The following is a 230,686-nucleotide window of genomic DNA, read 5'->3' on the forward strand; positions in this document are numbered from 1 at the left end:
GCCTCGACACGGGTGTGGTGTTCGGCGGCAAGCTCACCGCTCTGCGCTGGCCGGAGCGGGAGCTCGTCGACGTACCGGCCGAGCAGGTCTGGTACGAGCCGGCCAGGCCGCTTGCCACCGAGGCGCCCGGCGGGCACGAGGGGCGGCCGCTGGACCTTGCCGATGTGCACGGCCGCCGGGTCGTGGAGACCCGGCACGCCGGCCGCGTCTCGGTGCGTGAGGAGAACGCGGCCGCGGCGCTGGAGGTCATGAGCCGGTTCGCCGTCGACCCGAGGCTGATGCCGTACCTGCCGCCGACGATGGCGCCGACCGCGACCTCGCGTATCGAGGGCTACCTGGAGCATCCTGCGGAGGCTTTCGCGCAGTACGCGGCCGACGGGGTCGCGCGGGTCGTGTGCGAGGAGAAGCACATGGGCTCGCGTGCGGTGGCGCTGGTGTGCCGGGATGCGGACGTGGCGCGCGAGCGCTTCGGTGCGACGGCCACTACGGGTGCCACCACCGGCGATGCAGTCGTGACCGGCTCCCTCTACACCCGTACCGGCCGTCCGTTCTTCGACGATGTGACCGTCACCGAGGAGGTCCTCGGACGGCTGCGCACCGCCGTGACCCAGGCCGGGCTGTGGGAGGAACTGGAGACGGACTGGCTGCTGCTCGACGCGGAGTTGATGCCCTGGTCGCTCAAGGCGTCCGGGCTGCTGCGTACGCAGTACGCGGCCGTGGGCGCCGCCTCCGGCGCCGTCTTCCCCGACGCGATCGCCGTCCTGGAGGCGGCCGCGGCGCGCGGGGCCGAGGTGGGCGATCTGCTCGCCAGGCAGCGGGAACGGGCCGCGGACGCCGCCGCGTTCACGGACGCGTACCGGCGTTACTGCTGGACGACCGACGGTCTGGACGGGGTGCGTCTGGCGCCGTTCCAAGTCCTCGCTGTCCAGGGCCGGAGCCTCGCCGCGCTGCCGCACGACGGGCAGTTGGCGCTGATCGACCGCATGGTCGAGCACGACGTCAGCGGCCTGCTCCAGACCACCCGCAGGCTGTTCGTGGACACCGGCGACCCGGCGTCCGTGCAGGCGGGCGTCGACTGGTGGCTGGAGATGACCGGCCGCGGCGGGGAGGGCATGGTCGTGAAGCCGGTCGAGGCGGTGGCTCGCGACGGGCAGGGCCGGTTGGTGCAGCCGGGCATCAAGTGCCGCGGCCGCGAGTACCTGCGGATCATCTACGGTCCCGAGTACACGCGCCCGGACAACCTGGAGCGGCTCCGCGGCCGCTTCCTCGGCCACAAGCGCTCGCTCGCGCTGCGCGAGTTCGCCCTCGGTCTCGAGGCACTGGACCGCCTCGCGGCGGGCGAGCCGCTGTGGCGGGTCCATGAGGCGGTGTTCGCGGTGCTGGCACTGGAGTCGGAGCCGGTGGACCCTCGGCTCTGAGCGGGTGGCACCTCGGCTCGGAGCCGTTGGACGCCCGGCTCTGAGCCGGTGGCCACTCGACTCTGAGCCGTCGGACGCCCGGCTTCGAGCCGGTGGATCCACGCCTGTCGTGGCCGGTCCCGCCCCTGCCGTCCCGCTTGTCGCATCAACCTCGCCTGGTTAACCGTGAGTTGGCGTGCTAACTTCGCTGGGCGGTACAGACAGGCGTACCGACTCATGGGGGACGGTCGGTGGAGGCAGGAGCGGGACGCGGTGGGCCCGGGGGCGATGCCAGGCGTGCGTCCGAGCGTGCGCTCGTGAACCTGCTGACGGACGCCCTGTGCCGGCTCGGCTGCACCGAGGACGCCCAGAGCCGCCTGGAACTGGCCCAGTCACTCGGGCAGGACCTCGGCCGCCCGATAGACCTGCAGGGCAGAAAACAGCGCCCGGACGTGGTCGCCCTGGTGCGTACGGCGCTGAGCGTCCCGGACGGTGAGCTCGTGTTGGCGGACGTCGTCCACGCCTACGAGGGTCCGGACGCCGCCGCCGAACTGCACCGGCTCATCGCCACGGCGGCCCAGCAGCCACCTGCGGTGAGCCTCCAGCAGGGGCCGCTCAGCGGGTACGACATCCGCACCGCTCAGGGCCTGCTGGAGGCCGCCGAGGACGTCCTGCCCGCCGACCGGCTGCGCAACGACCTCGCCGCCGACGTCGTGTGCGAGGTGCCTCTCCACCGCACTCCCACGCAGTTACTGCGCTACCTGGCGGAGTTCATGGTCGAACCGGACGGTCTGCCGCCGGCCGTCCTGCTCCTCGACCACGCCGCCGAGCACGCAGCCGGCACCGAGCATGCCGCGCCCCTCACCGGCTGGGCAGACTCCTGGGCACAGCACGCCGGCCTGACCCACGTCCTCGAGCAGCGGCGCCTCGGACGGGCCACCGCGGTCCTCGACCCGGAGATCCCGCGCTGCCTGATCGTCGCCGTGGACCCCGCCCGGGACACCTCCGAAGACATCGTCGTACGGTCCTGGTTCAACACGGGGCCGGGCCGCTGGGACCCGCAGCCCGCCGAGCCCGAGCACACCACCCTCGACGGACTCGCCCCCGCACTCGAACGGGCCCTGCGGCGCGCCTCGCGCCTGTGGGCGGACCAGCGCACCGACGGCGCCGCCGAACGTCCCGACCCCGAGCACCCCGCGGCGTACGTCGAGTTCATGCTCCCGTACGAACTGCTCAACCACGACATGGCCGGACTGAGGCTCCGTTTCGGGGACGGTGCGGCCATGTCGCTCGCGCTGAAATACGCAGTGCATCTACGCAGCCTGGACCGCATGCGCACGGACGACCCGGTCGTCATGGCAGCCTGGCGCGAGCGATGGCGCACACTGCGCCGGGACGGCGTGAAGGTCCACAGCTGGCTCGGGCCCGACCCCGGTGACCTGGCCAAATGGCAGACCGCACTCGCGGGCGAGCCCGGCTGCACAGCGGTCGTCCTCGATGCGCCCGGCGACGAGTCGGCCCTCACGGCGCTCAAGGCGGCGCTCGCGGAGGGCATCGGCCTCGCGGTCTGGGACCGCAGGGGGGTTTTCGCGCACGAGCGCAGGGAAGTGGTCAGTGCCGTGTTCGCCTCGGTCTCGACGTCCACCCAGATCCCCCTGGCGATCCAGCGGCTGAGGCGCCGGGCCGAGCACGACGTGGCGGGCCCGCTGCTCCTGGGCAAGCACATCGCCTTCTTCTGGGACGATCCGACGCGCCTCGTGGACGTCGACGTCCACGAGGGAGCCGGCCTGATCCGGCACGGCGCGTCCGGCACGGCCGTTGACGCGCTCGTCGGCGCGGAGGCCGACGTATACGGCGATACCGTCGACGAGACCCTCGGCGGGCCGACCGGGCAGAGCACCGGCTTCGGCGCCCGCGACAGCCGCGACCTCCACGAGACCAGCACCGCCGGCTCCGTCAACGGCTCCGGCGCTGTCCACCCCGATCGCGCGGCCGACCCCGGCGGAGAACCGCGCACCGACAGTGAGGAGGCACGGCCATGACGGCGCAGGAGGAGCGCGACCCGCACGCCTGGCGGGTGTTCCAAGCCACGGGCGTGCCCCCGAAGGGGAAGGCGCCGTCCCTGCCGAAGCCACCGGCCTGGCGCCGGTTCGCGGGCGGCCCGGCCCTGCCCGAACCGCCCGCGGACGAGCCCGCCGAGTTGCGGCGCCTCGGCCGCGTCGACATCACCCCGCACCTCGACGAGTCCGAGGTCGACACGGTCAACGCGGCCCTCCTGCTGCGCAGGCCGCTGCTCGTCACGGGCCCGCCCGGAGTCGGCAAGTCGACTCTGGCCTATCTGATCGCCCGTGAACTCGGCCTGGGCCGCGTCCTGTCGTGGAACATCGTCAGCCGCACCTCCTTGCGCGACGGCCTGTACGCATACGACGCCATCGGCCGCGCCCAGGCCATAGCCGCGTGGCGGGCCGAGTCGCGCGCCGCCGGCCCCGACGACTCCCCGCGCCCACCTGCGTCGCCCGAGTCCTCACCGGAGCACACCGGCGACCCCGCGGACGCGCAGCACCGACCGCCCACGCTGGGCGACTTCATCACGCTCGGCCCGCTCGGCACCGCTCTCCTGCCCTACGACCGCCCCCGCGTCCTTCTGGTCGACGAACTCGACAAGAGCGACATCGACCTGCCCAACGACCTCTTGCACGCGCTCGAGAACGGCAGTTACGAGATCGCGGAGCTGGCCCGCGACGCCGCCGACACGGCGAGCGTCCACACCGACGATCTCGGCGGCCGCGCGGACATCCTGCGGGGCAGGGTGGAGTGCCGCCAGTTCCCGATCGTGGTGATCACCAGCAACGGCGAGCGTGAGTTTCCGGCCGCGTTCCGCAGGCGATGCCTGCCCCTGGAGATGCGTATGCCGGGCAAGGAGCAGCTCCTGGCGATCGTGCGCAGCCACCTCGAGGCCGACGAGGAGCAGGCGGAGCCGCTGGTCGACCAATTCCTGCAGCGGGTGCAGGGCGGCGGCACGCATTCCCTCGACCAACTACTCAACGCTGTCCAGTTGACCACTATGGGTGGTTTCCAGGCGGACGGTAACGGGCGTAAGCTCGTGGAGTCGTTGCTCCGCGACCTCGCGAAGGGCCGCTGAATTGAACGGCTTTCCCAGGGAGCGTTCACCCGGTCCAGGCGAGGGCGACACCGGCCGGGCGGTTCCGTCGGCCCATCCACCCCGCACCCCCGCGGGCCACGCCACGCCCGACGTGCCGGAGTCCTCTCCGCACTGGCAGGAACTCGCCGACGCCGTCTGGCTAGCCGCGTACTGGGACAGCCGAGGCCACACCCCCGGGAGCGGTGAGGCCGAGGCGCCGCCACCCCTGCCGCCGTCGGAGCCCGGGCCGCCGCCGGGGCCGATGCCCGACATCCCGTATACGCCGCCGCTCCCCGACACGGGGACCGTGCCGTCTCCGATGCCGGACGCCGACCCCGAAGGCCCGCTGACCCTGCGCCTGGACCGGCCGCGGCTGCCCATGCCCGATTCCGACCGGCCCGCCCCCGCCCGGCGCACCGCGCTGTTAGCCCGCTCTTTGCACCGAGTCGGCCGCCGGGTGCCCTCCCGTACCGCGCTGGAACTCGACGAGGTCCTCACCGCCGAGCGGGCTCTCGCCGACGATCTGTGGCTGCCGTACTTCCGGCGCGCCGAGGACACCGCGTTCGACCTGGTCCTGCTCGTCGACGACGCGCCCACGGTGCGCATCTGGGACGAGGACCTGGCGAGGCTGACCTCCGCGGCGGAGGCCAGCGGGGCCTTCCGCGACGTCCGCCCCGTCAAGGTGGTCCTGCCCACGGAGGGCGCGCCCTCGCTGCGCTGGGACACCACATCCGGCGCCGACCCCGCCGAACTCCTCGACGGCAGCGGCACCCGGATCTTCCTCGTGGTCACCGACGGCCTCGCGCACGGCTGGGCGGGGCGGGCCGCCGACGCGCTGCTGACCCGCCTCGGCCGCGCCGGACCCACCGCGGTCGTCCATCTGCTGCCACCCCACTTACGGCACCGCTCGTCGCTCTACCCGTACCCGGCGGTCCTGGAGGCGGGCGGTTTCGGCGCACCCAACCCCGTTCTGCTGCACCGGCCGCCGACCAGCGGACCCGACCCGGTACGTCCCCTGCCGGAGGGCGGGGACGACACCGTGCCCGTGCCGGTGCTCTCGCTCAAGCCCCAGTCGCTGGCCGCCTGGGCCGACCTGGTGACCGGCGAACGGGGTTTGCGGCACGCCCTGCCCGTCGTACTGGCGGGCGCGCTCACCAAGGGCTCGCCCGCGCCCGGCCTGAACGCCCCGCGCCACGGCCTGCCCGCCGCCGCCCGCGCCATCGTGCGCCGCTTCCGTACCCTCGCCACTCCCGCGGCGCGCCGCCTCGCCGCCCATCTGGCCACCGTGCCCATCGACTTCGGTCTCATCGACCAACTCCGCCGGCGCGCCATGCCCGAGACGGGCCCAGCTCATCTCGCGGAGATCTTCATGGGCGGCCTCATCGACTGGGACGGTGCGGGCGAAGGACGCCCCGACTTCGCCGACGGAGTGCGCGAGGCCCTGCTCGCCACGACGACCCGCCCTCAACTCGCCCGCATCGTCGGCCTGCTGGGGGAACTGCCTGCGGCCGGCCGAGGCGGGGTGGCGCTGCGGGCCGCGGTGCGCGACCCCGTCGGCCGTCCGCTGCCCGACCCGTGGGACGACTGGTGGCGCCCCGAGCTCGCCATCATGCGGGCGCTCTCCGGGAACATGTACAGCGAACGGGCCAACCGCATCGAACTGCCTCAAACTTTTGAACTCCCGCAAAATGGTATGAATCGACACGATCTTGTTCCTGCCGGGCATTCTCCGGAGTCGTCACCGTCCGTCACGGACGGCGTTGACCAGGATGAGAACGCCGATAGACCCTCTGGAGAGCTCGTGCCGATTCCGGTCCTCCCCGCCACGTCCGACCCTCAAGCCCCGGAGGCTGAGCCACCCATGCACAGCAGCACCACCAGCGCAGGGAACGCCCTTCTGGTGAACGTACCCCTGCGGAACACATCGTTCGTCGGGCGTACGGCGCTGCTGGCCCTGGTGGAGGAGCAACTGGAGGCCCAGGACGCCGCGGCGGTGCTGCCGCACGCACTGCAGGGCCTGGGCGGTGTCGGCAAGTCGCAGCTCGCCCTCGAGTACGTGTACAAGCACCAGCAGCAGTACAAGGTGATCTGCTGGATCCCCGCCGAGCGCGAGAGTCTCATCCTCGGTGCGCTCTCACAGCTCGCCGCCCGTCTCGGCGTCGTCCCCGCCGACGCGGAGAACCGGGGCGCCCCGGCCGCCAACACCGCTGTGCCCGCGGTCCTGGAAGCACTGCGCACGGGCGTTCCGTACGACAACTGGCTGCTGGTGTTCGACAACGCGGAGGACATCGACACCGTCCGCGGCTACTTCCCCGCGAACGGGCCGGGCAAGATCATCGTCACCTCGCGCAACCGCGACTGGGAGCGGGTCGCCACCCCGCTGCCGGTGGACGTCTTCGAGCGCGACGAGTCGATCCAGCTGCTGCAGAAGCGCTCTCCCGATCTGTCCCGCGAGGAGGCCGGGCAACTGGCCGGGGCGCTCGGCGACCTGCCCCTCGCCGTCGAGCAGGCGGGAGCGTGGCGGGCGGTCACCGGCATGCTCGTCAGCGAGTACCTCGCGCTCCTCGATCAGCGCAGCCCGGAGATCCTTGAGCTCGACCCCAACCCGGACTATCCGGTCTCCGTCGCCGCCGCCTGGGACATCTCGCTCGGCCGCATCGCCGAGAACAACCCCGGCGCCCGCAAACTCCTCGACATCTGCGCCTGCATGGCCCCCGAGCCCGTGCCGCTCTCGCTGCTCCGAGGCAGCCGCGGCATCGACATCGCGCCCGACATCAACCCGGTGCTGCGCGAGTCGATCAAGCTCAGCCGGGCCATCCGCGACCTGAGCCAGTTCTCGCTGGTGAAACTGGACCTGCGCAACGACACACTGCAGATGCACCGGCTGCTGCAGAACGTGCTGCTGACCAAGCTCGGGGAGGAGGAGCGCCAGACGACCCGTGGCGCCGCTCACCAGCTGCTGTCCGCGGCGAAGCCCGGTCAGCCATCCTCGTCCCTGGAATGGCCGGCTTACCTGGCGCTGCTGCCGCACATCCTCACCTCCGAGGCGGTCGCCAGCGACGACACCTGGGTACGCGATCTCATCCACGACACGACGTCGTTCCTGTACTACTGGGGCGACCACGAGAACGCGGTCGTCCTCGCCAGGCAGGCGCGCGAGACGTGGACTCGGACTTCCGGTGAGGACAACGCGCAGGCCCTGCGGATCTCCAAGCTCCTCGCCTTCTGCCTGCGTGTTCTCGGCCGGGTCGCCGAGTCGATTCCGCTCAACGAAGAGGCGCTGGAGATCTCCCGCCGCGCCGGTGTCGACGAGGAGGAGCTCCTCGACTCGATGACCCAGATGTGCGACGCGCTGCGCTACCAGGGCGCGTTCACCCAGGCTCGCGACCTCGCCCAGGAGGCGTACGACCGGGCCAGGTCGCAGTTCGGGCCCGAGGACCCGACGACGCTTCAGGCGGCTCACGCCCTCGGGGTGGGGCTGCGCCTGTGCGGGCAGTACCGGGAAGCACTCGCCCTCGACCAGGAGACGCACCGTCTGCGCGACCTGCTGTTCGGCCCGAACAGCGGCCTCACCTTCAACACCCTCAACGCCGTCGCCCTCGACATGTGCGAGAGCGGCGACTACCCCGGGGCACGGGACCGCCAGGAGGAGACGTACCGCAGGCAGCGCGAGGCCGTCGGCGAGGGCAACCCCACCGCCATGGCCGCCGCTCGCAACCTCGCCGTGCTCCGGCGCCGCGACGGCGCCGTGACCGAGGCCGCGAAGCTCTCAGAGGAGACGCTGCGCCGCCTGACGGCACGCTACGGCGACGACCACTCGGCCACCCTCACGGTGGCGATCAACGTAGTCGTCGACCGGCGCCTGGTCGGAGACCTGCAAGGGTCGCGCTCCTTGGGAGAGGAGACCGTGCGCCGCAACACGCAGCGCCTCGGCCCCGACCACGCGCACACCCTCATCACCATGGCCAACCTGGCGGCCACCGGGCGTGCCCTTGGTGATGTGTACACGGCACAGGAACTCGACGACGCGGCCGCGGCGCGCCTCACGGCGACCCTCGGCAAGCGCCACGTGCTGACCCGGACCGTCGCCATCGGCCAGGCCAACAACCACTACGCCCGCCTGGACTTCGAGCACGCCCACGAGGTCGACGAGGCCAATCTGCCGCTGCTGACCGAGGCAGTCGGCCCGGACCACCCGCTGACCTTCGCCTGCACCGCCAACCTCGCCCTGGACCTGCGGGGGCTGGGCCGCGGCGAGGAGGCCGACGAACTGGGCCGGCGCGCCGTGGAGGGCTTCACCCGCGTGGTGCGCAGCGACCATCCCTGGCTGCTGGCGGCCCAGCAGCGCCGGCGCATCGAGTGCGACCTTGCGCCGATGCCGCTGTAGAGGCCGCGGTAGAAGGCCCCTGCGAAGACCGCTGCAGAGGGTCCGGTTCCCGGGGCGGTGACACCGCGTGTCATCGCCCGGGGTGCTATCCAGAACGTCCATGCCACACTGGTGATGTGACGCTGTGACAGTCATGTGACGACCGTGGCATTGCTGCCACGGTCACGGCGCCGACGGGGGGTTGCGCGTATGACGGGGACGACGGTCGTCTTCATCCACGGGACAGGGGTGCGCGAGCCGCGCTTCACCGCGCTGGCCGAGAGCGTCCGCGCCTCGCTCGACGCCGAGCGGTCCGGGCTGCGGTTCGTACCGTTCTACTGGGGCGACACCCATGGCGCGACACTCGGCGCCGGAGGTGCCAGTCTGCCGCCGTCCACCGGGCATGCCCGGACCCTGGCCGCCCAGGACGGGGACGGGGGCGACATCGCCGCCTGGGGAGTCCTCTACGACGACCCCGACGCCGAACTCGCCTTGGCCGCCGCCGCCGCGCCGCCCAAGGCCGAGCGCCCTCCCGGCGCGGCCCGCCCCGAGCAGTCCGTGCGCGTCCGCCTGGGCGAGCTGGCCGCCCAAGGGGACGCAGCCGCGGCCGAACTGGGGCCCGGGCTCGCCGAGTCCGCGACCGCGCTGGCCGCCCACCCGCTGCTCGCACCGGCTGCCGCCGCCCTGTCCCCGGAGGACCTGGCAGTCCTCCTCGCCCGCGCCCTGACAGCCCGTGTCATCGCCGCCGCGCTCGACGCCGACGCACCGCTGATCCCCGACGGCGACACCCGCGACGCCGTGGCCGCCTGCCTCGCCGAGACCCTGGGCGCGCCACCCGCCGGCAGCGGGCGCACACTCCGCGGACGCTTGCTGCGCATCGCGACGGGCGCCGCGGCACGGGCCGCCCTGCGCCGCCGCCGCGCCCTCACCGAGGCCGCCCACCCCGCCGCCGGCGACATCCTGCGCTACCTCAGCCGCGGCGAGCCTCTGCGGGCCGAACTACGCGCCCTGATAGGCGAGTTGCACGGACCCGTGGTCCTCATCGGCCACAGCCTCGGCGGCATCATCGCCCTCGACACCCTCGTCGGCGCGCCGCTGCCCCAGGTCCGCCTCCTGGTGACGGCCGGTTCCCAGGGTCCGTTCCTGTACGAGTCCGGCTCCCTGCCTTCGCTCACCCACCCGCAGCCGCTGCCGCCCCACGTTCCCGACTGGCTCAATCTGTACGACCCCCGGGACCTGCTCGCGTACCTCGGCGCGGGTCTCTTCCCCGGCCGCGTCACGGACGTGTCCGTCGACAGCCGCCAGCCCTTCCCCGCCTCGCACAGCGCCTACTGGACCAACCCCGCCGTCTACCGCCACATCGTGGGCCGCCTGCCGTGAGCCACCTCAGCCCCGACCGGGTGCACGCACTGATCGTCGGTATCGAGCGGTACGACGCGGGGCACAGCTGGGACCTTCCGGGGCCCGCCCGTGACGCCCTCGCCTTCCACTCCCTGCTGCGTTCCGCCGGTGTCCCGGACTCCCGACTCAGGCTCCATCTCGCCCCGTTGGAAGGCTTCGCGCCGGGCATTCCGTACGCGGGCGCCGACCACGCCACCCTCCGACGTACCCTCGTCCACGAACTCTCCCCGGCGCAGGGCGACGTGCTGTGGGTGTGGTGGGGCGGCCATGGCGTCCTCGACCGGTCCGGGCACACCCGCCTGCTCTGTGCCGACGCCACGACCGGCGACAAGGTGTCCATCGACCTGGAGTCGGCGCTCGACCGGTACACGAGCGACGCAGTGGCATCGCTCACCGACCAGTTGTGGATCGTCGACGCCTGCGAGACGTTCGAGGAGGACCTGGACTTCCGGGATCCGCTGCCGCCGGACGCCCTGCCCGGCGGGCACCGGACTCTGGCCCACCGTCAGATCGTGCTGCGGGCGGCGGGCCGTGGCAGGGAGGCCGCCAACGACCCTGTTCGTGCCACCGGTCTCTTCTCCGAGATCGTGCTCGGCCTGCTCGCCGAGCGGGCCGCCGACTTGCCCGCTCTGCCCGACCCGGAGGAGTTCTTCCCCGTCGTACGCGCCAAGGTGGAAGAACTGCGGGCCGCGCATCGCACCGCGCAGGACCCGGAGATCCTGCTGCGCAGCCCTGGGCGGACCGAGGTGCTGCCCCCCGCCACATCTCAAGCGCCCGCCACGTCCCAGCCCGCCACGTCTCAAGCGCCCGCGCCCCAAGCGCCCGCGCCCCAAGCGCCCGCGCCCCAAGCGCCCGCCGCGCCCCAACTGCCCGCGCGTTCCCCGCTGCCGCGCGCCGTGGATGCACTGCTCGCGTATCCGCTGATGGCCGACCCGGCCGAACGGCAGACCGTGGTCGGCCAGCTCAGCCCCGCTCTCACCGGAACGCTGCCCCGGCACACCAAGGCGCGTACGGATGTCACCGGCATCCTCACTGCGCTGCGCCGCCGGGGTCCCGCCGCGCTGCAGGAGCTGTACGACGCTGTGGTCGCGGTCGACGACGACCCGACACTTGCGGCCGAACTCGAGGCCTCCCTGCGGGAGTTGACGCCGAGAAAGGACGAACCTGGGCGGTCGGCCTGATCATGTGGCCTGATCGCACAGGTTTCCGACGAGGGCCCGCTTGGCCATGATGGAAGGAGACGGGGCATTGCGTGCCACCGTGCGTGAAGGGGGACCGATCTTGGATCAGCCAGCACCCGCCAGGCACGACGCCGACGTCGTAGCCATCCATCCGTCCCCCACGTCGGACGCCGCGGGAGCCCCCGCCTGGGAGTCGGAGCTGGCAGACCTCACGGGGATGCCCCTCACCGACGTGGAGTCACTCGCCCCCCTCTCGCCAGGGGCCCGCCTGCTCGGGGAAGTGCTCCGCGCCCGCTCCAGCATCCGTGGAGGGGGCGGCGATCCACCCGGACGCGCCGAGTAGCCGCCCTCGCCCGCCCACTCACGAAGGCCGCGCGCAATGACCCAGCACGGTACGACCACGCACGGCATGGCACCCCCGTACCGCCCAGAGCCGCACCGCCCCTCGCATCCGCCGCTCACCATGCCCGACCACCTCTTCGCGCAGCTCGCCACGGGCGGCCACTCAGCCGAGGCCCTGGCATTCCTGGAGCGCGGTGAGCGCGCGCGCCGGCTGCTCCTCCTGCGCACCCTGCTCGACCGGCTCGACGCCCTGCCCACGCCGCTGACGCCGCCCACGCGGGCCTGGGCCGTCCTCAAGGAGGCGGCCGGGGCGGCGCCCGAGGCCGTGGAGCGGCTGCTGCTCGCACCGGGGACGGGCAGCTGGCTCGGCCACGTACTGCGCCGCAGTCACGGCACGTCCTCCGGGCCGCCGATGTGGGCCGAGGCCGGGCACCTGTGCGCACTGGCCGTCGTCGCGGCCGTGCACGCCGGCACGACCGCCGACCTCCTCGTCCCCCTCATGGACGGCGCCCTGCACCTGCCCGGTCTCGGGCGCCTGCGGGTGCCGGGCGTGGCACCTCACCCCACGGTGGGGCGGGCGCGGGTCAGCGGGGGAGAGGTGACGGTGACCGTGCCGGGCGCCCCCGGCGTGCCGGCCGTGCGCTGCCGCCCCGCCACCGTCCCCGCGGGCAGCTCCGAAGCGGCGGTCGGCGCAGGACCGCACTGGCTTCCGCTGCGCACCCTCGCCCTCCCCGCCTCCGCGGGCGGCGGAACGGTACTGCTCGACGACCTCGATCCGTACCGCGACCTCGACGGGCCCGTGCCGGCGGAACGGCTCGACGACGAGGAGACCGCGGCCTGGCAGCGGCTGTTCGACGAGGCTCTGGGGCTGCTGCTCGGGGCGCGCAGCGGTGAGGGGCCGGATGACGGGCGCGGGCCGGACACCGGGTACGGGCCCGGGCGGCTCGTCCCCGCCGCGGTTCGTGTCGTCGTCCCCTGGGGACGTACCACGAGCACGCCTCCGCCCCCGCCCTTCGTCCGCACCTCCGCCACCAGCGGCGACGCTTACGGTGCCATGGTGGTCTCGCGGCCCGCGACGGCCGTCGCCCTCGCCGAGACCCTGGTCCACGAGTTCCAGCACAGCAAACTCGCCGCTCTTCTCCACCTCTTCGAGCTGATCGACGACGACCGCGCCGAGTGCCATTACGCCCCGTGGCGGCCCGACCCCCGCCACCTCACCGGCCTGCTGCACGGGGCCTACGCCTTCACGGCCGTCACCGGCTTCTGGCGCGACCGCCTCGCCGACGATCCCAGCAGCCCCACCGCCGCGTACCACTTCGCGCTGCGCCGGCTCCAGACCCGTGTCGTCGTGCGGACCCTGCTCGGCAGCGGCCGGCTCACCGCACCCGGGCGGCGCCTGGTGTCCGGGCTCGCCGCAACCCTCGACGGGTGGCTGCGCGAGCCCGTGGACGCGGCCGCGCTCGCCCGGGCGCGCACGGCCGCCGCCCTGCACCGCACCGAATGGCGGCTGCGCAACCTGGACGGCCCCGGTGCCCGGCCCTGCCTCCCCGCCGGCGCCCTTCCGTGGGCCGACACCCGTACCCACGCCTTCGCCGAGCCGCCCGCCGCGCCCCGCACAGCCGACGAGTACCTGGCCGCCGGCGACCCCGCCAGTGCCGTCGCCCGGTACGCCGACATGCTGGCGCGCACCCCGGACGATCCGGCCACCCTCGCGGGCTGGATCGTCGCCCGGGCCGCGCTGCACCCCGGCCGCGGCGACGCCCGGCGCGCGCTGGCCCGCCCCGAACTGCTGACTGCTGCAACCGAGGGGTGAAGGGGTGGCCGAGTGGTCAGGATGAGGGCATGGGATTCCATGTCGACTCCGAGGCCGGGCGGCTGCGGCGCGTCATCCTGCACCGCCCCGATCTGGAACTCAAGCGGCTCACTCCGAGCAACAAGGACGCGCTGCTCTTCGACGACGTGCTGTGGGTGCGCCGGGCGCGGCAGGAGCACGACGGGTTCGCTGATGTCCTGCGCGACCGCGGCGTGACGGTCCATCTCTTCGGTGACCTGCTCACCGAGACCCTCGCCATCCCGGCGGCCAGGAACCGCGTACTGGACCGGGTCTTCGACGAGAAGGAGTACGGTCCGTTGGCCACGGACCATCTGCGGGCGGCCTTCGAGACGATGGGCCCGGCCGAGCTCACCGAGGCGCTGGTCGGCGGGATGACCAAGCGGGAGTTCCTGGAGCGGCACCCGGAGCCCACATCGGTCCGCTTCCATGTCATGGAGCTCGACGACTTCCTGCTCCACCCCCTGCCCAACCACCTCTTCACCCGCGACACTTCGGCCTGGATCTACGACGGGGTCTCGATCAACGCGATGCGCTGGCCCGCCCGGCAGCGCGAGACGGTGCACTTCGAGGCGATCTACCGGCACCACCCGCTGTTCCACGCCGACCGGGCCGGCCCGTTCCACACGTGGTCGGAGGGGCAGCACGACTACCCGTCGACCATCGAGGGCGGCGACGTGCTGGTGATCGGCAACGGCGCCGTGCTCATCGGCATGAGCGAGCGGACGACCCCGCAGGCCGTCGAGATGCTGGCGCACAAGCTCTTCGCCGCCGGGTCGGCGCAGACCATCGTGGCACTCGACATGCCCAAGCGGCGTGCGCTCATGCATCTCGACACCGTCATGACGATGATCGACGGCGATACGTTCACGCAGTACGCCGGACTCGGCATGCTCCGCTCGTACACCATCGAGCCGGGCGTCGACGGCCGGGAGCTGAAGGTCACCGACCATCCGCCGGAGCACATGCACCGGGCGATCGCCGCGGCCCTCGGGCTGAGCGAGATCCGTGTGCTGACCGCCACACAGGACGTGCACGCGGCCGAGCGGGAGCAGTGGGACGACGGCTGCAACGTCCTCGCGGTCGAGCCGGGTGTGGTCGTCGCCTACGAGCGGAACTCGACGACGAACACCCACCTGCGGAAGCAGGGCATCGAGGTCATAGAGATCCGGGGAAGCGAGCTGGGGCGGGGGCGGGGTGGGCCGCGGTGCATGAGCTGTCCGGTGGAGCGGGAGGCTGTGGCCGCGTAGTGGTGCAACGCGTCGGCGCCTCATCGACCTCGACGATCCGCATACAAATGTTGACGATCGTATAGACTTCCATGGTTCCCGCATCCGTACACCCAGGAGAGCTCCCATGGCGACAGTCCCGACCGGTCTCACCGGCCGCCACTTCCTCAAGGAGCTGGATTTCACCGCCGAGGAGTTCCGGAGCCTGATCGACCTGGCCGCCGAGCTCAAGGCGGCCAAGAAGGCGGGGACCGAGACCAGGCGGCTGACCGGCCGGAACATCGCGCTGATCTTCGAGAAGACCTCGACCCGTACGCGCTGCGCCTTCGAGGTGGCGGCCGCGGACCAGGGCGCGTCCACCACGTATCTGGACCCGTCCGGGTCGCAGATCGGGCACAAGGAGTCGGTGAAGGACACGGCGCGTGTGCTCGGGCGGATGTTCGACGCCATCGAGTACCGCGGGGACAGCCAGGCCGCTGTCGAGGAGCTCGCCGCCCACGCGGGCGTGCCCGTCTACAACGGTCTCACCGACGACTGGCACCCCACGCAGATGCTGGCCGACGTGCTCACGATGACCGAGCACAGCAGCAAGCCGCTGGAGCGGATGGCTTTCGCCTACCTCGGCGACGCCCGCTTCAACATGGGCAACTCGTACCTGGTCACGGGCGCGCTGCTCGGCATGGACGTACGCATCGTCGCCCCGAAGTCCTACTGGCCGGCCGAGGAGATCGTGACGGAGGCCCGGCGGCTCGCCGAGAAGTCGGGTGCGCGCATCACCCTCACCGAGGACGTCGCCGAGGGCGTGCAGGGTGCGGACTTCGTCGCGACCGATGTGTGGGTGTCGATGGGGGAGCCCAAGGAGGTGTGGGACGAGCGCATCGCCGCGCTCGCGCCGTACGCCGTGACGATGGACGTGCTGCGCGCGACCGGCAATCCCGACGTGAAGTTCCTGCACTGCCTGCCGGCCTTCCATGACCTGGGCACCAAGGTCGGCCGCGAGATCCACGAGCGTCACGGCCTGGACTCCCTCGAGGTCACCGACGAGGTCTTCGAGTCCGCGCACTCGGTCGTCTTCGACGAGGCCGAGAACCGGCTGCACACCATCAAGGCGGTGCTGGTCGCGACGCTCGGCTGAGGCCCTTTAGCATTTCGGGGGCGCTCCCCGGCGCCTTTGGTCACGTCGCAAACACGAGACACCGTCTCGCAACACCGACACCGCTTCGGAACACCGACACCGCTTCGCACAACCGTAAACACCGGCAGGCCCGGACCACCCTTCCCGTGCCCGCCGCCGCGCGGCCCACCCCGCCGCGTCCAGCACCACCAGAAACGAGAACCACCCATGCCCCGCCCCCGCCCGTCCGGATCCGGACTCCGGGTCAAATCCCCCGAACTGCTCGTCGCCGAATCGGGCGCGGACCTCGAAGGCCATGGCCTGAGGCGCACCATGGGGCTGTTCCAGCTGGTGTGCTTCGGTGTCGGCGCGGTCGTCGGCACCGGTATCTTCGTCGGCCTGTCCGACACGGTCGCCGAGGCCGGTCCGGCGGTCGTCATCTCCTTCGTGCTGGCCGCGATCAGCTGCATCTTCACGGCCTTCTCGTTCGCCGAGCTGGGCGGTGCGATACCGGTCTCCGGCTCGTCCTACTCCTTCGCCTACGCCACCCTCGGCGAGCGCATGGCGTTCCTCGTGGGCTGGTGCCTGCTCCTCGAGTACGGCGTCTCGGCCTCCGCGGTCGCCGTCGGCTGGGGTCAGTACCTCAACGAACTCCTGGACAGCGTCATCGGCTGGGAGCTGCCGGCCGCCCTCGCGAACCCGCCGGGCGACGGCGGCGTCGTGAACGTCCCGGCCGTGATCGTGATGGTGCTCGCCGCGCTGCTCCTGGTTCGCGGTATGCGCGAGAGCGCGCGGGCGACCGCCGCCATGGCCGTTCTGAAGATCGCCATCCTGGTCCTCTTCTGCGGTATCGCCTTCACCGCCTACCAGCAGGGCAATCTCTCCGACTTCGCGCCCTTCGGCGTAGCGGGCATCACCTCGGGCGCCTCGCTCGCCTTCTTCTCGTACATCGGCTTCGACGCCATCACCACGGCCGGTGAAGAGGTCAAGAACCCGCGGCGCAACATCCCGCTCGCCATCCTGATCTGCCTCGGCATCGTCACCGTGCTGTACTCCCTGGTCGCGGTTGCCGCGATCGGCGCGTTCTCCGCGGACGGCGTGGCCGGGACGCCCGCGGCGCTGTCGCTGATCGTCAATGAGGTCACCGGCTCGACCGTCGGGGGCGCCGTGATCGCCTTCGGCGCGGTCGTCGCGATCGCCTCGGTCGTGCTCGCCGTGATGTACGGGCAGACCCGCATCCTGATGTCGATGTCCCGCGACGGCCTTGTCCCGCGCGTTTTCGAGCGGATCTCGCCCAAGACGTCCACGCCGGTCGCCGGCACCTGGATCGTCGCGGTCGTCTTCGCGATCCCCGCGGCCGTCGTACCGCTCGACGCGATCATGAACCTGACGACCATCGGCACGCTCGCCGTCATGGCGGTCGTCAACTTCGCCGTGATCGCGCTGCGCCGCAGCCGCCCGCAGCTGAAGCGCAGCTTCCGGGTGCCGCTCTACCCGGTCAGCCCGCTGCTGGGCATCGGCTTCTGCGTGTATCTGATGTACGGCACCGGTGTCGAGACCTGGGTGCAGTTCGCCGTGTTCCTGGCTGTGGGGGTGCTGGTGTACGCCGGGTACGGGCGCCGTCACTCGAGGCTCGGGGCGCAGGCCGCGTCGGCGTCGGCGTCGGCGTCGGCGTCGGAAGAGGCTGGGCCGGATGCGGGGCCTGGGGTCGACCCGGGTGCCGAGCCGGAGCCTACGAAGGCCGCCGCTGCTGAGGTACCGCGGGGAGCCTGAACCAGACCGCCTTGCCCGTCGTGGTGGGGCGGTGACCGCAGGAGGAGCTCAGGGCGCGGATCAGGAGAAGGCCGCGCCCGTGCTCCTGCCAGGGGTCCGGCGGCTCGACGGGGTCCGGCTGGGTGAGCTGAGCGGGCGGCGCGGGGTCGCGGTCGTGCACCTCGACCTGACAGCCGGTGGGCAGCAGTTCCACCACCAGCTCTATGGGGGTGTGTCCCTCGGTGTGCTCCACCGCGTTGGCGACCAGCTCTGCGGTGAGCAGCTCGGCGGTGTCGCTCTCGCTTGCGCAGCACTCGATCTCGGCGAAGGCCGTACGGACCAGGGCGCGGGCGACCGGCACGGCTGCGGTGCTGTGCGGCAGCGTGATGCGCCAGGCGGAGGGCGTGGGGCTCGTGGCTGGGAGGTCGTACACGATAGGTCCGTTCGGGAGCAGGTGATCCGGGGTCGTCCTGCTTTCAACCGTATGAATGGTAAGGGGTGCCGGTGCAGAGGCTCCGGTCGGGTCTGTCCGGGACGAATGTCCCTGGTGGTGCGGGGTGCGTGGGCCCGGGGGGCGCAGGCCGGGAGGCTGGGCCGTAAGGCACGACAGGGTCCCCGGAACGCTATTGCGGGATAGTGACGACGGTCAGATATCGGTGATAACTTCGGGAGAGTAGCCGCCCCGTCCGAGGAGGCCGCACGTCATGAGTCCCTTCATCGGCTCCGCATCGCGCACCCGCGACTGGCGTCACGTCCGCTGCGCCGTCTCCGACGGGGTCGCCACCGTCACCCTGGCCCGCCCCGAGAAACTCAATGCGCTCACCTTCGGTGCCTACGCCGATCTACGCGATCTGCTCGCCGAGATGTCCCGCGAGAAATCCGTACGTGCTCTGGTGCTCGCCGGGGAGGGGCGCGGCTTCTGCTCCGGTGGGGACGTCGACGAGATCATCGGCGCCACGCTTGCCATGGACACATCCCAGCTGCTCGACTTCAACCGGATGACCGGGCAGGTCGTACGGGCCCTCAGGGAATGTCCCTTCCCGGTGATCGCCGCCGTCCATGGTGTGGCGGCGGGTGCGGGCGCCGTCCTCGCACTGGCCGCAGACTTCCGGGTCGCCGACCCCTCGGCCCGTTTCGCCTTCCTCTTCACCAGGGTGGGCCTCTCCGGGGGTGACATGGGTGCCGCCTATCTGCTGCCGCGGGTCGTCGGGCTCGGCCACGCCACGAGGCTGCTGATGCTGGGCGAGCCCGTGCGGGCGCCGGAGGCCGAGCGGATCGGGCTGATCAGCGAGCTCACGGACGAGGGACAGGCGGACGAGGCCGCCCACGCACTGGCCCGCCGCCTCGCCGACGGTCCCGCCCTCGCCCTCGCCCAGACGAAGGCGCTGCTCACCGCGGAACTGGACATGCCGCTCGCCGCCTCGGTCGAACTGGACGCGTCGACGCAGGCGCTCCTCATGAACGGCGAGGACTACGCCGAGTTCCATGCGGCCTTCACCGAGAAGCGGCCACCGAAGTGGCGGGGGCGATAGCGGTGCCGGCGGCGCGGTATGCGCCGGAGCCTGCTCCGGGAGCCGAGCCCGCTCCGGACGCTGCGCCCGCTCCGGACGCTGAGCCTGCTCCGGACGCTGAGCCCGTGGTGAGCCGCCGCGGCCTCGCCCGCCGCGTCGCGGTCATCGGCGGTGGCCCCGGCGGGCTGTACGCCGCGGCCCTCCTCAAGCGCCTGGACCCGAGGCGCGAGATCACCGTCTGGGAGCGCAACGCGCCCGACGACACCTTCGGTTTCGGTGTCGTCCTGTCCGACGAGACGCTCGGCGGTATCGAGCACGCCGACCCCGTCGTGTACGCGGCGCTCGAGGCCGAGTTCGTACGCTGGGACGACATCGACATCGTGCACCGCGGCGCCCGCCACACCGCCGGTGGGCACGGCTTCGCGGCGCTCGGTCGGCGTCGGCTGCTGGGCATCCTCCACGAACGCTGCCGCTCGCTCGGCGTCGACCTCCGCTTCCGTACGGAGGCCCCGCCCGCGGCCGAGCTGGCCTCCGCGTACGACCTGGTCGTCGCCGCGGACGGCGTACACAGCATCACCCGTGAGGCACACGCGGACGTCTTCCGGCCGGCCCTCACCACCCACCGCTGCCGCTACATCTGGCTGGCCGCGGACTTCGCCTTCGACGCCTTCCGCTTCGAGATCGCCGAGACCGAACACGGCGTGATGCAGCTGCACGGCTACCCGTACGCGGCCGATTCCTCCACCGTCATCGTGGAGATGCGCGAAGAGGTCTGGCGGGCCGCCGGATTCGCGGAGGCCGACGAGTACGAGTCCGTCGAGCGGTGCGCGAAGATCTTCGCCGATGCCCTCGGCGGCCGTCCCCTGCGCGGCAACAGCTCCTCGTGGATCAACTTCCGCACGGTCGTCAACCAGCACTGGTCCGACGTGAGCTCCGACGCGGACCGCGGGAGCAGTACTGACGGAAGCTCGCGCGCGGACTCCGGCGGGAGCTCGCGTCCGCACTCCGGCGGGAGCTCGCGCGCGGACTCCGGCGGGAGCTCGCGCGGCCACATCGTCCTGCTCGGCGACGCCGCCCACACCGCGCACTTCTCCATCGGCTCGGGCACCAAGCTCGCCGTCGAGGACGCCCTCGCGCTCGCCGCCTGCCTCACGGAACAGTCGGATCTCGGCGAGGCACTGCGCGCGTACGAGGCCGAGCGCCGGCCCGTCGTCGAGTCCACGCAGCGCGCCGCCCTCGCCAGCCTGGAGTGGTTCGAGAACCTCGGCATGTATCTCCGCCAGCGGCCGCGCCAGTTCGCCTTCAATCTGCTCACCCGCAGCCGCCGCGTCACCCATGGCAATCTGCGGCTGCGCGACGCCCACTTCACCGAGGCCGTGGAGCGCGACTTCGGCTGTCCGCCCGGCACGCCCCCGATGTTCACCCCTTTCCGGCTGCGCGACCTCACCCTGCGCAACCGCGTCGTCGTCTCGCCGATGGACATGTACTCGGCCGAGAACGGCATCCCCGGCGACTTCCATCTCGTCCATCTGGGCGCCCGGGCGCTGGGCGGCGCCGGACTGGTGATGACCGAGATGGTGTGCGTCAGCGCCGAGGGCCGCATCACGCCCGGCTGCACCGGGCTCTACACCCCTCAACAGGGCGGGGCCTGGCGCCGCGTCACCGACTTCGTGCACACCCACGCCCCCGGCACCGCGATCGGCGTCCAACTCGGGCACTCAGGGCGCAAGGGCTCCACGAAGCTGATGTGGGAAGGCATCGACGAACCGCTCGACGACGGCAACTGGCCGCTCGCGGCGGCATCCCCCCTTCCGTACCGGTCCGACAGCCAAGCACCCCGGCAACTCGGCAGGGCCGGGCTCACCGACATCCGCGAGCAGTTCGTGGCCGCCGCCTGGCGCGCCGCCCGCTGCGGCTTCGACCTGCTGGAACTGCACTGCGCGCACGGCTATCTGCTGTCCGGCTTCCTCTCCCCGCTGACCAACCGACGGACCGACGGCTACGGGGGCTCCCTCGAGCGGCGGCTGCGCTTCCCGCTCGAGGTGTTCGACGCGGTACGGGCCATCTGGCCGGAGGACCGGCCGATGACGGTCCGGATCTCCGCCACGGACTGGGCGGACGGCGGTACCACGGCCGACGAGGCCGTCGAGATCGCCCGCGCGTTCGCCGCGCACGGCGCCGACGCCATCGACGTCTCCACGGGGCAGGTCGTTCCGGACGAGCGGCCCGCGTACGGACGCTCGTACCAGACGCCGTTCGCGGACCGGATCCGCAACGAGGTGGGTGTCCCGGTGATCGCGGTCGGTGCGATCTCGTCGTGGGACGACGTCAACTCGCTGATCCTGGCGGGACGTGCGGATCTGTGCGCACTGGGGCGGCCGCACCTGTACGACCCGCACTGGACGTTGCACGCCGCGGCCGAACAGGGGTACGCGGGGCCTGGGGTGAACTGGCCCCTTCCGTACCGTGCGGGAAGCAGGCGACCCCAGACGGGCCGCCTCGACGCACCTAAGCCGCGCCTGACGCTGGACGGCTGAAGCGTGGGACGCATCCCCCTGCCGGGGGACTACTTCGCTCCCGTAAGCCCCGTCCCGGAGAACCGAATCGCCGCCGGGGCGAACGCCTTCAGCGCCAGAGTGATCACACCAGCCCCCTCGCCGCCAGCATGGCGTACACCGCGTCCGCCGACTGCTCCGGCGTCTGGTGCTGCGTCTCCAGCACGAGCTCGGGGTCGACCGGCGGCTCGTACGGGTCGTCGACACCCGTCAGCCCGGTCAGCTGACCCGCCGCCTGACGCGCGTACAGGCCCTTCACGTCGCGGTCGCTGCACACCGCCACCGGCGTCGCGACATGCACCTCGAAGTACGGCGTGTCGCTCGCCTGATGCCGCTTGCGCACCGCCTCACGGCTGTCCGCGTAGGGCGCGATCACCGGGACGACCGTCAGCACGCCGTTGCGCGCCAGCACCTCCGCGACCAGTCCGATCCGCTGCACGTTCGTGTTGCGGTCCTCGCGGCTGAAGCCGAGGCCCGCGGACAGGAAGCGACGGATCTCGTCACCGTCCAGGACCTCCACGCGGTGGCCCTCCGTCCGCAGTCGGCCCGCGAGTCCGCGTGCGATCGTCGTCTTGCCCGCGCTCGGCAGGCCGGTGAGCCAGACGGTGGCTCCCTGTGCCCGTGCCGTGGTCATACGTGAAGTCCTTTCGCGGCACCGCTGCGGTGCCGGGTCTCGTGCAGTTCGGTGAAGAGCGCCTCCCACCGCGGATGGACGGAACCCGGGCCGTAGGAGGCCGAGGTCATCAGGGCGGCGACTCCCATCTCGGCCCGCAGTTCCTGGTCGGCCATGAGCCGTCCCATGGCGTCGGCCAGTGCGTCGGTGTCCTGGGCCGGCACCAGCAGGCCGTCCACGCCGTGTGTGAGAACGTCGGCCGGTCCCGTCGGGCAGTCGAAGGCCACCACGGGCAGTGCGTGGCTCATCGCCTCGATCATCACCATCGGCAGCCCTTCGAAGCGCGAACTGAGCACGTAGAAGGAGGCCTTGGCGAGCTCGTCGTCGAGGCGGTCGGTGTGCCCCATGAGGAAGACGTGGTTGTAGAGATGGTGCTCCTCGATGAGGGCCCTCAACTCCGCCTTCTTCTCGCCGCTGCCGTAGATCCTCAACTGCCAGTCCGGGTACTTCTCGACGAGCCGCGCCCATGCCGGGATCAGCAGGTCGAAGCCCTTCTGCGGGAAGAGCCGCCCGGCCGCCACCGCGATCTTCGATTCGGGGCGTGACGGAATCTGATCCAGCGTGTGAACGGCGTTCGGAATCCGGATGACGCGCGTGCCCGGCAGCAGTTGCTCGTAGTCCTGGCGGTCGCGCTCGGTCAGCACGGCCACCGCGTCGAACTCCGGATAGCACTCCACGATGCGCCGCTGGACGTCCACCCGATGCGTGCCGTGGTTCATGTGCTCCTGCGCCACCCGGATCACCCCGCCGGTCGCATGCCGCGCGGCGAGGAAGTTCAGGGCCGGCCTGGTGGTCACCAGGACGCCGTCGCGCAGGGACGCCACGTACGCGATGACCGCGTCCTCGACGTGCCGGTTGAAGTAGCGGTAGCCGAACTCCCCACGGGGGATCTCCCGCGCGGGCACCTCCAGCTGCCGGGTCCGGCGCCGGTCGCGCAGCCGCGCGACCAGGCCCCGCGCCGGCTCCAGCGCGCGCTCGCGCAGGTCGACCAGCGTGGACACGGTGACCCGGCAGTCCAGCGGGAACTGCACCTCGTCGCGGCGGCGCAGCACGCTCACCAGCTCGACGTCCCAGCCCGCGGCCACAAGGGAGTTGGCCTGGTTCATGACGGTACGGATGGTGCCGCCGCGGCCGTAGGCGTGCAGCAGCAGATAGCGGATCTTGATGCCGGGTCTCATACGCGGCACTCCAGCGACAGATTGTCCTGGACCGTGTAGTACGGCTGCACCGTGAGGGTCCCGCGGGCGGCCGGCACACGCTGAGCCGGATAGACCATGATCTTCTTCTTGTCGCGGTTGTCGTCGAGCTGCCGCCCGGCCCGCAGCTTCACCTCACCGTCCGTGAGGTGCAGATCCCACTGCTCGATGCCGTCCGTGTCGTATGCGGCGAGGTCCGCGACCGGTACCTCGCTCTCGAAGCGGTCGTCCTCGACCCGGGCCCGGTACCGCAGTTGCTGCGTGCTGCTCCGGCGCACCAGCAGCAGCCGCCAGTCCCTGCCGCTGTCCCCGCGCCTTCCGTACAGCCGGCCCACGATGCGTATACGTCCGTCCCGCGGCCACACCTGTTCTATCTCGGCGTGCGGCTTCACGAGGCGTAACCCCAGGACACGCACATCGGCTGGAGGACCTCGGGTATCTCGTCCTCCTTGGGCAGTTCACGGCCCGCCTGCACCCGGCCGGTGCGGATCTTGTCGCGCCAGTCGCCGAGCCCCTTGACGAGGTCGCCGTCCTGGCGCTCGCCGTAGGCGAGCATCGAGGCGTCGAAGTCGATGCCGAGGAAGGTGCACAGGCTCCGCAGCTGTCCCTCGGGGTCCTCGGTGAGCTGCTCGTAGCGGATGGTGTGGCCGCCGGTGAGGCCCTTGCGGGCGTTCTCGACGGCCTTCATGTAGCGCAGCGCGTCGGCCGCGGCCTCGTCGTAGGTGCGCTTCTCGGGGTCGGCCTCGTGCCAGGAGCGCGCGATGGACACGGGGTGGCGCAGCAGGAAGACGAACTTGGCGTCCGGCCAGCAGGCGGCTATGCGCTTGTACGCGAAGGCGTTGCTCGGCGTCTTCTCGACGATGAAGTCCTTGCCGGACTTGGTCAGTTCGCGGTGCAGGACCCGGTCCCACAGCAGATGCTCTAGATCACCGCGATCTAGGTCGAGGGCGCTCATGGCCTTCTGCGAGAGCTTGCTGCCGAATCCGACCTCAAGGCGGCGGATGTGCAGCTCGTGCGGGGCGTGCAGGCGCGGGTGCGCGTTGAGCAGCATGCGCAGCAGGGTGGAGCCGGACCGGACGGGCGACATGATGAAGACGGGTTGCCGCAGCAGCCGGTCGACCTCGGGGTCGTCGGGACATCGGAACGGCACGTCGGGACGCTTCTTCGGTGGCGTGCTCTTCGCCGGTGCCTTCTTGGCGGGCGTCGTGGGCGCACTTACCACCCGACGGACCTGGTAACCCGTCGCCGAAGCGAACGCCTGGTTGAGCTTGGGCAACAATCTCATGCGGCCCGATGATATGAGCGATTTCTGAGAAGAGGGGCGGGAGAAGCTGAGGGTTTACTGAGCGCGTCAAGATGTAACCGACGCCTCATCGGTCTCAGAGGTCACGCAAACTCATGCAGAGAGCACGAATTTCTTCCCGGCGTCCCGCAGTCGGGCCCCCAACTCCTGGAAGACCTGTGCCGACCGGGCGCCCGGCCATCCCTGGGGCAGAAGTTCGGCCGGAAGCCCCGGGTCCGCGTACGGCAGATGCCGCCACGAGTCCAGCGCGAGCAGATAGTCGCGGTACGCGTCCTCCGCGGGGGTGCCGGCTCGCTTGCCCCACGCCCGCAGGACCGGCTCGTGGCGGTCCAGGAACTCCTCATGCAGCTTGGCGATGGCCGCCAGGTCCCACCAGCGTCCGACGGCCTCCGCGGTCGGCGTGAAACCCAGGTGGTCGCCGCGGAACAGATCGACGTACTGGGCCAGTTGCAGGCGCTCCAGTGTGTGCCGGGTCTCCTCGTACAGCCGTGCGGGGGCGATCCAGACGCCCGGTGCCGCCGCGCCGAAGCCCAGCCCGGCGAGCCGGGAGCGCAGGACGTGCCGCTTGTGGCGCTCCGGCTCCGGGACCGAGAAGACGGCGAGGACCCAGCCCTCCTCGCCCCGGGGCGCGTCCGTGCGGTAGATGCGGCGGTCGCCGTCGTCGAGCAGCTGCCGGGCGTCGGGCGACAGCGCGTATCCGGCCGTGCCCGTCGCGGTGCGCTCGGGGACGAGCAGTCCGCGCCGCTTCAGCCGGGACACCGACGAGCGCACGGACGGGGCGTCGACGTCGACGGCGCCCAGGAGGCGGATCAGCTCCGCCACCGGTACGGGACCGGGGAAGTCCCGCCCGTACGCGCCGTAGAAGGTGACGATCAGGGATCGTGGAGTGTGCTGCTCGGACACGTGATCACTCTACGGTCCCGGCTCCCGGAGCCGGAATCTCTGCAGCTTCCCGGTCGCGGTACGGGGTAGCGCGTCGAGGAAGAGGATCTCGCGCGGGCACTTGTACGGTGCCAGCTCGGCCCTGACGAAGTCGCGCAGCGCCGCCGGGTCCTTCCCCGCACCATCGCGCAGCACCACACAGGCGACGACGATCTGCCCGCGCGCCTCGTCCGCCCGGCCCACGACCGCGGCCTCGACCACGTCCGGGTGGCGGAGCAGCGCCTCCTCGACCTCGGGGCCCGCGATGTTGTATCCCGCCGAAATGATCATGTCGTCCGCGCGGGCGACGTAGCGGAAGTAGCCGTCCGGCTCCCGGACGTACGTGTCGCCGGTGATGTTCCAGCCGCCGCGCACGTACTCCCGCTGCCGGTCGTCGCCCAGATAGCGGCAGCCCACCGGGCCCCGCACGGCGAGCAGTCCCGGCTCGCCGTCCGCCACCGGCTGCCCGTCGGCGTCCACCACGCGCGCGTGCCACCCCGGTACGGGCACGCCCGTCGTACCCGGACGGATCGCCTCGTCCGCCGCGGAGATGAAGATGTGCAGCAACTCGGTCGCGCCGATGCCGTTGATGATGCGGTGCCCGGTCCGCTCGTACCAGGCCTGCCAGGTGGCGGCGGGCAGGTTCTCACCTGCGGAGACACAGCGGCGCAGCGACGAGATGTCGTACGCGGACACCTCGTCCAGCATCGCGCGGTACGCGGTCGGCGCGGTGAACAGGACGGACACCCGGTGCTCGGCGATCGCGGGCAGGAGCTGCCCGGGGCCCGCCTGCTCGAGCAGCAGCGCGCTCGCCCCGGCCCGCATCGGGAAGATCACCAGCCCGCCGAGCCCGAAGGTGAAACCGAGCGGCGGACTGCCGGCGAAGACGTCGTCCGGCTCGGGCCTGAGCACATGACGTGCGAACGTGTCCGCGACGGCCAGCACATCGCGGTGGAAGTGGACACAGCCCTTGGGCCGCCCGGTAGTGCCGGACGTGAACGCGATCAGCGCGACATCGTCGGACGACGTGTCCACGGCAGTGCAGGCACCCGGCATCCGCGCACTGCGGTGCAGCAGATCGTCCGGCGCGTCCCCGCCGTACGTCGTGATCCGCAGCCCCGGAATCTCCGCCTTCGCCAGGTCGTCCACCGACCTGATGTCGCAGAGGGCATGGCCGACCTGCGCGATTCTGCACATGGTGGCCAGCTCGTGGCTGCGCTGCTGGGCGAGGACGGTCACCGCGATCGCGCCCGCCTTCATCACGGCGAGCCAGCAGGCCGCCAGCCACGGCGTGGTGGGCCCGCGCAGCAGCACCCGGTTTCCGGGCACGACACCCAGCTCACCGCTCAGTACCTGGGCGATCCGGTCGACGTGGCCCTGCAGCTGCCCGTACGACCACACCTCGCCGGACGCGGTACGGAACACCGGCCGCTCCGCTCCGAACCGCTCGACGGCGCGGTCCAGTAATTCCGTCCCGCAGTTGAGCCGATCGGGGTAACGCAGCTCCGGCAGATCGAAGGTGAGGTCGGGCCACTCGTGGGCGGGTGGAAGATGATCGCGCGCGAAGGTGTCGACGTGGGCCGAGGTCTTCAGCCCCAGGACGTCGCTGGGATTCATGGCGGTTCGCCCCCTTGTCATGGTGGGCTCGCTCCATGAGCGTATCGTGAAGGTGACGACAGTCAACGCTTCGCGATAATGGGAGAGGCCATCCGATGCCCGGATTCGCACTGGAGCCGCAACAACGCGAGTGGTGCGCCCAGCTGCGCACCCTGGCCGCCGAGCGGCTGCGCCCCCTCGCGGACAAGGCCGAACCGGGCCGCGTCAACCGCCCACTCCTCACCGAAATGGCCGAACACGGCCTGCTGACCAGGATGTTCACCGCCGGTGCCCTCGACCTCTGCCTGATGCGGGAATCGCTCGCCCACGCCTGCACGGAGGCCGAGACGGCGCTGGCGCTCCAGGGCCTGGGTGCGCATCCGATACGCCACTCCGGCACGCGCAGGCAGCGCGACCGCTGGCTCCCGGAGGTCATGGCGGGACGCGCCGTCGCCGCCTTCGCGCTGAGCGAGCCGGGCGCGGGCTCCGACGCGGCGGCGCTGTCCCTCGCCGCCGAGCCGACCCCGGACGGCTGGCGGCTCACCGGCGAGAAGCGCTGGATCTCCAACGCCCCCGAGGCCGACTTCTACACCGTCTTCGCCCGTACGACACCGGGCGCGGGCGCCCGCGGCGTGACCGCCTTTCTGGTCCCCGCAGACCGCCCCGGTCTGACCGGCGCCGCACTCGACATGCTCTCCCCGCATCCCATCGGCGCCCTCCGCTTCGACGGGGTGCCCGTGACCGCGGACGACATGCTCGGCGAACCCGACCGCGGCTTCCGCGTCGCGATGCGCACCCTCAACCTCTTCCGGCCGAGCGTCGGCGCCTTCGCGGTCGGTATGGCGCAGGCCGCGCTGGATGCGACGCTCGCGCACACGGCACAGCGCAGCGCGTTCGACGGCAGGCTGAAGGACCTCCAGACCGTCGCCCACCAGGTCGCCGAGATGGCCACCCGGACGGAGGCCGCGCGGCTGCTCGTGTACGCCGCCGCATCCGCGTACGACGCCGGCGCACCGGACGTACCGATGCGCGCCGCCATGGCGAAGCTGCTTGCCACCGAGACCGCGCAGTACGTGGTCGACGCAGCCGTCCAGCTGCACGGCGCCCGCGCCCTGCAGCGCGGACACCTCCTCGAACACCTCTACCGCGAGGTGAGGGCTCCGCGGATCTACGAGGGGGCCACCGAGGTACAACGCGGGATCATCGCCAAGGAGCTGTACGAGGAGCTGTACGCGGCCAGGGAGCCGGCTGCGTCAACGGAGTGGGACGAGCCCAGGGAGTCGGACGCCTCGTGAGCACGGAGCGCATCAATCCGGCCGAGCTCTCCCCGCCCACGGGCTTCTCGCACGCCGTGACGGCGACGGGCTCCCGCCTCGTCTTCCTCGCCGGGCAGACGGCGCTCGACTCCGACGGCAAGGTCGTGGGCGAGACGCTTCCGGCCCAGTTCGAGAGGGCACTGGCCAACCTCCTCGCCGCACTCGCCGCGGCGGGCGGCGGCCCCGCCGATCTCGCCCGGGTCACCGTCTACGCCACGGATGTCGCCGACTACCGGGCCCACGCCGCCGAACTCGGCCGCATCTGGCGGCGGTTGGCGGGACGGAACTATCCCGCGATGGCGGTGATCGGAACGGTTCGGCTCTGGGACACGGAGGCACTGGTGGAGCTGGACGGGGTCGCGGTGCTCCCGTGAGCGCCCGGACCTTCCGGTGCACCGGCTCCTGGCCGCCGCACAGGGCGAGCCGTTCCCCGCGGGAGGCGGGGCGGCGGTAGCGTGGTGGGGCCTCGGGGACAAGGCGCGGCATAAGACGACTTGGGGGCTGTCATGCCGAAGACCGAGCTCAGCGTGGGCACCATCGAGTACGAGGACTCAGGGGGATACGGCGTCCCCGTCGTGCTGCTGCACGGGCTCGCGCAGGACGGCACGGTCTGGCGTGGCGTCGTGGAGCAACTCGGCCCCGAGTTCCGCTGCATCGTCCCGACCCTCCCGTACGGCAGCCACCGCATCCCACTGCACCCCGGAGCGGAGCTCACCCCGCACGCGATGGCCCTGCTCATCGGAGAGTTCGCCGACACGCTGAAGCTCGGCGGCGACACGGTGTTCGTCGAGAACGACGCCGGACGGCTGCAACAGCTGGCCGCCGAGCGGCCGGACCGCGTCGGCCGGATGGTCATCGCCGGCTGCGAGGCCTTCGACAACTACCCGCCCCGCGCGGGCGGCAAGATGCTGGTGGCGGCCGCCAGAATCCCCGGCGGTATCGCGCTGATGGCGCACGCCCTGGCCATCCGTCCGCTGCGGCGGATCCCGGGCACCGGATACGCCATCATGGGGCACAAGCCCGTACCGGACGACCTGATCGACCGCTGGATCGAACCGCTGCGCAGGAATCCCGCCGCCCGCGATGTGCTGGTCCGTTATGCGCGCGGCCTGCGGAAGACGGAGATGTCCGAAGCCGCCGAGGGCCTGCGCTCCTACAACCGCCCCGCGCTGGTCGTCTGGGGCAGGCAGGACCGCATGATGCCGCCGGAACACGGCCGCCGACTGGCCGAGCTGCTGCCCCAGGGGCGCCTCGTGGAGCTCGACGAGTGCCGCACGCTGATCCCGCTGGACCGCCCCCACGGGCTCGCCGAGGCGATCCGGACCTTCGTACGCGAGACGTCGTCGCCCTGATGCATCAGCCCGGCGAAGAGACCGCGCCGGGCGGCGTGTCGGTGTCCTGTTCGCCGTGATGGCTCGGCGGTGCGGTGCGGGCGGTCGCTGGAGCCGCAGCCTGAACGCCGTGCACCTCGCGCTGCGGAGGAGTGCAGAGGGCGGCTGCCAGCGGAGCCGCACGCATGATCGCCGCCACGTCGGCGCGGGAGGGTGGCGGTTGACGAGACGTCATGGGCGGGAGGAGGTCGGGTGCCGGTGCGGGCAGTTCCGTCCGGCGGCCAGGAGATTCTGGATCCCCGCCCCGGCCTGGGCAGCGTCATGCACCGGCTGGGGAAAAAGAAGCCGGAGGTCGCAGTGGCCACGGGCGTACTCGCAGCGCAGCGTGATGGCGTAGCGGTCGAGGGCGACGGGTTGAACGCGGACGACACCCTGCAGCAGCCGCGGCCCGGCCAGCCGGGACAACTTGGCCACCATGTCCTGGTGGGCGTCGGCCAGATGCGTCAGCATCGCCGCCTCCTCGATCGCCAGGGGATCCGCTTCGGCGAGCACCAGTTCGTCGAGGCCGACAGCCACCATGTCCTCCCCCGTTTCGAGTGTGGCGCGCGCGAGGTCGAGGCGGAGGCCGGCGCTGTCGTCCGCGTCGTTCTCCGTGCCGTCGGCCAGGGCGAGCCATCCCGAGAGCGTCACCTTGGCGCGCACCCGCGCCCGGACCGGCGTGGGGGAGATGTCGGTGAACTCCAGCAGCGCGGCCAGAGCGCCGCGTGGGGCGGATACGGTCCGGGCCGCCAAAGGGCTGTCGGCCGGCAGCCGCAGTGTCACCTGGCCTTTGCTGTCGACGGTGTGCAGACCGACGAGGTCGTAGCGGTGCCCGTCCGTCGTGAGGGTCAGCGATCCGGCGCGGGCCAGTACCGAACGGATCCGTTCTGCGGCGGTCGGCGCCGTCACGGAGGCGGTGGTGGGGTTCATCGGACCTCCCAGGAGAAGCGAGCAAGGTTAGGCTAACCTAACTTATGTGAATTCGGGAACCCTCGTCCCGGGGCTCGCCCGCAGACGTAGCCGGAGACCCTGAGCCGGCAGATCTGACGAGGCACCAGTAGCCCGTTCGCTCCCCTCCGGCGCTTCCTCCGCCGTACTGGCCTCTGCGCCGGTGACCTGCGTAATCGATCAAGCGGGAGCTCCGCTGCACCTGACTGGGCGACACATCTGCCGATCCGTCATGTTGCGGGGCTGACGGACTGTCGGTTGCCTCGTGAGCGGAGCACAGCAGAGGCGCCGCGCAGACAGGCCGGACACTGCTCCGTTGGAGGATTCATATGCGTTACACACACGTTGGTGCAGGTATCGGCCTGGTTCTCGGTGCCCTCGGTCTGCAGGTCCCGGCCGCTGTCGCCGCTGATGGCTCAGATGTCCGGATCAATCCGTGGAGTGCGTCCCCGGGCTCCACGGTCACGGTCAGTACCACGGCGTGCGGCCCGGACGTGGACTACGGCAAGGGCTGGTCGGAGGTGGGAGGGCAGTTCCACCTCTTCGAGGGCGACCATGAAGGGGTACTCACCGGCCAGTTCGAGATCCCGGAAGGAACCAGGCCGGGCAATGACACGGTCACCCTGAAGTGCCCACCGCGGATCAAGATCACGGATACGTACCGGGTCACCGGCCGCCCTCCGAGCGGCTCGGTCAGCGCCGGTTTCGGACCGGGCGAAGACAGAGGCATGGAGCTCGCCCTGGGCGGTGCGCTGCTCGTCGGAGCCGCCGCCGGCGGTGTGGTCTGGATGTGCCGCCGCCCGAACGGCAACCGAACCTGACGCCTCAGCCGCGATGGAACCCGAGCACAACACCAGCGCTTCCCGAGACCCGTTCGTCCCCGCAGTGAGCTTTCTGGCGTGCGCCATGATGGTGGGTGCGGTGCTGCTGATCAGCGGGGTGCACGACGAGAAGCCACCGCAGCCATCGGCGGCCCAGGCCTTCTCCACGTCCGCAGACCCCACACCCACCGGCACTGCCACGGCCCCCGCCATTGCCTCGCCTACCAGCACTGCCTCGGCTCCCCCCACTGCTTCAGCGACCGGTACTGCGTCAGCTGCCCCTGCTGCTCCAGCTCCCCGTACGGCTGCGGCAGCCGGCCCCGCCGGTTCCGCCCTCCAGCCGCTGCCGGCGGATCCGGTCCGGCTCCGGATCGCCGCCATCGGCGTGAACGCCCCCATGGCACGACTGGGTCTCGACGCGGCAGGGGCACTACGGAGCCCACCACCCGGCAAACCGGGCCTCGCCGGCTGGTACGGCGACGGCACGGCTCCCGGCTCGCCAGGGACGGCCATCGCCACCGGACATGTGGACACACCCACCGGCGCCCCCGGTGTCTTCCACAAACTCGGTGCCCTGACCAAAGGCGCCACGATCGAGATCAGCCGGGCGGACCGGCGGACCGCGGTGTTCGCCGTCAGCGCCGTTGAGCTCTACGACAGGAAGAAATTCCCCAGCAAGAAGGTCTACGGCAGTACCGGCCGGCCCGAACTCCGGTTGATCACCTGCGGCGGCGGCTACACCAAGCGCACCGGCTACCTGAGCAACGTCGTGGTCTACGCGACGCTGACCGCGGTGAAGTAGCCGGCGGCGGGTACACCGGAAGACGTCCGCCCACCCGATCCCGCCGCGCCGAGCCCCACACCGCACACCAGCGACACGACGGCCCCGCACACACGCCGGACGTGTGCGGGGCCGTCGGGGGTCACTTGGCCGCGTACGGGGAAGCAGCCGCCCGGGTGCGGATGTCCGGTAGGCGGTCGTAAAGGACCTGGCCCGGGCACAGCGTGGCGTAGCCGTCGCGGTGGCCGGAGATGGTGTACAGGGTGGCTTTCTCGCCGGTCTTGTACACGCCGGTGTCGCCGGCCGCGGTGAGCGTCACCTGGGCCTGCGGGTCGACGCCGTCCAGGCCCAGTTTCCACGCGGCGACGTCGGCGATGGCCGACAGCGCCTCCGGTGTGGGGGTGCCGCCGTTCTCGTAGTCGCCGAGCAGGGAGATTCCGGAGGAGACGCCGTTGAAGCCGTAGGTGTGGGCGCCGCGCACCCGCTCGTCGACGCCGCCCGCACGGCCCTCGAAGACCGTGCTGCACTTGTCGACGAAGAAGTTGTAGCCGACGTCGTTCCAGCCGTTCGTCTGCACGTGGTAGACGAAGATCGCGCGGATGATGGCGGGCGAGTCGGCGCAGGTGTAGTCGTTGGTGCCCGCGGTGTGGTGGACGAAGGCGGCCTCCACCTTGGTGAGGTACTCAGCGGGTTCCTTCACCAGCGACTCGTCGGCGCCCCAGCCGGCGCGGCTGACGATCGTCGGCGAGGCGGGTCCGGCCGGGGCGGTGGACTCGGCGGGTGCGCTCGGCTCGGCGGGCGACGTGGACTGCCCCGGCGCCGCCGTGTCGGTCGGCGTGGGCGAACCGGCGGGTGTGGTGGGGTCGACGGGCGTTGGCGACTCGGCCGACGTCGTTGACTCGGCGGGTGCGCTCGGCTCGGCGGACGCGGTGTCCGTCGGCGAGGCGGCGGGCTCGGTCGTACCGGCCGTGGACTCGGCGGGTGCGCTCGGCGTCGCCGTGTCGTCGCCGTCGCTCGGGACCGTCGCCGGGGAGCTGGTGGAGGGCACCGGTGCGGGAGCCTCCTCGGACCCGGCGGGGGCCGTCGTCGCCGTGGTCTTGCCGGGCTTCAAGGCGCCGTTGTCCTTGCCCTTGGACTTGGGCGTGGTGCCGGGGTCGATCAGGTCCAGGCGCAGCCCCTCGGGTACGGCCGTCTGCTCGCCGTCGGCCAGGACGCGCGCCTCGACCGCGTCGGAGGGCCCCGCCCACAACGGCTCCGAGGCGCCGCGCGTGTCGACGGAGCTCGTCTCGTCCGTCTCCGGCGCCACCGTGTCGAAGTCCAGGTCGCGCCAGTCGGTCCACTCGCCCGTCCCGGCGCTGCGGGTGCGGATCTGGGCGGTGCCGTCGAAGCGCGTGGTGTGGTCCGCCCAGGAGATGCCGATCAGCGAGAAGGTCTTGGTCTCCGTGCGTGGCAGTGTGCGCTTGGTCCTGCCGGTCCCGCCGAACGCCATCGTCTGCGCGCTCGCCGGGCGGGCCGTGTCCTCGGTGCCCCGGCCCTCGCCGGGAACGGCGACCGCGACCGTCGCCAGCCCGGCGCCGCCGAGCACGGTGGCGCCGACGGCCAGCCAAGTGGTGCGTGAACGGCCGAGCGTGCGGCGCGCGCGGGACCTTCTGGGGCTCATGGCCCTCCTCTTCTTTCGCTGTCGCTTGCTGTGGGGCGCGAGGGGGTGCGCGGTCAGCCCGCGGCGTCGGCCGGGTTCGGGCTCGGACTGGGCAGCGTCCCGCTGCACGTGGCGCGCCCGAAACCGCCGCTCGCGGTGGCGCTCTGCATGTGCCGGCCCTGCACGGCGACGGCGCAGCGGGCCTGGCCGCCCTTCTCGCCGAGCACGATGCTCACGACGGGGCTGCGGCCGAGCGGGACGGGCACGGTCTTGCGCCAGGGCAGGGCGGCCGCCTTTTCGACGGTGGCCTTCCCGGACTCGTTGCGCGCCTGGTAGGTGATGTCGGCGGTGCCGGTGCCGGTCACCTCGTAGGTGACCGAGGCGGTGGGCACCTCGCGCTTCTTCTTCTGCTCGCCGCCCGGGGAGAGCACCCCGTACAGCACGAGCCCGCCGCACGCGGCGAGTGCCACGGCGGCCGTGATCACCCCCGCGCGGTCCGGGCGACCGGCCTTGGCGCCGGATTTCCCGCCCTGCGGCCGCTCTTCGGCCTGTGCCTGCTCTTCGGCGTCGGGTCGTGCGTCGGATTTCGCGCTGTTGTCGCCCATTGATTTCCCCCTCGACAGCTGAATTACCGATGTACTCAGCTCGCGCGGACTGAGGACAGGCGGGGTTATACCCCACGACGTCGACCCTTTTCCAGCGAGCGGAAATATCGGACATCAGCCCGCGCCCGTGTGGCCGTTTTGCAGGGACTGCCACATCAAATGGGTGGAATGTCCCGGCACTTGACTTTGCATCACTTGGATCACTAGACCTCCGGCCGCCACTGCGTATGCCCTCGGCCGGCCCCTTCGGGACAGCGCTGAAATGCGGTGGATTTCAACGACTGTCGATGGAAAGGTTTGGCGTGAGTCCAAGATTGGGCAGGGTGCTGGCGTGCCTTGTGGCAGCAGCAGTGACGAGTTCACTGATACCGCAGGCCGCTTATGCCGCGTCCGGTTCTGATGGTGATGGCGGGGGTTTCGTCGACAACATCAAGAGCTGGTTCGCGGACGACAGCAAGGAATTGGACAAACCGTCCTCGCACAACGAGGCGGGAGTGGCCGAGCGGCAGAAGCTGCCGAAGGGCAGGGCAGCGCCGAAGGCGAAGCGCGTCGCGGAACTGACCGGGAAGCGCACGGCGAACACCCGGCTCTGGAAGCTGTCGGACGGGCGGGTGCAGGCCGAGGTGTCGGCCGTGCCGACCGCCTACCGGGCGGGCAAGTCGTGGCGGGACATCGATGTCCGGGTGAAGAAGAGCGGCCGGGACGATTACCGGTACGCCAACACCGCCAACGCCCTGAGCAGTTGGTTCGGCAGTGACGCGGACCGGCTGATGCGGGTGGAGTCCGCAGACGGACACGCGGTGACGCTGGGCCTGGAGGGCGCGAAGGGCTCTCTCGACCCCCTGGCAAAGGGTGACACCGTCACCTACCGGGACGCGGTGGCCGGTGCGGACCTGTCGTACGAGGTCGGTCCGGGCCGGGTGAAGGAGAACATCACTCTGGCCGAACGCCCGGACGACCCGGTGAAGTTCACGTTCACGCTGGACACCGACGGGCTGACGCCGAAGGCCGCGAAGGACGGCTCCATCGCCTTCTACGGCGAGGGCGCCAACCCGGTCCTGGTGATCCCGGCGCCATTCATGGCCGACACGAAGAAGGACGCCGAGTCGCCGTACGGAGCCGCCTACAGCACTGCCCTGCGGCAGCAGCTGTCGCGGGACGGCAAGGGCTGGAAGCTGACCGTCGTCCCCGACGCGAAGTGGCTGGCCTCGCCGAAGCGGCAGTACCCGGTCACGATCGACCCGACCATCCAGATCGCTCCGACGCCGTCGACGGCGCAGGACGTGATGATCTCCTCGGACGGTCCTGCGTCGAACTACGACACCAACTGGCGGCTGTCGGTGGGTAACACCAGCACCGGCAGCTCCCGCGCCCTGCTGAAGTTCCCCCTCACCGGGGTCCCGGCGGGCGCGAAGCTCGACTCGGCCGATCTGAAGCTGTACTACGACCAGACGCACACCACCGGTGACACCGAGGTGCATCTGGAGGCGCACAGGGCGACCGCGGACTGGAGCGAGGACCGGGCGACCTGGAACAGCGCCGGCGGAATCACCGGCGAGCTGTCGGGCACGTCCGTCCTGGTCGACGACGGGGACGCGGGCACCACGGCCGCGAAGGGCTCCTGGCCCGCGTCCGGGAACACCACGTACACGCAGTACGCGGTGAACCAGGACTACCTGTACAACAAGGACTCGGTGGCCGGGGACACCTACACCTGGCAGCCGAACCTTCCCGAGGACGGCGACTACCAGGTCCAGGCGCACTACGTGCCGGCCTCGGACCGGGCGACGACCGCCCCGTACACCGTCACCTACAACGGCGGCAGCAAGGCCTACACCGTCAACCAACAGGCCGGTTCGGCCGGGATGTGGAAGACGCTGGGCACGCACCCGTTCAAGGCGGGCACGACGGGCAAGATCGTGCTCGGGGACGGGCCCGCCTCCACCGCCACCTCGGTCATCGCGGACGCGGTGCGGTTCACCAAGGGCGGTGTGGTCACCAAGCAGCCCTCCGAGGTGAACGTCTGGCACTCCTTCCCGGTGACGAAGACGGTGCAGTCCTGGATCGACGGCACCAACGCCAACTACGGCTTCGTCGTCAAGGCCGGGGACGAGTCTGCGAACGGCCCCAAGGGCGGCCCGCGTTACGAGGGCAGCGAGTACGCCTACGAGGGTGAGACCGCCAACTACCCCCGCCTGGTGCTGACCTACGGCCGTCCGGGCGTCGAGCTGGAAGCGCCGACGACGATCCACGACACGGGCGCGGCGCTGAAGTGGTCGGCGTACACCGACCCCTCCACCGCGACCGGCGACGACATCGTCGAGTACCAGGTGCACCGCTCGATCTACCAGACGTTCACCCCGTCGGCGACGACCCTGGTCTCGCCGGTGGCGAAGACGTCCACGTCCTACACAGACACCTCGGCGACGCCGACCGCGGCGGACAGCGCGGACCCGTTCGGGCGGGCGTACTACTACATGGTCGCGGTCAAGACGGCCGACGGCCAGGTGGTCGGTGCGCCGACGCAGCTGGTGCGTCTGCCCAAGGCCGGCCGCACCACGAAGATCGTCGAGGCGGCGCAGGACACGACCCTGTCCCAGACGGAGTCGACCACCCCGCACGACACCCTCACCGACGGCATCGCGCAGAAGTGGCTGGCCGTGGGCAACAACTCACCCACCTACGGCACGACCCGCGCGCTGCTGAAGTTCCCCGTCCTGGACATCCCCACCAGCGCCCGCGTGCTGGACGCCACCATGCGGCTGTGGGGCACGCAGACCACGACCGAGAACACGGGCGCGGTCTATGAGATGCGGCCGCTGAGCCGGGACTTCGACGAGGCGTCGGCGACCTGGGTGAAGGCCAACTCCACCACCAACTGGACCACCGCCGGCGGTGACTTCGGCGCCACGGTCGCCGACACCGTCCCCGCGCTGAGCAACGACCCCGCCCGCCACGACTGGAGCGCCGCCTCCCTGGTCCAGAGCTGGGTGAGCACCCCCGGCTCCAACCAGGGCGTGCTGCTGAAGATGGCGAACGAGTCGGTGAAGCAGGAACGCACGGTGTTCCTGTCCTCCGAGGCGCCGGAGAAGAAGCTGCGCCCGCGCATGGTCGTCACCTACATCGACTCCACCACGGAGTCGACGTACTACGCGCCGAAGACCCCGGCGCGGATGACCCCGAACTCCACCTACACGGTCGAGTTCACCCTCACCAACACCACCGACGCGACCTGGACGGCCGCCGACCAGGTGCTGTCCTACACCTGGAAGCTGCCCGACGGCACGGACAAGACCACCGGCGGCAACCAGGTGCAGACCGCGCTGCCCGAGGACGTGGCGCCCGGTGAGACCGTCACCCTCCAGGCGCAGGTCAACACGCCGATCAACAGCGACAACGGCAACAAGCGCACCGACTACGTGCTGACCTGGGACCTGTTCGACAAGACCGCGGGCACCTGGCTGTCGGCGGGCACCGGCGGCATTGCGGGCCTGCAGCAGAACGTTGCGGTGGAGGACCCCACCTCCAACAGCCTGGGTCTGGAGAAGTTCTACTCCTACACGGGCAAGAACACCGGTGCCGGTTCGACGGTGATGAACAACCTCGCCGCCGGCAACAGCGTGTGGTCCTACAACGCGTTCACCAACCCCGGACGCGGCCTGACCACCTTCGCCCGCTTCTCCTACAACTCCCTCGACACCTCCGACACCGTGCTGGGCGGCGGCTGGTCCGCGCAGCTCGCCGGGCCCATCCGGCTCGGCGCGGCGCTGGACTTCCACCCCAACCCCAACCCGACCGAGATCCGCCTGCCGGACGGTGACGGCACCACGCACGTCTTCACCAAGCAGGACGACGGCACCTGGAAGGCCCCCGCGGGCGTCCACTACAAGGTGTCGATGAAGGCGGGCCTGGACTGCACCCCGGACAAGGACCCGGTGCCGGACGCCTGGACGCTGCTGCGCCCGGACGGCACGCGGTTCTACTTCGGCTGCGACGGCTACCTGACGTCTGTCGTGGACAAGAACGGCAACACGCAGACGTACACCTACGAGGAGCGCAAGTCCAACAACAAGCCGACGAAGTTCCTCAGCTACATCACCGACCCTGCCGGCCGCCAGTCGCTGACCGTGGAGTACTACTCCAAGGCCGAGGCGACCAGCCCGAAGATCGCCGACCACGTCAAGTCGATCACGGACATCTCGACGCGCAAGCTGACCTTCGAGTACTCCGACCAGGGCCTGCTGGCCAAGCTGACCGACGGCGCGGGCTCGTCCCAGCCGAAGGTGTTCGGCTTCACCTACGACTCCACCCAGGGCAACAAGAACGTCAAGCTGGTCAAGGTCACCGACCCGCGCGGCCACGACACGGCACTGGCGTACTACGCCCCGCAGACCGGGGACGACCCGAAGTACCACTGGTGGACCAAGAAGATCACCGACCGTCTCGGCGGTGGCACGGACTTCGCGTACGCGGCGAACACCACGAACACGAAGTTCACCGACACCACCGTCACCGACGCCGAGAGCCACGCGACGAAGTACGTCGCTGACGACTTCGGCCGCCCGGTGCAGACCACCAACGCCAAGTCCCAGACCACGAAGATGAGCTGGGACGCGGACAACAACGTCACGTACCTGGAGGAGGACAACGGCGCCAAGACCGCGTTCTGCTACGACCAGAAGACGGGCTACCCGCTCTGGCAGCGCGACGCGGAGAACAACAAGAACGGGGTCCCGGCCGCCTCGGACTGCGCGCCCGGAACCTACCCGGCCAACGCGGCCACGTACGAGTACCAGACCCGCGCCGACGGCTTCGCCGCCGACCTGTTCCGCAAGACCTCCCCGGAGGGCCGCGCCTGGCAGTTCGGCTACGACACCTTCGGCAACCTCAAGACGGTCACCGACCCCAAGGGCGTGGCGACCACGACGGCGGGTGACTACACGGCGTCGTACGACTACGACGCCTATGGTCAGCTGAGCAAGGCGACGGACGCCAACGGGAACCCGACGTCGTACTCGGGCTTCGACGCGAACGGGTACCCGGAGACGATCACGGACGCCAAGTCCCACCCGACGCTCTTCGACTACGACGAGCGCGGCCAGGTCCTCCACGTGACCGACGCCGACTCCAAGGTCACCACGCAGAGCTACGACACCTTCGGGCGTCCGACGGGAAGCACCGTGCCCAAGGACCAGGCCACCGGTGACCTGATCACCACGCCCGCCCCGGAGTACGACGCCAACGACAACGTCACCAAGTCGACCTCGCCGGGCGGCGCGGTCTCCACGGCGGTGTACGACGATGCGGACCAGGTCGTCTCGGCCACCGCGCCGAAGGACAGCGCCACGTCGGACGAGCGGAAGACGACCTACACCTACGACCGGGCCGGCAACCTCAGGACGACGACGGAACCCAAGGGTTCGCTGACGACGTCGGACACGGCGGACTACGTCACCACGAACAACTACGACGCGGTCTACCAGCTCACGTCGGTGGTCAACGCCAAGCAGGAGACGGTCTCCTACGAGTACGACAACGTCGGCAACCTCGTCACGGTCATCGACCCGAAGAAGAACGCGACCGCCGTCACCACCGACTACACCACCAAGACGGCGTACGACCTGAACCACCGGGTCACCACCGTCACGGACGCGACCGGTAAGTTCACCAAGCGGACCTACGACAAGGACTCGCTGGTCCTCACCACCACGGACGCGGAGAACAACACCACGACCGTCACATACGACGAGCGGGGTATGCAGTCCGAAGTCAAGGTCCCCTACGAGGGCACCACGACCCGTTCGACGAAGTACGAGTACGACCAGGTCGGCAACGTCACCAAGGTGATCACGCCGCGCGGTGCGGCGACCGCGAACGCGGACGACTTCGCCGTGCGCACCGCCTATGACGAGCTGAACCGCCCGGTCCGCAAGTACCAGCCGTACGACCCGAACGACGGCCGCTACAACAACCCGAACGTCTACACGGAGACCACGTACGACAAGGTCGGCCGGGTGGCGAAGACCTCGCTGCCGCCGTCGGACGGCGAGACCGTCCGCAACGACACGACGTACACGTACTTCGACAACGGCTGGGTGAGGTCCTCCACCGACCCGTGGGACATCGCCGCCACCTACGAGTACAACGAGCTGGGCCTGCAGACGGCCCGCACGCTGACCTCGGCGGGCGGTTCCTCCAACCGCACGATGACGTGGAGCTACTACCCCGACGGCAAGCTGAAGTCGAAGTCGGACGACGGTGTGCCGGTCGGCAAGTCGGTGGTCCTGGTGGACAACTCCGACACCCAGAACACCTCCTCCACCGGTACCTGGACGGCCGGGAACATCACCGGCCAGCAGGGCCCCGACCACCGCACCCACGCGGCGGGCACCGGCACGGACGCGTTCACCTGGACGCTGAACATCCCCAAGGACGGCACGTACACCGCGTACGTGAAGTACCCGAAGGTCACCGGCGCCACCACCAGCGCGAAGTACACGCTCACCCGCGGCACCACCACCGAGCCGGCCGTCACCAAGGACCAGACGGCGGGCACCGACACCTGGGTCAGCCTGGGCACCTACACCCTCAAGCAGGGCGAGGACACCAAGCTGAAGCTGGACCAGAGCAGCGGCGGCATCGCCGTCGCCGACGCGGTCAAGCTGGTGCGCGACAACGCGGGTGAGACCGACAACGAGAAAAAGAGCTTCGCCTACGCCTATGACGTCAACGGCAACCTGACGTCGATCGACGACACCTCGTCGGGTGCGAAGATCGACGCCTACACGGTCGCCTACACGGGCCTCAACCAGGTCCAGAAGGTCACCGAGGCGCTGGCGGGTCAGGAGAAGAAGGCCACGTCGTACACCTACGACGCCAACGGCCTGGTCGACACGGTCACCCACCCCGACCAGTTCTCCGAGTACACCTACGACCTGCGCGACCTGGTCGCCACCGTCGAGGTCGGCAAGTCCGCCACGGACACCTCGCCGAAGAGGACGACGTACACCTACACCGACCGCGGCCTGAAGCTGAAGGAGACCAAGGCCAACGGCAACACCGTCGACTACGCCTACTACCTCAACGCGGCGCTGAAGACGTCGACGGAGAAGAAGTCCAACGGCACCCTGGTCGCCTCGCACACCTACGCCTATGACGCCAACGGCAACAAGGCGCAGGACGTTGCGAAGAAGATGAACGCCGACAACAACACGGCGTACCTCGAATCGACCACGAACTACGGCTACGACCCCGTCGACCGGCTGAAGGAGTCGGTCAAGACCGGCAACGGCGCCGGGACGGAGACGTACGTCCACGACGACAACGCCAACGTCATCCGGCAGACGGTCAAGGGCACGGAGACCGTCTACGAGTACGACCGCAACCGGCTGCTGACCGCGACCATCTCGGGCGTGGCGGCGAAGTACAACTACGACCCGTTCGGCCGCATGGAGTCCGTCGTGGCCGCTGACAAGGTCATCGAGCGGAGCACGTACGACGGCTTCGACCATGTCGTGAAGTCCGAGAAGATGGACGACACCGGCGCGCTGAAGGCGACGACGTACACGTTCGACCCGCTGGACCGCACCGCGTCGAAGACCGCGGACGCCAAGACCACCGACTTCACCTACCTGGGCCTGTCCACCGAGGTCCTGGACGAGAAGGTGGCCGGCGAGCTGACCAAGTCCTACCAGTACAGCCCCTGGGGCGAGCGTCTGTCGCAGATCAAGCACAACAGCGACGGCACGACCGAGGACGGCTACTACGGCTACAACAGCCACACCGACGTCGAGACGCTGACCGACAAGGACGGCAACGCCAAGGCGACGTACGGCTACACCGCCTACGGCAAGGACGACGAAACCGAGTTCACCGGCATCGACAAGCCCGACGCCGCGGACCCGACCAAGGAGGCGTACAACCCCTACCGCTACAACGCCAAGCGCTGGGACGCCCAGTCCGGCACCTACGACATGGGCTTCCGCGACTACAACCCGGGCCTGAACCGCTTCACCACCCGGGACATGTACAACGGCGCCCTCGCGGACATGGGTCTGGGAGTCGACCCGTACACCGGCAACCGGTACGCCTTCACCGGCGGCAATCCGACCAGCCGGGTCGAGCACGACGGCCACATGATCTGTTCCGAGCCGGGTGTCTGCGGCGGCGACGCGTTCCTGACCAACTACTACGAGGACCGGGCGGCCGAGGAGTTCGTCCAGCCTGGCGAGGGCGAGTTCTACGAGAACGACACCCCGCTCGACGCGCCGCAGCAGCAGAAGGAGGACAACCGTCCGTTCAACACGTCCAACTGGTTCATGCAGTGGCTGAACCAGGACTACGACCTCGGTCTGTGGACGTACATGAACGGCGGCGTCCAGGGGCTGCGGCACTACATGGGCTACGACGTCGCCGCCGACCTGCTGGATCACTGGCTGGGCGCCTCGGGTGACGCGTACGAGCTCGACCCCAAGCGGATGATGGACGACATGCCGTCGTTCCAGAAGCTGATCGACGACCGGGTGGCCGAGGCCGAGAAGTCGGGCGGCAACTACGACTCCGGGTGGAGTGTGGGCACCAGTGTGGCCGACTTCATGGAGGCCGGCGACAAGGGTGCCGCGGTCCAGGGCTGGTGGTACGCCCTCAACGGGTTCCAGTACCGGGTGAAGAGCGGCGGTGACAACAAGACGATCACCGTCGAGATCTTCAAGCGGTACAACTGGGGCAACCCGACAGGCGGTGCGCCGCGCGGCAACGTCGGACTCTTCGAGGAGATCAACCAGAACGATCTGGCACAGTTGCACACCGACGGCTATGCCCAGGACTTCAATGTCTGGGGCTCCTATTCGTACCAGTTGGGGGGGTGAGATGCACTTCCGTACCATTCGGCGCACGGCTGCGGGCCTGGTCCTGGTCCTGCTGCCGCTGCTGGCGGTCGCCTCGTGCGGCGAGGAACCGAAGAAGCACTTCCCGGGCGCCTTCCCGGGTACGCACACCGATGTGAGCGCGGCCCAGGCGTTCCATGACTTCGGCCTCGATGTGCCGACGTCGGCGAAGGTCGTCGGGTACTACGCGTGGTCCCAGGACGACACGTACCCGATGGCGGCCGTGCTACGGATGCCCTGTTCCGCGGTGCCCGGTTTCGTCTCGGGCAGCGGACTGCGCAAGGCCTCCTCCCGGGAGGGAGCGATCGCCGGTGTCCAGGTCTTCGCAAGGGACCATGGCTGGACCGACGACGACAAGGACGAGCGCTACCTTCGGGACCGGGACCGGCCGGTGGGTGTCGTGACCCATCGGACGGGGACGGAATGCAAGGTGTACCTGCACACGTGATGGACGTGCGGGTACTCGTGGACGTGGTGGTGGTCGCGTCGGTCGTCCCGGCCCTCGCGATCACCCCGCGTGTCCTGGTCCGCCGCCCCGACCCGGTCGGGGCGGCGGACCGCCGCGTCTTCTCGCCGGCCGCCTGGCTGGCGCTGGTGACCGGCCTGATCTACGTCAACCAGGTGCTGTTCACCGTCTATGTGCTCCGCGTGCACGACGGGGACCCGTCGTTCGTCGCGCGATATCTGCCCGCCGGATGGTTCGACCTGGCGTCGGCGCATCCCGTCCTGCGCGACCTGGCGGAGCACTTCCCGGCGCCGGGGCTTCTTGCGCCGAGCGTGCTGCGGATCCAGGCCTTCCTGGAACTCCCCTTCGTGCTGCTGTCGTTCGCGACGGTGGTGCGCTGGCTGGACGCTGATCTGTACCGCCGGATCGCGCGGTCGGCCCTGCTGCCACTGGCCTCGGTGTCGTACACGACCGTGTTCTGTCTGGTCGAATGGGATCTGCGCAATCCGTACACCGTGGACGACGTGGTGATCCGTGCCGTCTCGGCCGTCGTCACCCCGCTGCTGCTCGCCTCTATGGCAGCGCGCGACACGGGTACGACCCGGGTGCCGGCCTCGGTGCCGGGCCTGCTGGTGTTCACCGGCTCGCTGGGGGCGCTGGGCGCGCTGGTGCTGGTCGTCTACGACACCGCTCTGCTGTACAACCTGGGCCGCCTCGACGACCGCCTGCCGCTCGCCCTGGCTGCCGCGGCAGCTCTCCTCGTGCTGCGTGCGGCCGCTTCCCGGCTGCCGGCCCGGTCTGCGCCCACACTATCCTTCGTGGTGCACGCCGTGCGCCACTGGCTGCTGCTGTTCTTCATACCGGCCCTGGCGATCCGCTACGGCCTGCTGTTCGGCACGCCACGACTGGCCCTGTCGGCGGGCGCCCTGACGGCCGCGGTGGCCTGCGTGCGCGCCGCCCGTGAGATGCCGACCGGTGCCGAGCAGCGCCCCCGCGCCGCTCTCCACCTGACGGCCCGCATAGGTTGCGCGGTCCTCGCGGGAGCCGCCGGCGCTGCCCTGGCGCTCCGGGTGACCCCACCGTCGTACAAGGAGGTCGCCCTGCTGTCGGCCATGGGCGCCTTCCTGGTGACGGCTGTCGCGGTGTGCGGCCTCCTCGACCGAAGCCGGAGGGAGTGAGCCGATGACCGCCGGGTGGGCGGACCCCGTCGCACGGCGGCGTTCCCCGGACGGCGGGACAACGGCGGGGCCGTCGGAGCGCTGCTCTGCGTCGCTATGGCGGCCGTCTCGGCGCTGGTGTGGCCGTGACCTTGCTGTCGCAGCTGCCGACAGCCACTCTTTCGGCTTCATGCAGGGCATGTGGGGCAGCGACGGCCGCGGCCCAGCGAGCATCGTGCCGTGACGGCGCCGGACTACTCCTGTGCGTGCCGGATGGCGTCCAGCACGATGTGGGCGATGTGTTCGTCGGTGAGGCCGTACTGGATCTCGCGGGCCTGGCGTCTGGTCGTCACGATCCGGGAGTTGCGCAGTACCCGCAGGTGCTGCGAGACCAGCGGCTGGCTCACCCCGAGGACGGCGACCAGTTCGTGGACGTACTTTCCGCCCTCGGACAGCTCGCGCACGATGCCGAGGCGGACGGGGGAGGCCAGCGCCTTCAGCAGGTCACTGGCGGCCTCCAGGGCGCGTATCGGTTCGTCCGCCGGAGTTGTCGACGGGGGAGGTGTCGTTGTCACATGCATACATTAGCAAGTGACAATGATTTCCGGTTCGGGCTCGTGTCGCCGGATGCGGATCCGGGTCAGTGATCGTCCCAGTGGTCGTCGTGTGCGGCGTGACGGTGGCCGTCGTGCACGTAGTCCACGTGGTCCTCGTGCGGCACGGCCACGTGGCCGCAGCCCTCGCCGTGCTGGTGGTCGTGGCCCTCATGGGTGGTGTGGCCGGCGCTCGCGCACTCGTCGACGTGGCCGCCGTGGGCCTTGTGGATGTGCCCGTCGTGCGCGTAGTCGGTGTGGTCGCCGTGCGGGATGGCGACGTGGCCGCAGCCCTCGCCGTGGGTGTGCGTGTGGCCGTCGTGCGTGCGGTGCTCGGTGGCGGTGGTCATGCGGTGCTCCTCGTGGTGCTCTCCGGTTGCTTGCGGCTCGCGCTCCGCAGGCTTTGCGTGGCCACATTAACATATGGCAATTCACGCATGTGTTGCCCGAAGTCCACCCGCTTTAGGCGCAGTTGGATCCCGTGGGTCGGTCCGGTCGTCGGCTGGACGTCAGCCGGGGTCCCGCACGTCGAGCCGCAGGTGTTCGATGTGGTGGACGGCCTGGTCGAGGAGCTGTGCCACGTGGTCGTCGTAGAGGCGGTAGACGATACGGCGGCCGTCGCGCCGCCCGGTGACCAGGCCCAGGGCGCGCAGCAGTCGCAACTGGTGGGAGACCGCGGACTGCTCCATCCCCACAGTGGTGGCGAGTTCGGTGACCGAGTGCGCGGACTGGCGAAGGGCGGTGAGGATCAGCAGTCGGGAGGGTGTGGCCAGCGCCTGGAGAGTGGCGGCGACCGAGACGGCGGTTGACTCGTCGAGGTGGGCGGCCGCGATGACGTCGCGGCCGCCCACGGCGTCGCCGGGGGGCACCGGCTCACCGGCGTGCACGGAGCCGTGCCTCGCGTGGTGGGCGGATGAACTGCAGTTCCAGTGCCGTGGGGGCCTTCGCCATCCCGGGACCGCCGTCGGCGGCCCAGCGCAGGACGTCGTCCGTGCAGTCGTCGTCCATGGCGAAGCCGATCCAGGTCGCCCGTCCGCCGGCCTGGCGTCCGGCGGCGGAGGGCTGGACGACGATGACGTTGGCCTGGTCGCAGGGGCCGAGGCAGTCCGTCGTACGGACCTGGAAGCCGTGCTCGGCCGCTGCGGCGCGCAGCCGGTCCAGCTGCCAGGCGTGGTCGGTGCCGGGGTGCTTGCGCGGGTTGCCGCAGCAGCAGCCCCGGCAGACGACGAGCGTGCAGGGGCGTGCGCGCGCCGCGCCGACGGTCACCGTACGCGGGCTCACAGGGCGGTCCTGGAAGGCACCCCGTAAGCCCGGACCCGGCCGTCCCGGTAGGCGGCGATCAGCAGGTGCGGTCCGGCCCAGGCCAGCGCCGCGACTCCCGCGCCGTCCCCGGTCAACTCCCGTGCAGGGCTCAGGCGTTGCTGCGGACGTCCCGCGGTCGCGTACCACAGCGCCACCGTGCCGTCGGCGCCGCCGCTGGCCAGGTGGCCTCCGTTGCCCGGCCGCCAGGCCAGCGCGGTGACCGTCTCGTGGCAGCGCAGGGAGCGCGGTGCGGTGCCTGCCGGGCCCTTGCCGGAGAAGTCCCACACCGTCACGTCCGGTGCGCCGTCGGCGGCCAGCCAGAACCCGGTGTCGTCGAAGGCGAGGCGGGAGACCTTCTCGGGGTAGCCGGACATGGTCAGTTCGCTGCCGTCCCGGGTACGCCAGATATGGATCGAGGCGTCCTGGTTGCCGCTGCAGATCCACTTCCCGGTGGGTGCGACGGCGAGCGCGAGGTGCGAGCCGACATAGGGGTACGTCACCACCGGCTTCGGAGTGTGCCGCTCGTGCCCGTGCACGGCGCCGTAAGCGGCCACCGCGAGCCGCCGCCCCTGCCGCATCCAGGCAAGGTCGGTGACGGTGGACGCGGCGGGATCCGTACGCCACAACTCCTCACCGTCCGCGTCCAGGACGAGGGTACGGCGCCCTGAGGCCACGGCGACCCTCCCCCAGCCTCGGCTTCGCTCGGCCGGGGGGACCCCCACGGGATCCGCCCACGCCGCGGCAGCCGACCAGGCGCCGGACTCCCGTACTGTCGTACGGCCGTCCTTGCGCCGCCACAGCGCGTACCCCATCGGACCGGTGGCCGCCAAGTGTCCGGCGTCCGGGGCGAGTTCGACGCTCAGTGCCCCGCTGGGCAGTTCGAGGGCGCCCATCTCGGCCCCCATCGCCGCGTCCAGTACCCGGACCGTGCCCTCGGCACCCGCCACGGCCACCAGATCGCCGCGCGCGCTCAGGGCGACGGGCGCGTCGTCGACGGTGATGTCCCACGCGACGGTGAGGCCGGAGTCGACCGTGGTGCTCACGCCACCGCCCCCGCCGTGGCCAGGCACGCGGCGAAGTCGCGCTCCAGTGCCTGCCGGTCGAGGTTCCGGCCGATGAACACGAGCCGGTTGCGCCGCTCCTCGCCGTCCCGCCAGTCCCGCCCGAACTGCCCGTCCAGCAGCATGTGCACGCCCTGGAAGACGTACTGCTTCGGGGCCCCGGCGAGAGCGAGGATGCCCTTGGAACGGAAGATGTCGACGCCCTTGGTGCGCAGCAGGGTGCCGAGCCAGGCGTTGAGCTTGTTCTCGTCGAGCTCGCCGGGCAGGTCGATGCCGACCGAGGTGACGGTGGTGTCGTGCTGGTGCTCGGTCTCGGTGAGGAAGGACGGGTCGTCGGCGAGGACGCGCTCAAGGTCGAACGCGCCGACGTCCAGCACCTGCTGGAGGTCGATCTCGGCGTGCTGGGCGGGGATGATGCGTACGCCGGAGTTGATGGTCCGGACGCGGCGGACCACCTCCCCGAGGGTTTCCTCGTCCGCGAGGTCGGTCTTGTTGAGCACCAGGCGGTCGGCGAAGGCGATCTGCTCGACGGCCTCGTTCTCCACGCCCTCCGGCTTGACCTCGTCGAGGTGCTGGAGCACGTGGGCGGCGTCGACCAGGGTGACGATGGCGTCCAGGCGCAGCTGGGCGGCGATCTCGTCGTCCATGAAGAAGGTCTGCGCAACGGGTGCCGGGTCTGCGAGCCCGGTGGTCTCGATGAGGATGTGGTCGAACTTCTCCCGCCGGCGCATCAGCGCGCCGAGGATGCGGATGAGATCCCCGCGCACGGTGCAGCAGATGCAGCCGTTGTTCATCTCGAAGATCTCTTCCTCGGCGTCGAGGACGAGCGCGTCGTCGATGCCGACCTCACCGAACTCGTTCTCGATGACGGCGATCCTGAGGCCGTGGTTCTCAGTGAGGATGCGGTTGAGGAGGGTCGTCTTGCCCGAGCCGAGGAAACCGGTCAGGACGGTGACGGGAACTCGTTCGTCACGAGGTTCCGGTGTGGTGGTCAATTCGGGCTCCTAGTGGTCCTGATGGTTGGCCTGGTCGGGGGCGAGCAGGGCGTGCCGCAGGTCGTCCTCGGTGATCCGGTCGGCGGGCTGGTGCAGGGTCCAGCGGCGGGCCGCGCCGTCCATAGGCAGGACGGCGACGATGGTCTCCACCGGTGGGCAGCCGGGCTCGGTGCAGGCGAGTTGCCGGACCATGACGGCGGTGTCGTCGTCGAGACAGAGCAGGGTGCGCACGGTCTGCTTCAGCTCGCGCAGCTGCGGGCTCGGCCCGGGCTGTCCTGGTGTTCGGGCTCCCAACGGCACGGCGGCACTCCCTCTCGGTCTTCGGTGGTGTGGCAGTCGGTGCACAGGCCGGTGAGTTCGACGGTGTGCTCCACGGCGGCGAACCCGGTGTCGGCGGCGATCCGGTCGGCCCACTGCTCGACGACCTCGGAGTCAACCGGCCGGCTGCTGCCGCAGGCGCGGCAGATCAGGTAGTGGCGGTGGCCGTCGGCGGGCCGCCGACGGTAGAGCCGTCCGCCCGCCTCGTCGCGTACGACGTCCACACCGCCCTCCGCCTCCAGGTCACGCAGTGCGCGGTAGACGGTGGTCAGGCCGATCGATTGGGCGTCGGCGACCAGCAGGGCGTGCAACTCCTGGGCGGACACGAAGTCCTGGCAGCCCGCGAGCGCACTCAGGACCGACTTCCGCTGCCGGGTCGTCCGGCCACCCACGACAGATCACCCCTTCAGCGCTCGCTGGAACGTCACGTGCAAGGCTAAATGAAAATGAAATCCATAGCCACATGAACGATAGCTCATGTGTGTGTGGGTGTGCGAGACCGAGGTGGGGTGTGCGAGACAAGGTGGGTGGAGGCGCCGGCCGCACGGTCGGCGGCACAGAGGGGTCCGGCACGGTCGGCGGCACAGAGGGGTCCGGTGCGGGGGAGCAGGTGCCGGAGCGCGTGCAGTTCGTCCTGTGTGTCGGGGATCGCCGGGCCGGCGGCGTGGGGGGATCAGTGCACGCGCCGCTCCTCCAGTGGTGCGGCGCGCAGTCGTGCGGCGGTGTCGCTCGGCAGGTGCGGGGTGTGGCCCACGAGTCGGGCGGAGTTGGCGACCACGGCGATGCTGCTGGTGTTGTGGAGCAGGGCGGCCAGGACGGGGTTGATGGAGCCGCCGGCGCCTGCGATGAGGCCGGCGAGGTTCACGCCGATGGAGAGTGTGTAGTTCTGCCGTACGACGCGCAGGGTGTGCCGGCTGAGTTCGACGACGGCTGCGACTTGGCGCAGGTCGTTTCCGGCCAGGGCGATGTCGGCGGTCTCCAGGGCGACGTGGGAGGAGTGGGCGCCCATGACGATGCCGACGTCCGCGAGGGCCAACGCAGGTGCGTCGTTGGTGCCGTCGCCGACCATCGCCACGCTGTGGCCTTCTGCCTGGAGGTCGCGGATCAGCTGGAGTTTGGCCTCGGGCAGTGCGTGGGCGTGGACCTCGGTGATGCCGAGGGTGTCGGCCACGGCCTGGGCGGTCTCGGGTGCGTCGCCGGTCAGCAGCACGATGCGGGTCACCCCGAGGTCCGTCAACTGGCGGACGACGGTGTCGGCTCCACCGCGTACGGCGTCGGACAGGCCGAGCATGCCGATCAGCTTGTCGTCGTGGGCGAGGCAGATGACGGTCTCGCCGGCGGCGCGCAGTCGGCTCGTCCAGTCCTGGGCGACCTCGGACAGTTCCAGGCCGTGGCGGCGCAGCAGGGCGGGGCTGCCCACCAGCAGGCGGCTGCCGTCGAGTTCGGCGCGTACGCCCATGCCGAGGACGACCTCGCAGGCTTGGTGGATCGGGATGTGCAGGTGCTGTTCCTCGGTGCGCCGGACGATGGCTTCGGCGAGCGGGTGCCGGGCGTGCAACTCGCCGGAGGCCGCCAGGCTCAGCACCTCGTCGGCGGTGACCGCCTCGTCGAGCGTGACCACGCTGGTCACCAGGGGGCGGCCGAGCGTGAGGGTGCCGGTCTTGTCGAAGACCACGGCGGTGACGCGGCCGATCCCTTCCAGGTGGGTGCCACCCTTGATGAGGGTGCCCCTGCGGGCACCGTTGCCGATGGCCGCGCTGATCGCGGTCGGGGTTGCCAGGCCCGCGGCGCACGGGCAGGCGATCAACAGCATCGTCATCGCCCGCCGGGCGTCCCGGGTCAGCACGTACGTGATCCCCGCGAGGGTGAAGGAGACGGGTACGAAGCGGCGGGTGAAGGCGGCGGCGACGGTCTGGATCGGGGCCCGGTCGGCCTGCGCCTCCTCGACCCGGGTGATGATCCGCCCGACGACCGTGTCCTGCCCGACCGAGGTGGCCCGTACGGTCAGGGAGCCGGTGGAGACGAGGGTGCCCGCGTACACCTCGCTGCCGGGTTGCACGTACACCGGGAGCGCCTCGCCGGTGATGGCCGCCTGGTCGACCAGTGCCTCGCCGGACTCGGCGGTGCCGTCGACGGGGATGCGGTGGTGTTCGTATACCGCGACCAGGTCCCCGGCCCTGACCTCCGCGAGGTCGACCTCCACCTCCACGCCGTCGCGGACCAGCCAGACCCGCTCCTCGCCGATGGAGAGCAGCTCCTCGATCGCGCGCCGGGTCCGCCGCAGGGTGATGGCCTGCAGGAATTCACCGATGTTGAGCAGCCACAGCACCATCAGCGCGACCACGTTCTCGCGAAGCACGAGCGAGATCACGGTCGCCGTCGTCACCAGCAGATCGGTGCCCGCGTGGCGTCGGCCGCCGAGGGTGCGTGCGGCGCCGCGGAAGAACGGCAGTCCGGTGAAGACGGTTACCGCGCCGAGCAAGCTGGTTGAGCCCGCCGGGGCCCAAGGGGGCCGGCCGAGCAGTCGCCGCAGTCCCACCAGGGCGAGCACCGCACCGCCGATCACCAGCCGCGCGACCTCGCCGGTGGAGGAGTCGGGCACTGACCGGCTGGCCCTGGCGGGGACCTCCGGCGGCGGAGCCTCGGCGAGGGCGGCGACCAGCCGGTCCACGTCGACCAGGTCGGGCTGCATCCAGACGATCACGGTGCCGGTACGCGGGAAGATACGCAGCGCCCTGAACCCCGGCATCTCCAGGAACCGCTCATCGACGATCCCGGCGCAGCCGGGCCGCGCCCGCAACCAGGGCACCATCAGCCGTACGCGGCCTGCGGCGGCGGATCGCACCTCCACCCCGGAGCGGGAGCCGGGTGCGGGGGATACCGGGTCGGGAGCGGGAGCGGGAACGGCGGCGGAGCCGGAACCGGGCGCCGGGACGTCGCCGGATGCGGACGTGCCGGACATGGCGACCGCCTCTCAGTGCTCGTGGTCGTGGGCCTGTCCCTCGACACCGACCGCCGAGGGCGGCGGCGCCTCTTCACCCAGCTGCTCCCGGGCCTCCGCCATGAGGTCGCCTGCCTTCAGCCGGGCCTCCTCGGCGGCTTCCCCGAGCCGGCGCCCCGTCGTGATGCCGCCGGCGATGCCGTTGACCAGAAGTCGGCGGGCCACGGGTTTCGCCTTGGGTGCGGCCTTGGCGGCTCCCCGTAGAACCAGTGCTCCGGCGGTTCCGGACAGGGCGTAGTGCGTGATGCGGCCCATGACCGCACCCGCGAAAGCGGCGGGATGCATCGTGGCCTCCTTCCGCGGAGCGGATTCATCCGACTTTGGCGCGGTAAATCCATTCTCGCCCCACAGGGGATGTCGCGCACCAGTCGTAGCGCGCCGGGCCGAGACGACAGAGTCACCCACGAGTCACAGCAATCCCATTGCCTCCTCTTTTGAAAATGATTATCGTCTTATTCGTGCCGGGGGGCATGGACATGACGTAGAGGGGGGTCTCCTTTGCGTATCCGCAACCGCCTGTTGACCGTCGCCGGTGTCGCCGCCGGCGCGCCGGCCCCGGCGGGGCACAACCCCACGCAGCGTTCCGAGACCGAGACCTACACCTTCGTACCTAGGGAGATCACCTTGCGTACTCTTGCCCGCGCTCTGACCGTCTCCGGTTCCCTCGCCGCGGCAGTCGCGCTCGGCGGCCTCGCGGCCACGCCGGCGCTCGCCGCCACCACGCTGTCCAGCGGCCACGTCGACGTGCTCGACGCCGACTGGGACGGTTCCGCCCTGAGCCTGCACGTCCATGACGAGGAGACCGACACCGAGTACGACCCGGCCGACGTGACGCTGTCGGTGCCCGCGGCCGCGAAGGTGGCCAACCCGGGCTACGGCTTCCTCGGCACCGGCAGCCAGGTCTGGCTGCTGCCCGACACCGAGGCCGAGGCCGACGCGGCCGGGGTGCTCTTCCCGGGCATCTCCACAGAGCACCTCACCACGGGGGTCTTCGCCAACAACAACGTCACCTACCGGCTGCTCAGCGCGACCCGTAACGGTGCCGCCACCGAGGACTTCAGCATCTACGCGGGCAGCGGCAGCCGCTGGTTCGACAGTGACACCAGCACGACCAGCTTCAAGTCCAGAACCTTCGCCGTCGGCACGCACAACCACGCCAACTGGGCCTTCGAGGAGGCCGGCACCTACCAGCTGACCTTCCGGGTCCAGGGCACAGTCAGCGGCGTCACCCAGTCGGACACCGCGGTCTACACGGTCGTCGTTTCGTGATGCGGGCCCTGACGCGCGGCGGACGCGCCTTCACCGCCGCGGCCCTGGCCGCGGCGACCGCGGTGCTCGTGGGCGCGGCAGGGCTCGTCGCCGGCGGCAGCGGGGACGCCCGCGCCGCCGGCGGTGCCGTCGTCCTGGACGAGGGCGAGCTCGATTTCACGCCCCGACTGGCCGACGGAAAGCTGGAGTTGCAGATCGACGACCGCACTGGCGACACGACGGTCGTGCGCGAGCCGTCCCAGGTCGTGCTGCACGCCCCGGCGTCCTCCCTGCAGTACACCCCGGATCCGGTGGCCACGGCACTCGGCACGACGAACATGGACTCCTGGCAGCTCAACGGCTGGGAGGCGGAGAACATCTTCGCGCCCGAACCGGGCTGGAACGGCTCCGAGGCGGGCGGGGACATCGAGGTCTCCCTGTCCGGGTACGACGGACCCGACATCTTCGGCATGGCCGCATACACCCGCGAGACCGACAGCGTGAACGGTCCGGCGACCGCCTATCTCGGCAGCGCGGAGTCCGTCCAGCGCACCTTCACCCTGTCCGGCGACGAGGAACGGCTGCTGCCCATCTGGCAGTTCACCGCGGAGGGCGTCTACCGGCTCACCTTCACCGTGACGAGCGGCGGCTCATCGGACACCGAGACGCTGGCCGTGGTCGTCGGCGACGACGTCGACCCGGCCGGCGTCCTGCCCGGTGACGGCTCCACTCCGACGGCTTCCCCGACGGATGCGCCTACCGGCTCGGCGACCGCAAGCCCGTCGCCCACCGTCCCGGCGGCGCACGTCATCGCCGAGGGCCACGTCGACCTGGCGGCCCGTCCGACAGACGGCGACCTGGAGTTCCAGCTCAAGGAGGGCACCGAGCTCAACCACGAGTGGTACGAGCCGGGCGAGATCGTCATGCACGTACGGCCCGCCGCCAAACGGAAGATCCCGGAGGGGTACGAATTCCTCGGCACCCCGGGCGACGCGGTGTGGTGGCTGCCGCTGCAGCAGAACGCCGGCATCGTGTGGCCGGGCTGGAACACCACGGAGTACGCCAAGGCCGACCTCGACGGCCGTGTCTCCTTCCGGCTGGACTCCGTGCAGGGCCCCGGCAACTTCGCGATGTTCTACAACGACGCGATGGGCGTCCCGGTCGTCTCGCTCAACAGCGGTGACGGTCTGCCAGACACCCATACCCTCGGTGGGGGCACGCACAGTCACTTCGACTGGGTCTTCAGCGCCGAGGGCGTCTACCGCACCACCTTCACGGTCAGCGCGACTCTCGCCGACGGCACGAAGGTCAGCGACACGGAGACCATCGCCTGGGTGGTCGGGGACGACACGGACCCGTCGACCGTGACGCCGGGTGAGGGGGACGAGCCGACGGCGACGCCGACGGCCACCCCGTCGGAGTCGGCCTCGCAGACGCCTACCGTGACCCCCTCGGTGTCCGCGTCCGGCTCGGCGAGCGCCTCGGCCCCGGCAACCGACCCGGGCACTGCCTCCTCCGGATCCGGCGGAACCTCGTCGACCGGCGGCAGCGGTGGCAGCGGCACCTCGACGGCCGGCGGGCTCGCCTCCACCGGTGCGCAGGTCGCGGTGATCGCGGGCGTTGCCGTGGTCGCCCTGCTCGTGGGCGGCGGAGCGGTGTTCTTCGTGCGAAGTCGCCGTACCGCTCAGTGAAGGCTCCGCGTACGACGGACCGGCGCCTGGCAGCGACCCGGTCCGTCGTACGCGGCATCGTCGTGTTGAAGACAAGGAGGAGCCCCATGTGGGGCCACCCCAGACGCACCACCACCGCCGTCGCGCTCGTCGCGGCCAGTGCCTTGCTCTCCGGGTGCAGTGGGCTGCAAACCGGGTCATCCGACGCGGAGTTGACCGTGTCGACGACCACCGCGATCATCGCCGACCTCGTCGAGCAGGTCGGCGGCGACCGCCTCGACGTGACATCGATCGTGCCGCACCACGGCGACCCGCACTCCTACGAGCCGAGCCCCGGTGACGCGGCCAAGGTCGCCAAGGCCGATGTCGTGTTCAGTAATGGTCTGCTGCTCGAAGAGCCCGGGATCATGAAGATGGTCCACACCAACGCCCGTAAGCCCGCCCCCAAGATCGAGATCGTCGAGAAGCTGGAGCAGTACGGCGGCACGGTCATCAAGCTGGAGGAGGACCTCGGGCTGAACGTGCTGTGGCTCGGCTGGGCCGTCGAGGGCAAGGTCGAAGGAGACGGCTCCCAGGTCCGTACGACCGCCACGAAGCTGGAAGGACCCGGCGAGCTGCGCGTGTATCTCACCGACACACTCGGCAAGCCCAAGGTGTACATCGACTCAGCCGACGGCCTCGACGACGCCGACTCCTTCACCCTGCCTCCCGAGGCGCACACCCACGTCAATTGGGCGTTCAGCGAGCCAGGTACCTACCGACTGTCCGTCGAGGGAAGCGCCGAGACCCTCGACGGGAAGACAGAAGAGATCGGCAGCGGCACCTTCACCTTCACCGTCGGCGACGACGCCGAGGCGCCCGAGGGGGCGAAAGTGCTCGACGGCGGGCACGCCGACGTCGCGCTCAACGCCGAGACCGGGAAGGTGTACGTCCGCGCCGACGACGACAAGAGCGGCGAGCCTGCGCGGCTCCCGGCCGACGACGTGGTTCTGAACGTTCCCGACCGGGCCAAGGAGGCAGTACCGAAGGAGGAGCCGTACTCCTTCCTCGGCGAGGCGGGCGACGAGCTGTGGGTGCTGCCGCAGGCCGTGATCGGCAAGCACGTGCACGGCGACATGGACCCGCACGCATGGGCGGACGTCGCCAACGCGGCGGCGTACGTCCGGCGGATCGAGGCCGAGCTGATCAAGGCCGACCCGGACGGGAAGGCGACGTACGAGAAGAACGCCGCCGCGTACCTGAAGACGCTCGGCGCCCTCGACGAGGAGGTCGCCAAGAAGCTCGCCACCGTGCCGGAGGAGAACCGGAAGCTGATCACCACACACGACGCCTTCGGGTATCTCGCCAAGGCGTACGGCATGGAGGTCGCGGGCTTCGTCGTGCCCGTGCCGAATCAGGAGCCGAGCGCGGCCGAGGTGGAGGAACTCGGCGACACCATCCGGGAGAAGCAGGTCCCGTCGGTGTTTCTGGAGCCGAACCTCGCGGCGCGCGCCGACGTGCTGCGCCGGGTCGCCGAGGACCAGGGGGTCGGGATCTGCACGATCTACGGCGACTCGTTCGACGACAAGGTCCACGACTACGTATCGATGATGCGGCACAACGCGACCGAGCTCGCCAAGTGCCTGGGGAAGGAGGCCTGATGAGGGGCATGCGGAGAGTTCAGCGGGTCGCCGTGGCGGTGGTGCTCGCGGCCACCCTGGCGGGGGGCGGGGTCGCCGTCGCGGACGACGGTACGGCGCGGGCGGCAGGGCCCGGACTCGGCCGGATCGCCTACGCGGATGGGGCGCTGACCCTGGATCCGGCGGACGGCACCCATGTCATCGAGGTCGGCGACGCCGACGTGGCACACGCCTCGGCGCCCGGGTGGGACACCACCGGCGTATCCGAGGGCGCGGTGGCCGGGGACGCCGTGCGGTGGTCGCTGACCGGGCTCGACGGGCCGGGTGACCTCAAGGTGTACTCGGCCGAGGACGAGGAGGGGAGCGGCGGCGCCAAGGACGCGCTGCTGTTCGACAGCGCGGACGACCTGCCCGACGCACACGAGCTGCCGGTGGGCCACGAGGGCGAAACGCGCTGGGAGTTCAGCGAGGACGGCACGTACCAAGTCATCTTCACCGCCGAGGCCACCGCCGCAGACGGGCGGGAGCTGTCCGTCGGGACCGTGTACACGGTGGTGGTCGGGGACACGACGGCGGACGGGGAGGACACGGGAACCGAGGAGCCGGTCGCCGAGGAGCCCCCCACCGGGGAAACAGCCGAGAAGGCGCAGACCCCGACGGCGGCCGGGAAGGCCGTGACGGAGGTGGCCGAGGCCGAGCGGCGCACCGCCCTGGCCGCCACCACGGCCTCCACCGACGTCGTGTCCGAAAGGAAGGTCCTCGACGAGGGCCACGTCGACTTCGCCGCCCGCGTCGTCGACGACAAGCTGCAGATCCACATCAAGGACGGCACGGTCTCGGGGAAGACCACCTGGCGCGCACCCTCCTCCGTGGTCCTGCACGTCAAGCCCGCTGCGAAGAACACCCTCCCGGCGGGCGACGAGTTCGCGTTCCTCGGAAAGGGCGGCGACCCGGTGTGGCTGCTCGACCAGGTGCAGCAGGAGGGGCTGCTGTGGCCCGGCTGGTCGACGGACAACATCGAGGCGGGGAAGACCAAGGGGGGCGTGGAATTCTCGCTGACCGCGGTCGAGGGTCCGGGCGCCTACGCGCTCTACACGTACGACGCGATGTCGGGCGCGAACGTGCTGGTCAACAGCAAGGACGGGGTGCCGGACTCCTTCGCCGTGCCCGCAAGCACGCACGCGCACGGCGGATGGGCGTTCACCAAGCAGGGGACGTACCGGCTGACCTTCAAGATGAGCGGCACGCTGGCCAACGGCACGAAGGTCTCCGACACGGAGACGGTGACGTTCGTGGTCGGCGACACCGACCCCGGCACGGTGACGCCGGGCGACGGCTCCGGCAAGGGCACTTCCGGAACAGCCGGGTCCTCTGGGACGTCCGGGTCTTCGGAAACGTCAGGCTCCGGATCCGGCTCCACGGACGGCTCTTCGACGGGCGGCTCCGGCGACGGCTCCATGGCCTCCACGGGCGCAGGTCAGGCGGTACTCCTGGGCTCGGCGGCGGCCGCGCTCACCGCCGTGGGCGCTGTGGCCTTCCTGGCCGCCCGGCGCAGGAGGACCGCGCATGGCTGACAGAGCGGAGCCGCTGCTGCGGGTCACCGGCGCGACCGTCGTACTCGGCGGACGTACCGCCCTGGAGAAGGCCGATCTCTCCGTCGGCGCGGGCGAACTGGTCGGCCTCATCGGCCCGAACGGCGCCGGGAAGACCACCCTTTTGCGCGCCGTCCTCGGCCTCGTGCCCCTGGCCGCGGGGGCGGTGACCGTGGAGGGACGGACCGGGCGCCGGGCCGGGCGGCTCATCGGGTACGTGCCACAACGGCATGAGTTCGCCTGGGACTTCCCCATCGACATCGCGGGTGCGGTCCTCACCGGCCGCACCCGGCAGATGGGCTGGCTGCGCCGCCCGGGCGCGGCGGACCGGGCTGCTGTGGAGCAGGCGCTGGAGCTGACCGGACTCACCGATCTACGCCGGCGCCCGATCGGGGAGCTGTCCGGCGGCCAGCGGCAGCGGGTCCTGGTGGCCCGCGCCCTGGCCGCCGGCCCGCGCATCCTGCTCCTCGACGAGCCGTTCACCGGCGTCGACGTACCCACGCAGGAGCTGTTGAACGAGCTGTTCGGCCGGCTGGCCGCGGAAGGTATGGCGCTGCTGATGACCACCCACGACCTGGCGGCCGCCGCCCGCACCTGCCACCGGGTGGCGCTGATCAACCGCACGGTCGTCGCCGAGGGCGGCCCCGAACTCCTGGCCGACCCCGACCAGATGCTGCGGGCGTTCGGCCTCGACCGTGCGATCGGCACGGTGACCGTGTCATGAGTGACCTGATCGCCTTCTTCACCGATCCCTGGCAACTGCCCTTCATGCAAAGGGCCTTCGCCGTCGCCGCGGTCGTCGGCCTGGTCTGTGGCGTCGTCGGCGTGTACGTCGTGCTGCGCGGCATGGCGTTCATCGGCGACGCGGTTGCCCACTCGGCGTTCCCGGGCGTCGCGCTCGCCTACGCCTTCGAGGGCAACCTCCTCCTCGGCGGCGCCGCGGCCGGCATCACCACGGCGGTGCTGATCGCCTTCGTCTCCCAGAACCGGCGGCTGAAGGAGGACACCGTCATCGGCGTCTTCTTCGCCTTCGCCTTCGGACTGGGCATCGTCCTGGTCTCCACCAGGGACAGCTGGACGACAGACCTGTCATCCTTCCTGTTCGGCCAGGTGCTCGCGGTCAGCGCCTCGGACGTGTGGACCGTGGCCGCCATCGGTGCCGTACTCGTGCTCGTGGTCCTGGCGATCGGTAAGGAACTGGTCGCCGTGAGCCTGGACCGCGAGACGGCACGCGCCGCGGGGCTGCCGGTCTTCCGCCTCGACCTGGCGCTCTACGTCGTCGTCACCACGACGATCGTGATGTCCCTGGAAGCGGTCGGCAACATCCTCGTCCTCGCCCTGCTCATCACCCCCGCCGCCACCGCCCGCATGCTCACCGAACGGCTGTGGGCGATGACCCTGCTGGCCTCACTCATCGGCTGCGCGGGAAGCGTCGCAGGCCTGTACGTCTCGTACGCCTACGACCTCGCCGCGGGCGGCTCCGTGGTCGTGGTCCTCACGAGCCTGTTCGCCCTCACCTGGTGCCTGGCACCCCGGCACGGGCTCCTGGCGAAGCTTGTCCGGCGCCCGGACGGCGCCGCCCCCCTGCCCGCCGGACGGTGACACTCCGACGGTCGGCCCCACCGCACCACGGGGCCGGCCGTCGCGTTCACCGGACGCGAGTGCCGTGGACGGTGCTTCGCCCAACGGGTGGCCACCACGACGTAACTGTTGCCGTACTGCCAGACCGGACCGGCATGCGTGAACCCGGCCTGCCGCAGCAGCCGTACGTGCGCGGACAGGGGCAGGCCCGCGCCGGTTCCCGTATTCGTGCCGTTCCGTGGCTGTGGCGGCGGCGCTCGGCGAGGAGGTCGGCCAGCTCCGGCTCGTGGGCCACAGCTGTCCACCAGGAGTGCCAGTCATCATGGGCGAATGCCTGCTGCCGCTCGGCCCAGCGCTGTCCGATGTGGTCGGCGACCACGGTCGACCGTCGGCGTCGTCCCCACACCGGGCGCGGACGCCATGACGGCTTGGCTGTGGGCATGGACCGGTTCGGGGCCACGCGAGCAGCTGGGATACGGGATGAGTCGACCACTGAGCCTGCGTCGTGGTGATTGTGGCGGGGAGGCGCCTGCGAGGACGGCGGCTCAGCGGGGTCATGCCGGGCGAAGTTCGTGGAGGCGGCCCTTGGGCGGGACGGCGTGCCCGCTGCCGTTACGACTCCGAGGCACGCAACGGACGTACGGCCAGCAGGCGAGGCGGAGGGCGGCGGCCTTGGTGCAGGCCCTCCGCCAGCCAGACGGCCAGGGGCTTCGGCCTGCGTGGGATCCATGAAGCGGCCCGAAGGCCGGCGCGGGTCCGAGCGGCGTACGGTCCCGGGCGCACGGCTGGACGACCACGCGGTGGCCCGCGCGCGGCACCTGGTTGCCGTCGTGGTGCGGACGATGCAGGTGCCGGCCCAGGCAGCCGGTGGCGACCAGCAGCCCGCACGGCGCCTACCGAGTCGCGCCGCGCAGCGCTTTGAGGACGCTGCCATCCGCCGCGCCGCAGCCGCCCTCGGCCCGGCAGACCGCGGCCGTGAAGCCCTCGGCGGCCTCCAGGGCGGCGGTGTGATGCGGCCCCCGGGTCATGTCACGGCCGTCCCGGTGAGGATCCGTACGTCCAGGTCCGTCACCGCGTCCGCCTCCAACGCGGCGGTGAAGTGGGCGCGGACGCGTTCCACCGCGTCGGGCGCGAGCCCGTTCAGCAGGGCGCGGGTGCCGCTGCCCACGGCCAGGTCCCAGGCGGTTGCGGGGGTCAGCGGCACGGCGAGATCCCGGCGGACGACCCGGGGATCGCTCAGCCCGAGGCTCTCCAGCCAGGCGGCGAGCGCGTCGGCGGTGTCGATCCGGGCCAGTTGGTCCGACTGCGACGACCCCGGCCATTCCCGCTCGGTCTCGACCGCGCCCTTGAACGCCTGCCCCCAACCGCCGAGCGCCCCCTACTTCCACCGCGTCGACCAGTCCGCCAGGGCCGACCGCGCGGGCCGCGGGGAGCGCCGACGCTCCGGCCCCGCAGCAGGCGTCGAACGCCCGCTCGCCGACGGCAGGAGCCGACACATCCACCGTGGCCTGCCCGACACGGTCCCACAGCAGCGGCGACCAACTGTGGAACTCCTCGGCACCCGCGCTGAACACCTCTCCGACCGTGCCCTGTTGTGCGGACATCGAAACTCCCCACACATCTGAAACGGTCTTCGTTGTCGTCAACGTACTTGCGGGGCGCTCCCTTTGACCACCCATGGGCGGTGGTGCGAAGAGGCCGACGTTCTCAGCCAGTCGACGCGGCGCGGCGCCGTAGGGGCGGCCGGAGCAGGCCGTTGTGTGGGGACAGGGCCAGGGAGACGAGGAAGACGGCGGCGACGACGAGGGTGATGGTGCCGCCGGGGGCGAGGTTCCAGTGCGTGGAGAGAGTGAGGCCGAGGGCGCAGGAGCCGGTGCCGATGGCCATGGACAGCGGCAGGGTGATGCCGATGCGGTCGGTCCAGAGGCGGGCGGTGGCGGCGGGGCCGACGATGAGGGCCATGGCGAGCATGACTCCGATGGCGGGGGCGGTGATGACGATGACGGCCTCGATGAGGACCAGCAGGAGGAGGTCGAGGGCGGCCACGGGGTACCCGGCGGCGCGCTGCCCTTCGGGGTCGAAGGCCCCGTGGACGAGTTCTTTGTGGAGGGCGGCGAGGACCAGCAGGACCAGCGCGCCCACGCCGGCCGTCACGGCGAGGTCGTGCTCGGTGACGGTGACGATGGAGCCGGTCATGAAGGCTTCGAGGTCGCGGCTGAAGCCGTCGGAGGCGGACAGCAGGGCGACGCCGAGGGCGAAGCCGGCGGCCAGCACGATGCCGGTCGCGGTGGTGGCGCCCTGGTCGCGGCGGCGGGAGACGGCCAGGACGCACAGACAGATCAGCACGCCCATGGCGGCGCCACCGAGGTAGATGTCGATGCCGACTACGGCGGCGAGGACGACGCCGGGAAAGGTGGCGTGGGTCATGGCCATCGTGAAGAAGCCCATGCGGCGCAGTACGACATGCACGCCCATCGCGCCGCACACGGCGCCGACGAGTGCGGCCTCCAGCAGTGCGCGGTGGGTGTAGGAGTCGAGCCAGCTCATGCCCGTACCGCCTTCCGTGCGGCAAGCAGCAGGGTGTACGCGGCCGTCATCAGCAGGACGACCGCGGGCCCGGCGGCCAGCTGTACGCCGTGCAGGACCGACGCCTGGTAACTGGCCGCCAGTCCGAGCCAACCGCACAACGCACCGAAGCCGGCGCCGATGGCGGCGATGACCGGGATGCGGTGCGAGAGCAGCCGGCCGAAGGCAGCGGGCACGATCATCAGCGCGATCACCAGGACCGTGCCCACCGCGCGGACCGCCGCCACCACGACCAAGGCGATCAGGACGTTCAGCGCGAGGTCGAGCAGCCAGGTCCGGTGTCCCATGGCGCGGGCGCCGTCCGGGTCGAAGGCCCGCAGCGTGAAGTGCCGCCCGAGGAAGGCCAGTGCGACAAGGCAGCCTGCGGCGAGCACTGCGCTCTGCACGATGTCGGCGCGTGTGACGGTGAGCACCTGTCCGAAGAGAAAGGCGTTGAGGTCGTGCCGGTAGTCGTGCTGCCGGGAGACCAGGACGACGCCGAGCCCGAAGAACGCGGTGAGGATGACGGTCAGCGCCGAGTCCTCGCTGATGCGCGGCGCGCGGGTGAGCAGCGTCAGCAGGACGGCGGTGAGCAGCCCGGCGACCAGCGCACCCCAGAAGACCCCGTCCGCGGCCCCGGCGGCGAACCCCACCACGACACCGGGGAAGACGGTGTGCGTGAGCGCGTCGGCCACGTACGCGAGACGGCGTACGAGGACGAAGACACCGACCGCGCCGCCCAGTACGCCCAGGATCAGCAACTCCACGAGGGCACGGGCCATGTACGGCACCTGGAAGGGGTCGGTGAGCGGAGAGCCCATCACATCCCCGCCACGATCGTGCTGCCGTCGACTTCGAGCACGTGTGCGCCGTAGCAGCAGCGGAGATTGTCGGCGGTCAGCGTCCGCTCCGGCGGACCGAACCCGTACTGCCGCCCGTTGAGGAGACAGACCTGCCGGCACAGGATGTGCGCGACCGACAGGTCATGGGTGGAAACGAGGACCGCGGCGCCGCCCGCCAGCAGTTCGCGCAGCGCGCCGAGCAGCGCGTCGCGGCTGACCGCGTCCACGCCGTTGAACGGCTCGTCGAGGAGGAGTACGTCGGCCTGCTGGGCGATGGCGCGGGCCAGCAGGACGCGCTGGCGCTGGCCGCCGGAGAGGGTGCCGAAGCGGTCCCGGGCCCGGTCGGCGAGTCCCACCAGGTCCAGGGCGTCGGCGGCGATCGCCCGGTCGCGTTTCCCGGGGCGGCGCAGCCAGCCCGCCGCCCGGTAGCGGCCCATGAGCACCACCTGGCCGACGGTGACGGGGAATTCGGGATCGAGGGCGTCTGCCTGGGGGACATAGGCGGTACGGGATCGGGCGGCGGCCGGGCGCTGCCCGCGCACGGTGACAGAGCCGGAGGCGACCGTGACCAGGCCGAGCGCGGCCTTGATGAGGGTGGACTTGCCCGCGCCGTTGGGCCCGACGAGGGCGGTGGCCTGCCCCGCGGGCACCGTGCCGTGCACATCGTGCAGTACGGTCGCGGAGCCGTAGGCCAGGGTGGCGTGGTCGAAGACGATCGCCGGAGGCGGACCGTCCTCGGTGCGCGGCTGGGGCACGACGGCGGTGGCGGTCACTTCAGGGCGTCCACGATCGTCTTGGTGTTGAACTCCATGCTCTTGAGGTAGGTGTCGCCCGCCGAACCCTTCGGGCCGAGCGAATCGCCGTACAGCGAGCCGTCGCCCGCGACCACCTTCACCCCGGACTGGCGGGCGATGGCCTGGGCGGTCTTGGGAGGCAGCGAGGTCTCGCCGAAGACGGCCTTCACCTTCTGCTTCTTGATCTTCTTCACCAGGCTGTCCAACTGGTTGCCCGACAGCTCGGCCTGGTCGCTGAAGTCGGGGATGACCGAACCGACATAGGTCAGCTGGTAGCGGTCGATGTAGTAGCCGAAGGCATCGTGGTTGGTGACGAGCTTGCGGTCGTCGGCGGGCAGGGAGTTGATCTGCTCGGCGATGTCCTTGTCGAGGGCGTCGAGTTTGGCCGCGTACGCCGTGAAGTTGTCCTGGTAGTCCGCCTTGTGTTGCGGGTCGGCCTTGATCAGGGCCTTCTCGATGGTCTCGCTCATGATCTTGGCGTTGAGCGGGTTGTGCCAGATGTGCGGGTCGTCGGCGGCCTTGCCGGTTTCGTGGTCCTCGCCCTGGCGCAGGGTGATGCCCGTGCTGGTGTCGACGGTCTCGCCGTCGAAGCCGGACGCCTGGGCGGTCTTGGGCAGCCACTCGTCCTCCAGGCCCACGCCGTTCTTCACCAGCAGCGCGGCCTCGCCTATCGCCTGGAGCGCGGCCGGGGTCGGCTCGTACTCGTGGGGCGAGGCATTGGGCTTGACCAGCTGGGTGACGGTGACCCGGTCTCCGCCGATGTTGCGGACGAAGTCGGCGACTTGGGTGGTGGTGGCCACGACCTTGACCGTGCCGCCGCCCTGGGCGTCGCCGCTGTTGGCGCCGGCGGTGGTGCCGCAGGCGGTGAGTGAGGTGGCGGCGACCGCCGCGAGGGCGGCTGCCGCGGTGAGGCGCTGGGGGTGGTGCACGGTACTCCTCCGACCGGTTGCCTTAACAGTCATGGAAATCATTTTCATTTAGCATCCGACATCGATGGGGTGCCGGTCAACTTCCCCGCGGCTACGACTCGGTAGTCGTGAGGGCGGGTGCCTGTCGGCCGGTGAGGTGCAGCGGGTCTTCCTCACTCGCGCGCTGCCGGTCGATGCGCCGGTCCTGATCCGAACATCATCCAAGGTGTTCTGAATTCAGGATTCCTTGTACTGTTGAGGAGTGCTGACTCTGGCTGCCGACATAGAAGTACTCGCCCGGTTCGGACGCGCTTTGGCCGATCCGATCCGCTGCCGCATCCTGCTCGCCCTTCGCGAGGCCCCGTCCTACCCCGCCGACCTCGCCGACGCGCTGGGCATCTCCCGCACCCGGCTGTCCAACCACCTCGCCTGCCTGCGCGACTGCGGCCTCGTGGTCACCGTCCCCCACGGACGACGTACCCGCTACGAGCTCGCCGACGAGCGTCTCGGGCACGCCCTGGACGACCTGCGCACGGCGGTCGTCGCGGTCGAGGCGGACCGCACCTGCCCGGACGCCGGCGACAAGGAGTGCTGCTGAGTGACCGCGCTACCCCTCGCCCCCAGCCCGGCGCGCCGGGATACGCTGGCTCGCCGGATACGCTTGCTGGTCGCTGCGACGATCACCTACAACGTCATGGAGGCGATCGTCGCGATCACGGCGGGAACCCTTGCCTCCTCCACCGCGCTGATCGGCTTCGGCCTCGACTCCGTGATCGAGGTCTCCTCCGCCGCAGCGGTGGCCTGGCAGTTCTCCGCGGCCGACCACGCCGTCCGGGAAGCCCGCGAGCAGCGCACACTGCGGATCATCGCCGTCTCCTTCTTCGCCCTCGCCATCTACGTCGCCGTCGAGTCCGTCCGGACGCTCGCCGACACCGGTCAGGCCGACAGCTCGATGCCCGGCATCGCACTGGCCGCTCTCTCCCTGCTGGTCATGCCGTTCCTGTCCGCCGCCCAGCGCCGCGCCGGGCGTGAGATGGGCTCGGCCTCGGCCGTCGCCGACTCCAAGCAGACCCTGCTGTGCACCTACCTGTCCGCGGTGCTGCTGATCGGGCTGGTCCTCAACGCCACCCTGGGCTGGTCGTGGGCCGATCCGGCTGCCGCCCTGGTGATTGCCGCCATCGCGGTCAAGGAGGGCCGCGACGCCTGGCAGGGCAAGGGGTGCTGTACCACCCCCGCCCACGTGGCGGCGCCTGCCAGCGCCGACGAGGGCGCCTGCGGCTGCCGCCCCGGAGGCGACTGCTGTAGCTGACCGACGCGGCCGACACCCGCACCGCGTGATGCTGGAACTGCGGGTCGACCCGACTGTCCGAACGCCCAGCCTGCCGCTGACCGGCTCCGCCAGGTACTCGACGAGGCAGGTTCTCCCGCCACTGGGGCGAGGCCCTCCCCGAGGGCTGGACCACCGGCCCGAGGCTGCCGAGCGTCGTGAACGCCACGCTCGGCGACCGCACCAGCCGCTACGTCCACCTGATCCCACAGCCCGACGGGCATCGCGCCGAAGCCGTACGCGACGGCCTCATCGACCTGCCGCACCGACTCCCGGAAACAGCCCGGCTCACCCTGACATGGGACCAGGGAGCAGAGATGGCATGCCACCACCAGATCGCGCCTACCTGCGCGAGGGCGTCTGAAATCGCCGCCCGGCCCGGAGTTCTCAGGCCCCCGGGACGAGTTCGGGGTGTTCGTGCTCGCAGGCGTCGTCGATGCCGTAGGTCTCCCAGGCGGGGAAGGGGTCGCCGGGCGGGACGGTCTCGCCAGCCGTCATCAGGCATGCGGACAAGGCGGTCCGCAGGGCCTCGGCGCGCAACTCCGTGCCGATGAAGACCAGCTCCTGGGCGTACGGTGCCTCGCCGTCCCGTGCGGCGGACGGTTCGAAGCGGGCGACCGAGCCGGCCTGGGACCACAGGCCCGTCACATGGGGGCGGCTGGCCAGGGTGAAGAAGCCCTTGGACCGCAGGACCTGCCCGAAGGCACCGCTGTCGAGCCGTTCGCTCACGAAGGTCCACAACCGGCCGGGGTGGAAGGGAAGTTCAGAGCGGAAGACGGTGGAGGAGATGCCGTATTCCTCCGTCTCCGGGACGTGGTCGCCGTTGAGCTCGCGCACCCACCCCGGGGCCTGCTGGGCGCGGTCCAGGTCGAACAGCCCGGTGCCCAGCACCTCCCGGACATCCACCTGCCCGTGGAGGGAAGGGACGATCCGGGCGACGGGATTGAGGCGGGCGAGCGTCGCCCGCAGCCGGTCGGCGGACTCCGCGTCGACGAGGTCGAGCTTGTTGAGCACGATGACGTCGGCGAACTCGATCTGGTCCATCAGCAGGTCGCTGACGGTGCGTTCGTCGTCCTCGTACTGGTCGAGCCCCCGCTCGATGAGCTCGTCCCCGCCCGCCAGTTCGGGCAGGAAGTTCGCGGCGTCGACGACCGTGACCATGGTGTCCAGGCGGGCGATGTCCCCCAGGGTGGCGCCGTCGTCGCGGGCGAAGGCGAAGGTGGCGGCCACGGGCATCGGCTCGGAGATGCCGGACGATTCGATGAGGAGGTGGTCGAAGCGGCCCTCGCGGGCCAGCCGGTCGACCTCTTCCAGCAGGTCGTCGCGCAGGGTGCAGCAGATGCAGCCGTTGGTCATCTCGACCAGGCGTTCCTCGGTCCGCGATAGGGCGGCCTCGCCGCCGCGCACGAGTGCGGCATCGATGTTGATCTCGCTCATGTCGTTGACGATGACCGCGACGCGCAGGTCTTCGCGGTTGCCGAGAACGTGGTTGAGGAGGGTCGTCTTGCCCGCCCCGAGGAAGCCGGACAGGACGGTGACGGGCAGTCGGTCGCTCGGGTCGTACGGCATCCGCGGTCAGCCCTCGGGGCGCAGCAGGCCGCGCTCGTACGCCTTGGCCAGCCGCTGTGGCACCAGGTACGGGACGCCGTCCACGGTGACCGGCACGAGCTGCGGCGTCGTGGCCTTCCATTGAGCGCGGCGGTGGCGGGTGTTGCTACGGGACATCTTCCGCTTGGGGACAGCCATGTGAGTTCTCCTAGATGGATGAGCGAGACGACGCTACATGAAAATGGATCCCATTACTAACTTCCTGCGGGCTCCTCGCCTGTGTGGCATGAGTGCGATGCGGCTCGGGGAGGAGCAGCTTTGAGTCAGTGGCGCAAATGCGTCGAGCGTGGCCGGCCTTGAAGGGCTACCGGAGGGACCCATGGCCACCACGCACCCCCCATCCCCGACCACACGCACCAGCACGGCGAGGGCTGCGGTCATGTCGCGGTGCCTCATGGTGACCACGTCGACCACGTACGCGACGGCCACCGGCATGCCGGTCACGACGGGGATGCCCGGCCCTGGATCGTCCGGGTGTCCAGATGTCTGACGCCGAAGCCGGTCCCTGAGTCGGGTGAGGTGACGCGGTTGCCGGGTTCAGCGCGCCTCGGCCACGCCCGCCGTGGCCGGGGCGGCGTCGCGTAGGCCGAGGCGCAGGTGCTCGACGTGGTAGAGGGCCTGCTCCAGGAGTTCGGCGACGTGGTTGTCGTAGAGCGCGTAGATGATCGAGCGGCCTCGGCGTTCGCCGGTGACCAGGCCGAGGTTGCGCAGCAGGCGCAGCTGGTGGGAGCAGGCGGACTGTTCCATGCCGACGGCGTCGGCGAGTTCGGTCGCCGCGCAGGGGCCTTCCTGGAGGCGGGCCAGGATCCGCAGCCGGGAGGGTGTGGCCAGGGCTTGGAGCGTGGCGGCCACTTCGGCCGCGCCCACGGTTTCAAGGCGCTCGCGCGCGGTGGCGGTGGTCTTGGCGTCAGCTCCGTGGCCCATGGCCTCATCCTAGGGGGGTGCATCCATGAATGCATGAATGCATCTTCATGTGGTCCTGTACGGTGGTGTGAGCGGCACCGGGTGTCCCGGCTGCCGTCACCTCGTCATGCCGTCGTGAAGGACTTCCGCTCCGATGACCTCCACCCTCACCTCACCCACGGTCGACCGGGCCGCGCCCCCGCACGGAAGCGACGTCCCCCGGCGCCGTACCCGGGTCCTCGCCCTGCCCGAGGCGCGCTGGGCGGCAGCCGCCACCGTCTTCTTCCTGCTCGCGCTGCCGCTCCAGCTCACCGGCGCCCCGGCGTGGACATGGGGCCCGCTGTACGCGCTGTCGTACGCGACCGGCGGCTGGGAGCCGGGCTGGGCCGGCCTGCAGGCGCTGAAGGAGAAGACGCTCGACGTCGACCTCCTGATGATCGTCGCCGCGCTCGGAGCGGCCGCGATCGGGCAGATCATGGACGGCGCCCTGCTGATCGTGATCTTCGCGACCTCGGGCGCCCTGGAGGCGTTGGCCACCGCCCGGACCGCCGACTCGGTGCGCGGTCTGCTCAACCTGGCACCGGCGACCGCCACCCGCGTGGCGGACGACGGCAGCGAGGCGACCGTCGCCGTCGAGGACCTGTCCGTCGGCGACACCATCCTCGTCCGCCCCGGTGAACGCATCGGCGCCGACGGCCGCGTGCTCGACGGGGCGAGCGATGTCGACCAGGCCACCATCACCGGTGAACCCCTTCCGGTGGCCAAGGAGAAGGACGACGAGGTCTTCGCCGGCACCCTCAACGGCACCGGCGCCCTGCGGGTCCGGGTCGAGCGGGACACCTCCGACACGGTGATCGCCCGGATCGTGCGGATGGTTCAGGAGGCGTCCGAGACCAAGGCGCCGACCCAGCTGTTCATCGAGAAGGTCGAACAGCGCTACTCGCTGGGCATGGTGGCGGCGACCCTCGCCGTGTTTCTCGTACCGCTCGCCTTCGGCGCGAGCCTCACGGACTCCCTGCTGCGGGCGATGACCTTCATGATCGTGGCGTCACCGTGCGCGGTGGTGCTGGCCACCATGCCGCCGTTGCTCTCGGCCATCGCCAATGCCGGCCGGCACGGTGTGCTGGTCAAGTCCGCCGTGGTGATGGAGCGGCTCGGGCAGGTCGACGCGGTGGCGCTGGACAAGACGGGCACGCTCACCGAAGGCACCCCGCGGGTCACCGACATCCGGCCCTTCCCGGAATCCGGACTGACCGAGGACGAGCTGCTGGCGCTCGCCGCGGCGGCGGAGAACCCCAGCGAGCACCCTCTGGCCCGGGCCGTCGTCGCCGCGGCGCGCGAACGAGGACTCGCGCCGGCACCGGCGGACGGCTTCGACTCGACGCCCGGTGTCGGAGTGACCGCCACCGTCAACGGGCGCGCCGTCTCGGTCGGCGCTCCCGCGCGGCTGCTGCGTGAGGCCACCGACGCCGCCTCCGCCCGCGCGGCGGTGCTCGCCGGCGAGCTGGAGGACGGCGGCCGGACCGCCGTGCTCGTCACACTGGACGGTGCTCCGGCCGGCGTGCTCGGCATCGCCGATCGGCTCCGCCCGGACGCGCGGGAGACCGTGGCCTCGCTCGCGTCCCTGACCGGGACCGCGCCCCTGCTGCTGACCGGCGACAACCCCCGTGCCGCCGCCCGCCTCGCCGCCGAGGTCGGCATCGAGGACGTACGGGCCGGACTGCTGCCCGAGCACAAGGTGAAAGCGGTCCGGGAGCTGGAGGACGGGGGGCGCAGGGTGATGGTCGTCGGCGACGGCGTCAACGACGCCCCGGCGCTGGCCGCCGCGCACACCGGTGTCGCCATGGGCCGGGCGGGTTCCGACCTGGCCCTGGAGACCGCCGACGCGGTGATCGTCCGTGACGAACTCGCCACCGTACCCGCCGTGATCTCGCTGTCCCGTCGGGCACGGAAGCTCGTCGTGCAGAACCTCGTCATCGCCGGAGTCTTCATCGCCGCCCTGGTCGTCTGGGACCTGGCCGGCAACCTGCCGCTGCCGCTCGGCGTCGCCGGCCACGAGGGCTCCACCGTCATCGTCGGCCTCAACGGGCTGCGGCTGCTGCGCGAGTCGGCCTGGCGGCGGGCCGCCGAGTGAGCCGCCGCAGGACTCCCGTCCAGGCGGCTCCCCGGTGCACGGTCACCGTGTGCCGGGGCTGCTGCTGCGGCACGGCCAAGGTCCCCGGCGTCGACCACGCCGCACAACTCGCCTACTTGAAAGCAGAGTTGGGATCTGTCGTCCAGGTCCGGGCGGTGAACTGCCTGGACGCGTGCGAGCAGGCCAACGTCATCGTCGTCCAGCCCTCGCCGGAGGGACGGGCCGCAGGGGGCCGACCGGTCTGGCTGGGGCTGGTCAACGACCCCGACGTGACGGCGGACATCGCCGAGTGGGTACGCTCCGGCGGCCCTGGCCTCGCCGATCCCCCCGAGATCCTGGACCTCTACACGTTCGGGCCGTCGCGGCGGGTGCGGCGGGTTCTGGAGTGCTGAGCGCGGTCGCCGGCCGCTGGTCACGGTGAGCGTGCAAGCCGTCGACAAGCTCGCTGTGGCTGTGCCGCCAGCCGCCCCGCACGCGCTCGGCGTCCGCGAGGTGCGGGTGGTTGTCGTGGAGGCCGGTGTGCTCGTGCTCGACGAGCGCCGTTCCCGCTCCGGCCGCAGCCGCACCGCCAGCAGCCCCTCGCCCAGGGCGATCGCGCCCAGCACGACCACCGCCGATCCCAGCCCGCCGTCGCGCCGAGCCAGCCGGCCGGGGGTACGTCGGCAGCCAGCAGCTGTGGGAGAGAGAAGTGGCAGGCGAAGGCGGACGTGTGTTCCTCGGGCGGGCCGAGCGGCGGATCAAGAGGCCGGTCGGCGTGAGCAGCCGCTGTTCTCCCAGCACCTGAGAGCTTCAAGTGGGCTGCTTCGCAGGCCGTTCGGGCGTCGGAGACGTGAACCTCGCCGTGGCTGCCACGGGTGACGGCGACCCAGTCGGTGCCGGGTGAGGCGGCCACCGCACGGCGTTGGACGCCCTCCCAGGGGGGCCTTCGCGGCGGGAGGCGCCGTCCATGGCGGGGAGGAGGCGCGGCGCACGGTCTCGTCGGCGTCCAGCGAGCCTCCAGGAAAGAGGGTGTCAGATGAAAACGATTATCATGTATGGTCGATGCGTTCCGGAACCATGAGAAGAAGCGAGGGCATCGATGCTGCGCTCACCGTCGAGATCCGTCCGCAGCTGGATCACCGCGGCCGTAGTGGGGTCCGTACTGGTCGGATGCGGCGCGTCCACCGAACCCGCGAGCGACGAGGCCGCCGCGGCCGGTCCGAAGACCGACGTGGCCGTGGAGCCCATCAAGTCGACACGGGAGTTGACCGACGCGAACGGCGTCAAGGTCTCCCTGAAGAAGGAACCCCAGCGCATCGTCTGCCTGTTCGCGCTCTGCGACGACATCCTGACCGAGCTGGGCATCGTCCCCACGGCCACGAACAGCGCACTCCTCGCCCATCCCGACTTCCTGGGGGAGGAGAAGGCGAAGAATGTCGACATCATCCCCGGCGGGTTCATCGCTCCCGAGGTGGAGGCGATCCTCTCCCACAAGCCCGATCTCGTGATCGGTCTGGAGGACACGCACGGCAAGCTCGCCCCCGCCCTGAAGGACGCCACCACGTTCTGGCCCATGCAGCCCGAGAGGTGGCAGGACAGCGTGGGGTACCTGCGCGATGTCGCCGCGCTCACCGGCCGCACCGCCGAGGGCGAGAAGGCCGAGAAGACCTTCCGCACCAAGCTCGCCGAGGCCGAGAAGAACAAGAGTGACAAGACCGCGCTCATCATCTACGGCAGCGACGAGAACTTCGGTGTCGCCACCCCGGGGACGGACGTGGCCGCTGGGCTGTTCCCGAAGCTCGCCGACTACCCCTGGAAGTCCCGTGGCGTCGAGGGGAGTTACAGCCTCGAGGAAATCCTCGCCCGCGACGTCGACGTGCTGTTCGTCGAGACGATCGCCTTCGGCGAGGCGGACGGCAAGCTTTCGGAGAGGCTGGCGAAGAACCCGCTGTGGGAGAAGATCCCGGCCGTGAAGAACGGGGACGTCCACGAGGTGAACTCCGAGGTGTGGGCCAAGGGACGCGGCACCCGCTCGCTGGGCATCATTCTCGACGAGGCCACGGCCGCCCTGCGGTGAGCGCACGCACCGCGACGGAAAGCGCGGTAGGTGCGGCGGCCTGGGGCGGGCGATTCCCGCGATCCGGCGGGACGTGCCAACTCGTCGTGCTCATTGGGCTGTTGGTCGCGGCGTCCGCCTGCGCACTGAGCCTGGGAACGCCGTACGTCCCGCTGTACCGGCTGCCCGGTGCGCTGCTGGACGCGGACACCACGCTCGCCGGGGTCGTCGTCACCGAACTCCGCGTGCCCCGGCTGGTGCTGGCGCTGGTCGCCGGTGCCTGCCTGGGTGCGGCAGGGCTCGTACTGCAGGAGGCTCTGCGCAATCCCCTGGCGGTCCCCGAGATGCTGGGCGTGTCGTCCGGGGCCGCGCTCGGGGTGGCCGCGCCGCTGGTACTGGCCGTGTCCATCCCCGCCGCCGTCCAGCCCCTGCTGGCCATCGGCGGGGCAGCGCTCGGCGGCGCGCTCACGCTGCTCGCCGCCGGGCTGGGGCGCAGCCCGTCCGCCGTGCTGCTCACCGGGGCCGCGGTCGCCGCCGCGTTGCAGGCCGCGCTGCTCGTGCTGATGGTGATGGCCGACCAGCTCGACCTCCAGCTGATCTACCGGTACCTTCTCGGCTCGCTCTCTGCCCGTACCTGGGACGACGTCACCGGGCTGTGGCCCTGGCTGCTGGTCGCCGTGCCCGCGCTCGTGCTGTGCGCGCCGGTGCTGTCGGTGCTGCGGCTGGGGGACGAGGACGCCGAGGCGCTGGGGGTGCGCGCACAGCGGGCCCGGTTCGCCGCACTGGCCATCGCCATCGTGCTGATCGCGCCCGTGACGGCCGTGTGCGGGCCCGTGGCGTGGGTCGGCTTCCTCGCGCCGCACCTGGCGCGACGGCTCAATCCCGGTGGCGACGCGGTGGGTTGGCTGCCCTGGTCGGCGGCGTGGGGCTCCGTCGTGGTGGCCGTCGCCGACCTGCCGGCCCGGCTTGCGCTGGCGCCCGTGGAAACTCCGGCCGGCGCCTGGACGGCCCTCCTCGGGGTGCCCGCCGGCGTCGCGCTGCTCCGGTCGGGCAACCGGAGGCCGACGGCGCGGCGGCGATCGGCGGGTTCCGAGGCACGTACGTCCGCGGGCGCGGAGTCGCGGGGGAGCGGTCCCGACGTCGTACCGACCGAAGTGGGGGAGACCCGGTGAGCCGGCGTTTCTCGGTGTTCGCCGTGCTCGTCGTCGTGTGCGCGTGCGCCGAGTTGGCCGCTGGACGGGGCATGTCCCCGGCCATGGTCTGGGACGTCCTCGGCGGCGGCGGCGACGCGACAGAACGGCACATCCTGTTCCAACTCCGTCTGCCACGGCTGCTGGTGGCTCTCGGCGCGGGGGCGTGCCTGGGCGTGGCGGGTCTGGTCCTCCAGTCCGCCCTGCGCAACCCCCTCGCCGGGCCCGAGGTCACCGGCGTGACTCCGGGAGCCGTCCTCGGGGCCGTCACCGCGACCGGTCTCGGACTCGCGGGGTGGGAATCACCCTTCGCCGTCGTCGTCGCCGCGTGCGTGGGCGGGTTCACCGGAGCCGGGCTGCTGTGGCTGCTCGCCGGGCGTGGCCCGGGCGACCCCGCGCAGACGGCCGTGCACGGGGTGCTCGTCTCGGCGGTGCTCGGCGGGCTCACGGCGATGGTCCTGCTCGTCGCGCCGGGTGAGCTCGGCAGCGTCGTCCAGTGGCTCGTCGGCACGACCGAGGGCCGCGTGTGGCAGCACTGGCACCTGCTGTGGCCGTGGGCGCTCGCCTGGGGTGCCGCGGCGTGGCTGATGGCCGGGCCGCTGGCCTTGCTGCGCTGCGGCGATGACATCGCCAGTGCCGCCGGGCTGTCCGCCGCGCGGGCGCGGACCCTGGCCCTCGTGTGCGCCGTGGCGCTGACGGCGGGTGCGGTGGCCGCCGTGGGGGCGCTGGGTTTCGTGGGGCTGCTCGTGCCGCACCTGGCCCTGGCCGTGTTCGGTGCGGATCTGCGGGTGACGCTGCCCGGTGCCGCCCTCGTGGGTGCGGCCGTGGTGTGCGGGGCGGACGCGGCGGCGCAGCTGGTGTCGCAGCTGCTGGCGGTCGCGCTGGACTCCGGGCGGCTCACGCTCCCGGTCGGGGCGCTCACCGCGTGCGTGGGTGCCGGGTTGCTGCTGGTCGTCGTACGCCGTACGCCGAGCCGAACGTTCTGATGTCGACGAAGGACAGAGCATGACCGAACCCGTGGGGATCCATGTCGAGGGAGTGCGCTTCGGCTACCCCGGCCGCCCCGTGCTGCGCGGTGTCGACGTGACCGTCGAACCGGGCGAGCTGACCGCCCTCATCGGCCTCAACGGCTGCGGCAAGTCGACCCTGTTGCGGCTGGCCGCCGGGCTGCTGCGGCCGGACGAGGGGCGCGTCCTGCTCGGCGGTGACGACCTGGCCCGGCTCTCCCGGCGCGCCACCGCCCGGCGTGTCGCGCTGCTGCACCAGTCGGCCCCCGCTGTTCCTGGCATGACCGTCCGTCATCTCGTGCGGCAGGGGCGGTACGCGGCGCGCGGCCCCCTCGGCATGCTGCGCGAGGGCGACGACCCCGTCGTACGGCGTGCGTTGCGCGACGTCGGTGTGGAGCAGTGGGCAGAGCGTGACGTCGACGCTCTGTCCGGGGGCGAGCGGCAGCGGGTCCGGCTCGCCATGGCGCTCGCCCAGGACACCCGCGTCCTGCTGCTCGACGAGCCGACCACCTACCTGGACCTGCACCACCAGCTCGACGTGCTGCAGACCGTGGTGCGGCTGCGCGAGGAGCGCGGCCTCACCGTCGTGATGGTGCTGCACGACCTGGCCCACGCCGCCCGGTTCGCCGAGCGGATCGTCGCCCTGCGGGACGGCCGCGTGGTGGCCGACGGGACACCGAAGGAGGTCGTCACGCCCGGCCTGCTCGCGGACGTCCTCAAGGTGGCGGGCCGGGTCGGCCGGGACCCCGAGGGCGGCTGGCCGGTGTGTTACCCGGATCACCCTCTTCCATGGACAAAATATGAAAACCATATTTATTAGACCCTGCTCGGCTACGGCTGTCCGGCGGACGCCGATGCCCCGCTGATCCGCCGGACACACCTGCGCGCGGGCTTCGCCGTCCACCTGGCCCACGTGGCCGCAGCCCGACACGGCCTGTCCGGCCGCCCCGTCGGCTCCTGGCAGCAGGCCGACCTCGGCGCCGCCCTCGGCGCCCCACCGGGCGGCGACTGGATCATCCACGGCCTTGCCCTCGGCACCACCCACTCCGAAGAGGGGTCCTTGTGATCATTCACCCCGAGCTGCGCCGCGCCGCACACCACGCACGGCGCCCCCTGCTCGCGGCCACCCTCCTGCAGGGGGCCGTCACCGTCACCCACCTCGGCCAGGCCGTGCTGCTGGCAGTCGCCCTCGCCGACGTGGCCCAGGGCGACACGGACCGGCTCCCGCTGCTCCTCGGCGCGGTGCTCGGCGTCGTCGCCGCCCGTGCAGGGCTCGGCTACCACCAGCGGCGTACCGCCACCCGCGCCGGGGCACAAGTCAGGGTGCACCTGCGGGACGAACTCCTCGCCCACCTCGGACTGCTCGGACCCGCGCACCTGACCACAGCGCGCGCCGGAGCAGTCCGCACCACCCTCGTCGACGGGGTCGAGGGCGTGGACGCCTACGTCTCCCGCTACCTGCCCCAGCTGCTCATCACCCTCACCGTGCCGCCCCTGCTGCTCGCCGCCCTGACCGCAGTCGAACCGGTCGCTCTCCTCGGTCTCGTACCCGCCCTCCTGCTCGCCCTGTTCGGGCCGCGCGCCTGGGACCGGCTCCTCGCCAAGCGCGGCAAGGAACACTGGGACACCTACGAGGGACTCGGCGCCGACTACCTCGAAGCACTGCAGGGCATGCCCGCGCTGCGGGCCGCGGGTGCCGTCGGGCGCACCCGGGAGCGGCTCGAGGCACGGTCGGCGTCGCTGCACCGGGCCACCGTCGCCAAGCTCCGCGTGTCGCTCGTCGACACCGGCCTCACCGACCTGGCCATCCAGGGCGGCACCGTGGCCGCCGCCCTGCTGGCCTGCTGGTCGGCCGCCACCGGATCCGCCACCGCGACCGGCACGTATCTGGTGCTGCTCCTGGCCTCCGAGTGTTTCCGGCCCGTCCGTGACCTGTCCCGCGAGTGGCACGCCGGGTACTTGGGCGTGTCAGCCGCGGACGGGCTCGCGGCGCTACGCACCGCCGAACCTGCGGTCCCCGACACGGGAACGGCACAAGCGCACTGGCCGGGCCCGCCCCAAGTGCGCTTCGAAAACGTGGAGTTCAGCTACGACGGCGCCGAGGCTCCCGCGCTCCAGGGCGTCACCTTCACCGCCGAGGCAGGGCGCACCACCGCGATCGTCGGCCCCTCGGGTGCCGGCAAGTCCACGCTGCTCGCCCTGCTCCTGCGCCACCGCGACCCGCAGCACGGCCGGATCACCCTCGATGGCCGCGATGTGACCGGGTACGCGCTCGACTCGCTGCGTCAGGGCATCGCCGTCGTCTCCCAGGAGACCTACCTCTTCCACGCCACCATCGCCGACAACCTGCGCCTGGCCCGCCCCGATGCCACCGACGACGAGCTGGAACGCGCCGCACGCACCGCCGGCATCCACGACGAGATCGCCGCCCTCCCCGACGGCTACGCCACCGTCCTCGGCGAACGGGGCGCCACCCTGTCCGGCGGGCAGCGCCAGCGCCTCGCCCTCGCCAGGGCCCTGCTGGCCGGCGCCCCGGTGCTCGTCCTCGACGAGGCCACGAGCGCGGTCGACGAACGCCGCGAGGCGGACATCGCCCGCGAACTGCTGGACGCCGCGAGCGGCCGGACCGTCCTGGTGGTCGCCCACCGGCTCGCCGCCGTCCGGCACGCCGACCGCATCGTGGTTCTTGACGACGGACGCGTGGACGCCGTCGGCGAGCACGCCGCCCTCGTCGAGGCCGGGGGCGTCTACGCCGAGCTCGTCAAGGCGGGCCACACCTACGAAGGAGGGCTCGCCGCATGAGCACCACCACCGACGCGGGCACCGATGTCACCCCCGGAAGCACCGACGACGCGCCCGAGCCCGCGCGGGGCTCGCTGCGCGCCCTGCTGCCGGCCCTCGCCGGGCACCGCGTCATGATGACCCGCACCTGCGCCGCCGCGCTCGCCGAACAGGGCTCGCTGGTCGCGCTGTTGACGCTGGCCGCGCACACCGTCGGAACCGCCGTCATCGAGGACCGCGCCCCCTCGGCCGGCACGGTCACCGCTCTGGTCGTCCTCGTCCTCGTACGCGCCCTGATGACCTGGCGCGAGATGGACCTCTCCCACGACCTGGCCTACCGGGTGCTGGCCGAACTGCGCGTACGGGTCTTCGACGGGCTCGCCCGCAGCGCTCCCGCCCGCGTGGCCGGCCGCCGCAGCGGGGACCTGGCCGCCACCGCGATGGCCGACGTGGAGGCGTTGGAGTTCTTCTACGCCCACACCACGGCCCAACTCCTCGCATCCGGTGTGGTGTTCACCGGCGGAGCCGCTGCACTGGCCACGGTGGAGCCGTGGTTGCTGGTCGCGGTGGCGCCGGTCGCCGCGCTGCTGGCCGTCGCGCCCTTTGCCGACGCGCGCGGGCGCGCCGCGCGCGGGGCCCGCACCCGGGCGGCCTCCGCGAAGCTCTCGGCCGACACCGTGGAGGCCGTCGACGGGCTGCGCGAACTGCTCGCCTTCGGCGGGCTGACCGAGCGGCGCGGCCGTCTCGCCGCACAGGGCCGAAGGGTGGGTGACGCTCAGCGGGCCGAGGCCACCTGGGAGGCCATGGCCGCCGCCGTCCGCGACGCCCTCATCGTGCTCGCGGTCCTCGGCGTGGTGGCCGCCGCCGCGCAGTCCGTGACCTCCGGGCGGCTGCACGGTGCATGGGCGCCGGCCGCGATGGCGCTCGCTCTGTCGGTGCTGGGCCCGGTTGCCGAGTCGGCCAGGGCACTGAGCCAGGCCGTGGGTCTGCGCGCCGCGGCCGCCCGCGTCGACGCGGCCCTGAAAGCCCCTGCGCTCGCCCCGCCTCCCGCCTCACCCCGCCCGCTCCCTCTGGGCCCGTTGGGCATCCGGCTGCATCGGGTGACCTTCGACTACGGGGGTCGACGCGTGCTGGACGGGGTCGAGCTGACGGTTCCCGCAGGGCAGACGCTCGCCCTGGTCGGTGTCTCGGGCGCCGGCAAGTCGACCTGCGCCCACCTGCTGGCCCGTTTCTGGGACCCGTCCGAGGGTGCGGTCCACCTGGTGCCCGGCGACGGCCATCCCGTGGACCTCCGCGACCTGGCCGACGCCGATCTGCGCCGTGCCGTCGCCGTCGTGGGCCAGGACGCCCCCCTCTTCCACGGCACCCTCGCCGAGAACCTGCGCCTCGCCGCACCGGGCGCCGACGACGATCTCCTCGCGGAGACGGCCCGGCTCTGCGGCGTCGACCGGATCGCTCCGATGGACTCCCTGGTCGGGGAGCGCGGGTCCACCCTCTCCGGTGGCCAGCGCGCCCGGATCGCCCTCGCCCGCGCCCTGCTTGCTCAGCCTCGGATCCTCGTGCTGGACGAGACCACCGCACATCTGGACAACGCTGGTGACGCCCAACTCGCCGCCGCGCTAGCCCAGGGCAACCGCACCACCATCGTCATCGCCCACCGCCCCGCCACCATCCGCCGCGCCGACCGCATCGCCGTCCTCGAGTCCGGCCGTATCGCGGAGGAGGGCACCTGGGACGACCTCACCGCCCCCACCGGCGGCGCACTCAACCGTGTGTTGGCCGTCACCCCGTCCTGAACCCGGCAGCAGCGCGGCAGCCAAGGTGACGTATCAGAGCCGGTGAGCCGGGAGCGGGCCGGCACCACTCCTTGCCCGGCTCTGGTGACATTGGCAAGACCTCCCTGGCCCGGTGGCTCGGCCACTCGGACCCAGGGTTCACGCTCCGGAAGTACGCGCACCTCCTGGCCCACCAGGGCGCACGCGGCAGCGCCGCCATCGACGCGGTCTTCGCGTAGCCGTAGCCTCGGGCGGCCGGGCACAGCCCGATCCTCGCCCAAAGTCCCAGAGAAGTCCCAGAAGTGCCGCCGCACCCCCTCCAGACCCGCATCGGTGCAGGTCAGACACGGGGCGGCGGCATCCGCCAGTCAGATGTCCCGGAAGATCTCGATCTGCGCCCCCACCGAGTTGAGCCGCTCCGCCAGGTCCTCGTAACCGCGGTTGATGACGTACACGTTCCGCAGTACCGAAGTGCCCTCGGCGGCCATCATCGCGAGCAGGACGACGACGGCCGGTCGCAGGGCCGGCGGACACATCATCTCCGCGGCCCGCCAGCGGGTCGGCCCCTCGACCAGCACCCGGTGCGGGTCGAGCAGCTGCAGTCGTCCGCCGAGGCGGTTCAGATCGGTGAGATAGATCGCGCGGTTGTCGTACACCCAGTCGTGGATCAGGGTCTTGCCCTGGGCGACGGCGGCGATGGCCGCGAAGAACGGGACGTTGTCGATGTTCAGGCCGGGGAACGGCATCGGGTGGACCTTGTCGATCGGCGCCTCGAGTTTGGAGGGCCGGACGGTCAGGTCGACGAGCCGGGTGCGGCCGTTGTCGGCGACGTACTCCGGGGTGCGGTCGTGGTCGAGGCCCATCTCCTCCAGCACCGCGAGCTCGATCTCGAGGAACTCGATCGGGACGCGGCACACGGTGAGCTCGGACTCGGTGACCACGGCCGCGGCGAGCAGGCTCATGGCCTCGACCGGGTCCTCGGAGGGCGAGTAGTCGACGTCCACGTCGATGTTCGGTACGCCGTGCACGGTCAGGGTCGTCGTGCCGATGCCGTCGACCTTGACCCCGAGCGCCTCGAGGAAGAAGCAGAGGTCCTGGACCATGTAGTTGGACGAGGCGTTGCGGATGACAGTCGTGCCGTTGTGGCGGGCGGCCGCGAGCAGCGCGTTCTCGGTCACGGTGTCGCCGCGCTCGGTCAGCACGATCGGGCGCTCCGGCGCCACCGCGCGGTCAACCTGCGCGTGGTAGAGGCCCTCGGTCGCGGTGATGTCGAGGCCGAACCGGCGCAGCGCGATCATGTGCGGTTCGACGGTGCGCGTGCCGAGGTCGCAGCCGCCCGCGTACGGCAGCTTGAAATGGTCCATACGGTGCAGAAGCGGGCCGAGGAACATGATGATCGAGCGGGTGCGGCGGGCCGCCTCCGCGTCGATGGCACCCATGTCGAACTCGGCCGGCGGCACGATCTCCAGGTCGACTCGGTCGTTGATCCAACGGGTGCGGACACCGATCGAGTTGAGCACCTCGAGGAGCCGGTACACCTCTTCGATACGGGCGACGCGGCGCAGCACCGTGCGCCCCTTGTTGAGCAGCGATGCGCAAAGCAGCGCCACGCAGGCGTTCTTGCTCGTCTTGACGTCGATGGATCCGGACAGGCGGCGGCCGCCCACCACGCGAAGGTGCATCGGCCCCGCGTACCCCAGTGAGACAATCTCACTGTCCAGCGCTTCCCCGATACGGGCAATCATCTCAAGGCTGATGTTCTGGTTGCCGCGTTCGACTCGGTTGACCGCACTCTGGCTGGTGCCCAGGGCCTCCGCGAGCTGCGCCTGCGACCAGCCGCGATGCTGACGCGCGTCACGGATGAGCTTGCCGATGCGTACGAGGTAATCGTCTGCCATGTGGCGCAGGTTATCTCAGATATGAGATGGACTTCGCGCCGGTGTGGCATTCGGGTGAGGCTGGTGTGCGCGCAAGGGCACCTTTTGACGGTCAGTCGGGCATCCGTTCCGCGCAACTCGAGTGCGGCCGAATGGGTGTCGAAGTGTTCTGGTTGTCCTGGTTTGCCTCTCATCCGTGAAACAGGTGGCCAGATCGGTCAGGAATCGAGAAGCGCGGGTCACGGAGCCGCACCTAGCGTGAAGCTGACGTCGGAAAAGGAGTTCTCTCATGTGTCACCCCTCATGGGGGCGCGCACGCCCCGCGGCGCAGCGCCTGAGCGACCTCGGACGCCAGAGCGGCCTCGCACGCCTGAGCGACCTCGCGCGACTGCGCCGCGTCCGCGACCGGATCGACCGGGAGTACGCACAGCCGCTGAACGTCGAGGCGCTCGCCCGCGGCGTGCACATGTCCGCCGGGCACCTCAGCCGCCAGTTCCGGCTGGCCTACGGCGAGTCGCCGTACGCGTACCTGATGACGCGTCGCATCGAGCGCGCGACGGCGCTGCTGCGTCGTGGCGACCTCGGCGTCACCGAGGTGTGCTTCGCGGTCGGCTGCTCATCGCTGGGCACCTTCAGCACCCGCTTCACCGAGCTGGTCGGCATGCCGCCAAGCGCCTACCGGCGGCGCGGGGCGGGCGCTGCGGCGGGGATGCCGCCGTGTGTGGCGAAACAGGTGACAAGACCGGTCAGGAATCAAGAAGCGCCGGTCGCCGAGCCGCACATAGCGTGATGGCCATGGCATCCATCGAATCCGTCACCCTCGACGTGGCCGACCCCACGGCCGCCCACCGCTTCTACACCACCGCCTTCGGCTTGGACACGCAGATACGCCTGCGGGCCTCGGAGGCACCCACAACCGGCTTCCGCGGGTTCACGCTGTCGCTCACGGTGTCCCAGCCGGCCACCGTCAACAGCCTCATCGACGCCGCCCTCGACGCCGGCGCCACGCCGCTGAAGCCTGCCGCGAAGTCGCTCTGGGGCTACGGCGGTGTCGTACAGGCCCCGGACGGGACGATCTGGAAGGTCGCGACCTCGGCGAAGAAGGACACCGGCCCGGCCACCCGGCAGATCGACGAGATCGTGCTCCTGCTGGGCGTCGCGGACGTGGCCGCGAGCAAGCGGTTCTACGTCGAGCGCGGCCTCGCCGTGGCGAAGAGCTTCGGCCGCATGTACGTCGAGTTCGCTGCTGCGTCGAGTCCCGTCAAACTGGCGCTGTACAGGCGCCGTGCCCTTGCCAAGGATGCCGGAGTCTCTCCCGACGGCACGGGATCGCACCGGCTGGTGATCGGCGGCGATGCCGGGCCCTTCACCGACCCGGACGGGTTTGCCTGGGAGGCCGCATCGCCGGCCCTCACGCCCTGATGTGCCACTGCCGCCTGCCCTGCCTGGTCGCCGATCACGACACGGCCGCCCGGTGAACCGACCGATGACCGACGGATCCTCTCCCTCGGAGGACGGGCTCTCCACGAAGTGACTGGAGGAAGCATGACGGGCGCGCCGCCGCGTGGACTTGAGGAGAGGCTGCGGGACACCCGCGCGAAACTGGAGAGCGACGTCGATCTCTGGGTCGCGACGTCGGGCTCCCCGGGCGGGGTCCACCTCATCCCGCTCTTGTACCTGTGGGACGGGACCGCGTTCCTCATCTCGACGCCGCGCGCCTCGGTCACCGGCCGCAACCTGCTGGCGGACGGCAGGGTGCGCCTCAGCCTCGGGCCGACCCGCGACGTCGTCGTCGTCGAAGGCACCGCCGATCCGGTGGACATCGCCGACCTCGGCCCGGAGGCGGGCGACGCGTTCGCGACCAAGACCGGTTTCGACCCGCGCGAGCTCGACGAGCCCTACCAGTACTTCCTGATCCGGCCGCGGCGCATCCAGGCGTGGCGGGAGGCGAACGAGCTGCGGGGGCGCGACCTGATGCGCGACGGGCGCTGGCTCGGCTGACCGCGGGCACACACCCGCGCCAAGCAGTCACTCACCCTTCGATGAGAATCACTCCTCCTTCGACGTGCGACAGGTCACTGCGCAGGGGTCAGGGCATGACCGAACAGCCCCCATGTACTAGAGTTATCTCGACATCGAGATATCTGCCGAGGCGCACCGCAGCCACCCACCCTGGTAAGGGTAACCTAACTTAGCCTTACCTTAGCGGATCGGCGACGAGTCGTGGCGGCAGGATGCGGTGGTACGCGCACAAAAATGAAGGAGACTGTCGTGTCGGCGAACAGCTTCGACGCCCGCAGCACGCTGCAGGTGGGCGACGAGTCGTACGAGATCTTCAGGCTGGACAAGGTCGAGGGCTCCGCTCGTCTGCCCTACAGCCTGAAGGTGCTGCTGGAGAACCTGCTCCGCACCGAGGACGGCGCGAACATCACCGCCGACCACATCCGGGCGCTCGGTGGCTGGGACTCGCAGGCGCAGCCGAGCCAGGAGATCCAGTTCACGCCGGCCCGCGTGATCATGCAGGACTTCACCGGCGTTCCCTGTGTCGTGGACCTCGCCACCATGCGCGAGGCCGTCAAGGAGCTCGGCGGCGACCCGGCGAAGATCAACCCGCTCGCCCCGGCCGAGCTGGTCATCGACCACTCCGTCATCGCCGACAAGTTCGGCACCCCGGACTCCTTCGCCCAGAACGTGGAGCTGGAGTACGGCCGCAACAAGGAGCGCTACCAGTTCCTGCGCTGGGGCCAGACCGCGTTCGACGAGTTCAAGGTCGTCCCGCCGGGCACCGGCATCGTCCACCAGGTCAACATCGAGCACCTGGCCCGCGTCGTCATGGTCCGTGACGGCAAGGCGTACCCCGACACTCTCGTCGGCACCGACTCGCACACCACCATGGTCAACGGCCTCGGCGTCCTTGGCTGGGGCGTCGGCGGCATCGAGGCCGAGGCCGCGATGCTCGGCCAGCCCGTCTCGATGCTCATCCCGCGCGTCGTCGGCTTCAAGCTGACCGGCGAGCTGAAGCCGGGCACCACCGCCACCGACCTCGTGCTGACCATCACCGAGATGCTCCGCAAGCACGGCGTCGTCGGCAAGTTCGTCGAGTTCTACGGCGAGGGCGTCGCCGCCACCTCGCTCGCCAACCGCGCCACCATCGGCAACATGTCGCCGGAGTTCGGCTCCACCGCCGCGATCTTCCCGATCGACGACGAGACCCTGAACTACCTGCGTCTGACCGGCCGCTCCGAGCAGCAGGTCGCGCTCGTCGAGGCGTACGCCAAGGAGCAGGGCCTCTGGCTCGACCCGGCCGCCGAGCCCGACTTCTCCGAGAAGCTCGAGCTGGACCTCTCCACGGTCGTCCCGTCGATCGCCGGCCCGAAGCGCCCGCAGGACCGCATCGTCCTCGCCGACGCCGCGTACCAGTTCTCGCAGGACGTACGGAACTACGTGGACACCGCCGACGAGGCGGGCGAGGAGTCCTTCCCGGCCTCCGACTCCCCGGCCGTCAGCAACGGTGTGCCGTCCAAGCCGACTCTGGTCACCGCCCCCGACGGCTCGACGTACGAGATCGACCACGGCGCCGTCACCGTCGCCGCGATCACCTCCTGCACCAACACCTCGAACCCGTACGTCATGGTCGCCGCCGCGCTGGTGGCCAAGAAGGCGGTCGAGAAGGGCCTGACCCGCAAGCCGTGGGTCAAGACCACCCTGGCCCCGGGCTCCAAGGTCGTCATGGACTACTACGACCGCGCGGGCCTCACGCCGTACCTCGACAAGATGGGCTTCAACCTCGTCGGCTACGGCTGCACCACCTGCATCGGCAACTCCGGCCCGCTGCCGGAGGAGGTCTCCAAGGCCGTCAACGACCACGACCTGGCCGTGACGTCCGTGCTCTCGGGCAACCGCAACTTCGAGGGCCGCATCAACCCCGACGTCAAGATGAACTACCTGGCGTCCCCGCCGCTGGTCGTCGCGTACGCCATCGCGGGCTCCATGAAGGTGGACATCACCAAGGACGCCCTGGGCACCGACAAGGACGGCAAGCCCGTCTACCTGCAGGACATCTGGCCGTCCGAGCAGGAGGTCAACGAGGTCGTCGCCAGCGCCATCGGCGAGGACATGTTCGCCACGTCCTACCAGGACGTCTTCGCCGGCGACGCCCAGTGGCAGTCGCTGCCGATCCCGACCGGCAACACCTTCGAGTGGGACCCGCAGTCCACCTACGTCCGCAAGCCCCCGTACTTCGAGGGCATGACGATGGACACGACCCCGGTCACCGACATCACCGGCGCGCGCGTCCTCGCCAAGCTGGGCGACTCGGTCACCACCGACCACATCTCCCCGGCCGGTGCGATCAAGGCCGACACCCCGGCCGGCAAGTACCTCACCGAGCACGGTGTGGAGCGTCGTGACTTCAACTCCTACGGCTCGCGCCGAGGCAACCACGAGGTCATGATCCGCGGCACCTTCGCCAACATCCGCCTGCGCAACCAGATCGCGCCGGGCACCGAAGGCGGCTACACCCGCGACTTCACGCAGGAGGGCGGCCCGGTCTCCTTCATCTACGACGCGTCGCAGAACTACCAGGCCGCCGGTGTCCCGCTGGTCGTCCTGGCCGGCAAGGAGTACGGCTCCGGCTCGTCCCGCGACTGGGCGGCCAAGGGCACCGCGCTCCTCGGCGTCAAGGCCGTCATCGCCGAGTCGTACGAGCGCATCCACCGCTCGAACCTCATCGGCATGGGCGTCCTGCCGCTGCAGTTCCCGGAGGGCGCCTCGGCCGAGTCCCTCGGCCTGACCGGTGAGGAGACCTTCTCCTTCACCGGCGTGACCGAGCTCAACGAGGGCACCACGCCGCGCACGGTGAAGGTCACCACCGACACCGGCGTCGAGTTCGACGCGGTCGTCCGTATCGACACCCCCGGCGAGGCGGACTACTACCGCAACGGCGGCATCATGCAGTACGTGCTGCGCTCGCTGATCCGCAAGTAAGCGGTCCGCACGGCAGTTGAGGGCCGCATCCCCGGTACGCCCGGGGGTGCGGCCCTTCGCCGTGCGTACGCGGTGTGCGGTGGCGGTGTCAAGGCGCGAGCAGACCGACCAGTGCCCGCTCGCCGTGTGGCCGAGCTGTGCCATTGCCCACTTCGGTCAGGGGAGGGACGCACAGAGCGGGAGCAGTCACCTTGTGCCCAATATCCGTACGGGCACGAACCGCGCCTTCTTGATGTCCGGGCCGTCGGCTGTTCCGGGGAAGACCCAATAGCCGTGTTCCTCGCGGGGCTTGAAGAAGCCCCGGTAGCCGACGAGGAGTTCGGCGCGGCCGTCGCGGTCGAGGTCGGCAGCGGCGACGTCCCAGCCGAAGTTGTCGGCGTCCGCACTGTGCGTGGGACGGCTGGGCAGGCGGAGCCGGTAGCGATCGATGGTGAGCGCGGGCGCGTAGCCGCCGTCCGGCTGCGAGAGCAGGACGGTCACGGTGCCCGCCGGTTTGCTGCGGGAGTCCCGGTTCACCAGGTCGTCCTGGCCGTCGCCGTTCAGGTCGGCGAGGACGGGGCCTCCGGTGTAGCCGATGGTCTGCAACGTTCCGGGTGGGTCCTCGCCCGCGGTGTCGTAGGGGGCGGGAAGTCGGCTGGTGCGGGCGGCGCCGGGTCCGTGCGGGCCGCCGTGCAGGATCGTGCCGTCGGTCTGGACGATGTCCGTGAACCGGTCGCCGTCCAGTTTCCCGGCGGTGAGCAGCGGTGTGGTCCGGTCACGGTCCGGCAGTGGCAGAGCCCTGCCCGCGCGGGCAGGCAGGGCGGCCACGGCCGGTCCTGCGGACGTACCGCGGTAGTAGCGGGTGTCCACGAGGCCGCGGGGCAGGCGGTCCTCGTCGTACCAGTCGGACACGTCCTGATCCTCCGGCGGCACGGGCAGCCCACCGCGGGTGACCACGTCATCGCGGCCGTCTCCGTCGAAGTCGCCGGTGACGAGGGTGGACACACCTACGTATCCACCCTGGGTCGCCTCGACGGCGACGGTCCTTCGGGGTGCGCCGGTGCGGGTGAACGGCCCGTAGAGGATGGTGAGGCAGGCCGAGGGGCGCGGCTCGTGGAAGCCCGCAGGCCGCATCTCGTGGCCGTCCCGCAGTCCGATCAGATCCAGCGATCCGTCTCCGTCGAAGTCACCGGTCGCCGGGAACAGCGGGTACTCGGCGGGGAGTCGCACCATGCGCGGCGTGCCCTTCCGGCTGCCCCAGACGATGCTCTGTCCGGTCCAGGAGCGCTCGCGGTCGTGGAACAGGTTCTGGACGACGAGGTCCGCCAGGCCGTCGCCGTCCAGGTCCCCGGTGAGGTGGGCGGCGCTGTTCGCGACCAGCGGGCGGGTGCCGGTGGCCGGGTCGAGTCCGGGAAGGCTCAGCGAGACGCCGGCCGCCGGGGCGATGCCTCGTGCCGAGCCGGGGACGACGGCGCGGTGGTGCAGCCAGCCGCCGCCCTCCTTCGGGCGGTACCAGGCGTCGAGGTGGATGTCGGGGAAGCCGTCGCCGTTGAAATCCGTGTGGTTGGCCGTCTGTCGGGGGGCTGCCCGGGCGGTGCGCGCCGGGGCGGCGGGCGGTGCGGCGCACACGGCCGGGGCGACGGTCGGCGCCTTGCCGTCCGACTCGACCGGCGGCGTGCGCTGCGGTATGCCGGGGTTGTGGTGGCCGCTGGAGGAACCGGAGGGGTGTACGTACATCACCACGCTCGCGAGACTCAGCGCGAGGACGACGACGGTGACAACGGCGGTGGCGATACGGCGGCGGGACACAGCCCGAGTCTCGGGTCGGGCGGCGGGCGTGACCAGGCCTGACACGTTCCGGATCGGCAACGGTCGCCGAGCGGCCTGCAGCGATGCCTCACGGCGGAGGTTTTTCACAGGCTCGGCACCATGGTGGGCCTGTTGGGCCTAATGGGTCCGACTGGTGGTGAGATGAACAGGGTTTCTCAGTCATGGCGAGGCCGCATCCGCTCGTGACGGGAGTGCGGCCCTCGTGTGTCCGCAGGCAGGTGGGCCATGGTGGACAGACGAACCTGATGTGTCTGTGCCGAGTGGTGCGCCAGGCGTTTACAAGAGTGTCGGCCCTCGCTAACTTCACAGAGAGTGGGATGGGAGCGCTCCCATAGCAGCGGACCGGAACCCGCCCCCAGGCGGCGTTCCCATCTCACGTGCACGTTCCTCACGACCATCGAGCAATCGACAACGAAGGGACGAGTTTGTCATGTCCGCAGCAAAACTCGCGACGAGTGGGCGATTACCGCTGCCCGCCCGGTACAGAGCCTTCTTCCTCGTCCTGCTGGCCCTGGTCACCACGATCCCGGCCCTGGGACTGGTGTTCACGGCAGGTGGGAAGGCCGAGGCGCACGGCACGCCCATGAAGCCCGGCAGCCGCACGTTCCTGTGCTGGCAGGACGGGCTCACGGACACCGGGGAGATCAAGCCCGTCAACCCGGCCTGCGCGGCGGCCGCCCAGGAGAGCGGCACCACGCCGTTCTACAACTGGTTCTCCGTGCTCCGCTCGGACGGGGCCGGCCGCACCCGCGGCTTCGTCCCCGACGGAGAGCTGTGCAGCGGCGGGAACACGAACTTCACCGGGTTCAACCAGCCGCGCGACGACTGGCCGCTCACGCATCTGACGGCGGGAGCGACCGTCGACTTCTCGTACAACGCCTGGGCCGCGCACCCGGGTTGGTTCTACGTCTACATCACCAAGGACGGCTTCGACCCGACCCAGCCGATCACCTGGAACGACATGGAGGAGCAGCCGTTCCTCTCGGTCGACCACCCGCCGCTGAACGGATCGCCGGGGACGGTCGAGGCCAATTACTCGTGGACCGGTGCCCTGCCCGAGGGCAAGGACGGGCGGCACATCATCTACATGGTGTGGCAGCGCTCGGACAGCCAGGAGACCTTCTACTCCTGCTCCGACGTCGTCTTCGACGGCGGCAACGGGGAAGTGACCGGCATCAAGGACCCGGGCAACCCCCCGACGGAGCCGCCGCCCGGCGACTGCTCCGCCACCCGCCGTACCACCGGCAGCTGGTCCGGCGGCTACCAGTCCGAGGTGACCGTCACCAACACCGGCGACGTCCCCATGCTCGGCTGGATGGTGGACTGGACGCTGCCCGACGGGCAGGCGATCGACAGCCTGTGGAGCGGCACGATGACCGTGCAGGGGCAGGAGGTGATGGTCCACAACGCCGGATGGAACGGCGCGCTGGACCCTGGTGAATCGACGACCTTCGGGTACGTGGTGTCGGGCTCCGGGGGCGATCCCGCCACCGACCTGACGTGCCAGGTCGGTTGACGGGCACAGCTTCGCTCTACAGGGACCCGTCTTTCACGGCGCCCACGAACGCGGCCCAGCCGCGGACCGGGAAGACGAGGGCGGGTCCCTCCGGGGTCTTGCTGTCGCGGACGGGCAGGATGCCGGGGTAGTTGTCGGCTATCTCGATGCAGTTGCCGCCGGTTCCGTCGCTGTAGGACGACTTGCGCCACCTGGCGCTGCTCAGATCGCGTGTGCTGCTCATGGGGTCCTGTAGTCCTCCGCCACCGACTGGATCAGGGCCAGGGACGCCGCTGGTGACAGTGCGGCTGCCCTGACCAGATCGTATGACCTCAAGATCTGCCCTACCAAGGCCGGTTCCTCGATGAGTTGTCCGCTGCCCGCGCCCTCCGTGTAGGCGACGGTGGGCGCGTCGTCGAAGGCCATGATGGAGGTCATGCTGTCCATGAATGCCTCGTTCATGGCACTGAAGGGCAGCACCTGCACCACCACGCGCGGCCGCGACGCCAGCTCGGCGATGCGCAGCAGTTGCTGGTGCATCACCTCTGGCCCGCCGATCGGTGCCTGAAGCACCGCCTCGTGGATGATCTCCCACAACACGGGCGCTGTTGGGGCATTGAGGATGCCCTGACGTTCCATACGGGCTGTGACGATCTCTTCTACGGCCTCGTCGGGTGAGAACCGCATCGCAGCCCGCGTGATGGCCCGCGCGTACGACCTCGTTTGCAGCAGGCCGGGCACCAATACGGGCGCGTACTCGCAGATCGTCTGCGCCAGCTTCTCCAACTCCGCCGCATCCGCGAAGTACTCCGCAACTTTCGATTTGCGGGCGAGGCGGCACAGCCGCTGGAGGTGCTCGCCGCTGTCCAGCACCTCGTCGAGCAGCTTCGACACTTCCAGCTGAGGCCGTCTCGTCGCGGTCTCGAACTGTCCGACATACGTACCCGAGCAGAAGACGCGCTCGCCGAGCTGCTCCTGCGAGAATCCCGCAGTTTCGCGTAACCGCCGCAGTTCCGAGCCGTAAAAGGCCCTCGGATCGGCGTACGGGTCGGTGCCCTTGGTCTGGTTCATCACCAACGCCTCCTTCGCGCAAAGCGTTTGCTGGGGTGATTCGCCTCCCGAATGTAGCGGCCGCATGGTCACCCTGTGAGTGCATTCAGTTACCGCAGGCTTCGTTCATGGAAGGGCACCCACATGCCGACCGCAGATCCGCTCTCCGAAGCGGCCAACGCCGTACGGGAGCTGAACGAGTCCCTCGCCGCTTGCGGCATCACACTGCCCTCCCTCCGCATCGATCTACCGTCATGCGGGTTCAGTGCGACGCCCCGCCCGCTGGTCGAGCTGGGCCGCTGCAACCTGGAGACGGCCCGCCGTCTCACCCTCGTACTGAGGGAGGCGGCGCGATGAGTCACGCATCGGAGAAAGGCGTGCCACCGCTCGGCGCCGTCGTGGTCGACGAACGGACCGCCCGCGTCGGCGAGGTCATGGGGGCCGAGGGCCCGTACCTCCGACTCCGGCCGCTCGGCGGTGGCCGGGAGTGGGACGCTGACCCTGGGCGGGTGCGAGCGGCCACACCCGCCGAGCGGCTGCACGCGGGCGTGGCAGCGGCGAACGCCGCGAGCCGGGCGGGGCAGGATGAGCGCCGTCGGCCGCACGGCGGACACAGGAGGGGGCCAGTGCCCAGTTCGGCCATATCGGATGGCTGCATGGCTGATCCGTGAACGCAGAGACGGTTCAGATATCCGCGACGTCTCAACTAGGAAAACTACCGATCAGGCCTGCATTGGATCTTGCCACTGTATCAAGGAGTGGACTATACCTATCGGCGTCAGCGTGGAGGTTCGACCAACTGCGGATGGCCGGGCCCAGGGGGAGGCGGTGTCAGGTTGCAGCAGCTGCCGTGTGTTCCACCTGTGTTTGATGCACCCCGTGCAGGCCCGGCTTCACATGACCGTGGAGGGGAGGCTTCGGGTCACCACGTGAACATTGGAAAAGGCGAGGACTTGAGCGTCACTCGCTCCCCGGCCTGAAGGCCGGGGCTCGTCTGCCTTGGGCGGGCGGGCCCATGAGTGTCCAGCCCAGTCATCACGACACGTTCTGAAGGAGGTGCCTTCGATGACTTCGTTCGATTCACGTGAGCAGACCCACCCCGCCGTGCTTCCTCAGCGGCGGGCTCTGGAACCTGTGGCCGCAGACAACCCTGGGAGCAGGGACGAAACGGGCCACGGGCTCTCGGCCGCTGCTGTGCGGTCGGGCACGGGTGTCGAACAGGGGCGAGGGGAGATGCAGCGGGCCTGCACCCGGCCCGCTGCGCGTCACACCGACCTGGATTCGTTCGGGGAGGCAGTACTGGGCCGTGAGGCCCACCAACTGAATCGCACGGTCACCATCAATGCGGGCGCCGACTCTGCCGAGGCCCAAGCCGTGGGGCCGGGGGCGGGATGTAGCCGGGTGTTCGTGCTCGACCGGCGCGGCGTGCCGTTGACGCCCTGCCACCCCGCGCGTGCTCGCATTCTGCTGGCCAAGGGTCGGGCGGCCGTGGTACGGCATACGCCGTTCGTGATCCGTCTGAAGGACCGTCTCGTCGAGGAGTCCGAGGTAGACGGGGTAGAGGTACGGATCGACCCGGGCTCCAAAGGCACCGGCATCGCGGTCACCGATGACCTCACCACGGTGGACACCGTCACTGGCGAGGTCGTCACCAGCCGACGCGGCCTTTTCGCAGTTGAGCTGCGCCACCGGGGCGCGCAGATCAAGGCCAAGCTGGAGCAGCGCTCGAACTACCGAAGACGCCGCCGAGTCGCGCATCTGCGCTACCGCGCTCCCCGCTTCAACAACCGTACCCGCCCAAGGGGTTGGCTGGCGCCGTCGTTGCAGCACCGGGTGGACACCACGATGTCATGGGTGGAGAGGCTGCGCCGCTGGGCGCCTGTGGCCGCCGTGCACGTAGAACGGTCGTCGTTCGACAGCCACGCCCTCGGCCTGGGCAAGGAGTCGCTGGACGGGGTCGAATATCTACAGGGGACACTGGCAGGGTACGAGGTACGGCAGTACCTGCTGGAGAAGTGGGGAAGAGCCTGCGCCTACTGCGGTGCGCAAGGGGCTCCCCTGCAGGTCGAGCACATCCAGCCCAAGGCCGATGGCGGTTCCGACCGCATCGCCAACCTCACCCTCGCCTGTCAGCCGTGCAACCAGGCCAAGGCCGCCAAGCCGATCGAGATCTTCCTGGCCGAGCGCCCCTCCGTTTTGGCGAGGATTCAGCGGCAGGCGAAAACCCCGCTCAGGGACTCGGCAGCGATGAACGCCACCCGCTGGCGACTCTGGAGCCGGCTCAACAAGGTCGGCTTGCACGTCTCGGCCTGGTCCGGGGGCCGCACCAAGTACAACCGCCACACCCAGCACCTGGCCAAGACCCACACCCTGGACGCATTGGCCGTCGGTGACATCCCAACCGGTACGCGCATCGTCCGACACCCCGACACCGTTCTTGTCGCCAAAGCCACCGGACGTGGTAGCTACGCCCGCACCCGCACCGACAAGTACGGTTTCCCCCGCCTGCGCCTGCCCCGCCAGAAGACCTTTTTCGGCTACCAGACCGGTGACCTGGTCCGCGCCGTCGTACCAACGGGCAAGAAGGCCGGAACGCACATCGGCCGCGTCGCGATTCGCAAGACCGGCAACTTCAACATCAGCACCGCTGCCGGACCTGTCACAGATATCCACCGCCGCCACATCCGCCGCCTCCAGAGGGCAGACGGGTACGGCTACACCATGAGGAAGGAGACGGCGTGAGCAGGGACGTCGCCGCGGACATGATGAGCGCGAGAAGCGACGGCGTTTCACCTTCCGGCCCGGAGAACACTTGCTGATGTCTCAGCAACGTTCCGAGAGCCAGGCCAAGGAACCCACGCCAACACATCTAATGGGATCTACTTCCGCTCCGAACAACGGCGAGGGCGTCGGGCGCCGCGATCTGATCAAGCGGTCGGCCGCGGTCGGGCTGATCGCCGTTCCGACGATGAGCTTCCTGTCCGCGTGTGCCAGTGGGGGTGACGGCGGCAGCGACGACCAGGTCGACAAGGGTAAGAAGACCGAGGAGAACCCGCTCGGCGTCAACGAGACGGCGCAGATGGAGTTCGTGCTGTTCGACGGCGGTTTCGGCACGCAGTACGCCGAGGACGCGGTCAAGGAGTACGAGAAGAAGTTCCCCAAGGCCAAGGTGGACTTCTCCTCCACCCAGAAGATCCAGTCGGTGCTCCAGCCGCGCTTCAACGGGGGCAACCCGCCGGACCTCATCGACAACTCCGGCGCCGAGCAGATGGACATGGGCGTCCTCGTCGGCAAGAAGCAGCTCGCCGACCTCACACCGCTGCTGGACGCGCCGTCCATCGACGACCCGAACAAGAAGGTCCGCGACACGCTGCGCCCCGGCATCGTCGAGATGGGCCAGTTCGACGGCGACCCGGTCTGGGTCATGTACTACGCGTACACCGTCTACGGCGTGTGGTACTCACAGAAGGCGCTGGACTCGCTCGACGCCGCCTACCCGGAGACCTGGGACGACATGCTCGCGGTGTGCGAGAAGGCCAAGAAGAAGGGCATCGCGGGGTGGACGTACGCGGGCAAGCACCCGTACTACATCCCCTTCTCCCTCTATCCGATGATCGCCAAGGTCGGCGGCCGTGAGGTCCTCGACGCCATCGACAACCTGGAGCCGAACGCCTGGAAGCACCCCGCGGTCAAGACCTGCTTCGAGGCGTACTACGAGCTCTACAAGAAGGGCTACGTCCTCAAGGGCACCCCGGGCCTGGACCACATCCAGTCTCAGACGGCCTGGACCGAGGGCAAGGCGCTCTTCATCCCGAACGGCTCGTGGGTGGAGAACGAGGCGGCGAAGACCATGCCTGCCGACTTCGACCTCGCGGTGTCCGCGCCGTCCGGCATCGACAGCTCCGACAAGATGCCCTTCGGCACCATGTGGGCGTCCGGCGGCGAGCCCTTCATCGTCCCGGCCAAGGCCAAGAACCGCGACGGCGGCATGGAGCAGCTGCGCATCATGCTCAGCGAGGCCTCGTCGAAGAACTTCACCAAGTCCGTGAAGTCGCTGACCGCGTTCAACGGCGGCACCGACGGCATCGAGCTGACGCCCGGCCTCAAGTCAGGTGTCGCGGCCCTGGAGAAGGCCGGTGAGAACGTCGTCAACCCGCGCCTCCAGGACTGGTACGTGGCGTTGCAGAAGGAGAAGATCGGCGTTGGCGGCCTGGGCGAGATGATGGCCGGCCGGCTCACCCCGGCTGAGGCCATCAAGAAGATCCAGGGGTACGCCGACGAGGCGGCCAAGGACGACTCCATCAAGCACTACAAGCACCAGTGAGCGCAGCCGGGGACCCGGACCGAACGGCCGGGTCCCCGGCTCTCGCTGTGAGGTGCGGGCGGCGGCAGGCGCAAGGAGATCGGGGTCGGTAAGAATGCAGCACGGCAAATACCGTTTCATTGTGGGGTTCTTGACGGTCCCCTTGGCCATTTACGGCCTCTTCGTCATCTGGCCCTTCATCCAGTCCATCTTCTATTCGTTCACGGACTGGAGCGGTCTGAGCCCCGAGTTCAAGATGGTGGGCTTCAAGAACTTCACGAGGCTGCTCGACGACGAGGTCTTCTGGAAGTCCCTTCAGCACAGCGTGATGTTCGTGGTGCTGCTGCCGCTGGCGACGCTCACGCTGGCGCTGTTCTTCGCCTTCATGCTCAATGTCGGGGGGCGGCGCCGGAAGAACGCGGCGATCGCGGGGGTTCGGGGCTCTTCCTTCTACAAGATCGTCTATTTCTTCCCGCAGGTACTGTCGATCGCCATCGTCGCCCTGCTGTTCCAGTTCGCGTACAACCCGAACAGCGGCGCGCTCAACTCCGGGCTGAAGGCAGTCGGCCTTGACAGCGTGCAGCCCGACTGGCTCGGCGACCCCGACCTCGCCCTGTGGTGCGTCTTCGCGGTCCTGGTGTGGTGCACCGTCGGATTCTTCGTGGTGCTCTTCTCCGCCGGAATGGCGTCCATCCCCAAGGACTACTACGAGGCCGCGCTGCTCGACGGCGCGAACCGATTCACCACCTTTTTCAAGATCACCCTGCCGCTGCTCTGGGACACCGTGCAGTCCGGCTGGGCCTATATGGGCATCCTGGCGCTCGGCGCCGAGTGCTTCGCGGTCGTGCAGATCATGACCGTGGGGCCGAACGGCGGTGGCCCCGACTACTCGACGACCGTGCTGCCGCTGTACGTGTACCAGAAGGCGTTCCGAGATGGTCAGGCCGCCTATGCAACGACGATCGGTGTGGCCCTGCTCATCGTGACGCTGCTGTTCGTGGCTGTCGTGATGCGGCTCGGCCGGCGCGAGCGGCTGGAGTACTGATGAAGACGACTGAGACCCCTCCCGCTGACACCGCCGAAGAGCGGCCCGCCGTCGCGAAGGTGGACATCGCCGGGGGCCCTTCGCGCAAGGCGACCGAGGGCAGGACCCTCAACGTCTTCTCGCACGGCATGCTCGTCCTGTGGGCCTTCATGGTCGTAATGCCGCTGCTATGGGCGGTGATGACCTCCTTCAAGGACGACAAGTCCATCTTCACCTCGCCGTGGGCGCTGCCGGAAACGCTGCATTTCGACAACTGGTCGCGCGCCTGGACCGAGGCGCACATGAGCGACTACTTCCTCAACACGGTGATCGTGGTGGGCTGCTCGCTCCTCGGCACCATGCTGCTCGGCTCGATGGCGGCGTACGTGCTCGCGCGCTTCGAGTTCCCCGGAAACCGCTTCATCTACTTCCTCTTCATCGGAGGGATGAGCTTTCCGATCATTCTGGCGCTGGTGCCGCTGTTCTACGTGATGCAGAACATCTCGCTGCTGAACACGCTGCCCGGCCTGATCCTGGTCTATATCGCGTACTCGCTGCCGTTCACCGTGTTCTTCATGACGGCCTTCTTCCGTACGCTGCCGACTTCGGTGGCCGAAGCGGCCTTCGTGGACGGTGCCTCGCACACCAGGACCTTCTTCCAGGTGATGCTTCCGATGGCCAAGCCGGGCCTGATCAGCATCACCATCTTCAACTTCCTGGGGCAGTGGAACCAGTACATGCTGCCGACGGTGCTCAACACAGAGCAGGAGGACAAGGTACTCACCCAGGGCCTTGTACAGCTCGCCGTGAGCCAGGGCTACAAGGGCGACTGGTCCGGTCTCTTCGCCGGGCTGGTCATGGCCATGTTGCCGGTGCTTGCCGCGTACATCGTCTTCCAGCGGCAGGTCGTGGCCGGTCTGACGGCAGGCGCCCTGAAGTAGCCCCAGGCGACCGTCCCCGACAACCCCGGCCTCCAGGGAAGCCCGGAGGCCGGGGCCTCGGCCTGCCCCAAGACGGTCGCGCTTGGGAAGCGATTTCTGTCAAGGTCTTGACTGCGGTAACCGGTTCAGCACAGCTTGGAGTTCACAACTTGTACGTGGCCTCGTTCACAGCTGCCGTGAACCGGGCCCTCGGGCGGCATCGCTGCCCGTCCTAGGGCAGGAGTGGATGGGTCGATGGAGACTCCGGGGTCGCAGTCGTCGCTGCACCGGGCCAATCTCGAGCGGGTCGTACGTGCCGTGCGGCTGGCCGGGTCGCTCACGCAGGCCGAGATCGCAAGGACGACGGGCCTGTCCGCAGCGACGGTCTCCAACATCGTGCGGGAGCTCAAGGAGGGCGGAACCGTCGAGGTCACGCCCACCTCGGCGGGCGGGCGGCGGGCGCGCAGCGTGTCTTTGAGCGGTGACGCCGGAATCGTCATCGGCGTCGACTTCGGGCATACGCACCTGCGCGTCGCGATCGGGAACCTCGCCCATCAGGTGCTGGCCGAGGAGTCCGAGCCGCTGGACGTGGACGCCTCCGCCGCGCAGGGCTTCGACCGGGCGGAAGAGCTGGTCAGTCGCCTGATCGTGGCCACGGGGGTCGACCGGTCCAAGATCGCGGGCGTGGGACTCGGCGTGCCGGGACCGATCGACGTGGAGTCGGGGACCCTCGGGTCGACGGCCATCCTGCCGGGCTGGACCGGCACCAGACCCGCCGAGGAGTTGCGCGGGCGGCTCGGCGTCCCGGTTCACGTCGACAACGACGCCAACCTGGGTGCGCTCGGCGAGTTGGTCTGGGGCAGCGGGCGCGGCGTGAAGGATCTCGCGTACATCAAGGTCTCGAGCGGTGTGGGCGCCGGCCTGGTGATCGACGGGAAGATCTACCGGGGTCCCGGCGGAACCGCGGGTGAAATCGGACATATCACTCTGGATGAGTCCGGCCCGGTCTGCCGCTGCGGCAACCGCGGCTGTCTGGAGACCTTCACTGCCGCCCGCTATGTGCTGCCGCTCCTCCAGCCCAGCCACGGCACGGATCTGACCATGGAAGGCGTCGTCAGGCTGGCGCGCGACGGCGACCCGGGCTGCCGACGCGTGATCGCCGACGTCGGGCGCCACATCGGCAGCGGTGTGGCCAACCTCTGCAACCTCTTGAACCCGTCCCGGGTGGTGCTCGGCGGCGATCTCGCCGAGGCCGGTGAGCTGGTGCTGGGCCCGATCCGGGAGTCCGTCCGGCGGTACGCGATCCCGAGTGCCGCGCGTCAACTCTCCATACGCCCGGGGGCCCTTGGCGGCCGGGCCGAGGTGCTTGGCGCCCTTGCGCTGGCGCTGAGCGAGATGGGCGATTCGACCCTTCTGGACGGCTCGCTCGCCGTGGCCACTCCTGCCTTCACTTAGTTCACGCATGGCGCCGTTGTCATCTCGTTAAGGATTTACTCCTTGACGGCAACCGTTACCGCCGAGTTGACTTCGAGCACCTCGGCCGCAGCGACGCGGCCACGTCAGGGAGGTTTCTGAAGTGAACACGCGTATGCGTCGTGCCGCCGTTGCCATTGCCGCTTCCGCGATGGCCGTTTCGCTCGCCGCCTGTGGCAGCGCCAAGGAGTCCGGCGAGGGCAGCGACAAGGCCGCCAGCTCGGACAAGGGTGACGCGCTGAAGATAGGCCTGCTCCTTCCGGAGAACCAGACCGCGCGTTACGAGAAGTTCGACAAGCCGCTCATCGAGAAGAAGATCAGCGAGCTCACCGACGGCAAGGCAGAGGTCGTCTACGCCAACGCCAAGCAGGACCCCACCACGCAGAACCAGCAGGTCGAGACGATGATCACCAACAAGGTGGACGTGCTCATCCTGGACGCGGTGGACTCCAAGGGCATTGCCAGCTCGGTCAAGAAGGCCAAGGACGCGGGCATCCCCGTCGTCGCGTACGACCGTCTCGCCGAAGGCCCGATCGACGCCTACACGTCGTTCGACAACGTCCAGGTCGGCAAGGTCCAGGGTGAGGCCCTCATCACGGCCCTGGGCGACAAGGCCGAGGACGGCAAGATCGTCATGATGAACGGTTCGCCCACCGACCCGAACGCCGCGCAGTTCAAGGAGGGCGCCCACTCCGTCCTCGACGGCAAGGTGGAGGTCGGCAGGGAGTACGACACCAAGGAGTGGAAGCCGGAGAACGCCAACGCCAACATGGAGGGCGCCATCTCCGCACTCGGCAAGAACAACATCGTCGGCGTCTACTCCGCCAACGACGGCATGGCGGGCGGCATCATCACCGCCCTGAAGGCCGCCGGTGTGTCGAAGCTCCCGCCGGTCACCGGCCAGGACGCCGAACTCGCCGGTGTGCAGCGCATCGTGGCGGGCGAGCAGTACATGAGCGTCTACAAGCCGTACGCCCCCGAGGCCGACGCCGCCGCCGAGATGGCCGTCGCGCTCGCCAAGGGCGAGAAGCTCGACTCCATCGCCAAGGACACGGTCGACAGCCCGACCACCAAGGGCATCCCCTCGGTCCTCGTCGCGGTCACCTCGCTGACCAAGGACAACATCAAGGACACCGTCATCAAGGACGGCGTCTACACGGCCAACGAGATCTGCACGGCCAAGTACAAGGCCGCCTGCGAGGAGCTCGGCCTCCTCGGCTGAGGCCCTGAGGCCCGTCTGAGGTCCTTTTGAGCCCCCCTTCAGGGGCCACTCCCGAGTCCTCCTTCCGAGATTCCCTCTCCGAGTCCCTTTGCTCATACGGGAGTTCACCCGAGAATTCCCGTACGGGCCTCGTAAGAGGGCTCCTTCAGGACTCGTACTGAAGCCGTCCGGCGCCCCGGTTCCACCACCCCCGCTGTTCCAGCGGGGCGTCGGACGGCCCACCCCCCTTTCGTTTCTGCACAACCTCCCGCCGGGTCAGGCGGCGAAGGAGATGGTTCACGTGTCCGCTACGCCTGTTCTGGCGTTGCGCGGGGTCTCCAAGCGGTTCGGTGCCGTTCAGGCGCTCACCGACGTAGAGCTCGAGGTCCACGCCGGTGAGGTGGTCGCCCTGGTCGGCGACAACGGCGCCGGAAAGTCCACGCTGGTCAAGACGATCGCCGGCGTGCACCCCATCGATGACGGCGCCATCGAGTGGGAAGGCCGTCCCGTATCGATCAATAAGCCGCACGACGCCCAGAACCTGGGCATCGCGACCGTCTACCAGGACCTCGCGCTGTGCGACAACATCGACGTCGTCGGCAATCTCTTCCTCGGCCGCGAGATCAAGCGCCGCGGTGTCCTCAACGAGGTCGAGATGGAGCGCCGCGCCCGCGAGCTGCTCACGACGCTGTCGATCCGCATCCCCAGCGTGCGTATCCCGATCGCCTCGCTCTCCGGCGGTCAGCGCCAGACCGTGGCCATCGCCCGCTCGATGCTCGGCGAGCCCAAGCTCGTCATCCTCGACGAGCCCACCGCGGCCCTCGGCGTCGAACAGACAGCGCAGGTCCTCGACCTGGTGGAGCGGCTGCGCGAGCGCGGCCACGCCGTGATCCTCATCAGCCACAACATGGCCGACGTCAAGGCCGTCGCCGACAAGGTGGCGGTGCTCCGGCTCGGCCGCAACAACGGCGTCTTCGAGGTCAAGTCGACCTCGCAGGAAGAGATCATCTCCGCCATCACGGGCGCCACGGACAACGCCGTGACCCGTCGTGCGGCGCGCAATGGGGAGGCTCAGAAGTGAGCATCGACAAGACCTCCGCGAACCTGGGCACCACCACCGACCACGTCGTGGAGAACCCCGAGGCCGCCGCTGACGCCGTGACCGCCGTGGATCCCCGGCTGCTCGTGCGCGAACAGGGCCTCAAGGGCTACGTCACCGAGTTCAAGCGCAAGATGCGCGCCGGCGACCTGGGCTCCATACCCGTCGTCATCGGCCTGATCATCATCGGTGCGATCTTCCAGAGCCTGAACTCGAACTTCCTCTCCGCCGAGAACATCAGCAACATCTCCGTCGCGATGGTCGCCACCGGCATGATGTCCGTGGGCATCATCTTCGTGCTGCTGCTCGGCGAGATCGACCTGTCGGTCGGCTCCGTCAGCGGTGTGTCCGGCGCCCTCATGGCGGTGCTCAGTGTCACGCACGGCGTGAACGAATGGCTGGCGGTGCTCGCCGCCATCGCCGGCGGCGCCCTCATCGGTGCCATCCATGGCTTCTTCTTCGCCCGTGTCGGCGCGCCCGCCTTCGCCGTCACCCTGTCCGGCCTGCTGTTCTGGCTCGGCTTCATGCTGCAGATCCTGGGCGACAACGGCACGATCAACATCGACTCCGAAGGCGTCGTCGGCCAGCTCACCACGTACTACTTCTCCGACATCGCGGCGGCCTACGGGCTCGCGACGCTCGCGGTCGTGGTGTTCTTCGTCACCTCCTTCCTGGACAGCCGCCGCCGCGAGGCCGCGGGTGTGCCGTCGCGGCCGCTCAGCGAGATCGTGCTGCGCACGGCGGTCCTCGCGGTCGTCGGCTTCGCCGCCGCCGCCATGTTCAACCAGTACAAGGGCCTGCCTCTGGCGCTGGTGCTGTTCATCACGGTGCTGGTCGTGACCGACTTCGTGCTGCGGCGCACCGCGTACGGGCGGAAGGTCTTCGCGCTCGGCGGCAGCGTCGAGGCGTCCCGCCGCGCGGGCATCAACGTCACCGCGGTGCGGATCTCCGTCTTCGCCATCGCCGGCACCTTCGCGGCCATCGGCGGTCTGTTCTGGGCCTCCAAGATCGCCGCGGCCAACCAGAGCGCCGGTGCCGGTGACCTGCTGATGAACGTGATCGCTGCGGCCGTCATCGGCGGCACGAGCCTCTTCGGCGGCCGCGGCCGCACCTGGAACGCGCTGCTCGGTGTCATGGTGATCACCTCGATCCAGTACGGACTGGCCCTCGAGGGCATCGCCACGCCGATCCAGTACATGATCACCGGCGGTGTGCTTCTCGCCACGGTCGTCATCGACTCGGTGACCCGCAGGACCCAGAAGACGGCCGGCCGCGCGTAGTCGCTCCGCTGGGAGAACCGCAGAAAAGCGGGGTCGTGCGTCGGCTGCGGGTCGGTTGTGGCTGGTCGCTCCCCCAAGTTCTCGGCTTCGCTCGAACAGGGGGGACCCCCATCGCGGCGGAGCCGCATGATGTCACGGCCCCGCGCCCCTAAGGGGCGCAGCCCCTCGACCTGTGCCCGGCACCATTGCGGTGCCGGGCACAGCCGTGTCCGGTGCGCCCTCAAAACCGCGCTTTCCTGTCCCTCGTACGGCCGAGGCGTGACGTACGACGCACGGCCCGGACGTCGGAGGGAAAGGCGGAACATTAGACTCGACAGGCCCGCGAAGGCTCGAACAGCTCTACTGCAAGGAGGCACGGGTGCCGCTGCTGACCCGCATCAGGGGACCGCGCGATCTGGACACGCTCAGCCCGGAGCAGCTGGACCAGCTGGCCGAGGAGATCCGGACGTTCCTCGTCGACGCGGTTGCCAAGACCGGCGGCCACCTCGGCCCCAACCTCGGCGTGGTCGAGCTCACCATCGCTCTGCACCGGGTCTTCGAATCCCCGAAGGACAAGGTGCTGTTCGACACGGGCCACCAGAGCTACGTGCACAAGCTGCTGACCGGCCGCCAGGACTTCTCCGGGCTGCGCACCAAGGGAGGCCTGTCCGGCTACCCGTCGCGCGCCGAGTCCGAGCACGACGTGATCGAGAACTCGCACGCCTCCACCGTGCTCGGCTGGGCCGACGGCCTGGCGAAGGCCAACGAGGTGCTGGGCAGGGACGACCACGTCGTCGCGGTGATCGGTGACGGCGCGCTGACCGGCGGTATGGCCTGGGAGGCGCTGAACAACATCGCGGACGCCAAGGACCGCCCGCTCGTCATCGTCGTCAACGACAACGAGCGCTCCTACGCGCCCACCATCGGCGGCCTCGCCAACCACCTCGCGACGCTGCGCACGACGGACGGCTACGAGCGTTTCCTGGCCCGCACCAGGGAGCTCCTCGAGCGCACCCCGGTCGTCGGCCGGCCGCTCTACGACACGCTGCACGGCGCCAAGAAGGGCCTGAAGGACTTCATCGCCCCGCAGGGCATGTTCGAGGACCTGGGCCTGAAGTACGTCGGCCCGATCGACGGCCACGACATCGCGGCGCTGGAGTCCGCGCTGTCCCGCGCCAAGCGGTTCGGCGGCCCGGTCATCGTGCACTGCCTCACCGAGAAGGGCCGGGGCTACAAGCCCGCCGTCGAGGACGAGGCCGACCGCTTCCACGCCGTCGGCGTCATCCACCCCGACACCGGTCTGCCGATCTCGGCCGCCGGTCTCGACTGGACGTCCGTCTTCGGCGAGGAGATGGTCAAGCTCGGCCGGGAGCGCGAGGACATCGTCGCCATCACCGCGGCCATGCTGCAGCCGGTCGGCCTGAAGAAGTTCGCCGAGGAGTTCCCCGACCGCGTCTACGACGTCGGCATCGCCGAGCAGCACGGCGCCGTCTCGGCCGCGGGCCTCGCCACCGGCGGCCTGCACCCCGTCTTCGCGGTGTACGCCACCTTCCTCAACCGCGCCTTCGACCAGCTGCTGATGGACGTGGCCCTGCACAAGTGCGGCGTCACCTTCGTCCTGGACCGGGCCGGCATCACCGGCACCGACGGCGCCTCGCACAACGGCATGTGGGACATGTCGATCCTGCAGTGCGTGCCCGGAGTGCGGATCGCCGCGCCGCGCGACGCCGACCAGGTGCGCCTGCAGCTACGCGAGGCGGTCGAGGTCGACGACGCGCCGACCGTCGTGCGCTACTCCAAGGGCGCCGTCGGCCCCGCCGTACAGGCCGTGGGCACGGTCGGCGGCATGGACGTACTGCGCGCGGCCGGCACGGACCGGCCGGATGTGCTCCTCGTCTCCGTCGGCGCGCTCGCCCCCATGTGCCTGGAGGTCGCCGACCTGCTCGACAAGCAGGGCATCTCCACGACCGTCGTCGACCCGCGCTGGGTCAAGCCCGTCGACGAGGCGCTGCCGCCGCTGGCCGAGCAGCATCGCGTCGTGGTGACGGTGGAGGACAACTCGCGTGCGGGCGGCGTCGGTTCGGCGATCGCACAGGCCCTGCGCGACGCAGGCGTCGACCTGCCGCTGCGCGACTTCGGCATCCCGCCGCGCTTCCTCGACCACGCGTCGCGCAAGGAGGTCCTGGCCGAGATCGGGCTCACCGCCCCGGACATCGCGCGCCAGGTCACGGGCCTGGTCGCGAAGCTCGACGGCCCGTCGTCCCAGTCCCCACTCCGTTCGACCGGGAGCACCCCGGCCGCCCGCACGGCGACCGAGCGCACCGCTGCCGACGGGGTGGACTCGGTGGAGCCGGTGCGGGACTGACCCGCGATGCCTGTCTGCTGTTTCACCTGATTCACCGGCGAATGGGCCGGTCCCGCGCCTGCACGGGTGGTGGGACCGGCCCATTCGCATGAAACCGCCCACGACGTGGCATACGGACCGTACCCGCTCTCGACCGAGTCGAGGCGACAAGCGTGGGAGGTCCAGCCTTGTTCAGCGCCCTCTTCCGGACGAAGAGTGTCGAGCAGTCGATCCGGGACACTACAGAGCCGGAGCACGCGCTCAAGAAGTCCCTGTCCGCCCTCGATCTCACCGTCTTCGGAGTCGGTGTCATCATCGGCACCGGCATCTTCGTGCTCACCGGCCAGGTGGCGAAGGAGAACGCGGGCCCCGCCACCGCCATCGCCTTCGCCGTCGCGGGCATCGTCTGCGCGCTCGCGGCCCTGTGCTACGCGGAGTTCGCCTCGACCGTGCCGGTGGCCGGATCCGCGTACACCTTCTCCTACGCCTCGCTCGGCGAGCTGCCCGCCTGGATCATCGGCTGGGACCTGGTGCTCGAGTTCGCCCTCGGCACCGCCGTGGTCGCCGTCGGCTGGTCGGGATACATCCGCTCGCTGATGGACAACGCGGGCTGGCACCTGCCCGACGCGCTGGCCGGGCCCGATGTCGCCGAGGGCTTCGGCTTCGACATCCTCGCCTTCGCGCTGGTGCTCGTCCTGACCGGCATCCTCGTCCTCGGAATGAAACTGTCCGCCCGCGTCACCCAGGTCGTCGTGGCCATCAAGGTGACCGTCGTGCTCATCGTCATCATCGCGGGCGCCTTCTTCATCCAGTCCGCGAACTACTCGCCCTTCATCCCCAAAGCGGAGCAGATCCCGGCGGGAGGCGGCCTGCACGCCCCGCTGGTCCAGCTGATGTTCGGGTACGCACCCACGAACTTCGGCGTGATGGGCATCTTCACGGCCGCCTCCGTCGTCTTCTTCGCCTTCATCGGCTTCGACATCGTGGCCACCGCAGCAGAGGAGACCAGGAATCCGCAGCGGGACATGCCGCGCGGCATCCTCGGCTCCCTCCTCATCTGCACCGTCCTCTACGTCCTGGTGTCGATCGTCGTCACGGGCATGCAGCACTACAGCCGGCTGTCCGTGGACGCCCCGCTCGCCGACGCCTTCAAGGAAACCGGGCACCCCTTCTTCGCGGGCATCATCAGCTTCGGCGCCGCCGTTGGCCTCACCACGGTCTGCATGATCCTGCTGCTCGGTCAGACCCGCGTCTTCTTCGCGATGAGCCGGGACGGACTGCTGCCCCGGTTCTTCTCCCGCGTCCACCCCAAGTACAAGACGCCGCACCGGCCGACCATCCTGCTCGGTGCGCTCATCGCGATCCTGGCCGGCTTCACCAGCCTCAGCGAACTCGCCGAGCTGGTGAACATCGGTACGCTCTTCGCCTTCGTCGTCGTCGCGCTCAGCGTCATCATCCTCCGCCGCACCCGCCCCGACCTGCACCGGGCGTTCCGCACCCCCTGGGTGCCGGTGGTGCCCATCCTGTCGGTGGCGGCCTCGCTGTGGCTCATGCTCAACCTGCCTGCCGAGACCTGGCTGCGGTTCGCCATCTGGATGGCGCTCGGCTTCGCCGTCTACTTCGTTTACGGACGCACGCACAGTGAGCTCGTCAAGCGACGGAAGTAGCCGCCCTTGTCCTCGCTCGCCAGCCATCCGGCCCCGTATGTCCTGCTTCGGTAGGAGCTGCGGCGCCGGATAGCGTGCCCCTATGCTCGCCGAGCCCACAGCTTCGCCACGTTCCGTCATCGAACCGCGGATGCCGCGGACGCCTCGGCCGCGGCAGGCGCCCCTGCCCCCGCGGCCGCCGGCACCGCGCGCGGAGCTGCCGGCCCGCTCCCGGTACCGGTACTGGACGCGCCTGCTCCCCGCCCTGGCCGCGCTTGCCTGCGTCACTCGCGTACCGGCGTTCCTGCAGCCGCTGTGGAACCCGGACGAGGGCTATCTGGCCGTGCAGGCGCGCATACTGGCCGACGGGGGAGAGCTGTACGAGTCGGTGGTCGACCGCAAACCGCCGCTTGTGCCCTGGCTGTACGCGGGCGCGTTCGCGCTGTTCGGTGACGCGTCACTCACTTCCGTACGGGTGCTGGCGCTGCTCGCCCAGCTCCTGACCGCCGTCCTGCTGGCCTCGCTGGCCCGTCGCCGATGGGGCGACGCCGCGGGCCGCACCGCGGGCGTCCTGTACCTCCTCGCGTCCATCGGCCTCAACCCCGAGGACGCCCAGGCAGCCACCTTCGAGGTCTTCATGCTGGCGCCTACGGCCGCGGCCATGTGGTGCGCGGACCGCCGCCGCTGGGGCGCCGCGGGCGCCGCCGTGGCCTGTGCGTTCCTGGCCAAGCAGACCGGCGGGGCGGTGCTGGTGCCGGTGGTGTGGTTGCTGTGGAACTCCGCTCCCTCGCGAAGCGGCGTGCTACGCCTGGCAGTTGGGCTCGTCGTCCCGGTGCTGGCGGTGGCCGCGGTCACCGATCCGGCCGGATTCCTGTTCTGGACGGTCACCGGCTCCGGCGCGTACGCCTCCTTCACCGGGTCCGAACTCCACGTACTGGCGCGAGGGCTGGTCAACACGGCGATCCTCGCCGTGGCCTGCGCCGGGCTGATCCCCCCGGTCGTACGCGTCCTGAGGATCGCCAGGACCGGATCGGCGGAACTGTGGCTGTGGCTCGGCTCCTCGGCCGCCGCGGTCCTCGCCGGCTTCCACTTCTTCGGCCACTACTACCTTCAAGTCATCCCGCCACTGGCTCTGTTGGCCACCGCCGCACTGCAGATCCTGCCCCGCGACCGGCTGGCGACGGCCCTGTTCACCTCGGCCTGCTGCTGCACGCTGTTCCTCGCGTGGGGAGTCCTGGCGCCCCGCCCCGAGCTGGCCCACGCGCAGCGCGTGGCGGACGCGGTGGCACACCGCACGGCACCGGGGGACCGGGTCCTCGTCTGGGGCATACACCCGGAGACGTACTGGCTCGCCGACCGCGCCCCCGCCAGCCGCTATCTGACGGCCGGCCTGCTCACGAACTACAGCGGCGGCCGCAACGGCCCCCAGGTGGGAGAGAAGTACGCGGTCGCGGGCACATGGCCGGTCTTCCGCGAGGAGATGAGGAGGCGCGCACCGGCACTGATCGTCGACGACTCCCGCGGAAAGCCGTACGCCCCGGACCGCGTGCCGTCTCTGGGTCACTTGCTGGCGGCGGAGTATGAGGTGGTGGGGGTGGTGGATGGGGCGGTGCTGTATGCGCGGGGCGCGCCGTGAGACCGCCCGTCGCCGACGTGGCGGTGCACGCCGCGCGGTCGCCGTCTCCCGGCGTATGGACGCGCCTCGCCCGGCTGTCGGCGAGGCCCATCCACGGGCGGATGCCGAGTGAGTGAGCGGTGGTCTCGACTCAGGCATCTGCGAGCGGCGGACCGGTGGTCCGGCAGGCGTCAGGACCGGCCCCGCCGCACCCTTGTCCCGTCGGCTTCTCACCGATGCGCGTCCGCGGCCTGATGCCAGGGACGCGGCGAGGACCGCTGTGGGGACGGCTGTCTCGGATGTGCTCGCGAGTCGGCCGTGGGGGATTGACTTCCCGGATGTGAGCTCAACGGTCGCCAACGACCGCGCGCGGGCCTGTGACCTCTGCGCCAAGCTCGACGACCCTCCGACGCAGTTCACGGTCCGCCGTGATCACCAGGCGAGTGCGCTCCTGGGTCTCGGCCACCAGCTCTGTGATGCGGTCGTCGCCGCTGCCGGGGGATTCCTCGACCCGCACGCCGGGGACCGATTCCACTCCGCGGGCCGCGCCCTCCACCACGAGGACGATGTCCAGGGGACCCGGGTGGCCGGCCAGGCCCTCGGCGGCGCAGGACACGAGCCGGTCCCTGAGCCGCTCGGTTGCGCCTCGCCGGTCCCGCCACCAGCCGTCGGGCACCGAGCCGACGACGTTGGCGGCGTCGACGATCACCAGTGCCCTCACGGTTGCTCCTCTGCCGTCCTGTCCTCGACCCGCACCAGTTCCACCGCCACGGCCGCTCCCCGTCACGGGCGCGTAGCCAGAACAGTATCCGTGCGGAAACCGGGTGCCGCCCACTTCCCGGCCGTGATCACGGGAGTGAGGCCAGGCAGGAACGGGTGCCGGCGGCAGCCCGAAGAACTGATGAACGAACGGCATATGATGTGGCGCGAATCAAGGTTTCCGTTTCCGTGTCCATGATGCGGTGGGCTACAGGAAGGTGACTCCAGGCCATGCGGAGAAGGTCGGCAGGCTCCGTGGGGTACGCCCGCCCGGTCGGGGACGGCTACGCGGCGGACCAGGGGCGCATCGCTTCCGGAACGGCTCACGGCAACTGGCTCACTCTCGGCAAGGACGGCCGGCTCACCCTGTACGCGCCCACGGACGGCGGACTACTGCGCTGGTCCGAGACGGCCGTCGGCGGCCCCGCCTGGAGCGGTCCGCACTTCGTGTCCGTGGCCGACCTGACCGACCTGACCGTGGCCCAGGGCGCCAACGGCTATGTCCACTTTCTCGGCCGCAGGCAGCGCACCGGCTCCGACGGCTCCCCGAGCGTGGACATCGTGCACGCCATCCAGTACCAGACGGGACGTGCCGTCACCGAGTGGCGCTCCATAGGCAACCCGCACAGTGACCACGACCAGGGCCGTGCGCTGGGCGTGCCGATCGGCACGATCGCCACGGACGGCACTGTGCACGTCTTCGTACGGAGTGCGAGCCGCGGCCTGATGCTGCGGCGCGAGGCTCCGAACGGCAAGTGGAAGGCCTGGGAGGACCTGCTCGGCAGCGGCATCGACGAACTGCCTGCTGCTGTCGCCCTCGCGGGCGGGAGGGTGGAGGTCTGCGCCGCCGCCGAGACGGGGGTGCTGGTGTGGCGGCAGGCGGAGGCAGGGGGAGGTTTCGCCGCGCCGCGGGGATTCTCACTGCGGCCGGTGCAGGGCACGGTCGCGGCCCTGGAGACGGGACCGGACCGCGCCACCTACTTCTGGACGGACGCCGCAGACGGCGGCACGGCGGCCTGGCGGCCCGGCGGCTGGCCCGTCGCGCTGGGCGGCTCCCCCGCGGAGCGACCCTATGCCGTGCTGCGCACAGCGTTGGACGGCTACGACTGTGTCGTGCTTGCCTCCCGAGGCCAGGACGGCACAGCGGTGCTCGGTCTGGGCGGTACGGAGAACGAGACGAACGGCTTCTGGTGGTACGCGCTGGCCGAGCACTGCCAGGGCGCGCCCGCGCTGGCCCGGGACGGCCTTGGCAGGGTGGTCATGGCACTGATCGACCCTGAGGGGGTGCCGCGCGTGGCACGGCAGGAGGACGGCGCCGGTCTTGCCCTCACCCGGTGGCAGCGGCTCTGACCCTGGACCGGCGGCCGCGGCTCGGACGGTGGCTGGGCGGCGCACTGGCGGGGGCGCGGATCTGACGGTCCGGCGCCCCCGTTCTGCGCGGTGTGGCGGCTCAACCGCCCGTTGCCGGCGACTTCTTGGCCGACTCGGGGATCTCCTCGTCGCTGCGGATCGCCTTCCACAGCTGCGTCGCCTGCGGCTCTGCGGCCACCACCCGGTTCGGGTCTGCGGTGTCGTACTTCACGGGCAGCATGATCGTCTCCATGGTGGAGGGATCGACGCCGTTCATGCTGCGTGCGAACTCGGCGAGTTTCGTCAGGGAGGCCAGTTCCGCGTCCGTGGTCAGCGACTCGGTGAGTTTGTCGGCGATCTTGAACGCCTTCGTGGGGCTGCCCAGCAGGTCCTGTTTCTTGATCTCGGAGAGCAGAGCGATCATGAACTGCTGCTGGAGGCCTATACGGCCGAGATCGCTGCCGTCTCCGACGCCGTGCCGCGTGCGTACGAAGGCGAGCGACTCGGTGCCGTTCAACTTGTGTGTCCCGGCGCTGAGGTCCAAGCCGCTGGACTCGTCCTTGATGGCCTTGTCGACGGTGACCGTCACGCCGCCTATGGCGTCGACGAGACCCTTGAAGCCGGCGAAGTCGATCTCCACAAAGTGGTCGAGTCGCACTCCCGACATCTGCTCCACGGTCTTGACCACACAGGCCGGACCTGCGAGCGAGTACACGGAGTTGAACATCACACGCTTTGCGGAAGGCAGCGTGGAGCCGTCCGACTTGGTGCACTTCGGGCGGGTTACCAAGGTGTCTCGGGGAATGCTGATGGCGGTTGCCTGCGTGCGGCCCTCGGGGATGTGCATCACGAGGGCGGTGTCGGAGCGGGCTCCCGAGGCCTTGCCTGTGCCCAGCGATGCATTGGCCCCCGAGCGCGAGTCAGAGCCCAGGACGAGGATGTTCTGCCCCGACGTGGGCAGCTTTTCGGGGCGGTCGTCGCCGAGAGCCTTGTCCAAGTCGACGCCGTCGATATTGCCGTTGAGGTCGCTGTAGAGCCAGTAGCCGGTGCCGCCTGCGGCCAGCGCGAGGACCAGCAGCGTCAGAAGTATTATTCGTCCCTTTCGCCGCTTGCCGCGTCGCTCGGAACGCCGTCGTCTGCCGCGCTGCGGCTGCCCAGGGCTGGGTGCTGCCCGGTGGCCGCGCCGTGACTCGGTGGTGGCGCTGTGCGTCATTCCGTTCGGTCCCTCTCCTCACCGGCTCCGCTGTCGGCGGAGTGTGGGACCCGGGTGGGGGGAGGCCGGCCCACTAATGTCATCGGTCATCGGTTCAGTGCGCACTATATGCATTTCTTCAAGGGCAGCAGGCCTGACTGCGAAGCAGCGGTGAACAACACATGGCTGACTCTTGACCACTCTTAGGACTGATTTAGGATGTGTGAACCCTGTGACTGTTGTTCGGTCACATGTTTGGGGCGGCGTCTGATCGACTGGGGGGTTGATCCAGGCACGTCAGTAGGGGTGGGCGCACCCAGGGTAACCGGCCAGAGCTGTCCGGCTGTTACTGGGTGTGGCGAAGTGTCTCGGTGGGAGTGGATCTTGGCTGAACGGCCGCGTCTCAGTGTTGTCGTGCCATTTCAGGATGTTGAGGTCTACCTCGCCGAGTGCCTGGAGTCGATAGCCCGGCAGACCTTCAAGGACCTCGAAGTGATCCTCGTCGATGACGGTTCGACCGACAGATCCACGGAGATAGCAGCCGACTTCTGCGCGCGCGACCCGCGTTTCCGGATCATCCGGCAGGAGGCTCATGGGCCTGGGCAGGCCCGGAATGTCGGTATACGTGCCATGCATCCCGAAGGCGAGTTCCTGGCCTTCGTCGATGGCGACGACGTCATCCCCGAGTACGCGTACGAGTTGTTGATCCGGACACTCGAGGAGTCCGACTCCGACTTCGTCTCGGGCAACGTGCAGATGATGAACTCCACCAAGAAGTGGCAGTCTCCACTGCACAAGGGCCCCATGCAGCGCAATCGGCGCGGCACGCACATCACGAAATTCGATGCGCTGATCTATGACCGAACTGTCTGGAACAAGGTGTTCCGGCGGTCCTTCTGGGACTACCACTACATAGAGTTCCCCGAGGGTGTTCTCTATGAGGACTCCTGGGTGAACATGTTCGCCCACTTCCGGGCCACCAAAGTCGACGTGATAACGGACATCGTCTACTTCTGGCGGCGAAGGGAGGGAGGCGCGGCTCCGTCCATCACCCAGCGGCACACCGAGCTGAGCAACCTCAGGGACCGGGTCGCGGCCGTGCAGTCCGTGAGCCGCTTCCTGGCCGAGCGGCGCTCGCGTACGTATGTCGAGAGCAAGCGCAAGTACGACCTCGCCTGTCTCAAGTCCGATCTGATGCTGCATCTCAAAGTGCTGCCGGACGCCGACGAGGAGTATCAGGACGCGTTCATGGAATGGGCCAACCAGTTCCTGGACGAGGCCGACCCCGACATCATCGATGAACTTCCGGCCGACGCCCGCGTGAAGTGGCTACTCGTGCGCGAATGGCGACTCGACGAACTTCTCGATGTCATCGAGTTCGAGAGACGCGGCGGGCCCATGCCCGTGCAGCGGCGCCTTCGGCGCTACCTGAACTACCCCTATCTCGGAGACCGTCGGGTCGGTATCGACAAGAAGGCCTACCGCCTCGACAAGGAATTCTCACTGCACGGCTCGTTGAGTGGCGCGCAGTGGAAGTCCGAGTGGCTGGTTCTCACCGGTTCCGCATATGTCCGGTTCATCAATGTGCACAAAAAGCACATGTCCGTGAAAGCGCTGGCCCTGCGCAACAAGAAGCAGGGCCGGATGGTGCTCGCGCAGGCGAAGACCACCTATGCGCCCCAGGCCACCGAGCACTCCAACCAGAACCGCTACTGCTACGACTGGGCCGGCTTCGAGGCCCGGATCGACACCACGCGCCTCAAGCGCAAGGGGGAGTGGGTCGAGGGCACATGGGACGTCGCCGCGGGCGTGCTCAGCCGGGGACTGTTCCGCTACCGCGGCCTGGACCGGGGCAGCGCCGGTACGGCGGCCAACCCGCCGTACCGCTATGTCGACAAGAACACTCGGATCCTGCCGGTCTTCCTTCAGGGCAAGCTCAAGCTACGCGTGGAGATCGTGCGCTGCCGCATCACCCGCCACCGTGTGGTGGGCGATCAGCTCGAACTCGGGGGCGTCTACCTCGGCCCCAAGGTGCCCGAATGGGGCAAGCTCCGGGTCGCCAGCATGAGCGGCGCGGGGCGCCACGACGCCTGGGTCCGCTTCACCCCGGGCGGCGACGGCTGGTGCACCTGGGTCGCCCGTCTTCCCCTGCGCGAACTCGTGCCGGGATATCGGACGGAGGCACGCGCCGGGGCCGAGATCCCGCAGTCCTGGAGCATGGGCAGCAACGGCTGGAAGACCACCTTCCATGTCGAGGGCCGCAAGATGACCATGTATCCCGTCATGGCTGAGGAGACGCCGGACGGGCACTACCGCATGCCGGCCTCCCTCCAGACACGTGAGGGCGACCGTGAGGTCGTGGTGCACCGCAACGGCTCCGGGTACCTGGTCCTGTTCGAGCGTGCCACCCTGCCGACCGTCATCCGCTTCGCCTGGCGGGAGGACGGATCTCTGGAGATCATCGGCCGCTACCAGGCCGCTGACCGGCTCTCGGCCGCGGAGTACCGGGCAGCGCACTTGGTGGTGCGCTCGCGCGCCCACGGTGCCGAGCGTGCCGTTCCGCTGGCCTGGAACGGCAACGAGTTCCGATGTGTGATGACGCCCGCGGCCATGCGGACACTGGCCGGCGACATTCCCCTCGCGTCCGGCCGCTGGGACTTCTTCCTGCGGCGCCAGGACCTCTCGGCAGTCGCTCCCGAGGACCGCCTCGAGGACCTGATGATCAAGATCGAGCAGGACCTCATCAGCGGTTTCCCGGAGGATTACGAGGAGAACGAGCGCCGGTACGAGCTCCAGGCCGAGGCCTACGACCGGCTCTCCCTCCTGGTCCACTCCGCCATGCCGGACTACGCGCGCGGCCCGTACCGCCAGAAACTGCTGCGCACCAAGGCCTACCCGGCGGCCCGCCGCAAGAAGGTCCGCCCCGCGATCCTCTTCGATGCCTTCAAGGGCACCCAGTACTCGGACAGCCCTCGCGCTCTGCACGAGGAACTGGTGCGCCGCGGTGTGGATGTGGAACACCTATGGGTCGTGCGCGACGACCAGGTGGAGGCGCCTCCCACGGCGACCCCGGTGCGCATGTGGTCGCCGGAGTGGTACGACGCGCTGGCCCGAAGCCGATACGTCATCGCCAACAACCACCTTCCCGACTGGTTCGAGAAGCGCGACGGGCAGGTCGTCGTGCAGACCTGGCACGGCACCCCGCTGAAGAAGATCGGCCACGACATCGAGGCCATCCACTTCGCCGACCAGCGCTACCTGGAGCGGGTCGAGAAGGAGGTGCAGAACTGGGACATGCTGGTCTCGCCCAACAGCTTCTCCACCCCGATCCTCAAGCGGGCCTTCGGCTTCCCGGGCGAGATGGTCGAGTGCGGCTACCCGCGCAACGACATCCTGCGCCGCCCCGGCATGGAGCGGCGAGAGCAGGAGATCCGACGCCGCATCGGCCTGCCCGAGGGCAAGCGGATCATCATGTACGCGCCTACGTGGCGTGACGACCAGTTCTACGCGCCCGGCAAGTACAAGTTCGATTTCCGCATCGACCTGGACGACGCCCGCGCACGCCTGGGCGCCGACCACGTGCTCATGGTTCGCCGCCACCCCAACGTGGTGGACCCGGTACCGGGAGCGGGTGACGGATTCGTCTTCGACGTCTCCGACTACCCGGACATGGCCGATCTGTCCCTGATCACCGACGTGATGATCACGGACTACTCGTCCCTCATGTTCGACTACGTCAACACCGGCCGCCCGATCCTCTTCTTCACCTACGACCTGGACCATTACCGCGACACGCTGCGTGGCTTCTACTTCGACTTCGAGCACAGCGCGCCGGGTCCCCTCGTGTACACCTCACAGGACCTGGTGTCCGCCATCCGCGACATCGACCGTATCCAGGACGCCTACGCCGAGCGATACCGCTGGTTCCAGGGCGAGTTCTGCGATCTGGACGATGGCTACGCGTCCGCCCGGCTCGCGGACCGGCTCCTGATCGCGGGCGGCGACCTGGCACCCGAGGATGCGAAGGCCCCGGCTGTCGGCACGGTGGACACCCGCCATGCCGGGCGCGCGCTCACGCCGATCCAGTGGAGGGCGCAGGAGTGGTTCAGCCCCCAGGGGCAGCAGCGACACCCTGCGCATCCGCATCCAGCCTCGGCAAACGGACGTCGCCTGGGCGCCGTTCCCGTACAGCCGGGTCCGACCGCGCAGGGACAGGCGTACCCGCCCCGGCAGCCGTACCCAGCCGGCGATGCACAGCCGTATCAGCCCCGGCAGGGCGAGCAGCAGCGCCGCCCCCACGCAGGGCCGCAATCGGCGCGCCTCGAACTACCGGCTTCGCCGCCCGGGGCCCGGACGTCCGACGGCCGGACCTACGAGGGCGTGATCGTCTGATGCCCGCTCATGCCGTCCGCACCCTGATCAGCAGCGCCCGGTGGTCCGATGCGCCGGTGTCCCGAACCTCGCATCCGGACCTCGGCAACCTGGTGAACAGGTAGTCCAGCTTGTGACCGGAAGAATGGGTGGCACGGCCCGAGCGCGAGGATGCGGACGACTGGTCGCACTCCCGATGCGCGGTGTACGGTCCGGCGGGCCACACCCAGGCGGAGGGATTGCCGCCTGCCGGCGGATCCACGTTCAGATCGCCGCCGTAGACCGTGCGCCTGCCGGACGCGGCACCCACCAGTGCCTTCAGCTGGTCGTCACGGAAATCCCAGTCGGGGTGGGCCGTGTCGCTGCCGGGCGGGCTCAGATGAGCGTTGCAGATCCGCAGGCGGTGCGCGGCCACCGTGGCGCAGAGAATGCCGCGCTGCAGTCCGACGGTGGGCTGCGGCGAGGCCACCGCGGTCACCTCGGACAACGCGGAGTCCGCGAGAATGCCGAAACCTGCCTCACCCTGGCCAGCTGCGGCGCACCTCACGGTGCTCTTGCGTCCGTCGTCGTCACGCCACTTGTACGCCGTGAAGGAACTGCGCCAGGACGGCCCGAGCGCCTTGCGGGTCGCCTTCAGATCGGCGGCGCAAACCTCCTGCACCAGGATCACCTTGGCTCGTGCCCGGGTGGCGAGCCGCTTCAGCTGGCGTTTCTTCTCGGCCCTGCTGCCGGTTTCGGCACAGCCCCATTGTTGTACGCCGCACATGTTCCAGGAAGCCACGGTCACCTCCCGCGCCGCGGCGACCGAACGGTCCGAAAAGATGGACTGTGTCATGGACACCGCGGAGGCGAGTCCCAGCAGTGCGAGCGCCGCGACCACGAGCCTGAGTCCTCGCCGCCTGCGCGATCCGGACGCCGAGTGAGTAGGCATCAGCAGCATCCCGACATGATGTCCCATTTGCTGACTGGGCGCCAATGTGCTGACGTATCAACCTGTCTCGGACACTCGTCCCACCGGGAGTACCACAACCGCCCGACTTCGAAGCACCTGATGAGAGTGGAACCGCACCATGTCTAAAGCAGCCGCGAAGGGCCGACACGTGGTCCAGGGGATAGACGCCTCCGGCGGCTACCCCGTCGAGTACCGGTTCGCCCATTCGAGGAGCGGGAACCGGCACCTGACGGTCGTCTTCGCCAACATCTACGCTCCGGACGACTATGGATGGGCCACGGGTATCCTCGACAGCCTCCGGTCGAACGTCCTCTGGATCCGGGACAGGTTCGAGGGCGGGAACACGTACTACCTGTGCAAGGGGATGGACTTCGCCGTCGAGAGGTCCGTGATCGGGCTCATCTCGAAGGTGATGAAGGCCCTTGGACTGACGCCCGGCGACGTCACCCTGTGGGGCAGCTCGAAAGGCGGCAGCGCGGCGCTCTACTTCGGGCTGAGGTACGGATTCCGGAATATCGTCGCCAGCGTGCCGCAGCTCCGGATCGGCACGTTCGTGCGCGACGTCTACCCCGACACCGGCCGGCACATGCTGGGTGAGGCGATGTCGGACGACAATGTCCGCGTCCTCGACGCGATCCTGCCCGACCTGCTGATGTCGGGGGCGAACCCGGATGCGCACATCTATGTCGTGTCCTCGCCGCAGGACGAGCAGTACAGCACCCAGGTGCAGCCGTTCCTGGGGCTGCTGCAGCGGTACAAGAACTTCAACTTCATCTTCAGCGAGTCCCCGTTCATCACGGGACACGGGAAGGTGACCCAGCGCAACACGCCCCCTCTCCTGGGCATCGCCTACCTCCTCGTCGAGGGAATCGCTCCGCGTCTTGGTCTCGCCCGCCATGGCTACGAGGAGCCCGAAGCCGATAAGTCGGGCATCGAGGGCTTCCTCAAGTCCACGTCAGTGGTGCAGGACTCGTTCGCCGCTCCGGTCGTGACCATGCCCACGGCGCAGTCCTTGCTGCCCGCCGCGACCGTTCGTTTCGCGGGCTGGGCGCACGGGGCGGTCCGCGTGAGCATCTGGGAGAACGGCAAGTACCTGGCGTCGGCTCCTGTCGGCGCCGACGGCGGCTGGACCTGGGACGGGGACAAGCCGTGGAGCACGGGCGAGCACGTGGTGAGGCTCTTCGCCGTCGATGCGAACGGCTACCAGTCCGAGCGCACCGACGTGCAGTTCACGGTGTCCGAGCACGCCGCGGTGCAGCACGCCGCGGTGCAGCCGAGCGCGGATGCCCGTGCGCTGCACGCCGCGGGGCCGGGGTACGCGGGCCAGGGGGTGCAGGGCGGACTCCCGGCGCCGGTGGTGCAGCTGCCGGAGGCGTACCAGCAGGTGCTGGGGACGAAGGTCGGCTTCGCGGGCGTCGCCAGGGGCGCCGCCCAGGTGGGGTTCAGGGAGAACGGGATCTTCCTGGGGGCGTGCGCGGTTGCCCCTGAGGGGCGTTGGGCCTGGGACCCGGGCCGGCCCTGGGCCGAGGGCAGGCACACCGTCGAGGTCTTCGCGGTGGACGCGGCGGGGGGCGAGTCCCCGGCGGCTCCCGTGCCCTTCTCCGTCACGAACGCCTCGGCCGGTGCGCCACGCGCCGGGTACTGAGCTGAGCCCACCCGACTTCGAAGCACATCTGAGAGTGGAGTCCGTACATGTCCAAAGCACCCTCGAACGGGCGGCAGCTGCTCAGTGGGATCGACGCCTCAGGAACGTTTCCCGTCGAGTACCGGTTCGCCCATGCCAAGAACGGCAACCGCCATCTGGTCGTGGTCTTCGCCAACTTCTCGGCGCCTCAAGACTACGGATGGTCGAACGGCGTCTTCGACAACGTCAGGGCCAACATCCTGTGGATCCGTGACCGGTTCGACGGAATGAACAGCTACTACCTGTGCAAGGAGATGGACTTCTCCCTCGAGAGATCCGTCGCCACACTCATCTTCAACGTCATGAAGGCCCTGGAGCTCACCCCGGACGACGTCACCATGTGGGGCGGTTCGAAGGGGGGCAGCGCGGCCCTGTACTTCGGGCTGCGCTACGGCTTCCGGAACATCGTCTCCATCGTGCCCCAGTTCCTGGTCGGGACGTACGTGAACAGGGTCCACCCGAAGGTTGCCCGGTTCATGCTGGGTGAGGGAGTCCCGGAGGAGAACGTGCGGATCATGGACGCCATCCTGCCCGACCTGGTCCGTTCGGAGACGAACCGCGGTGCCAACATCTACCTTCTGTCCTCGCCGCAGGACGAGCAGTACAAGGAGCAGGTGGAGCCTTTCCTGGGCCTTTTCCAGCGGTACGAGAACTTCAACTTCATCTACAGCGAGTCCCCGTTCATCACCGACCACACGCAGGTCACCCGGCGCAACGTGCCCGCCCTCATGGGCATCGTGAACCTCCTGGCCGACGGCACCCCGCCGCGCCTGGGCTACGTCCGCAACGGCTACGAGGAGCCCGACCGCGACCGGTCGGCCATCACCTCCTATCTCGCCTCCACGTCGGTGGTGAGGGGCCCGGAGTTCCCGCCGCCCGTGGTGACGGCACCCTCGTTCCAGGAGGAGGTGCGCAGGGACGCCGTGCGGTTCACGGGCTACGCCCGGGGTGCCGTCCGCGTGATCGTATGGGAGCACGGCAAGTACCTGGGGCAGACCGATGTCGCCGCCGACGGCAGCTGGTCCTGGGAGCTGGGCAGGGCCTGGAGCAAGGGCAAGCACCCCGTGAAGATCTACGCGGTGGACTCGGCGGGCTTCCAGACCGAGCGGACCGAGGTGAACTTCACGGCGGTCGACAGTCCCGGCGCCGCCCCGGCGGGCTCGGAGATGCCGGGCATGAGCCAAGGTGCTGTCCCGTCGATGGTCGGGCAGAACCGGGGCGCCGCGCTGTCGACGGTCGGGCAGAGCGCGGCCGCGCCGGTGGTGCTGGAACCCGTGGCCCACGAGCAGGTGATGGACTCCAGGGTGGTCTTCACCGGGGCCGCCACGGGCGCCGCACAGGTGGGATTCCGGGAGAACGGCGTGCTGTTGGGTGGCGCCGCGGTCGCACCGAACGGCAGTTGGTCGTGGGACTCGGGCTGGGCCTGGAACGCGGGCATGCACGTCGTCGACGTCTTCGCCGTGGACGCCTCCGGTGCCGAGTCCCCGGTGACCCAGATTCCCTTCACCGTCATGAACGCCTCGGCCGGGGTGGCGGCGGCCCCTTACTACGGCGGGAACTACTGAGAACGCACACGACAGAGGGCCTCCGCCAGCGGCGGAGGCCCTCTTCACATACCGGGGCGTATGACGGTTACGCAGGAACCGACGCCACGCCCGGGGCGAGGAACCGCTTCCCGTTCACCCGCTCGCTGACACCCTCCCGATCCAGGTAAGGCGTGATCCCACCCAGGTGGAACGGCCAGCCCGCGCCCGTGATCAGGCACAGGTCGATGTCCTGGGCCTCGGCGACGACGCCGTCGTCGAGCATCAGGCCGATCTCCTGGGCGACGGCGTCCAGGACCCGAGCCCGCACCTGCTCCTCCGTCAGGACGGTGTCGCCCTGCTTCAGGAGCGCGGCGACCTCGGGGTCCAGCTCCGGCTTGCCGCTGTCGTAGACGTAGAAGCCGCGCTTGCCCGCCTCGACGACCGCCTTCAGGTTCGGGGAGACCTTGAAGCGGTCCGGGAACGCGCCGTGCAGCGTCTCCGAGACGTGCAGGCCGATCGCCGGGCCGACCAGCTCGAGGAGGACCAGCGGGGACATCGGCAGGCCCAGCGGCTCGACCGCCTTCTCGGCGACCTCGACCGGGGTGCCCTCGTCGATGACGTTCTGGATCTCGCCCATGAAGCGGGTGAGGATGCGGTTCACGACGAACGCCGGGGCGTCCTTCACCAGAACCGCCGTCTTCTTCAGCTTCTTGGCGACGCCGAAGGCCGTGGCCAGCGACGCGTCGTCCGTCTTCTCGCCGCGCACGATCTCGAGCAGCGGCAGGACCGCGACCGGGTTGAAGAAGTGGAAGCCGACGACCCGCTCGGGGTGCCGCAGCTTCGACGCCATCTCCGACACGGACAGGGACGAGGTGTTCGTCGCCAGGATCGCGTGCGCCGGGGCGACCGCCTCGACCTCCGCGAACACCTGCTGCTTGACGCCGATCTCCTCGAAGACCGCCTCGATGATGAAGTCGGCGTCGGAGAAGCCCTCCGCCTTGTCCAGGACACCGGAGACCAGCGCCTTCAGGCGGTTGGCCTTGTCCTGGTTGATACGGCCCTTGCCGAGCAGCTTGTCGATCTCGGCGTGGACATAGCCCACACCCTTGTCGACGCGCTCCTGGTCGATGTCGGTCAGGACGACCGGTACCTCGAGGCGGCGCAGGAAGAGCAGCGCCAGCTGAGAGGCCATCAGGCCGGCGCCCACCACGCCCACCTTCGTCACCGGACGCGCCAGGCTCTTGTCCGGCGCACCGGCCGGGCGCTTGGCGCGCTTCTGGACGAGGTTGAAGGCGTAGATGCCCGCGCGCAGCTCGCCGCCCATGATCAGGTCCGCGAGGGCCGTGTCCTCGGCGTCGTAACCCTGTTGCAGATCGCCGTTCTTGGCCGCGGCGATGATGTCAAGGGCGCGGTACGCGGCCGGGGCCGCGCCGTGCACCTTGCTGTCGGCGATGAACTTCCCGCGCGCCACGGCCTGGTCCCAGGCGTCACCGCGGTCGATGACGGGGCGTACGACCTCGATGTCGCCCTTGAGGACGTCCGCGGTCCACAGCAGCGACTGCTCCAGGAAGTCCGCGCCCTCGAAGATCGCGTCCGCGATGCCGAGCTCGAAGACCTGCTGGCCCTTGAGCTGCTTGTTCTGGTTGAGCGAGTTCTCGATGATGACCGAGACGGCCTTGTCGGCGCCGATCAGGTTCGGCAGCAGCGTGCAGCCGCCCCAGCCGGGGACCAGGCCGAGGAAGACCTCGGGGAGGGAGAAGGCCGGCGGGGCCTTCGAGACCGTGCGGTAGCTGCAGTGCAGACCGACCTCGACGCCGCCGCCCATCGCCGCGCCGTTGTAGTACGCGAAGGTGGGCACGGCGAGAGCCGACAGGCGCTTGAAGACCTCGTGGCCGCCCTTGCCGATGGCCAGCGCGTGCTCGTGCTTCTTCAGCAGCTCGACGCCCTTGAGGTCGGCGCCGACCGCGAAGATGAACGGCTTGCCGGTGATACCGACGCCGACGATCTCGCCGTCCGCGGCCTCCTTCTCGACCTGGTCGATGGCGGCGTTGAGGTTCGCCAGCGACTGCGGGCCGAAGGTGGTCGGCTTGGTGTGGTCGAGGCCGTTGTCGAGGGTGATGAGGGCGAAGCGGCCGGCACCCTTCGGCAGGTCGAAGTGGCGTACGTGCGCCTGGGTCACGACCTCGTCCGGGAACAGCTCGGCCGCACCCTTCAAAAGCTCAGCGGTGGTGCTCACTTGCTGCCTCCGTCGAAGTGGGGGTTCTCCCAGATGACCGTCGCGCCCATGCCGAAGCCGACGCACATGGTGGTCAGGCCGTAGCGGACCTGCGGCTGCTCCTCGAACTGCCGCGCCAGCTGCGTCATCAGACGCACACCGGAGGAGGCCAGCGGGTGGCCGAACGCGATGGCGCCGCCGTACTGGTTGACGCGCTCGTCGTCGTCCGCGATGCCGTAGTGGTCGAGGAAGGCCAGGACCTGGACGGCGAACGCCTCGTTGATCTCGAAGAGGTTGATGTCCTCGATCGACAGGCCGGCCTTGGCGAGGGCCTTCTCGGTCGCCGGGATCGGGCCGTAGCCCATCACCTCGGGCTCGACGCCCGCGAAGGCGTACGAGACGAGGCGCATCTTGACCGGGAGGTTGTTCTCGCGGGCGAAGTCCTCGGAGGCGATGATCGAGGCCGTCGCGCCGTCGTTCAGACCGGCCGCGTTACCGGCGGTGACCCGGCCGTGCGTACGGAACGGGGTCTTGAGGTTCGCCAGGTTCTCCAGCGTCGTGCCCGGGCGCATCGGCTCGTCGGCGGTGACCAGGCCCCAGCCCGTCTCGCCGGCCTCCGCGTTCGTCCGGCGCACGGAGATCGGCACCAGGTCGGCCTGGATCTTGCCGTTGGCGTACGCCTTGGCGGCCTTCTCCTGCGAGCGCACGGCGTACTCGTCGGCGCGCTGCTTAGTGATGTGCGGGTAGCGGTCGTGCAGGTTCTCCGCGGTCATGCCCATGAACAGGGCCGACTCGTCCACCAGCTTCTCGCTGACGAACCGCGGGTTCGGGTCGACGCCCTCGCCCATCGGGTGGCGCCCCATGTGCTCGACACCACCGGCGATGACGGCGTCGTACGCGCCGAAGGCGATGGAGCCCGCGGTGGTCGTGACGGCGGTCAGCGCGCCCGCGCACATGCGGTCGATGGAGTAGCCGGGCACGGACTGCGGCAGGCCCGCGAGGATGCCGGCGGTGCGGCCGATGGTCAGGCCCTGGTCGCCGATCTGCGTGGTCGCGGCGATGGCGACCTCGTCGATCTTGGCCGGGTCGAGACCGGGGTTGCGGCGCAGCAGCTCCCGGATGGCCTTCACGACGAGGTCGTCGGCGCGGGTCTCGTGGTAGATGCCCTTCGGGCCCGCCTTGCCGAACGGGGTGCGGACGCCGTCTACGAAGACGACGTCCCTGACGGTACGAGGCACGATGGCTCTCCTCCAGGGTGCGGGATGGCACTGCTGCGGGCGCACGCCACTGAGCGCGCGCTCACCCACCCATGCTACTTGCGGGTAACCAACCTGCCCAGTCCCCCCGCCGGGAGCGGTGAAGGTCACATCGACAGACACATCGACAGCGAGCGCCCGGACCCGTATCGGTGGGGCCGGGCGCTCGCTGTCGATCTTCAGGTACGGGGCGGGAGCTGCCGCTCGACCGGTCAGCTGCCTCCGCTCGACCGGCGCACTGCCTGTCCACTCCTGCTGGGAGCCCGGTGATTCCGTGTCGGCATACGGGTATCACCGGGCTCCCGTGTCGGGGTGCCGCCGGGCGTCACAGGCAGCGCGGTGCGCTCGCTCTGCCTGTGCGGCTCGCCGCCCGGCCGGGTCCGGTGCCGTTGTCCACCGGGACCCGCTTCACTGGCACCCCTCCTCGAGGGCGGGCCCGGAGACGGGGACGCGTCGTGCGGGCCTGCCCAGAGTCCTGTTGCCGGTCTATCAGTCGTCGTCCCCGTCCCACGGGCCGGTGATGGCGAGCAGGATGCCCGGGCTCTGGATGTTGGCGAACAGCGTCGACTTGTCGGGAGAGAAGGTGACGCCGGCGAACTCGCTGTAGCTCGGGGCATCCGCGGTGCCGGTGTTCACCTGGTTGCGGGCGATCGGGTAGGTCTGGCCCTCGAGGGTGGCGCCGAAGAGGTGCTGCAGACCATCGCCGTCGGTGGCAAGCACCAGGCCGCCGTAGGGGGAGACGGTGATGTTGTCCGGACCGTCGAAGGGACCGTCTACGGCCGGGTCCGGGTTCACGGCCAGCAGCAGCTTGAGCGTGATGGTCTGGTTGCTCGGGTCGAGGTACCACACCTGCCCGTCGTGCTGGACAGGGCTCTCGGAACCGGCGTAGCTGGAGACGAAGTACACGCCGCCGTCGCCCCACCACATGCCCTCGAGCTTGCGCGCGCGGGTGACCTCGCCTGCCGCGAACTGCTTGCGCACGGAGGTGGTACGGGCGTCCCGGTCCGGCACGTTGACCCACTGCAGCTTGTACATGGTGCCGAGCTTCGTCGCCCGGGAGAGGTCGTCGACGAACTGACCGTTGCTGTCGAAGCACTTGAACGCCTCGAACACACCCGCGTCCGCGGCCAGGGTCTTGAACTGGCCGGGCCCGTGCTTGAAGTCCTTCGGCGGGGTCCAGCGGTAGAGCAGGCCGTTGGGGCTGGAGGCGTCCTCGGTGAGGTAGACGGGGCCGTGGCCCTCGTCGATCACCACGGCCTCGTGCGCGAACCGGCCCAGGGCCTTGATCGGCTGGGGGTTCTGGTTGGCTGCGGCGTTGCGCGGGTCCACCTCGAAGACGTACCCGTGGTCCTTGGTCATGCCGTTGCTGCCGGCCTTGGCCTCGGTCTCCTCACAGGTGAGCCAGGTGCCCCACGAGGTGGACCCGCCGGCGCAGTTGGTGGAGGTACCGGCGATGCCGACCCACTCACGCACCGCGCCTCCGGAGGAGATCTCGACGACGGTGCAGCCGCCGGCCGCTGCCGGGTCGTACACCAGCCCGTCCAGGTGCGGCACGGGGTGGGAAGCGGTGGCCAGCGGGTCCTTGATCTCATGGTTGTTCACCAGCAGGGTGGCGCCGTTGTCACCCGCGAAGGCGGCGGTGCCGTCGTGCTTGTTCGGGGTGGGCTGGCCCGACACCAGCCTGGTCTCGCCGGCCCGGGTGAGGATCCGGTAGGAGAAACCCCGGGGCAGGGCCAGCACTCCCTTGGGGTCGTCGACCAGCGGGCCGAAGCCGATGCTGTCAGCGACGGCGCCAGGCGCCGTGGCGAGCACCTCCACGCTCCCGGCCAGCATGACTCCGGCTGCGGCAAACATGGAACGGTTGAGGAAGTCCCTGCGGTTGAGCGGCATTTCGTCTCCTGTGCGAATGGACATCGGCCGACGCATACGGCGTCGGCGCGGCGCCCATCCTGGCCACGCCAGGAGAATGCGGCAGAAAGCAGAGGAGAATCGGAGCGTTCACTTCTACTTCACCGCTCTCATCTTTCTCATCTTTATGCCTTTCTTGTCCGGCCTTCTCTGTCCGCCCCGCCCGAACGGCCGGGCCGGTCAGGTCGCGTCCGGCGGATCGAGCCGGTAGCCGCGGCCGCGGACGGTGGTGATGCAGTCGGCGCCGATCTTGCGGCGGAGGTAACGCACGTACACATCCACGACGTTGGAGGCTTCGTCGGCCTCGTATCCCCACACCGCGGACAGCAACTGCTCACGGGGCACCACGCGCCCGGCGTTACGCATCAGGACCTCCAGGAGCGCGAACTCGCGAGGGCTGAGGTCGACGATCCTGCCGTTCACGCGGGCCTGGCGCGTGCGTCTGTCGAGGGAGACACCGGCGCGGTACAGCGCCGAGTTGTCGCCGTCCTGCAGCCGGAGCCGTATGCGCGCGAGCAGTTCCTCGAAGCGGAACGGTTTCGGCATGTAGTCGTTGGCGCCTTGTTCGAGGCCTTTCACCGTGTCCGTGAGACCGGTACGCGCGGTGAGGATGATCACCGGCAGTGGGCAGGACACCGCGCGGAGCTGGGACAGGACCGCGAAACCGTCCTCCTCCGGCAGGCCGAGATCGAGTACGAGGAGGTCGAAGTCGCCGGACAGCGCCTGGTGGCGGGCGTCCGGGCCGTTGGTGACGACGGTGGTCAGGAAGCCGTGGGAGCGGAGCCCTTTTTCCACGAACGACGCGATATGGGCTTCGTCTTCGGCGATGAGGATATGGGCGGAAGGGTTCTCTGCTGGTCGCATGTCACCTTGTGAAGAGGGATTCTGAGGGTGAAGGTCGCCCCGTGACCGGGGTGGTTGTCCAATGTGACCGTGCCGTGGTGGGCTTCGGCGATGGCCTTGACGATCGCCAGACCGAGGCCCGCGCCGCCGGACCCGCGCGCGCGGCCCCCGCGCGCGAACCGCTCGAAGATGCGGTCCTGTTCGGCCGGGGGCACGCCGGGGCCGCTGTCCCGGACCCAGAGTTCGGCGAAACCGTCGTGTGCGCGTCCGCCGATCCAGATGCGCGCGTGCTCCTGGGTGTGCTGGGCCGCGTTCTGCGCGAGCTGGATCAGTGCCTGGGTCAGCAGCTGCCGGTCGCCGTGCAGCACCCAGGGGCGTGTGTCGTCGGCGAGTTCGAGCAGCCAGCGGCGCGGCGCCAGGGCCGACGCCTTGACGTACACCTCCTCGACCAGCTCCGGCAGGACGACGTGACCGGGCTTCAGCGGTTCGGGGCGGCGCGCCTGGGCGAGCATCAGCAGCTCCTCCACGATGCGGTTCATCCGGCGCAGTTCGTCGGTGGCCACGTCGACCGATCTCTGGCGGGCGACCGGGTCGTCGTCGAGCAGCTCCAGATGGCCGAGGATGATCGTGATGGGGGTGCGCAGCTCGTGGCCGGTGTCGTCGATGAACTGCCGCTGCGTGGCGAACGACTCCTCGAGACGGTCGAGCATGGCGTTGAAGGTCGTCGCCAGCTGGGATATCTCGTCCTCGTCGTGGACCGCGATACGGGCCGTGAGGTCGGACTCGTTGATCGACCGGGCCGTGTCCCGGAGCTGCACGAGCGGAAAGATGATGCGTCCGGCGAAGACCCAGCCCACACCGGCGGCCAGGATCAGCGCGCTGATGCCCAGGAGCACTTGCCTCCGGATGGCGTCGCGGATCTCGGCGCGCTCCTTCTCGGTGAACGTGGCGACGACGAGGACACCCCGAGAGAGATCCCCCTCGACCGTCACGGGCACCGTCACGTACCGGATGGGCCCGGCAGCGGTGGTGGCGTCCCCATAGGCGGGCCGGTCCGCGGCCGCGAACCGGGCCACCAGGGCGGGGTCGGTGTCCAGCCGGGCCGGAGGTTCGATGCCCGTACGGCGAAAGGGTGCTCCGTCGACAAGGGAGAGCAGCGTCTGGTGCCGGTCGGGAACCTGGTTCTGCAGGACGGACACGAACAGGTCGCGGACGCCGTATCGCGGGTCGTCCGTTCTCGGGCGGTGGCCCTTCGTGAAGGCCCGGAACTCCCGGATCTCGTTGGCGAGTTCCGCGTCGACACGCTCGTTGAGGCGCGCCGAGAAGATGAAGCTCTCGGCGACGGTGATGAGGCCGAGGGTGAGAACGACGAGCAGCAGCATGCGCCAGAGCAGCCGCTGCCGGATCGAGCGGAACCCACGGCGCCGGAAGAGGCCCGGGCGCGCACTCACCTGCTGCGGCTGCTCTGACGGTTGCGGCACGTCAGCCGTCGTCACCGCCGCCGTCATCTCCGCCATCGTCTCCACTGCTGGCACTGGGGGTTACGGTCGGTGTCGGGCTTCCCGTATCCCCGCTGCTGGCAGGGAGCGGGGATACGGGGCGCACCGGCTCCGCCTCGGAGGAGGGACGGCGCTCCGGCGTGGCCGACCGGGTCGGGGTCGGTTCGGCCACGTCTGATATGCCGTCATCATCCGAGGCGGAGCCGGTCGGCTGCCCCGTCTGCCGGGGCGAACCGACCGACGACGGGTGGGTCTCCAGCCTGGCGCCGTCTTCGTACGGCCAGCCTGAAGGCCCCGCCGCCGACGCCGCGGGCGTGCGTTCGACGACCACCGGGTCACCGAGCTGCGGGGCCGGGGCCCGCTCCGCACCGATCACCGGGACAGCGGTGACCAGGGCAAGGGCGAGCGAGGCGACGACCGTACGGATCCGGCGGGCTCTGGTCATGCGGGCACGTGCTCCCGGGTCTGGTCGCTGTCGGCCTCGGCGTCCGCCGCGGCGTCCGCGATGGCGGGGACCTTCTTGGCGCCGACGGGGCTGTAGGTGCCGGTGGCCGGGTCCAGCAGGTGCATCTCCGCCGCGGCGATGTCGAAGAACATGCCGGTGAGCTGCAGCGTCCCTGCCTCAACCCGCTCGCTGACGGCCGGGTAGGCGAGCAGGTTGTCCAGCTGCTGGAGGACGTTGAGCCGTCCCAGCCGGTCCTGCTCCGACCTGGCCGCTTCCCCGGCCTCCTCCGAGTCGACGCGGTACCGGGCCATCGTGTGGGTGCCGTGCGCCAGCCACGCGTCCAGCGCGCTGGCACCTTCGCCGCCCGCGCCGTCGAGCAGCGCGCCCATGGCACCGCAACCCGAGTGGCCGCACACGGTGATCGTGCTCACCCCGAGGACCGCGGTGGCGTACTCGATCGCGGCGGCCACGGACACGTCGGCGTCGGCGAACGCACCGTCCTCACCGGGACGCGGAACGAGATTTCCCACATTGCGCACGGTGAACAGATCACCGGGGCCGCTCGCCGTCATCAGATGCGGCACGAGACGGGAGTCGGAACACGTGATGAACAGTTGGGAAGGCTTCTGGCCCTCCTTCGCGAGTTCGGCGAGGACGGGCCGTACCAGGGGTGCGGTGACGCGCTGGAACTCGCTGACCCCGTGCAGCAGATGGGCCTTCGGGGCCGCCTCGGGCCGCCGCTGCGTCCACGGGAAGAGCCAGGCGGCGCCGGTCACGATGGACTTGCGGCCGCCCGGGGTGCCGGAGACGTTGTCCTCGTACCAGCTCTCGTGCACCTCGTCGACGTCCACCCGGCCGCCCATACGCTCGTGCGTGACGCGCCAGTTGTGCAGGGCCTCGAACGCGGCGTGGTCCATGTAGTCCACGTTCAGGTCGACATCGACGCGCGCGCCCGCCGGGATCTCCGCCAGGGTCCGGTTCAGCGGGGGCACGGCGGCGAAGGTCAGGGAGCCCTCGACCACCACGTGCCAGTAGTTGTCCTTGTGCTCGGTACGGATCTTGGTGTGCGTCAGCCGGTAGAGCGCCTGCAGTATGGCGACGACGATGCCGAGCGCCACACCCTCCAGCAGGTTCAGCTCCACGACGGCGAACGCGGTGACGACATAGATCGTCAGTTCCCGGTGGCGCTTGAGCTCGCGTATCTCCGCGGGCTTGACCATCCGTACGCCCATCACGACCAGCAGCGCGGCCAGCGCGGCGAGCGGGATCTGCTCGATCAGCCCGGCGGCCAGGACGACGAAGACGACGACCCAGGTGCCGTGCAGGATGGTCGAGAGACGGCTCTTGGCGCCGGCGGCGACGTTGGTGGAGCTGCGGACGATCACACCGGTGACGGGCAGACCACCCAGCAGACCGGAGGTCGTGTTGCCGAGGCCCTGGCCGATCAGCTCGCGGTTGAGACGGGCGCGCGGGCCGTCGTGCATGCGGTCCACCGCGACTGCGGAGAGCAGGGACTCGACGCTCGCGATCACCGCCATGGTCAGGGCGGCCAGGGCGATGGCGCTCCAGCTGCCGTGGGGCATCTCGGGGGCCAGGCCGAGGTCCAGGACGTTCTCGGGCAGGTCGACCCGTGCGGCGCCCAGGCCCAGAGCGGTCGCCGCCACGGTGGCCAGCACGATCGCCACCAGAGCGGCGGGCACGGCCTGGACCTTCGGCAGCTTCGGCCACAGCAGCATGATGGCGATCACGATCACGCCGACCACCGCGGCCCCCGAGTTCATGTGCATGACCTGGCCGGGCAGGGCCAGCACGTTCTCGGTGGCGGAACTGTTCGGCTTCCCGCCGAGCACGACGTGGATCTGGGCGAGCGTGATCGTGATGCCGATACCGGCCAGCATGCCGTGCACGATGGCCGGCGAGATGGCCAGCGCCGCGCGGGCCACGCGGAGGAAGCCGAGCGCGATCTGGATGAGACCGGCCGCCACGGTGATGGCGCAGGTCGCCGCCCAGCCGTACTCGTTCACGAAGCCGGCGACGACCACGGTCAGGCCGGCCGCGGGCCCGCTGGCCTGCAGCGCGGAGCCACCGGCGAAGCCGACGACGATGCCGCCGACCGCGGCGGCGATCAGGCCCGCGGTGATCGGGGCACCGGAGGCCAGGGCGATTCCGAGCGACAGCGGGATCGCGACCAGGAAGACGACGATGGAGGCGGGCAGGTCGTAACGGAGGTTGCCGAACAAGCCCGCCTTCGGTGATCGGGCAGGTCGGTTCTGCGCCTGATCGTCCGGATGGTTCTCTGGGGCGGTGGTGCGTGAGCTGTGCGACGGCATGGTGCGTCCTCTACTCAGGCATACGGATACGGACAGCACCCAGATAACTGCGACGCGTTGAACCTGCCTGGCTGAGGACCGGGACGCGGATTTGCGATTCGTTTACCCGTACATGAAGTTCCCATGAGGGAACTCTCATGGACTTGGGCCAGGGAATCGGGCCCTCGGGCTACGGAACTCGCATGCTGCCGCCCGGCACGGCGGCCCCTGGCAACGGGACGGCGACGGGGCAGAAGACCTCTCTCAGCGCAGCTGCCGCTGTCGCTCCAGGGCCGTGGTCACCCCATACGCTCCGTCAGCGGCTGCTCCGCCCAGATGATCTTGCCGTTGGGAGTGTAGCGGGTGCCCCAGCGCCGGGTGAGCTGGGAGACCAGGAACAGCCCCCGGCCACCCTCGTCGGTCGTCCGCGGGTGGCGCAGGTGCGGTGCGCTGCTGCCGGTGTCCGAGACCTCGCAGATCAGCGTCCGCTCCATGATCAGACGCAGCCGGAGCGGACCGGAGGCGTGCCGGATCGCGTTGGTGACGAGCTCGCTCACGACGAGCTCCATGGTGAAAGTCAGGTCCTCCAGGCCCCATGCCGCCAGTTGGCGGGCCGTCATCTGCCGGGCCCGCGCGACGACCGCCGGATCCGCGGGCAGGTCCCAGGAGGCCACCCTGTCGGCACCCAGACGGCGGGTCTTCGCCATCAGCAGTGCCGCGTCGTCGTGCGGTTGCGTGGGGACGAGGTCGTCAACGATCGTCCGGCACAGGTTGTCGAGCGGCAGGTGGTGCGCCTCCAGCGCGCGGCGCAGCCGCTGCTTGCCCACCTCGGGGTCCGGAACCGTGCCGGGTGCTCCGTGGGTGGCCACCAGGCCGTCGGTGTGCAGCGCGAGCACGCTGCCCTCCGGCAGATGGAACTCGGCGCACTCGAAAGGCAGGCCGCCCACGCCCAGCGCCGGACCGAGGGGCAGTTCGGCGAAGGTGACCGTGCCGTCGGGGGCGACGATCGCGGGCGCGAGATGGCCGGCGCTGGCCATGACGCAGTCGCCGCTGACCGGATCATAGACCGCGTACAGACAGCTCGTCCCCACGGTGTGGGCGCCTCCGGAGGGGGCGCCGGGGCCCGAGCCCGCTTCCCGCGCCGCCCGGCTGATCAGGTCGTCGAGGTGGGCGAGCACCTCGTCGGGCGGCAGGTCCAGATCGGCGAGGGTCTGTACGGCGGTGCGCAGCCGTCCCATGGCGGCGGCCCCCTCGATGCCGTGCCCGACCACCTCGCCCACCACCAGCGCCACCCGTGCGCCGGACAGCGGGATGAGGTCGAACCAGTCGCCGGCGAGGCCGGTCAGCTCGTCGGCGGGCCGGTAGCAGGTGGCCACGTCGACGGCCTCCTGCTCGGGGACGCCGTGCGGCAGGAGGTTCTGCTGCAGTACGAGGGCCGCGTCGCGCTCCCGCGTGTAGCGGCGGGCGTTGTCGAGGCATACGGCCGCACGGGCGACGAACTCCTCGGCCAGACTGAGGTCGTCGGCCTCGAACGGATCCTGGGTCTGGCGCCGGAAGAACGTCGTGATGCCGAGTGTGGTGCCGCGCGCGCGGATCGGCACGATCATCACGCTGTGCAGCCCCAGGTCGAGGAACGTGGCGGCCCGGCCGCCGGGAAGGTCGGTGGCCCACTCCCTGGCCAGCGGGTCCAGCCGCTCCTCGCGCCATGACTTGCCGCTGCTCAGGCACTCGATCGGCGGCGAACCGGCGTGATAGCGGGCCACGCCTCCGATCTCGACGACGGCTTCCGGAACCCCCGGCCGCACCGACTGGTGGCCGGCGCGGCGCAGCGGGACGACCTCCGGGTCATCGAGGGGACGACGGGCCGGCTCTGCCCCCTTGAGTACGGACTCCAGCAGGTCGACGGCGACGAAGTCGGCGATTTCCGGCACCGCCGAGTCGGCGAGTTCCTGCCCGGTCTGCATGACGTCGAGCGTGCGTCCGATCTGCTCGCCCGCCCGGTCCAGCAGGGCCAGGCGCTGCCGCGCGCGGTAGCGGTCGGTGATGTCCGTGACGGTGTAGTACACGCCCACGGGGTGTCCGTGGTCGTCCTCGAGCCGGATGAACGACATCGAGTGGGCGACCTCGCGCTGCGGACCCGACCGCAGCCGGCCCACGTGCTCGTAACCGATCACCGGTTCACCGGTCTGGAGCACCTTGCGCATCTGCGCCTCGATCGCCTTCACGTCCAGATCCGGCTGGATGTCGCCTAGCCGCCGCCCGAGGCGGTGCTGCGGCGGTCCTCCGCTGAACTTCTCCAGGGCCGGGTTCGACCACACGTACCGGAGGTCCGTGTCCACGACGGCGATGCCCATGGGCGACTGCGAGGCCATCCGCTCCAGCAGGTGCCGGCTCATGTCCCACCCCGGGGCCCCGGTCATGTCGCCGGCGAGGACCATCCAGCGCGCACTGCCGCCGGGCTCCTTCACCGGGATCATCCGCACCATCAGCCTGACCGGCCGGCCGTCCCGGTGCCGTGCCGAGAGCAGCCCGCTCCAGCCGCCGTCCTGCCGACACCGTTCGGTGATGGCCGGAAGCCGTGCCGCGTCCTCGTCGGCGAGGAGGGAGGTGACGCTGCGGCCCAGCAGGCCCTCCTGCGTGTATCCGAGGAGCCGTCCCGCGTTCCCACTGCAGCTCAGCACCACACCCCCAGCGTCGAGCAGCAGTATCGAGGCATCCGCCACATCGAATGCGGCCTGGCGTCGGGTGGGGTCTCTCTCCTCGCGCATCCCCACGGCTGCCCTTTCCGTTTGGAGTGCTATACGGCCTCTTTCCCGATTTATTCGCGTCGTTACCCTGCCGGTTTGGGCCGCTCGTTCTGCGCCGCCCGCCAGTAGTCGGGGTTCGGTTCACGAGCGGCTGCCGGCCGGTGGGCGGTGCGCCACCTGCCGGTGGGCGGGTCGGGGCGCGCCGGGATGTACTCCCCCAGTGCCTCAAGGGCCTCGGAGGTGCCCCCATCCCTCAAGGCAATGGGAGGGAGTGGGCGCAACCCAGATGCATGGTGCGTCGAAATGAGAGGCCGGCGTCAGCCCTGCGTGGCCTTCAGTGCCGCCACCAGGACTGGCGTGACCTGTTCGATCTGCCACGGCCGGGCGCCGTATCCCGCGAGGGCCTCGGCAACCGAGGCCGCGGACGGCGAGACCGGCGGCTCCCAGCACACCCGCCGGACCGTGTCCGGAGAGATCAGGTTCTCCTGCGGCATGTTCAGCTGCTCGGCGAGCGCCGAGACCGCGGCGCGGGCCGCGGACAGTCGCGCGGCGGCGGCCGGATCCTTGTCCGCCCAGGCGCGCGGCGGAGGCGGCCCGGTCACGGGCTGCCCCGGCTGCGGGAGGGACGAGTCCGGCAGCGCCCTGGCGCGGTCCACCGCCGCCTGCCACTGCTCCAGCTGACGCCGCCCCATACGGTGCCCGAAGCCGTTGAGCCCCGCCAGGGCGTGGACGTTCGGGGGCATCGCGAGCGCCGCCTCCACGATCGCCGTGTCGCCCAGCACCTTGCCGGGCGACACGTCACGCCGCTGCGCGATCCGGTCCCTGGCGTTCCACAGCTCCCGTACGACCGCCATCTGCCGACGGCGGCGCACCTTGTGCATGCCCGAAGTACGGCGCCACGGGTCCTTGCGCGGCGCCGCTGGCGGCGCCGAGACGATCGCGTCGAACTCCTGCTGGGCCCACTCCAGCTTGCCCTGCCGGTCGAGCTCCTTCTCCAGCGCGTCGCGCAGGTCCACGAGCAGCTCCACGTCGAGGGCTGCGTAGCGCAGCCAGGGATCGGGCAGCGGCCGCGTCGACCAGTCGACGGCGGAGTGGCCCTTCTCCAGTACGTAGCCCAGTACGCCCTCGACCATCGCGCCGAGACCCACCCGCGGGAAGCCCGCGAGGCGGCCGGCCAGCTCGGTGTCGAAGAGGCGCGTGGGGACCGTGCCTATTTCGCGCAGGCACGGCAGGTCCTGGGTGGCGGCGTGCAGCACCCATTCCGTGTCGGCGAGCGCCGCGCCGAGACCCGAGAGGTCCGGGCAGGCGACGGGGTCGATGAGCGCGGTGCCGGCGCCCTCGCGGCGCAGCTGTACGAGGTAGGCCCGCTGTCCGTAGCGGTAGCCGGAGGCGCGCTCGGCGTCGACGGCGACGGGGCCGGTGCCGTCGGCGAAGGCCGCGATCACCTCGGCGAGGGTCGCTTCGTCGGCGACCACCGGAGGGATGCCGTCACGCGGCTCGAGCAACGGAATCGGCGTCCCGTCCACTACGAGGCCTGCGACGCCGTCGTCCGGAGGGGCGCCCCCGGTGGTTCGCAGTGAACTGGCTGCTGCGGTGTCTTGGGCGTCGGTCACCTGTCAAGGGTATCTGTGCATGCACAGCGCCCGTCGTCGGAACGTTCCGTCGGCGGGCGCGGGAGGGACGTAAACCAGTCAGGGCGGTGAATGATCCCGGTCAGTGGGTGAATTCGGTCAGTGGATGATTCCGGTGCGCAGGGCCACGGCGACCATGCCTGCCCGGTCACCGGTGCCGAGCTTGCGGGCGATGCGGGCGAGGTGGCTCTTGACGGTGAGTGCGGACAGGCCCATCGAGACGCCGATGGCCTTGTTGGACTGGCCTTCCGCTACCAGTCGCAGCACCTCGACCTCGCGGCCGGACAGCTCTCGGTAGCCGCCCGGGTGGCTCGGGGCACCCGGGGGGCGGCGGTGCATACGGGCGGCGGCCGACCCGATGGGGGCGGCGCCGGGGCGGGTGGGAAGGCCCACGTTCGTGCGGGTGCCGGTGACGACGTAGCCCTTCACACCGCCCGCGAGGGCGTTGCGTACGGCGCCGATGTCGTCGGCGGCGGAGAGGGCCAGCCCGTTGGGCCAGCCGGCGGCTCGGGTCTCGGACAGCAGGGTGAGCCCGCTGCCGTCGGGAAGGTGGACGTCGGCGACGCAGATGTCGCGCGGGTTGCCGATCCGGGGGCGGGCCTCCGCGATGGACGACGCCTCGATGACGTCGCGCACTCCGAGCGCCCACAGATGACGGGTGACGGTGGAGCGGACACGCGGGTCGGCCACGACCACCATGGCGGTCGGCTTGTTCGGGCGGTAGGCGACCAGGCTTGCGGGCTGCTCGAGGAGAACGGACACCAGGCCTCCTGGGGTGCGGGACGGGACCGGCTCGGGGATGAAGCCGGGACGAACCGTGCTTTCAAGGTCACAGACCTCTTCGGCACCAAACCCGTCCTCCTTTAGAGAAAGATCACGATTTGGTGAGTAACAATTCGTGCAATTCAGACATGCGAGCGATCATGTCAGAGATCAAATCGAGCCGAGGCGGGTCGTAATCCATCCGCTTCGCGTCCGTATCGGGCCGCAGCGTGTCCAGCACGCGTCAGAAATGCGTCCGGAATTGCATCGCCTGGGGAGGGGCCGGTGCTTCTCAGGGCGGGGCCGGCGCTTCTCAGGGCGTAGGGAAGCTCCCGCGCGCGATGAGGGCTGCCACCGCGCGATGTCCCTGGCCTGCCAGGCCGTTGTGCACGACACACAAACGGGCCTGGCAGGGCAAGCAGCAGGCCCGGCCTCCGCGTCAACGCCTCAGCGCCGCTCTCAGCGTGTCTGCGGCCCCCGCCGCTGGGGCAGCGACACCACCGACGTATCGCCGGGACCGGCCGGCGGCAGCCCGGCGACCTGGCACAGCAGGTCGCACCATGCGGCGAGATGCGCCGCCGTGTCCGGTACCCCGCCGAGGCCCTCGCGCGGCGTCCAGGACGCACGGATCTCGATCTGCGATGCCGGCGGACGCTCGGCGAGCGCGCCGAAGTAGTGCGAACCCGCGCGAGTGACGGTGCCGCTCGGTTCCCCCTGCGACAGCCCGCGCGCCGTCAGCGCGCCCGTCAGCCACGACCAGCAGACCTCGGGCAGCAGCGGATCAGACGCTATTTCCGGCTCCAGCTCCGCCCGTACGAGTGTGACCAGCCGGAACGAGCCCTGCCAGGCCTCGTGCCCCGCCGGGTCGTGCAGCAGGACGAGCCGTCCGTCGGCGAGGTCCTCCTCGCCGTCGACGACCGCGGCCTCCAGCGCATGGGCGAAGGGGGCCAGGCGCTGGGGCGGGGGCGCCGGGGAGATCTCGATCTCCGGGCGCAGTCGCGCACCCCGCAGCGCGTCGACAGCCGCGCGGAAGGGCAGCGGAGACGAGTCCGCCGCGTTGCCCTCCGTACCGTCCCTATCGTCAGCGTCGTCCGACAGTCGTCCCTGAGCCGCAGCCATGCGGGGAAGATTAAGGGGAACGGAGCCTTCGCGCAGGGAGAGACACCCGGCAGCGCGACGGCTGTCCGGTTCACGCCCCCATGAATACGCCACGCGCCAGTCTCCATTCGGATGAACGCCCCGGCCGGCGAGCGGCCGCTGTCCCCGGGGACAGGCGGTGTCCGCTGCATGCGAGACTTTCCGACGTGAGTGCCAACGACAGCCCCGCGGGCCACCAGCCGACCACACCGCACGACGACGTCAAGCGCGACGCCACGGACGTCAAGGACGTCAAGGACGTGCAGGGAGTCCAGGAATCAGCCTTCCTGAAGGCGTGCAGGCGCGAGCCCGTGCCGCACACGCCGGTGTGGTTCATGCGGCAGGCCGGGCGCTCCCTGCCCGAGTACAAGAAGGTCCGCGAGGGCATCCCCATGCTCGAGTCGTGCATGCGGCCCGAGCTGGTCACCGAGATCACCCTGCAGCCGGTACGCCGTCACGGCGTCGACGCCGCGATCTACTTCAGCGACATCGTCGTACCGCTCAAGGCCATCGGTATCGACCTCGACATCAAGCCCGGCGTCGGCCCGGTCGTCGAACGACCGATCCGGACGCGCGCGGACCTCGCCCAGCTGCGGGATCTCACGCCCGAGGACGTCTCCTACGTCACCGAGGCGATCGGCCTGCTCACCGCTGAGCTCGGCGCGACCCCGCTGATCGGTTTCGCGGGTGCGCCGTTCACCCTCGCGAGCTACCTCGTCGAGGGCGGTCCGTCGCGCAACCACGAGCACACCAAGGCGCTCATGTACGGCGACCCGCAGCTGTGGGCCGACCTGCTCGACCGGCTCGCGGAGATCACGGCGGCGTTCCTGAAGGTGCAGATCGAGGCGGGCGCCTCGGCCGTGCAGCTCTTCGACTCGTGGGTGGGCGCCCTCGCGCCCGCGGACTACCGGCGCTCGGTGATGCCCGCGTCGCGCAAGGTCTTCGACGCGGTGGCCGGATACGGGGTGCCGCGCATCCACTTCGGCGTCGGCACCGGCGAACTGCTCGGGCTGATGGGCGAGGCCGGCGCGGACGTCGTCGGCGTCGACTGGCGCGTGTCCCTCGACGAGGCCGCCCGCCGCGTCGGCCCCGGCAAGGCGCTCCAGGGCAACCTCGACCCGGCGGTGCTCTTCTCGTCGACCGAGGCGGTCGAGCAGAAGACCCGCGAGGTACTGGACGCGGCGGCCGGGCTCGAGGGCCATGTGTTCAACCTCGGACACGGCGTCCTGCCGACCACCGAGCCGGACGCGCTGACCCGCCTCGTGGAGTACGTGCACACGCAGACGGCGCGCTGACGCCTGCCGTCGCGCCTCACGTGGGCCGGCCGGTCACCAGTCCTGCCGTCGGCCCCATCGGCCCCCTCGGCCCCGTCGGTCACCAGTGGTGCCGAGCCTGTCTGCCCCACAGCATGCGGCTCGGCTCAGGTGGTGGCTGCGTGCCGCGGCGCAGCGGCCAGGCGAGGAGCATCCCCGCCAGGAAGCCGACCACATGGGCCACGTAGGCCACGGTCCCGGCCTGCGTGACCGCCGCACCGTACGAGTACACCGCCTGCAGCACGAACCACAGGCCCAGCACGATCCAGGCGGCCAGCCGCAACGGCAGGAACAGCAGGAACGGCACCAGCACCCACACCCGCGCCTTCGGATACAGCACCAGATAGGCGCCCAGGACCCCGGCGACCGCTCCGGACGCGCCCATCAGGAGGGCGCCGGAATCGGGGTTGACCAGCGCGTATCCATAGCCGGCGGCGTACCCGCACACGACGTAGAACAGTACGTACCGCACATGCCCGAGGCGGTCCTCGACGTTGTTGCCGAAGACCCACAGGAAGAGCATGTTGCCGAGCAGGTGCAGCCAGCTGCCGTGCAGGAACATCGAGGTGAGGACGGACAGCGGAGGGTACTTCTCGTAGTCGGGCGGGCCGACCACGCAGCCCGGCCCGGACGGACCCAGGCCCACATCGCCCGTGGGCACCGCACGCGGCATCCGCAGACGGATCAGCTCCTCCGGCACGGCCGCCCAGTGCTCCATGAACGCCCGCAGCTCGCACAGCTGCGCAAGGCTGCTTCCGCCGGTCAGCGAGCCGGCCATTCCAGGAGTACGCAGGAAGACCACGAAATTGGCGGCGATCAGCGCGTACGTCACCCAGGGCGTGCGCCGCGCCGGATTCACGTCATGGACGGGGATGACCACATCTGATCCCTGCCCGGCACGGGCCGCACGAATCCGGGCGCTCCGCTGAACGGGAACGGACAAGCTCCCGTATCACTCTGCGTCCGCCCCGGCCCGGGGACGGGCACCCCCCACAGGGGGTTCCGAGACGTGAGGACGGCCGATGACCGACCCCAGCAACGACCCCAGCAGTGTGCCGCTTCAGGCGCTGCCGGACGGAGACGCGGAAGTCCGTCTGGTGTTGCGCCTGCAGTGGGAGGACGTCGCCGCGCTGGGCCAGGAGGCCGGCCGGCTCGCGGCCCGCCTGCAGCGCCCGGTGAGCCTGGACGAGGCCGCGAGCCACCGCCTGCGCACCCGGCCGCCGGCGGCGCACGCGAAACCGGCGTCACAGGAGCGGCCACCGCAAGGCGTCGCCCCGGCTCCCGTGTCGTCACTCACGGGCCGCTCACCGGGGGACCAGGCGCGCCAGGCGATCGAGAGGATCAACGGCACGACCGCGTGATCCAGCCGTCCCGCGACCAATCAGCCCGCGCGGCAACCAATCAGCCCGTCCGGCGCTTGAGGACGAGCCCGTCAGGGGCGACAGGGGTCTGGGGGGCGAAGCCCCCCAGCGGGGGTCCAGGGGGCCGGCCCTGCCACGCGGCGGAGCCGCATATCAGATGCAGCGGGAAGGGGCGGGGTGGGGGAAGAACCTCAGTCGCCCGCCACCCGCACCGCCACCGAAGCCTTCCGCGCAGCGATCAGCACCGGATCCCACACGGGCGAGAACGGCGGCGCGTACCCCAGATCCAGCGCGGTCATCTGCTCCACCGTCATGCCCGCGGTGAGCGCGACCGCCGCGATGTCCACCCGCTTCGCCGCCCCCTCACGCCCGACGATCTGCACGCCGAGAAGCCGCCCCGTACGGCGCTCCGCGAGCATCTTCACCGTCATGGGCGCTGCCCCGGGGTAGTAGCCGGCCCGGCTCGTCGACTCGACGGTGACCGTCACGTACTGCAGCCCGACGGCCCGCGCGTCCTTCTCGCGCAGCCCCGTACGGGCGATCTCCAGATCGCAGACCTTGCTGACCGCCGTACCGACGACACCGGGGAACGTGGCGTACCCGCCGCCCACGTTCGCCCCGATCACCTGCCCGTGCTTGTTGGCGTGCGTGCCCAGCGCGATATGCCGCTCGCGGCCGGAGACGAGATCGAGGACCTCCACGCAGTCGCCGCCCGCCCAGATGTCGTCGTGGCCGCGCACCCGCATCGCGAGGTCGGTGAGCAGACCGCCGTACTCGCCGAGCGGCAGCCTCGCCGCGCGGGCGAGGGCGGTCTCCGGGCGTACGCCCATGCCGAGCACCACCACGTCCGCCGGGTACTCGGCGTCGTCCGTGGCCACCGCACGGGCCCGGCCGTCCGCGTCCGTCAGGACCTTGGTGACCTCGGCGTCGTCGACCATGGCGATGCCGAGCCCGGTCATCGCCTCGTGGACGAGACGGCCCATGTCCGGGTCGAGCGTGGCCATCGGCTCCTGGCCGCGGTTGACCACCGTGACCTCGTAGCCCCGCTTCATCAGCGCCTCGGCCATCTCCACGCCGATGTACCCGGCGCCGACGACCACGGCCCGGCGGCCCTCCGTCCGCTCCAGGGTGTCGAGCAGCGCCTGACCGTCGTCGAGTGTCTGCACTCCGTGGACCCCGGGCGCGTCCATGCCGGGCAGCGGCGGCCGGTCCGGCCGGGCCCCCGTGGCGATCACGAGCTTGTCGTACGCCGTCCACTCCTCGGCGCCGGACTCCAGATCGCGGGCGCGGACACGGCCGCCCGCGACATCGATCTCGGTCACCTCGGTGCGCATCCGCAGGTCGATCGCGCGGGCCCGGTGCTCCTCCGGTGTGCGCGCGATCAGTTCGTCCCGCTCCACGACGTCGCCGCTGACCCAGTACGGGATGCCGCACGCCGAGTACGACGTGAAGTGGCCGCGTTCGAACGCGATGATCTCCAGCTCGTCGGGGCTCTTGAGCCTGCGGGCTTGCGACGCGGCCGACATGCCCGCCGCATCTCCGCCGATGACCACCATTCGCTCTCGCATCGCCTGCTCCTCGGGAAGCGTCTGAACGCAGCGCGGCACGGTAGGCACCGCACAGGCGAGCGTACGGCGAGACGCTCGGGCGGCAGGAGACGCAGAGGACGCCTGCCGCCCGAAGGCGAGATCACTCCGCGAGGTCACTCCTGCTTGGCGGAGTCGCCTCCCTGCTCCTCATCCGCGTCGGCGCCGCGAGCCGCGGGCGCAGTGGGTGCCGCAGACCCCGGACCGGCCGCGGGCGCCGCAGACGCCGTACCTGTCGCCGGCGCCCCCGCAGGACCGCCCGCCGGCAGAGGTGTCCGCGCACCGCGAGGCAGCCGGGAGCGTACGACCCGCAGCCACACCAGAATGATCAGCGCCGCCGCAGCCACGAACGGCAGGGCCGCGCCGAAAGCGACCGCTATCCAGCGCAGCAGCGTGACGAACGCGTGCCAGCCGCCCGCCAGCGCATCCAGGAACCCGGGGTCGTCGTCCTTCTTCACGACCTGCTTCTTCGGGTTCTCGTAGAACGTCAGGGTGATCGTGGCCAGGCTCGTGCGGTCCTTGAGCGACGCCTGCTGGGCCAGCAGCGACTCCAGGTCCGCCTGACGGCTGCTCAACTCGCCTTCCAGCGCCACCACATCGCTCAGCTTCGTGGCCTTGTCCATCAGCTCACGCACGCGTCCCACGCTCGCGCGCATCGTCTTGATGCGGCTCTCGACGTCGACGACCTGGTCGGTGACGTCCTGCGCCCTGACCTTGCGCTCCATGAGCTTTCCCGTGCCCTGCAGCTCGGTGATCACCTCCTCGTACTGCTCCGTGGGAACGCGCAGTACGACGCGGGACTCCTCGCGGCTGTCCTCGTCGCGGATCGTGGTCTCGTTGCCGACGATGCCGCCCGCGCCCTCGGCGGCCGAGCGCGCCTCGTCGAGGGCCTTCTGCACGTCCTTGACCAGCACGGTGAGCGATGCGGTACGGATGACGTGGGTGCCGGTGAGCTTCGGCGGGGTGGTCGCCTTGTCGCCCGCCTGCTCGCCGGAACCGCTGTCGGCCTGGCCGCCGGGAGCGGCCGCGCCCTGCTTGGCTTCCGCAGCGCCGGGAGGGGCCGCCTTGGCGGCGCTGTCGGCGGAGCTGCCAGCGGAGCTGTCGTTGGCCCCGCATCCCGCCAGCGCGAGCGCCGCCGCCAGCAGGACGGCCGACAGTGCCTGGATGGATCGGTGCCTGGACAGGCCGTTTCGGCGCGTGGACGTGCCGTCTCGGTGCCTGGACGTGCCATGAGCGAGAGGCTCGAACATGTCGGCGTACCCCCGGGGTTGGTGATGACTGGTGCTCCTTCGACGCCCGGGGCTCCGGTTTCGTTGTCGCTGTCCGGTCCCGATGGGGTCACGGTCGGGACTCGTCGGGGCCACCGGTGCCGGGTCTGGCCGCCATGCACGGTTTGAGAGAGTGGAGGCATGCGCGAAGGGGACACACGTACGGGTTCGGGTCATGTCGTCGTCATCGGGGGAGGAATCGCCGGCCTGGCCGCCGCCCACCGGTTGCTCGGCTCACCTGGCGGCTCTCCCGGCGGCCCGCCCGACGGCTCTCCCGCGGGCGCCACGCGCGTGACCGTGCTCGAGGCCTCGGACCGCATCGGCGGCAAGCTGCACGCCGGGGAGATCGCGGGCGCGCGTGTCGACCTCGGCGCCGAGTCGATGCTCGCCCGCCGCCCGGAGGCCGTCGCCCTCGCCCGCGAGGTGGGCCTCGGCGACCGGCTGCAGCCGCCCGCCACGGCGACCGCGTCGATCTGGACCCGCGGCGCGCTGCGGCCCATGCCGAAGGGGCACGTGATGGGCGTGCCCGGCACGGCCGACGCACTGTCCGGCATCCTGTCCGACGAAGGGCTGCGCCGTATCGAGCAGGACCGCGATCTTCCGCCGACCGAGATCGGCGACGACGTCGCGGTCGGCGGCTACGTCGCCGAACGCGTCGGCCGCGAAGTCGTCGACCGGCTCGTCGAGCCCCTGCTCGGCGGGGTCTACGCCGGTGACGCGTACCGCATCTCGATGCGCTCCGCCGTCCCGCAGCTCTTCGAGGCGGCCCGGGGCCACACCTCGCTGACCGAGGCCGTTCGCGAGATCCAGGCCCGTGCCGCGCAGAACCAGCAGACCGGGCCCGTCTTCATGGGCATCAGGGACGGCATCGGCGCGCTCCCGGTCGCGGTCGCGGAGTCGGTACGCGCGCGTGGCGGTGAGATCCGCCTGAACAGCCCTGTCGGCGGCCTTCGCCGGACGCCCGACGGCTGGGAGGTGCGGGTCGGCGACCACGTCGAGACGGCCGACGCCGTCGTCCTCGCCCTCCCCGCGCCGGCCGCCGCCGCGCTGCTGGCCTCGGAGTCGCCCGCCGCGGCCGCCGAGCTGCGCACCGTCGAGTACGCCTCCATGGCGCTGATCACCCTCGCGTACCGGCGGGACGACGCCCGGCTCCCCGAGGGCAGCGGCTTCCTCGTACCGCCCGTCGACGGCCGCACCATCAAGGCGTCCACCTTCTCCTCCCAGAAGTGGGGGTGGATCGCCGAAGAGAACCCGGAACTGCTGGTGGTGCGCACGTCCGTCGGCCGGTACGGCGAGGAGCAGGACCTGGGCCGCGAGGACGCCGAGCTCGTCGAGGTCTCCCGGCACGATCTGCGCGAGGCCACCGGCCTGAGCGCCGCCCCTGTCGCCGCCCGCGTCACCCGCTGGCGGGACGGCCTGCCGCAGTACCCGGTCGGCCACCACGCGCGCGTGGCCCGCATCCGCGAGCACGTGAGCAAGCTGCCGGGCCTCGCGGTGTGCGGGGCGGCGTACGACGGCGTGGGCATCCCGGCCTGCATCGCCAGTGCGTACGCGGCCGTGGACCAGCTGGGCGGTGACCGGCGCGGTGTGGAGCAGCTCACCGCGAACCCGGTGCAGAGCCTGCACGGCGGAGCGGGAGAATAGGCGCATGAGTGACGACGCCCCCACCACCGAGTCCGGCACCACCGAGTCCGGCAGGATCCCGAACAAGGGCAAGCTGGCCAAGGACCTCAACGAGGTCATCCGCTACACGCTGTGGTCCGTCTTCAAGCTGAAGGACGTGCTGCCCGAGGACCGCGCCGGTTACGCCGACGAGGTCCAGGAGCTCTTCGACCAGCTCGCCGCCAAGGACGTGACCATCCGCGGCACGTACGACGTGTCCGGTCTGCGCGCGGACGCCGACCTGATGATCTGGTGGCACGCGGAGACCAGCGACCAGCTCCAGGAGGCGTACAACCTCTTCCGCCGCACCAAGCTCGGCCGCGCGCTCGAGCCGGTCTGGTCGAACATGGCGCTGCACCGCCCCGCCGAGTTCAACCGCTCCCACATCCCGGCGTTCCTCGCCGACGAGACGCCCCGCAACTACGTGAGCGTCTACCCCTTCGTCCGCTCCTACGACTGGTACCTGCTGCCCGACGCGGAGCGCCGCACCATGCTCGCGGACCACGGCAAGATGGCCCGCGGCTTCCCGGACGTGCGCGCCAACACGGTCGCCTCGTTCTCGCTCGGCGACTACGAGTGGATCCTCGCCTTCGAGGCCGACGAGCTGTACCGCATCGTCGACCTGATGCGCCACCTGCGCGGCTCCGAGGCCCGCAGGCACGTACGCGAGGAGGTCCCGTTCTTCACGGGCCGCCGCAAGTCGGTGGCGGAACTGGTGGCAGGCCTGGCCTGACGACCGTTGTGGGCAGTCGTTCCGCAGGGGCATGGGGGTGCCCCCATGCCCTTAAGGCAATGGGGGAGGGTGGGCACAACCCCCGACGTACAGCAGGATCTACGTCGGGCCCGCTCCCGTTGAGCCGGAGCGCAGCGACAACGGCTTCGGCTCGGCATGCGGGGCGCAGCCGGCGCGGAGCGTCGGCAGGCGCCCCGCCAGCAGATACGCGTCCAGGTACCCGTTGACGCACTGGTTGGCGCCGCCGCCGATGCCGTGCGTGCCCGCGCCCCGCTCCGTCACAAGGACGGAGCCGGGCAGCCGGAGCTGCAGTTCCTGCGCCCCCTGGTAAGGCGTGGCCGCGTCCCGCTCGGCCGCCAGGATCAGGGTCGGCGGCAGCGCGCCCTCGGCGGTGCCCACGTCGACGGGCTGCTGCCGCGGCGCCGGCCAGAAGGCACACGGCAAGTTCATCCAGGCGTTGTCCCACGTCGTGAAGGGCGCCACGCGCGCGAGACGGGTGTTGTCGCGGTCCCAGGTCGCCCAGTCCGTGGGCCAGGGCGCGTCGTTGCACTGGACCGCCGTGTAGACGGCGGCGCTGTTCTCCTCCTCGCCGGCCACCTGCGGATGCGGGGCCGCCTGGCTGATCAACGGCTGAGGGTTGCCCTTCAGATACTCGGTGAGCGCGGCGGCACGCATCGGCCAGTAGTCGTCGTAGTAGCCCGCCTTCAGATACGCGGCCTGCAGCTGGCCGGGTCCGACCGTGCCGCCCGCCGGCCGCCGCGCGAGCTCGGCCCGTACCTTCTCGTAGCTCAGCTGCACCGCCTCGGGCGTGGCGCCCAGGTGGTACGTGCTGTCGTGCCTGGCCACCCAGGTGCGGAAGTCCTCCCAGCGCTGCTCGAAGGCGAACGACTGGTCGAGGTTGTTGCGGTACCAGATCTGCCGCGGGTCGGGATCGACCGCCGAATCGAAGACCATGCGGCGCACGTGCGAGGGGAAGAGCGTGGTGTGGACGGCCCCGATGTACGTGCCGTAGGAGGCGCCGACGAACGTCAGCTTCCGCTCGCCGAGCGCGGCGCGCAGCACGTCCAGATCCCGGGCGTTGTTGAGCGTCGTGTAGTGCCGCAGCGCGGTCCCCGCCCTGCGCGCACAGCCCTGGGCGTACGCCTTGGCCTCCGCGATGCGCTGCTTCTTGTACGACTCGGAAGGGCGCGTGGGCGCTTGCGTCGGCGCCTGCACGAACTGCTCGGGGTCCTGGCAGGACAGCGGCGCCGACCGGCCGACGCCGCGCGGGGCGTAGCCGACGAGGTCGTACGCGGCAGCGATGCGCTGCCACTCGGGCATGCCGCCGGCCATCGGGAAGTACATGCCGGAGGCGCCCGGGCCGCCCGGGTTGAAGACGAGTGCCCCCTGGCGGGCGACCGGAGCGCTCTTGCCGCCGCCCCTGCCGTTCCTGCCGTCGCCGCCGGTGACGGGCGCATCGCCGGCGGCCTCGACCCGGCCGGTGGCCTCGACGCGGCTGACGGTCAGTTTGATCTGCCTGCCGTCGGGGTCGGCGTAGTCGAGCGGCACGGTCACCGTGCCGCACCGGATGTGGTCCGGGAGGTTCTCCGCCTCGGGACAGGCGCCGAAGCGGATACCGGCGGCCGCGGCGCGCGCGGCGGCGACAGCGGTGCCGCGCATCTCCGCTGCGGCGCTGTCGGCCGAGGTGCTGCGGGCCGAGGTGCTTGCGGCCGAGGTGTTTCCGGTCGGGGTGTTGCTGCCCGCGGGTGCTGCGACGAGGGCCGTGAGGACCATGGACCCGGCGGCTCCGCTGATGACGGCTGCTCTCATCGCTCTTCGGCATCCCTTCGTTCGGCTCGTCCGGCGCAGGGGCGCTCATGCCGCCGACGGCTGATGGAACGTCAGAAGGCCGGTCTCACAGACCCACTGAATAAAAGGGATAATTGGATCGGTGAACGGTGAAGTAAAGCACCGGACCGCCGGTGTCGGGTCAATGACCCCGTTGCGTCCCCTCCCGGTGGGACGTGCCATGCGCGAACGCCGCCCTGAGGTCGGGATCGGGGACTGCGTGGATGCCCCGGACGGCCACAGTCGTGAGATACGCCCGGTCGTCGGCGGCACCGTCTTGCGGCGCCAGATTCCCCAGCAAGCGCTGACCGGCCGGTGACGCCCAGCGCGTGTACGGATGCACTTCAAAACGGGCGATGGCCAGACAGCCCAGCGTGAGCACCAGAGGCAGCGCGAACCAGGCCACGACCGGAACCCGGTAACCATGCGCCACCTGCTCCGGAGCCGGCATCAGCAGCGCGACTCCCCCCAGCACCGCCACGGCCACCGCGGCCGCCTTCACCTGGCGCACCGCGCCCGCCACCGTCGTACGCGCCCCGTCCGGCACGGCGAGGCCCGCCGCCACCAGCCGGTCGGCGAGTGCGCGTACCGCCTCCGCGGCCGCGGCCGCGGAGCGTATCGGCGCTATCCGGGACTGGCCACCAGGGCCGATCGCTCCCAGCACCGACCGCTCCATGTCGTCCCGCCCCTGCGCGTCGACCACGGTCGCCCAGCCGGTGTGCGCGAGCAGCAGCCGGCGCTGACGGGCCATCGCCACCAGGGTCAGGTCGGCGACCCGGTAGGGGCCGCCGGACAGGAAGGCGGCCTCGTACAGCGTCAACTCACGGTCGTGGCCACTGAGGTGGTTACGGTCGCGGCCGGTGACGGGTTCCGCCGCCGCGGTGTCCGCCTCGACGGCGGCGGCACGGAGGGCCGCCAGGCACAGCCGGGCGCAGGAGAGGCCGGCTGCGGCCCAGGCCAGAAGCAGGAGAGCGACCCAGAACATGGCGGCTTTCTATGCGACGAATCGCCTGTTGGCCATGGTGTGTTCAGAATGTGGACGGAGCGTGTTCCATAGGTGACGTTCGTCCGTTCCGGCCGCCGGGAGCTCGTCCGTTCCGGCCGTCGGGCCGCCTGCTCGTCGCAGGATTTCCGGGGCCTCAGCCTGGCGCCTCTCGGCGGCCTCGACCTGACTACTCGTCCTTCTCCTTCTCCTTCTCCTCCGTGTCCTTCTCCTCGCTCTTGTCGTCCTTGTCATCCTTGCTCTTGCCCGGGTCGGCGCTCTCGTCGCCCGTGTCCGCCGGCTTCGGCCGGGACGCGGCCGGAGGCAGCGAGAAGGAGTCGGAGGGAGTGACCGGTACGGGCGGGCTGGGGGAACGGGCCGGACCGGGCGGCGCGGGGGAGCTGGTCACCGGCTGCGGGCCCGTCGTGGCGGCGTCCCTCGCTATCGCGTCGAAGTCCACGAGCCCCGTGTCCTCGAGCACCGTGATGTGGTCCAGGACCGTGGTGTTGGCGTCGTCGGCGAGGTCGCGGACCAGCGAATTGCGGGTGGTCGCGCGCACCTGTGCCACGACCGAGAAGACCTTGCCGTGGGCGCGGCGCAGGATGTTCGCGAACAGCGTGTCGTACTCGTCGCCGCGTGCCGCACTCAGCTCCGTGAGCCATGCGCGCTGCTGGGCGTTCGGCTGGTTGGGCAGTTCGAGGCTGAGCTGTGCGGCGACCTCGCGTACCCGTGCGTCCAGAAAGGTGTGCCCCTCGATCAGGTGCTCACCGGCGGTCTGCACGGCCTTCGTGGTGCCGCGCTCCTCGGCCTGCTGGCCCGCGGGCAGCTCCCACAGGCCCGCGAGCCGCACCTTGGTGATGAAGTCCCGGTCCAGAGCGGACAGCGGGCCGTATCTGGTCGAGACGGTCTGGGCGTTGAGCGTGTCCAGGCCGGTGCCCGAGCGGTCCGCGTAGGACCAGATGGGGAAGATCAGCGCGACCAGTGTCGCGGTGAGCCCCGCGACGATCAGTCCGGTGCCGTTGATGGATCGCATGGTGCCTCCTGTTGCGGCACCGCACGCTAATGCGCCTCGGGTACGCGCTGTCGCCATACGCGCATGAGTACGTCAACTTCGGTACGCGGTGCGCCGCAGGAGGGCTACGAGGAGCTGCCTCAGCTGGATCCACCGCCGCCGCAGCTCGACCCACCGGACGACCCGCCGCAGCTCGACCCACCGGACGATCCTCCGCAGCTCGAACCGCCCGAAGAGCTCCCGCAGCTGGACCCTCCGCAGCTCGAACCGCCGCACGAGGAACCACCGCCGGAGCCACCTCCTCCGCACCATATGACGGTGCCGCCGACCCACAGCGAGGCGTCATGGGAGGCGGACGAGGAGGAGCCGGAGGACGAGCTGCCGCCCACGCTCACCCGCGTCCGCGCGGCCGCAGCCAGCCGGCTCCGCAGCTCCGGGTCGGGCACCGCGCGTGGGCCGCCCATGGCCACCAAGTGTGCGGCGCTCCCGGTTCGGGCGGCGGTGGATGCCGCGTACTGGCGCAGGGCACTCTGACCGGCGCCGGTCAGCCGCTTCCCGGAACGGGCAGAGCACACCGCTCCGACCACGATGCCGAACAGCACGGCAGGGAACACCTGGAAGACAAAAGGCAATGCGAAGTCGTACCCGTCATAGTGCGCGAACTGCACGAAGGTCAGGACGATCGCAAGCGGGAAACCCGCCAGGCACAGCAGGATCTGCGTGATGGCCCAGCGGCGGATCGGGCGCAGTGCGCCGGGCTGGATCAGCAGGCCGCGTGCCGCGAGCCCGTCGCCGATCGACTGGACGGCGGGACTGCGCATCACGAAGACGCGCAGCTGGTGCAGGGCGCCGTTGGGAGCGGCGGAGTGTGCTGTGATCAGCGCGCTCTCAGCGGGGTTGTGGGCGGCGGCGCCCTGCCGGATCGAGACGATGCCCGGCCATCCGACGACCAGCCGCCCGTCCTCGTGCATCGCGGTGATCACCGTGTCCGCGACCCGGCCGGGCCCGCCGGACAGGAAGGCGGCTTCCAGAGCGTCGTGCAGGAACGCGCCGACGGGCGCACCGCCGCCGCGTGACCTGGCGAGCGCGATGATCAGGGCGATCGAGGAACCGCCGATGAGCACGTAGTACAGGATCGAGATCGTCACGGTCTCCATGACGTCACCCCCGGTGCAGTGCGAGGCGGGACGCGGCGGCGCGGACCAGCCGGGCCACGGGGCGCGGGGACGGCGGCTTCGGACTGGTCCGTTCGAGCCACCACTCCGTCAACTGACGCCGGGTTTCGGCGCCTTCGAGTGTCCCGGCGAGCAGCAGATGCTCGGCGAAGCCGAGTGCGTCACGGCGGTAGCCACCGGTCATCGGCTGCTTCCGGGCGTAGGCGAAGAAGGAGGCGCGGTACGTGTCCCCGAGGATTCCCGGAAGTTCGGGCGCGACCTTGGCGATGACGTCGGCCCGCTTGGAGGTGAGCGCTTGGGACTGCACCTTCAGCCGCGCCCGGTCGAACCCCTCGGGGACGGGCGTCCCGCCGACCAGCGCGGACAGCAGCGAGGCCTGCGCGAGCGCGACGCGCTGGCGTGCGGCGCCGGCTCCACGGCTTTCGGCCGCGAGGGCGGCCTCAGCACGGGTCTCCGTCGAGATGACCTCTCCACGGCTTCCCTTCGGGACGGCGGCCTCCCCACGGTTTTCCGTCGCATCGGCGACCTCCCCCGCCGACGCCCGCGACACCGTCGACCGGATGGCGTCGAGCTCCGCCTCCAGCTCCTCCGTGTCAGGGAAGTTCTCGTCGCGCTCCAGCAGGACGCCCGGCGGGGTCACGCGGGAGGCCAGGTCGGCGAGGATGCCGAGGACCGGCTCCGGGACCGGGTGGGCGTGGCTGTCGTGCCACACGCCGTCGCGCTCGAAGCCGCCCGCCACATGGACGTAGGCGATGGCCTCGACGGGCAGTGCGTCGAGCGCCGCCGACGGGTCCTCACCGCGGTTGACGTGGTTGGTGTGCAGGTTCGCCACGTCGATGAGCAGGCGTACGCCGGTGCGCTCCACCAGTTCGTACAGGAACTGCCCCTCGGTCATCTCCTCGCCCGGCCAGGAGATCAGCGCCGCGATGTTCTCCAGGGCGAGCGGCACCGGCAGTGCGTCCTGCGCGATCCGTACGTTCTCGCAGAGCACGTCCAGCGCGTCGCGGGTGCGCGGCACCGGCAGCAGATGCCCCGCCTCCAGCGGCTGCGAGGCGGTGAGCGCGCCACCGGCCCGTACGAACGCGATGTGCTCCGTGACGAGCGGGGCGCCCAGGGCCCGCGCGCGCTCGGAGAGGGCGGTCAGCCGCTCCTCGTCGGGACGGTCCGCGCCGCCCAGGCCGAGCGACACCCCGTGCGGCACCACCGTGACACCGCGCTCGCGCAGCCGCCGCAGGGAGTCGGGAAGGTGCCCCAGGCAGATGTTCTCCGCCACGACCTCGACCCAGTCGATGCCCGGCATCCGTTCCACCGCGTCGGCGATCTCCGGCCGCCAGCCGATTCCGGTACCCAAGTGCTGCACGATTCCCCCTCCTTCACGCAGACCCTGTGTGGCCTCCGCCGGCAGCCGATGCGCGGCGTGCCGATGTGACGGAGTCATGGCCCCGGTGCCTGGCACCGAACCCACGTACGGGGACGTTCAGAGCAACATTTGAGGTTCCGGCGCCAGGGAGACCGCACTGCCTCGGACCGGTCGTGGGAGTGGTCGGCCTACTCGGGACCGGGCTACTCAGGACCGGGCTACTCGGGACCGGGCTACTCGGGATCGGGCTACTCGGGATCGGGCTACTCGGGATCGGGCCGGTCCGTGTTGACCTGTCCCGGCGCCGTGGGCGACGGCCGCGAGGTGACCGAGATGTCGCCGGTCGGGCCGGCCGGCGGTGCCGACGGCGCGATGCCGGAGGGCGGCGGAGGCCCGGTGGGGCTCGCGGTCTGGGTCGCGGCGGAGCCGTTCGCTATCGCGTCGAAGTCGACCATCCCGGTGCTTTCGAGCATCGTGATGTGGTCGAGCACGGTCTGGTTGGCGTCCGTGGCCAGCTGCCGGATCAGGGTGTTGCGGGTGCTGTCGCGCACCTGGGCGATCACGCTGAACACCTTGCCGTGCGCGGCACGCAGCAGGTTGGCGAACTTCCGCTCGTACTCCTGTCCCTGGGCCTCCGTCAGCTCGCGCAGCCAGCCCTGCTGTTGTTCGGTCGGCTGGTTGGGCAGTTCGATGTTGAGCTGTGCGGCGACGTTCCGTACCCGCTCGTCGAGATCGGTGTGGCCGACGATCAGATGGTCACCCGTCGCCTTGATCGCCTCGGTGGGCGCCCGTTCCAGGGCCTGCTGGCCTGCGGGTATCTCCCACAGCCCGGCGAGCCGCACCTTGACCACCAGTTCGCGGTCAAGGGTGGAGAGCGGCCCCCAGCGCGTGGCCACGGTGCCCGCGGCCAGGTTGGCGGGGCCGGTGCCCGACCGGTCGGCGTACGACCAGACGGGGAAGGCGAGAGCGCCGATGGTGGCGACGAGTGCCGCGATGACGAGTCCCGTGCCGTTGATCCGTCGCAGCAAATGAGCCTCCCGGTGTGCCAGCTGCCTCTGCTCGATCACCTGAATCAACCGCCGCGTGCAGAGCAGTTCAACCTACTTGGCGGTATCGAGAGGTACGTAGGCAGTGACCGGGATGTTCACCGGCATGTTCACCGGCATGTTCAAGGGCCGGTGAACGGGTCAGCGCCCTGTCTCGGGCAGCGTCCTGCTTCGGCCTGCGGACTGTTCGGGGCCTTCGGCCGGTCAGCGACGCCGGTGCAGCGCCGGATGGTCCGCGACCACTGTGCACGAGCCGGGGGCGATCTCCGTGAAGCCCGCGTCGCGCACCACCGGCAGTCCGCTCGAGGTGAGTTCGTCCCAGTGAGCGGGGTCCGCCGTCCGCACGGACAGCGGGAAGCCCGCTTCGCGCCAGGCCGTGCGCTCCTCGTCCGGCAGCTCCCACCACGCGAGTTGGGCACCGTGGCCCGCCTGGGCCATTGCCTTGCCCGCCGACATCTCGACGCCGGGGTTCAGCCACAGCACAGGAGCGGTCCCATCGGCGTCGGCCGGGGGCTCCGGGTCGTCGAGATCCGTGCCCGATACCTGCAGACGCGCCAAGTCCTTCGGCCAGCCGTCCAACGGCACCGGCGGGAAGACCCGCACCTCGGCGGACTTGCCGGTGACCGTGATGCCGGGCAGCGCCTCGGCCCGCCGCCACTCGGCGCCCCGCGCCCGCCGCACCACCTTGCGGATCCGCGCGTCCTCCCAGTCCCGCACCGCCTGTGCCCACGCCCCGTCGCCCAGCGACCGCTCGTCGCTCAACATCCTCAGGACGGCACGGGCGGCGGTCTCCAACGCGTCCGTACGGGCCGGGGGAGCGGCGCGCTCGATGCGTACCACCAGGGGCAGTACGAACTGGGTGACGGTGTCGCGCACGGTGCGCCCGGAACGGAAGGGGCTCTCCGGGGCCACGCATCCGGACTCCGTGGCGCTCGAGGCGCTTGGGGCCGGGGATGCGGTGGTCGTGTCGGTGTCGGTGTCGGTGTCGGGCGCGTCGGGGGCGTCGTGGCTGCTCACCGGTCCAGTCTGCCAGGGGGATGATCGGTTCTTCCGGCCTGGCCCGGCCCGGCCCCGCCCGGCCGTACCGTACCGGCTGGCGCCTCAGCCGGAGCAGGCGCTGCGCTGCGCCTCCTGCCACTCGCAGACCGGGCACAGCGTGATGCCCTTGTACGACTCCGGATACTCGGTGGGCTCCCGGCACAGTACGCACTCGGCGAACGGAGGGCCGTCCGCCTTCGCGGGCGCGGCGGTGTCGGACGCGACCGCGGCGGTGTCCGGGCCGGTCGCGCTGCCGGTGGTGCAGTAGGAGTCCTCCATGCCACCAGCCTAGAACGTGACGCCCCGGGGCCCTCGCCGGTCGACCGCCTATCCGCGGCCGCCGGCCTCCTCCCCGATCAGCTCCGACACCTTCACGAAGCGGAACCCGCGGTCCCGCAACTCCGGGACGATCGTGCGTACCGCCTTCTCCGTCGCCGGAGCCGCGCTGCGCGTGCAGTGCATCACCACGACGGAACCGGGCCGGACCCCGTCCAGCACCTGCTGCGCCACCGCATCGGCATCCGTCGCGAACGCGTCGCCGCTCACGACGTCCCACTGCACGGCCGTGACGCCGACGGGGGTCAGCTCCCGGAGGGCACGGTCGTCGTAACAGCCGCCGGGGAAACGGAAGTACGGCATCGCGTGCGCCACGCCCGCCTTTCGGAACGCCGTGAAGGCGCGCTCCACGTCGGAGCGCATCCGTGCGGTCCCGATGGTCGGCAGGCCGTAGCAGTCGGGGGTGAAGGCGTAGTGGCTGTAGGAGTGGTTGGCGATCTCGAAGAGGGGGTCCTGCGCGAGGGAACGGGCCTCGTCCGGGTACTCCTCGGCCCACCGTCCGGTCATGAAGACGGTCGACGGCACCTTCAGGCGGCGCAGTGTGGCGACGAGCTCCGGGTTGTCGAAGCGTTCCCCGGCTGCCGCGCGTGAGCCCTGGTCCGCGGTCATGTCGGCGTCGAAGGTGAGCGCCACTGTTTTCCCGCCGGTGCGCGGACCGTTCGTGAACACCGGGGTCAGTCCGGCGGGGCCGGGCGCGAGGGTGGGCGGCCGGGACGGCGTGGCCGAGGGCGATGCGGTGGAGGCCGGCGATGCGGTGGTGGCGGCCGGCGGGCCTGGACGCTCCGGGAGTCCGGCGTCCTGCGCGCCGTGGGCGCCGCACCCGACGAGTGCGGCGCCCAGCGCGCAGAGCGAGGCGCTCCACGCACGGCGCGTGATGATTCTCCGTGCAGAGGTGATCACCCAGCGAACATATGGTGCTAAAACCGACCTGTCGGCGAGGCGAAGCGCCGTACGCCCTCGTTCGCCCCGCCGAAGTCACCCGCTCACCGGAACCGGGTCGCCCGCTCGCCGGAACCGGGTCACCCGCTCATCGGCACCCGGAGTCACCCGGGCGCCGGCACCCGGAGTCACCCGCTCACCGGCACCCGGAGTCACCCTGGCGCCGGAACCCGGGGTGCCCGGGCACCGGAAGCAGAGTGAGCCGTCTGCCGCATCCGCGGTTGGCCGGCCGGCGACCCCATGTGATCACGGGTGCGGATGCGCCGGCACGTGCGTGGCCTCCTCGATCTCATGGGCCGCCTTGCGCAGCAGCTGCCGCGCCAGGTCGTTGAGCGCCCGCGCCGCGGCCAACTCCTCACCGACGCGATTCTGCACCGGATCGTCCGGGTGCCGTTTGGCATGCCCGTGAGCCTTGAGCTCGGTGCTGTCCGGAAGCCTCAGCGCCGCGTTGGCCCCGGTGTCGTTGCCGTCTTCCTGGATGCCCAGATCCACATGCCAGGTTGCGTCGTTCTGCATGGCGATCGCCTTCTTTCCTACGTGCTCGCCATCGCGCTGCACCGCTGCGGGACGCCCAGAATCCCCGTATTTCCCCGTATTCAATCCTGTACGTCCGAAAGGGTGTCGTCCAATCCTGTACGCCCCCCAAAGCGCAGGCGCAAGCCGTGGAGGGACGCGGTGACAGTGCGTACCGCACGGGAGCTCTGAGTGCCGCAACGCGGAGGCTGTGGGTGCCGGAACGGCCCGGGCACACAGGCCCGGGCCGCTTCTGGTTCCGGACTCTTACCAGGGCCCCGTCACCGCGAAGGTCGTGCCGGGCGCGTAGCAGTTGACGTACATGGTGTCGCCGTCGGGGGAGAAGGTCACGCCGGCGAACTCTCCCCACTCCGGGGCCTCGGGCGTACCAATGTTCTGACGTCCGCGCGCCATCGCGTAGACCTCGCCGCGGCGCGTCACCCCGTACACGTGCTGGGCACCCTCGCCGTCCTCGCAGACCATGAGGCCGCCGCTGGGCGCCAGGCAGATGTTGTCCGGTTCCTCGCCGGGCAGCTGCACATCGGTGCCCGGGCCGAAGACGATCACCAGGGTGAGGCGGCGCCGGGCGGGGTCGTACCGCCAGATCTGCCCGAAGTGGTCGGCGGCCGAGCCCTCGCGGCTGCGCGCGTACGACGAGACGAAGTACACGGACGTACCGCCCCAGTAGCAGCCCTCGAGCTTCTGCGCGTGCGTGATGCCCTTCGGGCCGAAGTCCTGGAGGCGGATGGGTGTCGAGGCGGCGAGCGGGTCCGGGACGTCGGCCCACTCGATGCCGTCGAACGTCGTGCCCGTCTCCTGGATGGCGGAGAGGTCCGGCACGCCCGGTACGCGCATGGCCTGCAGCCTGCCGCCCGCGCGCAGCGAGCCGAGACCGCCCTCCGGCCTCTCGGGCAGGAAGCGGTAGAAGAGGCCGAAGGGTTTTTCGAAGGCGTCCTCGGTCTCGTAGACGATGCCGCGCTGCGGATCGACGGCGATCGCCTCATGCTGGAAGCGGCCCATCGCGGTCAGCGGCACGGCTCCTGAGCGGTGCGGATCCGACGGGTGGACCTCGAAGATGAAACCGTGGTCCTTGGTGTAGCCGTTGGTGCCGGCCTTGTCCTCGGTCTCCTCGCAGGTCAGCCAGGTGCCCCAAGGGGTCGGCCCGCCCGCGCAGTTGACGGCGGTGCCGGCGATCGCGACGCGCTCGTCCAGGACGTCGTTGCGGCTGTCGAGGGTCAGCGCGGTACAGCCGCCCTTGGCGGCCGGGTCGTAGGTGAGGCCGTCGACCGTCGGCACCGGGACCCTGCCGGTGACGCGGTTCTCGTGGTTGCGTACGAGGTGGACGCGGCCCTGTCTGCCTGCGAAGGCGGCCATGCCGTCATGGTTGCTGGGTACCTTGCCCTCACCCGAGCGCAGGGGGTCGCCCTCGCGGGAGAGCACCTTGTAACGGAACCCTTTCGGGAGGTCGAGCAGGCCGTCCGGGTCGGGTACGAGGGGGCCGTATCCGGTCCTGCCCTGGGCGGCGGCCGTACCGGCGAAGAGTTCGGAGAGTGCGCCGGTGAAGGCGATCCCCGCGCCCACCGCGCCGGTACGGGCGAGGACTTGGCGTCGTGTCGCGGACTGGTGCTCCGAGGGTCGGCCGCCCTCCGATGGCCGGTGTTCCGAGGGGCGGTGTTCTGAGGGGCGGTGTTCTGAGGGGCGGTGTTCCGACGATCGTCGTTCCGCGGACCGTTGTTCCGGGAAGCGCGCGGACGCGGGCTGTGCGGACGCAGACATGGTGCAACCTCCTGTTGGCGGACAGGAACTGTGACCCGCCTGTGTGTAGCACGCACCAAGGGTCTCGGGAACCACGCCTGTCGCCGGAGACCACGCCAGTGACCTCCGGCGACTCGTCCGGCCTTATCAGGCCTTGGCCTTGTGGGAGGCCTTGTGGGAGGAGGGCTCAGGCGTCTCGAGAGCGGCGTTCAAGGGCGTCCAGGAGGGCGCCTCGAGCTCAGGCGACTCGTCCGGCGTGCCGGTGCCGGTGCCGGTGCTGGCACCGGTACTGATGCCGGTGTCGGTCGGTGCGTCGGCTTCGGCCGGCGCCTCTGCTCGGGTGGACGCGTCCGCTTGGGACGGTGTATCCGCCTGGGCCGGTGTATCCACCTGGGCCGGTGTATCCGCCTGGGTCACCGGTGCCGCAGCGGAAGCGGGCGTCGGAGTCGGCGCCCCCTGCTGCTGAGCGGCGCGTTCGAGGAAGCGCAGCAGCTCCACGGGGAAGGGCAGCACCAGCGTGGAGTTCTTCTCGGCGGCGACCGCCACCACGGTCTGCAGGAGGCGGAGTTGGAGCGCGGCGGGCTGATTGGACATGACCCCGGCGGCCTCCGCCAGCTTCTTGGATGCCTGCAGTTCCGCGTCGGCGTTGATGACGCGGGCGCGACGTTCCCGGTCGGCCTCGGCCTGGCGGGCCATGGACCGCTTCATCGTGTCGGGCAGGGACACGTCCTTGATCTCGACGCGGTCGATCTGCACGCCCCAGCCCACCGCAGGACTGTCGATCATCAGCTCCAGGCCCTGGTTGAGCTTCTCCCTGTTCGACAGGAGGTCGTCCAGGTCGCTCTTGCCGATGATCGAGCGCAGCGACGTCTGCGCCATCTGGGAGACCGCGAAGCGGTAGTCCTCGACCTGGACGATCGCGTACGTCGCGTCGACCACCTTGAAGTAGACCACCGCGTCGACGCGCACCGTCACGTTGTCCCGTGTGATCCCCTCCTGCGCGGGTACGGGCATCGTCACGATCTGCATGTTCACCTTCCGCAGCCGGTCCACCACGGGGATGATCATGGTGAAGCCCGGTTTGCGTACGCCCTCGAGCACGCGCCCGAGGCGGAAGACCACGCCCCGCTCGTACTGTTTGACGATCTTGGCTGCCGCCATGACGTACACCACCGCGGCAGAACCCAACCCCGCCGCCGCTGCCAGCAGGTCCTCGAGCATGACGACCCCCTCAAGCCTGATGCCGTCCAAGGAGCCAGAAATGTGCTTTTACTCGCACTATTGCCACGATATGACTTGATCGGTGCACGGTCGAGCACGGTCCGCGGCTTTCCGCACAGCCGCACATCAGCCGTGCCGCGGACGCACGGGCAACCATGCCGCGGCCATACGGCAGCCGCGCCGCGTCCGCACGGCCGGCTTCCTTCTGCGTGCCGCAGGCCGCGTCACGGTCACGGCGAGCCGACTGCCCCCGCCGCCACCAGGAGCTCATGGAGCAGGTGCGATGCGGTGATCACGCGTGTCCCGGCTTCACTGCCCGCGCGACTGCCGGTCAGGGCCCGTAAGCCGGTCTGCGCCGGTACGCCGGTCCGGGCCGTACGCCCACCGGTCCCGTACGCCGGTCAGGGCCCGTAGCTGGTCAGGGCCGGACGCCGACCGGGATCCGTGCGCCGTGTGAGCGCGCCGGGGTGCGCGGCGCGCAGGGTGCGGTAGACGGCGGTCGCGAAGTCGTCGTCGTACAGCCGCAGCGACACCCGCAGATCGGGCCTGACCGACCGGGCGACCAGCGCGGCCTCGAGGTTGGTGGTGTCGGAGCTGGTGAGCGCGAGCAGGGACTGCGCCCGATGGATCTTGGCGGCCTCCTGGACGCCCTCGTGCGTGATGTCGCCCAGGACCACCGGCACCCGTAGCCGCCGGGCGAGGGGGAGGCCCCGCGCCTCCGGGTCGGCCTCCACGCACACCACCGGGATGTCCAGCTCGCGCAGCCGCGCCAGCACCCGGGTGCCGATCTTGCCGAGGCCGAGGAGCACGACATGGCCGGACAGCCCGCGCGGCGGCCGACGCAGCGCGGACCCGTTGCGGAATGTGCCCAGCGCCTCCAGCACGGCGGCGAGCAGCACCGGAAGCAGCAGCAGACCGACGAGCCCGGACAACAGCTGGAGGACCTTGCGGCTGGTCCCCTCGTCCACCGCCGGGTCGTTCATGCCGAAGAGATCCAGCAGCGTCAGATACGTGGCTGTCAGCGGATGCTCGCCGGTCGTCAGCATGGCCGCAACGACGAGGGCCACCATGCTGCCCACCAGCCACGCGAAGGACCAGCGCAGCCGGCGCGACAGCAGCGAGGCGAAGGGCGCGCTGCGGCCGGCGGGCAGGGCCGGGCCCGAGTACGACACCGTCTCCAGTACGACCGTGCCGCGGCCGGTCGCCGAGCCCACCGACCGTTCGTCGGGCAGGAGCTGTGGCCCCTCCGCCCCGCTGCCTTCCGCTCCCTCGCTTCCCGCCGGGTCCGTGGAGGTCGCCGAGAGCAGAGCCAGGGTGCACAGCCCCGGGTCGGCCACCTCGCCGGGCCCCGGCGGGGTGCGCTCCACCGCCCGCAGCAGCAGACCGTCGGCGTGGACGACCTTGCTGGTACCGGCCACGGCGGTGGCAGCCAGGGCCGGTGCGGCGGTGTCGGCGTCCGACAGCACGGTGGTCGACGCGTCGTGGGTTTCCGCGTCCGGTCCGGGAGCGGCCAGCGCGGCCGCCTGGTCGAGCAGGGCCTCCAGGTGCTGGCCGAGCCGGCGGTTGTAGAGCCGGATCACCAGGCGCAGCCGCGGATTGAGGCGGCGCGCGGTCAGCGCGGCCCGGATGTTCGTCTCGTCGTCGTCATGGACGAGCGCGAGGGCCGCCGCGTGCTCCACCCCTGCCTCGGCCAGGATCTCCTCCGTCGGCTCGGCGGCCTCCAGGAGCCGTTCGGGCGCGGGAGGTTCGCCGTTGCGGGCTGCGCCGTTGCCGGTCCCACGGTTGCTGCCCGCGCCGTTGGGTGCGCCACGGCTGGCGGCCCCATCGTCGGGTGCGCCACGGCTGGCTGCCTCACCGTTGGCGGCTGCGCCGTTGCCGGCCGTGCGCGTCACCGCCGCGGACATCCGCTCGAGCAGCGACGAGGCGCGCGCCCGCCCCACGACGGGCGGCCGCCCACTCCGGCCGGCCGGCGGCACGACCAACGTCACCTGCTCGCCGTACAGCCCGCGCAGCTCGGCGGCGAGCCGGTGGGCGAGCGCATCGTCCCCGCAGACCACCATGTGGCCGGCGGCGGGCGTGGACGGGGTCTGCTGAGGCGGAAGGGTGGACATGATCAGCAAGACTGCCGCAGACGTCCCACCGGTTCCACCGAATCCACCGAATCCGGCAAACAGCTACGAACGGCCGCGCGAACGCACCCGAGCGCGCCTGACGCCGCCTCGCTCGCTGGAGCCACTAGACGCCGTCAGCCTGTGGGCAGTCGTCCGCTGGGGCGATGGGGGTGCCCCCATGCCCCCTTAAGGCAATGGGGGAGGGTGGGCACTGGGGGCATCTCCCAGCGTTGGCTGGGGGAGGAACCCCGACGGCGCCGGGCTGCGCCCCCACGCGCACCAGAATGCCGTGGCGGCGGCCCTCCTGGCGGACAGCGCTTGGCGGCCCCGCCCAGCCTCAGCGCCTGGTGGCGGCCCTCCCGGTGGACAGCGCCTGGCGGCGGCCCTCCCGGCCAGTGCGCGGGCCTCGCGATGGCCGCGGTCGGCGGCGTCCGGCCGCGCCCCGGCTACTCGCCGACCAGCCCCTTCGCGTCCCTCGCCAGCGCGGTCAGACGCGAGATCGCCCGGAAGTACTTCTTCCGGTAGCCGCCGCGCAGCATCTCCTCGCTGAAGAGCTTGTCGAAGGGCAGGCCGGAGGCCAGCACGGGGACTTCGCGGTCGTACAGCCGGTCGGCGAGTACGACGAGGCGCAGCGCCGTCGACTGGTCCGGGACCGGCTGCACATCCGTCAGGCAGACCGCCGTCAGGCCGTCCGTCAGCGCGCCGTACCGGCTGGGGTGCACGCGCGCGAGGTGGTCCAGCAGATGCGGGAAGTCGTCCAGCGAGGCGTCCGGCGTGGCATACGCGGCCCGCGTCACCTGGTCGTCCGAGAACGGCGCGGGCGCTTCGGGAAGGCCGCGGTGGCGGTAGTCCTCGCCGTCGATCCGCAGAGGCCGGAAGTGCGCGGACAGGCCCTGTATCTCGCGGAGGAAGTCGGCGGCGGCGAACCGGCCCTCGCCCAGCTTGCCGGGCAGCGTGTTCGACGTCGCGGCGAGCGCCACGCCCGCGTCGACCAGCTTGCCGAGCAGCGTGGACACCAGCACCGTGTCACCCGGGTCGTCGAGCTCGAACTCGTCGATGCACAGCAGGCTGTGGCCGCTCAGCGTCTGCACGGTCTGCTGGAAGCCGAGCGCACCGACGAGATTGGTCAGCTCCACGAACGTGCCGAACGCCTTCTGCTCGCGCGCGGCCGGAGCGGCATGCCAGAGCGAGGCCAGCAGATGCGTCTTGCCGACGCCGTAACCGCCGTCGAGATACACGCCGCGCGGACCGGCCGGCACCGCGGGCTTCGCCCGTCCGCCGAACCACCGCCGCTTGCCGCTCCCGGAGGCATGCGCCCCGCCGAGCCCGGCCGCGAAGCCGCTCAGGACCTGCACCGCCTCGCTCTGGCTGGGCTGGTTCGGGTCCGGAATGTACGTATCGAAGCGCACGGAGTCGAAGCGCGGCGGCGGCACCATCTCGGCGACGAGCCGGTCCGCGGGGACGTGGGGTTCGCGGGCGCACAGGGACAGCGGGGCCGCTTCGGTTATCGGGCTGTGCCCGCGGGCGGCTGTGGAGGACGACACGCTTCCCCACTTTAGGCGCCGTGGAAGACTGATCGGCATGCGACGCCTGTTCCCTGTGACATACGAAACAGCAGACCGTACGAGTTCCACGGCGGATCGTGGGGGTGCCCCCTGCTCGACCGGAGCCGAGAGCTTGGGGGAGGGCTTTGCGCAGTCCGCCGACCGCGAGTGGGGGCTGGAGGAGCTCGCCGAGGCGTATGCGTATCCAGGGGACCGGGACGTGTGGCTGCGCGCCAACATGGTGTCGACGCTCGATGGCGCGGCCCAGCACGAGGGCCGCTCGCAGCCCATCTCGTGCGAGACCGACATGCGTATCTTCGGCACGCTGCGCGGGCTCGCGGACGCCGTGGTCGTGGGCGCGGAGACCGTCCGTCTGGAGGGTTATCGCCCCGCACGCGCGCGTGAGGCCTTCGCCGCGCGCCGGGCCGCGGCCGGACAGGGCCCGGCGCCGGCCATCGCGGTCGTCAGCGCCAGCCTGGAGCTGGACTTCTCCCTGCCCCTCTTCACCGAGCCGCTCGTCCCCACCCTCCTGGTGACGGGTGCGGCTGCGCCCCTTACCCGCCTCCGGGCCGCGGAGGCGGCGGGCGTCGAGGTGGTGATCGCCGGCGAGGGAGCGGGCGCGGAGCCGGCCCGGATCGTACGGGCGCTGGCCGACCGCGGTCTGAGGCGGCTGCTGACCGAGGGCGGACCGCGCCTGCTCGGCCAGTTCGTGGCTGCGGACGCCCTGGACGAGCTGTGTCTGACGCTCTCTCCGATGGTGGCCTCGGGAGCGGCACAGCGCATCGTCGGAGGCCCCGAGATGGATGTGCTGAAACGATTCGCCCTGTCCTCGCTCTTGGAGGACACTGGGTTTCTCTTCGCTCGCTACCGTCGTAAGTGACACACAGCGGAATCATTCGCTCCGCTCCGTCTTCGCCAGGCAAACTGAATCTTGGATACCCCGTGCAGAGACGGGGCGGGCTGGTTTCCGAAGGGGCACTTCGCGGCCCATGGAGAGAGGGCTCCTGTCGTGTTCACGAGCGTATTGATGATCGAGAAGGCCCTGACATCCGCCGACGTGGAGTTCATCACCACCTTGCACGGCGACGAGGGCGCTTCCTTCCACGTACTGCTGCAGCCGCGCGGTGAGCAGGCCGACCGCCTGCTGCGCGCCATCGACGACATCGCGATGGGCGAGATCGACGAGGCCGTCCGCGAGCACGAGACTCCCGAGGGCAAGGACGCGGCCGCCGTCGGCCGGCAGGCCCTCGACGTCTCCCTCGCCGCCCTGCGCGCATCGGGCTGCACCGCGGAGGGGCGGCTCGTTGAGGACCACCCGCTCGACGCGCTCAAGACGCTGGTCGAGGAGACGGACGCCGACGAGGTCATCGTGCTGACCGACCCCCACTACGTGGAGGAGTTCTTCCACCGCGACTGGGCGTCGCGGGCACGGCACAAGGTGGGGGTACCGGTCCTGAAACTGTTCTCGCACAAGAAGGCGTAGAGGGTTGGTGGGGGTGGGTCGGCGGTACGAGCCGGCCGCGGAGTGCGGGGCGCCCGACTCGGCCGGCCGAGGGCACGGCACCGCATCCGCAAGGCATAGGCGAGGGCACGGCACCGTACCCGCAAGGCATAGGCTGGGGACCCGCTCCGGCGTCGTTTCGCCGGCCGCGGCCCCAGCCGTATAACTTGCCCGAACCAGCCGTACCACTCGTCACCTGGGAGACACACGCATGGCACCCGGCCTTCCCACCGCCATGGACCGACCGCACTTCATCGGCATCGGCGGCGCCGGAATGTCGGGAATCGCGAAGATCCTCACCCAGCGCGGAGCCAAGGTCGCGGGCAGCGACGCGAAGGAGTCCGAGACCGCGGACGCGCTGCGTGCGCTCGGCGCCACCGTGCACATCGGCCATGACGCCGCGCACCTCGCCGACGACGCCACCTGCGTCGTCGTCTCGTCCGCGATCCGCGCCGACAACCCCGAGCTCGCCCGCGCCGCCGAGCTCGGCATCCCGGTCGTCCACCGCTCGGACGCCCTGGCCTCGCTGATGGACCGCCTCCGCCCGATCGCGGTCGCCGGTACGCACGGCAAGACCACGACGACGTCGATGCTCGCGGTCTCCCTCACCTCTCTCGGCCTCAACCCGTCGTACGCGATCGGCGGCGACCTGGACGCGCCCGGCTCGAACGCCCAGCACGGCACCGGTGAGATCTTCGTGGCCGAGGCGGACGAGAGCGACCGCAGCTTCCACAAGTACGCTCCCGAGGTGGCGATCGTGCTGAACGTGGAGCTGGACCACCACGCCAACTACGCGTCCATGGACGAGATCTACGAGTCCTTCGAGACGTTCGCCGGAAAGATCGTGCCCGGCGGGACGCTGGTGATCTCCGCGGACCATGAGGGCGCGCGCGAGCTGACCCGGCGGATCGGGGACCGCGTCCGGGTGGTGACGTACGGCGAGTCCGACGACGCCGACGTCCGCGTCCTCTCCGTCGTCGCCCAGGGCCTGAAGAGCGAGGTCACGGTCCTGCTCGACGGCGCCGAGCTGACCTTCGCGGTCTCCGTCCCCGGCCGCCACTACGCGCACAACGCGGTCGCGGCCCTGGCCGCGGGCGTGGCGCTCGGCATCCCGGCGGCGGACCTCGCCCCGGCCCTCGCCTCCTACACGGGCGTGAAGCGCCGCCTCCAGCTCAAGGGCGAGGCGGCGGGCGTGCAGGTCATCGACTCCTACGCCCACCACCCCACCGAGATGACCGCCGACCTGGAGGCGATGCGCGCCGCCGCCGGGGACTCCCGCATCCTGGTCCTCTTCCAGCCCCACCTCTTCTCCCGCACCCAGGAGCTCGGCACGGAGATGGGCGAGGCGCTGGCCCTCGCCGACGCCTCCGTGGTCCTCGACATCTACCCGGCCCGCGAGGACCCGATCCCGGGCGTCACCAGCGCCCTGATCGTCGACGCGGCACAGGCGGCCGGCGCGGACGTCCAGGCCGTGCACGACAAGGCCGCGGCCGCCGAGGTCGTCGCGGGAATGGCCAAGCCGGGTGATCTTGTTCTCACCATGGGCGCGGGCGACGTGACGGAGCTCGGCCCGAAGATCCTCGACCACCTGTCGAAGTAGCCGGAGTGAGGGGCTGAGCAACATGGCGTACGACGTCGAAAAGCCGGACGAGCAGTGGCGGGCGGAGCTGAACCCGGCGGAGTACGCGGTGCTGCGCCAGGCCGGCACGGAGCCCGCGTTCACGGGTGAGTACACGGACACCAAAGCCAAGGGCGTCTACTCGTGCCGCGCCTGTGGCGCCGAGCTCTTCACCTCGGACACGAAGTTCGAGTCGCACTGCGGCTGGCCGTCCTTCTTCGACCCCAAGGACACCGACGCGGTCGAGCTGATCGAGGACCGGTCGCACGGGATGGTGCGCACGGAGGTGAGGTGCGCCCGCTGCGGCTCGCACCTCGGCCACGTCTTCGAGGGCGAGGGCTACCCGACGCCGACGGACCAGCGGTACTGCATCAACTCGATCTCGCTGCGGCTGACTTCTGACGAGGGTTGAGGTAGCTCGCCCGACGAGGGTTGAGCCAGCTCGCCTCCCGTCACCGTGTTCTCCGTGAACCCGTATCGACTGAACCCACATCAAAGCTGATAAAGCGGCACGTTTCTTTTCAACCCTCGGTCCTGCAAAGGGAGTTTTCGCGCCAGGATCGAGGGTTTCCCCTGTATCCGGCCTGCCCGCGCCTTGTTTATCGTTCGGTCACAGCTGACCCACAGGTAACCCCTTACGGTCGCTCGCGCCTGGCCGGCCTTCGCGCCTACTCGATTTGACCCCCCTCCGCTTCGACGACGAGGCGAATCGACCGCCGCTCCGCGCTGCCCGGAGCCGGCCACGAAAGGCGATCCCTTGCTCACTCCACGTGTTTCGCGTGCTCCGAGACGGAAGCTGATATCCGTCGCCGCGATCTCCGCGACTCTCCTCTCCGGTACCGCCACCGCCGTCGTACTGGCCGGCCCGGCCGCCGCCGGGACACTCGCCGCAGAGGCCGCCGCCCCGGCCGCCTCCAGCCTCGTTCCCGCCGAGCGGCTCATCGTCGGCTACAAGTCGACCGCCGCCGAGGCCAAGTCGAACTCCGCGGCCTCCGCCGACGCCGAGGCCAAGGGCCGCGAGGCCGGCGAGGACCTGGACTTCCAGCGCCGCCTCGGCACCGGGGCCGCGCTGGTCGACCTGGGCGAGAAGCTCTCCAAGGCCGAGGTCGCCGACGTCATCGCCGAGTACCAGGAGGACCCGCAGGTCGCCTACGTCGTGCCGGACCGGCTCAACAGGCCGCTCGCCGACCCGAACGACACCGAGTACAGCAAGCAGTGGGACCTGTTCGAAGCCACCGCGGGCATGCGCGTGCCGGGCGCCTGGTCCACCGCCACGGGCAGCGGCGTCACGGTCGCCGTCATCGACACCGGCTACGTGACGCACTCCGACCTGGCCGCCAACGTCGTGGCCGGTCACGACTTCATCTCCGACACCGCCGTCTCCGTCGACGGCAACGGACGCGACAGCAACCCGGCCGACCCGGGCGACTGGTACGCGACCGACGAGTGCGGCACGGGCACCGGCTCCAGCGACTCCTCGTGGCACGGCACGCACGTCGCGGGCACCATCGCCGCCGTCACCAACAACAGCAAGGGCGTCGCGGGCATCGCGTACAACGCGAAGATCTCCCCGCTGCGTGTCCTCGGCAAGTGCGGCGGCTACGACTCCGACATCATCGACGCCATTACCTGGGCCTCGGGCGGTACGGTCTCGGGCGTCCCGGCCAACAGCAACGTCGCCAAGGTCATCAACATGAGCCTGGGCGGCAGCGGTTCCTGCACCTCCGCGACCCAGAGCGCCATCAACGCCGCCGTCAACCGAGGCACGACGGTCGTCGTCGCGGCGGGTAACAGCAACGCCAACGCGGCCAACTACTCGCCGGCGAGCTGCAACAACGTCATCAGCGTCGCCGCCACCAACCGCAGCGGCTCCAAGGCCTCGTACTCCAACTACGGCTCGGTCGTCGACATCGCGGCCCCCGGCGGCCAGACCAGTACCGGCACCGCCAACGGCATCCTGTCCACGCTCAACAGCGGTGCGCAGGGCCCGTCCACCGAGAGCTACGAGTACTACCAGGGCACCAGCATGGCCGCCCCGCACATCGCCGGCCTCGCCGCGCTGATGAAGTCCGCCAGCTCCTCGCTGACCCCGGCCCAGATCGAGTCGGCGATCAAGACCAACGCCCGTGCCCTGCCCGGCACCTGCTCGGGCGGCTGCGGCGCGGGCCTCGCGGACGCGACCAAGACCGTCCAGGCCGTGAGCGGCTCCGGCGGATCCGGCGGCACCACCTACACGAGCACCACGGCCGTCTCCATCCCGGACGCCGGCTCGGCGGTCGAGTCCCCGATCACCGTCAGCGGCCGCACCGGCAACGCCCCCTCGGCCCTGCAGGTCGGCGTGGACATCACCCACACGTACCGCGGTGACCTGGTGATCGACCTGGTGGCCCCGGACGGCTCGACGTACCGTCTGAAGTCCTCCAGCAGCTCCGACTCCGCGGACAACGTCGCCACCACGTACACCGTCAACGCCTCCAGCGAGACCGCCAACGGCACGTGGAAGCTGCGTGTCCAGGACGTCGCGGCCCAGGACACGGGCAGGATCAACAGCTGGAAGCTCACCTTCTGATCGCTGCCCAGCCATCGGATCGCCACAGAGCCGGCCGGCGCGAACGTGCGCCGGCCGGCTACTTGATGAGGGCGTTCGCCACGACGACGATCACCCCGAACAGCGCATCGACGCAGCCGATCCCCAGGGACGAGCGCCAGGTCCGGCGCGCGACCCGGGCCGAGGACAGGCCCAGGGCGAAGAGCAGCACGATGTTGAACACGAAGGCCACGGACTCGATGCCTTCGGACTTCCACCATCCGGTGCCCGCGCCGAAGAGCATCAGCACCGTGGGCAGGGCCGCCACCAACAGCGGCCACTCCGCCACCATCACGCGCAGCGAGCCCCGCAGGCCGAGTCGGGCCTGGTTTCCGCGTGCGGCGATGACATGCGCATACCCGTGGGCCAGGGCCGAGGCAGCCGCGGTGAAGAGCAGCCACGCGGCGTGGGACAGCCGGTCGGAGCGCGATGTCTCGCCGTACTCCGTGAGCGCGGCAGCCATCGAACTCGCCAGCACGGCCCCGTACACGCCTCCGAACAGCACGTTGGGCTGCGCGAGCAGCCCACGCAGGCGCCGGCCGGAAAGACGGAGGGTGCTGTCGTGCATGGCGTGGTCCTCCGGGCGCGGCGGGCAGGGGTGTCCGTACGGGTTGCTGGGAACCATCCCCCCTGGTCGGACCGCCGGATCCCCCCGAACGGGTAACGGCCCGCGGCGCCAAGCGCCTCGCCTCAGTCGTCCTCTTCCTCGTCCTGGTCCCCGCGATGCCCCTTCTGCGTCTCGACCGCCGTGGGCGACACGCTGGGGACGACCGGCGAGGCCGACTCCGAAGCCGGACCGCCGACCGGTTCCGTAGCCGCCGGGGTGGAGGCCGCCGGACTGGGAGCCACGGAACCCGTACCGGCGTCCCCCGGACTCGTACCGGTGTCTCCGGAGCTCCTACCGGCGTCCGTCGTGGCCCCCGGCTCGGCCGTCGGCCGCTCCCCGGAGCTGCCGTCGGGCGCGAACCATGCCATGCCGATCAGCAGGGACGCGATGAAGAGCGCGAGGCCCGCGACAAGGCCCGTCACTCGCGGCTGCCTCCCCGCCAGCGCACGCAGACCGCTGCCCCTCTGCACCGGGGGACGCTGCCGCGCATGAGCCGACCGGCCCCCGGTGGTGGGTGAGCCGTACGAGGCGGTGTGCCCGCCGCGTGCGGGACCGGCACCTGCACCGGGCGCATACGGGGTCGTGCCCCCGGACGCAGACGTGCCCGCGTGCGTGGGCGCCGCGCCAGACGTGGGCGTCACCCCGGACCGGGGCGTCGCCGCGTGCGTGGGTGTCGCATGCGCCGGCGTCGCCGCAGGCAGCGGCTCCGGCCGCCCCCGCCACGCGTCCGCCCGGAACCAGTCCGCAACCTGCTGCGCCGACGGCCGTTCCTCGGGCCGCTTGGCGAGCAGCCCCAGCAGATAGTTCTCGAAGGCGGGCGGAACGGTCACCCCCAGCCGGCCCGGCGGCACCGGCGGGGCGTCGACGTGCTGGTAGAGCAGGGCGGTGGCGGTGTCCGCCACGAACGGCGGCTGTCCGGCGAGCAGTTGGTACAGGACGCAGCCCAGCGAGTAGACGTCGGAGGCCGGGCCCGCCTGCTGCCCGAGGGCGCGCTCGGGGGCCAGATAGAGGCCGGTGCCCACGATCTGCCCGGTGCTGGTGAGCGCGGCCGCCGGATCGTCGAGGAACCGGGCGATGCCGAAGTCGCCCAGTTTCACCGCGCCGTCGGCGGCGAGCAGCAGATTGCCGGGCTTGATGTCCCGGTGCACCACGCCCTCGCGGTGCGCCGCGGCAAGACCCGCCGCGGCCTGCTCGGCGATGGCGGCGACCCGCTCCGGTGCGAGGCGGGCCCCACCGGAGGTCTCCTGCGCGAGGCTGCCGCCCTCCACGAGTTCCATGACGAGGTAGAAACGCCCGTCCCAGGCACCGAAGTCGAAGACGCCCACCACGTGCGGATGGCTCAGCCGCGCCGAGGTCTGCGCCTCCAGCCGGAAGCGGGCCGTGGCCGACGGGTCCGACTCCTGGCTCAGCAGCAGCTTCACGGCGACGGGACGGCCGAGCACCTCGTCGGTGGCCCGCCACACCTCGCCCATGCCGCCCCTGCCGATGGGGGAGTGCAACCGGTATCGATCCGCTACCAGCACTTGCGCACCAACCTCGTTCCGGACAGCAGCCAACTGGACGGCCGCGGAACGCACTTCGCCCGCACAGGGAGTCGGGGGAGCCGCAGCGGCCTCAGCTTACCGGCGCTCCTCGCGGTGCCCGCACGCCACCACCCCTCTCACCAGCCGTCCTGGTCGCCGGGTCATGACCTCGTCACCGAGCCATCACGTCGTGCCGGAGTTCCCCTCCGCAGGACCGGAGTCCTGGCCTTCCTGCGACTGAGCGTCCGGTCCCTGGGCGCGTACGCGCTGGACGTGTTCCAGGGATTCGCGCAGCTCCGTCAGCCAGTCGTCCGTGTGCTGCTGGACCAGGCGTACGCACCAGGCGAGCGCCTCGCTGCGGCTGCGGGCCACGCCGCCCGCGATCAAGGTGTCGAGGACCTGACGCTCAGGCTGCCGCAGACGGGTCATCACCGGCGCGGCGACATGGGTGAAGAGGGCACGCTCCCCGCCGCACTCCACACCCCACGAGACCTTACGGCGGAAGCGGTGCTCGGCCTCGCGGGCCACGGCGACGCGGTCCTCGCGGGTGCGCTCACGAAATTCCTGGATACGGCCCTGGACGGCCGCCTCCCGCTCGGCGCCCGAGGCGTCCTCGGCCAGCCGGGGTTCGCGGATGCGTCCGATGACAGTGATCTCCTCGCGGTCCACCGACACGTCCAGCAGGCTCTCGAAAAGATCTTCCGGCAGACGGCCGGCGAACCAGCCGCGTAGCTTCTCACGCTGATCGGCCGTAATCATGTAATCAACATTACGCCGATGCAGGTGGACCGCAAGGGGTTGCCCTCATGGCCTTTAAAGGGGTTGCTTCCGTGGGTTCGTGCTCGGGTACTGTGTGCCGTCTCCAGCACTGGAGGAAGCAGCACCGGAAGACGACCGAGGAGGTGAGACCCATTACCGCTGCAGCAGGCTGGGTGCTCTCACCTCGTGCTCGTACGGTCGCTCAGGCGTAGGCGAGGGCGAGAGCGCCCTTCGGCATCTCGAAAGGCTCTCATGTCGGCTTCGCCGTCCCTTCCCCCCTTCTCCGCCTCCCTCTCCTCCCTTTCCCTCACATCCTTCTCCACCGTCGTCACCCGGCTTCGGGCCGCGGGCTGCGTCTTCGCCGAGGAGGAGGCGCACATGCTCCTCTCCGCGGCCCGGACACCCGACGATCTCGCCGCCATGGTGGACCGGCGGGTCGCCGGGCTTCCCCTCGAACACGTCGTCGGCTGGGCCGAGTTCCACGGCTTGCGGATCGCCTTGGACCCCGGCGTCTTCGTGCCCCGCCGCCGTACCGAGTTCCTCGTCCGGCAGGCCGCCTCCCGCGTCCGTCCAGGCGCCGTCGTCGTCGATCTGGGCTGCGGCTCGGGGGCGCTGGGCGCCGCAGTGGCCGCGTCCCAGGAGCGGGTCGAGCTGCACGCGGCCGATATCGACCCCGCAGCGGTGCGGTGCGCCCGCCGCAACGTCGCCGCCATCGGCGGCCGTGTCTACGAGGGTGACCTCTACGAGCCGTTGCCGACCGCCTTGCGGGGCCGCATCGACATCCTGCTCGCCAACATGCCCTACGTCCCCACGGACGAGATCGAGCTGCTGCCCGCCGAGGCCCGTGTCCATGAGGCGCGGGTGGCGCTCGACGGGGGCACGGACGGGCTCGACGTCCTGCGGCGGGTGGCCGCGGAAGCGGTGCTGTGGCTCGCGCCGGACGGCCATCTGCTGGTCGAGACGACCGAACGCCAGGCACCGGCAGCGTCAGAGGTCTTCGCACGCTGCGGGCTGACCCCGAAGGTCGCCACTTCCGAGGAGCTGTACGCCACCGTCGTCGTCGGGACGAGGCCGGCACTTCGCCACGGGCGGGGCGAGCACGAGGGTTCCTTCGCGCGCTGACCAGGTGGCGCGCCGCCGCACGTGGTGACCAGGTGGCGCGCTGCCGTACGAATGATCCGGTGGCGCGCTGCCGTACGTGCTGAACAGGTGGCGCGCCGCCGTGACGCGCAGGTGGCGCGTCCGCAGTACGCGACGATCAGTCGGGGCGCGTCCGGTGGGCGCGCCGTCAGGCGACGAGCTCCCGCGCGTGCCGCACAGCCTCCGCGACCGGCCCGTGGTGCACCGGTCCGTGGCCCGGCAGCAGGACGTCCGCTGCGAGGGGCTCCATGGCGTCGAGCGACGCGAAGGCGCGGCGTCGGTCGGCGTCGAACATGGCCGGCAGCAGCTGAGGGCCACGCGCGCGTGCTATGGGATGGCCGCTGACCAGGGCGTCCCCGGAGATCAGAATCCCTGAGTCCGGGAGGTGGTACGCGCAGTGGCCCGCAGTATGGCCGGGAGTGTGGACGGGGACCGGGCGGCCCGGCAGATCGAGCGGACCGTGCGTGGGGAAGGGCTTCGGGCCGGTGACGGGGATCTTGGCCGTGCCGCCCGAGCGCAGTGCGTGCACCGCCCAGGGGAGCACACCCGGCCGCCACGCGTTCAGCAGGACCTGGCCGACCGAGACCTGGTGCAGGAACTCGCGGCGGGCGTGGGGCGCTTCGGCCTCGTGCAGCAGAACGGGCGTGCCGAAGGTGCTGCTGAGGTACTCGGCCGAACCGAGGTGGTCGTTGTGCGCATGCGTGATGAGCACGGCCGTCACCGCCTCGGGCGTGTGACCGAGCGCCGCGAGCGACTCGAGCAACAGCCCGCGGTCCCCCGGGTAGCCGGTGTCCACGAGCGTGACGGCGTCGCCCTCGGTCAGGATGATCCAGTTGGTATGGGAGCCATGGACCAGATGGACCCCGGTGGCGACCTGAAGGAGGGCGTCTTCGCGCATGACCGTCCCTGGACGTGAACTATGACAAAAGGGACGCTAATTGATCCTGGTGGGGATCGCCGCGCTCTTCCCCGAATGGCCGGCCCACACGCGCCCGTTCACGCGATGGTGCGATCATCTGCGCCCACGCGGATGTACGTCCGAGGGCACGGGTAATGCCCGGCCATGAGCCAGCCGTTCTGAGCGAGCGCGCGGTCCTCGGCGGATTCGTGAAGGAGTTCGAGAACTGGATGGCGGGGATCCTTACGTGGCATCGGGAGTGCGGTCGCTACCGGGAGGAGTCTCTCTCCCACGGAGGCGCGGCGGGCCGCCCGACCGTGCCGGCGCCACGACCGCCTCGGCTCCCCTTCACCTGGACGGGTGGCGGGGCCGGGGCTTCGGTGTCCGCACTGCTGTGACGGGCCCACCTGCCGGCAGCGGTCCCGGAGGTCACGTCACGGTCGGACGGCCTCGTCGCTGCCGCTTTCCTCGGGTGCGACGGAATCGGCCGGGGCCTGAGCCGAGACAGGCGCCCGCACCGATGCGGATTCCGACGCGGATGCCTGAGCCGAAACGGCCACCGACACCGATTCAGATTCCGACGCGGGCGTGGGCATGGCCGTCGGCCGGTCGGCCTGCCCCCGCCGCTCGGTCCTGCGCCGCCAGGCCTCCAGTGCCATGGCCACCGGCTCCGTGAACCGTGCGGTGAGCGGCCCCAGTACGACGAGGATCAGTACGTACGCGGTGGCCATCGGGCCGAGTGAGGGCTCGATTCCGGCGCCGACGGCCAGGCCCGCGATGACGATGGAGAACTCGCCGCGCGCCACCAGCGCACCGCCCGCCCGCCAGCGGCCCTTCACGGAGATCCCGGCCCGCCCGGCCGCCCAGTATCCCGTGGCGATCTTCGTCAGCGCCGTGACGATGGCCAGCGCGAGGGCAGGCAGCAGGACCGGGGGGATGCTCGCGGGATCGGTGTGCAGCCCGAAGAAGACGAAGAACACCGCGGCGAACAGATCCCGCAGCGGGCTGAGCAGCGCATGCGCGCCGTCGGCGACCTCGCCCGACAGCGCGATGCCCACGAGGAACGCGCCCACCGCCGCGGACACCTGGAGCTGCTGCGCGATGCCCGCGACCAGCAGGGTCAGTCCCAGTACGACCAGGAGCAGCTTCTCGGGGTCGTCACTGGAGACGAACCGCGAGATGTGCCGGCCGTAGCGCACAGCGATCATCAGCACGAGCCCGGCAACGCCCAGGGCGATGGCGAGCGTGGCGCCGCCCGCGGCCCAGCCCGCACCGGCCAGCAGGGCGGTGATGATCGGCAGATACACGGCCATGGCCAGGTCTTCGAGGACCAGGATGCTCAGGATGACGGGCGTCTCGCGGTTGCCGAGCCGGCCGAGGTCGCCGAGGACCTTGGCGATGACACCCGACGACGAGATCCAGGTGACGCCCGCCAGGACGACGGCGGCCACCGGGCCCCAGCCGAGCAGCAGGGCGACCGCGGCGCCGGGCAGGGCGTTGAGTGCGCAGTCGACGAGTCCCGCCGGGTACTGGGTCTTGAGATTGCTGACCAGATCGCTCGCCGTGTACTCCAGGCCCAGCATCAGCAGCAGCAGGATGACGCCGATCTCGGCGCCGATGGCCACGAACTCCTCGCTCGCGCCGAGGGGCAGCAGCCCGCCCTCACCGAACGCCAGCCCGGCCAGCAGATAGAGCGGAATCGGAGAGAACCGGAAACGTGCGGCGAACCGCCCGAGCAGCCCCAGGCCGAGGATGATCGCGCCGAACTCGATGAGGAACACAGCGGAGTGCACGCAATCACTCCCGTCCCAGGATGTCCGCTGCCGCCTCGACGCCCTCGCGGGTACCGATGACGATCAGCGTGTCGCCACCGGCCAGCCGGAAGTCCGGCGCGGGCGAGGGGATGGCCTCCGCTCGCCGCAGCACCGCCACGATCGAGGCGCCCGTCTCGGTACGCATCCGCGTCTCGCCCAGCAGCCGCCCGTTCCAGTACGAGGTGGGGGACAGCTCGATGCGTTCGGCTACCAGCCCCAGATCAGTGGTGTGGAGGAGGTTCGGGCTGTGGTGCGCCGGCATCAGCGCGTCGATCAGGGAATCCGATTCTCCGGCGGTCAGCCGGAGCGAGAGCGCGCATGCGTCCGGGTCGTCCGACCGGTATGCGCTGAGGGTGCGGGCACCGTCGCGGTGCGCGATCACTGAAAGGCGGTTCTGTTCTCGGGTGGTGAGGTCGTAGCGGACGCCGATGCCGGGCAGCGGTGTCTGACGAAGGCGCGGTGCGGGCACGGTGTTCTCCCCTGTGTGGCTGTCTGCAGGGCCGCTTTACCAAGTCTTTGTAGTTGACATCCTTTTTACTTGATCGCGGTTCGCCAGGGATTGGCGGGGTCCGGTCAGGTCGTGTGGGCCTCGGCACCGTGAGCGCCGCCGTCATCGGCATGACCAAACTGGCCGAGTCGAGGCCGTCGACGCACCCAAGGCGCCGGCGCGCTCCTCGTCGGGGTACACAGTGAGCGGGTGAGCGGAAAACCATTGGTCCCGCATCGGGGGCGGGCACCACGATGGGCCCATGCTGAGCACCCTTCTCGCCTTCCTCGGCGCCTGTACGCTGATCGCCGCCTCGCCGGGCCCGAGCACCGTGCTGATCATCAAGCAGTCGCTGGAAAGCAGGCGGTCGGGCTTCCTCACCGTCCTCGGCAACGAGACGGGCGTCTTCGTCTGGGGCCTCGTCGCGGCGTTCGGGCTGACCGCGTTGCTGACCGCGTCCCAGATCGCGTACGACGTCATGCGGATCGTGGGCGCCGTGGTCCTCGTGGTCTTCGGCGTCCAGACGCTGTGGAACGCACGCCGCCACAGGGCGGCCGGGGCCGCGGACGGCGGATGGCAGGGCACCCGGAAGTCCGGCTGGGCCTCGTACCGGGACGGGCTGCTGCTCAACCTCGCCAACCCCAAGTGCGCGATCTTCGCGATGTCCTTCCTGCCGCAGTTCGTGCCGGCGGGTGCCCCTCATCTGCCCACGATGGTCGGCCTCGCGGCGCTGTGGGCGGTCTACGAAGTCGGTTGGTACGGCGCGTACGTGTGGTTCGTGGGCCGGATGAAGCAGGTCCTGTCACGTACGGGGGTCCGGCGTCGGCTTGAACAGGTATCCGGAGGAGTACTCGTGCTCCTCGGGGTGCGGCTCGGCCTGGAGAGCTGACGCACATGAACCGGTCGGTGGCTGAGCCGGCCGCTCCCGGGCCGCTACCGGCCCCCGGAGGGCCTGCATGCCCGCTCGCGCGGACGGGGACTGGCGGGCAGGATGCTGCCCGTAGACCCGTAGACCCGTAGACCCGTAGACCCGTAGACCGGTGGACGCGTTGACCCGTAGACCCGCACATCCGGAAGCCCGTAGACCCGTAGACCTGCACATCCGGAAGCCCATAGACCCGTACAGCCATGGAGCCATGGAGCCCTGGAGGCCCTGATGTCCGGCACGCCCCCGCCCTTCACCGCCGACGACTACAAGGCCCGCATGGACCGCGCCGCGCAGGCGGCGGCTGATGCGGGACTGGCCGGCGTCCTCGTCGCGCCCGGCCCTGATCTCGTGTGGCTCACCGGCTACCGGCCGCCCGCGACGACCGAGCGGCTCACCATGCTGGTGCTCGCCGCCGGGCAGGACCCGGTTCTCGTCGTGCCGACTCTCGAGGCGCCGGACGCGGCCGAGGCGGCGGGCGCACCGGCGCTGACCCTGCACGACTGGACCGACGGCAAGGACCCCTACGCGGCGACCGCGCCCTTCCTCGACGCCTCCGGCCGGTTCGGCATCAGCGACAACGCCTGGGCGATGCATCTGCTGGCGCTTCAGAAGGAGTTGCCGGGCACGTCGTATGTCTCCCTCACCGACGCCCTGCCGATGCTGCGGGCCGTGAAGGACGCCGCCGAACTCGAACGTCTCACGGCGGCCGCGGCGGCCGCCGACATGACGTACGAAGAGATCAAGAGAGTCCAGTTCGAGGGCCGCAGGGAGGCGGACGTCGCCGCCGAGCTCGCACATCTGCTGCGGCAGTGCGGGCACGAGCAGGTCGACTTCACCGTCGTCGGCTCGGGGCCCAACGGTGCCAATCCGCACCACGAGGCGGGCGACCGCGTCATCGAGCGCGGCGACATGGTCGTCCTGGACTTCGGCGGCCTGATGCACGGCTACGGTTCGGACACCTCCCGTACCGTGCACGTCGGAGAGCCGAGCGCCGAGGAGCAGCGGGTCCACGACGTGGTCCGCGGAGCCCAGGAGGAGGCCGTGAAGGCCGTGCGGCCGGGTATCGCCTGCCAGGACGTCGACCGGGTCGCCCGCGCGTACATCACCGAGGCCGGGTACGGAGAGTTCTTCATCCACCGCACAGGCCACGGCATCGGCGTCACCACCCATGAACCGCCCTACATGATCGAGGGCGAACAGCAGACGCTGGTGCCGGGGATGTGCTTCTCCGTGGAGCCCGGCATCTATCTGCCGGGTCGCTTCGGGGTGCGTATCGAGGACATCGTGACCGCCACGGAGGACGCCGGGCGACGGCTCAACAACACGGCACGGGAGATGGCGATCGTGCACTAGGCACCGACTGCGGGCGAGGCGACCGTGCGCGACGATTACCGGTCGGACATCGTGGAAGTCGGGTAACCGGCGATCGTGGAGATCGTGGACTGGAAGCGACGCGAGGATGCACCGGCCACTGACAGCAGACACCGTTCGGGGACTCGTCCGCACCGCCCTCGGCGACGCGGCCGGAGTCGGCGACGGCCTCGACGTGCGCCCCGTCGATGAGGCCGGCGAGCAGCTGTGCTGGTGGATCGGCACGCGCCATGTGCTGCGGCTCGCCCCCGACCCTGCCGCCTCCGTCCGCCAGCGGCGTGAGATCCGGGTCCGCGACCTGGTACGCCCCCACGTCGGCGTCCCGGTACCGGCCAGCTCCGCGGCCGGTGAGTGGGCGAACGGGCTCGCCTTCACGCTGGACACCCGGCTGCCGGGGGCCTCCGCGGAGGGCCGGGCCGTCTCGCCGGCGGGCGAGGCGGATCTGGCGGGGCTTCTCTCCGGGCTTCGCTCGGTGCCCGTGCGCGCGGCCGCGGCGCTCGGCCTGCCGGTGACCACGCCGCGGTCGCTGGAGAAGGTGCGGGCGCAGGCCGCCCGGGCCGCCCAACGTGTCGATGCGGACGGCGAGTTCGATCCCGGACGGCTCGACAGGCTGACGCCGCGTGCCATCGATCAGCTCGCGCCGTTGCCCGGCACCGGCGTCGTCGTCCACCACGACCTCACGGGCGAGCACCTGAAGGTGACCGCGGACGGACGGGTGTGCGGCGTCCTCGACTGGGCCGACGCGGTGATCGGCGACCCGGCCGAGGACATCGCGGGCCTGGCCGTCGCCGTGGGCGCCCCTGCCGCGGTCCGGGCGGCGACACTGGCCGGATACGAGGCCCGGCTGTGCCTACGCGGTCTGTGGCTGGCCCGCTGCGACACCGTCATCCGCCTCGCCGGCCGACTCCAGGGCCAGGACGAGGGCCCGCGGCCACTGCGGCCGCTGTTGCGCGCACAGTTGCGGCGCACCTGGGAGGCGATCCTCCTCGAACGCCTCACGGATGTGCCGGAACAGGGTCCTGACCCGGGTCAGAGGCGCGCACCGGACCAAGGTCCCTGACCCGGAGTCGGTTTTCCGCCGTGTCCCCGGCCCCACCACCCCCGGCCGAAGGCTGGGGCCCAGCGTTGGGCCGGGGGCCCTGCGCGTAGCGGGTGGGAACGGTCTGCGCGGCCCCTCGCGGCCCCGCCGGAGAGCGGCCCGTGCCGTGGACGCCCCCAGTTGCGCGGACGGCGGCCTCCGACAGCCGTCTCAGTCCAGTGGCACGCGGTCCCGGAAGCGCTCCGCAGAGGCCGGGCCCGGAGGCCCGACGTCATCCCTGCACCAGCACCGCGCACGACTCGCCCGGAACCACGAGCGTGCCCTCCGCGTCCGGTGCGCCGACCGGTTCCCATGCGGCCAGCACGCGTGCGTGGCTCGCGCTCAGCGGTACGGCGGCAGGCTCCTTGGAGAGGTTCACGGCGACCCGGATGTCGCCGCGGCGGAAGGCGAACCAGCGTGCCTGCTCGTCGTAGGAGACGCGCACCGCGGCCAGGTCCGGATCGGAGAGGTCGGGCAGCCCGTGCCGCAGCGCGATCAGTTCGCGGTACCAGGCGAGCACGCGCGCGTGCGGCTCCCGCTGCGGCTCCGACCAGTCGAGGCACGAGCGGTCCCGCGTCGCCGGGTCCTGGGGATCCGGGATGTCCTCCTCCGCCCAGCCGTGGGCCGCGAATTCCCGCCGCCGGCCCCGGCGGACCGCCTCCGCCAGGGCGGGATCGGTGTGGTCGGTGAAGAACTGCCAGGGCGTGCCCGCGGCCCACTCCTCGCCCATGAACAGCATCGGCGTGAACGGCCCGGTCAGGGTGAGCGCGGCCGCGCAGGCGAGCAGGCCGGGGGAGAGGGAGGCGGCGAGCCGGTCGCCCTGGGCGCGGTTGCCGACCTGGTCGTGGGTCTGGGAGTAGCCGAGGAGGCGGTGCGCGGAGATGCGCGTCAGGTCGAGCGGACGGCCGTGGTGGCGGCCGCGGAAGCTCGAGTACGTACCGTTGTGGAAGTACCCGCCCGTCAGCGTCTTGGCGAGCGCGGCGAGCGGTGCCTTGGCGAAGTCCGCGTAGTAGCCCTGCGATTCGCCGGTGAGCGCGGTGTGCAGCGCGTGGTGGAAGTCGTCGTTCCACTGAGCGTGCAGCCCCAGGCCGCCCTCCGAGCGCGGTGTGATCAGGCGCGGATCGCAGAGGTCCGACTCCGCGACCAGGAACAGCGGCCGCCCGACCTCGTCCGCGAGTCCGTCCACCGCGGTGGACAGCTCCTCCAGGAAGTGGATCGCACGCTTGTCGTGCAGCTCATGGACCGCGTCGAGCCGCAGCCCGTCGATCCGGTAGTCGCGCAGCCAGGCCAGCGCACTGCCGGTGAGATACGCGCGTACCTCGTCCGATCCGGGGCCGTCGAGGTTGACGGCGACGCCCCAGGGGGTGTGGTAGGCGTCCGTGAAGTAGGGCCCGAACTGGGGGAGATGGTTGCCGGAAGGGCCGAGGTGGTTGTGCACGACGTCGAGGACGACACCCAGACCGAGTTCATGCGCTCTGTCGACAAAGCGCTTCAGCGCCTCCGGGCCGCCGTAGGGCTCGTGTACGGCCCACAGCGAGACGCCCTCGTACCCCCAGCCGTGCCGCCCCGGGAACGGGCACAGCGGCATCAGCTCCACATGCGTGATGCCCAGTTCCGCCAGATGACCGAGGCGGTCGGCCGCCGCGTCGAGCGTGCCCTCGCGCGTGTACGTCCCTACGTGCAGCTCGTACAGCACCGCGTCCGGCAGGCCGCGCCCGGTCCACTCCGTGCGCCATGCGTACCGGCCGTGGTCCACGACGGCGCTCAGCCCGTCCGGACCGTCCGGCTGGCGCCGCGAGCGCGGATCGGGCAGCACCGGGCCGTGGTCGAGCGAGTAGCCGTAGCGCGCGCCGTCCTCCGCCTCCGTGTCGCTGGTCCACCACCCCGTGCGCTCCGGATCGCGTTCCATCGCGCGCGTGGCGCCCTCCAGGTGGAGCGTCACCCGGTCGGCCTGCGGTGCCCACACCTCGAACTGCTGCACGGACGGTATCCCCTCGTCTCCCGGCTGTGGCATCGGTGTCCATGGTGCTGCACAAGGGATCGATGCGCTCCTGAAATCGCCGTATGCCGCGCAGAGTCCTCTTTCACCGGACATGCCGGTCCCGTGCCTGGTCAGTGTGGCGGCCCCGAGGCCGGGGAAGTCCGGCGTTTCCTGGACACCCCGGCCGGTGCTGCCCGACAATCACCAGCGTGACGTCGTCTTTCGAGTTCCACACCTACCCCGCGCGGCTCTCCGACGCCGAACGCGACAGGGCACTGAAGGTGCTCAGGAACGGCGTGGCCCTGGGGCGGCTGTCGCACGACACGTTCATACGGCGCATGGAACTCGTACTGGCCGCCCGCCGGCCCGACGAGCTCGCGGTGCTGACCGCCGATCTGCACACCGAAGGCCGTTGGTCCCGACGGCTGTTCGGCGCGGTCGGCGCCGTCTCGGGCTTCACCGTACGGCTGCGCAGGGCCTGGCAGTCCGAGCGGCTGCCGAAGCTGCTGCTGCCCGTGCCCGGGAGCCCCTACCCGCTCCGCATAGGCCGGGACCCGGCGAACGGGCTGCGCCTCAGCCACGAGACGGTGTCCCGGGTGCATGCCGAACTCAGCCGGCAGGGCGGCGTGTGGGTGCTCCGCGACCTGGGCTCGACCAACGGCACGTCGGTGAACGGTCGGCGCGTGATCGGCGCGGTCGTCGTCCAGGACGGCGACCAAGTCAGCTTCGGCCAGATGTCGTTCCGCTTGTCGGCGGACTGAGACGCTCGGCCTCTTCGCCTGCGTATCCGCCGCTCGAGGCCCGCGCGAGCCCGGGAACAGGCGTCCACGCGCGTGTGCAGGCAATCGGCGAGACGTGCAGTCGCGTTGCAGGCAACCCGCCGATCGTGCAGTCAGCCGGTGACCGCGAGCGCCTGCCGCATCGCCTCGACCACCGTACGGGCCTGGTGCTCGACCTGGTGGTCCAGCGGCACCCAGCGGGCCCGGAACCGCGCCGCGAAGACGGCGCACCAGTGCGTCACGAGCTGGTTGAGCCGCGGCGCGGCCCGGTCGTCGCTCTCTCGCAGCACCCGGAGCAGCATCGCGGCGGCGCGCAGCGGCAGCCGGCGGCCGAACGCGTCGATGCTGTCGACGTACGCCATCGTGGCGTCCTGGGGCGGCGGCCGGCGCCAGTCGTCGGCGAGCCCGGGGACCAGCTCGAGCGCCCATCTGGCCGCGCGCAGCAGGGGCCCCTCGGCCCCCGCCAGGCGCGGCAGGGCCTCGGCGAGGATCTCCTCGACCAGGAGCGTGTCCCGGCGCAGCCGCCCGGACAGCCGCCGCATGGCCTCGGCCGGCGCGGGATGCGGCGCCGGGTCACCGACCAGATCGCTCGCCCACATGGGCACCTCGACGATCGCCGTCAGACCGCCGTACCGGTGGGCGTGGTGCCAGGTGCTGTGCCGCGCGTCGTCGGGCAGGCTCGGGAAAGCCACGTCCGAATCCGCGGCCGGCATCACATGGACGCCAGGGCCGGAGGCCGGCCAGCCCGCGGCGTCGGACGCCCCCGTCTCGACCGGAATGTGCAGCTCCGCCGCCGACTTGGCGAACGGCTCGGCGAGCCCCGGGATGTCCTTCGTCAGCTGCACCCAGGTGCCGCCAAGATCCGTGCTGTGCAGCGACACCTGGAGGTAGGGCCGCAGTTCGTCGATGACGCCGGTGAGGGCCAGCGTCTCGGGCGGCAGCCGGTCGGGAGGCAGCACGGACGGGGACCACTCGGGCTGCTCGGGGCCCGCGGGACGGAAGAAGTTCCGGTGGTAGTCGAGCAGTGAGCGAGGCGCCGGGGTGCGGTGGAGGCTGGCGCCGTCCGGATCGGCGCACAGCAGGAAGTGCCAGGAGACATCCGTGCGCAATCCCCGGTCGTGCAGCGCCCGTTCGGCGAGGTACAGCAGCGTCGAGCCGCCCGTCGGCTCGTTGGCATGGGCGCCCGCGACGACCAGGACCGCCCGGGAGGCCCGGCCGACGGACAGCAGATGCAGGGGTCTGCCCGCGCGTGAAGTGCCGACCTGCCGCAGCTCGCACAGATCAGGCCGGTGAGCCGCCAACTCCCTGGCTGCCCAGGTGAGTTCCGTCACGCTGGGATAGCGCTGGTCTATCGGGTGGGTCTCCATGGGGTGGGTCACCGCTCCTCCTCGCCGAGCAGCCACTGGCGTGAGGACATGCGCTCGGCGCGCATCCGGAGCCGTTGTGGACTCGCTGACGACCCGTTCGGCACCACAGGGCGGAGGGGGCGGACTGCCGTCGCCCTCCTGCGCCCGGCCCTCGACGACCGGTCCGGAATCGGCATCCCCGGCTGACCGGGCCCTACGAGGGCGTCTGCCGCTCACGCACCTCGGCTCCTCCCGCTGGCCTAGCCGAACAACCGCCGGGCGAAGGGAACCAGGTTCCCCCGGCCGCCGGCCGTCGCGCCCCCGTTGTGCGCATCCGCAGTACCCCATGCCGTGGAGCGGCTGTCAATAAGGCCGCAACCGGTACCCGCCCGTCCGGCGGACTACAGTCCGTCGCCGCCGGTTCCCGGCTCGGTCCGCACCAGAAGAGCCACCGGCAGTTCGGTGAACAGCTCCGCCACGCGCGCGTGCCCCGCGAAGCTCCGCCCCGGCGAGAGCAGGTCGGACCACCGTCCCTCCGGCAGCGGCAGCTGCGTGTCCCGCCAGCCCCCGGCATCGGCCAGCCGCAGCGACAGCCGCGTCACGGCACAGATCACCTCGCCGGACCGTACGAACGCGACGCAGTGCGCGGCACCGGGCCCCTGGGCGTCCAGCGGCTCGTACGTCGCCGCGTCGCCGAAGAGCTCCGGGCGGCGCCTTCTTAGTCGCAGTGCGGTCGCGGTGAGCGCCAGCTTCTCGGCGGAGAGGTCGGGAGGCCCGGAGAGGTCCTGAGCATCGGAGACGCCCGGAGCACCCGGGACCCGCGCAGCACCGGCGGCGACCTCAGAAGCACCCGGGACCCCCGCAGCACCGGCGGCGACCTCAGAAGCACCCGAGACCTCCGGCAGCTCCGAGACCTCCGGCAGCTCCGAGACCTCCGGCTGTCCCGGGACCTCTGGCAGTCCCGGGACCTCTGGCAGTCCCGGGACCTCGGGCAGCCCCGAGACCTCCGGCAGCCCCCGGACGTCCAAAGCTCCTGGAAAGTCCCCGCCACCGTGCCTCGCGTCCAGGCGCCGCAGCAACTCGGGCCGGAACCGCGGCGGCCGCCGGTTGTCCGGGTCGACCAGCGCCAGGTACTCGCTCTCCGTGCCCTGGTACACGTCGGGCACCCCCGGCATCGTCAGATGCAGCAGCGCCGCCCCGAGGACGTTGGCGCGCAGATGGCGACGCAGGGCGCCCGCGAACTCCTCGACGGTGTGCAGCGGCGGCCCGCCCGGCCCGGCCTCCACGAACCGCGCAACGGCCTCCTCGTACGCCGGGTTCTGCTCGGTCCAGCTGGTGTGCAGCCCCGCCTCGCGCACATGCTTCAGCATCGCCTCCCGCAGCCGGTCGCCAGGCCCACCGGACGGGTCCTCCGGCACGCCACGCCCGAAGCCGACCGCCGTCTGCCAGGCCGCCCAGGCCACCTGGAGGTCGGGCGCAGCCGGCGCGTCCGCGCGCGCGGTCTGCTCGGTCACCTCGGCCAGCAGGCCCGCCCACCGGTCGGGGCACTCGGTGAGAACGGCGATACCGGCCCGTACGTCGGCGCTGCGCTTCGTGTCGTGCGTGGACAGGACGGTCCCGGTGAGCGGCCAGTCGCGCTGCACGCGCGCGCAGTACGCGTGGAAGAGCTCCGGCGAGACGGCCGGACTGCCCGGATTCCCGCCCACCTCGGTCGCCGACATCAGCGGCACATAGCGGTAGAACGCCGTGTCCTCGACCGACTTGGCGTGCAGCGCCGACGCGATCTGGCCGAACCGTGTGGCGAACGCGACCTGGTCGGGGCCGTGGCCGAGCCGGCCGATCACCAGGTTCCGGACGACGTCGACGGCCCCCGCCTCCTCGGGCACCGCGAAAACCGCCCTCGCCTCCGCGGCGGCCTCCTCGCTCAGGACGAACTCGCTGCCCCCGTTGACGTACGGCCGGTAGACGTGCAGGCGGACGAGCAGTTCGCGGATCGCGGTGCGCAGCGCCCAGGGCGCGTGGTCGCGCAGTGCGGGGTCCGAGGTGCAGATGAGGCTCCCCACGCGCGTGAGGCGGTCGACCTCGGTGGCCAGCTCGCGGGTGACCACCTTGTACGCGGCGCGCCGCACCGTGGCCGCCCAGTCGCCGCCCCGGTCGGCGGGCGGGGCGGCGAAGCGGCGGTACTGGCCGAGGAGTTCGCCCGCGCCCGCCGGATCCGTGAACAGCCCGTCGATGTGCCGCAGCGCGTCATAGCCGGTGGTGCCGGCCACGGGCCAGGCGGCGGGCAGCTGCTCGCCGTCGTTAAGGATCTTCTCCACGACCGTCCAGCGCCCGCCGGTCGCCTCGTGCAGCCGCTGGAGGTACGGGCCAGGGTCCGCGAGCCCGTCCGGATGGTCGATGCGCAGCCCCTCCAGGACGCCCTCGCGCAGCAGTTGCAGGATCTTCCCGTGCGTGGCGGCGAACACCTCCGGGTCCTCGACGCGCACCCCGATGAGATCCGAAATGGTGAAGAACCGCCGGTAGTTGAGCTCGGTGCGGGCCAGCCGCCACCATCCGAGCCGGTACCACTGCGCATCGAGGAGCTGCGGCAGCGGCAGCTTCGCGGTGCCCTCGCGCAGCGGGAACGCGTGCTCGTGGTAGCGGAGCACGTCGCCGTCGACCTTCAGCTGGTCCCATACCTCGCCGATCCGGTGGCCCAGGACCGGCATCAGCACCTGGCCGCCCCCCGCCTCCCAGTCGATGTCGAACCAGCGTGCGTACGGCGACTGCGGACCGTCGCGCAGCACCTCCCACAGCGCGCGGTTGAACCGCGGTACCGCCGCCATGTGGTTCGGCACGATGTCCACGATCAGGCCGAGCCCGTGCTCCCGCGCGGTGCGCGCCAGCGCGCGCAGCCCCTCCTCGCCGCCCAGCTCGTCGCGCACGCGCGCGTGGTCCACGACGTCGTAACCGTGCAGCGAGCCGGGGACGGCCTCGAGGACCGGCGACAGGTGCAGGTGTGAGACGCCGAGGGCGGCGAGATACGGCACGGCCGCCTCGGCCGCGGCGAACGGGAACGCGGGCTGGAGCTGGAGCCGGTACGTGGCGGTGGGCGGCGCGGGGATCGGCTGAGGCGTCATGGGAACGTACGTACCCGCCCGGTGGGCGGTACGTACCGTCCGTGGCGCGTTCGTGTGGCACAGGCCGTACGCGACGCACCGTACGTCGTGGGCTGTGCCCACCCTCCCCCACTGCCTTAAGGGCGTGGGAGGTGCCCCCAGCCCTGCGGAACGCCTGCCCACAACGGGACCAGCGCGGCGCCCCTTACGCAGGCCGCTGCAGAACCACCAGGCTCCTGTCCACCAGCGTCAGCCGGTCGCCCGCCTGGACCTTCACCCCCGTGCCCGGCGGCACCCCGTCCGCCCGTGCCGTGTCCACGACGACCTCCCACTGCCGCCCGTGGTTTACGGGCACCACGAACTCCAGCTCCTCGGGGGACGCGTTGAACATCAGGAGGAACGAGTCGTCCGCGATGCGCTCGCCGCGCGGGCCGGGCTCGGAGATCGCGTTGCCGTTGAGGAACACCGTCAGGGCCCGGGCCTGGGACGCGCTCCAGTCGCGCTGCGTCATCTCCTCGCCCTCGGGCGTGAACCAGGCGATGTCGGACAGCTCGTCGTGGGTGCCCTGGACGGGCCGCCCGTGGAAGAACCGGCGGCGGCGGAAGACCGGGTGGTCGCGCCGCAGCCACACCATCGCGCGCGTGAAGGCCAGCAGGTCCCCCTCTCCGTCCTCCGGCCAGTGCACCCACGACAGCTCGCTGTCCTGGCAGTACGCGTTGTTGTTGCCGCGCTGGGTGCGGGCGAACTCGTCGCCGTGGCTGAGCATCGGTACGCCCTGGGAGAGCATCAGCGTGGCGATGAAGTTGCGCATCTGGCGCAGGCGCAACTCCAGCACCTCGGGGTCGTCGGTCTCGCCCTCCGCTCCGCAGTTCCAGGACCGGTTGTGGCTCTCGCCGTCGCGGTTGTCCTCGCCGTTGGCCTGGTTGTGCTTCTCGTTGTACGACACGAGATCGTGCATCGTGAAGCCGTCGTGGCAGGTCACGAAGTTGATCGAGGCGAGCGGGCGGCGCCCGTCGTCCTGGTACAGATCGGACGAACCGGTCAGCCGGGAGGCGAACTCGGCGAGTGTCCGTGGCTCGCCGCGCCACATGTCGCGCACCGTGTCGCGGTACTTGCCGTTCCACTCGGTCCACAGCGGCGGGAAGTTCCCCACCTGGTAGCCGCCCTCGCCGACGTCCCAGGGTTCCGCGATCAGCTTCACCTGCGACACCACCGGGTCCTGCTGCACGAGGTCGAAGAACGACGACAGCCGGTCCACCTCGTGGAACTGCCTCGCCAGCGTCGCCGCGAGATCGAACCGGAAGCCGTCCACATGCATCTCGGTGACCCAGTACCGCAGCGAGTCCATGATCAGCTGCAGCACGTGCGGCGACCGCATGAGCAGGGAGTTTCCGGTCCCTGTAGTGTCCATGTAGTAGCGGGGATCGTCCGCCAGACGGTAGTACGACGCGTTGTCCAGGCCCCGGAAGGACAGCGTCGGGCCCAGGTGGTTGCCCTCGGCCGTGTGGTTGTAGACGACATCCAGGATGACCTCGATGCCGGCCTGGTGCAGGGCGCGCACCGCCGACTTGAACTCCAGCACCTGCTGGCCGCGGTCGCCCCAGGAGGCGTAGGCGTTGTGCGGTGCGAAGAAGCCGATGGTGTTGTAGCCCCAGTAGTTGTTCAGGCCCATCTCCACCAGGCGGTGATCGTTCACGAACTGGTGGACCGGCATCAGCTCGAGGGCCGTCACGCCCAGCTCGGTCAGGTGTTCAAGGATCGCCGGATGGGCCAGGGCCGCGTAGGTGCCCCGCAGCTCGTCGGGCAGCGCCGGGTGCATCATGGTCAGGCCCTTCACATGGGCCTCGTAGATCACCGTCCGGTGGTAGTCGGTGCGCGGCAGCCGGTCGTCGCCCCAGTCGAAGTACGGATTGACCACCACGGACGCCATCGTGTGCGGCGCCGAGTCCAGGTCGTTGCGCTTGTGGGGCTCGCCGAAGTGGTAGCCGTAGACCTCCTCGCCCCACTCGATGCGGCCGCTGACCGCGCGCGCGTAGGGGTCGAGGAGCAGCTTCGCCGAGTTGCACCGCTGGCCGCGCTCGGGTGCGTACGGCCCGTGCACCCGGAAGCCGTAGCGCTGCCCCGGCATGATCCCGGGCAGGTAGGCGTGCCGCACGAAGGCGTCGCTCTCGCGCAGCTCGACGGCTGTCTCCGAGCCGTCGTCGTGCAGCAGACACAGCTCGATGCGGTGCGCGGCCTCCGAGAAGACCGCGAAGTTCGTACCGGCGCCGTCGTACGTGGCGCCGAGGGGATACGCCTGTCCAGGCCAGACCTGCATGGATACGACTCTTCCATTTCCGGCCCGGGTACGGGGGGCCACTCGGCTCCGAGTCTCCCTGAAAGTGAGTGAACCTCCTAGGACTTCATGCCGTCCTACAGGGTGACCACATACCCGGTATGCGTACTGACTACCCGGTATGCGTACTGAGGGGACTGCAGAGACAGCAGGGACTATAGGGGGAACATGTGCGCGAACTAGCAAGACGCCATCTGGGCAAGGTGGTGGCAGGAGCGGCCATCGCAGTGGCGGGTACCGCTCTGATGGTCGCCGTCACGCTGCCGGGCGAGGCGGGCGCGGGGGAGCCGGCGGACAGGCGCACGTCCGCGGGCGCCGCGCAGCAGGACGCCGTACCCCCGGAGGGCATCGTCGAGACCGCGCCCACCGAGGCTGACCAGGGCGTCGGCAGCGATCCGCTCACCGACGACGAGCTGAAACGGGCCGAGCGGATCGCCGAGACCAGGGCGCTGCGGTCCGATGCCCGCGACGTCGACGGGGACCGCGGCCCGCAGCGGCTGTCCACCAATCTCAGCGAGCCGGCGCCGGACGACACGGCGCCCCAGCGTCGCGCCGACGTCGTCTTCTACGACTACAAGACCGACGCCGTGATCACCAAGACTGTGAATCTCACCACAGGCAAGGTCGAACAGACGGATGTGGCGCATGGTGTGCAGCCGCCACCCAGCCAGGAGGAGCTGCGTGAGGCGGCACAACTGCTGATAGCCGACCCGCTCGGCGCGGACCTCAAGAACGACTACCGGCATGCCACGGACAAGGAGCTGAGCGGCCCGGCCCAGCTGGAGCTGAGCGGCATGATCTTCCGCAAGGAGACCTTCCGGCAGGTGCCGTCCGGCCTCGCCGACTGCGGAGAGCACCGGTGCCTGCGGGTGGTCGCCAAGGTCAGGAACGGCCCGTGGATAGACACCCGGTCCCTGGTCGTCGACCTCAGCGCCCGCACGGTCAGCCGCCTCGGCTGACCCGCCGCCCGCCTGCTTCTTCACGCCCCTTCTCCCGTACGCGATCTTCTCCTCCACGAAGGAGTCATTCCGCATGCCCGTCAACAGACTCGCGCGCGCCCGCAAGCGAGCAGCCCTCGCCCTTGCGGTCTCCGCGCTCCTCGGCACCGCCGTGACCGCCGCAGGCCCCGCCTCCGCCGCGCCCGACCGGGCACCTGAGGCCCCGGCCGCCGCCCCCGGCTGCAGCGCCGCCTATCGCATCGAGCAGACCCTCGACGGCGGCACCACCTGGCGTATGTGCTGGCACTACAACACCCTCTCCGGACTCGTCCTGGACAAGATCAGCTACCAGCCCAAGGGCGAGCCCAGGCCCATACCCGTGCTCACCAGCGCACGCCTCGCCCAGATACACGTCCCCTACGACGACGGCGAGAGCGAGTACGACGACGTCACGGGAACCGACTTCGGGCAGGCGCTGCAGAACCTGAAGCCGGGTGAGTGCCCCGGCGGCACCATCAAGACCGTGAAGGTCCCCGACACGGGCAATGTGAAGGGCCTGTGCACCACGACACGCGCGCGTGGCCACGCCTACCGGCTCGCGAACGACGAGGGCACCAAGGTCTGGCAGGCCCAGGGCAAGGACTTGCTCGTGTACACGGTCAACAAGGCGTCCTGGTACGAGTACATCACCGAGTGGCGGTTCGGCTCGGACGGCACGATCACCTCCAACGTGGGCGCGACCGGCAGCCTCTCGCCGTTCGACTACAACGGCGGCGACGGCCGCGGCTGGCCCATCGGCAAGGGCGCCCGCGCCTACGCCGAGAGCCACGCCCACAACGTCTTCTGGCGGCTCAACTTCGGCCTCGACGGCTCGCCCAAGGCCAAGGTCGAGCAGTACGACTCGAAGGTGACCGCGCCGCGCGGCAACGGCACGCCGACGACGAGGACCACCCGGACGGCCGTCACCAAGGAACTCGCGGGCGACGCCAAGGCCATGCGCTGGTGGCGCGTCGTCAGCACGGCCGGCAGGAACAAGGACGGCCACCCGCGCAGTTACGAGATCGTGCCCGGCCACACCGACAAGTTCTCCGGACGTCCCTACACCCGGCACGACGTGTACTTCACCGAGTACAGGAAATGCGAGCAGTACGCGTCCAACAACCCGGGCTGCAGGGACGGCGTGCCGACCAGTGTCGACAAATGGGTGAACGGCCAGGCGCTCAGGCATCCGGTCACGTGGGTCAACATCGGTTTCCACCACATCGCCAGGGACGAGGACCAGCAGCCCATGCCGGTTCACTGGCAGGGCTTTTCACTGGTCCCGCGCGATGTGACGGCTATGAATCCGCTCACTCCCGCGGACCTCGCAGGGGAGAACGGCCAGCCGGAAGAGGGGAGTTGAGAAAGGACCCTGTGCATCCGGCTGCACCGCCACCCGCTCCCGGAGTACCCTTCCTTGATCGTTGAACGGGGGAGTGCTCGGGGGAGCGGAAGGCGGTGCACGGGTGAGCTCGGGAGGGCTGGAGCTGCCCCCTGGTGACAGTGGTCACGAGGGGAGCTCCATGGACGCCCCACCGGGTGCGGTGTCCCTGGCGCGGCCGATGGAGATGGGATCTCAGATCGGACCCGAACTGGACTGGGGCCCCGACGCCTGGAGCGAGGTGCGTACGCGCGCGCAGCGGGCCGGTCGCGCCTACATCTGGCTGAACCTGGTCGAGCAGCGGCTGCGCGCCGTCGTGGCCGCCGTTCTGCGTCCCATCTACGAGCCCGTCCACGGCGACGACTGGGTCGTCGCGGCCGCCGGTCCCGCCGGGCAGGAGTGGGTGCAGCGTGCCGTCGCCGTACGGGAAGTCAGCCGCCGCAAGGGGTACTTGCTCGACCCGGCGGACGACAACATCCTGTCCTTCCTGACCCTCCCGCAGCTGCGCGAGCTGATGGTCCAGCACTGGCCCTGCTTCGAGCCCTACTTCGACGACCGGCGCGATGTCGAACTCGCTCTGGACGAGCTCGAGGTCACCCGGAACGTGGTGTCCCGCAACCGCGCCCTGTCCGGGACGGTCCTCGCCCAGGCGGAACGCGCCTCCGCCCGTCTGCTCGACATACTCGGGGCCGGCTCCGACGTGCCGTCCGCGCGCCGGCTGCCCGTGGACGCCGTCGAGGACCTCGTCGGCGACCGGTACGCCGACGTGGTCGCCGTTCATTCGGACCGGGTGCGGCTGCTGCGGCAGTTCCCGGCCGAGGACATCTTCGGCGGTGCCCGGCGCCTCGACGCGATCGGCATCGGCCTGAACCTGCTCGTGCAGAACTTCTCCGGCCGGCGCCTTGTGCGCCTCGCCGAGTCGGGCTGCCGGGTGCGGCTGCTGTTCCTCAACCCGGCGTCCAGCGCCGTGAAGCGACGCGAGCGCGAACTCGGCCTCAAGCGGAGCGAGTTGAGCCGGTCGGTCGAGATGAACATCCTGCACATGAGGCGTGTGCGCGCCAAGCTGCGCGACCCCGGCGCCTTCGAGATCCAGGTCTTCGACGAGACACCCCGCTTCACGGCGTACCTGGTCGACGGGGACGGCTCGGACGGCATCGCCGTCGTCCAGTCGTATCTGCGCAGGACCCGTGGGATGGAGGCGCCTGTGCTGGTGCTGCGCGGCGGGGGCCGGGTGGTCAAGGCGGGTGATACCGGCGAAACGGGTGAGAGCGGTCTGTTCACGACATACCGCGAGGAGTTCGAGGCGGCTTGGATTGATTCGCGACCGGTGTCCTGACGTCGGGTCGTGAGGTGGGTGTCGTGAGGCCGGTTTCCTGAGGCCGGTTTCCTGAGGCTGGTGTACTGAGGCCGGTGTCCTGAGCTTGTGGTGAACGGCCTCGCGATGTCCTTGTCGGCGCTCTGCGGCGGCGGGAAGCGGAACGTGCCCCTCTGATTGTCAGTGGCGGATGCGATCGTGATGGTCACTGGGGGAAAGCACTACGAAGGAGGGGCCGCATGGGCTGGCACCGGGAGCTGCTGATCGGCTTCGACCTGGAGACGACCGGGACGGATCCGCGCGAGGCGCGCATCGTCACGGGAGCCGTGATCGAGCTGAGGGGTGGGGAGCTGCTGGGGCACCGGGAGTGGCTGGCCGACCCCGGGGTCCCGATCCCCGCGGAGGCGGTGGCGGTGCACGGGATCACCGGCGAACGGGCAGCTGCCGAGGGCAGACCGGCCGACGAGGTCGCCGACGCGATAGCGGCCGTCCTCGTCTCGTACTGGCAGACGGGCGTGCCAGTCGTGGCGTACAACGCGGCCTTCGACCTGACGCTGCTCTCGGCGGAGCTGCGGCGGTACGGGCTGCCGTCGCTGCGCGACCGCCTCGGCGGTATCGATCCGGCCCCGGTCATCGACCCGTACACGATCGACCGCTCCGTCGACCGCTACCGCCGCGGCAAGCGCAACCTCGAAGCGGTCTGCACGGAGTACGGCGTGGCGCTGGACGCCGCGCATGACGCCTCGGCGGACGCCGTGGCCGCGGCCCGTCTCGCCTGCGCGATAGCCGACCGCCACCCGAAGATCGCCGGCCTGGGCCCGGTGGAGCTCCACCGCCGCCAGATCCAGTGGTACGCGGAGTGGGCCGCCGACTTCCAGGGCTTCCTGCGGAAACAGGGGAACGCGGAGGCGGTGGTGGACGGGGTCTGGCCCGTGCGGGAGTTGGCGGAAGAGGCAGTTTGAGGGGCAGCGCGTCGGGGCGCCGGCCGTCAGAACGGATACCAGCGCACCGTCTCGTCCTCGTCCCGCAAGGACGCCACCCGGCGGCGGAATTCGACCAGGGCTTTGGGGTTGGTGGGGGCGTGCTGTGCGACCCATGCGCAGCTCGCCGTCTCGCGGGCACCGCGCAGAACGCGGCAGCCCTCCCACTCGCGCACGTCCCAGCCGTACGCGTCCGTGAAGGCGCCGTATGCCTCGTCCGGCAGCCCGTAGCGGTCGTGGGTCAGCGCCATGACCACCAGGTCGTGTTCGCGTAGGTCGGAGGAGAACGTCTCCAGGTCCACCAGGACCGGGCCGTCGGGGCCGACATGGACGTTGCGGGGGAGCGCGTCGCCGTGGATAGGGCCGGGCGGCAGATGCGGCTTCAGTGCGGCAGCGGCGGCCGCGAAGCCGTCGCGGCGCTCGCGCAGATACGCCGCGTCGGCCGGGTCGATCGCGTCGCCCGCGAGCCGCAGCCAGCGCTCGACGCCGCCGAGCAGCTCGCGGCGCGGGAACTCGAAGGAGGGGGAGGGAAGTGCGTGCACCACTCGTAGCAATTCGGCCAGATCGCGGGGCTCGGCGGGCCGCAGGGCCACCGCGATGCGGTGCCACAGCGTCACCGGATGGCCGTCGACCAGGAGGGGATCGGCCTCGGCGGCCCGCACTGCCGGTACGCCCGCCTCCGCGAGCCAGCCCGCGATGCGCAGCTCGCGCCGCGCGCGATCGAGGAGTTCGGCGCTCCGGCCCACCTTGACCACCAGGTCACCGGCCGCGAACACCGCGTTCTCGCCCAGGGCAAGCAGCTCCGCCTCCCGTGCCGCCGCATCCGGCAGCACGCCCGCCGCCGTCAGCACGTCCCGCGCCCGGGCCTCGTCCATCATCCGCCTCCGCTCGATCACGCCGTACGCCCGCCAGTCTCGCATTTGCACAGGTAGAGACCGGTGAGAAGGGCCGGGAAGCGCCTGCGCAGTGCCTTGACGGCATCCGGGTCCGCCCCCACCATGACGGGGGCCGCCTGGGCGGCCGGACCGCAGCCGCACCGCATTCGGACCGTGACGAGCCGCCCCAAAGGAGCCGACTGCCGTGACCTTGGCGACCGCAACGACGCGGTCAACGAAGCGCCCGCCCGCACCCGACGGCGACCGGCGTCTGACCGACCACGGCGCCTGGTTCCTGGTGCTGCCCGCGCTGCTGCCCATCCTGGTGCTCAGCGTCGGCCCCCTGCTCTACGGCATCGCGCTCGCCTTCACCGACGCGCAGTCGGGCCGTACCGCACCCACCCAGTGGATCGGGCTGCTCAACTTCCGCGACCTGCTGCACGACACGCTGTTCTGGGACTCGTTCCGCATCGGACTGTTATGGGCGGTCGGAGTCACCGTCCCGCAGTTCCTGCTGGCGCTCGGGCTCGCACTGCTGCTCAACCAGAACCTCCGGCTGCGCTGGCTGGCGCGGGCGCTCGCGATCATCCCCTGGGCGATGCCCGAGGTCGTCGTCGGCATCATGTGGCGCCTCGTCTACAACCCGGACGCGGGCATCCTCAACGAGACCCTCCGCGACCTCGGCCTCGGTGACGGACGCGACTGGCTCACGAGCCTCGCGACCGCGCTGCCCGCCGTGATCGTCGTCGGCGTCTGGGCGGGCATGCCGCAGACCACGGTGGTGCTGCTCGCCGGGCTGCAGAACACCCCGCGCGAGCTGCACGAGGCGGCGGCCATGGACGGCGCGGGTGCCTGGCGCCGCTTCCGCACGGTCACCTGGCCGGCCCTCCGGCCGGTCGCGCTCGCCATCACCGCGCTCAACCTGATCTGGAACTTCAACTCCTTCGCGCTGGTCTACGTGCTGACCAGTGGTGGGCCCGGCGGCCGAACGCGGCTGCCGATGCTCTTCGCCTATGAAGAGGCCTTCCGCTACGGCCAGTTCGGTTATGCCGCCGCGATGGGCTGTGTGATGGTCGCCGTGATCTCGGTCGTGCTGGCCGTCCATCTGGTGGGCCGGCTGAGGGGAGGGGACCAGCGGTGAGCGTGTTCCGGACCAGTCGGCCCGCTCGCGCGGGACAGTACGTCGCACTCCTCGCATATCTCGTGTTCCTCGCCTTCCCCTTCCTGTGGCTGGTCTCGACGGCTTTCAAGCCGCCGCGGGAGCTCGGGAGTCTGCACCCGACCTGGATCCCGAAGGACCCGACACTTGCGAACTTCCGGCAGGCCTTCGACGAGCAGCCACTGCTCGGCGCCGCACTCAACTCCCTGGTCGCGGCCCTCGGGGCCGCAGTGATCGCGGTGGTCATCGCGACCCCCATGGCGTATGTCATGGCCCGCCGCCGGGCGCTGCTGTCGAAGGCCGCAACCGGCTGGGTCGTGGTCAGCCAGGCGTTCCCGTTCGTCCTGGTGATCATCCCGCTGTTCCTGGTCCTGAAGAATCTGCGGCTGATCAACTCCGTGCCCGGACTGATCATGGTGTACGTCGTCTGGACGCTGCCGTTCGCGCTGTGGATGCTCATCGGGTACGTACGCGCCGTACCGGCCGAGCTCGAGGAGGCCGCCGCCGTCGACGGCGCGGGGAAGCTCCGGACGCTTGTGTCGGTCATCGCTCCGCTGCTCGCGCCCGGCCTCGTGGCCACCGCGCTGTTCGCCTTCATCAGCGCATGGAACGAGTTCTTCTTCGCGCTCGTCCTGCTCAAGACCCCGGAGAAACAGACCCTGCCGGTCGTCCTCACCCACTTCATCGGTGCGGAGGGCGTCGCCGACCTCGGCCCGCTCGCCGCGGCCGCTTTCCTCGCGACACTCCCGTCCCTCGTCGTCTTCGCCCTCATCCAGAAACGGATCACGGGCGGCATGCTCGCCGGGGCGGTGAAGAGCTGATGCGTACCCGCATGTTTCTGGCCCTCGCGGCGGTCTTCGGACTGCTGCTCACGGGATGCACGGGCGACAGCGGTGGCTCCGGCTCCGGCTCCGACCGGATCACGCTCCGCTTCCAGTCGCTGGCCTGGCAGGAGGAGTCCGTCGAGGCCAACAAGGAACTGGTGGAGGAGTGGAACGCCGCCCACCCGGACGTGCGGGTCGAGTACGTCCAGGGCAGCTGGGACAGCGTCCACGACCAGCTGCTCACCTCCTTCGAGGGCGGCGAGGCGCCGGACATCATCCATGACGCCTCCGACGACCTCGCCGACTTCGCGTACGGCGGATATCTCGCCGACCTGCGCGAGCTGCTGCCCGCGCGGCTGAAGGAGGAAATCCCGGACCGTAGCTGGGAGACGGCGACGTTCGGCGACGGCATCTACGGCGTGCCGTTCCTGCAGGAGCCACGCGTCCTCATCGCCAACGCCGAGTGGCTGAAGGAATCCGGGGTCCGCATACCCACCCCCGAGGAGCCCTGGAGCTGGGAGGAGTTCCGTCAGATCACCAAGGAGCTGAGCGGCGACGGCAAGTACGGAGTCGCCTGGCCGCTGAAGGAACCCGTGTCGGCGACGCTCAACCTCTCGCTGTCGGCGGGCGGGCGGATCTTCCACCGCGGCGATGACGGCAAGGTCGAGGTCCGCTTCGACGCAGCGGACGAGGTGGTGCCGCGCACGGTCCACGACCAGGTCGCCGTCGACCGGAGCGCTCCGGGCACGACGCTCGGCATGGGCGGATCCGACACGCTGCCGGGCTTCTTCGGCGGCAAGTACGCGATGGTCCCGCTCGGGTTCTCCTACCGTCAGCAGATCGTGCAGCAGGCGCCCGAGGGCTTCGACTGGCAGGTACTGCCCGCGCCCGCTGGCGCCGACGGCCTCACCCAAGGCGTGAGCCCCCAGACGCTGTCGATCGCCGAGGACAGCGCGCACAAGAAGGAGGCGGCCGAGTTCATCGACTTCCTGCTCCGCCCGGAGAACATGGTGCGGCTGGCGCTGGGCGACTGGATGCTGCCCACGGGGAGGAAGGCGCTGAGCGACCCGGCGCTGCACACCGAGAAGTACGACTGGGCGACCGGCACGGCACTCGCCGAGCACCTCCGCTCGGCACCCGCCCAGTCGGTCCGTGGCTATCCCGAGTGGAAGGACAAGGTGGCAACCCCCGCGTTCCAGGAGTACTACAGCGGGGCGATCGGGCTGGACGAGCTGCGCAAACGGCTCGTCGAGGACGGGAATCTGGTGCTGGCGCGCTATCAGCGCTGAGCAGGTCGGCGGACCCGGGTATGGAGGCTCGAACGCCAGTCCCTCTGATCGCCCAGTCGAGGGCGATGGCCGGAAAGCAGAGTGATTGTGCGGTCGTCGCATCTACGCTCGGGTGGCATGAAGTTGGTGGTGGAGGTCAAGCTCCTGCCGGGGCCCGAGCAGGCCTCGGCGCTGGAGGCCACCTTGCGCGCCTGCAACCGAGCCGCCACCTTACACCTCCCGCGTCGCGTTCGAGCGCGGTGTGAAGGACCGCAACGGGCTGCAGAGGATCGTCTATGCCGACGTGAAAGCGGCGTTCGGATTATCGGCGCAGCCAGCGGTGCGGGTGGTCAAGAAGGTCGTGGACGCCTACACCGCGCTCGCGGCCAGCCTGGGGGCAGGAAACCTCGGGCCGCCGAACTCCCGGCGCTACCGCAAGGCCGTCGGCGAGCCTGTGGTCTTCCGGCCGGAAGCGGCGCAGCCGTTTGACGATCGCTGCCTGTCGTGGCAGCTGGATGCGCGGACGGTGTCGATCTGGACCCTCGACGGCCGCATGAAGAACCTCCGTTTCGCCTGTTCGCCCGACCAGCTCAAGACACTGGCCGAGTACCGCAGGGGCGAGTCGGACCTGGTGCACCGGGACGGGAAGTGGTTCCTGATCGCCACGTGCGACGTGCCTTCTCCCGAGGTGTATGAGCCAGCGGACTGGGTCGGTGTGGACCGCGGCGTCGTGAACCTGGCCACCACCTCCGATGGCACCAATTATCAGGGGCGGCGCCTGGGCCGTTACCGGCGCTGGCAGGCCCGCAAACGCGCCGAACTGCAGGCCAAGCAGACTCGGTCCGCCAGCCGACGCCTGGCCCGCCGCGCGAATAAGGAGCAGCGCCATGCCAAGGATGTGAACCACCGGATCAGCAAGGACATTGTGTCCGTCGCGCAACGCACCGGTCGCGGCATTGCCGTCGAGGAACTCGACGGGATCCGGGACCGGGTACGGCTTCGCCGCGACCAGCGGGGCACGCTGTCCGCCTGGCCGTTCCACCAGCTCGGGCAGCATCTGAAGTACAAGGCCGAACGGGCCGGGGTGCCGTTCCTGGAGGTGGATGCGGCCTATACCTCACAGCGCTGTCCGCGATGCGGGCACACCGAGCGCGCCAACCGGCCCACTCGGAACACCTTCTGTTGTCGTCGGTGCGGGCTCGCTGGCCCCGCCGATGTCGTCGCCGGGGTCAACGTGCGCGATCGCGCACGCTCGGCGTGGGTGTTCGTCACCGCACCCCTCTCCGCCCCGACCTGAATCAGTTGGGGCATGGGGAGATGCGACCCGTGACCGTCCTGTCGTAGGGGGCAGTCGGGAGCGCGACAAAGTGTGAATGACCGAGCGCACAACCTCGGAGTTCACGGCCGAGAAGGTGACGGAAGACAAGGACCGCGGCGCCCAACATTCTCGTGCGCCCCCCGGCCGCGGTCGTCGCCTGGTACGACAGGTGCGCCGCTTTGGTTGCACGGCGGTGGTGAAGCGATAGCGCACATTCGATAACGGTCGGGTCATTCGGTAACGCTCGGATAACGCAGGCCCGGCCCTCGACCGCCATGGACTCGGCCTGCTCTTTCGACCCGTTACCCCCGAGAAAGGTTGCACAGGCACCTTCTTGCTCCTTCTCTTACCGGCTTCCTAACGTGAAACCAACTCCAGTCGAACGCCAGGAAGTTGGCCGATCCATGCACTCAGAGATTCCGCCACTGCACGAGGTGCGCCGCATCACCCAGAAGAAGCGGGACGCGTGGTGGACCGTGCTGCTCGTCGACCCGGTCGCCACGCCGCTCGTGCGACAGATCGCGCTGCGCACCAGCATCACCCCGAACCAGATCACCTGGGGTGCGCTGCTGCTGGGGCTCGGCGCCGCCGGCTGTTTCGCGATGGGCGACTGGCGCTGGCTTATCGCCGGGGCGCTCGTCTACCACCTGAGCTTCGTCCTCGACTGCATGGACGGCAAGGTCGCCCGGCTCACCGGCCAGGGCTCGGTGTTCGGCGCCTGGCTCGACTACATCTTCGACCGCATCCGCGTGATGGCCTGCGCCATCGCGCTGATGGCCGGCCAGTACGAGCGCACCGGCGATCTGCGCTACATCTGGCTGGCGGCGGCCGTCGTCTTCCTCGACGCCCTGCGCTACATCAACTCGCTGGAGATCTTCAAGACCCGGCACACCATGCGGAAGCAGATCAAGGCGCGCATACGCCAGGCGCGGCGCAGTGAGGACGAGGCGGGCGTCGCCTTCATGGAGGACCTGCTGCGGCACAACCCGGAGCCCGACGTCGAGCAAGACCTGGCGTCATTGCACGCGCAGGATCGGCGCGCGGAGTCCGTGACTGCACCTTCCGGAATCGTCCGGATTCCCGAACAGCCCAAGGCTCAGGTGATCGACCTCCAGCAGGAGTTCCGGCACCGTTTCCCCGCCTATCTGCGGCTGCGCTCCTTCCTTCTGCGTCACCGTATCCGCACCCACCTGATCAGCGGGATCGAGTTCCAGATGGGTGTTTTCATCATCGGCCCGCTCTGTGACGCGGTGATCCCGGCGACCATCATTTCCGGCGCACTGCTGCTCGTCTTCGAACTCGCCATCATCTACAAGCTTCTGCTCTCTACTCGCGATTTCAGCCGGACCCTTGCCTCCTTCGAGGAGTACGAAGCCCCCACGGCGGCATGACCGCGACGGCCCCGCACCCTCGCCGGGGCCCTCACCGCCGTACCGGCGCCCTGAGCGCCCTACCCCGGCTGTCCGGTCTGCCGTACCCATGCCGATTTGTTATTGCGAAGCCTTGTTGAACGGATCACAGGTGTATGAAGGTCTTGATCTGACCGCGTCAATCCGTCAGGGTTTCGTGCCAACACCCGGAGATTTTCCGGATCTACGGGCGTTGATGCAGCAATGCCGACGGCGAAGCGGGCGCCGACCGACCTGACGAGGTGTCGGCGCCGACCGGAGGCCTCGCCCGGCAACCCCCCACATTTCCCCCCACAAACACCACGAGGAGACCCCTCTTCATGGCAACTCACAAGCGCACACGCTCGATGAAGCTGACCGCCGCCATAGCCACCGCTGCCACCGCAGTGGGCGTGTCCGTCTTCGCCGGCTCCTTCGCGGGCGCCGCCGCCCCGGCCGAGGGCAAGGTCTACGGAGCGAACGCCGAGGGCGCCGTAGCAGGCAGCTACATCGTCATGCTCGACGAGAAGACGAGCAAAGGAGCGAAGCAGGACCTCGCCCAGGAGTACGGCGGCACCCTGAAGCGCAACTACTCCTCCGCGGTCAACGGCTTCTCCGCCTCCGGTCTGAGCGAGACCGAGGCCAAGCGTCTGGCCGGCGATCCAGCCGTCTCGAAGGTCGTCCAGAACAAGAAGTTCCACATCGACGCCACCCAGGAGAACCCGCCGTCCTGGGGCCTGGACCGCATCGACCAGACAGAGACCGCGGGCGACGGTGCGTACACCTACCCGGACAGCGCCGGCGAGGGGGTCACCGCGTACGTCATCGACACCGGTGTCCGCATAAGCCACCAGGACTTCGGGGGCCGCGCCTCGTCCGGCTTCGACGCGATCGACAACGACGACAGCGCCGACGATGGCAACGGCCACGGCACGCACGTCGCGGGCACCATCGCCGGCGAGGCCCACGGTGTCGCCAAGAAGGCGAAGATCGTCGCTGTCCGCGTCCTCGACGACCAGGGCTCCGGCACCACCGAGCAGGTCGTCGCGGGCATCGACTGGGTCACCGCGAACCACCAGGGCCCGTCCGTCGCGAACATGAGCCTCGGCGGAGGCGTCGACGAGGCGCTCGACGCGGCCGTGCAGAAGGCCATCGCCTCCGGTGTCGCCTTCGCCGTGGCGGCCGGCAACGAGTCCACCGACGCGAGCGGGGGCTCCCCGGCCCGGGTCCCCGAGGCCATCACCGTCGCCTCCTCCACCGAGGCCGACGAGCAGTCCTCCTTCTCCAACTACGGTTCCGCGGTGGACATCTACGCACCCGGCTCGGAGATCACCTCCGACTGGAACACCGGCGACGACGCCACCAACACCATCTCCGGTACGTCGATGGCGACCCCGCACGTCGCGGGCGCCGCCGCCGTCTACCTCGCCGGCCACCCCGAGGCCACGCCGGACGAGGTCGCCAACGCGCTGACCGACGGTGCGACCCCGGATGCGATCTCCAACGCGACCGAGGGCACCCCGAACAAGCTGCTCAAGATCGTCGAGTAAGACCGACCGGCAAGTGGGGGGTGCGACGCCGACCCCCACTTGAAGGTCGGTCCAAGCCTTCGTGCCGCGGCCGCCGTGCCCACCCCCACGGGGCACGGCGGCCGCATTATCGTGTGTGGGTGACAACCAGGTATGCGGCGCTGCTGCGCGGGATCAACGTGGGCGGCAACAAGAAGGTTCCCATGACGGAGTTGCGCACGGTCATGGAGGAACTCGGCCTCCGCGACGTACGTACGTATCTGCAGAGCGGCAACGCCGTCTTCACCAGCGACTCGGACGACGAGAAGGCGGTCGCCGACGCGCTGGAGAAGGCCATCGCGGAGCGGTTCGGCTTCACCGTCGACTGCCTGGTGCGTGAAGGAACGTATCTGCGCCGGGTCGCCGAGGCCTGCCCCTTCCCCGCCGCGTCCCTGGAGGCCAAGCAGCTGCACGTCACCTACTTCTCCGAGGAGGTGGGCCCCGAACGGTTCGCGGACATCGACCCGGCCGCCTACCTTCCGGAGGAGTTCCGCCTCGGCGAACGCGCTCTCTACCTCTACGCGCCAGAGGGCCTCGGCCGCTCCAAGCTCGCGGACGCCCTCTCGCGCCCCGGACGGCTGCAGGGCATCGTCGCCACCAGCCGGAACTGGAACACCGTCACCAAACTCGTGGAGTTGACCGGTGCCTGAGCGCAACCCCGCCGTCGACGCCGCCATCGAGAGGGAACTGAGCCTCCTCGACTCCGAGGTACGCCGCTCGCCCACGCGGCTCGGTGCGCTGCTGCACGCCGAGTTCACCGAGTTCGGCGCCTCCGGCCGGTACTGGGACCGGGCCTCGATCATGGAGGCGCTGACCGTGAAGTCGGAGCCCCGCGTACGCCCCTTCACCATCTCCCGTATGAAAGGCGTCCAGCTCGCCCCGGACGTCGTCCACCTCACCTTCGACACCGACTACAACGGCCGCCGGGCACACCGCAGTTCCCTGTGGCGGTACACCGACGGGAGCTGGCGGCTGTACTTCCACCAGGCGACGCCGTTCGACGCGGGCGGCCAGCAGACGGGCTGACCCACCTGCGACCGGGGCCTCGCGCACAGGACCTGTGTCCCGGGCCAAATGGCCCAACAGAAGGCGGCACAAGTGGACCAGAGTCGGGGGCCACTCGGTCGGTAGCGTCATCGGCATGATGGTTGCCCCCACCACCCGTGTCGACTTCTACTTCGACCCTGCCTGCCCTTTCGCCTGGATCACCTCCCGCTGGCTGCTGGAGGTCGAGCGTGAGCGCGATCTCGACCTCCGCTTCCACGTCATGAGCCTCTATCTGCACAACATCGGCAACGAACTCCCGGACTGGTACCAGGACCTGGTCGACCGGTCGATCGGCCCGGTCCGGGTCGCGGCCGCCGCAGCGGAGCGGTACGGCGAGGAGGTGCTGCGAGACCTCTACACGGCGTTCGGCACGCGTATCCATGTGCAGAAGAAGGAGGACTTCGACGAGGTCATCGCGCAGTCGCTGGCCGAGCTCGGGCTGCCCGCGGGGCTGGGCAAGGCGGCACACGACCGGGCGTACGACGAGGCTGTGCGCCGCAGCCACGATGCCGGCAAGGACCCGAAGGCCGACGGCTATGTGGGGACTCCCACCATTCACGTCGATGGAACGGTGTGGTTCGGGCCAGTGCTCAGGGCGATCCCGCGCGGAGCGGAGGCGGCCCGCATCTTCGACAGCTTCCGCGTCCTCGCCGGCCACCCGGACCTCTTCGAACTGAAGCGGACACGCACGGGGAGCCTGAGCTTCGACTGAGGCAGCGCGTCAGGCGCCCAGCGCCGCAAGCGCCGGCACCCGTGCCTCGTCGTACCGCTCCAGCACCACCCGCGCCACCTCAGGCGCCGGGCCCAGCACTTCAGCCAGTACGTCCGCCTCGGCCGCGCCCCGTGCGATGCGGTCCGGCAGGAAGCCGGGGGCGAGAACGTACGGGGCGACCGCGACGCGGGTGCAGCCGAGGGCGCGCAGTTCCCGTACCGCGTCCTCCGTCCGCGGAAGGGATGCGGAGGCGAACGCAGGCCGCACGGCGCACCAACCGGTGTGCCGCCACTCCCGCGCGATTTCAGCGATCACTGCGATCGCCTCCGGGTCTGTGGATCCCGCCGAGGCCAGGACGACCCCGGTCGAGGACTTGTCGGCCGGAGTCAGCCCGGCCTCGTACAGCCGCCGTTCCAGCGCGGCGGTCAGCAGCGGGGAGGGGCCCAGCACCTCCGCCTGGTGGATCCGCAGCTGAGGCGGGGCCTCCCGGAGCACCGCCGGGATGTCCGCCTTCGCGTGGAACGCGCGGGTCAGCAGCAGGGGGAGGGCGACGACATCGCGTACCCCTTCCGCCGCCAGGGACTCCAGCACACCCGTCACCGAGGGGATGTTGAAGTCCAGGAAGCCGGTCTCCACGCGCATGCCTGGCCGCAGCGACCGCACACGGCGCCCGAGGGCGTGCACGGTCGCCGCGTGCCGCGGGTCGCGGCTGCCGTGGGCGATGACGAGGAGGACCGGATCTCGCATGGGAGTTCAGCTCTTCACGAGGAGACCGCGGTTGCGCAGCACCCACCGCTCCAGCGGGCTGAAGATGAGCAGGTCGATGGCGATACCGACGATCAGGATGAGGATGATGGCCAGGAAGACCATCGACATCGAGCTGGTGTTGCGGCCGTTCTCCAGGAGCTGGCCGAGGCCCACGCCCAGTTCGGGCGAGGACGCGATGATCTCAGCGGCCATCAGCGAGCGCCACGAGAAGGCCCAGCCCTGCTTCAGACCGGCCAGATAGCCGGGCAGCGCCGCGGGCATGACGATGTGCCAGGTGCCCTTCAGACCGGTCGCGCCGAGCGTGCGGCCCGCCCGCAGGAACAGCGGCGGCACCTGGTCGACGCCGGAGACGAGGCCGTTGGCGATCGAGGGGACGGCGCCGAGCAGGATCACCGCGTACATCATCGAGTTGTTCAGGCCCAGCCAGATGACGGCCGGGGGCACCCACGCCACCGACGGCAGGGACTGCAGGCCGGACAGGATCGGGCCGATCGCCGCGCGCACGAACTTCACCCGGGCCACGATCAGACCGAGCGGCGTGCCGATCGCCAGCGCCATCAGGAAGCCGAGCAGGCCTCGGGAGACGCTGGTCCAGATGTAGTCGAGGAGTGTGCCCTGCAGCCAGGCGTCGGTCACCTCGCCCCACACCGCGGACGGCGAGGGCAGCTTGCTCGGGTCGTCGACGATCTTGAACGACACCAGCGCCTGCCACACCACCACGACAAGCGCCACGGCCACAACGGGCGGCAGCACCTTCCGGACGAGTGTTTCCCGCAGCGGAGTACGGCTCGACTGGACCGTCTCCAGCGCGTCGAGACCAGCCTCGAGACCGGCCAGGTCGTGGTGGTCCCGGCCGTTCCTCCCGGCCTCCCTGGCCTGCTTCTCGGCCTCGTCGACCGGTTCGGCCTTGTCGACGGACGTCTCAGTGCTGGCCATGACGGCGGATCTCCCCACGCAGTTCTTCGGTGATCTCGACGGACAGCTCCGCCACGGCGGCGTCCTCGATGCGGCGCGGCTGCGGAATGTCGACGCGCCACTCGCGGGCCACCCGCCCGGGCCGCGACGACAGCAGTACGACACGCTGCGCGAGCCGCACCGCCTCGCGCACGTTGTGCGTCACGAACAGCACCGACACGTTCGTCTCGCGCCAGATACGCGTCAGTTCGTCGTGCAGCACGTCGCGGGTGATGGCGTCGAGCGCGGCGAACGGCTCGTCCATCAGCAGCAGCTTGCTGTCCTGGCCCAGCGCGCGGGCCAGCGCGACGCGCTGTCGCATACCGCCCGACAGCTCGTGGACGCGCTTGCCGTACGCGCCCTTCAGCCGTACGAGCTCAAGCAGCTCCTCGGCCCGCTCGCGGCGCTCGGACTTCGGAATCCCACGCAGCTTCAGGGCGAGTTCGATGTTCTTGCCCGCGGTCAGCCACGGGAACAGGGCGTGCTCCTGGAACATCAGCGCCGGACGGCCGTCCGTGCTGATGCTGCCCGCCGTCGGCCTGTCGAGACCGGCGACGAGGTTGAGCAGCGTCGACTTGCCGCACCCGGAGGCTCCCAGGAGGGTGACGAACTCGCCGGGCGCGACATCGAGTGTGATGTCGTCCAGGACGAGCTGCTGCCCGGTCGGGCCTGCGAAGGACTTCGAGACGTGCTCGATCCGGGCGGCGTGGTCCACCGCTGCGGTGTCGCTGTCGGCGGCCTTGGCGAGGGTGGTGGCCATGGTCGTCACCTCCTGGGAACTCAACGGTTTACGGGGCTACGGCTTTACTCGGCGCCGAGACCGGCGTCGTCGACCTCGGACTCACCCGCGGCCTTCAGCACCTTGTTCAGCAGCGTCAGGTCGTAGATGCCGTTCAGGTTCGGCTTCTCCAGCAGACCGGCCTTGACCGCGTGCTCCGCCTCGGTGTTGAGGGTGGAGGCCAGCGGGTCGTTGGTGATCTGGATGGACTTCCACGCCGGGTCGAGCACGTCGGCCGGCAGCTCCTTGCCGGAGTCCACCTTGAGCTGGGCGTTCGCCGCCGCCTTCGCCTCGTCGGGGTTGGCGTTGATCCACTTGTTGGTCTCGACGGAGGCCTTCAGCACGGCCTCGACGGCCTTCGGGTGCTCCTTGAGGAACTTCTGCGACACGATGATGTTCGTGATCACGAACTTCTTGTCGGGCCACAGGTCGGCCTCGTCGAGCAGCACCTTGGCGCCCTCGGCGACCAGCTTGGACGCGGTCGGCTCCGGCACCCAGGCGCCGTCGATGGAACCCGACTTGTAGGCGTCCGGCGTGACCTTGTTGTCGGTGCGGATCACCGACACGTCGCCCTCGCCGCTCTCCGCGTCGACCTTCCAGCCCTGGTCGGCGATCCAGTTGAGGAACGCCACGTCCTGGGTGTTGCCGAGCTGCGGCGTTGCGATCTTCTTGCCCTTGACGTCCTTCAGGGACTTGATCTTCTTCGGGTTGACCACGAGCTTCACACCGCCGGACGCCGAACCGCCGATGATGCGCAGGCTCTTGCCGTTGGACTTGGTGTAGCCGTTGATCGCGGGGGAGGGGCCGATCCAGCCGATGTCGATGGACCCGGCGTTGAGTGCCTCGATCTCCGAGGGGCCCGCGTTGAAGACGGAGTACTTGGCCTCCGTACCGCCGAGCTCCTTCTGGAAGAAGCCCTTCTGGTTGCCGACCAGGGCGGTGGCGTGGGTCAGGTTGCCGAAGTAGCCGATCTTCACGGCGTCGAGGCCGTCGATCTTCTTGGCGTCAGCGGCGACGTTCGCCTTCGAGCTGTCGTCCTTCGCGTCGGAGCCGTAACCGCAGGCGGCAAGGGCGAGAAGGGGCAGGGTCGCTATGACGGCGAGGCCGCGGCGTACGGCGGTGGAGCGGTTGGCAGGCACGGGAGGCTTTCCTCTCGTTGGCCCGGCGGTCACGGACTCTCAGGTCGTGGCCGGGAGGTCGGCAGGTCTTCGTCTGTGCAGGGAGTGGGGGGTGCGGGCGCGCAGGCAGTGCGCGTACGTCATCGCGCACATCGCGCCACTCCGCCCTGCCCGCTGCCGAGGGCGCCGCTGCCGACGCGGCCGCCCTCCTTCGCGAACGTCGAGAAGACGTCGGTGATGGTCATGTCTAGAAGTCCCACCCGTCGTCGTCGGCCTCGTCCTTGACCGGGTCCGGAGAGGCGAAGGACTCGCCGACCATGCCCGCGGTGAGCGTGGTGCCGTCGGCCGGGTCGATCAGGATGAACGAGCCGGTGCGGCGGGAGTCGGCGTACGAGTCGAGGGGCAGCGGCTCGGCGGTGCGGATCGTGACGCGGCCGATGTCGTTCGCGACGAGCTGTCCCGGGTGCGGGTGCAGGGACAGGTCGTCGAGGGTCAGCCGGGACGGGATGTCCTTGACGATCGCCTTGACGGTGCGGGTGCCGTGCTTGAGCAGCACACGGTGGCCGACGGTGAGCGGCTGGTCGGCGACGTGGCAGACGGTCGCGTCGACGTCCTGCGTGGTCGCGGGCGCGTCCTTGCTCGGCACGATCAGGTCGCCGCGCGAGATGTCGATGTCGTCCTCCAGCAGGAGGGTCACCGACTGGGTGGTCCAGGCGACGTCGACCGGCTTGCCCAGCAGGTCGATGCCGGAGATCCGCGAGGTGCGGCCGGACGGCAGCACGGTGACCGCTTCGCCGACGTGGAACGAACCGGCGGCGATCTGGCCCGCGTAGCCCCGGTAGTCCGGGTGCTCGGCGGTCTGCGGCCGGATCACGTACTGGACGGGCAGCCGGGCGTGGCAGTGGCTCAGGTCGTGGCTGACCGGGACCGTCTCCAGGTGCTCCAGGAAGGTCGGCCCGCCGTACCAGTCCATGTTCGCGGAGGGGTCCACCACGTTGTCGCCGGCCAGCGCCGAGATCGGGATCGCGGTGATCTCCGGGACGCCCAGCTCGAGCGCGTACGCCGTGAACTCCTGGGCGATCGCGGCGAACACGGACTCCTGGTAGTCGACCAGGTCCATCTTGTTGACGGCGAGCACCACGTGCGGGACGCGCAGCAGCGCCGCGATCGCGGCGTGGCGGCGGGTCTGCTCGACGACGCCGTTGCGGGCGTCGACGAGGATCACCGTCAGCTCGGCGGTGGAGGCACCCGTCACCATGTTGCGGGTGTACTGCACGTGGCCGGGCGTGTCGGCGAGGATGAACCGGCGCCGGGGCGTGGCGAAGTAGCGGTAGGCGACATCGATGGTGATGCCCTGCTCGCGCTCGGCCCGCAGGCCGTCCGTCAGCAGCGCGAGGTCCGGGGCCTCCTGACCGCGGCTGACCGAGGCGCGCTCCACGGCCTCCAGCTGGTCCGTGAGGATCGACTTGGAGTCGTGCAGCAGCCGGCCGACGAGCGTGGACTTGCCGTCGTCGACGGAACCCGCGGTGGCGAACCGCAGCAGGGTGGTGGCCGAGAGTTCCTCGGGCGTGGTCGTGCTCATGCTTAGAAGTACCCCTCGCGCTTACGGTCTTCCATCGCGGCCTCGGAGAGCTTGTCGTCGGCGCGGGTGGCGCCGCGCTCGGTGAGCCGGGACGCGGCGATCTCGGTGATGACCTGATCCAGGGTCACCGCGTCCGAGTCGACGGCACCCGTGCAGGACATGTCGCCGACGGTCCGGTAGCGGATGAGCCGCTTCTCGACGGTCTCGCCGTCCTTCGGCCCGCCCCACTCACCGGCGGTCAGCCACATGCCGCCCCGCTGGAAGACCTCGCGCTCGTGGGCGAAGTAGATCTCGGGCAGCTCGATGCCCTCGCGGGCGATGTACTGCCACACGTCCAGCTCGGTCCAGTTGGACAGCGGGAACACGCGCACGTGCTCGCCCGGCGCGTGCCGGCCGTTGTACAGGTTCCACAGCTCCGGCCGCTGACGACGCGGGTCCCACTGCGAGAACTCGTCCCGCAGGGAGAACACGCGCTCCTTGGCGCGGGCCTTCTCCTCGTCGCGCCGCCCGCCGCCGAAGACCGCGTCGAACTTCTCGCTCTGGATCTTCTCGGTCAGCGGCACGGTCTGCAGCGGGTTGCGGGTCCCGTCGGGGCGTTCGCGCAGCACACCCCGGTCGATGTAGTCCTGCACGGACGCGACATGGAGCCGCAGATTGTGCTTCTCGGCCGTACGGTCGCGGTACTCGATGACCTCGGGGAAGTTGTGTCCCGTGTCCACATGCAGCAGCGAGAACGGGATCGCCGCGGGAGCGAACGCCTTCAGCGCCAGGTGCAGCATGACGATGGAGTCCTTGCCGCCGGAGAACAGGATCACCGGCCGCTCGAACTCACCCGCCACCTCACGGAAGATGTGCACCGCCTCGGACTCCAGAGCGTCCAGGTGCGACAGGGCGTACGGACCGGCGCCCTCGGAGTTGTCGGCTGCCTCGTGGACAGTGGCCGCGGTCGTCATGCGAGACCCCTTTCGGTGAGCAGCGCGTACAGCGCGGCAGCGGACTCCTGCACGGTCTGGGTGTGCGACTCGATGCGCAGATCGGGCGTCTCGGGCTCCTCGTACGGGTCGTCGACCCCGGTGAGCCCCGAGATCTCGCCGGCCGCCTGCTTGGCGTACAGCCCCTTCACATCGCGCACGGAGCACACCTCGACGGGCGTGGCGACGTGCACCTCGACGTACGCCGTGCCCTCGGTCTCGTGGCGCTTGCGCACCGCGTCACGGCTGTCCGCGTAGGGGGCGATCACCGGGACCAGGGCCTTCACGCCGTTCGACGCGAGCAGTTCGGCGACGAAGCCGATGCGCTGCACGTTGGTGTGCCGGTCCTCGCGGCTGAAGCCGAGGCCCGCCGAGAGGAACTCGCGGATCTCGTCACCGTCCAGGACCTCCACGCGGTGGCCCTCGTCGCGCAGCCGGCCCGCCAGCTCGTGCGCGATGGTGGTCTTGCCGGCGCTCGGCAGACCCGTGAGCCAGATGGTGGCCCCAGTCACGTGCTTCTCCTGCCCCTGGTCGTTCGTCTCGTACGTCTCGTCGTTCGTCTGGTGCGCTGCGCTCGTCATTCGTGCAGCCCGCACTCGGTCTTGGCGCGGCCCGCCCAGCGGCCGGCGCGCGCGTCCTCGCCCTCCAGTACCCGACGGGTGCAGGGCGCGCAGCCGACCGACGCGTAACCGTCCATCAGCAGCGGGTTGGTGAGGACGCCGTGCTCGGTGACGTACGCGTCCACGTCGTCCTGCGTCCAGCGGGCGATCGGCGAGATCTTGACCTTCTGCCGCTTCTCGTCCCAGCCGACGACAGGGGTGTTCGCCCGGGTCGGCGACTCGTCGCGGCGCAGGCCCGTCGCCCACGCGTCGTACTTGGTCAGCCCCTCCTCCAGGGGCTTGACCTTGCGCAGCGCGCAGCACAGGTCGGGGTTGCGGTCGTGCAGCTTCGGGCCGTACTCGGCGTCCTGCTCGGCCACCGTCTGGCGCGGGGTGAGGGTGATGACGTTGACGTCCATCACGGCCTCGACGGCGTCCCGCGTGCCGATGGTCTCCGGGAAGTGGTAGCCGGTGTCGAGGAATACGACGTCGACGCCGGGCATCGCGCGCGAGGCGAGGTGGGCGACCACCGCGTCCTCCATCGAGGAGGTCACGCAGAAGCGCTTGCCGAAGGTCTCGGCGGCCCACTGGAGGATCTCGAGCGCGGAGGCGTCCTCGAGGTCGCGCCCGGCCTGCTCGGCGAGTGCCTTGAGGTCCTCGGTCTTCTGCTCGTCTGCCTGAATCGTCGTCATATCGCGTCCCCTCCACCGTCGGTGCGCTGAAGACCCCGGGCCAGCAGCCCGAGGAACTTCAACTGGAAGGCTCGATTGCATGCCGCGCATTCCCACGCGCCGTGACCCTGCTCGCTTGGACGCAGGTCCTCGTCACCGCAGTAGGGGCAGTAGAAGGGAGCCGCGCGCTCGCTCATGACAGCGACTCCTCGCTTGCGCGCGCCGCCCAGGTGGCGAACCGCTCGCCGTCCTCGCGCTCCTCCTGGAAGCGCTTGAGAACGCGCTCGACGTAGTCGGGCAGCTCATCGGAGGTGACCTTCAGGCCGCGGACCTTGCGGCCGAACCCGGCCTCCAGGCCCAGTGCACCGCCCAGGTGCACCTGGAAGCCCTCGACCTGCTCGCCCTGGTCGTTGAGGACCAGCTGGCCCTTGAGACCGATGTCCGCGACCTGGATACGGGCACAGGCGTTCGGGCAGCCGTTGATGTTGATGGTGATCGGCTCGTCGAAGTCCGGGATACGGCGCTCCAGCTCGTCGATCAGCGAGGCGCCACGGGCCTTGGTCTCGACGATGGCGAGCTTGCAGAACTCGATGCCGGTGCAGGCCATCGTGCCGCGCCGGAAGGGGGAGGGCTTGACGGTGAGGTCCAGCGCCTCCAGGCCTTCGACCAGCGACTCGACCTTCGACTCCTCCACGTCGAGCACGATCATCTTCTGCTCGACGGTCGTACGGAGCCGGCCCGAGCCGTGCGCCTCGGCCAGCTCGGCGATCTTCGTGAGGGTCGTGCCGTCCACGCGGCCGACGCGCGGCGCGAAACCGACGTAGAACCGGCCGTCCTTCTGCCGGTGCACACCGACGTGGTCGCGCCAGCGCTCCACAGGCTGGGCGGGCGCCGGGCCGTCGATCAGCTTGCGCTTGAGGTACTCGTCCTCGAGGACCTGGCGGAACTTCTCGACGCCCCAGTCTGCGAGCAGGAACTTCAGGCGGGCGCGGGTGCGCAGCCGACGGTAGCCGTAGTCGCGGAAGATCGAGATGACGCCCTCGTAGACGTCCGGGACCTCGTCCAGCGGGACCCAGGCGCCGAGGCGCTGGCCGATCTTGGGGTTGGTGGACAGGCCGCCGCCGACCCAGACGTCGAAGCCGGGGCCGTGCTCGGGGTGGTTCACGCCGACGAAGGCGACGTCGTTGATCTCGTGCGCCACGTCCAGGAGCGGCGAACCGGAGATCGCGGACTTGAACTTGCGCGGCAGGTTGGAGAATTCCTTGTTGCCGATGATCCGGCGGTGGATCTCCTCGAGAGCGGGCGTGCCGTCGATGATCTCGTCGGCGGCGATCCCGGCGACCGGGGAGCCGAGGATCACGCGGGGAGTGTCACCGCACGCCTCGGTCGTGGACAGCCCGACGGCCTCAAGGCGGTTCCAGATCTCGGGGACGTCCTCGATACGGATCCAGTGGTACTGGACGTTCTGCCGGTCCGTGATGTCGGCCGTGCCGCGCGCGAACTCCTGGGAGATCTCACCGATGACGCGCAGCTGCTCGGTGGTCAGCCGGCCGCCGTCGATGCGTACGCGCAGCATGAAGTACTCGTCGTCGAGCTCCTCCGGCTCCAGGATGGCGGTCTTGCCGCCGTCGATCCCGGGCTTGCGCTGGGTGTACAGCCCCCACCAGCGCATACGGCCCCGCAGGTCATTGGGGTCGATCGAGTCGAAGCCGGTCTTGGAGTAGATCGTCTCAATGCGTGTCCGCACATTGAGACCGTCGTCGTCCTTCTTGAACTGTTCGTTGCCGTTGAGCGGGGTGAAGTGGCCCACGGCCCACTGGCCCTCACCACGGTGACGGCTCGCCTTGCGGCGGGGCGCGGCGGAGGGCTTAGGAGGGGTGGCGGCCATGGTTCTACGTCCTTCGGGACAGCGGGAAAGCGGCTCTGACCTGTGCGTACGGGTGCATGCTCGATGTGCTCGAGACAGGCGCGTCATTGCGCAGGAAAGTCTTGAGACAGGGGGGGATTGCGGCGTTGCTGGACTGTCAGCCCGCCGGACAGATCGCGCTGGACATGCGGCCGAGGTCGACGTGCCGCCGACTCACCAAGGCAATTCCAGCTCGAGACATGACGGAAGCGTGTCACGGGGATCTCCGGACAGTCCACCGTCATCCAAGATGTGGACACCCTTGTCTCGCTTCATGAGACAAGGGTGTCGCCGGTCACACTGTGCTGCCGCCCGGGTCGCAGAGGGCGTGCGCGGGTCGCTGTGTGCGGGGCGCGGTGCGCGGGCCTCAGATGGCGTACGCGCCCGGCCATGGGCCCGGCATCGGCACCTCCGGCTCCTCCTCGACCTTGGTCTCGAACAGAGTGAAGCCGCGCCGGAGGTAGTTGTCCATAGCGTGCTCACCGTCCTTGCTGCAGGTGTGCAGCCACACACGCTTGGTCGGCGCACGACCCGGCCACCGCTCGGCCAGGTCCCAGGCGCGTGCGACGCCGTGGCTGAGCAGATGGCCGCCGAGCCGACGTCCGCGGAACGCCGGGATCAGTCCGAAGTAGACGATCTCGACGGCTCCCTCGTCCTGGGCTTCGAGCTCCACGTATCCGGCGGGGGTGCCCTTCTCGTACGCGACCCAGGTCTCCGTCCCCGGCCGGTTCAGGACCTCCTGCCACTGGGCGTACGTCAGGCCCAGCCGGTCCGTCCAGCGGATGTCCCCGCCGACCGCCGTGTAGAGGAACCTGCTGAACTCGGGTGAAGGCACCTCGGCCCGCACGATCCGGACGTCCCCCTCCGGAGCGGCCGAGGGCCGCAGATCGGACGGAGAGGTCTGCTCGAGGGACCACGTGGTGACAGTGATGCTCATGCGCGCCAGGGAACCATGTGACCGCCCCTCGCTCCAAAGCGGACGCGGCAGCGTCGTGGAGCCCGGTTCACGGATGGAGGAAGTGTGGCGAAGAGCACACGCCGTCGACACATACGCGGCGACCAGCGGTGGTCCGCCGCGTCGCGCCGCCCCGACATCCATTGGCCAAAGGTCGTTCACCGGGGCGGGGGCAAAACCGTGAGCGGGGGGAAGCTTGGGCGTAGGGTGGTCCGCCTTGGGGAGAGATGTACCGCCTGGGGTGGAGGGGGGCAGGGCATGGCGGGCGAAGCCCGGATCCTCATGGTCGACGACCACGAGGGCAACCTCTTCGCGCTGGAGAGCGCCCTGACTCCGCTGGGCCTCCCGCTCGAGCGAGCCACCGGCGGCGACGAGGCCCTCAAGATCATCCTGCGCGGCGGCATCGGGCTCGTCCTGCTGGACGTCGTGATGCCCGACGTCAGCGGCCTGGACGTCGTGCGCTACATGAGCCGCCTGGAGCAGACGCAGGGCATCCCCGTCATCCTCCTCACCGGCCTCGGGCATGACTCCCAGATCTCGACGGCGGCCCTGCAACTCGGCGTCGCCGACTTCGTCGTCAAACCGGTCGACCCCTGGGCACTGCGTATGAAGGCCCGCTACCTGTATGCGGCACACCAGCGGATGAGGTCGCTGGAACAGGAACTGGTGACACTGCGCGGACGGAACGGGAAGGGGACGGGGGCCGAGGGCGCGGCGGTGTCCGGCCCTGGCCCCCGCCCCGGGACCGGCTTCGGGGCCGGGACGGGGTCCGGCTCCGGGACCGGGACGGAGCCCGGCTCCCGGACAGGGTGCGGCACCGAGGCCGAGGCCGAGGCCGAGGCCGAGCCCGGAGCGCCGACGGCGAAGCCGAGGCCCGCGGCGGCGGTCCGCCCGGGCGGGGTCGGCTGAGGCATCGGGCGCGGGCATCGGCTGGTCATGCCGGCCGAAGGCGTCGAGCGGTGCCCGAAGATACCCGCTCGGGCTCGCGCCGCCTCTGAAGCGCTTGCGCCCGCTGACGATGACGTCGGTGGCCCGACGTGGCACCGGCCAGGGCCGGGAGGGTGTCCATGGGCGGCGCTCGTCGGCCCAGATGATCGGGGCGTCACGACTCGTGGGAGCCCGAGTGGGCGGTCAGCGTGTCGTCGCGCGGGTGCTGCGCACCGCAGGGGCCGTCGAGTGCGGCAGCAGATGTGCCGGGTGGTTCGGTGTGATCACCTTGACGTCGACGTCCTCGCGGAAGCGGTACGGGCGGTGGGCGAGCAGGGGCCCGAGATAGCGGCGGACCCGGGACAGCTCCGCGCGTACCGTCACCTTGCGCGCCGGATCACCGAACATGTCCTCGGCGAGCGCGGACGCACTGCGTCCGGCCCGGTTCGTGGCCAGGAGGTAGAGCAGCTCGGCATGGCGGGGGCTCAGCTCGTGCGACCACGTGCCCGCGCCGCCCGTCACCGTCACCGACCAGCGGCGGGCGTTGCTCACATCCAGCACGATCCGGGTGGGGCTCTCCGCCTCCGGCTCCTCCACAGCCCGTACGAGCCATCCGCCCGGCAGCGGCTCCACCGTGCAGGTGCCGAGCGACGGCAGCCACGTACGACCGGCGGAGAACGATCTGGGCAGAGCCAGCCGGCGCACGGGCGGCATCCCGGTCACCGCCGACGTCCAGCCGTGCACGTCGACGGCGAGGGCGCGTCCGGTCATCCGGGCCAGCATCGGCGCGGCCACCGAACGCAGCCGGTCGAGCGACGACAGATGCAGATGGCGCAGCTCGGCCTCGGCGAGCCGGGTCACCGAGGTGACCAGCGCCAACGTCGCCGGATGCATGGTGTCGAGCGGACCGCTGATGTCGATGACCCCCAGCAGCCGGCCGTCCCGCGGGTCGGTGAGCGGCGCGCCGGTGCACGTCCACGAGTGATGCGTACGGACGAAGTGCTCCGCCGAGAACACCTGCACGGGCCGACGCGCGATGAGCGGCGTGCCGATCCCGTTCGTACCGACGACGTCCTCCGACCACTCCGCGCCGACCTCGAAACCGTGCCCGTCGGCCTTCCGCAGCACCGAGGCGCTGCCCTCCCGCCACAGGACGCGGCCCTCGCCGTCCGCCACGACCATGATGTGCTGTGCGGCGTCCGCGACCGAGACGAGCCCTTCCCGCAGGACCGGCAGGACCTGCGCGAGCGGTGAGGACCTCCGGCGGTGCTCGATCTCCTCCACGGAGAGCAGCCCCGTACGGAAGTCGTGGTCGGGGTCGACACCGCTGTGCAGCATGCGGTCCCACGACTCGCCGATCACGGGACGCGGGACCAACGGCGGCTGCTGCCCGGAGAGCGCGGCAGCGCGCACACCCTTGAGCAGCCGCGTGGCCTGGGCCGCGTCCATGGCGGCGAGCCTGACCAGGTCGATCGTCGGAGTCGTCACCGGATCCTCCCCAAACCGCCGACGCCCGGATACCGAGGGTTGTGCACCCGCTACACATCCTCCCCTCTCGGCGCCCTGAAAGGGCGTCAGCGGGCGGATACGTTGCAACCTTCTGCAACTCTGGCGAACGGCCGCCGGGTGCCGGAAGCTTGGGACTGCTCCTGGGAAAGGAGCCACGGCTGCGGGGGTGGTGCGGTGTCGGCGCGGCACCACCCCCGTGACACCGTCACCCTGCCTGTGGCCCAACCCGCGACGGCGCCCTCAGCCCACCGGCCGCGACCGAGCCTTCAGCTCACCGGCCGCGCCCCGCGACCTCAGCCCACCGGCCGCGCCCTCTCCACCACCGAGCCCAGGTCCAGACTGTGCGGCAGCGTGCCGAAGGCCGTGCCCCAGTCGCCCCCCAGGCGTGAGGCGCAGAACGTGTCGGCGACCGCCGACGGGGCGTACCGCACCAGCAGCGAGCCCTGCAGCACCAGCGCCATGCGCTCCACCACCCGCCGGGCGCGGGCCTCGATGCCGTCCAGGTCGGCGAGTTCGGTCAGGAGGTCCTTGATGGCGGCGTCGAGGCGGTGGTCCGCGCCGCGGGCCTGGCCCACCTCCTGCAGGAAGGCATTCAGCGCCTGCGGCTCGCGCTGCAACGCCCGCAGGACGTCAAGGGCCTGTACGTTCCCCGAGCCCTCCCAGATGGAGTTGAGCGGCGACTCGCGCAGCAGCCGGGGCATGCCCGACTCCTCCACGTAGCCGTTGCCGCCGAGGCACTCCAGGGCCTCGGCCGCGACCGGCGTGCAGCGCTTCGTCACCCAGTACTTGGCGGCCGGCACCGCGATTCGCAGGAACGCACGTTCCTGCTCGCTGCCGTCGTCATACGCCGCGGCAAGCCGCATCCCGAGCGTGGTCGCGGCCTCCGACTCCAGCGCCAGATCGGCCAGTACGTTGCGCATCAGCGGCTTGTCGATCAGCTTGCCGCCGAACGCCTCGCGGTAGCTGCAGTGGTGCACGGCCTGGGCGACGGCCTGGCGCATGATCGCGGCCGCGCCGAGTACGCAGTCGAGGCGGGTCGCCGCCACCATCTCGATGATGGTGCGCACCCCGCGCCCCTCGTCCCCGACCCGCTGCGCCCACGTCCCGTCGAACTCGACCTCGCTCGACGCGTTCGACCGGTTGCCGAGCTTGTCCTTGAGGCGCTGGATCGCGAACGGGTTGCGCGTCCCGTCCTCCAGGACGCGCGGAACGAGAAAGCACGTCAGGCCATCGGGCGCCTGCGCCAGTACCAGAAAGCCGTCCGACATCGGAGCGGAGCAGAACCACTTGTGTCCGGTGAGTGTGTACTCGCCGTCCACCGCGAGCGGCCGCGCGGCAGTCGTGTTCGCCCGTACGTCGCTGCCGCCCTGCTTCTCCGTCATCCCCATGCCGAAGAGCACGCCGGCCTTCTCCGCGGCCGGCCGCAGCCCCTCGTCGTAGATGAGAGAGGTGAGCCGCGGCTCCCACGCGGCTGCCAGTTTCGGGTCCGTGCGCAAGGCGGGCACCGCCGCATGCGTCATCGACAGGGGGCAGCCGTGCCCCGCCTCGACCTGCGACCACACCACGAACCCGGCCGCCCGCCGCACATGCCCGCCGGGCCGCGTCCACGCCGCCGTCAGACCCGCCGAGACGCCCTTGGCGAGCAGCCGGTGCCACGACGGATGGAACTCGACCTCGTCGATGCGGTTCCCGTACCGGTCGTGGGTGCGCAGCTTCGGCGGGTTCTCGTTGGCGAGGACGCCCCACTCCTGGGCCTGCACGGAGCCCGCGGTCCGGCCGAGCCCCGACAGGTCCTCGCGTACCTCGTCGAGCAGCCCGGGATCGACATGTCGCTCGACCGCTTCTCCCAAGGCCCGGTCGGCCCCGAAAACGTCATAGCCCACCAGGGGCGGAGCCTGGTTGGTCACTGTGTGTGTGGTGGCTGCCATATCGATACGGTAAGGAGGTGCACCAGGCAAAAGAAACACCTGAACGGCCGTCCGGCCGTCTTCTCCGCGCCCGCGCCATGTACCGGAACATGTCCAAGCGCAGGACGGCCTGGTTGCTGATCAAGGACACCGTCGACTCGTGCATGGAATACCGGGTCCTCGGTCTTGCGGCGGAAGCGGCGTTCTTCACGCTGCTGTCCGTACCGCCGCTGCTGCTGAGCATGATCGGACTGCTCGGCTACGTCGACGACTGGACGGGCGCCGACACCATCGCCAGCCTGCAGACCAATCTGCTGGAGGCGTCCCGTACCGTCCTGTCCGACCGGGGCGTCAACGAGATCGCCCGGCCCATCCTCGAGGACGTGATGCGAGGCGGCCGCCCGGACGTCATCTCGATCGGCTTCCTCTTCGCCCTGTGGTCGGGCTCGCGCGCGGTCAACGTCTTCATCGACACGATCACCGTGATGTACGGCCTCGACGGGGTGCGCGGCATCGTCAAAACGCGGCTGCTGGCGTTCCTGCTGTTCATAATCGCGCTGCTGATCGGCTCGGTGGCGCTGCCGCTGATGGTGGCCGGGCCCGACGCGGTGCTCGAGCTCTTGCCGGTGTCCACGTCGGTCGTGCAGATCCTGTACTGGCCGGTCGTGATCGTCCTGTCGATCGTCTTTCTGACGACGCTGTACCACGTGTCGGTGCCGGTGCGGTCGCCCTGGGTGGAGGACACCCCGGGGGCGCTGGTGGCGCTCGGGATGTGGGTGCTGGGCAGCTTCCTGCTGCGCATCTACCTGACGAACACGGTGGAGGGGCCGACCACCATCTACGCCTCGCTCGCCGCGCCCGTCGCCGTGCTGCTGTGGATCGGCGTCTCCGCGTTCGCGGTGCTGGTCGGGGCCGCGGTCAATGCCGCCATCGACCGGGTGTGGCCGTCGGTGGCGACGGCGACGGCACGTGCCGCCAACGAGCGGATGCGGGAGGCACAGGCCGCGGAGTACGTGGCCCGCGCCCAGGCGCGGCACGCCCACGACGACGATCCGGACGACCCGGGCATGCCCTCCGAGTTCCCGGAGCGCTGGTCGAAGTTCCTGCCGCCGGACGATGTGACCTCGCGGCTGCGGGCCCATGCGAGGACGCACACGAAGCCACACGCGAAATCGCAAGCGAAGCCAGAAACACGGAAGCCCGAAACACAGGGGCAAGCCGAGCCGGAAGTGAACCGGCAGACGCAGCCGGGAGTGAACGGGCAGGCCCAGCCGCCGACGGCGAAGAACGGCGAGGCGCCGCCGTGGCGGGAGCTCGGAGGGCGCTGAGGCCCGGGCACCCCCCGGCCCGGGCCCCACACCCGTCACGCATCAAGCCGAACCCGCAGCGGCCTCCTCTGCCGAGATCCGCGGCCTATCGGCCGCCGCCTTAAGGCGTGCCGTCGACGCCGGGTCGGACGGGCGGCGGGTGTGCCAGTCGGTGATCGCCTGATACGCGGCCGCGATCTCGAGGAGCCGGTCCTCCTCGTACGGCTGGCCGCCCAGGATCACGCCGACGGGCACGCCGTCGCCGTCGAAGCCGATCGGGAAGCCGATCTCCGGCAGACCCAGGATGTCGAACGGGACGGGCCCCGTCTGCAGCAGTACGTCGCACCCGTCGTCACCGAAGATGCCGTCGAGGACCTCCCGCAGCAGATGGTTCTTGGCGCGCTGCGCCGTGATCCACTCGTCGCCGGAGAGCATCAGGCCCTGGAGCCAACTGAGCAGAGAGACACCGAACTTGGTCGGATCGGTGCGCAGCCAGTGGCGGAACGGCTCGGTCCGCTCGGCCAGCCGCGCGGCGTTGAACGTGCCGGTCAGCAGCGCCCAGTCCGCCGGATAGGTGACGTCCACAAGCGTCACGCCCGGGATCGCGTCCAGCGCGTCGAGGAACGCACCGCGCAGCTCCTTCCGTGCGCTCAGGAAGTCCGCCGGTACGCCGATCCGGGTGGCCCGGCGCATGTGTACCGCGCCGCCCCGCGAGGTGACGGGGGTCGCGGCACGGACGAGGTCGGGCACGTCCGGCAGCCCGAGCGTGCGCGGGTCCGCCGCGTCAGGACCGGCCATGACCTGGAGCATGATCGCCGCATCCATGGCGTCCCGGGCCAGCGGCCCCGCGTGGTCGCGCGTGAACGACAGCGGAATCACGCCGTGCAGCGAGACGCGCCCCATGGTGGGCTTCAGACCGGTCAAATTCTGCTGGTTGGACGGCAGCACGATGGAGCCGCCGGTCTGGGTGCCGATCGACGACGACGCCAGACGCGCCGCCACGGCGCACGCGGGACCGGTCGACGAGCCGCCCGGGTCGACGGCCGGATCGTCCGGAGTCCAGGCGTTGACGGTCGTGACCGTGCCGTTCGGCTTCGTGGCCCGCGTCGTGGCGAGCGGTCCCATCTGTCCCTTGCCCAGCACGATCCCGCCCGCCCCCGTCAGCCGGGCCACGGCCGTGGCATCCTCGTCCGGGACGAAGTCCTCGAAGACGTACGAGTTGCAGCGGGTCGGTACGCCGTTCGTGAAGTAGTTGTCCTTGATGCACAGGGGGATGCCGCTGAGCACGCCTCCCGGCCCCTCGCCGCGGTCGGCCCTCCGCGCCGCCGCCAGCGCGGCATCGCCGGTCACCTCCGCGTACGCCTGGTATGTGGCGTCGTACCGCTCGATCCGCTCCAGATACGCCTGCATCAGATCGGTGGCCGTCAGCTTGCCGCGCCGCATGAGCACGACAGCCTCGGCGAGCGTCGCTTCGGACGGGTCGCTCAGGGCTGCCGGCCGGACGTCGACTGGGATGTCCCTGGGGTCGATGCCGGAGGCTCGTGATGCCGACGCCGCTGCCGGGGACGAGGCGGCCAGCGCGGGGGTCGTCCCCAGAGCGACGGCACCGCCCGCCACCGCGGCCGAAGATGCCAGGAACACCCGGCGGTTGAGAGCGCGACTCATCGCTCGCCCGCCTTCCCCGTCCAGGCCTCCGTGATGGACGGGTACAGCAGTGGCGGCGAGGCCTGCTGCGCGTACGCGGGGGTCTGCCCGGCCGGGGACCATCCGGCGATGGCCCCGGGCGTCGACGCGACGAACGACCGCAGCGAGGCGAGCACTTGGTTCCGGGTCGGCACCCCGGTCTCCGGGTCGGGCTGCTCCGGAAGCAGCGCCAGATCGAATCCGGCCAGCGCGAGCCTGGTCCGTATGTATGCGTCGAGCTGCTCCTGGGTGGGCGGTTGTACCTCGCTCAAGGCGGTCCTCCGTGGTCGGCGTACGGGTGCGGATACGGACACGTGTACGGGTGTGAGCATGGACACGTGTGCGGGACACCGGGACTCCATCACCGGCCCGTGAAGACCCCATTGAGCCCGTGCTTCACGGGAGTTACAGGGTCCGGGGTGCATTCCGCGGGCTCCCGGCGGGGGGCCGTCTCCTTCCGGGCGGTGGCCCGTGGCCGGTCGCCGGCGGCGAGGAGTGACCGGCGCGACTGTCATCACCCGCCGAAAGCGGGGCAAGCCCTCCGTACGATGACGGTGTCCGCCGGGCGGTCAGGCCGGTGGGCGCGACGGTCACCGATCTCACCGGAACGAGGATCATGAGCAGCAGCACGCACTACGACGTCGTCGTCCTCGGCGCGGGCCCCGGCGGCTACACCGCCGCCGTCCGCAGTGCCCAGCTGGGACTGCGCACCGCGGTCGTGGAGGAGAAGTACTGGGGCGGGGTCTGCCTGAACGTGGGCTGCATCCCGTCCAAGGCCCTGTTGCGCAACGCCGAGTTGGCGCACATCTTCACCCGCGAGGCGAAGACCTTCGGTATCCGTGTGGACGGCCAGGTCAGCTTCGACTACGGCGAGGCGTTCCAGCGCAGCCGCACCGTGGCGGACGGCCGCGTCAAGGGCGTCCACTATCTGATGAAGAAGAACGGCATCACGGAGTACGACGGCCGCGGCACGTTCACCGACCCGGGCACCCTCCAGGTCGCCCTGTCGGCCGGCGGCACCGAGACGGTCACGTTCGACCACTGCATCATCGCGGCGGGCGCCGAGACGCGGCTGCTGCCCGGCACCTCGCTGAGCGACCGCGTGGTGACGTACGAGGAGCAGATCCTCACCGACTCGCTCCCCGAGTCGATCATCATCGCGGGCGCGGGTGCGATCGGCGTCGAGTTCGCGTACGTCCTGCACAACTACGGGGTCCGCGTCACGATCGTCGAGTTCCTCGACCGGATGGTGCCGACGGAGGACGCCGACGTCTCCAAGGAGCTCGCCAAGCACTACCGCAAGCTCGGCATCGAGGTCCTCACCTCGACCCGTGTCGACGCCATCGACGACAGCGACCCCAACGCCAAGGTGCGGGTCACCGTCACCGGCAAGGACGGCGCGCAGAAGATCCTGGAGACCGACAAGGTCCTCCAGGCGATCGGCTTCGCGCCGCGCGTGGGCGGCTACGGCCTGGAGAACACGGGCGTACAGCTGACCGACCGCGGTGCGATCGACGTCGACGGGCGCGGCCGCACCTCCGTCCCGCACATCTTCGCCATCGGCGACGTCACCGCGAAGCTGATGCTCGCGCACGCCGCCGAGGCCATGGCCGTCATCGCCGCCGAGACCATCGCGGACGCGGAGACGATGGAGGTCGACTTCACGATGATCCCGCGCGCCACGTACTGCCAGCCGCAGATCGCCAGCTTCGGCTGGACCGAGGCGCAGGCCCGCGAGCAGGGCTACGACGTGAAGGTCGCCAAGTTCCCGTTCACGGCCAACGGCAAGGCCCACGGCCTCGGCGACCCGGTCGGCTTCGTCAAGGTGATCAGCGACAACAAGTACGGCGAGTTGCTCGGTGCCCACCTCATCGGCCCCGAGGTGACCGAGCTGCTCCCCGAGCTGACGCTCGCCCAGCAGTGGGATCTGACGGTCCACGAGGTGGCCCGCAACGTGCACGCGCACCCGACGCTGGGCGAGGCGGTGAAGGAGGCGATCCACGGCCTCGCCGGTCACATGATCAATATGTGATGCCGCGGGTGGCGTCGGCATCCGGCGCCCACCCCGCCTCGGTGCGGGTTCCCGCGGCAGCCCTCAGCTCGTGGGAATCCACACCCGCATCGCCCCCTCCTCCCGGTTCGCCCACGCGTGGTACGGCACCGCGGTCAGACGCACACTGCTGCCGTCGCTGCGGCGCCGTCCCTCGGCCGTGACCACAGTGACGCCGCCGAGGAGGTCCGGGCGGGCGTCCGCCGTCAGCGAGGCGGCCGGGGACAGGGTGACGTCGTCGAGGCGTACGCCCGCCTCCTGGTCGACGCCCTCCAGGCAGTGCACGAGCGGGCCCCGCTCGATCGCCACGCAGCCGCGCACCGCGTCCGTGCGCGGATCGGGATGCGTGATGCGGGGGGCCATGGCCAGATCCAGGACGACCGTGTCGCCCGCGGACCAGCGGTGGCGGACGCGGACCCAGCCATCGCCCGACTCGGCGGGCGCTGCGCCGTCCGGCAGCATGACCGCGAACTCCCTGCACCAGGAGGGCAGCCGCAGAGACAGCGTCCAGTCGCGGTCCGCGGGCGCCTCCTCGACGGTCACCGAGATCCGGCCGCTCCACGGATAGTCGGTCTCGACCCGCACCGTCCCGCCCCCGGCGGCGTACAAGCCCGTCGCGTACTGGTGAAGCTGGGCACCCTCGGCGTCGCCGCTGGCCACGTAGTGGGGGAGCGACGCCAGCAGCCGCATCACGTTCGGCGGGCAGCAGGCGCAGCGGAACCACGGGGTGCGGCGGGCCGCCTGGTCGCCGGGGCGCGCGTCGTAGTCCTCGCGCACCTGGAGCGGGTTGACGTACAGCCAGCGGTCGCCGTCCAGGGCCACGCCGGACAGGAAGCCGTTGAACAGCGTGCGCTCGACGAGGTCGGAGTACTTCGCCTCGCCGGTCAGCAGCGCCATCCGCCAGGACCACTGCACCGACGCGATCGCCGCGCACGTCTCGGCGTACGCGCGGTCCGGCGGCAGCTCGTACGGGTCCCCGAACGCCTCGCCCTCGTAGCGGGAGCCGACCCCGCCCGTGAGGTACGTCTTCGTCTCGACCATGGCCTGCCACAGCCGCTCCATCGCGGCCCGAAGCTCCGGATCACCCGTCTCCGCGGCCAGATCGGTGGCACCGGCGAGCAGATACAGCTGACGCACGGCGTGGCCCGCCACGGTGCGCGCCTCGCGTACGGGCACGTGGTCCTGCCAGTAGGCCTGGCCCGGGTCGAGGTCGTGCCCGCGGTCCACGCCGGAGTTCAGCACGCCGTGGCCGCGCCGGTCCACGAAGTAGGAGGCGAGGTCCAGCCAGCGCCGCTCGCCGGTCTCCCGGTACAGCTCCACCAGCGCCGTCTCGATCTCGGGGTGGCCGTCGATCCCGTCGATCTCCTTGTCCGGGCCGAACACGGAGTCGATGAGCGCGGCGAACCGCACCGCGACGTCGAGGAGTTCGCGCCGCCCGGTCGCCCTGTGATGGGCCACGGCCGCCTGGACCAGGTGGCCCGCGCAGTACAGCTCGTGCCCCCAGCCCAGCTCCCGCCAGCGCAGCTCCGGGTGCTTCACCTGGTAGAACGTCTGCAGATATCCGTCGTCCTCCTGTGCGGCCGCGAGCAGGGACGTCAACTCTCTTACGTCGGCGGCCAGCTGGGTGTCGGAGGGGTTGTCGGCCAGCTGCCAGGACGCCGCTTCCAGCCACTTGTGCACATCCGAGTCCTGGAACTGGAAGTCCCCGGTGAAGGTGCCCTTCCCATCGGCCGCGGCCCGGAGGTTGGCGAGATTCCCCGCCTCCTCCAGCTTCGCCGGACCCTGCGGAATGGACACCTCGGCATTGGTACGCCGGCGGGCTGCCCAGAAACCGCCCGTGATGCGCGCCTCGGTGGCGGGGTGCAGCGTGGTGTGCGCTGTGCCGGTGAGACGGACAGGCCCCGCCCCCGTGGTCGTGCCGGTCACCGTGCTCATCCGTATCAGCCCTTCATTCCGGCCGAGGCCATTCCCTCGACGAAGTACCGCTGTGCGAAGACGAAATGCCGCGGCGCGAAGACCGAATGCCGCTGTGCGAAGAGGAACACCGCTCTGCGAAGAATAAGTACCGCTGCCCGAAGAGGAACAGCGCGGTCAACGGCACCGCGGCGAGTGCCGTGCCCCGTCCGGGGCGGGAGCGGTGCCGGTCATGCGGCGCCGTCCGTGGCCGGTGCGGAGGGTGCGCCGGCCCCCGACGGTCGTGCCTCCACCACTCGCAGGTCGCGCACCGAGTCGCGGATCACCACATGGGTGCCCAGCAGGAGGTGTTCGTCCGGACCGTCCGGATCGCGGCTGAGGGCCGTGCGTACGGCGAGGCGGCCCAGTTTCTCGTACGGGACGTGGACCGTGGTGAGGGCCGGGTGCAGATCGCGGGCGAAGGGGATGTCGTCGTATCCGGCCAGCGACACGTCGCCCGGCACGTCGAGGCCGGCCTCGTGCAGGGCGGTCAGCGCACCCGCCGCCACCATGTCGGTGGTGGCGAAGACGGCCGTGAACTCCAGCCCGTCCGCGAGGGCCCGGCGCATGCGGCGGTAGCCGGAGTCGCGTGTGAAGTCGCCCGGCAGCCGGAGCGCCGGATCGGGGTCCAGGCCCAGCGTGCGGTGGGCCTCGGCATAGCCGCGGGCGCGGCCCTCCGCGGCGGAGTTTCCCGCCTTGCCCGCGAGCAGCAGGATGCGGCGGTGGCCGCGGGCGAGGAGGTGGGCGCACACGGCCTGGGCGCCGCCTTCGTTGTCGTACTCGATGACGGTGACCGGCGCCGCGTGCCCGAGCGGCGGGCGCCCGCACAGCACCAGCCGTGAGCCGACCGATCGCAGGGACTCGGCGATTCGGGTCATGTCGTCCTGGTACTCGGGGGTGTCGGTCGCGCCGCCGACCAGGATCACCGCGGCGGCCCGCTGCGCCCGCATCATCTCGATGAACGCGAGCTGCTGTTCGGTGTCGCCTTCGGTGCTGCACACCAGGCAGAGGTGGCCGAGCCGGGTGGCCTCGCGCTCCACACCGTGTGCCATGTGCGCGAACGACGGGCCCGTGATGTCGTCGAGGACGAACGCCAGTGTCGGGGTGCCGGCACCGGCGACGGCCTTGGCGCGTGCGTCGGCCACATAGTCGAGGTCCCGCACGGCCCGCATCACCCGGCTCCGGGTGGCCGTGCTCACCGGATAGTCGCCGCCGAGCACGCGGGACACCGTGGACGCCGACACCCCGGCCCGGGCCGCGACGTCCCGGATCGTGTGACGGCCCTCTGTCTGGGCGCTTCTCCTGGTCATGGGCCGGCTGACTCCCCCTTTTCACCCCGCGAGAACCATGACGAGGCGGCCAACCACAGTGACGAGGCGGCTCGGCAACCGGTTCCCGAAACGGAGGCTAGCAGCGGGGGCCGCAGCGGACGAGAGGTGCGGGATCTCGAAAGTTTTCCGGCCCGTGCCGAGGCGTATTGTGCGGAACGATCGACCTCCGACAACCGGCCACCACGTAGCAACCGGTTGTTACAGGGCGGTACGGGACGTGTGGGGAGCTCCGGGCCGGACGGACGCCGTCAGGGCGGCGAAGCCGCGGTTCAGGAGCTCGTCGGCTTGGCGTACTCGCCGAAGCCGGTCCAGTCGACGGCCACGCAGGGTTCGTCGCCGACCACCAAGGCGTCGTGGCCCGGCTCGATGACGAAGAGATCGCCGGGGCCCGCCTCGACGCTCTCGCCGTCGTCCATGACGATCTTCATCCGGCCGCTCACGACGTAACCGGTGTGGCTCGCCTGGCAACTGTCGGTGCCGACAATGGGCTTGATGTGCTTCGACCACTGCCAGCCCGGTTCGAACACTCCGCGGCCGACCAGACCGCTGTCCGTGCTGACCAGATCGACCCTGCCCTTGCCTTCCTCGAAGCGGCGGGTCTCGTCCGGGGAGTCGAAGTTCTTGCAGACGATTCCAGCCATGATCAATGCGCCTCCCGGTGCGGGAGAGGGCGTCCCCGAGTCCACTTCCAGGCTACGTCGCGGGGTGTCGCCCACGGCCTGCGGTAGGGGACGCTCCGGGCACTCTCCGAACCGTTCGGCATCCGGCCGGTCATACCTGGTGCGCCTGCGGTCGCCGCCTGCCGATCGCCTCGGCCAGGGCCGTGATCGCGTCGGGCCCCACCCGGCAGCAGCCCCCGATGAGGCGGGCGCCGGCCCGCTGCCAGCCCGTCACCTGCTCGGTGGTGTACGTCGAGCGGCCGGTCCAGGCCCGTGCTTCGGCGTCCCAGACCTCGCCGCTGTTGGGGTAGACGACGACCGGCTTCCCACTGACCCGCGCGGCGGTCTCGACCGCGTGCTCCACATCGTCCGGGGCGCAGCAGTTCACGCCGACCGCGATGACCTCGTCCGCGTCGGCCGCGAGCGCGAACGCCGCGTCGAGCGGCTGACCGGCCCGGGTCCGGTCCCCGGCCACGCTGTACGAGAGCCACGCCGGTACGCCGAGGCCCCGCACCGCCCGCAGCAGCGCCCGCGCCTCGTCCGCGTCCGGGACGGTCTCCAGCGCCAGGACGTCGGGCCCGGCCGCGGCCAGCACCTCGAGCCGGGGCCGGTGGAACCGCTCCAGTTCGTCGACGGTCAGCCCGTACCGCCCGCGGTACTCCGAACCGTCCGCCAGCATCGCCCCGTACGGGCCGACGGACGCGGCCACCCACAGCTGCCGGTCGACCGGCTGCCGTCCGACGCCCCCGGCCTGCGCGCGCCGGGCGGCCTCGCGGCCCAGCTCGACACTGAGCGCCAGGAGTTCGGCGGCCCGCTCCCGCCCGATGGCGCGCCGTGCGAACCCCTCGAACGTCGCCTGATAGCTGGAGGTGATCGCCACATCGGCGCCCGCCTCGAAGTAGCCGAGGTGCGCCTCGACGATCGCCGCGGGATCCTCGGCCAGCAGCCGCGCCGACCACAGCTCGTCGCTGAGGTCGTGACCCGCGGACTCCAGCTGGTTGGACATGCCGCCGTCGAGCACCACGGTCCCGGCGGCGAGGGCTTCGGCCAGGGTGGTGTTGCTGGTCATGCGATTGACGGTAGTCGAGCCGGAGCAGGAATCCACACCGCATTGTGTCCACTAAATGAACAGATCGCCCGCTATGTGAAACGTCGGGATATGATCATGCCCCTCCCCGTCCGGCTCGGCAAGGCGGGGTGCCCGGCTTCGGCGTGTGGGCGGTGGCGGTGCTCGGCGCGGTCCTCATCGCCTGCGACTACACGGCGGGCCCGGACACCACCTTCCGCGTCCTCGTCCTGATCACGACGCCGCCCACCCCTCACCTCGCCGCCGCGTGCCGCCCGCCGCCCCGCCTCTGCGCGCGCCTGCGCCTGAAAGCCGGGAACAGCAACCCGCCCAGCAGCAGCGGTATCAGCGTCAGCGGCCACCACGCGCGCGTGCTGCCGCCGTCGTCCTTCGCGGTCTCGGCCGCCAACGGCGCGTTGTCGGATCGCGCTGTGGCGGACGGCGTGGCGGAGGCGCGGGCCTTGGCCTTGGTGAGGACGACGTCGTTGCCGTCGCCGCCCCGGTAGCTGATGCGGTACTCGGTGCCCGCGAGCTTCACCTTGGCGCCCTCCCGGAGACCGGCGAAGGCGCCGGTGGTCTTCGCCTTGCCGGTGTGGGAGAGCAGGGTGATCTTCCCGGCCGGCTTCTCGCCCTCACCCTTCCCGGCCGTCACGTCGAGCTTCCCGGCGAGCTTGACCCGGCCGCCCACCTTGAGGGGCTTTCCGCCCGTACGCACGGCCAGCTCGCCGTCGGCACCCTGCGCGTAATCGCCGGTGATCGTCAGCGCCCCTTCGACCCGCCCCTCATTGGTCACCGAGCCCGCCACGGTGCCCTTCCCGGTGAGGGAGCGGCCGACCCGCAGCCCACCCCCCGCCGCTTTCCGCACGTCCAGGCGCGCCCCGGAAGCCGTGAGCCGGATCGCCTTGCTACGCGCCAGCGTGGTGTTCCCCGCGAGAGCGAGCGTGCCCTTGGTGACCGTCGTCGTGCCGGTATACGTCACATCGCCGCTCAGCGTCGTCGTGGCGGCGCCGGACTGGGTGAGGGAGCCGCTGCCGCTGATCTTGGACAGGACGAGCGGCTTGGCCGTGTTGCGGAGCACCAGCGAGCCGTTGTCGACGACCTTGTAGAGGTCGCCCTTTGTGTACAGTCCGCTGTCGCCGCCCTTCTTGCCACTGCCAAGCCGCAGTACCGCGCCCTTTTCGATGGTCGTCGAGCCGTTGTAGTACTGGACGGCGGCGAAGGTGACGTCGTTGCCGCTGATCCCCTTGATGACGATGTCCCCGGCACCCGGCGCGGACAGCGTGTCGTGGAACAGGCCGCCGCCGATGGGGGCGCCGAGCGTCACGGGTCCGTTGTAGGCGAAGGTGAGCAGGGAACGGGAGCGGGCCGCCAGCAGGTTGATGTATACGGTGTCCGCGGTCCCCGGCATGAAGATCTTGTTCGTGGTGCCGTCGCCCCACTGCACGTTGGCGCCCTTGATGTTGGTGCCGCGTTTGTTGACGTTCTTCCGCGCGGGCGTCCAGTTCAGGGCCGGGTCGCTGAGCGAGGCATTGGTGTCGCCGCCCTGGTTCGACCAGCTGTACTGGCCGGTGAGTACGACCTTGCTGCCGGGCCGGGACTGGACGTTGATGTCGCTGCCGTATTCGCGCTGGTAGAAGTCCATGCCCATGGTGACGGTCTGGCCGAGCGGGGTGTCCACGGTCCAGGTGCCCTGGTTGAGCACCTTGCGGACGTTCGGGAGCGACGTCGCGAACTCGGGCCGTCCGGCGTTGACCTGCGTGCCGTTGTCGATCACCCCGGAGAAGGAGTGGGTGCCCGACAGGTCCCAGGTGCCCCAGAGGAAGCGCGGCTGGGTGATCAGCCCTGAGCCGCTGATGGTGCCGAGGTTGTAGGCGCTCTTCAGGGAGAGCCGCAGGGTGCCGTCGACCCGGATGTTGTCCTGGTTGAGCCGGAACGCCGGGGTGTCGTACGGGAAGTGGCCGATCAGCCCGGTCGTGCCGCCGTTGCCGTACTGCAGGGTCGCGCCGCGCTCGACCGTGACCGCGGGCGGGTCCGGGTTGCTCGTGGTCACGTACGGATGGTTGCCACCCTGCGTGGTCACCTTCTGCCGCTGCCGGGACTTCGGGAGCGTGAAGTCGCTGTCCTTGGTGAGGACGAGCGTCCCGTTGCCGCGCACGGTGAGCGTGCCCTCGCCGCGGAACACCCCGTCGTACGTGGTTGTCCCGGTCGGCACGGTGACGACCGCGTCGCCGCCGAGCGTCACATCGCGGTCGGCGAGCACCGCAGCCGTCACGTCCTGTGCCCCTGCGGGCGCCGCCATCGCGTACGGTGCCGTGCCCACCACGTTCGTCGTCACGACGATCGCCGCCAGGGCCCCTACTCCTGCTGCTGCCTTACGGGCATTGCTCTTCACACTCCGGAGACGGGGCCACGCCCCACCGATAACAGAAATCTGCGAAAGGAATCTGCACAGCATCGTCGCTTCCGACCCGTTGACCTGCCCTTAACCCGCCCGTACGGTTTCGGCGTTCGGAATGACAGATGCGGTTCGGGATTTCGAACCGCGGGGTGTGAGGAGACGCGCGTAATGGAGCGCAACGTGCTGGGCAAGGCCGCCTGGCGACTGCTGCCTTTCCTGGGGCTGCTGTATGTGATCGCATACATCGACCGCTCGAACGTCGGCTTTGCGAAACTGGAGCTCCAGGCCGAACTCGACGTCAGCGCCACCGCCTTCACCCTGGGACAGGTCTTCTTCTTCACCGCGTACGCACTCTTCGAGGTGCCCAGCAACCTCATGCTGCACCGCGTCGGCGCCCACCGGTGGATCGCGCGCATCCTCGTCACCTGGGGCCTCGTCACGGTCGCCACCACGCTGGTGCACACCACATGGCAGTTCTACCTGGCGCGCTTCGCGCTCGGCGCGGCCGAAGCCGGGTTCTTCCCCGGGGTGCTCTACTACCTGTCCCGCTGGTTCCCCGGCAGCCACCGCGGCCGCGCCATCGGTGCGTTCATGCTCGCGGCCCCCGCGTCGTTCATCATCGGCAATCCCCTCATGGGCGCGCTCATGGACCTCGACGGGACATGGGGCCTCGACGGCTGGCAGTGGGTGTTCCTCGCCACCGGCATCCCCGCCGTGCTGGTCGCCCCGCTCGTCCTGGCCCTGCTGCCCGCCGGCCCGGAGCAGGCGCGCTGGCTGGCCCCGGACGAGAAGCAGTGGCTGACCGACGTGCTCGCCGCCGACCAGGCGGAGGCGGGCGCACAGCCGCACCGCACCCTCGCGGTGCTCCGAGACCGCCGCGTCCTGACAGCGGCGGTGTTCTTCCTGGCGTTCCCGCTCTCCACCTACGGGCTGTCGTTCTGGCTCCCGACCATCATCGACGGGTTCGGTGACCTGACGGGCACTCAGGTCGGCTTCGTCTCGGCCATCCCGTACGTGTGCGTCGCCGTCGGCCTGGTCGTGGTGCCGCGCCTCGTGGCCCGTCATGACACCCCGTACGTGTGGATCGCAGCGATGCTCGCCCTGACCATCGCAGGGTTCACCGTCGCCGCGCTCTTC

At 70.5% G+C, this 230,686-nt stretch carries 186 protein-coding genes and 2 pseudogenes (1 of these 188 cut by a window edge); 90 read left to right on the forward strand and 98 right to left on the reverse strand.

What is annotated here, in order from left to right; all coding sequences use genetic code 11:
- The 11 genes and pseudogenes from H1D24_RS17630 to H1D24_RS17680 all read left to right on the forward strand — a co-directional run.
- Positions 1–1,418 (forward strand): annotated as a pseudogene (locus H1D24_RS17630) (polynucleotide kinase-phosphatase); the annotation flags it as partial.
- A 296-nt stretch (positions 1,419–1,714) separates the two neighbouring features.
- Entirely contained in the window at positions 1,715–3,439 is a 1,725-nt protein-coding gene (locus H1D24_RS17635; protein ID WP_181658557.1) for a VMAP-C domain-containing protein, read from the forward strand.
- Positions 3,436–4,539 carry an AAA family ATPase gene (locus H1D24_RS17640; RefSeq protein ID WP_181658558.1) on the forward strand — a complete coding sequence of 368 codons (1,104 nt, stop codon included), beginning with the start codon at positions 3,436–3,438 and terminating at the stop codon, positions 4,537–4,539. The genes H1D24_RS17635 and H1D24_RS17640 overlap by 4 nt, the downstream gene beginning before the upstream one ends.
- Before the next feature lie 112 nt (positions 4,540–4,651).
- Complete coding sequence (gene fxsT, locus H1D24_RS17645) at positions 4,652–8,926, forward strand: FxSxx-COOH system tetratricopeptide repeat protein (protein WP_309484359.1); 4,275 nt, start codon at positions 4,652–4,654, stop codon at positions 8,924–8,926.
- Positions 8,927–9,115: 189 nt separating this feature from the next.
- Positions 9,116–10,285: an alpha/beta fold hydrolase gene (locus H1D24_RS17650; protein WP_181658560.1), complete on the forward strand. Its 1,170-nt coding sequence runs from the start codon at positions 9,116–9,118 to the stop codon at positions 10,283–10,285.
- Positions 10,282–11,487: an effector-associated domain 2-containing protein gene (locus H1D24_RS17655; RefSeq protein ID WP_181658561.1), complete on the forward strand. Its 1,206-nt coding sequence runs from the start codon at positions 10,282–10,284 to the stop codon at positions 11,485–11,487. The genes H1D24_RS17650 and H1D24_RS17655 overlap by 4 nt, the downstream gene beginning before the upstream one ends.
- Positions 11,488–11,587: 100 nt before the next feature.
- Positions 11,588–11,830: a hypothetical protein gene (locus H1D24_RS17660; protein WP_181658562.1), complete on the forward strand. Its 243-nt coding sequence runs from the start codon at positions 11,588–11,590 to the stop codon at positions 11,828–11,830.
- A gap of 36 nt (positions 11,831–11,866) precedes the next feature.
- Positions 11,867–13,642, forward strand: a complete 1,776-nt coding sequence (locus tag H1D24_RS17665; RefSeq protein ID WP_258564141.1) for an HEXXH motif domain-containing protein — start codon at positions 11,867–11,869, stop codon at positions 13,640–13,642.
- 29 nt (positions 13,643–13,671) lie between these two features.
- Positions 13,672–14,910: an arginine deiminase gene (locus H1D24_RS17670; RefSeq protein WP_181658563.1), complete on the forward strand. Its 1,239-nt coding sequence runs from the start codon at positions 13,672–13,674 to the stop codon at positions 14,908–14,910.
- Positions 14,911–15,016: 106 nt separating this feature from the next.
- A complete protein-coding gene (gene argF, locus H1D24_RS17675; RefSeq protein WP_181658564.1) occupies positions 15,017–16,024 on the forward strand; it encodes an ornithine carbamoyltransferase in 1,008 nt (335 codons plus the stop codon).
- Positions 16,025–16,231: 207 nt separating this feature from the next.
- On the forward strand, positions 16,232–17,776 hold the full coding sequence (locus tag H1D24_RS17680) for an amino acid permease (RefSeq protein ID WP_181658565.1): 1,545 nt from the start codon (positions 16,232–16,234) through the stop codon (positions 17,774–17,776).
- On the opposite strand, the gene H1D24_RS17685 is transcribed toward H1D24_RS17680, so the two are convergent.
- Positions 17,736–18,188 carry an ATP-binding protein gene (locus tag H1D24_RS17685; protein ID WP_181658566.1) on the reverse strand — a complete coding sequence of 151 codons (453 nt, stop codon included), beginning with the start codon at positions 18,186–18,188 and terminating at the stop codon, positions 17,736–17,738. The genes H1D24_RS17680 and H1D24_RS17685 overlap by 41 nt on opposite strands.
- Positions 18,189–18,459: 271 nt before the next feature.
- Here H1D24_RS17685 and H1D24_RS17690 point away from each other — a divergent pair, with 271 nt between their 5' ends.
- Positions 18,460–19,287 (forward strand): enoyl-CoA hydratase family protein, encoded by an 828-nt coding sequence (locus H1D24_RS17690; RefSeq protein WP_181658567.1) that lies wholly within the window; start codon positions 18,460–18,462, stop codon positions 19,285–19,287.
- A gap of 104 nt (positions 19,288–19,391) precedes the next feature.
- Positions 19,392–21,803 carry a bifunctional salicylyl-CoA 5-hydroxylase/oxidoreductase gene (locus H1D24_RS17695; RefSeq protein WP_181658568.1) on the forward strand — a complete coding sequence of 804 codons (2,412 nt, stop codon included), beginning with the start codon at positions 19,392–19,394 and terminating at the stop codon, positions 21,801–21,803.
- Positions 21,804–21,906: 103 nt separating this feature from the next.
- Here the strand turns inward: H1D24_RS17695 and cysC (H1D24_RS17700) are convergent, their stop codons facing one another.
- The 6 genes from cysC (H1D24_RS17700) to H1D24_RS17725 form a co-directional block, all read right to left on the reverse strand.
- The gene (gene cysC, locus H1D24_RS17700) at positions 21,907–22,455 is read right to left on the reverse strand and encodes an adenylyl-sulfate kinase (RefSeq protein ID WP_181658569.1); all 549 of its coding nucleotides are present in this window, start codon (positions 22,453–22,455) and stop codon (positions 21,907–21,909) included.
- Positions 22,452–23,672 carry a glycosyltransferase family 4 protein gene (locus H1D24_RS17705; protein ID WP_220136865.1) on the reverse strand — a complete coding sequence of 407 codons (1,221 nt, stop codon included), beginning with the start codon at positions 23,670–23,672 and terminating at the stop codon, positions 22,452–22,454. The genes cysC (H1D24_RS17700) and H1D24_RS17705 overlap by 4 nt, the downstream gene beginning before the upstream one ends.
- Entirely contained in the window at positions 23,669–24,082 is a 414-nt protein-coding gene (locus tag H1D24_RS17710; protein ID WP_181658570.1) for a hypothetical protein, read from the reverse strand. The genes H1D24_RS17705 and H1D24_RS17710 overlap by 4 nt, the downstream gene beginning before the upstream one ends.
- Complete coding sequence (locus H1D24_RS17715) at positions 24,079–24,975, reverse strand: sulfotransferase family protein (RefSeq protein WP_181658571.1); 897 nt, start codon at positions 24,973–24,975, stop codon at positions 24,079–24,081. The genes H1D24_RS17710 and H1D24_RS17715 overlap by 4 nt, the downstream gene beginning before the upstream one ends.
- A 111-nt stretch (positions 24,976–25,086) precedes the next feature.
- Positions 25,087–25,896, reverse strand: coding sequence for a PaaX family transcriptional regulator (locus H1D24_RS17720; protein ID WP_181658572.1), 810 nt, complete (start codon positions 25,894–25,896; stop codon positions 25,087–25,089).
- 9 nt (positions 25,897–25,905) lie between these two features.
- Entirely contained in the window at positions 25,906–27,531 is a 1,626-nt protein-coding gene (locus tag H1D24_RS17725; RefSeq protein WP_374064254.1) for an AMP-binding protein, read from the reverse strand.
- A gap of 95 nt (positions 27,532–27,626) precedes the next feature.
- Between H1D24_RS17725 and H1D24_RS17730 the strand changes: the two genes are divergently transcribed.
- The 3 genes from H1D24_RS17730 to H1D24_RS17740 all read left to right on the forward strand — a co-directional run bounded on the left by H1D24_RS17730 (position 27,627) and on the right by H1D24_RS17740 (position 30,178).
- Positions 27,627–28,805, forward strand: a complete 1,179-nt coding sequence (locus H1D24_RS17730; protein ID WP_181658573.1) for an acyl-CoA dehydrogenase family protein — start codon at positions 27,627–27,629, stop codon at positions 28,803–28,805.
- Complete coding sequence (locus tag H1D24_RS17735; protein WP_181658574.1) at positions 28,802–29,200, forward strand: RidA family protein; 399 nt, start codon at positions 28,802–28,804, stop codon at positions 29,198–29,200. The genes H1D24_RS17730 and H1D24_RS17735 overlap by 4 nt, the downstream gene beginning before the upstream one ends.
- A gap of 132 nt (positions 29,201–29,332) precedes the next feature.
- Entirely contained in the window at positions 29,333–30,178 is an 846-nt protein-coding gene (locus tag H1D24_RS17740; protein ID WP_181658575.1) for an alpha/beta fold hydrolase, read from the forward strand.
- 4 nt (positions 30,179–30,182) lie between these two features.
- Here H1D24_RS17740 and H1D24_RS17745 read toward each other — a convergent pair whose 3' ends face one another.
- On the reverse strand, positions 30,183–30,392 hold the full coding sequence (locus H1D24_RS17745) for a hypothetical protein (protein ID WP_181658576.1): 210 nt from the start codon (positions 30,390–30,392) through the stop codon (positions 30,183–30,185).
- Positions 30,389–31,126 carry a DUF2470 domain-containing protein gene (locus H1D24_RS17750; RefSeq protein ID WP_181658577.1) on the reverse strand — a complete coding sequence of 246 codons (738 nt, stop codon included), beginning with the start codon at positions 31,124–31,126 and terminating at the stop codon, positions 30,389–30,391. Before H1D24_RS17750 ends, H1D24_RS17745 begins: the two co-directional genes overlap by 4 nt.
- A 347-nt stretch (positions 31,127–31,473) precedes the next feature.
- On the opposite strand from H1D24_RS17750, the gene H1D24_RS17755 reads away from it, so the two are divergent.
- Together H1D24_RS17755 and H1D24_RS42440 are read left to right on the forward strand one after the other, a co-directional pair.
- A complete protein-coding gene (locus H1D24_RS17755; protein ID WP_181658578.1) occupies positions 31,474–31,965 on the forward strand; it encodes a sortase in 492 nt (163 codons plus the stop codon).
- An 88-nt stretch (positions 31,966–32,053) separates the two neighbouring features.
- Positions 32,054–32,767 carry a class F sortase gene (locus H1D24_RS42440; RefSeq protein ID WP_258564154.1) on the forward strand — a complete coding sequence of 238 codons (714 nt, stop codon included), beginning with the start codon at positions 32,054–32,056 and terminating at the stop codon, positions 32,765–32,767.
- A 121-nt stretch (positions 32,768–32,888) separates the two neighbouring features.
- Here H1D24_RS42440 and H1D24_RS17765 read toward each other — a convergent pair whose 3' ends face one another.
- Together H1D24_RS17765 and H1D24_RS17770 are read right to left on the reverse strand one after the other, a co-directional pair.
- Positions 32,889–34,406: a peptidoglycan recognition protein family protein gene (locus H1D24_RS17765; RefSeq protein ID WP_181658579.1), complete on the reverse strand. Its 1,518-nt coding sequence runs from the start codon at positions 34,404–34,406 to the stop codon at positions 32,889–32,891.
- A gap of 53 nt (positions 34,407–34,459) precedes the next feature.
- Entirely contained in the window at positions 34,460–34,990 is a 531-nt protein-coding gene (locus tag H1D24_RS17770; protein WP_258564142.1) for a hypothetical protein, read from the reverse strand.
- 287 nt (positions 34,991–35,277) lie between these two features.
- Between H1D24_RS17770 and H1D24_RS17775 the strand changes: the two genes are divergently transcribed.
- The 3 genes from H1D24_RS17775 to H1D24_RS17785 are packed head-to-tail and all read left to right on the forward strand — an operon-like array spanning position 35,278 to position 45,498.
- A complete protein-coding gene (locus tag H1D24_RS17775; protein WP_181658580.1) occupies positions 35,278–43,857 on the forward strand; it encodes a golvesin C-terminal-like domain-containing protein in 8,580 nt (2,859 codons plus the stop codon).
- 1 nt (position 43,858) lies between these two features.
- On the forward strand, positions 43,859–44,323 hold the full coding sequence (locus H1D24_RS17780; protein ID WP_181658581.1) for a hypothetical protein: 465 nt from the start codon (positions 43,859–43,861) through the stop codon (positions 44,321–44,323).
- Positions 44,320–45,498, forward strand: a complete 1,179-nt coding sequence (locus tag H1D24_RS17785) for a hypothetical protein (RefSeq protein ID WP_181658582.1) — start codon at positions 44,320–44,322, stop codon at positions 45,496–45,498. The genes H1D24_RS17780 and H1D24_RS17785 overlap by 4 nt, the downstream gene beginning before the upstream one ends.
- A gap of 233 nt (positions 45,499–45,731) precedes the next feature.
- Here the strand turns inward: H1D24_RS17785 and H1D24_RS17790 are convergent, their stop codons facing one another.
- The 10 genes from H1D24_RS17790 to H1D24_RS17835 all read right to left on the reverse strand — a co-directional run bounded on the left by H1D24_RS17790 (position 45,732) and on the right by H1D24_RS17835 (position 53,032).
- Positions 45,732–46,052, reverse strand: a complete 321-nt coding sequence (locus tag H1D24_RS17790) for an ArsR/SmtB family transcription factor (protein ID WP_181658583.1) — start codon at positions 46,050–46,052, stop codon at positions 45,732–45,734.
- Positions 46,053–46,117: 65 nt separating this feature from the next.
- Positions 46,118–46,420 (reverse strand): hypothetical protein, encoded by a 303-nt coding sequence (locus H1D24_RS17795; RefSeq protein WP_181658584.1) that lies wholly within the window; start codon positions 46,418–46,420, stop codon positions 46,118–46,120.
- Positions 46,421–46,579: 159 nt separating this feature from the next.
- Positions 46,580–46,957 carry an ArsR/SmtB family transcription factor gene (locus tag H1D24_RS17800; RefSeq protein WP_374064255.1) on the reverse strand — a complete coding sequence of 126 codons (378 nt, stop codon included), beginning with the start codon at positions 46,955–46,957 and terminating at the stop codon, positions 46,580–46,582.
- Positions 46,944–47,351 carry a (2Fe-2S) ferredoxin domain-containing protein gene (locus H1D24_RS17805; RefSeq protein WP_181658585.1) on the reverse strand — a complete coding sequence of 136 codons (408 nt, stop codon included), beginning with the start codon at positions 47,349–47,351 and terminating at the stop codon, positions 46,944–46,946. The genes H1D24_RS17800 and H1D24_RS17805 overlap by 14 nt, the downstream gene beginning before the upstream one ends.
- Positions 47,348–48,415, reverse strand: a complete 1,068-nt coding sequence (locus tag H1D24_RS43595) for a WD40 repeat domain-containing protein (protein ID WP_181658586.1) — start codon at positions 48,413–48,415, stop codon at positions 47,348–47,350. Before H1D24_RS43595 ends, H1D24_RS17805 begins: the two co-directional genes overlap by 4 nt.
- A complete protein-coding gene (locus tag H1D24_RS17815; RefSeq protein ID WP_181658587.1) occupies positions 48,412–49,428 on the reverse strand; it encodes a CobW family GTP-binding protein in 1,017 nt (338 codons plus the stop codon). Before H1D24_RS17815 ends, H1D24_RS43595 begins: the two co-directional genes overlap by 4 nt.
- Before the next feature lie 9 nt (positions 49,429–49,437).
- Positions 49,438–49,659: a hypothetical protein gene (locus tag H1D24_RS17820; protein WP_309484360.1), complete on the reverse strand. Its 222-nt coding sequence runs from the start codon at positions 49,657–49,659 to the stop codon at positions 49,438–49,440.
- A gap of 8 nt (positions 49,660–49,667) precedes the next feature.
- Positions 49,668–50,138: a Fur family transcriptional regulator gene (locus H1D24_RS17825; RefSeq protein ID WP_181658588.1), complete on the reverse strand. Its 471-nt coding sequence runs from the start codon at positions 50,136–50,138 to the stop codon at positions 49,668–49,670.
- A gap of 281 nt (positions 50,139–50,419) precedes the next feature.
- A complete protein-coding gene (locus H1D24_RS17830; RefSeq protein WP_181658589.1) occupies positions 50,420–52,708 on the reverse strand; it encodes a heavy metal translocating P-type ATPase in 2,289 nt (762 codons plus the stop codon).
- Positions 52,709–52,720: 12 nt separating this feature from the next.
- Positions 52,721–53,032, reverse strand: a complete 312-nt coding sequence (locus H1D24_RS17835; protein WP_181658590.1) for a DUF1490 family protein — start codon at positions 53,030–53,032, stop codon at positions 52,721–52,723.
- Positions 53,033–53,245: 213 nt separating this feature from the next.
- Here H1D24_RS17835 and H1D24_RS17840 point away from each other — a divergent pair, with 213 nt between their 5' ends.
- From H1D24_RS17840 to H1D24_RS17865, 6 genes are all read left to right on the forward strand, one after another.
- Entirely contained in the window at positions 53,246–54,016 is a 771-nt protein-coding gene (locus tag H1D24_RS17840) for a choice-of-anchor M domain-containing protein (protein WP_181658591.1), read from the forward strand.
- A complete protein-coding gene (locus tag H1D24_RS17845) occupies positions 54,016–55,686 on the forward strand; it encodes a choice-of-anchor M domain-containing protein (RefSeq protein WP_181658592.1) in 1,671 nt (556 codons plus the stop codon). The genes H1D24_RS17840 and H1D24_RS17845 overlap by 1 nt, the downstream gene beginning before the upstream one ends.
- An 86-nt stretch (positions 55,687–55,772) precedes the next feature.
- Entirely contained in the window at positions 55,773–57,305 is a 1,533-nt protein-coding gene (locus H1D24_RS17850; protein WP_181658593.1) for an anchored repeat ABC transporter, substrate-binding protein, read from the forward strand.
- Positions 57,306–57,313: 8 nt separating this feature from the next.
- Positions 57,314–58,858 carry a TIGR03773 family transporter-associated surface protein gene (locus H1D24_RS17855; protein ID WP_181658594.1) on the forward strand — a complete coding sequence of 515 codons (1,545 nt, stop codon included), beginning with the start codon at positions 57,314–57,316 and terminating at the stop codon, positions 58,856–58,858.
- Positions 58,851–59,600: an anchored repeat-type ABC transporter ATP-binding subunit gene (locus tag H1D24_RS17860; protein WP_181658595.1), complete on the forward strand. Its 750-nt coding sequence runs from the start codon at positions 58,851–58,853 to the stop codon at positions 59,598–59,600. Before H1D24_RS17855 ends, H1D24_RS17860 begins: the two co-directional genes overlap by 8 nt.
- Complete coding sequence (locus tag H1D24_RS17865; RefSeq protein WP_181658596.1) at positions 59,597–60,478, forward strand: anchored repeat-type ABC transporter permease subunit; 882 nt, start codon at positions 59,597–59,599, stop codon at positions 60,476–60,478. The genes H1D24_RS17860 and H1D24_RS17865 overlap by 4 nt, the downstream gene beginning before the upstream one ends.
- Positions 60,479–61,350: 872 nt before the next feature.
- Here H1D24_RS17865 and H1D24_RS42450 read toward each other — a convergent pair.
- From H1D24_RS42450 to H1D24_RS17890, 6 genes are all read right to left on the reverse strand, one after another.
- The gene (locus tag H1D24_RS42450; protein WP_258564143.1) at positions 61,351–61,485 is read right to left on the reverse strand and encodes a hypothetical protein; all 135 of its coding nucleotides are present in this window, start codon (positions 61,483–61,485) and stop codon (positions 61,351–61,353) included.
- Positions 61,482–61,661, reverse strand: a complete 180-nt coding sequence (locus tag H1D24_RS42455) for a hypothetical protein (protein ID WP_258564144.1) — start codon at positions 61,659–61,661, stop codon at positions 61,482–61,484. Before H1D24_RS42455 ends, H1D24_RS42450 begins: the two co-directional genes overlap by 4 nt.
- A 503-nt stretch (positions 61,662–62,164) precedes the next feature.
- Positions 62,165–63,004: a metal ABC transporter permease gene (locus H1D24_RS17875; protein ID WP_181658597.1), complete on the reverse strand. Its 840-nt coding sequence runs from the start codon at positions 63,002–63,004 to the stop codon at positions 62,165–62,167.
- Entirely contained in the window at positions 63,001–63,843 is an 843-nt protein-coding gene (locus H1D24_RS17880) for a metal ABC transporter permease (protein WP_181658598.1), read from the reverse strand. Before H1D24_RS17880 ends, H1D24_RS17875 begins: the two co-directional genes overlap by 4 nt.
- Positions 63,843–64,637, reverse strand: coding sequence for a metal ABC transporter ATP-binding protein (locus H1D24_RS17885; protein ID WP_181658599.1), 795 nt, complete (start codon positions 64,635–64,637; stop codon positions 63,843–63,845). The genes H1D24_RS17880 and H1D24_RS17885 overlap by 1 nt, the downstream gene beginning before the upstream one ends.
- Positions 64,634–65,587, reverse strand: a complete 954-nt coding sequence (locus H1D24_RS17890) for a metal ABC transporter substrate-binding protein (protein ID WP_309484361.1) — start codon at positions 65,585–65,587, stop codon at positions 64,634–64,636. The genes H1D24_RS17885 and H1D24_RS17890 overlap by 4 nt, the downstream gene beginning before the upstream one ends.
- 241 nt (positions 65,588–65,828) lie before the next feature.
- Here H1D24_RS17890 and H1D24_RS17895 point away from each other — a divergent pair, with 241 nt between their 5' ends.
- Positions 65,829–66,164, forward strand: coding sequence for an ArsR/SmtB family transcription factor (locus tag H1D24_RS17895; protein ID WP_181658601.1), 336 nt, complete (start codon positions 65,829–65,831; stop codon positions 66,162–66,164).
- Positions 66,165–66,875 carry a cation efflux transmembrane domain-containing protein gene (locus H1D24_RS17900; RefSeq protein WP_181658602.1) on the forward strand — a complete coding sequence of 237 codons (711 nt, stop codon included), beginning with the start codon at positions 66,165–66,167 and terminating at the stop codon, positions 66,873–66,875. It abuts the gene before it with no gap.
- A gap of 405 nt (positions 66,876–67,280) precedes the next feature.
- Here the strand turns inward: H1D24_RS17900 and H1D24_RS17905 are convergent, their stop codons facing one another.
- The 3 genes from H1D24_RS17905 to H1D24_RS17915 form a co-directional block, all read right to left on the reverse strand.
- On the reverse strand, positions 67,281–68,462 hold the full coding sequence (locus H1D24_RS17905) for a GTP-binding protein (RefSeq protein WP_181658603.1): 1,182 nt from the start codon (positions 68,460–68,462) through the stop codon (positions 67,281–67,283).
- A 6-nt stretch (positions 68,463–68,468) separates the two neighbouring features.
- On the reverse strand, positions 68,469–68,639 hold the full coding sequence (gene rpmF / locus H1D24_RS17910) for a 50S ribosomal protein L32 (RefSeq protein WP_181658604.1): 171 nt from the start codon (positions 68,637–68,639) through the stop codon (positions 68,469–68,471).
- A 399-nt stretch (positions 68,640–69,038) separates the two neighbouring features.
- Positions 69,039–69,425, reverse strand: coding sequence for an ArsR/SmtB family transcription factor (locus tag H1D24_RS17915; RefSeq protein WP_181658605.1), 387 nt, complete (start codon positions 69,423–69,425; stop codon positions 69,039–69,041).
- A gap of 133 nt (positions 69,426–69,558) precedes the next feature.
- Here H1D24_RS17915 and H1D24_RS17920 point away from each other — a divergent pair, with 133 nt between their 5' ends.
- Complete coding sequence (locus tag H1D24_RS17920; RefSeq protein ID WP_181658606.1) at positions 69,559–71,538, forward strand: heavy metal translocating P-type ATPase; 1,980 nt, start codon at positions 69,559–69,561, stop codon at positions 71,536–71,538.
- Entirely contained in the window at positions 71,535–71,930 is a 396-nt protein-coding gene (locus tag H1D24_RS17925; RefSeq protein WP_181658607.1) for a (2Fe-2S) ferredoxin domain-containing protein, read from the forward strand. Before H1D24_RS17920 ends, H1D24_RS17925 begins: the two co-directional genes overlap by 4 nt.
- 392 nt (positions 71,931–72,322) lie before the next feature.
- Here the strand turns inward: H1D24_RS17925 and H1D24_RS44070 are convergent.
- Positions 72,323–72,510 (reverse strand): annotated as a pseudogene (locus H1D24_RS44070) (hypothetical protein); the annotation flags it as partial.
- Between the two features lie 106 nt (positions 72,511–72,616).
- On the opposite strand from H1D24_RS44070, the gene H1D24_RS17930 reads away from it, so the two are divergent.
- The 7 genes from H1D24_RS17930 to H1D24_RS17960 all read left to right on the forward strand — a co-directional run bounded on the left by H1D24_RS17930 (position 72,617) and on the right by H1D24_RS17960 (position 80,347).
- Positions 72,617–73,594, forward strand: a complete 978-nt coding sequence (locus H1D24_RS17930; RefSeq protein WP_181658608.1) for an ABC transporter substrate-binding protein — start codon at positions 72,617–72,619, stop codon at positions 73,592–73,594.
- A gap of 101 nt (positions 73,595–73,695) precedes the next feature.
- On the forward strand, positions 73,696–74,745 hold the full coding sequence (locus H1D24_RS17935; RefSeq protein WP_258564158.1) for a FecCD family ABC transporter permease: 1,050 nt from the start codon (positions 73,696–73,698) through the stop codon (positions 74,743–74,745).
- Entirely contained in the window at positions 74,742–75,749 is a 1,008-nt protein-coding gene (locus tag H1D24_RS17940) for a FecCD family ABC transporter permease (protein ID WP_181658609.1), read from the forward strand. Before H1D24_RS17935 ends, H1D24_RS17940 begins: the two co-directional genes overlap by 4 nt.
- 19 nt (positions 75,750–75,768) lie before the next feature.
- Positions 75,769–76,590, forward strand: coding sequence for an ABC transporter ATP-binding protein (locus H1D24_RS17945; protein WP_181658610.1), 822 nt, complete (start codon positions 75,769–75,771; stop codon positions 76,588–76,590).
- A gap of 93 nt (positions 76,591–76,683) precedes the next feature.
- On the forward strand, positions 76,684–76,836 hold the full coding sequence (locus H1D24_RS44075) for a hypothetical protein (protein WP_374064256.1): 153 nt from the start codon (positions 76,684–76,686) through the stop codon (positions 76,834–76,836).
- Positions 76,833–78,572: an ABC transporter ATP-binding protein/permease gene (locus tag H1D24_RS17955; protein ID WP_181658611.1), complete on the forward strand. Its 1,740-nt coding sequence runs from the start codon at positions 76,833–76,835 to the stop codon at positions 78,570–78,572. Before H1D24_RS44075 ends, H1D24_RS17955 begins: the two co-directional genes overlap by 4 nt.
- Entirely contained in the window at positions 78,569–80,347 is a 1,779-nt protein-coding gene (locus H1D24_RS17960) for an ABC transporter ATP-binding protein (protein ID WP_181658612.1), read from the forward strand. Before H1D24_RS17955 ends, H1D24_RS17960 begins: the two co-directional genes overlap by 4 nt.
- A gap of 347 nt (positions 80,348–80,694) precedes the next feature.
- On the opposite strand, the gene H1D24_RS17965 is transcribed toward H1D24_RS17960, so the two are convergent.
- Positions 80,695–82,224, reverse strand: a complete 1,530-nt coding sequence (locus tag H1D24_RS17965) for a UDP-N-acetylglucosamine 1-carboxyvinyltransferase (protein ID WP_181658613.1) — start codon at positions 82,222–82,224, stop codon at positions 80,695–80,697.
- Between the two features lie 268 nt (positions 82,225–82,492).
- Here H1D24_RS17965 and H1D24_RS17970 point away from each other — a divergent pair, with 268 nt between their 5' ends.
- The 4 genes from H1D24_RS17970 to acnA all read left to right on the forward strand — a co-directional run bounded on the left by H1D24_RS17970 (position 82,493) and on the right by acnA (position 87,189).
- The gene (locus H1D24_RS17970; RefSeq protein WP_181658614.1) at positions 82,493–82,993 is read left to right on the forward strand and encodes a helix-turn-helix transcriptional regulator; all 501 of its coding nucleotides are present in this window, start codon (positions 82,493–82,495) and stop codon (positions 82,991–82,993) included.
- A gap of 5 nt (positions 82,994–82,998) precedes the next feature.
- Entirely contained in the window at positions 82,999–83,625 is a 627-nt protein-coding gene (locus tag H1D24_RS17975) for a VOC family protein (protein ID WP_181658615.1), read from the forward strand.
- A 123-nt stretch (positions 83,626–83,748) separates the two neighbouring features.
- Positions 83,749–84,204 carry a pyridoxamine 5'-phosphate oxidase family protein gene (locus tag H1D24_RS17980; protein WP_181658616.1) on the forward strand — a complete coding sequence of 152 codons (456 nt, stop codon included), beginning with the start codon at positions 83,749–83,751 and terminating at the stop codon, positions 84,202–84,204.
- Positions 84,205–84,474: 270 nt separating this feature from the next.
- Entirely contained in the window at positions 84,475–87,189 is a 2,715-nt protein-coding gene (gene acnA / locus H1D24_RS17985; RefSeq protein ID WP_309484373.1) for an aconitate hydratase AcnA, read from the forward strand.
- 186 nt (positions 87,190–87,375) lie between these two features.
- On the opposite strand, the gene H1D24_RS43600 is transcribed toward acnA, so the two are convergent.
- Entirely contained in the window at positions 87,376–88,977 is a 1,602-nt protein-coding gene (locus H1D24_RS43600; protein ID WP_181658618.1) for an FG-GAP repeat domain-containing protein, read from the reverse strand.
- A 451-nt stretch (positions 88,978–89,428) separates the two neighbouring features.
- Here H1D24_RS43600 and H1D24_RS17995 point away from each other — a divergent pair, with 451 nt between their 5' ends.
- On the forward strand, positions 89,429–90,514 hold the full coding sequence (locus tag H1D24_RS17995) for a lytic polysaccharide monooxygenase auxiliary activity family 9 protein (protein ID WP_181658619.1): 1,086 nt from the start codon (positions 89,429–89,431) through the stop codon (positions 90,512–90,514).
- Positions 90,515–90,530: 16 nt separating this feature from the next.
- Here the strand turns inward: H1D24_RS17995 and H1D24_RS18000 are convergent, their stop codons facing one another.
- A complete protein-coding gene (locus H1D24_RS18000) occupies positions 90,531–90,737 on the reverse strand; it encodes a DUF397 domain-containing protein (RefSeq protein WP_181658620.1) in 207 nt (68 codons plus the stop codon).
- The gene (locus H1D24_RS18005; protein ID WP_309484374.1) at positions 90,734–91,630 is read right to left on the reverse strand and encodes a helix-turn-helix domain-containing protein; all 897 of its coding nucleotides are present in this window, start codon (positions 91,628–91,630) and stop codon (positions 90,734–90,736) included. Before H1D24_RS18005 ends, H1D24_RS18000 begins: the two co-directional genes overlap by 4 nt.
- Positions 91,631–91,687: 57 nt before the next feature.
- On the opposite strand from H1D24_RS18005, the gene H1D24_RS18010 reads away from it, so the two are divergent.
- From H1D24_RS18010 to H1D24_RS18065, 12 genes are all read left to right on the forward strand, one after another.
- Positions 91,688–91,900, forward strand: a complete 213-nt coding sequence (locus H1D24_RS18010; protein ID WP_181658621.1) for a hypothetical protein — start codon at positions 91,688–91,690, stop codon at positions 91,898–91,900.
- A 708-nt stretch (positions 91,901–92,608) separates the two neighbouring features.
- The gene (gene iscB / locus H1D24_RS18015) at positions 92,609–94,285 is read left to right on the forward strand and encodes an RNA-guided endonuclease IscB (RefSeq protein WP_181658622.1); all 1,677 of its coding nucleotides are present in this window, start codon (positions 92,609–92,611) and stop codon (positions 94,283–94,285) included.
- Between the two features lie 130 nt (positions 94,286–94,415).
- Positions 94,416–95,867: an N-acetylglucosamine/diacetylchitobiose ABC transporter substrate-binding protein gene (gene ngcE / locus H1D24_RS18020; protein WP_181658623.1), complete on the forward strand. Its 1,452-nt coding sequence runs from the start codon at positions 94,416–94,418 to the stop codon at positions 95,865–95,867.
- Positions 95,868–95,961: 94 nt separating this feature from the next.
- Positions 95,962–96,891: a carbohydrate ABC transporter permease gene (locus H1D24_RS18025; RefSeq protein WP_181658624.1), complete on the forward strand. Its 930-nt coding sequence runs from the start codon at positions 95,962–95,964 to the stop codon at positions 96,889–96,891.
- On the forward strand, positions 96,891–97,811 hold the full coding sequence (locus H1D24_RS18030) for a carbohydrate ABC transporter permease (protein WP_181658625.1): 921 nt from the start codon (positions 96,891–96,893) through the stop codon (positions 97,809–97,811). Before H1D24_RS18025 ends, H1D24_RS18030 begins: the two co-directional genes overlap by 1 nt.
- Before the next feature lie 234 nt (positions 97,812–98,045).
- Positions 98,046–99,245: an ROK family transcriptional regulator gene (locus H1D24_RS18035; protein WP_181658626.1), complete on the forward strand. Its 1,200-nt coding sequence runs from the start codon at positions 98,046–98,048 to the stop codon at positions 99,243–99,245.
- A gap of 133 nt (positions 99,246–99,378) precedes the next feature.
- A complete protein-coding gene (locus H1D24_RS18040; RefSeq protein ID WP_181658750.1) occupies positions 99,379–100,485 on the forward strand; it encodes an ABC transporter substrate-binding protein in 1,107 nt (368 codons plus the stop codon).
- A gap of 271 nt (positions 100,486–100,756) precedes the next feature.
- Entirely contained in the window at positions 100,757–101,545 is a 789-nt protein-coding gene (locus H1D24_RS18045; protein WP_181658627.1) for an ATP-binding cassette domain-containing protein, read from the forward strand.
- Positions 101,542–102,843 (forward strand): sugar ABC transporter permease, encoded by a 1,302-nt coding sequence (locus tag H1D24_RS18050; RefSeq protein WP_181658628.1) that lies wholly within the window; start codon positions 101,542–101,544, stop codon positions 102,841–102,843. Before H1D24_RS18045 ends, H1D24_RS18050 begins: the two co-directional genes overlap by 4 nt.
- A 358-nt stretch (positions 102,844–103,201) precedes the next feature.
- Positions 103,202–105,187: a 1-deoxy-D-xylulose-5-phosphate synthase gene (dxs, locus tag H1D24_RS18055; RefSeq protein ID WP_181658629.1), complete on the forward strand. Its 1,986-nt coding sequence runs from the start codon at positions 103,202–103,204 to the stop codon at positions 105,185–105,187.
- A gap of 167 nt (positions 105,188–105,354) precedes the next feature.
- Positions 105,355–106,833, forward strand: coding sequence for an amino acid permease (locus H1D24_RS18060; protein WP_181658630.1), 1,479 nt, complete (start codon positions 105,355–105,357; stop codon positions 106,831–106,833).
- A gap of 130 nt (positions 106,834–106,963) precedes the next feature.
- Positions 106,964–108,448, forward strand: a complete 1,485-nt coding sequence (locus H1D24_RS18065; protein ID WP_181658631.1) for a glycosyltransferase family 39 protein — start codon at positions 106,964–106,966, stop codon at positions 108,446–108,448.
- 325 nt (positions 108,449–108,773) lie between these two features.
- On the opposite strand, the gene H1D24_RS18070 is transcribed toward H1D24_RS18065, so the two are convergent.
- A complete protein-coding gene (locus tag H1D24_RS18070; protein ID WP_181658632.1) occupies positions 108,774–109,148 on the reverse strand; it encodes a PIN domain-containing protein in 375 nt (124 codons plus the stop codon).
- Between the two features lie 293 nt (positions 109,149–109,441).
- On the opposite strand from H1D24_RS18070, the gene H1D24_RS18075 reads away from it, so the two are divergent.
- On the forward strand, positions 109,442–110,536 hold the full coding sequence (locus tag H1D24_RS18075; RefSeq protein ID WP_309484362.1) for a PLL family lectin: 1,095 nt from the start codon (positions 109,442–109,444) through the stop codon (positions 110,534–110,536).
- Positions 110,537–110,636: 100 nt separating this feature from the next.
- On the opposite strand, the gene H1D24_RS18080 is transcribed toward H1D24_RS18075, so the two are convergent.
- A complete protein-coding gene (locus H1D24_RS18080) occupies positions 110,637–111,749 on the reverse strand; it encodes an LCP family protein (RefSeq protein WP_181658634.1) in 1,113 nt (370 codons plus the stop codon).
- A gap of 393 nt (positions 111,750–112,142) precedes the next feature.
- Here H1D24_RS18080 and H1D24_RS18085 point away from each other — a divergent pair, with 393 nt between their 5' ends.
- Complete coding sequence (locus tag H1D24_RS18085) at positions 112,143–116,120, forward strand: CDP-glycerol glycerophosphotransferase family protein (protein WP_309484363.1); 3,978 nt, start codon at positions 112,143–112,145, stop codon at positions 116,118–116,120.
- Positions 116,121–116,127: 7 nt separating this feature from the next.
- Here the strand turns inward: H1D24_RS18085 and H1D24_RS18090 are convergent, their stop codons facing one another.
- Entirely contained in the window at positions 116,128–116,979 is an 852-nt protein-coding gene (locus tag H1D24_RS18090; RefSeq protein ID WP_309484364.1) for an endonuclease/exonuclease/phosphatase family protein, read from the reverse strand.
- A gap of 190 nt (positions 116,980–117,169) precedes the next feature.
- Here H1D24_RS18090 and H1D24_RS18095 point away from each other — a divergent pair, with 190 nt between their 5' ends.
- Positions 117,170–118,696, forward strand: a complete 1,527-nt coding sequence (locus H1D24_RS18095; RefSeq protein ID WP_181658636.1) for a hypothetical protein — start codon at positions 117,170–117,172, stop codon at positions 118,694–118,696.
- 47 nt (positions 118,697–118,743) lie between these two features.
- On the forward strand, positions 118,744–120,300 hold the full coding sequence (locus H1D24_RS18100; RefSeq protein WP_181658637.1) for a hypothetical protein: 1,557 nt from the start codon (positions 118,744–118,746) through the stop codon (positions 120,298–120,300).
- A 67-nt stretch (positions 120,301–120,367) separates the two neighbouring features.
- On the opposite strand, the gene H1D24_RS18105 is transcribed toward H1D24_RS18100, so the two are convergent.
- The 11 genes from H1D24_RS18105 to H1D24_RS18155 form a co-directional block, all read right to left on the reverse strand.
- Complete coding sequence (locus tag H1D24_RS18105; RefSeq protein ID WP_181658638.1) at positions 120,368–122,497, reverse strand: 3-hydroxyacyl-CoA dehydrogenase NAD-binding domain-containing protein; 2,130 nt, start codon at positions 122,495–122,497, stop codon at positions 120,368–120,370.
- Complete coding sequence (locus H1D24_RS18110; protein ID WP_181658639.1) at positions 122,494–123,714, reverse strand: thiolase family protein; 1,221 nt, start codon at positions 123,712–123,714, stop codon at positions 122,494–122,496. Before H1D24_RS18110 ends, H1D24_RS18105 begins: the two co-directional genes overlap by 4 nt.
- Before the next feature lie 507 nt (positions 123,715–124,221).
- Entirely contained in the window at positions 124,222–125,622 is a 1,401-nt protein-coding gene (locus H1D24_RS18115; protein ID WP_181658640.1) for an alkaline phosphatase PhoX, read from the reverse strand.
- 198 nt (positions 125,623–125,820) lie between these two features.
- On the reverse strand, positions 125,821–126,504 hold the full coding sequence (locus H1D24_RS18120; protein WP_181658641.1) for a response regulator transcription factor: 684 nt from the start codon (positions 126,502–126,504) through the stop codon (positions 125,821–125,823).
- Positions 126,402–128,000: a sensor histidine kinase gene (locus tag H1D24_RS18125; protein WP_181658642.1), complete on the reverse strand. Its 1,599-nt coding sequence runs from the start codon at positions 127,998–128,000 to the stop codon at positions 126,402–126,404. The genes H1D24_RS18120 and H1D24_RS18125 overlap by 103 nt, the downstream gene beginning before the upstream one ends.
- Entirely contained in the window at positions 127,966–128,427 is a 462-nt protein-coding gene (locus tag H1D24_RS18130) for a hypothetical protein (RefSeq protein ID WP_181658643.1), read from the reverse strand. Before H1D24_RS18130 ends, H1D24_RS18125 begins: the two co-directional genes overlap by 35 nt.
- Positions 128,424–130,757 carry a SulP family inorganic anion transporter gene (locus H1D24_RS18135; RefSeq protein ID WP_181658644.1) on the reverse strand — a complete coding sequence of 778 codons (2,334 nt, stop codon included), beginning with the start codon at positions 130,755–130,757 and terminating at the stop codon, positions 128,424–128,426. Before H1D24_RS18135 ends, H1D24_RS18130 begins: the two co-directional genes overlap by 4 nt.
- Positions 130,758–131,035: 278 nt before the next feature.
- Positions 131,036–133,504 (reverse strand): SpoIIE family protein phosphatase, encoded by a 2,469-nt coding sequence (locus H1D24_RS18140; RefSeq protein WP_181658645.1) that lies wholly within the window; start codon positions 133,502–133,504, stop codon positions 131,036–131,038.
- Positions 133,505–133,800: 296 nt separating this feature from the next.
- Entirely contained in the window at positions 133,801–135,096 is a 1,296-nt protein-coding gene (locus tag H1D24_RS18145; protein ID WP_181658646.1) for a ribonuclease D, read from the reverse strand.
- Positions 135,097–135,213: 117 nt separating this feature from the next.
- On the reverse strand, positions 135,214–135,876 hold the full coding sequence (locus H1D24_RS18150; RefSeq protein ID WP_030687574.1) for a response regulator transcription factor: 663 nt from the start codon (positions 135,874–135,876) through the stop codon (positions 135,214–135,216).
- Between the two features lie 459 nt (positions 135,877–136,335).
- Positions 136,336–136,995, reverse strand: a complete 660-nt coding sequence (locus H1D24_RS18155) for a DUF3000 domain-containing protein (RefSeq protein WP_181658647.1) — start codon at positions 136,993–136,995, stop codon at positions 136,336–136,338.
- Between the two features lie 185 nt (positions 136,996–137,180).
- Here H1D24_RS18155 and hemE point away from each other — a divergent pair, with 185 nt between their 5' ends.
- Positions 137,181–138,308: a uroporphyrinogen decarboxylase gene (gene hemE / locus H1D24_RS18160; RefSeq protein WP_181658648.1), complete on the forward strand. Its 1,128-nt coding sequence runs from the start codon at positions 137,181–137,183 to the stop codon at positions 138,306–138,308.
- 79 nt (positions 138,309–138,387) lie between these two features.
- On the opposite strand, the gene H1D24_RS18165 is transcribed toward hemE, so the two are convergent.
- Positions 138,388–139,206, reverse strand: coding sequence for a rhomboid family intramembrane serine protease (locus tag H1D24_RS18165; RefSeq protein WP_181658649.1), 819 nt, complete (start codon positions 139,204–139,206; stop codon positions 138,388–138,390).
- 142 nt (positions 139,207–139,348) lie between these two features.
- Between H1D24_RS18165 and H1D24_RS18170 the strand changes: the two genes are divergently transcribed.
- Positions 139,349–139,687, forward strand: coding sequence for a hypothetical protein (locus H1D24_RS18170; protein WP_181658650.1), 339 nt, complete (start codon positions 139,349–139,351; stop codon positions 139,685–139,687).
- Positions 139,688–139,878: 191 nt separating this feature from the next.
- On the opposite strand, the gene H1D24_RS18175 is transcribed toward H1D24_RS18170, so the two are convergent.
- Together H1D24_RS18175 and H1D24_RS18180 are read right to left on the reverse strand one after the other, a co-directional pair.
- Positions 139,879–141,255, reverse strand: a complete 1,377-nt coding sequence (locus H1D24_RS18175) for an FAD-dependent oxidoreductase (RefSeq protein ID WP_181658651.1) — start codon at positions 141,253–141,255, stop codon at positions 139,879–139,881.
- A 134-nt stretch (positions 141,256–141,389) separates the two neighbouring features.
- Entirely contained in the window at positions 141,390–142,523 is a 1,134-nt protein-coding gene (locus H1D24_RS18180) for a DUF4349 domain-containing protein (RefSeq protein ID WP_181658652.1), read from the reverse strand.
- A 159-nt stretch (positions 142,524–142,682) separates the two neighbouring features.
- Between H1D24_RS18180 and hemG the strand changes: the two genes are divergently transcribed.
- Positions 142,683–144,185, forward strand: a complete 1,503-nt coding sequence (gene hemG, locus H1D24_RS18185; RefSeq protein WP_181658653.1) for a protoporphyrinogen oxidase — start codon at positions 142,683–142,685, stop codon at positions 144,183–144,185.
- Positions 144,186–144,189: 4 nt separating this feature from the next.
- Entirely contained in the window at positions 144,190–144,936 is a 747-nt protein-coding gene (gene hemQ / locus H1D24_RS18190) for a hydrogen peroxide-dependent heme synthase (protein ID WP_181658654.1), read from the forward strand.
- Positions 144,937–145,035: 99 nt separating this feature from the next.
- Here hemQ and H1D24_RS18195 read toward each other — a convergent pair whose 3' ends face one another.
- The 14 genes from H1D24_RS18195 to zapE all read right to left on the reverse strand — a co-directional run bounded on the left by H1D24_RS18195 (position 145,036) and on the right by zapE (position 161,795).
- A complete protein-coding gene (locus tag H1D24_RS18195; RefSeq protein ID WP_181658655.1) occupies positions 145,036–146,745 on the reverse strand; it encodes an alpha/beta hydrolase in 1,710 nt (569 codons plus the stop codon).
- Positions 146,746–146,905: 160 nt separating this feature from the next.
- Positions 146,906–147,748 carry a TIGR04222 domain-containing membrane protein gene (locus H1D24_RS18200; RefSeq protein WP_181658656.1) on the reverse strand — a complete coding sequence of 281 codons (843 nt, stop codon included), beginning with the start codon at positions 147,746–147,748 and terminating at the stop codon, positions 146,906–146,908.
- 187 nt (positions 147,749–147,935) lie between these two features.
- Positions 147,936–148,778 carry a DUF4142 domain-containing protein gene (locus tag H1D24_RS18205; RefSeq protein ID WP_181658657.1) on the reverse strand — a complete coding sequence of 281 codons (843 nt, stop codon included), beginning with the start codon at positions 148,776–148,778 and terminating at the stop codon, positions 147,936–147,938.
- A 119-nt stretch (positions 148,779–148,897) separates the two neighbouring features.
- Complete coding sequence (locus H1D24_RS18210; RefSeq protein ID WP_181658658.1) at positions 148,898–149,914, reverse strand: TIGR04222 domain-containing membrane protein; 1,017 nt, start codon at positions 149,912–149,914, stop codon at positions 148,898–148,900.
- Positions 149,915–149,918: 4 nt separating this feature from the next.
- On the reverse strand, positions 149,919–151,292 hold the full coding sequence (locus H1D24_RS18215) for an MbnB/TglH/ChrH family RiPP precursor modification enzyme (RefSeq protein WP_309484365.1): 1,374 nt from the start codon (positions 151,290–151,292) through the stop codon (positions 149,919–149,921).
- A 263-nt stretch (positions 151,293–151,555) separates the two neighbouring features.
- Positions 151,556–152,317, reverse strand: coding sequence for a DUF4142 domain-containing protein (locus H1D24_RS18220; RefSeq protein ID WP_181658751.1), 762 nt, complete (start codon positions 152,315–152,317; stop codon positions 151,556–151,558).
- A 225-nt stretch (positions 152,318–152,542) separates the two neighbouring features.
- A complete protein-coding gene (locus H1D24_RS18225) occupies positions 152,543–153,250 on the reverse strand; it encodes a peptidyl-tRNA hydrolase (RefSeq protein ID WP_309484375.1) in 708 nt (235 codons plus the stop codon).
- 189 nt (positions 153,251–153,439) lie between these two features.
- Positions 153,440–153,655 (reverse strand): hypothetical protein, encoded by a 216-nt coding sequence (locus H1D24_RS18230; protein ID WP_181658661.1) that lies wholly within the window; start codon positions 153,653–153,655, stop codon positions 153,440–153,442.
- 48 nt (positions 153,656–153,703) lie between these two features.
- On the reverse strand, positions 153,704–154,612 hold the full coding sequence (locus H1D24_RS18235; RefSeq protein WP_309484366.1) for a polysaccharide deacetylase family protein: 909 nt from the start codon (positions 154,610–154,612) through the stop codon (positions 153,704–153,706).
- Positions 154,613–154,897: 285 nt separating this feature from the next.
- The gene (locus H1D24_RS18240; protein ID WP_374064257.1) at positions 154,898–155,209 is read right to left on the reverse strand and encodes a DUF1876 domain-containing protein; all 312 of its coding nucleotides are present in this window, start codon (positions 155,207–155,209) and stop codon (positions 154,898–154,900) included.
- A 222-nt stretch (positions 155,210–155,431) separates the two neighbouring features.
- A complete protein-coding gene (locus H1D24_RS18245; protein WP_258564146.1) occupies positions 155,432–156,940 on the reverse strand; it encodes an alkaline phosphatase PhoX in 1,509 nt (502 codons plus the stop codon).
- A 126-nt stretch (positions 156,941–157,066) separates the two neighbouring features.
- Positions 157,067–158,140: an SPFH domain-containing protein gene (locus H1D24_RS18250; protein WP_258564147.1), complete on the reverse strand. Its 1,074-nt coding sequence runs from the start codon at positions 158,138–158,140 to the stop codon at positions 157,067–157,069.
- A 401-nt stretch (positions 158,141–158,541) separates the two neighbouring features.
- Complete coding sequence (locus tag H1D24_RS18255) at positions 158,542–160,200, reverse strand: NAD-binding protein (RefSeq protein WP_258564164.1); 1,659 nt, start codon at positions 160,198–160,200, stop codon at positions 158,542–158,544.
- Positions 160,201–160,697: 497 nt separating this feature from the next.
- Positions 160,698–161,795, reverse strand: a complete 1,098-nt coding sequence (gene zapE, locus H1D24_RS18260; RefSeq protein WP_181658663.1) for a cell division protein ZapE — start codon at positions 161,793–161,795, stop codon at positions 160,698–160,700.
- Positions 161,796–161,832: 37 nt separating this feature from the next.
- Between zapE and H1D24_RS18265 the strand changes: the two genes are divergently transcribed.
- The 5 genes from H1D24_RS18265 (at position 161,833) to H1D24_RS18285 (ending at position 167,483) form a co-directional block, all read left to right on the forward strand.
- Positions 161,833–162,675 carry a pyrimidine reductase family protein gene (locus H1D24_RS18265; RefSeq protein WP_181658664.1) on the forward strand — a complete coding sequence of 281 codons (843 nt, stop codon included), beginning with the start codon at positions 161,833–161,835 and terminating at the stop codon, positions 162,673–162,675.
- A 129-nt stretch (positions 162,676–162,804) separates the two neighbouring features.
- A complete protein-coding gene (locus H1D24_RS18270; RefSeq protein WP_181658665.1) occupies positions 162,805–163,278 on the forward strand; it encodes an indole-3-glycerol phosphate synthase in 474 nt (157 codons plus the stop codon).
- Between the two features lie 229 nt (positions 163,279–163,507).
- The gene (gene murC / locus H1D24_RS18275; protein ID WP_181658666.1) at positions 163,508–164,896 is read left to right on the forward strand and encodes a UDP-N-acetylmuramate--L-alanine ligase; all 1,389 of its coding nucleotides are present in this window, start codon (positions 163,508–163,510) and stop codon (positions 164,894–164,896) included.
- 22 nt (positions 164,897–164,918) lie between these two features.
- On the forward strand, positions 164,919–165,326 hold the full coding sequence (msrB, locus tag H1D24_RS18280; RefSeq protein ID WP_181658667.1) for a peptide-methionine (R)-S-oxide reductase MsrB: 408 nt from the start codon (positions 164,919–164,921) through the stop codon (positions 165,324–165,326).
- 345 nt (positions 165,327–165,671) lie between these two features.
- Positions 165,672–167,483 carry a S8 family peptidase gene (locus tag H1D24_RS18285; protein WP_181658668.1) on the forward strand — a complete coding sequence of 604 codons (1,812 nt, stop codon included), beginning with the start codon at positions 165,672–165,674 and terminating at the stop codon, positions 167,481–167,483.
- Positions 167,484–167,541: 58 nt separating this feature from the next.
- On the opposite strand, the gene H1D24_RS18290 is transcribed toward H1D24_RS18285, so the two are convergent.
- From H1D24_RS18290 to abmR, 3 genes are all read right to left on the reverse strand, one after another.
- Complete coding sequence (locus H1D24_RS18290) at positions 167,542–168,069, reverse strand: hypothetical protein (protein WP_181658669.1); 528 nt, start codon at positions 168,067–168,069, stop codon at positions 167,542–167,544.
- Positions 168,070–168,191: 122 nt separating this feature from the next.
- Positions 168,192–169,631 carry a serine/threonine-protein kinase gene (locus tag H1D24_RS18295; RefSeq protein WP_181658670.1) on the reverse strand — a complete coding sequence of 480 codons (1,440 nt, stop codon included), beginning with the start codon at positions 169,629–169,631 and terminating at the stop codon, positions 168,192–168,194.
- A 183-nt stretch (positions 169,632–169,814) separates the two neighbouring features.
- The gene (gene abmR, locus H1D24_RS18300; protein WP_181658671.1) at positions 169,815–170,390 is read right to left on the reverse strand and encodes an ATP-binding transcription factor AbmR; all 576 of its coding nucleotides are present in this window, start codon (positions 170,388–170,390) and stop codon (positions 169,815–169,817) included.
- Between the two features lie 252 nt (positions 170,391–170,642).
- Here abmR and H1D24_RS18305 point away from each other — a divergent pair, with 252 nt between their 5' ends.
- Positions 170,643–171,512, forward strand: coding sequence for a putative protein N(5)-glutamine methyltransferase (locus H1D24_RS18305; protein ID WP_181658672.1), 870 nt, complete (start codon positions 170,643–170,645; stop codon positions 171,510–171,512).
- A 166-nt stretch (positions 171,513–171,678) separates the two neighbouring features.
- Here the strand turns inward: H1D24_RS18305 and H1D24_RS18310 are convergent, their stop codons facing one another.
- The 3 genes from H1D24_RS18310 to H1D24_RS18320 form a co-directional block, all read right to left on the reverse strand.
- Positions 171,679–172,428: an MBL fold metallo-hydrolase gene (locus H1D24_RS18310; protein ID WP_181658673.1), complete on the reverse strand. Its 750-nt coding sequence runs from the start codon at positions 172,426–172,428 to the stop codon at positions 171,679–171,681.
- Between the two features lie 434 nt (positions 172,429–172,862).
- The gene (locus H1D24_RS18315; protein ID WP_181658674.1) at positions 172,863–174,221 is read right to left on the reverse strand and encodes a cation:proton antiporter; all 1,359 of its coding nucleotides are present in this window, start codon (positions 174,219–174,221) and stop codon (positions 172,863–172,865) included.
- Between the two features lie 4 nt (positions 174,222–174,225).
- Positions 174,226–174,711, reverse strand: coding sequence for a cation:proton antiporter regulatory subunit (locus H1D24_RS18320; RefSeq protein WP_181658675.1), 486 nt, complete (start codon positions 174,709–174,711; stop codon positions 174,226–174,228).
- A 280-nt stretch (positions 174,712–174,991) separates the two neighbouring features.
- Between H1D24_RS18320 and H1D24_RS18325 the strand changes: the two genes are divergently transcribed.
- From H1D24_RS18325 to H1D24_RS18335, 3 genes are all read left to right on the forward strand, one after another.
- The gene (locus H1D24_RS18325; protein WP_181658676.1) at positions 174,992–175,618 is read left to right on the forward strand and encodes a LysE family translocator; all 627 of its coding nucleotides are present in this window, start codon (positions 174,992–174,994) and stop codon (positions 175,616–175,618) included.
- A 267-nt stretch (positions 175,619–175,885) separates the two neighbouring features.
- Positions 175,886–177,010 (forward strand): aminopeptidase P family protein, encoded by a 1,125-nt coding sequence (locus H1D24_RS18330; protein WP_181658677.1) that lies wholly within the window; start codon positions 175,886–175,888, stop codon positions 177,008–177,010.
- A 106-nt stretch (positions 177,011–177,116) separates the two neighbouring features.
- Positions 177,117–178,088: a phosphotransferase family protein gene (locus H1D24_RS18335; RefSeq protein ID WP_181658678.1), complete on the forward strand. Its 972-nt coding sequence runs from the start codon at positions 177,117–177,119 to the stop codon at positions 178,086–178,088.
- 250 nt (positions 178,089–178,338) lie between these two features.
- Here the strand turns inward: H1D24_RS18335 and treZ are convergent, their stop codons facing one another.
- The gene (gene treZ / locus H1D24_RS18340) at positions 178,339–180,120 is read right to left on the reverse strand and encodes a malto-oligosyltrehalose trehalohydrolase (protein WP_181658679.1); all 1,782 of its coding nucleotides are present in this window, start codon (positions 180,118–180,120) and stop codon (positions 178,339–178,341) included.
- Positions 180,121–180,296: 176 nt separating this feature from the next.
- On the opposite strand from treZ, the gene H1D24_RS18345 reads away from it, so the two are divergent.
- The gene (locus tag H1D24_RS18345) at positions 180,297–180,848 is read left to right on the forward strand and encodes an FHA domain-containing protein (protein ID WP_181658680.1); all 552 of its coding nucleotides are present in this window, start codon (positions 180,297–180,299) and stop codon (positions 180,846–180,848) included.
- A gap of 131 nt (positions 180,849–180,979) precedes the next feature.
- Here H1D24_RS18345 and H1D24_RS18350 read toward each other — a convergent pair whose 3' ends face one another.
- The 3 genes from H1D24_RS18350 to glgX all read right to left on the reverse strand — a co-directional run bounded on the left by H1D24_RS18350 (position 180,980) and on the right by glgX (position 187,627).
- Positions 180,980–182,233, reverse strand: coding sequence for a M14 family zinc carboxypeptidase (locus tag H1D24_RS18350; protein ID WP_181658754.1), 1,254 nt, complete (start codon positions 182,231–182,233; stop codon positions 180,980–180,982).
- Positions 182,234–182,613: 380 nt separating this feature from the next.
- Positions 182,614–185,331, reverse strand: a complete 2,718-nt coding sequence (treY, locus tag H1D24_RS18355; RefSeq protein ID WP_181658681.1) for a malto-oligosyltrehalose synthase — start codon at positions 185,329–185,331, stop codon at positions 182,614–182,616.
- Between the two features lie 184 nt (positions 185,332–185,515).
- Positions 185,516–187,627, reverse strand: a complete 2,112-nt coding sequence (gene glgX / locus H1D24_RS18360; protein WP_181658682.1) for a glycogen debranching protein GlgX — start codon at positions 187,625–187,627, stop codon at positions 185,516–185,518.
- Between the two features lie 245 nt (positions 187,628–187,872).
- On the opposite strand from glgX, the gene H1D24_RS18365 reads away from it, so the two are divergent.
- The 4 genes from H1D24_RS18365 (at position 187,873) to H1D24_RS18380 (ending at position 192,280) form a co-directional block, all read left to right on the forward strand.
- The gene (locus H1D24_RS18365; RefSeq protein WP_309484367.1) at positions 187,873–188,604 is read left to right on the forward strand and encodes a Tat pathway signal sequence domain protein; all 732 of its coding nucleotides are present in this window, start codon (positions 187,873–187,875) and stop codon (positions 188,602–188,604) included.
- A 73-nt stretch (positions 188,605–188,677) separates the two neighbouring features.
- Entirely contained in the window at positions 188,678–189,985 is a 1,308-nt protein-coding gene (locus tag H1D24_RS18370; RefSeq protein ID WP_181658684.1) for a copper amine oxidase, read from the forward strand.
- A gap of 103 nt (positions 189,986–190,088) precedes the next feature.
- Entirely contained in the window at positions 190,089–191,339 is a 1,251-nt protein-coding gene (locus tag H1D24_RS18375; RefSeq protein ID WP_181658685.1) for a DUF5919 domain-containing protein, read from the forward strand.
- A gap of 218 nt (positions 191,340–191,557) precedes the next feature.
- Entirely contained in the window at positions 191,558–192,280 is a 723-nt protein-coding gene (locus H1D24_RS18380; RefSeq protein ID WP_181658686.1) for a 3'-5' exonuclease, read from the forward strand.
- Positions 192,281–192,306: 26 nt separating this feature from the next.
- On the opposite strand, the gene H1D24_RS18385 is transcribed toward H1D24_RS18380, so the two are convergent.
- Positions 192,307–193,173 (reverse strand): aminoglycoside phosphotransferase family protein, encoded by an 867-nt coding sequence (locus tag H1D24_RS18385; protein ID WP_181658755.1) that lies wholly within the window; start codon positions 193,171–193,173, stop codon positions 192,307–192,309.
- Positions 193,174–193,378: 205 nt separating this feature from the next.
- On the opposite strand from H1D24_RS18385, the gene H1D24_RS18390 reads away from it, so the two are divergent.
- The 9 genes from H1D24_RS18390 to H1D24_RS18430 all read left to right on the forward strand — a co-directional run bounded on the left by H1D24_RS18390 (position 193,379) and on the right by H1D24_RS18430 (position 202,457).
- Positions 193,379–194,314 carry a carbohydrate ABC transporter permease gene (locus H1D24_RS18390; protein ID WP_181658687.1) on the forward strand — a complete coding sequence of 312 codons (936 nt, stop codon included), beginning with the start codon at positions 193,379–193,381 and terminating at the stop codon, positions 194,312–194,314.
- The gene (locus H1D24_RS18395) at positions 194,311–195,153 is read left to right on the forward strand and encodes a carbohydrate ABC transporter permease (RefSeq protein WP_181658688.1); all 843 of its coding nucleotides are present in this window, start codon (positions 194,311–194,313) and stop codon (positions 195,151–195,153) included. Before H1D24_RS18390 ends, H1D24_RS18395 begins: the two co-directional genes overlap by 4 nt.
- Positions 195,153–196,445, forward strand: a complete 1,293-nt coding sequence (locus H1D24_RS18400) for an ABC transporter substrate-binding protein (protein ID WP_181658689.1) — start codon at positions 195,153–195,155, stop codon at positions 196,443–196,445. The genes H1D24_RS18395 and H1D24_RS18400 overlap by 1 nt, the downstream gene beginning before the upstream one ends.
- 241 nt (positions 196,446–196,686) lie before the next feature.
- On the forward strand, positions 196,687–197,721 hold the full coding sequence (locus H1D24_RS18405; protein ID WP_309484368.1) for an RNA-guided endonuclease InsQ/TnpB family protein: 1,035 nt from the start codon (positions 196,687–196,689) through the stop codon (positions 197,719–197,721).
- Between the two features lie 425 nt (positions 197,722–198,146).
- A complete protein-coding gene (locus H1D24_RS18410; protein WP_181658690.1) occupies positions 198,147–199,133 on the forward strand; it encodes a CDP-alcohol phosphatidyltransferase family protein in 987 nt (328 codons plus the stop codon).
- 338 nt (positions 199,134–199,471) lie between these two features.
- Positions 199,472–200,680 carry a S8 family peptidase gene (locus tag H1D24_RS18415; RefSeq protein ID WP_181658691.1) on the forward strand — a complete coding sequence of 403 codons (1,209 nt, stop codon included), beginning with the start codon at positions 199,472–199,474 and terminating at the stop codon, positions 200,678–200,680.
- A gap of 119 nt (positions 200,681–200,799) precedes the next feature.
- Complete coding sequence (locus tag H1D24_RS18420) at positions 200,800–201,348, forward strand: DUF1697 domain-containing protein (protein WP_181658692.1); 549 nt, start codon at positions 200,800–200,802, stop codon at positions 201,346–201,348.
- Positions 201,341–201,724, forward strand: coding sequence for a nuclear transport factor 2 family protein (locus H1D24_RS18425; protein WP_181658693.1), 384 nt, complete (start codon positions 201,341–201,343; stop codon positions 201,722–201,724). The genes H1D24_RS18420 and H1D24_RS18425 overlap by 8 nt, the downstream gene beginning before the upstream one ends.
- A 115-nt stretch (positions 201,725–201,839) precedes the next feature.
- The gene (locus H1D24_RS18430; RefSeq protein WP_181658694.1) at positions 201,840–202,457 is read left to right on the forward strand and encodes a mycothiol-dependent nitroreductase Rv2466c family protein; all 618 of its coding nucleotides are present in this window, start codon (positions 201,840–201,842) and stop codon (positions 202,455–202,457) included.
- 9 nt (positions 202,458–202,466) lie between these two features.
- On the opposite strand, the gene H1D24_RS18435 is transcribed toward H1D24_RS18430, so the two are convergent.
- The 12 genes from H1D24_RS18435 to H1D24_RS18490 form a co-directional block, all read right to left on the reverse strand.
- On the reverse strand, positions 202,467–203,204 hold the full coding sequence (locus H1D24_RS18435; RefSeq protein ID WP_181658695.1) for a sirohydrochlorin chelatase: 738 nt from the start codon (positions 203,202–203,204) through the stop codon (positions 202,467–202,469).
- Positions 203,205–203,210: 6 nt separating this feature from the next.
- Entirely contained in the window at positions 203,211–204,161 is a 951-nt protein-coding gene (locus tag H1D24_RS18440; RefSeq protein ID WP_181658696.1) for an ABC transporter permease, read from the reverse strand.
- A complete protein-coding gene (locus tag H1D24_RS18445; protein WP_181658697.1) occupies positions 204,148–204,939 on the reverse strand; it encodes an ABC transporter ATP-binding protein in 792 nt (263 codons plus the stop codon). Before H1D24_RS18445 ends, H1D24_RS18440 begins: the two co-directional genes overlap by 14 nt.
- A gap of 44 nt (positions 204,940–204,983) precedes the next feature.
- Entirely contained in the window at positions 204,984–206,096 is a 1,113-nt protein-coding gene (locus H1D24_RS18450) for an aliphatic sulfonate ABC transporter substrate-binding protein (protein WP_181658698.1), read from the reverse strand.
- Between the two features lie 226 nt (positions 206,097–206,322).
- Positions 206,323–207,657 carry a sulfate adenylyltransferase subunit 1 gene (locus H1D24_RS18460; RefSeq protein WP_181658700.1) on the reverse strand — a complete coding sequence of 445 codons (1,335 nt, stop codon included), beginning with the start codon at positions 207,655–207,657 and terminating at the stop codon, positions 206,323–206,325.
- Between the two features lie 2 nt (positions 207,658–207,659).
- Entirely contained in the window at positions 207,660–208,610 is a 951-nt protein-coding gene (gene cysD / locus H1D24_RS18465) for a sulfate adenylyltransferase subunit CysD (protein ID WP_181658701.1), read from the reverse strand.
- Positions 208,607–209,209 (reverse strand): adenylyl-sulfate kinase, encoded by a 603-nt coding sequence (gene cysC, locus H1D24_RS18470; protein ID WP_181658702.1) that lies wholly within the window; start codon positions 209,207–209,209, stop codon positions 208,607–208,609. Before cysC (H1D24_RS18470) ends, cysD begins: the two co-directional genes overlap by 4 nt.
- Entirely contained in the window at positions 209,206–209,919 is a 714-nt protein-coding gene (locus H1D24_RS18475) for a phosphoadenylyl-sulfate reductase (RefSeq protein WP_181658703.1), read from the reverse strand. Before H1D24_RS18475 ends, cysC (H1D24_RS18470) begins: the two co-directional genes overlap by 4 nt.
- Positions 209,916–210,095, reverse strand: a complete 180-nt coding sequence (locus tag H1D24_RS18480) for a hypothetical protein (RefSeq protein ID WP_181658704.1) — start codon at positions 210,093–210,095, stop codon at positions 209,916–209,918. Before H1D24_RS18480 ends, H1D24_RS18475 begins: the two co-directional genes overlap by 4 nt.
- Positions 210,092–211,786 carry a nitrite/sulfite reductase gene (locus H1D24_RS18485; protein WP_181658705.1) on the reverse strand — a complete coding sequence of 565 codons (1,695 nt, stop codon included), beginning with the start codon at positions 211,784–211,786 and terminating at the stop codon, positions 210,092–210,094. Before H1D24_RS18485 ends, H1D24_RS18480 begins: the two co-directional genes overlap by 4 nt.
- Positions 211,787–211,922: 136 nt before the next feature.
- A complete protein-coding gene (locus H1D24_RS43605) occupies positions 211,923–212,006 on the reverse strand; it encodes a putative leader peptide (RefSeq protein ID WP_309471194.1) in 84 nt (27 codons plus the stop codon).
- 165 nt (positions 212,007–212,171) lie between these two features.
- On the reverse strand, positions 212,172–212,741 hold the full coding sequence (locus H1D24_RS18490; RefSeq protein WP_181658706.1) for a GNAT family N-acetyltransferase: 570 nt from the start codon (positions 212,739–212,741) through the stop codon (positions 212,172–212,174).
- A 276-nt stretch (positions 212,742–213,017) separates the two neighbouring features.
- Here H1D24_RS18490 and H1D24_RS18495 point away from each other — a divergent pair, with 276 nt between their 5' ends.
- Complete coding sequence (locus H1D24_RS18495; RefSeq protein ID WP_181658707.1) at positions 213,018–213,668, forward strand: response regulator; 651 nt, start codon at positions 213,018–213,020, stop codon at positions 213,666–213,668.
- A gap of 222 nt (positions 213,669–213,890) precedes the next feature.
- Here H1D24_RS18495 and H1D24_RS18500 read toward each other — a convergent pair whose 3' ends face one another.
- Complete coding sequence (locus H1D24_RS18500; protein WP_181658756.1) at positions 213,891–215,135, reverse strand: GAF domain-containing protein; 1,245 nt, start codon at positions 215,133–215,135, stop codon at positions 213,891–213,893.
- Between the two features lie 353 nt (positions 215,136–215,488).
- Positions 215,489–217,123 carry an acyl-CoA dehydrogenase family protein gene (locus H1D24_RS18505; protein ID WP_181658708.1) on the reverse strand — a complete coding sequence of 545 codons (1,635 nt, stop codon included), beginning with the start codon at positions 217,121–217,123 and terminating at the stop codon, positions 215,489–215,491.
- A gap of 77 nt (positions 217,124–217,200) precedes the next feature.
- Here H1D24_RS18505 and H1D24_RS18510 point away from each other — a divergent pair, with 77 nt between their 5' ends.
- Positions 217,201–218,430, forward strand: coding sequence for a YihY/virulence factor BrkB family protein (locus H1D24_RS18510; RefSeq protein ID WP_220136913.1), 1,230 nt, complete (start codon positions 217,201–217,203; stop codon positions 218,428–218,430).
- A 42-nt stretch (positions 218,431–218,472) separates the two neighbouring features.
- On the opposite strand, the gene H1D24_RS18515 is transcribed toward H1D24_RS18510, so the two are convergent.
- Both H1D24_RS18515 and H1D24_RS18520 read right to left on the reverse strand, forming a co-directional pair.
- Positions 218,473–220,074, reverse strand: coding sequence for an amidase (locus tag H1D24_RS18515; RefSeq protein WP_181658710.1), 1,602 nt, complete (start codon positions 220,072–220,074; stop codon positions 218,473–218,475).
- Positions 220,071–220,364: a hypothetical protein gene (locus H1D24_RS18520; RefSeq protein ID WP_181658711.1), complete on the reverse strand. Its 294-nt coding sequence runs from the start codon at positions 220,362–220,364 to the stop codon at positions 220,071–220,073. The genes H1D24_RS18515 and H1D24_RS18520 overlap by 4 nt, the downstream gene beginning before the upstream one ends.
- A 344-nt stretch (positions 220,365–220,708) precedes the next feature.
- Here H1D24_RS18520 and lpdA point away from each other — a divergent pair, with 344 nt between their 5' ends.
- Complete coding sequence (gene lpdA, locus H1D24_RS18525; RefSeq protein ID WP_181658712.1) at positions 220,709–222,124, forward strand: dihydrolipoyl dehydrogenase; 1,416 nt, start codon at positions 220,709–220,711, stop codon at positions 222,122–222,124.
- 63 nt (positions 222,125–222,187) lie between these two features.
- Here lpdA and H1D24_RS18530 read toward each other — a convergent pair whose 3' ends face one another.
- From H1D24_RS18530 to H1D24_RS18550, 5 genes are all read right to left on the reverse strand, one after another.
- Complete coding sequence (locus H1D24_RS18530; protein WP_181658713.1) at positions 222,188–224,077, reverse strand: glycoside hydrolase family 127 protein; 1,890 nt, start codon at positions 224,075–224,077, stop codon at positions 222,188–222,190.
- Positions 224,078–224,286: 209 nt separating this feature from the next.
- Complete coding sequence (locus H1D24_RS18535) at positions 224,287–225,405, reverse strand: LacI family DNA-binding transcriptional regulator (protein WP_181658714.1); 1,119 nt, start codon at positions 225,403–225,405, stop codon at positions 224,287–224,289.
- Positions 225,406–225,695: 290 nt separating this feature from the next.
- A complete protein-coding gene (locus tag H1D24_RS18540; RefSeq protein ID WP_181658715.1) occupies positions 225,696–226,067 on the reverse strand; it encodes a cupin domain-containing protein in 372 nt (123 codons plus the stop codon).
- A gap of 130 nt (positions 226,068–226,197) precedes the next feature.
- On the reverse strand, positions 226,198–227,154 hold the full coding sequence (gene mmuM / locus H1D24_RS18545; protein ID WP_181658716.1) for a homocysteine S-methyltransferase: 957 nt from the start codon (positions 227,152–227,154) through the stop codon (positions 226,198–226,200).
- A gap of 250 nt (positions 227,155–227,404) precedes the next feature.
- Positions 227,405–229,543 (reverse strand): autotransporter-associated beta strand repeat-containing protein, encoded by a 2,139-nt coding sequence (locus H1D24_RS18550; protein ID WP_309484369.1) that lies wholly within the window; start codon positions 229,541–229,543, stop codon positions 227,405–227,407.
- Positions 229,544–229,717: 174 nt separating this feature from the next.
- On the opposite strand from H1D24_RS18550, the gene H1D24_RS18555 reads away from it, so the two are divergent.
- Positions 229,718–230,686 carry the 5' portion of an MFS transporter gene (locus H1D24_RS18555; RefSeq protein WP_181658718.1) on the forward strand. It continues 336 nt past the right edge of the window, so only the first 969 of its 1,305 coding nucleotides appear in the window; the start codon lies at positions 229,718–229,720; its stop codon lies off the right edge, out of view.

Source organism: Streptomyces himalayensis subsp. himalayensis (assembly GCF_013778455.1).
Classification (GTDB): Bacteria; Actinomycetota; Actinomycetes; order Streptomycetales; family Streptomycetaceae; genus Streptomyces; species Streptomyces himalayensis.

Coding starts and splice junctions, on each gene's coding strand:
- H1D24_RS17640 (WP_181658558.1), top strand. CDS start 3,436: ATGACGGCGCAGGAGGAGCGCGACCCGCACGCCTGGCGGGTGTTCCAA.
- H1D24_RS17650 (WP_181658560.1), top strand. CDS start 9,116: ATGACGGGGACGACGGTCGTCTTCATCCACGGGACAGGGGTGCGCGAG.
- H1D24_RS17665 (WP_258564141.1), top strand. CDS start 11,867: ATGACCCAGCACGGTACGACCACGCACGGCATGGCACCCCCGTACCGC.
- H1D24_RS17670 (WP_181658563.1), top strand. CDS start 13,672: ATGGGATTCCATGTCGACTCCGAGGCCGGGCGGCTGCGGCGCGTCATC.
- argF (WP_181658564.1), top strand. CDS start 15,017: ATGGCGACAGTCCCGACCGGTCTCACCGGCCGCCACTTCCTCAAGGAG.
- H1D24_RS17680 (WP_181658565.1), top strand. CDS start 16,232: ATGCCCCGCCCCCGCCCGTCCGGATCCGGACTCCGGGTCAAATCCCCC.
- H1D24_RS17690 (WP_181658567.1), top strand. CDS start 18,460: ATGAGTCCCTTCATCGGCTCCGCATCGCGCACCCGCGACTGGCGTCAC.
- cysC (WP_181658569.1), bottom strand. CDS start 22,455: ATGACCACGGCACGGGCACAGGGAGCCACCGTCTGGCTCACCGGCCTG.
- H1D24_RS17705 (WP_220136865.1), bottom strand. CDS start 23,672: ATGAGACCCGGCATCAAGATCCGCTATCTGCTGCTGCACGCCTACGGC.
- H1D24_RS17715 (WP_181658571.1), bottom strand. CDS start 24,975: ATGAGATTGTTGCCCAAGCTCAACCAGGCGTTCGCTTCGGCGACGGGT.
- H1D24_RS17725 (WP_374064254.1), bottom strand. CDS start 27,531: ATGAATCCCAGCGACGTCCTGGGGCTGAAGACCTCGGCCCACGTCGAC.
- H1D24_RS17730 (WP_181658573.1), top strand. CDS start 27,627: ATGCCCGGATTCGCACTGGAGCCGCAACAACGCGAGTGGTGCGCCCAG.
- H1D24_RS17740 (WP_181658575.1), top strand. CDS start 29,333: ATGCCGAAGACCGAGCTCAGCGTGGGCACCATCGAGTACGAGGACTCA.
- H1D24_RS17745 (WP_181658576.1), bottom strand. CDS start 30,392: ATGACGTCTCGTCAACCGCCACCCTCCCGCGCCGACGTGGCGGCGATC.
- H1D24_RS17750 (WP_181658577.1), bottom strand. CDS start 31,126: ATGAACCCCACCACCGCCTCCGTGACGGCGCCGACCGCCGCAGAACGG.
- H1D24_RS17755 (WP_181658578.1), top strand. CDS start 31,474: ATGCGTTACACACACGTTGGTGCAGGTATCGGCCTGGTTCTCGGTGCC.
- H1D24_RS42440 (WP_258564154.1), top strand. CDS start 32,054: ATGGTGGGTGCGGTGCTGCTGATCAGCGGGGTGCACGACGAGAAGCCA.
- H1D24_RS17765 (WP_181658579.1), bottom strand. CDS start 34,406: ATGAGCCCCAGAAGGTCCCGCGCGCGCCGCACGCTCGGCCGTTCACGC.
- H1D24_RS17770 (WP_258564142.1), bottom strand. CDS start 34,990: ATGGGCGACAACAGCGCGAAATCCGACGCACGACCCGACGCCGAAGAG.
- H1D24_RS17775 (WP_181658580.1), top strand. CDS start 35,278: ATGGAAAGGTTTGGCGTGAGTCCAAGATTGGGCAGGGTGCTGGCGTGC.
- H1D24_RS17780 (WP_181658581.1), top strand. CDS start 43,859: ATGCACTTCCGTACCATTCGGCGCACGGCTGCGGGCCTGGTCCTGGTC.
- H1D24_RS17795 (WP_181658584.1), bottom strand. CDS start 46,420: ATGACCACCGCCACCGAGCACCGCACGCACGACGGCCACACGCACACC.
- H1D24_RS17830 (WP_181658589.1), bottom strand. CDS start 52,708: ATGTCCGGCACGTCCGCATCCGGCGACGTCCCGGCGCCCGGTTCCGGC.
- H1D24_RS17835 (WP_181658590.1), bottom strand. CDS start 53,032: ATGCATCCCGCCGCTTTCGCGGGTGCGGTCATGGGCCGCATCACGCAC.
- H1D24_RS17845 (WP_181658592.1), top strand. CDS start 54,016: ATGCGGGCCCTGACGCGCGGCGGACGCGCCTTCACCGCCGCGGCCCTG.
- H1D24_RS17850 (WP_181658593.1), top strand. CDS start 55,773: ATGTGGGGCCACCCCAGACGCACCACCACCGCCGTCGCGCTCGTCGCG.
- H1D24_RS17855 (WP_181658594.1), top strand. CDS start 57,314: ATGCGGAGAGTTCAGCGGGTCGCCGTGGCGGTGGTGCTCGCGGCCACC.
- H1D24_RS17860 (WP_181658595.1), top strand. CDS start 58,851: ATGGCTGACAGAGCGGAGCCGCTGCTGCGGGTCACCGGCGCGACCGTC.
- H1D24_RS17865 (WP_181658596.1), top strand. CDS start 59,597: ATGAGTGACCTGATCGCCTTCTTCACCGATCCCTGGCAACTGCCCTTC.
- H1D24_RS42450 (WP_258564143.1), bottom strand. CDS start 61,485: ATGACCCGGGGGCCGCATCACACCGCCGCCCTGGAGGCCGCCGAGGGC.
- H1D24_RS17875 (WP_181658597.1), bottom strand. CDS start 63,004: ATGAGCTGGCTCGACTCCTACACCCACCGCGCACTGCTGGAGGCCGCA.
- H1D24_RS17880 (WP_181658598.1), bottom strand. CDS start 63,843: ATGGGCTCTCCGCTCACCGACCCCTTCCAGGTGCCGTACATGGCCCGT.
- H1D24_RS17905 (WP_181658603.1), bottom strand. CDS start 68,462: ATGCCGTACGACCCGAGCGACCGACTGCCCGTCACCGTCCTGTCCGGC.
- rpmF (WP_181658604.1), bottom strand. CDS start 68,639: ATGGCTGTCCCCAAGCGGAAGATGTCCCGTAGCAACACCCGCCACCGC.
- H1D24_RS17915 (WP_181658605.1), bottom strand. CDS start 69,425: ATGGGCCACGGAGCTGACGCCAAGACCACCGCCACCGCGCGCGAGCGC.
- H1D24_RS17920 (WP_181658606.1), top strand. CDS start 69,559: ATGACCTCCACCCTCACCTCACCCACGGTCGACCGGGCCGCGCCCCCG.
- H1D24_RS17930 (WP_181658608.1), top strand. CDS start 72,617: ATGCTGCGCTCACCGTCGAGATCCGTCCGCAGCTGGATCACCGCGGCC.
- H1D24_RS17945 (WP_181658610.1), top strand. CDS start 75,769: ATGACCGAACCCGTGGGGATCCATGTCGAGGGAGTGCGCTTCGGCTAC.
- H1D24_RS17960 (WP_181658612.1), top strand. CDS start 78,569: ATGAGCACCACCACCGACGCGGGCACCGATGTCACCCCCGGAAGCACC.
- H1D24_RS17965 (WP_181658613.1), bottom strand. CDS start 82,224: ATGGCAGACGATTACCTCGTACGCATCGGCAAGCTCATCCGTGACGCG.
- H1D24_RS17970 (WP_181658614.1), top strand. CDS start 82,493: ATGTGTCACCCCTCATGGGGGCGCGCACGCCCCGCGGCGCAGCGCCTG.
- H1D24_RS17975 (WP_181658615.1), top strand. CDS start 82,999: ATGGCATCCATCGAATCCGTCACCCTCGACGTGGCCGACCCCACGGCC.
- H1D24_RS17980 (WP_181658616.1), top strand. CDS start 83,749: ATGACGGGCGCGCCGCCGCGTGGACTTGAGGAGAGGCTGCGGGACACC.
- H1D24_RS17995 (WP_181658619.1), top strand. CDS start 89,429: ATGTCCGCAGCAAAACTCGCGACGAGTGGGCGATTACCGCTGCCCGCC.
- H1D24_RS18000 (WP_181658620.1), bottom strand. CDS start 90,737: ATGAGCAGCACACGCGATCTGAGCAGCGCCAGGTGGCGCAAGTCGTCC.
- H1D24_RS18005 (WP_309484374.1), bottom strand. CDS start 91,630: ATGCGGCCGCTACATTCGGGAGGCGAATCACCCCAGCAAACGCTTTGC.
- H1D24_RS18010 (WP_181658621.1), top strand. CDS start 91,688: ATGCCGACCGCAGATCCGCTCTCCGAAGCGGCCAACGCCGTACGGGAG.
- iscB (WP_181658622.1), top strand. CDS start 92,609: ATGACTTCGTTCGATTCACGTGAGCAGACCCACCCCGCCGTGCTTCCT.
- ngcE (WP_181658623.1), top strand. CDS start 94,416: ATGGGATCTACTTCCGCTCCGAACAACGGCGAGGGCGTCGGGCGCCGC.
- H1D24_RS18025 (WP_181658624.1), top strand. CDS start 95,962: ATGCAGCACGGCAAATACCGTTTCATTGTGGGGTTCTTGACGGTCCCC.
- H1D24_RS18030 (WP_181658625.1), top strand. CDS start 96,891: ATGAAGACGACTGAGACCCCTCCCGCTGACACCGCCGAAGAGCGGCCC.
- H1D24_RS18035 (WP_181658626.1), top strand. CDS start 98,046: ATGGAGACTCCGGGGTCGCAGTCGTCGCTGCACCGGGCCAATCTCGAG.
- H1D24_RS18040 (WP_181658750.1), top strand. CDS start 99,379: ATGCGTCGTGCCGCCGTTGCCATTGCCGCTTCCGCGATGGCCGTTTCG.
- H1D24_RS18045 (WP_181658627.1), top strand. CDS start 100,757: ATGGTTCACGTGTCCGCTACGCCTGTTCTGGCGTTGCGCGGGGTCTCC.
- H1D24_RS18065 (WP_181658631.1), top strand. CDS start 106,964: ATGCCGCGGACGCCTCGGCCGCGGCAGGCGCCCCTGCCCCCGCGGCCG.
- H1D24_RS18080 (WP_181658634.1), bottom strand. CDS start 111,749: ATGACGCACAGCGCCACCACCGAGTCACGGCGCGGCCACCGGGCAGCA.
- H1D24_RS18095 (WP_181658636.1), top strand. CDS start 117,170: ATGTCTAAAGCAGCCGCGAAGGGCCGACACGTGGTCCAGGGGATAGAC.
- H1D24_RS18100 (WP_181658637.1), top strand. CDS start 118,744: ATGTCCAAAGCACCCTCGAACGGGCGGCAGCTGCTCAGTGGGATCGAC.
- H1D24_RS18115 (WP_181658640.1), bottom strand. CDS start 125,622: ATGCCGCTCAACCGCAGGGACTTCCTCAACCGTTCCATGTTTGCCGCA.
- H1D24_RS18120 (WP_181658641.1), bottom strand. CDS start 126,504: ATGCGACCAGCAGAGAACCCTTCCGCCCATATCCTCATCGCCGAAGAC.
- H1D24_RS18125 (WP_181658642.1), bottom strand. CDS start 128,000: ATGGCGGAGATGACGGCGGCGGTGACGACGGCTGACGTGCCGCAACCG.
- H1D24_RS18130 (WP_181658643.1), bottom strand. CDS start 128,427: ATGACCAGAGCCCGCCGGATCCGTACGGTCGTCGCCTCGCTCGCCCTT.
- H1D24_RS18135 (WP_181658644.1), bottom strand. CDS start 130,757: ATGCCGTCGCACAGCTCACGCACCACCGCCCCAGAGAACCATCCGGAC.
- H1D24_RS18140 (WP_181658645.1), bottom strand. CDS start 133,504: ATGCGCGAGGAGAGAGACCCCACCCGACGCCAGGCCGCATTCGATGTG.
- H1D24_RS18155 (WP_181658647.1), bottom strand. CDS start 136,995: ATGGCTGCGGCTCAGGGACGACTGTCGGACGACGCTGACGATAGGGAC.
- H1D24_RS18170 (WP_181658650.1), top strand. CDS start 139,349: ATGACCGACCCCAGCAACGACCCCAGCAGTGTGCCGCTTCAGGCGCTG.
- H1D24_RS18175 (WP_181658651.1), bottom strand. CDS start 141,255: ATGCGAGAGCGAATGGTGGTCATCGGCGGAGATGCGGCGGGCATGTCG.
- H1D24_RS18180 (WP_181658652.1), bottom strand. CDS start 142,523: ATGTTCGAGCCTCTCGCTCATGGCACGTCCAGGCACCGAGACGGCACG.
- hemG (WP_181658653.1), top strand. CDS start 142,683: ATGCGCGAAGGGGACACACGTACGGGTTCGGGTCATGTCGTCGTCATC.
- hemQ (WP_181658654.1), top strand. CDS start 144,190: ATGAGTGACGACGCCCCCACCACCGAGTCCGGCACCACCGAGTCCGGC.
- H1D24_RS18195 (WP_181658655.1), bottom strand. CDS start 146,745: ATGAGAGCAGCCGTCATCAGCGGAGCCGCCGGGTCCATGGTCCTCACG.
- H1D24_RS18200 (WP_181658656.1), bottom strand. CDS start 147,748: ATGTTCTGGGTCGCTCTCCTGCTTCTGGCCTGGGCCGCAGCCGGCCTC.
- H1D24_RS18205 (WP_181658657.1), bottom strand. CDS start 148,778: ATGCGATCCATCAACGGCACCGGACTGATCGTCGCGGGGCTCACCGCG.
- H1D24_RS18210 (WP_181658658.1), bottom strand. CDS start 149,914: ATGGAGACCGTGACGATCTCGATCCTGTACTACGTGCTCATCGGCGGT.
- H1D24_RS18230 (WP_181658661.1), bottom strand. CDS start 153,655: ATGGAGGACTCCTACTGCACCACCGGCAGCGCGACCGGCCCGGACACC.
- H1D24_RS18245 (WP_258564146.1), bottom strand. CDS start 156,940: ATGTCTGCGTCCGCACAGCCCGCGTCCGCGCGCTTCCCGGAACAACGG.
- H1D24_RS18250 (WP_258564147.1), bottom strand. CDS start 158,140: ATGCTCGAGGACCTGCTGGCAGCGGCGGCGGGGTTGGGTTCTGCCGCG.
- H1D24_RS18255 (WP_258564164.1), bottom strand. CDS start 160,200: ATGGTGGTCTGCGGGGACGATGCGCTCGCCCACCGGCTCGCCGCCGAG.
- H1D24_RS18265 (WP_181658664.1), top strand. CDS start 161,833: ATGCGACGCCTGTTCCCTGTGACATACGAAACAGCAGACCGTACGAGT.
- murC (WP_181658666.1), top strand. CDS start 163,508: ATGGCACCCGGCCTTCCCACCGCCATGGACCGACCGCACTTCATCGGC.
- msrB (WP_181658667.1), top strand. CDS start 164,919: ATGGCGTACGACGTCGAAAAGCCGGACGAGCAGTGGCGGGCGGAGCTG.
- H1D24_RS18290 (WP_181658669.1), bottom strand. CDS start 168,069: ATGCACGACAGCACCCTCCGTCTTTCCGGCCGGCGCCTGCGTGGGCTG.
- abmR (WP_181658671.1), bottom strand. CDS start 170,390: ATGATTACGGCCGATCAGCGTGAGAAGCTACGCGGCTGGTTCGCCGGC.
- H1D24_RS18305 (WP_181658672.1), top strand. CDS start 170,643: ATGTCGGCTTCGCCGTCCCTTCCCCCCTTCTCCGCCTCCCTCTCCTCC.
- H1D24_RS18310 (WP_181658673.1), bottom strand. CDS start 172,428: ATGCGCGAAGACGCCCTCCTTCAGGTCGCCACCGGGGTCCATCTGGTC.
- H1D24_RS18325 (WP_181658676.1), top strand. CDS start 174,992: ATGCTGAGCACCCTTCTCGCCTTCCTCGGCGCCTGTACGCTGATCGCC.
- H1D24_RS18330 (WP_181658677.1), top strand. CDS start 175,886: ATGTCCGGCACGCCCCCGCCCTTCACCGCCGACGACTACAAGGCCCGC.
- H1D24_RS18335 (WP_181658678.1), top strand. CDS start 177,117: ATGCACCGGCCACTGACAGCAGACACCGTTCGGGGACTCGTCCGCACC.
- treZ (WP_181658679.1), bottom strand. CDS start 180,120: ATGCCACAGCCGGGAGACGAGGGGATACCGTCCGTGCAGCAGTTCGAG.
- H1D24_RS18350 (WP_181658754.1), bottom strand. CDS start 182,233: ATGGAGACCCACCCGATAGACCAGCGCTATCCCAGCGTGACGGAACTC.
- treY (WP_181658681.1), bottom strand. CDS start 185,331: ATGACGCCTCAGCCGATCCCCGCGCCGCCCACCGCCACGTACCGGCTC.
- glgX (WP_181658682.1), bottom strand. CDS start 187,627: ATGCAGGTCTGGCCTGGACAGGCGTATCCCCTCGGCGCCACGTACGAC.
- H1D24_RS18370 (WP_181658684.1), top strand. CDS start 188,678: ATGCCCGTCAACAGACTCGCGCGCGCCCGCAAGCGAGCAGCCCTCGCC.
- H1D24_RS18380 (WP_181658686.1), top strand. CDS start 191,558: ATGGGCTGGCACCGGGAGCTGCTGATCGGCTTCGACCTGGAGACGACC.
- H1D24_RS18385 (WP_181658755.1), bottom strand. CDS start 193,173: ATGGACGAGGCCCGGGCGCGGGACGTGCTGACGGCGGCGGGCGTGCTG.
- H1D24_RS18400 (WP_181658689.1), top strand. CDS start 195,153: ATGCGTACCCGCATGTTTCTGGCCCTCGCGGCGGTCTTCGGACTGCTG.
- H1D24_RS18410 (WP_181658690.1), top strand. CDS start 198,147: ATGCACTCAGAGATTCCGCCACTGCACGAGGTGCGCCGCATCACCCAG.
- H1D24_RS18415 (WP_181658691.1), top strand. CDS start 199,472: ATGGCAACTCACAAGCGCACACGCTCGATGAAGCTGACCGCCGCCATA.
- H1D24_RS18430 (WP_181658694.1), top strand. CDS start 201,840: ATGATGGTTGCCCCCACCACCCGTGTCGACTTCTACTTCGACCCTGCC.
- H1D24_RS18435 (WP_181658695.1), bottom strand. CDS start 203,204: ATGCGAGATCCGGTCCTCCTCGTCATCGCCCACGGCAGCCGCGACCCG.
- H1D24_RS18440 (WP_181658696.1), bottom strand. CDS start 204,161: ATGGCCAGCACTGAGACGTCCGTCGACAAGGCCGAACCGGTCGACGAG.
- H1D24_RS18445 (WP_181658697.1), bottom strand. CDS start 204,939: ATGGCCACCACCCTCGCCAAGGCCGCCGACAGCGACACCGCAGCGGTG.
- H1D24_RS18460 (WP_181658700.1), bottom strand. CDS start 207,657: ATGAGCACGACCACGCCCGAGGAACTCTCGGCCACCACCCTGCTGCGG.
- cysD (WP_181658701.1), bottom strand. CDS start 208,610: ATGACGACCGCGGCCACTGTCCACGAGGCAGCCGACAACTCCGAGGGC.
- cysC (WP_181658702.1), bottom strand. CDS start 209,209: ATGACGAGCGCAGCGCACCAGACGAACGACGAGACGTACGAGACGAAC.
- H1D24_RS18475 (WP_181658703.1), bottom strand. CDS start 209,919: ATGACGACGATTCAGGCAGACGAGCAGAAGACCGAGGACCTCAAGGCA.
- H1D24_RS18480 (WP_181658704.1), bottom strand. CDS start 210,095: ATGAGCGAGCGCGCGGCTCCCTTCTACTGCCCCTACTGCGGTGACGAG.
- H1D24_RS18485 (WP_181658705.1), bottom strand. CDS start 211,786: ATGGCCGCCACCCCTCCTAAGCCCTCCGCCGCGCCCCGCCGCAAGGCG.
- H1D24_RS43605 (WP_309471194.1), bottom strand. CDS start 212,006: ATGTCTCGAGCTGGAATTGCCTTGGTGAGTCGGCGGCACGTCGACCTC.
- H1D24_RS18490 (WP_181658706.1), bottom strand. CDS start 212,741: ATGAGCATCACTGTCACCACGTGGTCCCTCGAGCAGACCTCTCCGTCC.
- H1D24_RS18495 (WP_181658707.1), top strand. CDS start 213,018: ATGGCGGGCGAAGCCCGGATCCTCATGGTCGACGACCACGAGGGCAAC.
- H1D24_RS18500 (WP_181658756.1), bottom strand. CDS start 215,135: ATGGACGCGGCCCAGGCCACGCGGCTGCTCAAGGGTGTGCGCGCTGCC.
- H1D24_RS18505 (WP_181658708.1), bottom strand. CDS start 217,123: ATGGCAGCCACCACACACACAGTGACCAACCAGGCTCCGCCCCTGGTG.
- H1D24_RS18510 (WP_220136913.1), top strand. CDS start 217,201: ATGTACCGGAACATGTCCAAGCGCAGGACGGCCTGGTTGCTGATCAAG.
- H1D24_RS18515 (WP_181658710.1), bottom strand. CDS start 220,074: ATGAGTCGCGCTCTCAACCGCCGGGTGTTCCTGGCATCTTCGGCCGCG.
- lpdA (WP_181658712.1), top strand. CDS start 220,709: ATGAGCAGCAGCACGCACTACGACGTCGTCGTCCTCGGCGCGGGCCCC.
- H1D24_RS18530 (WP_181658713.1), bottom strand. CDS start 224,077: ATGAGCACGGTGACCGGCACGACCACGGGGGCGGGGCCTGTCCGTCTC.
- H1D24_RS18535 (WP_181658714.1), bottom strand. CDS start 225,405: ATGACCAGGAGAAGCGCCCAGACAGAGGGCCGTCACACGATCCGGGAC.
- H1D24_RS18540 (WP_181658715.1), bottom strand. CDS start 226,067: ATGGCTGGAATCGTCTGCAAGAACTTCGACTCCCCGGACGAGACCCGC.
- mmuM (WP_181658716.1), bottom strand. CDS start 227,154: ATGACCAGCAACACCACCCTGGCCGAAGCCCTCGCCGCCGGGACCGTG.